205 protein-coding genes, 3 tRNA genes and 1 pseudogene (2 of these 209 cut by a window edge) are annotated in these 230,073 nt (G+C 69.3%); 127 read left to right on the top strand and 82 right to left on the bottom strand.

Going from position 1 to position 230,073, the window contains the following annotated elements; translation table 11 throughout:
* The 3 genes from ABZV58_RS16100 to ABZV58_RS16090 form a co-directional block, all read left to right on the top strand.
* Positions 1-775, top strand: partial view of an NAD(P)H-binding protein gene (locus tag ABZV58_RS16100; protein ID WP_355000887.1) — the 3' portion only. The gene continues 29 nt to the left of window position 1, outside the view; only the last 775 of its 804 coding nucleotides appear in the window; its start codon lies off the left edge, out of view; the stop codon is at positions 773-775.
* A 110-nt stretch (positions 776-885) separates the two neighbouring features.
* Positions 886-1,302 (top strand): DUF2484 family protein, encoded by a 417-nt coding sequence (locus ABZV58_RS16095; RefSeq protein ID WP_355000886.1) that lies wholly within the window; start codon positions 886-888, stop codon positions 1,300-1,302.
* Positions 1,299-1,499, top strand: coding sequence for a DUF6186 family protein (locus ABZV58_RS16090; RefSeq protein ID WP_355000885.1), 201 nt, complete (start codon positions 1,299-1,301; stop codon positions 1,497-1,499). Before ABZV58_RS16095 ends, ABZV58_RS16090 begins: the two co-directional genes overlap by 4 nt.
* Before the next feature lie 212 nt (positions 1,500-1,711).
* Here the strand turns inward: ABZV58_RS16090 and pepN are convergent, their stop codons facing one another.
* Positions 1,712-4,300 (bottom strand): aminopeptidase N, encoded by a 2,589-nt coding sequence (pepN, locus tag ABZV58_RS16085; protein ID WP_355000884.1) that lies wholly within the window; start codon positions 4,298-4,300, stop codon positions 1,712-1,714.
* Positions 4,301-4,626: 326 nt separating this feature from the next.
* Here pepN and ABZV58_RS16080 point away from each other — a divergent pair, with 326 nt between their 5' ends.
* Complete coding sequence (locus ABZV58_RS16080; protein WP_355000883.1) at positions 4,627-5,457, top strand: phosphoribosylaminoimidazolesuccinocarboxamide synthase; 831 nt, start codon at positions 4,627-4,629, stop codon at positions 5,455-5,457.
* A gap of 22 nt (positions 5,458-5,479) precedes the next feature.
* Here ABZV58_RS16080 and ABZV58_RS16075 read toward each other — a convergent pair whose 3' ends face one another.
* The 4 genes from ABZV58_RS16075 to ABZV58_RS16060 form a co-directional block, all read right to left on the bottom strand.
* Complete coding sequence (locus tag ABZV58_RS16075; protein WP_355000882.1) at positions 5,480-5,995, bottom strand: NUDIX domain-containing protein; 516 nt, start codon at positions 5,993-5,995, stop codon at positions 5,480-5,482.
* A 279-nt stretch (positions 5,996-6,274) separates the two neighbouring features.
* Entirely contained in the window at positions 6,275-7,507 is a 1,233-nt protein-coding gene (locus ABZV58_RS16070; protein WP_355000881.1) for a DUF6596 domain-containing protein, read from the bottom strand.
* Positions 7,504-7,905 (bottom strand): YciI family protein, encoded by a 402-nt coding sequence (locus ABZV58_RS16065; RefSeq protein ID WP_355000880.1) that lies wholly within the window; start codon positions 7,903-7,905, stop codon positions 7,504-7,506. Before ABZV58_RS16065 ends, ABZV58_RS16070 begins: the two co-directional genes overlap by 4 nt.
* A gap of 106 nt (positions 7,906-8,011) precedes the next feature.
* Complete coding sequence (locus ABZV58_RS16060) at positions 8,012-9,244, bottom strand: FAD-dependent oxidoreductase (protein ID WP_355000879.1); 1,233 nt, start codon at positions 9,242-9,244, stop codon at positions 8,012-8,014.
* A 180-nt stretch (positions 9,245-9,424) separates the two neighbouring features.
* On the opposite strand from ABZV58_RS16060, the gene ABZV58_RS16055 reads away from it, so the two are divergent.
* The gene (locus tag ABZV58_RS16055) at positions 9,425-10,066 is read left to right on the top strand and encodes a disulfide bond formation protein DsbA (RefSeq protein ID WP_355000878.1); all 642 of its coding nucleotides are present in this window, start codon (positions 9,425-9,427) and stop codon (positions 10,064-10,066) included.
* A 45-nt stretch (positions 10,067-10,111) separates the two neighbouring features.
* Here ABZV58_RS16055 and ABZV58_RS16050 read toward each other — a convergent pair whose 3' ends face one another.
* Positions 10,112-11,008 (bottom strand): M48 family metallopeptidase, encoded by an 897-nt coding sequence (locus ABZV58_RS16050; RefSeq protein ID WP_355001158.1) that lies wholly within the window; start codon positions 11,006-11,008, stop codon positions 10,112-10,114.
* A gap of 728 nt (positions 11,009-11,736) precedes the next feature.
* On the opposite strand from ABZV58_RS16050, the gene ABZV58_RS16045 reads away from it, so the two are divergent.
* Positions 11,737-12,210 (top strand): ribose-5-phosphate isomerase, encoded by a 474-nt coding sequence (locus tag ABZV58_RS16045; RefSeq protein ID WP_355000877.1) that lies wholly within the window; start codon positions 11,737-11,739, stop codon positions 12,208-12,210.
* 14 nt (positions 12,211-12,224) lie between these two features.
* Positions 12,225-13,022, top strand: coding sequence for a DNA-formamidopyrimidine glycosylase family protein (locus tag ABZV58_RS16040; RefSeq protein ID WP_355000876.1), 798 nt, complete (start codon positions 12,225-12,227; stop codon positions 13,020-13,022).
* A 48-nt stretch (positions 13,023-13,070) separates the two neighbouring features.
* On the opposite strand, the gene ABZV58_RS16035 is transcribed toward ABZV58_RS16040, so the two are convergent.
* Positions 13,071-14,027, bottom strand: a complete 957-nt coding sequence (locus ABZV58_RS16035) for a GGDEF domain-containing protein (RefSeq protein WP_141812251.1) — start codon at positions 14,025-14,027, stop codon at positions 13,071-13,073.
* Positions 14,028-14,711: 684 nt separating this feature from the next.
* Between ABZV58_RS16035 and ABZV58_RS16030 the strand changes: the two genes are divergently transcribed.
* From ABZV58_RS16030 to ABZV58_RS16020, 3 genes are all read left to right on the top strand, one after another.
* Positions 14,712-14,782 (top strand) — tRNA-Gly (locus tag ABZV58_RS16030).
* Between the two features lie 47 nt (positions 14,783-14,829).
* Positions 14,830-14,906 (top strand) — tRNA-Pro (locus ABZV58_RS16025).
* A 44-nt stretch (positions 14,907-14,950) separates the two neighbouring features.
* Positions 14,951-15,190, top strand: coding sequence for a hypothetical protein (locus ABZV58_RS16020; RefSeq protein ID WP_355000875.1), 240 nt, complete (start codon positions 14,951-14,953; stop codon positions 15,188-15,190).
* A 172-nt stretch (positions 15,191-15,362) separates the two neighbouring features.
* Here ABZV58_RS16020 and ABZV58_RS16015 read toward each other — a convergent pair whose 3' ends face one another.
* A complete protein-coding gene (locus ABZV58_RS16015) occupies positions 15,363-15,851 on the bottom strand; it encodes an FBP domain-containing protein (RefSeq protein WP_355000874.1) in 489 nt (162 codons plus the stop codon).
* A 259-nt stretch (positions 15,852-16,110) separates the two neighbouring features.
* On the opposite strand from ABZV58_RS16015, the gene ABZV58_RS16010 reads away from it, so the two are divergent.
* Positions 16,111-17,889 carry a TerD family protein gene (locus ABZV58_RS16010; RefSeq protein ID WP_355000873.1) on the top strand — a complete coding sequence of 593 codons (1,779 nt, stop codon included), beginning with the start codon at positions 16,111-16,113 and terminating at the stop codon, positions 17,887-17,889.
* Between the two features lie 91 nt (positions 17,890-17,980).
* Here ABZV58_RS16010 and ABZV58_RS16005 read toward each other — a convergent pair whose 3' ends face one another.
* Genes ABZV58_RS16005 through ABZV58_RS15995 form a run of 3 tightly spaced genes read right to left on the bottom strand, consistent with a single transcriptional unit; the run spans position 17,981 to position 19,646 of the window.
* Positions 17,981-18,700: an ESX secretion-associated protein EspG gene (locus ABZV58_RS16005; protein WP_355000872.1), complete on the bottom strand. Its 720-nt coding sequence runs from the start codon at positions 18,698-18,700 to the stop codon at positions 17,981-17,983.
* The gene (locus ABZV58_RS16000; protein ID WP_355000871.1) at positions 18,697-19,281 is read right to left on the bottom strand and encodes a hypothetical protein; all 585 of its coding nucleotides are present in this window, start codon (positions 19,279-19,281) and stop codon (positions 18,697-18,699) included. Before ABZV58_RS16000 ends, ABZV58_RS16005 begins: the two co-directional genes overlap by 4 nt.
* Positions 19,278-19,646, bottom strand: a complete 369-nt coding sequence (locus ABZV58_RS15995; RefSeq protein ID WP_355000870.1) for a hypothetical protein — start codon at positions 19,644-19,646, stop codon at positions 19,278-19,280. Before ABZV58_RS15995 ends, ABZV58_RS16000 begins: the two co-directional genes overlap by 4 nt.
* A gap of 181 nt (positions 19,647-19,827) precedes the next feature.
* Between ABZV58_RS15995 and ABZV58_RS15990 the strand changes: the two genes are divergently transcribed.
* Positions 19,828-20,220 (top strand): DUF1801 domain-containing protein, encoded by a 393-nt coding sequence (locus ABZV58_RS15990; protein WP_355000869.1) that lies wholly within the window; start codon positions 19,828-19,830, stop codon positions 20,218-20,220.
* Positions 20,221-20,223: 3 nt separating this feature from the next.
* Here ABZV58_RS15990 and ABZV58_RS15985 read toward each other — a convergent pair whose 3' ends face one another.
* Both ABZV58_RS15985 and ABZV58_RS15980 read right to left on the bottom strand, forming a co-directional pair.
* Complete coding sequence (locus ABZV58_RS15985; RefSeq protein WP_355000868.1) at positions 20,224-21,468, bottom strand: serine hydrolase domain-containing protein; 1,245 nt, start codon at positions 21,466-21,468, stop codon at positions 20,224-20,226.
* Between the two features lie 368 nt (positions 21,469-21,836).
* Positions 21,837-22,409 (bottom strand): hypothetical protein, encoded by a 573-nt coding sequence (locus ABZV58_RS15980; protein ID WP_355000867.1) that lies wholly within the window; start codon positions 22,407-22,409, stop codon positions 21,837-21,839.
* Between ABZV58_RS15980 and ABZV58_RS15975 the strand changes: the two genes are divergently transcribed.
* Positions 22,397-22,858, top strand: a complete 462-nt coding sequence (locus tag ABZV58_RS15975; RefSeq protein ID WP_355000866.1) for a hypothetical protein — start codon at positions 22,397-22,399, stop codon at positions 22,856-22,858. The genes ABZV58_RS15980 and ABZV58_RS15975 overlap by 13 nt on opposite strands.
* 870 nt (positions 22,859-23,728) lie before the next feature.
* Here ABZV58_RS15975 and ABZV58_RS15970 read toward each other — a convergent pair.
* The 3 genes from ABZV58_RS15970 to ABZV58_RS15960 form a co-directional block, all read right to left on the bottom strand.
* The gene (locus ABZV58_RS15970) at positions 23,729-26,407 is read right to left on the bottom strand and encodes a polynucleotide kinase-phosphatase (protein WP_355000865.1); all 2,679 of its coding nucleotides are present in this window, start codon (positions 26,405-26,407) and stop codon (positions 23,729-23,731) included.
* Positions 26,404-28,224, bottom strand: coding sequence for a 3' terminal RNA ribose 2'-O-methyltransferase Hen1 (locus tag ABZV58_RS15965; protein ID WP_355000864.1), 1,821 nt, complete (start codon positions 28,222-28,224; stop codon positions 26,404-26,406). Before ABZV58_RS15965 ends, ABZV58_RS15970 begins: the two co-directional genes overlap by 4 nt.
* Positions 28,225-28,303: 79 nt before the next feature.
* Complete coding sequence (locus ABZV58_RS15960) at positions 28,304-30,778, bottom strand: phosphoketolase family protein (RefSeq protein WP_355000863.1); 2,475 nt, start codon at positions 30,776-30,778, stop codon at positions 28,304-28,306.
* A 260-nt stretch (positions 30,779-31,038) separates the two neighbouring features.
* On the opposite strand from ABZV58_RS15960, the gene ABZV58_RS15955 reads away from it, so the two are divergent.
* The 6 genes from ABZV58_RS15955 (at position 31,039) to ABZV58_RS15930 (ending at position 37,088) form a co-directional block, all read left to right on the top strand.
* Positions 31,039-31,596, top strand: coding sequence for an FKBP-type peptidyl-prolyl cis-trans isomerase (locus tag ABZV58_RS15955; RefSeq protein WP_355000862.1), 558 nt, complete (start codon positions 31,039-31,041; stop codon positions 31,594-31,596).
* A gap of 149 nt (positions 31,597-31,745) precedes the next feature.
* Positions 31,746-33,107, top strand: coding sequence for a trigger factor (gene tig, locus ABZV58_RS15950; protein ID WP_355000861.1), 1,362 nt, complete (start codon positions 31,746-31,748; stop codon positions 33,105-33,107).
* Positions 33,108-33,404: 297 nt separating this feature from the next.
* Positions 33,405-33,992, top strand: a complete 588-nt coding sequence (locus ABZV58_RS15945) for an ATP-dependent Clp protease proteolytic subunit (protein ID WP_355000860.1) — start codon at positions 33,405-33,407, stop codon at positions 33,990-33,992.
* 72 nt (positions 33,993-34,064) lie between these two features.
* Positions 34,065-34,730 carry an ATP-dependent Clp protease proteolytic subunit gene (locus ABZV58_RS15940; RefSeq protein WP_067787453.1) on the top strand — a complete coding sequence of 222 codons (666 nt, stop codon included), beginning with the start codon at positions 34,065-34,067 and terminating at the stop codon, positions 34,728-34,730.
* A 441-nt stretch (positions 34,731-35,171) separates the two neighbouring features.
* Positions 35,172-36,452, top strand: coding sequence for an ATP-dependent Clp protease ATP-binding subunit ClpX (clpX, locus tag ABZV58_RS15935; protein ID WP_141812266.1), 1,281 nt, complete (start codon positions 35,172-35,174; stop codon positions 36,450-36,452).
* A 231-nt stretch (positions 36,453-36,683) separates the two neighbouring features.
* Positions 36,684-37,088, top strand: a complete 405-nt coding sequence (locus ABZV58_RS15930; protein ID WP_355000859.1) for an STAS domain-containing protein — start codon at positions 36,684-36,686, stop codon at positions 37,086-37,088.
* Between the two features lie 68 nt (positions 37,089-37,156).
* On the opposite strand, the gene ABZV58_RS15925 is transcribed toward ABZV58_RS15930, so the two are convergent.
* Together ABZV58_RS15925 and ABZV58_RS15920 are read right to left on the bottom strand one after the other, a co-directional pair.
* Positions 37,157-37,534 carry a nuclear transport factor 2 family protein gene (locus ABZV58_RS15925; RefSeq protein WP_355000858.1) on the bottom strand — a complete coding sequence of 126 codons (378 nt, stop codon included), beginning with the start codon at positions 37,532-37,534 and terminating at the stop codon, positions 37,157-37,159.
* Positions 37,535-37,827: 293 nt separating this feature from the next.
* The gene (locus tag ABZV58_RS15920; protein WP_355000857.1) at positions 37,828-38,439 is read right to left on the bottom strand and encodes a dihydrofolate reductase family protein; all 612 of its coding nucleotides are present in this window, start codon (positions 38,437-38,439) and stop codon (positions 37,828-37,830) included.
* Positions 38,440-38,621: 182 nt separating this feature from the next.
* Here ABZV58_RS15920 and mihF point away from each other — a divergent pair, with 182 nt between their 5' ends.
* Positions 38,622-38,936 carry an integration host factor, actinobacterial type gene (mihF, locus tag ABZV58_RS15915; RefSeq protein ID WP_067787445.1) on the top strand — a complete coding sequence of 105 codons (315 nt, stop codon included), beginning with the start codon at positions 38,622-38,624 and terminating at the stop codon, positions 38,934-38,936.
* A 174-nt stretch (positions 38,937-39,110) separates the two neighbouring features.
* On the opposite strand, the gene ABZV58_RS15910 is transcribed toward mihF, so the two are convergent.
* The 4 genes from ABZV58_RS15910 to ABZV58_RS15895 form a co-directional block, all read right to left on the bottom strand.
* Positions 39,111-39,644, bottom strand: a complete 534-nt coding sequence (locus ABZV58_RS15910) for a hypothetical protein (protein WP_355000856.1) — start codon at positions 39,642-39,644, stop codon at positions 39,111-39,113.
* A 98-nt stretch (positions 39,645-39,742) separates the two neighbouring features.
* Entirely contained in the window at positions 39,743-40,579 is an 837-nt protein-coding gene (gene fdhD, locus ABZV58_RS15905) for a formate dehydrogenase accessory sulfurtransferase FdhD (protein ID WP_355000855.1), read from the bottom strand.
* Between the two features lie 138 nt (positions 40,580-40,717).
* Positions 40,718-43,027 carry an FdhF/YdeP family oxidoreductase gene (locus tag ABZV58_RS15900; RefSeq protein ID WP_355000854.1) on the bottom strand — a complete coding sequence of 770 codons (2,310 nt, stop codon included), beginning with the start codon at positions 43,025-43,027 and terminating at the stop codon, positions 40,718-40,720.
* 82 nt (positions 43,028-43,109) lie between these two features.
* Positions 43,110-44,279 (bottom strand): FHA domain-containing protein, encoded by a 1,170-nt coding sequence (locus ABZV58_RS15895; RefSeq protein ID WP_355000853.1) that lies wholly within the window; start codon positions 44,277-44,279, stop codon positions 43,110-43,112.
* A 382-nt stretch (positions 44,280-44,661) separates the two neighbouring features.
* Between ABZV58_RS15895 and ABZV58_RS15890 the strand changes: the two genes are divergently transcribed.
* Positions 44,662-45,189, top strand: a complete 528-nt coding sequence (locus ABZV58_RS15890; protein ID WP_355000852.1) for a GNAT family N-acetyltransferase — start codon at positions 44,662-44,664, stop codon at positions 45,187-45,189.
* Positions 45,190-45,778: 589 nt separating this feature from the next.
* On the opposite strand, the gene ABZV58_RS15885 is transcribed toward ABZV58_RS15890, so the two are convergent.
* Positions 45,779-47,326, bottom strand: a complete 1,548-nt coding sequence (locus ABZV58_RS15885) for a glycerol-3-phosphate dehydrogenase/oxidase (RefSeq protein WP_355000851.1) — start codon at positions 47,324-47,326, stop codon at positions 45,779-45,781.
* Positions 47,323-47,946 carry a TetR/AcrR family transcriptional regulator gene (locus tag ABZV58_RS15880; RefSeq protein WP_355001157.1) on the bottom strand — a complete coding sequence of 208 codons (624 nt, stop codon included), beginning with the start codon at positions 47,944-47,946 and terminating at the stop codon, positions 47,323-47,325. Before ABZV58_RS15880 ends, ABZV58_RS15885 begins: the two co-directional genes overlap by 4 nt.
* A 139-nt stretch (positions 47,947-48,085) precedes the next feature.
* Between ABZV58_RS15880 and ABZV58_RS15875 the strand changes: the two genes are divergently transcribed.
* Complete coding sequence (locus ABZV58_RS15875; RefSeq protein ID WP_355001156.1) at positions 48,086-49,660, top strand: FAD-binding oxidoreductase; 1,575 nt, start codon at positions 48,086-48,088, stop codon at positions 49,658-49,660.
* Entirely contained in the window at positions 49,660-50,625 is a 966-nt protein-coding gene (locus tag ABZV58_RS15870; RefSeq protein WP_355000850.1) for a YegS/Rv2252/BmrU family lipid kinase, read from the top strand. The genes ABZV58_RS15875 and ABZV58_RS15870 overlap by 1 nt, the downstream gene beginning before the upstream one ends.
* A gap of 4 nt (positions 50,626-50,629) precedes the next feature.
* On the opposite strand, the gene ABZV58_RS15865 is transcribed toward ABZV58_RS15870, so the two are convergent.
* Both ABZV58_RS15865 and ABZV58_RS15860 read right to left on the bottom strand, forming a co-directional pair.
* Positions 50,630-51,322 carry a hypothetical protein gene (locus ABZV58_RS15865; RefSeq protein ID WP_355000849.1) on the bottom strand — a complete coding sequence of 231 codons (693 nt, stop codon included), beginning with the start codon at positions 51,320-51,322 and terminating at the stop codon, positions 50,630-50,632.
* A 103-nt stretch (positions 51,323-51,425) separates the two neighbouring features.
* Positions 51,426-52,025, bottom strand: a complete 600-nt coding sequence (locus ABZV58_RS15860) for an XRE family transcriptional regulator (RefSeq protein ID WP_355000848.1) — start codon at positions 52,023-52,025, stop codon at positions 51,426-51,428.
* Positions 52,026-52,116: 91 nt separating this feature from the next.
* Between ABZV58_RS15860 and ABZV58_RS15855 the strand changes: the two genes are divergently transcribed.
* The 11 genes from ABZV58_RS15855 (at position 52,117) to proB (ending at position 66,809) form a co-directional block, all read left to right on the top strand.
* Positions 52,117-53,067: an NAD(P)/FAD-dependent oxidoreductase gene (locus ABZV58_RS15855; protein WP_355000847.1), complete on the top strand. Its 951-nt coding sequence runs from the start codon at positions 52,117-52,119 to the stop codon at positions 53,065-53,067.
* Between the two features lie 238 nt (positions 53,068-53,305).
* Positions 53,306-55,984: a valine--tRNA ligase gene (locus ABZV58_RS15850; RefSeq protein WP_355000846.1), complete on the top strand. Its 2,679-nt coding sequence runs from the start codon at positions 53,306-53,308 to the stop codon at positions 55,982-55,984.
* An 83-nt stretch (positions 55,985-56,067) separates the two neighbouring features.
* A complete protein-coding gene (locus tag ABZV58_RS15845; protein ID WP_355001155.1) occupies positions 56,068-57,438 on the top strand; it encodes a folylpolyglutamate synthase/dihydrofolate synthase family protein in 1,371 nt (456 codons plus the stop codon).
* Between the two features lie 38 nt (positions 57,439-57,476).
* Complete coding sequence (locus ABZV58_RS15840) at positions 57,477-57,914, top strand: DUF4233 domain-containing protein (protein ID WP_355000845.1); 438 nt, start codon at positions 57,477-57,479, stop codon at positions 57,912-57,914.
* A gap of 88 nt (positions 57,915-58,002) precedes the next feature.
* Positions 58,003-58,914, top strand: a complete 912-nt coding sequence (locus ABZV58_RS15835) for a hypothetical protein (protein WP_355000844.1) — start codon at positions 58,003-58,005, stop codon at positions 58,912-58,914.
* Positions 58,915-58,958: 44 nt separating this feature from the next.
* On the top strand, positions 58,959-59,375 hold the full coding sequence (ndk, locus tag ABZV58_RS15830) for a nucleoside-diphosphate kinase (RefSeq protein WP_355000843.1): 417 nt from the start codon (positions 58,959-58,961) through the stop codon (positions 59,373-59,375).
* Positions 59,376-59,909: 534 nt separating this feature from the next.
* Positions 59,910-63,065 (top strand): translation initiation factor IF-2 N-terminal domain-containing protein, encoded by a 3,156-nt coding sequence (locus ABZV58_RS15825; RefSeq protein ID WP_355000842.1) that lies wholly within the window; start codon positions 59,910-59,912, stop codon positions 63,063-63,065.
* A gap of 297 nt (positions 63,066-63,362) precedes the next feature.
* Positions 63,363-63,674, top strand: a complete 312-nt coding sequence (rplU, locus tag ABZV58_RS15820; protein WP_068065454.1) for a 50S ribosomal protein L21 — start codon at positions 63,363-63,365, stop codon at positions 63,672-63,674.
* A 22-nt stretch (positions 63,675-63,696) separates the two neighbouring features.
* A complete protein-coding gene (gene rpmA, locus ABZV58_RS15815) occupies positions 63,697-63,963 on the top strand; it encodes a 50S ribosomal protein L27 (RefSeq protein ID WP_068065451.1) in 267 nt (88 codons plus the stop codon).
* 139 nt (positions 63,964-64,102) lie between these two features.
* Positions 64,103-65,557, top strand: a complete 1,455-nt coding sequence (gene obgE, locus ABZV58_RS15810) for a GTPase ObgE (RefSeq protein WP_355000841.1) — start codon at positions 64,103-64,105, stop codon at positions 65,555-65,557.
* 112 nt (positions 65,558-65,669) lie between these two features.
* Positions 65,670-66,809 carry a glutamate 5-kinase gene (gene proB / locus ABZV58_RS15805; protein ID WP_355001154.1) on the top strand — a complete coding sequence of 380 codons (1,140 nt, stop codon included), beginning with the start codon at positions 65,670-65,672 and terminating at the stop codon, positions 66,807-66,809.
* Positions 66,810-66,974: 165 nt separating this feature from the next.
* On the opposite strand, the gene ABZV58_RS15800 is transcribed toward proB, so the two are convergent.
* The 3 genes from ABZV58_RS15800 to ABZV58_RS15790 form a co-directional block, all read right to left on the bottom strand.
* Positions 66,975-68,267, bottom strand: a complete 1,293-nt coding sequence (locus ABZV58_RS15800; protein WP_355000840.1) for a hypothetical protein — start codon at positions 68,265-68,267, stop codon at positions 66,975-66,977.
* On the bottom strand, positions 68,264-68,638 hold the full coding sequence (locus ABZV58_RS15795) for a hypothetical protein (RefSeq protein WP_355000839.1): 375 nt from the start codon (positions 68,636-68,638) through the stop codon (positions 68,264-68,266). The genes ABZV58_RS15800 and ABZV58_RS15795 overlap by 4 nt, the downstream gene beginning before the upstream one ends.
* Positions 68,639-68,721: 83 nt before the next feature.
* Positions 68,722-69,435, bottom strand: coding sequence for an ESX secretion-associated protein EspG (locus ABZV58_RS15790; RefSeq protein ID WP_355000838.1), 714 nt, complete (start codon positions 69,433-69,435; stop codon positions 68,722-68,724).
* Between the two features lie 219 nt (positions 69,436-69,654).
* Here ABZV58_RS15790 and ABZV58_RS15785 point away from each other — a divergent pair, with 219 nt between their 5' ends.
* The 8 genes from ABZV58_RS15785 to ABZV58_RS15750 are packed head-to-tail and all read left to right on the top strand — an operon-like array spanning position 69,655 to position 81,321.
* Positions 69,655-72,375, top strand: a complete 2,721-nt coding sequence (locus ABZV58_RS15785) for a phosphoenolpyruvate synthase (protein WP_355000837.1) — start codon at positions 69,655-69,657, stop codon at positions 72,373-72,375.
* The gene (locus ABZV58_RS15780; protein ID WP_355000836.1) at positions 72,365-76,504 is read left to right on the top strand and encodes an AMP-binding protein; all 4,140 of its coding nucleotides are present in this window, start codon (positions 72,365-72,367) and stop codon (positions 76,502-76,504) included. The genes ABZV58_RS15785 and ABZV58_RS15780 overlap by 11 nt, the downstream gene beginning before the upstream one ends.
* The gene (locus tag ABZV58_RS15775; protein WP_355000835.1) at positions 76,501-76,770 is read left to right on the top strand and encodes an acyl carrier protein; all 270 of its coding nucleotides are present in this window, start codon (positions 76,501-76,503) and stop codon (positions 76,768-76,770) included. The genes ABZV58_RS15780 and ABZV58_RS15775 overlap by 4 nt, the downstream gene beginning before the upstream one ends.
* Entirely contained in the window at positions 76,763-77,854 is a 1,092-nt protein-coding gene (locus ABZV58_RS15770; RefSeq protein ID WP_355000834.1) for an SDR family oxidoreductase, read from the top strand. The genes ABZV58_RS15775 and ABZV58_RS15770 overlap by 8 nt, the downstream gene beginning before the upstream one ends.
* Entirely contained in the window at positions 77,851-78,777 is a 927-nt protein-coding gene (locus ABZV58_RS15765) for a nucleoside-diphosphate kinase (protein WP_355000833.1), read from the top strand. The genes ABZV58_RS15770 and ABZV58_RS15765 overlap by 4 nt, the downstream gene beginning before the upstream one ends.
* Positions 78,774-79,760, top strand: coding sequence for a ScbA/BarX family gamma-butyrolactone biosynthesis protein (locus ABZV58_RS15760; RefSeq protein WP_355000832.1), 987 nt, complete (start codon positions 78,774-78,776; stop codon positions 79,758-79,760). The genes ABZV58_RS15765 and ABZV58_RS15760 overlap by 4 nt, the downstream gene beginning before the upstream one ends.
* Complete coding sequence (locus tag ABZV58_RS15755; RefSeq protein ID WP_355000831.1) at positions 79,757-80,392, top strand: nitroreductase family protein; 636 nt, start codon at positions 79,757-79,759, stop codon at positions 80,390-80,392. The genes ABZV58_RS15760 and ABZV58_RS15755 overlap by 4 nt, the downstream gene beginning before the upstream one ends.
* A complete protein-coding gene (locus ABZV58_RS15750) occupies positions 80,389-81,321 on the top strand; it encodes a hypothetical protein (protein WP_355000830.1) in 933 nt (310 codons plus the stop codon). Before ABZV58_RS15755 ends, ABZV58_RS15750 begins: the two co-directional genes overlap by 4 nt.
* A gap of 4 nt (positions 81,322-81,325) precedes the next feature.
* On the opposite strand, the gene ABZV58_RS15745 is transcribed toward ABZV58_RS15750, so the two are convergent.
* The 3 genes from ABZV58_RS15745 to ABZV58_RS15735 form a co-directional block, all read right to left on the bottom strand.
* Positions 81,326-81,496 carry a hypothetical protein gene (locus tag ABZV58_RS15745; protein ID WP_355000829.1) on the bottom strand — a complete coding sequence of 57 codons (171 nt, stop codon included), beginning with the start codon at positions 81,494-81,496 and terminating at the stop codon, positions 81,326-81,328.
* Between the two features lie 30 nt (positions 81,497-81,526).
* Positions 81,527-82,627: a methyltransferase gene (locus ABZV58_RS15740; RefSeq protein ID WP_355000828.1), complete on the bottom strand. Its 1,101-nt coding sequence runs from the start codon at positions 82,625-82,627 to the stop codon at positions 81,527-81,529.
* Between the two features lie 111 nt (positions 82,628-82,738).
* Positions 82,739-85,324 (bottom strand): cytochrome P450, encoded by a 2,586-nt coding sequence (locus ABZV58_RS15735; RefSeq protein ID WP_355000827.1) that lies wholly within the window; start codon positions 85,322-85,324, stop codon positions 82,739-82,741.
* A gap of 65 nt (positions 85,325-85,389) precedes the next feature.
* Between ABZV58_RS15735 and ABZV58_RS15730 the strand changes: the two genes are divergently transcribed.
* Positions 85,390-86,670: a glycosyltransferase gene (locus ABZV58_RS15730; RefSeq protein ID WP_355000826.1), complete on the top strand. Its 1,281-nt coding sequence runs from the start codon at positions 85,390-85,392 to the stop codon at positions 86,668-86,670.
* Between the two features lie 49 nt (positions 86,671-86,719).
* Entirely contained in the window at positions 86,720-87,475 is a 756-nt protein-coding gene (locus ABZV58_RS15725; RefSeq protein ID WP_355000825.1) for an ABC transporter permease, read from the top strand.
* Between the two features lies 1 nt (position 87,476).
* On the opposite strand, the gene ABZV58_RS15720 is transcribed toward ABZV58_RS15725, so the two are convergent.
* From ABZV58_RS15720 to ligD, 7 genes are all read right to left on the bottom strand, one after another.
* The gene (locus tag ABZV58_RS15720; protein ID WP_355000824.1) at positions 87,477-88,238 is read right to left on the bottom strand and encodes a MerR family transcriptional regulator; all 762 of its coding nucleotides are present in this window, start codon (positions 88,236-88,238) and stop codon (positions 87,477-87,479) included.
* 135 nt (positions 88,239-88,373) lie between these two features.
* The gene (locus ABZV58_RS15715; RefSeq protein WP_355000823.1) at positions 88,374-89,882 is read right to left on the bottom strand and encodes an NAD(P)/FAD-dependent oxidoreductase; all 1,509 of its coding nucleotides are present in this window, start codon (positions 89,880-89,882) and stop codon (positions 88,374-88,376) included.
* Between the two features lie 8 nt (positions 89,883-89,890).
* The gene (locus ABZV58_RS15710; protein WP_355001153.1) at positions 89,891-90,811 is read right to left on the bottom strand and encodes a ferritin-like domain-containing protein; all 921 of its coding nucleotides are present in this window, start codon (positions 90,809-90,811) and stop codon (positions 89,891-89,893) included.
* A gap of 10 nt (positions 90,812-90,821) precedes the next feature.
* Entirely contained in the window at positions 90,822-91,721 is a 900-nt protein-coding gene (locus tag ABZV58_RS15705) for an SDR family NAD(P)-dependent oxidoreductase (protein WP_355000822.1), read from the bottom strand.
* A gap of 2 nt (positions 91,722-91,723) precedes the next feature.
* The gene (locus ABZV58_RS15700) at positions 91,724-92,710 is read right to left on the bottom strand and encodes an alpha/beta hydrolase (protein ID WP_355000821.1); all 987 of its coding nucleotides are present in this window, start codon (positions 92,708-92,710) and stop codon (positions 91,724-91,726) included.
* Positions 92,711-92,878: 168 nt separating this feature from the next.
* Positions 92,879-93,820 (bottom strand): D-isomer specific 2-hydroxyacid dehydrogenase family protein, encoded by a 942-nt coding sequence (locus ABZV58_RS15695; RefSeq protein ID WP_355001152.1) that lies wholly within the window; start codon positions 93,818-93,820, stop codon positions 92,879-92,881.
* Between the two features lie 195 nt (positions 93,821-94,015).
* Positions 94,016-94,978, bottom strand: a complete 963-nt coding sequence (ligD, locus tag ABZV58_RS15690; RefSeq protein WP_355000820.1) for a non-homologous end-joining DNA ligase — start codon at positions 94,976-94,978, stop codon at positions 94,016-94,018.
* A 96-nt stretch (positions 94,979-95,074) separates the two neighbouring features.
* Here ligD and ABZV58_RS15685 point away from each other — a divergent pair, with 96 nt between their 5' ends.
* Complete coding sequence (locus ABZV58_RS15685; protein ID WP_355000819.1) at positions 95,075-95,326, top strand: DUF6364 family protein; 252 nt, start codon at positions 95,075-95,077, stop codon at positions 95,324-95,326.
* Positions 95,323-95,631, top strand: a complete 309-nt coding sequence (locus ABZV58_RS15680) for a hypothetical protein (RefSeq protein WP_355000818.1) — start codon at positions 95,323-95,325, stop codon at positions 95,629-95,631. The genes ABZV58_RS15685 and ABZV58_RS15680 overlap by 4 nt, the downstream gene beginning before the upstream one ends.
* A 256-nt stretch (positions 95,632-95,887) precedes the next feature.
* Here ABZV58_RS15680 and ABZV58_RS15675 read toward each other — a convergent pair whose 3' ends face one another.
* Positions 95,888-98,020: a RecQ family ATP-dependent DNA helicase gene (locus ABZV58_RS15675; protein WP_355000817.1), complete on the bottom strand. Its 2,133-nt coding sequence runs from the start codon at positions 98,018-98,020 to the stop codon at positions 95,888-95,890.
* 459 nt (positions 98,021-98,479) lie between these two features.
* Between ABZV58_RS15675 and ABZV58_RS15670 the strand changes: the two genes are divergently transcribed.
* The gene (locus ABZV58_RS15670; protein WP_355000816.1) at positions 98,480-98,962 is read left to right on the top strand and encodes a hypothetical protein; all 483 of its coding nucleotides are present in this window, start codon (positions 98,480-98,482) and stop codon (positions 98,960-98,962) included.
* Positions 98,963-99,135: 173 nt separating this feature from the next.
* Positions 99,136-99,966: a hypothetical protein gene (locus ABZV58_RS15665; RefSeq protein WP_355000815.1), complete on the top strand. Its 831-nt coding sequence runs from the start codon at positions 99,136-99,138 to the stop codon at positions 99,964-99,966.
* Here the strand turns inward: ABZV58_RS15665 and ABZV58_RS15660 are convergent.
* The gene (locus tag ABZV58_RS15660; protein ID WP_355000814.1) at positions 99,956-101,179 is read right to left on the bottom strand and encodes an RtcB family protein; all 1,224 of its coding nucleotides are present in this window, start codon (positions 101,177-101,179) and stop codon (positions 99,956-99,958) included. The two genes, ABZV58_RS15665 and ABZV58_RS15660, sit on opposite strands and share 11 nt — an antisense overlap.
* A gap of 188 nt (positions 101,180-101,367) precedes the next feature.
* Here ABZV58_RS15660 and ABZV58_RS15655 point away from each other — a divergent pair, with 188 nt between their 5' ends.
* Positions 101,368-101,742 (top strand): GNAT family N-acetyltransferase, encoded by a 375-nt coding sequence (locus ABZV58_RS15655; protein ID WP_355000813.1) that lies wholly within the window; start codon positions 101,368-101,370, stop codon positions 101,740-101,742.
* Here ABZV58_RS15655 and ABZV58_RS15650 read toward each other — a convergent pair.
* From ABZV58_RS15650 to ABZV58_RS15640, 3 genes are all read right to left on the bottom strand, one after another.
* Entirely contained in the window at positions 101,700-102,887 is a 1,188-nt protein-coding gene (locus tag ABZV58_RS15650) for an amidohydrolase family protein (protein ID WP_355000812.1), read from the bottom strand. The two genes, ABZV58_RS15655 and ABZV58_RS15650, sit on opposite strands and share 43 nt — an antisense overlap.
* Before the next feature lie 30 nt (positions 102,888-102,917).
* A complete protein-coding gene (locus ABZV58_RS15645) occupies positions 102,918-104,279 on the bottom strand; it encodes a glutamine synthetase family protein (RefSeq protein WP_355000811.1) in 1,362 nt (453 codons plus the stop codon).
* Positions 104,280-104,389: 110 nt separating this feature from the next.
* Positions 104,390-105,268 (bottom strand): ribokinase, encoded by an 879-nt coding sequence (locus ABZV58_RS15640; protein WP_355000810.1) that lies wholly within the window; start codon positions 105,266-105,268, stop codon positions 104,390-104,392.
* A gap of 115 nt (positions 105,269-105,383) precedes the next feature.
* Between ABZV58_RS15640 and ABZV58_RS15635 the strand changes: the two genes are divergently transcribed.
* From ABZV58_RS15635 to ABZV58_RS15545, 19 genes are all read left to right on the top strand, one after another.
* Positions 105,384-106,649, top strand: a complete 1,266-nt coding sequence (locus ABZV58_RS15635; protein ID WP_355000809.1) for a glutamate-5-semialdehyde dehydrogenase — start codon at positions 105,384-105,386, stop codon at positions 106,647-106,649.
* A 62-nt stretch (positions 106,650-106,711) separates the two neighbouring features.
* Positions 106,712-107,587, top strand: a complete 876-nt coding sequence (locus ABZV58_RS15630; protein WP_355000808.1) for a MoxR family ATPase — start codon at positions 106,712-106,714, stop codon at positions 107,585-107,587.
* Positions 107,588-107,590: 3 nt separating this feature from the next.
* Positions 107,591-109,018, top strand: coding sequence for a VWA domain-containing protein (locus ABZV58_RS15625; RefSeq protein ID WP_355000807.1), 1,428 nt, complete (start codon positions 107,591-107,593; stop codon positions 109,016-109,018).
* 1 nt (position 109,019) lies between these two features.
* Positions 109,020-109,364, top strand: coding sequence for an MmcQ/YjbR family DNA-binding protein (locus ABZV58_RS15620; protein WP_355000806.1), 345 nt, complete (start codon positions 109,020-109,022; stop codon positions 109,362-109,364).
* Between the two features lie 58 nt (positions 109,365-109,422).
* The gene (locus ABZV58_RS15615) at positions 109,423-110,301 is read left to right on the top strand and encodes a hypothetical protein (protein WP_355000805.1); all 879 of its coding nucleotides are present in this window, start codon (positions 109,423-109,425) and stop codon (positions 110,299-110,301) included.
* 101 nt (positions 110,302-110,402) lie between these two features.
* Positions 110,403-111,080 (top strand): hypothetical protein, encoded by a 678-nt coding sequence (locus tag ABZV58_RS15610; protein ID WP_355000804.1) that lies wholly within the window; start codon positions 110,403-110,405, stop codon positions 111,078-111,080.
* A 154-nt stretch (positions 111,081-111,234) separates the two neighbouring features.
* Entirely contained in the window at positions 111,235-113,361 is a 2,127-nt protein-coding gene (locus ABZV58_RS15605) for an ATP-binding protein (RefSeq protein ID WP_355000803.1), read from the top strand.
* 12 nt (positions 113,362-113,373) lie between these two features.
* On the top strand, positions 113,374-113,805 hold the full coding sequence (locus ABZV58_RS15600) for a hypothetical protein (RefSeq protein ID WP_355000802.1): 432 nt from the start codon (positions 113,374-113,376) through the stop codon (positions 113,803-113,805).
* Positions 113,806-113,941: 136 nt separating this feature from the next.
* Positions 113,942-114,583, top strand: a complete 642-nt coding sequence (gene nadD / locus ABZV58_RS15595; RefSeq protein ID WP_084483097.1) for a nicotinate-nucleotide adenylyltransferase — start codon at positions 113,942-113,944, stop codon at positions 114,581-114,583.
* A 5-nt stretch (positions 114,584-114,588) separates the two neighbouring features.
* Complete coding sequence (gene rsfS / locus ABZV58_RS15590; protein WP_355000801.1) at positions 114,589-114,993, top strand: ribosome silencing factor; 405 nt, start codon at positions 114,589-114,591, stop codon at positions 114,991-114,993.
* Positions 114,990-115,649, top strand: a complete 660-nt coding sequence (locus ABZV58_RS15585) for a histidine phosphatase family protein (protein WP_355000800.1) — start codon at positions 114,990-114,992, stop codon at positions 115,647-115,649. The genes rsfS and ABZV58_RS15585 overlap by 4 nt, the downstream gene beginning before the upstream one ends.
* A 928-nt stretch (positions 115,650-116,577) precedes the next feature.
* The gene (octT, locus tag ABZV58_RS15580) at positions 116,578-117,330 is read left to right on the top strand and encodes a diglucosylglycerate octanoyltransferase (protein WP_355001151.1); all 753 of its coding nucleotides are present in this window, start codon (positions 116,578-116,580) and stop codon (positions 117,328-117,330) included.
* A 3-nt stretch (positions 117,331-117,333) separates the two neighbouring features.
* On the top strand, positions 117,334-118,176 hold the full coding sequence (locus ABZV58_RS15575; protein ID WP_355000799.1) for a DegV family protein: 843 nt from the start codon (positions 117,334-117,336) through the stop codon (positions 118,174-118,176).
* Positions 118,177-118,237: 61 nt separating this feature from the next.
* Positions 118,238-118,705 carry a GNAT family N-acetyltransferase gene (locus tag ABZV58_RS15570; protein ID WP_355000798.1) on the top strand — a complete coding sequence of 156 codons (468 nt, stop codon included), beginning with the start codon at positions 118,238-118,240 and terminating at the stop codon, positions 118,703-118,705.
* A 364-nt stretch (positions 118,706-119,069) separates the two neighbouring features.
* A complete protein-coding gene (locus tag ABZV58_RS15565; RefSeq protein ID WP_355000797.1) occupies positions 119,070-119,942 on the top strand; it encodes a ComEA family DNA-binding protein in 873 nt (290 codons plus the stop codon).
* Positions 119,939-122,701: a ComEC/Rec2 family competence protein gene (locus tag ABZV58_RS15560; protein ID WP_355000796.1), complete on the top strand. Its 2,763-nt coding sequence runs from the start codon at positions 119,939-119,941 to the stop codon at positions 122,699-122,701. Before ABZV58_RS15565 ends, ABZV58_RS15560 begins: the two co-directional genes overlap by 4 nt.
* Before the next feature lie 179 nt (positions 122,702-122,880).
* Complete coding sequence (locus tag ABZV58_RS15555; protein WP_355000795.1) at positions 122,881-123,738, top strand: hypothetical protein; 858 nt, start codon at positions 122,881-122,883, stop codon at positions 123,736-123,738.
* A 236-nt stretch (positions 123,739-123,974) separates the two neighbouring features.
* Positions 123,975-124,946 carry a DNA polymerase III subunit delta gene (gene holA, locus ABZV58_RS15550; protein ID WP_355000794.1) on the top strand — a complete coding sequence of 324 codons (972 nt, stop codon included), beginning with the start codon at positions 123,975-123,977 and terminating at the stop codon, positions 124,944-124,946.
* Positions 124,947-125,064: 118 nt separating this feature from the next.
* Positions 125,065-126,576, top strand: a complete 1,512-nt coding sequence (locus ABZV58_RS15545; protein ID WP_355001150.1) for an LCP family protein — start codon at positions 125,065-125,067, stop codon at positions 126,574-126,576.
* A 231-nt stretch (positions 126,577-126,807) separates the two neighbouring features.
* On the opposite strand, the gene ABZV58_RS15540 is transcribed toward ABZV58_RS15545, so the two are convergent.
* Positions 126,808-127,878: an aldo/keto reductase gene (locus tag ABZV58_RS15540; protein ID WP_355000793.1), complete on the bottom strand. Its 1,071-nt coding sequence runs from the start codon at positions 127,876-127,878 to the stop codon at positions 126,808-126,810.
* A gap of 123 nt (positions 127,879-128,001) precedes the next feature.
* Between ABZV58_RS15540 and ABZV58_RS15535 the strand changes: the two genes are divergently transcribed.
* A complete protein-coding gene (locus tag ABZV58_RS15535; protein ID WP_355000792.1) occupies positions 128,002-128,877 on the top strand; it encodes a helix-turn-helix transcriptional regulator in 876 nt (291 codons plus the stop codon).
* A 44-nt stretch (positions 128,878-128,921) separates the two neighbouring features.
* On the opposite strand, the gene ABZV58_RS15530 is transcribed toward ABZV58_RS15535, so the two are convergent.
* A complete protein-coding gene (locus ABZV58_RS15530; RefSeq protein WP_245668855.1) occupies positions 128,922-129,170 on the bottom strand; it encodes a hypothetical protein in 249 nt (82 codons plus the stop codon).
* Positions 129,171-129,331: 161 nt separating this feature from the next.
* A complete protein-coding gene (gene rpsT, locus ABZV58_RS15525) occupies positions 129,332-129,595 on the bottom strand; it encodes a 30S ribosomal protein S20 (protein WP_355000791.1) in 264 nt (87 codons plus the stop codon).
* Positions 129,596-129,986: 391 nt separating this feature from the next.
* On the opposite strand from rpsT, the gene ABZV58_RS15520 reads away from it, so the two are divergent.
* A complete protein-coding gene (locus tag ABZV58_RS15520) occupies positions 129,987-130,775 on the top strand; it encodes an aquaporin (RefSeq protein ID WP_355000790.1) in 789 nt (262 codons plus the stop codon).
* 155 nt (positions 130,776-130,930) lie between these two features.
* On the opposite strand, the gene ABZV58_RS15515 is transcribed toward ABZV58_RS15520, so the two are convergent.
* Positions 130,931-131,482: a type II toxin-antitoxin system PemK/MazF family toxin gene (locus tag ABZV58_RS15515; protein WP_355000789.1), complete on the bottom strand. Its 552-nt coding sequence runs from the start codon at positions 131,480-131,482 to the stop codon at positions 130,931-130,933.
* A gap of 247 nt (positions 131,483-131,729) precedes the next feature.
* On the opposite strand from ABZV58_RS15515, the gene lepA reads away from it, so the two are divergent.
* The 3 genes from lepA (at position 131,730) to ABZV58_RS15500 (ending at position 137,874) form a co-directional block, all read left to right on the top strand.
* Positions 131,730-133,580: a translation elongation factor 4 gene (gene lepA / locus ABZV58_RS15510; RefSeq protein ID WP_355000788.1), complete on the top strand. Its 1,851-nt coding sequence runs from the start codon at positions 131,730-131,732 to the stop codon at positions 133,578-133,580.
* 228 nt (positions 133,581-133,808) lie between these two features.
* Positions 133,809-136,007, top strand: coding sequence for a hypothetical protein (locus ABZV58_RS15505; protein ID WP_355000787.1), 2,199 nt, complete (start codon positions 133,809-133,811; stop codon positions 136,005-136,007).
* Positions 136,008-136,083: 76 nt separating this feature from the next.
* Positions 136,084-137,874 (top strand): dynamin family protein, encoded by a 1,791-nt coding sequence (locus tag ABZV58_RS15500; RefSeq protein ID WP_355000786.1) that lies wholly within the window; start codon positions 136,084-136,086, stop codon positions 137,872-137,874.
* A gap of 46 nt (positions 137,875-137,920) precedes the next feature.
* On the opposite strand, the gene ABZV58_RS15495 is transcribed toward ABZV58_RS15500, so the two are convergent.
* Positions 137,921-139,909, bottom strand: a complete 1,989-nt coding sequence (locus ABZV58_RS15495; protein ID WP_355000785.1) for a glycoside hydrolase family 15 protein — start codon at positions 139,907-139,909, stop codon at positions 137,921-137,923.
* 83 nt (positions 139,910-139,992) lie between these two features.
* Here ABZV58_RS15495 and ABZV58_RS15490 point away from each other — a divergent pair, with 83 nt between their 5' ends.
* Positions 139,993-140,259 (top strand): hypothetical protein, encoded by a 267-nt coding sequence (locus ABZV58_RS15490; protein WP_355000784.1) that lies wholly within the window; start codon positions 139,993-139,995, stop codon positions 140,257-140,259.
* A gap of 186 nt (positions 140,260-140,445) precedes the next feature.
* Here ABZV58_RS15490 and ABZV58_RS15485 read toward each other — a convergent pair whose 3' ends face one another.
* Positions 140,446-141,507: a M48 family metallopeptidase gene (locus ABZV58_RS15485; protein WP_355000783.1), complete on the bottom strand. Its 1,062-nt coding sequence runs from the start codon at positions 141,505-141,507 to the stop codon at positions 140,446-140,448.
* Positions 141,508-141,579: 72 nt separating this feature from the next.
* On the opposite strand from ABZV58_RS15485, the gene ABZV58_RS15480 reads away from it, so the two are divergent.
* The 8 genes from ABZV58_RS15480 to ABZV58_RS15445 all read left to right on the top strand — a co-directional run bounded on the left by ABZV58_RS15480 (position 141,580) and on the right by ABZV58_RS15445 (position 150,021).
* Complete coding sequence (locus ABZV58_RS15480; protein WP_309546086.1) at positions 141,580-141,669, top strand: Ms4533A family Cys-rich leader peptide; 90 nt, start codon at positions 141,580-141,582, stop codon at positions 141,667-141,669.
* A 211-nt stretch (positions 141,670-141,880) separates the two neighbouring features.
* Positions 141,881-142,927, top strand: coding sequence for a sulfate ABC transporter substrate-binding protein (locus ABZV58_RS15475; protein ID WP_355000782.1), 1,047 nt, complete (start codon positions 141,881-141,883; stop codon positions 142,925-142,927).
* 129 nt (positions 142,928-143,056) lie between these two features.
* Positions 143,057-143,857: a sulfate ABC transporter permease subunit CysT gene (cysT, locus tag ABZV58_RS15470; protein ID WP_355001149.1), complete on the top strand. Its 801-nt coding sequence runs from the start codon at positions 143,057-143,059 to the stop codon at positions 143,855-143,857.
* Positions 143,854-144,660 carry a sulfate ABC transporter permease subunit CysW gene (gene cysW / locus ABZV58_RS15465; protein ID WP_355000781.1) on the top strand — a complete coding sequence of 269 codons (807 nt, stop codon included), beginning with the start codon at positions 143,854-143,856 and terminating at the stop codon, positions 144,658-144,660. Before cysT ends, cysW begins: the two co-directional genes overlap by 4 nt.
* Entirely contained in the window at positions 144,657-145,652 is a 996-nt protein-coding gene (locus tag ABZV58_RS15460; RefSeq protein ID WP_355000780.1) for a sulfate ABC transporter ATP-binding protein, read from the top strand. Before cysW ends, ABZV58_RS15460 begins: the two co-directional genes overlap by 4 nt.
* A gap of 514 nt (positions 145,653-146,166) precedes the next feature.
* Positions 146,167-147,270 carry an Hsp70 family protein gene (locus ABZV58_RS15455; RefSeq protein WP_355000779.1) on the top strand — a complete coding sequence of 368 codons (1,104 nt, stop codon included), beginning with the start codon at positions 146,167-146,169 and terminating at the stop codon, positions 147,268-147,270.
* 146 nt (positions 147,271-147,416) lie between these two features.
* Complete coding sequence (locus tag ABZV58_RS15450) at positions 147,417-148,421, top strand: diiron oxygenase (protein ID WP_355000778.1); 1,005 nt, start codon at positions 147,417-147,419, stop codon at positions 148,419-148,421.
* 13 nt (positions 148,422-148,434) lie between these two features.
* A complete protein-coding gene (locus ABZV58_RS15445; RefSeq protein WP_355000777.1) occupies positions 148,435-150,021 on the top strand; it encodes an FAD-dependent oxidoreductase in 1,587 nt (528 codons plus the stop codon).
* Between the two features lie 168 nt (positions 150,022-150,189).
* Here the strand turns inward: ABZV58_RS15445 and ABZV58_RS15440 are convergent, their stop codons facing one another.
* Positions 150,190-150,951, bottom strand: coding sequence for a glucose 1-dehydrogenase (locus ABZV58_RS15440; RefSeq protein ID WP_355000776.1), 762 nt, complete (start codon positions 150,949-150,951; stop codon positions 150,190-150,192).
* Between the two features lie 568 nt (positions 150,952-151,519).
* Between ABZV58_RS15440 and ABZV58_RS15435 the strand changes: the two genes are divergently transcribed.
* Positions 151,520-153,832, top strand: a complete 2,313-nt coding sequence (locus ABZV58_RS15435; RefSeq protein ID WP_355000775.1) for an Hsp70 family protein — start codon at positions 151,520-151,522, stop codon at positions 153,830-153,832.
* A gap of 573 nt (positions 153,833-154,405) precedes the next feature.
* Entirely contained in the window at positions 154,406-155,203 is a 798-nt protein-coding gene (locus tag ABZV58_RS15430) for an HAD hydrolase family protein (protein ID WP_355000774.1), read from the top strand.
* Between the two features lies 1 nt (position 155,204).
* Here ABZV58_RS15430 and ABZV58_RS15425 read toward each other — a convergent pair whose 3' ends face one another.
* Positions 155,205-155,618: a VOC family protein gene (locus ABZV58_RS15425; protein WP_355000773.1), complete on the bottom strand. Its 414-nt coding sequence runs from the start codon at positions 155,616-155,618 to the stop codon at positions 155,205-155,207.
* A gap of 107 nt (positions 155,619-155,725) precedes the next feature.
* Here ABZV58_RS15425 and ABZV58_RS15420 point away from each other — a divergent pair, with 107 nt between their 5' ends.
* The 3 genes from ABZV58_RS15420 (at position 155,726) to ABZV58_RS15410 (ending at position 158,335) form a co-directional block, all read left to right on the top strand.
* Entirely contained in the window at positions 155,726-156,673 is a 948-nt protein-coding gene (locus tag ABZV58_RS15420; RefSeq protein ID WP_355000772.1) for a WYL domain-containing protein, read from the top strand.
* Complete coding sequence (locus tag ABZV58_RS15415; RefSeq protein ID WP_355000771.1) at positions 156,636-157,697, top strand: MspA family porin; 1,062 nt, start codon at positions 156,636-156,638, stop codon at positions 157,695-157,697. The genes ABZV58_RS15420 and ABZV58_RS15415 overlap by 38 nt, the downstream gene beginning before the upstream one ends.
* Before the next feature lie 191 nt (positions 157,698-157,888).
* Complete coding sequence (locus ABZV58_RS15410; protein WP_355000770.1) at positions 157,889-158,335, top strand: hypothetical protein; 447 nt, start codon at positions 157,889-157,891, stop codon at positions 158,333-158,335.
* Between the two features lie 97 nt (positions 158,336-158,432).
* On the opposite strand, the gene ABZV58_RS15405 is transcribed toward ABZV58_RS15410, so the two are convergent.
* Positions 158,433-159,125 carry an SGNH/GDSL hydrolase family protein gene (locus ABZV58_RS15405; protein WP_355000769.1) on the bottom strand — a complete coding sequence of 231 codons (693 nt, stop codon included), beginning with the start codon at positions 159,123-159,125 and terminating at the stop codon, positions 158,433-158,435.
* An 8-nt stretch (positions 159,126-159,133) separates the two neighbouring features.
* Positions 159,134-160,555: an MFS transporter gene (locus ABZV58_RS15400; protein ID WP_355000768.1), complete on the bottom strand. Its 1,422-nt coding sequence runs from the start codon at positions 160,553-160,555 to the stop codon at positions 159,134-159,136.
* A gap of 105 nt (positions 160,556-160,660) precedes the next feature.
* Here ABZV58_RS15400 and ABZV58_RS15395 point away from each other — a divergent pair, with 105 nt between their 5' ends.
* Entirely contained in the window at positions 160,661-161,260 is a 600-nt protein-coding gene (locus tag ABZV58_RS15395) for a TetR/AcrR family transcriptional regulator (RefSeq protein ID WP_355000767.1), read from the top strand.
* Positions 161,261-161,347: 87 nt separating this feature from the next.
* On the opposite strand, the gene ABZV58_RS15390 is transcribed toward ABZV58_RS15395, so the two are convergent.
* The 6 genes from ABZV58_RS15390 to ABZV58_RS15365 all read right to left on the bottom strand — a co-directional run bounded on the left by ABZV58_RS15390 (position 161,348) and on the right by ABZV58_RS15365 (position 167,271).
* On the bottom strand, positions 161,348-162,235 hold the full coding sequence (locus ABZV58_RS15390; RefSeq protein ID WP_355000766.1) for a sirohydrochlorin chelatase: 888 nt from the start codon (positions 162,233-162,235) through the stop codon (positions 161,348-161,350).
* 2 nt (positions 162,236-162,237) lie between these two features.
* A complete protein-coding gene (locus tag ABZV58_RS15385) occupies positions 162,238-163,533 on the bottom strand; it encodes a GTP-binding protein (protein WP_355000765.1) in 1,296 nt (431 codons plus the stop codon).
* Position 163,534: 1 nt separating this feature from the next.
* A complete protein-coding gene (cysD, locus tag ABZV58_RS15380; protein ID WP_355000764.1) occupies positions 163,535-164,464 on the bottom strand; it encodes a sulfate adenylyltransferase subunit CysD in 930 nt (309 codons plus the stop codon).
* Positions 164,461-165,180, bottom strand: a complete 720-nt coding sequence (locus tag ABZV58_RS15375) for a phosphoadenylyl-sulfate reductase (RefSeq protein ID WP_355000763.1) — start codon at positions 165,178-165,180, stop codon at positions 164,461-164,463. The genes cysD and ABZV58_RS15375 overlap by 4 nt, the downstream gene beginning before the upstream one ends.
* Positions 165,181-165,214: 34 nt before the next feature.
* Entirely contained in the window at positions 165,215-167,011 is a 1,797-nt protein-coding gene (locus ABZV58_RS15370) for a nitrite/sulfite reductase (RefSeq protein ID WP_355000762.1), read from the bottom strand.
* A 167-nt stretch (positions 167,012-167,178) separates the two neighbouring features.
* The gene (locus ABZV58_RS15365; RefSeq protein ID WP_355000761.1) at positions 167,179-167,271 is read right to left on the bottom strand and encodes an Ms4527A family Cys-rich leader peptide; all 93 of its coding nucleotides are present in this window, start codon (positions 167,269-167,271) and stop codon (positions 167,179-167,181) included.
* Between the two features lie 214 nt (positions 167,272-167,485).
* Between ABZV58_RS15365 and ABZV58_RS15360 the strand changes: the two genes are divergently transcribed.
* Together ABZV58_RS15360 and ABZV58_RS15355 are read left to right on the top strand one after the other, a co-directional pair.
* A complete protein-coding gene (locus ABZV58_RS15360) occupies positions 167,486-167,893 on the top strand; it encodes an SgcJ/EcaC family oxidoreductase (protein WP_355000760.1) in 408 nt (135 codons plus the stop codon).
* Positions 167,894-168,029: 136 nt separating this feature from the next.
* A complete protein-coding gene (locus tag ABZV58_RS15355; protein WP_355001148.1) occupies positions 168,030-169,067 on the top strand; it encodes a fused (3R)-hydroxyacyl-ACP dehydratase subunits HadA/HadB in 1,038 nt (345 codons plus the stop codon).
* Between the two features lie 108 nt (positions 169,068-169,175).
* Here the strand turns inward: ABZV58_RS15355 and ABZV58_RS15350 are convergent, their stop codons facing one another.
* Positions 169,176-169,946, bottom strand: coding sequence for an SDR family oxidoreductase (locus tag ABZV58_RS15350; protein WP_355000759.1), 771 nt, complete (start codon positions 169,944-169,946; stop codon positions 169,176-169,178).
* Positions 169,947-170,175: 229 nt separating this feature from the next.
* Between ABZV58_RS15350 and hemW the strand changes: the two genes are divergently transcribed.
* Positions 170,176-171,354 carry a radical SAM family heme chaperone HemW gene (hemW, locus tag ABZV58_RS15345; RefSeq protein ID WP_355001147.1) on the top strand — a complete coding sequence of 393 codons (1,179 nt, stop codon included), beginning with the start codon at positions 170,176-170,178 and terminating at the stop codon, positions 171,352-171,354.
* Positions 171,355-171,534: 180 nt separating this feature from the next.
* Here the strand turns inward: hemW and ABZV58_RS15340 are convergent, their stop codons facing one another.
* Entirely contained in the window at positions 171,535-172,290 is a 756-nt protein-coding gene (locus ABZV58_RS15340) for an NAD(P)H-binding protein (RefSeq protein ID WP_355000758.1), read from the bottom strand.
* Between the two features lie 144 nt (positions 172,291-172,434).
* Here ABZV58_RS15340 and ABZV58_RS15335 point away from each other — a divergent pair, with 144 nt between their 5' ends.
* The 5 genes from ABZV58_RS15335 to ABZV58_RS15315 all read left to right on the top strand — a co-directional run bounded on the left by ABZV58_RS15335 (position 172,435) and on the right by ABZV58_RS15315 (position 176,541).
* The gene (locus tag ABZV58_RS15335) at positions 172,435-172,650 is read left to right on the top strand and encodes a hypothetical protein (protein ID WP_355000757.1); all 216 of its coding nucleotides are present in this window, start codon (positions 172,435-172,437) and stop codon (positions 172,648-172,650) included.
* 256 nt (positions 172,651-172,906) lie between these two features.
* Positions 172,907-173,938, top strand: a complete 1,032-nt coding sequence (gene hrcA, locus ABZV58_RS15330; RefSeq protein ID WP_355000756.1) for a heat-inducible transcriptional repressor HrcA — start codon at positions 172,907-172,909, stop codon at positions 173,936-173,938.
* Between the two features lie 140 nt (positions 173,939-174,078).
* A complete protein-coding gene (gene dnaJ, locus ABZV58_RS15325; RefSeq protein ID WP_355000755.1) occupies positions 174,079-175,233 on the top strand; it encodes a molecular chaperone DnaJ in 1,155 nt (384 codons plus the stop codon).
* Positions 175,234-175,237: 4 nt separating this feature from the next.
* Positions 175,238-175,978 carry a 16S rRNA (uracil(1498)-N(3))-methyltransferase gene (locus ABZV58_RS15320; RefSeq protein WP_355000754.1) on the top strand — a complete coding sequence of 247 codons (741 nt, stop codon included), beginning with the start codon at positions 175,238-175,240 and terminating at the stop codon, positions 175,976-175,978.
* Positions 175,979-176,160: 182 nt separating this feature from the next.
* Positions 176,161-176,541 (top strand): low affinity iron permease family protein, encoded by a 381-nt coding sequence (locus tag ABZV58_RS15315; RefSeq protein WP_355001146.1) that lies wholly within the window; start codon positions 176,161-176,163, stop codon positions 176,539-176,541.
* A gap of 52 nt (positions 176,542-176,593) precedes the next feature.
* On the opposite strand, the gene ABZV58_RS15310 is transcribed toward ABZV58_RS15315, so the two are convergent.
* Complete coding sequence (locus tag ABZV58_RS15310) at positions 176,594-177,865, bottom strand: MFS transporter (protein ID WP_355000753.1); 1,272 nt, start codon at positions 177,863-177,865, stop codon at positions 176,594-176,596.
* A 99-nt stretch (positions 177,866-177,964) separates the two neighbouring features.
* Between ABZV58_RS15310 and ABZV58_RS15305 the strand changes: the two genes are divergently transcribed.
* The 8 genes from ABZV58_RS15305 (at position 177,965) to ABZV58_RS15270 (ending at position 187,590) form a co-directional block, all read left to right on the top strand.
* Complete coding sequence (locus ABZV58_RS15305) at positions 177,965-178,897, top strand: LysR family transcriptional regulator (RefSeq protein ID WP_355000752.1); 933 nt, start codon at positions 177,965-177,967, stop codon at positions 178,895-178,897.
* A 139-nt stretch (positions 178,898-179,036) separates the two neighbouring features.
* Positions 179,037-180,092 (top strand): PhoH family protein, encoded by a 1,056-nt coding sequence (locus tag ABZV58_RS15300; protein WP_355001145.1) that lies wholly within the window; start codon positions 179,037-179,039, stop codon positions 180,090-180,092.
* Positions 180,093-180,202: 110 nt separating this feature from the next.
* A complete protein-coding gene (ybeY, locus tag ABZV58_RS15295) occupies positions 180,203-180,757 on the top strand; it encodes an rRNA maturation RNase YbeY (RefSeq protein WP_355000751.1) in 555 nt (184 codons plus the stop codon).
* The gene (locus ABZV58_RS15290; RefSeq protein ID WP_355000750.1) at positions 180,754-182,106 is read left to right on the top strand and encodes a hemolysin family protein; all 1,353 of its coding nucleotides are present in this window, start codon (positions 180,754-180,756) and stop codon (positions 182,104-182,106) included. The genes ybeY and ABZV58_RS15290 overlap by 4 nt, the downstream gene beginning before the upstream one ends.
* A complete protein-coding gene (locus ABZV58_RS15285) occupies positions 182,099-182,458 on the top strand; it encodes a cytidine deaminase (protein ID WP_355000749.1) in 360 nt (119 codons plus the stop codon). Before ABZV58_RS15290 ends, ABZV58_RS15285 begins: the two co-directional genes overlap by 8 nt.
* Complete coding sequence (era, locus tag ABZV58_RS15280) at positions 182,451-183,368, top strand: GTPase Era (RefSeq protein WP_355000748.1); 918 nt, start codon at positions 182,451-182,453, stop codon at positions 183,366-183,368. The genes ABZV58_RS15285 and era overlap by 8 nt, the downstream gene beginning before the upstream one ends.
* Before the next feature lie 129 nt (positions 183,369-183,497).
* Positions 183,498-186,371: a hypothetical protein gene (locus ABZV58_RS15275; RefSeq protein WP_355000747.1), complete on the top strand. Its 2,874-nt coding sequence runs from the start codon at positions 183,498-183,500 to the stop codon at positions 186,369-186,371.
* A gap of 247 nt (positions 186,372-186,618) precedes the next feature.
* A complete protein-coding gene (locus tag ABZV58_RS15270; protein WP_355000746.1) occupies positions 186,619-187,590 on the top strand; it encodes a TerC family protein in 972 nt (323 codons plus the stop codon).
* Positions 187,591-187,629: 39 nt separating this feature from the next.
* Here the strand turns inward: ABZV58_RS15270 and ABZV58_RS15265 are convergent, their stop codons facing one another.
* A complete protein-coding gene (locus tag ABZV58_RS15265) occupies positions 187,630-189,090 on the bottom strand; it encodes an amidase (RefSeq protein ID WP_355000745.1) in 1,461 nt (486 codons plus the stop codon).
* A gap of 202 nt (positions 189,091-189,292) precedes the next feature.
* Here ABZV58_RS15265 and ABZV58_RS15260 point away from each other — a divergent pair, with 202 nt between their 5' ends.
* From ABZV58_RS15260 to ABZV58_RS15235, 6 genes are all read left to right on the top strand, one after another.
* On the top strand, positions 189,293-190,159 hold the full coding sequence (locus ABZV58_RS15260) for an alpha/beta hydrolase (protein ID WP_355000744.1): 867 nt from the start codon (positions 189,293-189,295) through the stop codon (positions 190,157-190,159).
* The gene (locus tag ABZV58_RS15255; protein ID WP_355000743.1) at positions 190,146-190,745 is read left to right on the top strand and encodes a helix-turn-helix domain-containing protein; all 600 of its coding nucleotides are present in this window, start codon (positions 190,146-190,148) and stop codon (positions 190,743-190,745) included. The genes ABZV58_RS15260 and ABZV58_RS15255 overlap by 14 nt, the downstream gene beginning before the upstream one ends.
* Before the next feature lie 56 nt (positions 190,746-190,801).
* The gene (gene recO, locus ABZV58_RS15250) at positions 190,802-191,563 is read left to right on the top strand and encodes a DNA repair protein RecO (RefSeq protein WP_067787217.1); all 762 of its coding nucleotides are present in this window, start codon (positions 190,802-190,804) and stop codon (positions 191,561-191,563) included.
* An 85-nt stretch (positions 191,564-191,648) separates the two neighbouring features.
* On the top strand, positions 191,649-192,476 hold the full coding sequence (locus ABZV58_RS15245; protein ID WP_355000742.1) for an isoprenyl transferase: 828 nt from the start codon (positions 191,649-191,651) through the stop codon (positions 192,474-192,476).
* 14 nt (positions 192,477-192,490) lie between these two features.
* On the top strand, positions 192,491-192,901 hold the full coding sequence (locus ABZV58_RS15240) for a hypothetical protein (protein ID WP_355001144.1): 411 nt from the start codon (positions 192,491-192,493) through the stop codon (positions 192,899-192,901).
* Positions 192,902-193,057: 156 nt separating this feature from the next.
* Positions 193,058-193,276: a hypothetical protein gene (locus ABZV58_RS15235; protein ID WP_355001172.1), complete on the top strand. Its 219-nt coding sequence runs from the start codon at positions 193,058-193,060 to the stop codon at positions 193,274-193,276.
* On the opposite strand, the gene ABZV58_RS15230 is transcribed toward ABZV58_RS15235, so the two are convergent.
* Positions 193,245-193,853 (bottom strand): TetR/AcrR family transcriptional regulator, encoded by a 609-nt coding sequence (locus ABZV58_RS15230; RefSeq protein WP_355000741.1) that lies wholly within the window; start codon positions 193,851-193,853, stop codon positions 193,245-193,247. The genes ABZV58_RS15235 and ABZV58_RS15230 overlap by 32 nt on opposite strands.
* Positions 193,854-193,956: 103 nt before the next feature.
* On the opposite strand from ABZV58_RS15230, the gene ABZV58_RS15225 reads away from it, so the two are divergent.
* Complete coding sequence (locus ABZV58_RS15225) at positions 193,957-194,934, top strand: hypothetical protein (RefSeq protein WP_355000740.1); 978 nt, start codon at positions 193,957-193,959, stop codon at positions 194,932-194,934.
* Between the two features lie 112 nt (positions 194,935-195,046).
* Here the strand turns inward: ABZV58_RS15225 and ABZV58_RS15220 are convergent, their stop codons facing one another.
* The 3 genes from ABZV58_RS15220 to ABZV58_RS15210 form a co-directional block, all read right to left on the bottom strand.
* A complete protein-coding gene (locus tag ABZV58_RS15220) occupies positions 195,047-195,475 on the bottom strand; it encodes a Fur family transcriptional regulator (protein WP_355000739.1) in 429 nt (142 codons plus the stop codon).
* A gap of 3 nt (positions 195,476-195,478) precedes the next feature.
* On the bottom strand, positions 195,479-195,829 hold the full coding sequence (locus tag ABZV58_RS15215; RefSeq protein ID WP_067787209.1) for a metalloregulator ArsR/SmtB family transcription factor: 351 nt from the start codon (positions 195,827-195,829) through the stop codon (positions 195,479-195,481).
* A gap of 83 nt (positions 195,830-195,912) precedes the next feature.
* Complete coding sequence (locus tag ABZV58_RS15210; protein ID WP_355000738.1) at positions 195,913-196,896, bottom strand: hypothetical protein; 984 nt, start codon at positions 196,894-196,896, stop codon at positions 195,913-195,915.
* Between the two features lie 397 nt (positions 196,897-197,293).
* On the opposite strand from ABZV58_RS15210, the gene ABZV58_RS15205 reads away from it, so the two are divergent.
* A complete protein-coding gene (locus ABZV58_RS15205) occupies positions 197,294-198,679 on the top strand; it encodes a glycine--tRNA ligase (protein ID WP_355000737.1) in 1,386 nt (461 codons plus the stop codon).
* Positions 198,680-198,794: 115 nt separating this feature from the next.
* On the opposite strand, the gene ABZV58_RS15200 is transcribed toward ABZV58_RS15205, so the two are convergent.
* The gene (locus ABZV58_RS15200; RefSeq protein WP_355000736.1) at positions 198,795-199,415 is read right to left on the bottom strand and encodes a TenA family protein; all 621 of its coding nucleotides are present in this window, start codon (positions 199,413-199,415) and stop codon (positions 198,795-198,797) included.
* A gap of 63 nt (positions 199,416-199,478) precedes the next feature.
* Here ABZV58_RS15200 and ABZV58_RS15195 point away from each other — a divergent pair, with 63 nt between their 5' ends.
* The gene (locus ABZV58_RS15195; RefSeq protein WP_355000735.1) at positions 199,479-200,930 is read left to right on the top strand and encodes an acyltransferase; all 1,452 of its coding nucleotides are present in this window, start codon (positions 199,479-199,481) and stop codon (positions 200,928-200,930) included.
* 10 nt (positions 200,931-200,940) lie between these two features.
* Here ABZV58_RS15195 and ABZV58_RS15190 read toward each other — a convergent pair whose 3' ends face one another.
* Positions 200,941-202,083 carry a serine hydrolase domain-containing protein gene (locus ABZV58_RS15190; protein ID WP_355000734.1) on the bottom strand — a complete coding sequence of 381 codons (1,143 nt, stop codon included), beginning with the start codon at positions 202,081-202,083 and terminating at the stop codon, positions 200,941-200,943.
* A gap of 31 nt (positions 202,084-202,114) precedes the next feature.
* The gene (locus ABZV58_RS15185; RefSeq protein WP_355000733.1) at positions 202,115-202,792 is read right to left on the bottom strand and encodes an MBL fold metallo-hydrolase; all 678 of its coding nucleotides are present in this window, start codon (positions 202,790-202,792) and stop codon (positions 202,115-202,117) included.
* Between the two features lie 50 nt (positions 202,793-202,842).
* Between ABZV58_RS15185 and ABZV58_RS15180 the strand changes: the two genes are divergently transcribed.
* Entirely contained in the window at positions 202,843-204,822 is a 1,980-nt protein-coding gene (locus ABZV58_RS15180; protein ID WP_355000732.1) for a TPM domain-containing protein, read from the top strand.
* 45 nt (positions 204,823-204,867) lie between these two features.
* Entirely contained in the window at positions 204,868-205,686 is an 819-nt protein-coding gene (locus ABZV58_RS15175; protein ID WP_355000731.1) for a MerR family transcriptional regulator, read from the top strand.
* 140 nt (positions 205,687-205,826) lie between these two features.
* Here ABZV58_RS15175 and ABZV58_RS15170 read toward each other — a convergent pair whose 3' ends face one another.
* From ABZV58_RS15170 to ABZV58_RS15130, 9 genes are all read right to left on the bottom strand, one after another.
* On the bottom strand, positions 205,827-207,266 hold the full coding sequence (locus tag ABZV58_RS15170) for a molybdopterin-dependent oxidoreductase (RefSeq protein ID WP_355000730.1): 1,440 nt from the start codon (positions 207,264-207,266) through the stop codon (positions 205,827-205,829).
* Between the two features lie 136 nt (positions 207,267-207,402).
* Positions 207,403-208,362, bottom strand: coding sequence for an MlaD family protein (locus ABZV58_RS15165; RefSeq protein ID WP_355000729.1), 960 nt, complete (start codon positions 208,360-208,362; stop codon positions 207,403-207,405).
* Positions 208,359-209,414 carry an MlaD family protein gene (locus ABZV58_RS15160; protein ID WP_355000728.1) on the bottom strand — a complete coding sequence of 352 codons (1,056 nt, stop codon included), beginning with the start codon at positions 209,412-209,414 and terminating at the stop codon, positions 208,359-208,361. The genes ABZV58_RS15165 and ABZV58_RS15160 overlap by 4 nt, the downstream gene beginning before the upstream one ends.
* A complete protein-coding gene (locus ABZV58_RS15155; protein ID WP_355000727.1) occupies positions 209,414-210,496 on the bottom strand; it encodes an MlaD family protein in 1,083 nt (360 codons plus the stop codon). The genes ABZV58_RS15160 and ABZV58_RS15155 overlap by 1 nt, the downstream gene beginning before the upstream one ends.
* Positions 210,496-211,533 (bottom strand): MCE family protein, encoded by a 1,038-nt coding sequence (locus ABZV58_RS15150; protein ID WP_355000726.1) that lies wholly within the window; start codon positions 211,531-211,533, stop codon positions 210,496-210,498. Before ABZV58_RS15150 ends, ABZV58_RS15155 begins: the two co-directional genes overlap by 1 nt.
* Positions 211,521-212,528, bottom strand: coding sequence for an MCE family protein (locus ABZV58_RS15145; RefSeq protein WP_355000725.1), 1,008 nt, complete (start codon positions 212,526-212,528; stop codon positions 211,521-211,523). Before ABZV58_RS15145 ends, ABZV58_RS15150 begins: the two co-directional genes overlap by 13 nt.
* Complete coding sequence (locus ABZV58_RS15140) at positions 212,528-213,559, bottom strand: MlaD family protein (protein WP_355000724.1); 1,032 nt, start codon at positions 213,557-213,559, stop codon at positions 212,528-212,530. The genes ABZV58_RS15145 and ABZV58_RS15140 overlap by 1 nt, the downstream gene beginning before the upstream one ends.
* 2 nt (positions 213,560-213,561) lie before the next feature.
* Positions 213,562-214,425: an ABC transporter permease gene (locus tag ABZV58_RS15135; RefSeq protein ID WP_355000723.1), complete on the bottom strand. Its 864-nt coding sequence runs from the start codon at positions 214,423-214,425 to the stop codon at positions 213,562-213,564.
* Positions 214,425-215,234 carry an ABC transporter permease gene (locus ABZV58_RS15130; RefSeq protein WP_355000722.1) on the bottom strand — a complete coding sequence of 270 codons (810 nt, stop codon included), beginning with the start codon at positions 215,232-215,234 and terminating at the stop codon, positions 214,425-214,427. Before ABZV58_RS15130 ends, ABZV58_RS15135 begins: the two co-directional genes overlap by 1 nt.
* 350 nt (positions 215,235-215,584) lie before the next feature.
* Here ABZV58_RS15130 and ABZV58_RS15125 point away from each other — a divergent pair, with 350 nt between their 5' ends.
* The 8 genes from ABZV58_RS15125 to dnaG all read left to right on the top strand — a co-directional run bounded on the left by ABZV58_RS15125 (position 215,585) and on the right by dnaG (position 224,671).
* On the top strand, positions 215,585-216,832 hold the full coding sequence (locus tag ABZV58_RS15125) for a helix-turn-helix domain-containing protein (protein WP_355000721.1): 1,248 nt from the start codon (positions 215,585-215,587) through the stop codon (positions 216,830-216,832).
* 175 nt (positions 216,833-217,007) lie between these two features.
* Complete coding sequence (locus ABZV58_RS15120; protein ID WP_355000720.1) at positions 217,008-218,006, top strand: alpha/beta hydrolase; 999 nt, start codon at positions 217,008-217,010, stop codon at positions 218,004-218,006.
* 52 nt (positions 218,007-218,058) lie between these two features.
* A complete protein-coding gene (locus ABZV58_RS15115; protein ID WP_355000719.1) occupies positions 218,059-218,274 on the top strand; it encodes a hypothetical protein in 216 nt (71 codons plus the stop codon).
* Positions 218,275-218,282: 8 nt separating this feature from the next.
* Complete coding sequence (locus ABZV58_RS15110) at positions 218,283-219,266, top strand: hypothetical protein (protein ID WP_355000718.1); 984 nt, start codon at positions 218,283-218,285, stop codon at positions 219,264-219,266.
* Positions 219,267-219,650: 384 nt separating this feature from the next.
* The gene (locus tag ABZV58_RS15105; RefSeq protein ID WP_355001143.1) at positions 219,651-220,271 is read left to right on the top strand and encodes a YdcF family protein; all 621 of its coding nucleotides are present in this window, start codon (positions 219,651-219,653) and stop codon (positions 220,269-220,271) included.
* Between the two features lie 5 nt (positions 220,272-220,276).
* Positions 220,277-221,536: a deoxyguanosinetriphosphate triphosphohydrolase gene (locus ABZV58_RS15100; protein ID WP_355000717.1), complete on the top strand. Its 1,260-nt coding sequence runs from the start codon at positions 220,277-220,279 to the stop codon at positions 221,534-221,536.
* A gap of 95 nt (positions 221,537-221,631) precedes the next feature.
* Entirely contained in the window at positions 221,632-222,711 is a 1,080-nt protein-coding gene (locus ABZV58_RS15095; protein ID WP_355000716.1) for a Fic family protein, read from the top strand.
* 49 nt (positions 222,712-222,760) lie between these two features.
* Positions 222,761-224,671, top strand: a complete 1,911-nt coding sequence (gene dnaG, locus ABZV58_RS15090; RefSeq protein ID WP_355000715.1) for a DNA primase — start codon at positions 222,761-222,763, stop codon at positions 224,669-224,671.
* A gap of 416 nt (positions 224,672-225,087) precedes the next feature.
* Here the strand turns inward: dnaG and ABZV58_RS15085 are convergent, their stop codons facing one another.
* Positions 225,088-225,333, bottom strand: coding sequence for a hypothetical protein (locus tag ABZV58_RS15085; RefSeq protein WP_067787169.1), 246 nt, complete (start codon positions 225,331-225,333; stop codon positions 225,088-225,090).
* 225 nt (positions 225,334-225,558) lie between these two features.
* On the opposite strand from ABZV58_RS15085, the gene ABZV58_RS15080 reads away from it, so the two are divergent.
* The 4 genes and pseudogenes from ABZV58_RS15080 (at position 225,559) to ABZV58_RS15065 (ending at position 229,181) form a co-directional block, all read left to right on the top strand.
* Positions 225,559-225,631 (top strand) — tRNA-Asn (locus ABZV58_RS15080).
* 622 nt (positions 225,632-226,253) lie between these two features.
* A pseudogene (locus tag ABZV58_RS15075) lies at positions 226,254-226,435 on the top strand (DUF1918 domain-containing protein).
* Between the two features lie 221 nt (positions 226,436-226,656).
* Positions 226,657-226,842, top strand: a complete 186-nt coding sequence (locus tag ABZV58_RS15070; protein ID WP_355000714.1) for a hypothetical protein — start codon at positions 226,657-226,659, stop codon at positions 226,840-226,842.
* Between the two features lie 62 nt (positions 226,843-226,904).
* On the top strand, positions 226,905-229,181 hold the full coding sequence (locus ABZV58_RS15065; protein ID WP_355000713.1) for an insecticidal delta-endotoxin Cry8Ea1 family protein: 2,277 nt from the start codon (positions 226,905-226,907) through the stop codon (positions 229,179-229,181).
* 258 nt (positions 229,182-229,439) lie between these two features.
* Here the strand turns inward: ABZV58_RS15065 and ABZV58_RS15060 are convergent, their stop codons facing one another.
* A protein-coding gene (locus tag ABZV58_RS15060; RefSeq protein WP_355000712.1) for a hypothetical protein crosses the window boundary here: on the bottom strand, positions 229,440-230,073 show its 3' portion. It continues 227 nt past the right edge of the window; only the last 634 of its 861 coding nucleotides appear in the window; its start codon lies beyond the right edge, outside the window — the gene reads right to left on this strand; the stop codon is at positions 229,440-229,442.

Raw genomic sequence — 230,073 nt, 5'->3', positions numbered from 1 at the left:
CAACATCGGACGGATGGTGGTGGACCACCTGCTCGCGGGCGGCGCGACGGACGTGCGTGCGCTGTCGAACCATCCCGAGCGCGCGGCGTTCCCCGCGGGCGTCGAGGTCGCGCACGGTTATCTGCGGCGGCTGTCCTCGCTGCCCGCCGCCTTCGAGGGCGTCGACCGCATGTATCTCGCGCCGGTGCTGGAGACGGTGAACGAGGTGGTGGAGCTGGCGAAGGCGGCGGGCATCCGGCATATCGTGGATCTGTCGGGTGACGCGTCCACCGACTGGCAGCCCATCGCGAAGGCCGTCGAGGGTTCCGGCCTGGACTGGACCCACCTGTACGCCGGTGAGTTCACCGAGAACGCCACCATCTGGGCCGGACAGATCAAAGCCTCGGACGAGATCCGCGATCCGCACCCGGACGCCGCGAACGCGCCACTCACCATGGACGACATCGCCCGCGTCGCGGCGAAGGTGCTGCTCACCGAGGGACACGCGGGCAAAACCTATGAGCTGACGGGCCCGGAGACGCTCACCAGGGCCGAGAAGATCCGCGCCATCGGCACCGCCCTCGGACGGGACCTCACCGTCGTTCAGCTGCCACGTGACGAAGCCATCCGGCTGCTCGAACCGGATATGGGGGAGTACGCGCAGTGGTACGTCGACGGGATCGCGAGCATGGTCGAGCACCCGCAACAGGCCACGACCGTGATCGCGGACGTGACGGGCGCACCGGCCACCACCTTCGCGCAGTGGGCGCGGGACAACGTCGACCTGTTCCGCTGAGCCGGGCGGCTCAGCCGCCGCTGGGCGGAACCGCCGAAGCCGATCGGCTGTGCGGAGTGGCGGCAGCGCCACGTGGCGCTCCGGGTCTGTCGTGGTCGTATCCTGCGACGATGGCAGCGGAGTCGACGCCCGAAGCGCGTCCGTCGAGCGGATGGCGCGTGCTCGCTGTTGTCTGCGTCGTCGCGGTGGCGGCGGTCGGGTTCGTAACTCGGCCGTTCGGCTGGGCCGCGACAGTGCTGGTGGTGGTCGTCGGCGTGGCCGTATTGATCCGGGCCATCCGTTCCCGGAGCTCGGTGCGGCCGAAGGACCCGCCGCTGCGCCGCGGCACCGCGATGTGGTCCGCGCTGCTGCTCGCGATCGCCGGATGGGAGGCGTACGCCTTTGTGCGCCAACCGGATTGGACGAAGCCCAGCGACCAGCATCCGACTCTCTCGACCCTGCTCGATCCGGGTCTGGAACAGGGCCCGCTGCGCTTCGCGGGCTGGCTGGTCTGGTTGGCCGTCGGCTGCTGGCTGGCGACGCGATGACCGAGCGCGCCATCGTCATCGCGGGTTTCGTCGCCCTCCTCGCGCTAGCCCTCGGCCTGACCGCGCTCGCTCATCTCCGCCGGGATCTGATCGCCCCGCTGACCGAAGTGGCTGCCGCCGCCCTCGACCACCGCTCGGTGCGCATCCTCGCGGTGCTCTGCTGGGCGTGGCTCGGCTGGCACTTCCTCGCTCGCTGAACATCCCCGCCGACCTGACGTAGATCAGCTCGGGATGCCGGGCCCGGCGCGGCGCGCTGAACCTTCGGCCAAGCGGGGGCGCACAGGGATCGCACGCCGCGCATTGGTGGCGGCTGCGAGGCGTTCAAACGGTGGGCCCGACGGCTTCCACTGCGGCGAGGCCGACGGATTGCGTCCGGAGGAGACGTGGTCTCTCCTCCGGACGATCCGGACTATCGTGCGTCGAACGCCCGTGCGCGCAGCGAGCGTTCGATGCCCGCCTTGCCCTCGGAGACCAGGCGGCGCAGGGCGGGCGGGTGGTTCCCGGCGAGGAACTTGTCCGCGACGGCGACCGCGTCGTCGGTGATCTCCCACGCCGGGTACAGGCCGACGACGACCGTCTGCGCGACCTCGCTGGACCGCCGCTCCCACACCGCGGGGATCTCGGCGAAGTACCGCTCGACGAACGAGCCGAGCAGCTCGCCCTGACCGGCCGGTGCGAAGCCGCCGACGATCGCGCGGGCGGTGATGTTGGGCAGCGAGTCGTCGTCCATCACCCGGGTCCACGCCTGTTCCTTGACCTCGGCGATCGGCCGCGCGGTCGCCGCGGCCGCGGCCTGGCGCTTGCCCGCCGCGGTCGGGTCGTTGGCGAGCTCGCGGTCGATGGTCGGAGAAGCCGTGCCCTCGGCGTCGATCTCGCCCGCCGCGGCGAGCGCGCTGACCAGCCGCCAGCGCAGATCCGTGTCGACCACGAGTCCGCCGAGACCGACCGAGGCCGGGTCGCCGTCGAGCAGTTCGCGCAGCACCTCGGTGTGCCAGGCCGACAGCCGCGCGCCGGTCAGCGCGTTGACGAAGGCGAGCTGGTGGTCCGAGCCAGGCTCGGCTTCGCGCGCCAATTCCAGCAGGCGGTCGGCGAATTCGGGCCAGCCCACCGAAGCCGCCCACGCGGGATCGGCGTAGCTGCCGATCGCGGTGTGCGCCTGCATGAGCAGCCGCTGCACCACGCCGATCTCGGTTTCCGCGCCGACGCCGCGCTGCACGAGCGCCACGAAATCGCGGGCCTTGAACTCGGCCTGCCTGGTCATCTCCCACGCCGCCGACCAGGCCAGCGTGCGGGGGAGCGGCTCGGCGATGTCGGCGATGCGGTTGACGAGCACGTCGAGCGAGTCGGCGTCCAGCCGCACCGAGCAGTAGGTCAGGTCGTCGTCGTTGACCAGCACGAACTTGCCGCGCGGTACGCCGACCAGCTCGGGCACCTCGGTGCGTTCGGCGGCATCGAGATCCAGCTCGACGCGATGGGTGCGGACCAGCTTGCCGTCCTGGTCGTCGTAGACGCCGACCGCGAGCCGGTGCACGCGCCGCTCGCCCGCGCCGGGGGCCGCGCCTTCCTGGACGACCGCGAAGGAACCGAACTTGCCGTCGGCGTCGACCTGGAAGTCGGGCCGCAGGATGTTGAGGCCGGTGGTCTTGAGCCACTGCGAGCCCCAGGTCGACAGGTCGCGGCCGGAAGACTTCTCCAGCGCGGTCAGCAAGTCGTCGAAAGTGGCGTTGCCGTAGGCGTGCTCGGCGAAGTAGTCGCGCAGACCCGCCAGGAACGGCTCCAGCCCGACGTAGGCCACCAACTGCTTGAGCACGCTCGCGCCCTTGGCGTAGGTGATGCCGTCGAAGTTGACCTCCACCGCGGCGAGGTCCGGGATGTCGGCCGCGATCGGGTGCGTCGACGGCAGTTGATCCTGCCGGTACGCCCAGGACTTCTCCACGTTGGCGAAGGTGGTCCAGGCGTTGGTGTACTCGGTGGCCTCGGACTGGCACAGCACCGAGGCGAAGGTGGCGAACGACTCGTTCAGCCACAGGTCGTCCCACCACTTCATGGTGACCAGGTCGCCGAACCACATGTGCGCCATCTCGTGCAGCACGGTCTCGGCGCGGCGCTCGTAGGACGCGCGGGTCACCTTGGAACGGAAGACGTAGTCCTCCAGGAAGGTCACCGCGCCCGCGTTCTCCATCGCGCCAGCGTTGAACTCCGGTACGAACAGCTGGTCGTATTTGCCGAAGGCGTAGGGCACGCCGAAGTTGGCGTGGTAGAAGCCGAAACCCTGCTTGGTCTCGGTGAAGAGGCGGTCGGCGTCCATGTGCTCGGCCAGCGACGCGCGGCAGTAGATGCCGAGCGGGATCGAGCCGTGCTCGTCGGTGTAGGTGTCGGTCCACTTCGCGTACGGGCCAGCGATCATGGCGACCAGGTAGGTGCTCATTCGCGGCGTGGTGGCGAAGGTGTGCACGGCGAGCCCGCCGGATTCCCGCTTGCCGCCCGCACCATTGGAGACGACTTCCCAGTCGGCGGGCGCGGTGGCGGTGATGTCGAAGGTGGCCTTCAGGTCCGGCTGGTCGAAGCAGGCGAACATGCGCTTGGCGTCGGCGGTCTCGAACTGCGAGTACAGGTAGACCTTGTCGTCGGTGGGATCGACGAACCGGTGCAAGCCCTCGCCGGTGTGCGAGTACACGCAGTCCGCCTCGACGACCAGTTCGTTGCGCTCGGCCAGATTGTGCAAGGCGATGCCCTTGGCCTCGTCGTAGTCGGAGATGTCGAGCGGGGTGCCGTTGAGCGCCGCCGAACGCACGCCGGCCGCGACGATGTCGATGAAAGTGCTCGCGCCCGGCGTCGCGGTGAAGGTCACGGTGGACTTCGAGCCGAACGTCTCGCCGACCGCGCCGTCGGTGCCGGTCGGCTGGTCGGTGAGATCGAGTTCGATGCGGTAGTTCTCGACGCTGACCGTGGCGGCGCGCTCGATCGCCTGGTCGCGGGTGAGATTCGGGGCAGACATGGAACTCCTTCGCTCTTCGACGAACACGGCACGGTGCGAGCTCGCGGCGGGATCGCCCACCGGGAGCGCGACAGCGTCCACAATGCCACCGGGCGGGACCGCCCGCGCGGAACTTTCTCGGCCAACCCTAGTGGGCGCAGCCGGACGAAGTCGGTCCCTCGACTGCGCATGGCCGGGACGAATACCGACTGATGGGCGCATGCGGCCGCTAGCGAGACCAATGCACGCGGCCGCCGGGCGGAGGCGGCGGCAACGGGCCGGACGCGGCGCGGCGGTATCGTTCCTGTGCAGCGCAGACACATATCCACGGATTCGGAGGCTCCACGTTGAAGCATGTGCACGCCGGTAAGGTGCGCGACCTGTACGAGGACGGCGACACGTTGCTGCTGGTGGCCTCCGATCGGGTCTCGGTGTACGACGTGGTGCTGCCGACGCCGATCCCGGAGAAGGGCGCGCTGCTGACGCAGCTGTCGAACTGGTGGTTCCAGTTCTTCGCCGACGTGCCCAATCACGTGCTGTCCACCACCGACGTCCCCGCGGAGTTCGCGGGTCGCGGCGTGCGGGTCAAGCCGCTGAAGATGGTGCACGTGGAGTGCATCGCGCGCGGCTACCTCACCGGCTCGGGTCTGAAGGAGTACGAGCGCACCGGCACCGTGTCCGGCGTCGCGCTCCCGCCCGGCCTGCGCGACGGCGACAAGCTGCCCGAGCCGATCTTCACCCCCACCAGCAAGGCGTCCGAGGGCCACGACGAGCCGATCACCTTCGCCGACGTGGTGGACCAGGAGGGCCGCGAGGTCGCCGAGCAACTGCGCGATCGCACCCTCGACATCTACCTGCGCGGCGCCGAGCACGCCGCGAGCAAGGGCGTCATCATCGCCGACACGAAAATCGAATTCGGCTGGGACGGTGACGTTCTCACCCTCGGCGACGAGGTGCTCACCTCCGACTCCTCGCGCTTCTGGCCCGCCGATCAGTGGGAGCCCGGCCACCCGCAGCCCTCCTTCGACAAGCAGTTCGTCCGGGACTGGTCCACCTCGACCGGCTGGGACAAGGAGCCTCCGGGTCCGGAGATTCCGGCCGACATCGTGGCGGCGACTCGCCGCAAGTATCAGGAGGCGTTCGAGCTCATCACCGGCGTGAAGTGGGCCTCGGCCTGAGTTCCCGCCAGGCTCCACGTTTTCAGGGCCGAGTGTCGTCGGTGCGGTTCAGGTCTCGGTCGGTTTCCGCGCGCAGGTGTTCGGTGAGGCGGTCCAGGTAGGGCCGCTGCCCGCCGATCAGTTTGTCGTGAGCGGTCGCCAGATCGAACCATTCGGCGCGGTCGATCTCGGGGAAGGCGACGAGACGGCCGGAGTGCGGCGGCCATTCCATCTCGAAGGTGCCGGGGTCGAGTTGGGCGGGATCGAGGTCGCCCTCCACGGCCCACGCGACGAGCCGCTTGCGCCCGCTGCTGTACCGGACCTCGCCCAGCGGGATCCATTCTCCTTCCGGCGCGGGCAATCCCAGCTCTTCGGTGAATTCGCGGCGGGCGGCCAGAGCGGCGTCCTCGGTGTCCGGGTCGTATTCGCCCTTGGGGATCGACCAGGCCGCGTTGTCTTTGCGCGCCCAGAAGGGCCCGCCCATGTGGCCGAGCAGGACTTCGGGATCGCCCGACGTGGTGCGAAACAGGAGTACGCCCGCGCTGAATGTCGCTGTCACACCAGCAGTCTGCCGCGCCACTCGACCGCAGCGTCCAATGGTCGGCGGTCGTGTCGGCAGCGATGTGGTGCGGCTTGGACCGCCCGTGCGAGGGTCGTGTGGCGCCGGTGCTCGCGGTGCGGTGCGGACCATTCACACGAGTGCCGCGAACCGCGCGCCTTGAACCGAGATCGGCCCGGGCGCAGTCGCGGGATACCGGCGCACAGAGTTGCTCAGCGCTGCGAGGCGGTCTCGCGGTGCAGCTGCGGGACTCCGACGCGCAGAGCACTCAGAGCCCGGTCAGCGTTTCGCGGCGGTCTCTTGGCGCAGTCGCGCCGCACGCAGCGTCAGATAATCCCGCTCCGGCACACTCGTGGTCCGGCGGGCCGCCGCGGTGTAGTGCGCGACGGCAACCGGATACTCACCCGCCATCTCGTGCAAGTGCCCGCGCACCGCGTCCAGCCGATGACCAGCACCCGCGAGCGGCTCCTCGAGGGTGTCGATCAGCGCCAGCCCCGCCGACGGACCGTGCACCATCGCGACCGCGACGGCTCGGTTCAGCGTGACCACCGGATTCGGCGCGATGCGTTCGAGCAGGTTGTACAGCGCCAGGATTCGCGGCCAGTCGGTGTCCTCCGCACGCGGCGCCTGCCCGTGCACGGCCGCGATCGCCGCCTGTATTTGGTAGGCGCCGGTGAGTCCGTGCGACAGGATGCCGGTGACCAGTCGCACGCCCTCGGTGATCATCGCTCGATCCCATCGACCTCGTCGCTGCTCGGCCAGCGGAATCAGCTCGCCGTGCGGACCGACGCGGGCGGCACGGCGAGCGTCGGTCAGCAGCATGAGCGCCAGCAGACCGGTGACCTCGACGTCGTCGGGCAGCAGCCGGTGCACGGCGCGGGTCAGCCGGATCGCCTCGCCGGAGAGGTCGGTGCGCTGCAATTCGGCGCCCGACGTAGTGGTGTGCCCTTCGTTGAAGATCAGATACAACACGTGCAGCACCGAGCCGAGTCGCTCCCGCCACTCGGCGGCATCGGGCCTGACGAATGGACGATCGAGCGCGGCGAGGCGCTTCTTGGCCCGCGCGATGCGCTGGGCCGTGGTCGGTTCCGGCAGCAGGAAGGCGCGCGCGATCTCCGTTGTGGTGAGTCCGCCGACCGCCCGCAGCGTCAACGCGATCGCACTCGCCGAGGACAACGCGGGGTGGCAGCACAGGAAGAACATCGCCAGGGTGTCGTCCCGGTCGACGGTCTCGGTGTCCGGCACCTCGCGCTCGAAAACAGTTGCCTCCCTGCGCCGCCGCGCCGCTTCGGCGCGCACCACGTCCGCCATCCTGCGCTGCGCGACCTGGACGAGCCAGCCGCGCGGATTGTCCGGCAGCCCCGCCGCGGGCCACTGGGTCGCGGCGGCGAGCAGGGCCTCCTGGACGGCGTCCTCGGCGGTGTCGAAGTCGCCGAAACGGCGCACCAGGACGCCGAGGACCTGGGGCGCCAGTTCGCGCAGCAGGGCCTCGGCGTCGGAGGACAGGGTCACAGTTCGGCGGCGGGAGCGCTCATCACCGCGCGCACTTCGATGTACTCGCCGATCGGCTTTCCGCCGGGGCCGGGCGCGGCCGAGGCCTGGGCGGCGATCTGCAACGCGCGTTCGGGGCTGTCCACGTCGACGAGCCAGTACCCCGCCAGGAATTCCTTGGTCTCGGGGAACGGGCCGTCGGTGATCACCGGGGCGGAGCGGCCGTCGGCGCTGACGATGCGCGCACTCTCCGGTCCCGCCAAGCCTTGCGCGTCGACCAGCTCGCCCGATTTCGCCAGTTCCTCGCCCAGCGCACGCTGAAAGTCGATGTGCGCCTCGAGGTCCTCCGGCTCCCACTCCGAGATCGGGGTGTCGCAGTAGGCGGCTTCGCTGTAGGTCTTGATCAGCATGTACTTCATGGTCGGCTCCTCGCGGATCGGCGCGCCCCTTCGGCGCTCTCGTAGGTAGGTCGGAGCGGGGCGCGCCTCTTCGACACATCGCTCACGCGAGGTTCGGTGATATGGATCACAGTGACGTCGAGGTGTCGGCCAGGCGGTCGGGGTCGGCCGGCTCGCCCGCGGTGATCAGCTCCTTGATCCGGTCGGTCACGTCCCACACGTTGACGTTCATGCCCGCGAGCACGCGATTCTCCGAGTCCAACCAGAACGCGACGAACTCGCGCTGGTCCAGATCGCCGCGTACCACGACCCGCTCGTACCCGCCGGGCGCGGCGTAGCCGGTGTACTCCATGCCGAGGTCGTACTGATCGGTGAAGAAGTAGGGCAGCCGGTCGTAGGTCGCCGACTTGCCGAGCATGGTCGCCGCCGCGACCGCGGGCTGGTTGAGCGCGTTGGCCCAGTGCTCCACCCGGATGCGGCGGTCGAGCCGCGGATGCTGCTGTTCGGCGATGTCCCCCACGGCGACGATGTCCGGATCGCTGGTGACCAGGCTCGCGTCGACGAGCACGCCCTTGTCCACCTCGAGTCCCGCCTCGGCGGCGAGCTCGATATTCGGCTTGGCGCCGACCGCGACCAGCACCGCGTCGGCGGCGACGGTCGTCCCGTCGGCCAGCCGCAGCCCGTCGGCGATCGCCGTCGCGATCCCGTCGTGCGTGGTGATCTCCTCGACTTGGGCGCCGAGGCGTAGATCGACGCCGTGCGCCCGGTGCAGGTCGGCGAAGACCGCGCCCATCTCGGGTCCGAGCGCGCCGAGCAGCGGCTGTTCGGCGGTCTCCACGATGGTGACGTCCATCTCGGCGGCGCGGGCGGCCGCCGCGACCTCGAGACCGATCCAGCCCGCGCCGATGATCGCGAGCCGGTCGCTCTGGCCGAACAGGCCGATGAGGGTGTCGGAGTCCTCGATGGAGCGCAGCGTATAGACGTTGGGGGTGTCGGCGCCGGGCAGCGACAACGTGCGCGGTGTGGATCCGGTGGCCAGCGCGAGTTTGTCGTAGGCGAGCGTGGAGCCGTCCGGCAGCGTGATGGTCTTGGCGTCCCGATCGATCGTGCTGACGGTCGTGCCGAGCAGCAGGTCCACATTGTGGTCGCGGTACCACTGCGCCGGATTCACGGTGAAGTCCGCGAGCTGCTTCTTGCCGAACAGATGTTCCTTGGACAGCGGCGGTCGTTCGTACGGCAGGTGCTCCTCGGCGCTGACCAGGGTGATCTTCCCGTCGAAGTCGTTGTCGCGCAGGGCTTCCGCCAGCTTGGCCGCGGCAAGTCCACCGCCCACGATCACGAAACGCCGATCCGAGGTCATTTGCGGACTCCTTCGCGGGAGGAAACGCGTGCCCAGTCGAGCCTACTGTCGGCGGGTGTTCCGCAACGCCGTATCCGGACATCGGTTCGGGGCGGGAACGAATCGTCCGGCGGCGTGGTTGGTTCCGGGTGACGGCGCTCGCGCGCCGCGCTTCTTGCATGCGATCGAGAGGAACGACCCGTGACCGACACGGCCGAGAAGAACGTCGCCGATTTCTGGTTCGACCCGCTGTGCCCTTGGTGTTGGATCACTTCCCGCTGGATCTTGGAGGTCGAGCAGGTCCGCGACATCGAGGCGCGCTTCCATGTGATGAGCCTCGCGGTGCTGAACGAGGGCCGCGATCTGCCCGAGCAGTACCGCGAACTGATGAACAGCGGCTGGGGTCCGGTGCGCGTCGCCATCGCCGCCGCCAAGGACCACGGCGACAAGGTGCTCGCCCCGCTCTACACCGCGATGGGCAGCCGCATCCACGATCGCAAGGCCGAATACGAGCGTCCGACCATGCAGGAGAGCCTGGCCGCGGTGATCGCCGACGCGCTCGCCGAGGTGGGCCTGCCCGCGGAGCTCGCGAAGGCCGCCGAGAGGACCGAGTACGACGAGGCGCTGCGCAAGAGCCATCACGAGGGCATGGACAAGGTCGGCCAGGACGTCGGCACCCCGACCATCCACGTCAACGGTGTGGCGTTCTTCGGTCCGGTGCTCTCGCGCATCCCGCGCGGCGAGGACGCGGGCAAGGTCTGGGACGGCGTCGTCGCGCTGGCCTCCTACCCGCACTTCTTCGAACTCAAGCGGACCAGGACCGAGGACCCGGTCTTCGACTGAACGCGAAACCGGGCGCCGCGCGTTCGCGGCGCCCGGCTCGTCGGCTCAGGGCACCGGCTTCGGCGGCAGACTCGGCACCTCGCCGTACGGGCCATACGGCACGGCGCCCATCGGCGGCTGCGGGCTCGGGCGCAGGAAGAGCTTTCCGTGCCTGCTGCGGTCGCGCAGCGCCCACATCCGCCAGGTCAGCACCGGGTGCGAGGACAGGGCGTTGACGAACCAGACGAACCCGCCCTTCTCGGTCGCGGCGCGGTCGGCCATCTCGTCGAAGCCGACGAGGGTGTTCATGTACTTGCCCGCCGCCAGCGTGCCCATGGCCGCGGCCGCGCCGGTGTGCCGGTTGCAGTAGCCGTGGTTGTCGGCGGTGTACTCCTGCGAACGGATCAGCGAACTGCCCAGGATCGGCAGAAACGGCACGAGGAACATGCCCAGCTGTCGCCAGTACGAGGTGTGTCCGGCGGCGATGTGGCCGACCTCGTGGCCGATGATGAACGCGAGCGCGTCGGGTTCGCGTGCCTTGCCGCCGATTTCGAACAGGTCGCTGTAGACGACGACGAAGCGCCGGAAGCCGTGACCGGAGGCGAAGGCGTTGATCTGGCCGTTGCCGAGCACCACATAGGCGTCGGGCACCTTCGCCATACCCAACCGGGCCGCCGCCTCGACCACCATCTGATAGCCCTCGGGGAACTGCGTCGGCGACATCTTCACGCCGTTCACCCGCTGCGACGCGTAGTTGATACCGCGCCCCACCCAGACCAGGATCGGCGCGAAGACGAGCAACAGCAGATAGTCGCTCGGCACCGCGCCGTCGGCGAGCACCACGACGAGCATGACGATGGCGATCAGGTAGGCGACCGTCGTGCACACCACCACCAGGACGAGCAGCGGGATCTCCCAGCTGTGCCTGGCGGGCATCCCGAACGGGGAGAGGCCGCGCGGCATGTTCTTCGGCGGTACGGGGGGCGGTGCGCCGTAGGGCGTCATCGGACCGGCGCCGTAGGGGGACGTGGGCTGAGCGCCGTAGGGCGAGGTGGATCCAGTGCCGGGAGGCGGCGTCGTTGGGGTGCCGTAAGGGGACGTGGATCCAGCGCCGTAGGGCGAGGTGGATCCAGTGCCGGGAGGCGGCGTCGTTGGGGTGCCGTAAGGCGACGTGGATCCAGCGCCGTAGGGCGAGGTGGATCCGGCGCCGGGAGGCGACGTCGGCTGGGCGCCGTAAGGCGACGTGGACCCAGCGCCGTAGGGCGAGGTGGTCCCGGCGTCGTGAGGTGGTGTGGATCCAGCGTCGTAGGGTGACGTGGGTTCAGTGCTGTAAGGCTTCGAAGTCTCGGTGCCGTAGGTCGGTTGGGCGCCGGTGTGCTGTGGTATCGCCGAGCCGGGCTGCGGCGGTTGCTGTTCCTGCCCCCACCCGCTCGGCGGCGCGTACGGGGATTCCGGCTGGTCGGCTCGGTCCGGCGGCGTCGGTTCGTGCGGCTGCATGGAATGCACTCTATTCATCGGTAGGGGCGGGGTTCTCGCGTCCGAGAGCCAGCGCCGCTGTGCTGTCGGACACTCGCTGGTCAGTGCCCGCGGGCACGCCTCGTGTCAGCAGATTCGCGCCGGACGGCGCCGGTGTTAATGGCGGACGGTGCCCACCCGGATCGGCCGTCGCGCGGCCTGACAGAATCGCAGCCATGCGCGTATACCTGGGTGCCGACCATGCCGGTTTCGAACTGAAGAATCACGTCAAGGCCCATCTCCAGCAGGCGGGCCACGAGGTCGTCGACTGCGGCGCCCTCGAGTACGACGCCCTGGACGACTACCCCGCCTTCTGCATCGAAGCGGCTCGTCGCACCGTCGCCGATCCGGGCAGCCTCGGCCTGGTCTTCGGCGGCAGCGGCAACGGCGAGCAGATCGCCGCGAACAAGGTGCCCGGCGCCCGCTGCGCCCTCGCCTGGAGCGTGGAGACCGCGAAGCTGGCCCGCGAGCACAACAACGCGCAGCTGATCGGCATCGGCGGCCGCATGCACTCCACCGACGAGGCGCTGGCCATCGTCGACGCGTTCGTCTCCCAGCCGTGGTCCGAGGAGGAGCGCCACCAGCGCCGCATCGACATCCTGGCCGAGTACGAGAAGACCGGTGTCGCTCCCGCCGTCCCGGCGTACTGAGGTCGCGTCGACGAATGCCTGAAGGGCACACGCTGCACCGCCTGGCGAACCAGCATCAGCAAGCTTTCGCCGGCGGTGTGGTGCGGGTGTCGAGTCCGCAGGGCCGGTTCGCCGACGGCGCCGCGCTGGTGGACGGACAGCGACTCGTGCGCTCGGAGGCGCACGGCAAACACCTGCTGCATCACTACGAATCGGGCCTCGCGGTGCACGTGCATCTCGGGCTCTACGGCAAGTTCTACGACTCGGAACCACCGATGGGCGTGCCCGTCGGGCAGGTCAGGATGCGGATGGTCGGCGACGGCTTCGGCACGGATCTGCGCGGTCCCGCGGCCTGCGAGGTGCTGCTGCCGCCGGAGGTCGAGGCGCTGACCGACCGCCTCGGCGCCGACCCGCTGCGTCCCGACGCCGATCCGGACCGCGCCTTCGCGCGAATCCGCCGTTCCCGCAGGCCGATCGGCGCGCTGCTGATGGACCAGAGCGTGATCGCCGGTGTCGGCAACGTCTACCGCGCCGAAGTGCTCTTTCGGCACGGTATTTCGCCCTACCGTCCCGGCGTCGACCTGAGTGCCGAAGAGTGGAGCGCCCTTTGGTCGGATCTGGTCGAGCTGATGCCCGTGGGCGTGGCGACCGGACGTATGCACGTCGTCCGTCCCGAGCACGATCACGGCGAACCGTCCTACGCCCCCGACCGTCCGCGCACCTACGTCTACCGCCGCCTCGGCTCGGATTGCCGGGTGTGTGCCGAGCCGGTTGCTCACGCGGTGCTGGAAGGTCGCAACCTCTTCTGGTGTCCCACCTGCCAGCCGAGCTGAACTCCTTCGGCAGCGTCACCCCCGCCCGCGGACGCGGTTTGCGGGGGTTCAGCCGGCGACGGCCGCGTCTATCTCCGGTTCGTCGGAATCGGAGAACGCGAACCGTCGCCCGCCCGCCGTCTTGGCCGAGTACATCGCCCGATCGGCGCGCCGCAGCAGATCGGTGAAGTCACACGGGGCGCCCGGCGGGTTGTAGGCGGTGCCCACACTCGCCGAGACCGGCACCGGACCCGCCGACGACCACACCGGGTCGCGCAGCGCTCCCACGATGCGGTTGGCGATCTCGGTGAGGGTCTTGCCGTCCCGGTTCACCGCCAGCACGAACTCGTCACCGCCGTACCGGCAGATCACCGTGTCGGGCGGGCAGACCTCGCGCAGCCGGTTGGCCAGTTCGACGAGCACCTCGTCGCCGACCGCGTGCCCGTATCCGTCGTTGATCTGCTTGAACCGGTCCAGGTCGATGAGCAGCAGCCCCACGCAGCTGTTCGGGTCGGTGGCCATGCGGCGCACCTGGTCCTGGAGCAAGGTCCGGTTGGCCAGGTCGGTCAGCGCGTCGTGGGTGGCCTCGTGGCGGAGCCGATGCTGGAGGGCGGCGATCTCCTGCACCCGCAGCGACACCTTGGCCGAAAGACTTTGCTCCTGCTGGGCCAGCGCTCGCTCCTGCAGGGCCTGGGCGTAGCTGTCGATGGCCTGGCTGGCCACGAACGGCCAGCGGGTCGCCACCAACGAGCCCGGCCTGCCGGAGGGGAAGCCGAGCAGCCAGCGACTGGCCTGCGCGAGCATCCTGGTCCGCTCGAACGGCGGCTCGGCGAGGCGAGCGCCCAGCATCCGCGCCTCCGGCACCGGGAAGGGCTCGTGCCTGGCCAGATACAGCAGCCGTTCGACCAGCTCGATCAGAACAGGTTCCAGCTGATGCGGCGTCGTGTGCGAGCCGGGTTCGGAGCACACGGCCCGTGCCCAGGCGCGACACATCGCGGCGACTGGCGGTTCGATGTCGGTCGCCATCGCATTCACCGACCGTGGGCAACGTCGGTACCCGGGTGCCCTGTGCGCACACAGGTGCCGGCCTCACCCCGATCACTACTGCTACGCGGTTGTGTCCACCTCGCTCGGCGCACGCTCACCGCCCCCTTTCCAGATACCCCCGTCCGGCAAAAAGGATCCTAGCAAGCCACTCGGCACTGAAAAACGGCGTTTTACAACGAGTTTTCGATGCCTCGCGAATGGCGATCGGATGTGTGATCGTTCCAGCGGCGCGGATGTTACACATGAGTTTTCGTTCGCTGGAGAGTCGCGGGCCGACGCGCCGGGAGTGTGCTGAAACGGGGGTCCTGCTCGACAGGGGCGTAGGCCAACGCGTCGGCGGGCCCGGACGCCGCGGCGGACACCGGTTCCGGCCCGAATCCGGCGGCACGGTGGGCTCCACATGGAGCGGATCGAGGCTCGGCGCGGGACGCTGCAACTCGAGAGCTGGGATCGCACATACGGTCCATACGTCACGCAGAGGCGGTGCCTGTGTGTCGCGTGCGAAAGCTGTGTGCGACTTGTTCGGCCACCCGCGCGCGGTGATCAGGGGCGACGGCCGGTCGCGCACCGCCAGCACGGGGGCGATTGGCGTTTCCCGAACCGGATTCGGTACAGTGCGTGGTGCACACGACATCGTGGCGATCCCATCGATGTCGTATGCCTGCGGGTGTAGTTCAATGGTAGAACCTCAGCCTTCCAAGCTGATGGTGCGGGTTCGATTCCCGTCACCCGCTCAACGCAAGATTCATACTCGTCGGCGGCCCCCGCCACCGCGAGGCCTCGGGGTGTAGCGCAGCTTGGTAGCGCATCCGCTTTGGGAGCGGAGGGTCGCAGGTTCAAATCCTGTCACCCCGACCAGTTTTCGACCTCCCGGCCCGATCGGGATCGGTACCCTGATCGCCGTGGTGGATGCGATGGGGCACGGCCCCACCCAGTTTCAGAAGCCCTGGCCGCCCGACGCGACCCCGGGGATCCTGACGGAAAGCGGGCGGGTCTTCCATCGTGGCGTCGATTGTCCCGGATATCGGCAGGGCGTCGAGAACTCGCGTCGACTCGGCAGACGGATCGCGCCGGTCGAACAGGTGACCTCCGTCGAGGCGCGTCGTCGTGGCAAGGGCGTGTGCAACAAGTGCTGGGCGTAGGGGATTCCTCTCCGGACGGGGCGGGCCGGTTGGGTCGGCGCGTCTCGACCGGAGAGGGATCCCGGGCATCCCGAGTACCGTTGAGGGAGAGGGGACTCGGGTGCTGTCGGGATGTGGGGTGTCGAGTGTCGGCACATGGCATCTACCTCCTTTCGAACGGGCTACGGGTGGGTCAGCTGTAGAGCCTGGTGAGGAAGGCGTTCATGTTGTCGCGGACCCGGTCGATCTTCTCCTCGAGCGTGAGGTCCTCGCGGTAGCGGCTGCCGAGGGCGGGGCGCTTCTTTCCGCGCGCGTACAGCGAGCAGGCCAGATCGGTGCACATGTAGGTGCCGATCGAGTTGCCGCGGCGACCGGAATCGCCCGCCTTGTGCGCGGTCATCAGGACCACATCACCGCCGGTGTGCGTGGTCAGGCAGATCGCGCACAGCTGCGGCTTGCCGGTCCCGCCGGTCTCGTAGCGCAACGCGACCCCGACCAGCCGTTCGTCCTGTGGCACCACCAGGTAGCAGCGGCCCTGCAGCGACGGATCTCCCCAGCCGAGGAAATCCAGATCGTCCCATGGCCGCTCCGCGAGGTCACGTGGCACGGACAGCCGCTTGGCGTCTCCCTTGGAACAGTTGACGAACGACGACCTGATATCGCGTTCGGTGACAGGTTTCATGACAGTGTCGACTCCTTCCGGTCGATGGTGGACAAACCGACGTGACGTTACGGACCCCGCCACCCGTGGAACAACGGATTTTCCGCGTCTGCCCCGCCCCGCCGAGATCCACCCGACAGCCTCCGGCGAGCACGGCGACCCGATCGCCCACCCGACCCGCGCCTTGCCACCGAATATCTCGGCTTCGACCTCCCGAGCTGAACGCAGCCGGAAAAGATTCGCCTGCAACACTTTCAGCACCGGCACCGATTGCTCTCGCATGCAGGGGAGCACGGTTGCCCAAGGAGTGCCGCAGGACGGCGGGTTCGGATCTTTCACCATCGTGGATGTCGAGACCACGGGACTACGCGCGTCGGATCACCGCATCCTGTCGGTGGCCGCATTGACGTTGGAGAGCGATGGGCGCGTCGCGCGAGAGTTCCACACGCTGCTCGATCCGGGCTGCGACCCCGGTCCGGTGCACGTGCACGGGCTCACCGCCGAGATCTTGCGTGGTTCACCACGTTTCGAACATGTGCGGGAACAGTTGTCGGAACTGCTGACCGGCCGGGTGATGGTCGCGCACAACGCCGGCTTCGATTACGGCTTCCTGATGAACGAGTTCGACCGCAGTGGTGGTGTGCTGCCGGTGGACCACCGATTGTGCACCCTCGCCCTGGCACGCCGGGTCGCCCCGCCGACGCCGGACTGCAAGCTCGGCACGCTCGCCTCCTATTACGGTGTGCCGCAGCGGAAAGCGCACGACGCGCTGGACGACACTCGTGTCTTGGCAGGGGTCTTTCGCGCCTTGGTCGCGGACGCGGCGCGCCTCGGGGTCGCACCGCCGCTGCTTCGCTGCCCGCCGAAAGAGAACAGCCGGGGTTCCTGGCGGCGCCCTGGCACTCGTTCGGGTCCGAAGTCGCCGTGCGAGTTCAGCTATCCGGGTGCTCTCGGCGCCGATGGCCGTCTCGTCCAGGGAATGAAGGTCGCGTTCACCGGCGAGACCGAGACCGAACGCGAAGTTCTGATCGCCATGGCGGAAGCTGCCGGTTTGGATGTGACGGGTGGTGTCAGTGGACGAACGAGCCTGCTGGTCACGAACACTCCGCATGGACCAACCGGAAAGGCCCGCCGTGCGGCTGAATTGGGCACGCCGATCGTGAGCGAACAGCGATTCGTCGCGATGCTCGGTGAAGTGCGACCGGGACGGCGCAAGGACGATTCCGCCGCGTCGGGACGCACCGCCTCGTCGAAAGCGACCGGACCTCTAGCGGGTCGGCGCATTCTGGTACTCGGCGGCGCACACCGCGAAGCGGCAGATGCTCGCGCCCGTGTCGTGGAACTGGGCGGTTCGGCGGCGGTGAACATGTCGGCTCGGGTGACAGATGTGCTCGCGCTGCCGGGGGCCGGTGCCGATCGCAGGCACGCGAAGGCGATCGAGCTCGGCCTGCCGGTGCACGGCCCGGAGCTGTTGTCGGGCGGGCCGTCGACCACGGTGCGGCAGGTGGCGATCGCCGAAGCTGTAGTTGATCCGATCGATCTGGCGCGCGGGCAGGTGATCGATCTGCCGATCGCTGAACGCGGAGTCCAGTGGCAGCTGCGCGCGTCGTGGGCGCAGAGCACGACCTGGGAGGTCGATCTGATCGCCTTCCTGGTCGACGGCGACGAGCGTGTCTCCACAGACGAGGATTTCGTCTTCTACAACCAGCCCCGGACGAGCGGAGCCGGGCTCGCTGTGGAGGGCCCCAGCGAACAGTCGATCGAGTTCGATCTGGATGAGCTGCCGGTGACCTGCCGCCGAATCGTGTTCGCTGCCGCACTCGAGGGCGCGGGCGTGACCTTCGGTGACGTCGGCGCCGTAGAGGTGGAAGTCGCGCCAGGCGGCGATGCGGCGGCGGTGGCCAGGACAACGCTCGACGCCGCGACCGAGGAAGAGACTCTGCTACTGGCCGAGATCTATCTGCGCGGCGACAACTGGCGACTGCGGGCGATCGGTCAAGGGTACGCAACCGGGCTTGCGGCGCTTGCTCGAGGTTATGGCGTCGAGGTGGATGAGTAACGGCTGACAGATCGCGCAACAGGTCGACGAAATTCGAAGTTCGGAGCCGAGTTCCGGTGGTGGGAGTGGGTACTTGTCAGCGCATCCACCGTCAGCGGATGGCGGCCAAGCGGGTGAGATGGGTGGCGAGTGCGGGGTCGGTGACCGGTGCCAGGGTCAGATCGGTGGTGGTCGTCAGTAGGTAGCGTCCGTCGTCGGTGAAGTCCAGCCAAGTGCGGTGGCGGGTCGGCGGTGACATCGGGTCTTCCGGTGCGACGGTGACGGTGATGAAGCCGCGCGCGTCGATCGGCCGGTGCAGGGTCTCGCGGAGCGCGGCGGCGCGCAGCGCGGCCTCGGATTGCTGCTGCCAGAGGTGGGGATCTTCGTGCAGGACGGCCTCGCGTGGTTCACGCATCGGCGCGAGGCGGCCGGGGGGAGCCGAGCCCATGGCGGCCACCAGGTGATGGGCGACTTTCCTTGCGTGGCAGGCGATCACGCTGACGTCGCAGGGCCCCGCGACGATCACCGTTCCCCACACGAGGTGGGTGGCGCCGAAGGCGAGGATGGGCTCATCGGCGCGCCCGTCCTGGACGTAGCGGTCGCCGGAGACCGTGATGGTGGTGACGTCACCGCGGGCGCAGAGGGTGAGCGCGCCGGTCAGGTCGGGATCCGCGTTGCGGGGGAAGCGTTTGGCGAGTTTCAGCTTTTCCCAGTCGTTTTCACTGCGGACAGTGCCGCGGTGGGCCATGTTGATCGGGTAGGGGCGGCGATCGAGGCCGGTTTCGACCGACCACACGTAGGTGAACTCGTCCGGCGTGAAGACCCACTTCACCGCGCGCCCTCGCCGCTCGGTTCGGGTGTGCCGAAGACGGGCACCGCGTCGCCGGAGGCGACGAGGGTGGAGTTGTAGCCGAAGGTCAGCGTGTCCTGCGCGTCGGCGAGCGCCTCGGCGGCGGCGATGTCGTGTGCCATCTTGCGCGGACCGCCCTCGATCGCCTCGAGCACCGGGTCCGGATTCGGCACGTAGGGTTCGGGCGGCGGCGGAATGGCATCGCGGATCGCTTGGGCCGCAGTCGAATTCGACTCCATCAACCGGTGCAGTTCGGCGCAGACGTCGCGCACGGTCGCGCCCGCGCGGAGGAAACGCTCGGTCGATTCGCGCGCGGCCGTCGCCGCTTCGCCGTGCCATTCCGCGAACTCGCGGCGCACCGCGGCCGCGAACGCCGCGAACAACTCGTCGAGCGCCTCGGCTCCGGCCTGCCAGCCCTCGGCGATGCGGCCCAGCTCGGCGGGACGCAACGCCTCGTGCACGAGTTCCCAGATCTCACGGTGGGTGTAGGCGTCGAAGGATTCCCGATCGGTGACGTACGGCGGGTCGGTCGCCGCGTCGACGGCGTCGGGCGCGCTGGTCACGCGCCCTCGTCCAGGCGGTCGGCGGCCAGTTCCAGCGCCGCGCGCTGGGCGGCGTCGGCCTCGGACACCAACTGCCCGGCCGCCAGATATCCGGCCTTGTAGCGCAGGGCCGCTTCTTGTAGCGCGGTCAGCGTGTCCGCGAATTCCTGCCCTTTGGCCGCGAATCCGCGGGTCAGCGCGACTCCTGAGGGCAGATCGGGAAAACCGCTCACCTCGCCGAGATCGGTGCCGCGCAGCTGGCGCAATCCGTCGATAAGCGCGTCGCAGGCCGACGCCAGTCGCAGCGCCGTCTGTTCCGACATGCGCAGCTCACCGGTCAGCGCGGCATCGAACACTCCGGCGGCCCGTGCCTGTTCCGGTTGCACTGGAATCGGCCCCCTCGCTCTCCCTCGGCACGACGGTCGTGAGCAAGGCAGCCTATCAGCGCTCGAGCGCGCCTTTCCGGTGAATCGTGCACGGTTCGTGGATCGCACAGCGTCGTCGGTGAGGGCTTGTGCTCCGATCCGAACACTGTCCTCGGACCGGTATCTGTGCCACGATCGGCACATGCCGTATGTGGCCGACCCACGCGTCGACGCCTACATCGACGCCCTGCCCGCGTGGCAGCAGGCGATCTGCCGCGAGGTTCGCGACCTGGTGCACGCCGCCGACCCCGAGGTCGAGGAGACCATCAAGCGCACCGTCCAGCCGTACTTCGTGCTCGACGGCAATATCTGCGCGCTGCTCGCCGCGAAGACGCACGTCAACGTGTTCCTCTACGACGGAGGCATCGTCTCCGACCCCGAGGGCATCATCACCGGCGGGCACGACAACAAGACCGCGCGCACCGTGGCCATTCGCGAGGGCGAGACCGTCAATGCCCGCGCCCTTTCGGCCATGTTCCGCCAGATCATCGCCGACAACCGCGCGGGCGGATGGCGAAAACTGAAGGGGCGCTGATTTTCAGCTGGCCGCTGCTTCCGGCTCGACCGGGATCGGCGCTTGGCCGCGGGCGGCGCGGGCGATGCGCTCGGCGCGGGCGGCGAGCATCGGCAGCCTGGCGTCGCCGACCGACATGGCGTGGTTGCCGAGACGATTGGTGACGAAGGCGACGGAGAGGCCGAGTTCGGGGAACGCGATGCCGCCCGATCCGCCGATCCCGAAGTGCCCCAACGCCCTTCGGGTGATGCGCGGACCGACGATGGCGCGGTGGTAGCCGAGCGCGAAGTGTGGCGCCGCGCCTAGCACGTAGTCGAAGCGGCCGTTGGGCGGCATCTCCGCGATGCGCCGGGTCGTCTCGGCGCGCAGCAGTCGGCGGCCGCTCACCATGCCGTCGTTGGCGATCGCGCCGTACATTTTGGCCAGTGCGCGGGCGGTGAACACCCCGTTCCAGCCGGGCATCATCGCGTCGTAGGGCCGGGTGCCGATCGACATGTCGGCCCAGCCGTCGTAGACCGCGCCGCGGGCGGCGTACACCAGTTGCAGCGGTGCGAAGGGCGCGATCAGCCGGTCGATCGGAACCCTGGCGACCCCGATCCGCGGCGAGAGCGTCGCCAGCCGGTGCCGCTCGTGTTGCGGAACGCCGTAGAAGAAGTCGCGCTCGCCGAGCGGTTCGGCGAGTTCGGAGCGGACCAGATCGGTGAAGTCGCGACTGGTCGCGCGCTGGGCGATCTCGGCCACCAGGGTGCCGAAGGTGATGGCGTGGTAACCGGATGCGCGCAGCCGCAACGGATCCGGCGCGGAGGCGGCCATCGCGGCGGAGACCGCGTCGTGGTCCAGGAAGTCGTGCGGGTCGGGCAGCAAGCCGCGGATGCGCTGGAGACCCGCGCGGTGGTTCAGTACATCGCGCAAGGTGATGTCCGCCTTGCCGTTGGCGGCGAAATCCGACCAGTAGTCGGCGACCGGGGCGTCGACGTCGAGCAGTCCGCGATCGATGAGCCGATGGGCGACGGTGGCCGCCACACCCTTGCCGGTCGAGTACGACAGCGCCATGGAGTCCGCGCGCCACGGCCGGTCGCGGTCCGCCCAGCCCGCCCACACATCGAGCACCGGTTTGCCGTTCAGATAGACCGCGAGCGCGCCGCCGCCCTGGCTCTTGCGACGGAACATGCCGAAGAACTTCGAGGCCAGCCCGGTGAAGCGGTCGTCGATCAGCATCGTCCGAGTGTCGGACTCTCGAGCCTGCCCGTTGTCGAGGGGTGCAGTCATGGTCAGACTCCTTTGTCTGTCGGCTGCGCGCGGCCGAACCGCGCAGGCGGGCTGCTTACTCTTGCAAGCGCCCTGCTAGCAGACTGTAACGGCTGTCACGATCCGTCCGCAACGGTCGTTCCCACTGGATGGGGAGTACCCAGCGTCAACCTTTCGATGCCTCAGCACTTCTCACTCCGGGCACGCGGCGTCGCTAGAACCCCCACGACCTGCGCCGATCGTCGGATGCCGCCCAGCTGCCAAGCGACTATCGGCGTCGAAGCAGGGACGCGAAGGGCCATCGAGCCGCTCTGAAAGTCCTCTGGACGCCGTCCGCCCCCGATCGCGTACAGCGGTCGAGAACGAAGGTCGGCACGCCGGTAACGCCCCTAGTTCACGGTGAGCTCCTCCGGCCTCGACCGGGCTCCCTGCCGCCCGAGCCTTCTCAATACAAAGACGCCACCGACCAGCACGCCACCGACCGGCACGGCATCGACCGGCGCGGCATCGACCGGCGCGGCATCGACCGGCACGCCACCGACCGGCGCGGCATCGACGAGCGTGGTGCCGAGGCGCGCTGCACCGGCCAGCGCCGCGCGGATTAGCGCGGCACCCGATTGGCGCGACATGACCAGCGCGGCGCGGATTAGCGCGGCGCGGATTTGCGCGGCACCGACGAGGACGGCACCTGGCCAGCGTGGTGCCGACAAGCGTGGTGCCGAGGAGCGTGGCGTCGACCGGCGGGGCACCGGCCAGCGCGGTATCGATGAGCGCGGCATTTGCCAGCGTGGCATCGACCAGCGCGGCGCGGATTTGCGCGACACCCGATTAGCGCGACACCGAGGAGAACGGCCTCCGGACAGCGTGGTGCCGACGAGCGCAGTGGCGACGAGCGCGGCGGCGACGAGGACGGCGGCGACGAGGACGGCGCCCGGCCAGCGCGGTATCGATGAGCGCGCCACCGACCAGCGCGGCACCGACGAGGACGGCACCCGACCAGCACGCCACCGACCAGCGCAACATCGACGAGCGCGGTGCCGAGGAGCGCGGCACCGGCCAGCGCGGCGCGCGGATTAGCGCGGCACCGACGAGGACGGCGCCCGGCCAGCATGGTGCCGATGAGCGCGGCATCGACCGGCGGGGCACCGGCCAGCGCGGTATCGATGAGCGCGGCACCGGCCAGCGCGGCACCGGCCAGGGCGGCACCGGCCAGGGCGGCGCGCGGATTAGCGCGGGGCGGATTAGTGCGGCACCGACGAGGACGGCGCCCGGCCAGCGTGGCGCCGGCCAGCGGGGCGTCGACCAGCGTGGCGTCGACCGGCATGGCGTCGACCGGGCGCGGCCTCGACCAGCGGGGCACCGACCGCGCAGCATCGACCGGCTCGGTACCGGCCAGCGCGGGGCGGATTAGCGCGGCACCGACGAGGACGGCACCCCGGCCAGCATGGTGCCGAGGAGCGCGGCATCGACCGGCGGGGCACCGGCCAGCGCGGTATCGATGAGCGCGCCGCCGGCCAGCGCGGCGCGCGGATTAGCGCGGGGCGGATTGGTGCGGCACCGACGAGGGCGGCACCCGGCCAGCGTGGCGTCGACCGGCTGGCGTCGACCGGCTGGCGTCGACCGGGCGCGGCCTCGATCAGCAGGGCACCGAGCGCGCAGCATTGACCGGCTCGGTACGGGCCAGCGCGGGGCGGATTAGTGCGGCACCGAGGAGGACGGCACCCGGCCAGCGTGGTGCCGATTAGCGTGGCGTCGACCAGCGTGGCACCGACCGGCGCGATATCGACCAGCAGGACACCGACCGCACGGCCTCGAGCGGCGCGGTACCTACCAGCGCGGCGCCGACCGGCGGGGTACCGGCTAGCGCGGCATCGACCGGCGGGACACCGGGGCGCGGCATCGAAGAGCGCGGCGCCGACCTGCGCGGCACCGGCCAGCATGGCACCGACCGGCGCGGCGCCGACCGCAAGATCAGGGGATCCGTACCCGTTGTCCTGGGTTCGGCCCGCGCGTCGTCGGTGAACTCTCGCCAGCGTCCAACAGGTGATCGCGGGGTCGATTGGCGCGCCTGCGGCCTGGCGGACCGACGTGTCGGCATCCAGCAGTTGCGCTTCCTTCCGCTGCGCACGCCGTCCGACGGCCTCGACGAGGCGATGCTGCCCGACGCTGCGCCCGCGTGACCGGGTCGGCTCGGTCGTGCGCACGGTCGAGCCGACCAAGCCGCCGGAGGTCTTCTACGAGGTCACCGGGTGGAGCCGTTCACGGCGCCGGGCACCGCCGTTCACAGGCGCGGGTCGACGGGCTCCGATTCGAGGGCCAGCACCGCGAACACCGCCTCGTGCACCCGCCACAGCGGCTCGCCCGCGACGAACCGGTCCAGCGCCTCCAATCCGAGCGCATACTCGCGCAGCGCCATCGACCGCTTGCGCCCGAGACCGCGTGTGCGCAGGCGGTGAAGGTTGGGCGCGCGCAGGTACTCCGGGCCGTAGATGATCCGAAGGTACTCGGGTCCACGGCATTTCACGCCCGGCTGAACCAGGCGGGCCGACTCGTCTCGGGTCGGAGTGCTGGCGGTGTCCGAAGTGTCCGGTGCCGAACCGCTTCCCTCGGGACCACGCTCACCGTCGGTACCGGGACGGTCGACCGATCGGCTTCGGACAAGGGAACCGAGCGGCTTCACGACCATGCCTTCGCCGCCCGCGGTGGTGAGTTCGGTCCACCACGCCGTCGCGGCCGCTTCGCTGTCGGCCTCGGCGAGATCCACCACCATCCGGCGCGTCGGCGTGAACAGCTCCGGATCGGCGGCGACCAGGCGATCGATCACCGCCAGGTGCCAGGCGTGGTCGCGGGTGGCGTGGTTGACGCCCTCGGCGGCGAGCAGTTGGAACGGCGCGAGACGCAGCCCGGCAAGACCGTCGGTCGTCCAGCAGTAGCGCCCGTAGGCAGTGGTGAAGGCCGCGGCGTCCGCGCGCCGCCCCGCGGTGCGCTCGGCCAGCTGGGTGACGTCCTGGCCGCGCGTGGCGACCGCCGCCAGCACCGCCGCGGTGTCGTCCAGCGCGGCCTTCGCCGCCGCGCCGACGGCCGCGTACTGGTTGCGCAGCAGGCCGACGGCCTTCGCCGACCACGGCAGCAACTCCGTGTCCAGCAGCAGCCACTCGCTGCGTAGTTCCTCGAACAGACCCGCGGCCTCGGCCGCCCCGCGGACTCGCGCGAGCAATGTCTCGGTCTGGGCGGGGTCGTCGAAGAACGGGCGCCCGGTGCGCGTGTAGATCGCGCCCGTGCCGTCGTCCTCGACGCCGAAACGGTCCCGCGCGACCGCCGCCGAGCGGGTCACCAGGACGACGGCCCGCGAGCCCATGTGCTTCTCCTCGCACACGACCCGGTCCACCCCTTCGCCCCGGTAGTAGGCGAATGCCTCGGCCGGGTGCTCGAGGTAGCCGTCGAGCGACGAGGTCGCGCACGGCGCCATCGTCGGAGGCAGGTACACCAGCCAGCGCGGATCGATCGCGAAGCGGCTCATCACCTCCAGGGCAGCCCCGGCGTTCTCCTCCTGCACGCCGACGCGGCCGTGGTGGCGGGTGTGCACCACACGGCGTCCCAGCACGTCGTCTAGATCCAGCACGCCCGGATCGCGGTGCACCACGGCCGCGGTGGTGTCGGTCGTGGTGGCTACGGCAGGCGCGAGCGGGCGCACCGGCTCGTACCAAACCTGTTCGGCCGGAACGGATACCGGCTCGCGCTCGGGGTAGCGCAGCGCCGTGAGGCGACCGCCGAACACCACGCCGGTGTCCAGGCAGAGCGTGTTGTTCACCCACCGCAGCTCGGTCACCGGAGTGTGGCCGTACAGCACGGTGGCCCGGCCGCGGTAGTCCGAGGCCCACGGGTAGCGCACCGGCAGACCGTATTCGTCCGTCTCGCCAGTCGATTCGCCGTACATGGCGAACGCGCGGACCCGGCCGGACGCGCGGCCGTGGTACTCCTCCTTCAGCCCGGCGTGCGCGACGACGAGGTTGCCACCGTCGAGCACGTAATGACTGATCAGTCCGCGGCAGAAGTCGAGCGTCGCCTTGCGAAAATCCTCGTCCTCCGCCTCGAGCTGGCTCAGCGATTCGGCAAGGCCGTGCGCGATCCTGACCTTCTTGCCGTCCAGCGCGCGAACAAGCTTGTGTTCGTGATTTCCGGTGACACACAGCGCCGTTCCCGCGGCGACCATACCCATCACCAGCCGCAGCACGCCCGGGGTATCCGGGCCGCGGTCGACCAGGTCGCCGACGAACACCGCGGTGCGCCCGCGCGTATGACGCGCGCCGACCGCACGCCCGGCCTCGTCACGCTCCAGCGCGTACCCGAGCTCGCCGAGCAGCGTCTCCAGTTCGGCGCGGCAGCCGTGCACGTCGCCGATCACATCGAACGGTCCGGTGAGTTCGCGCTTGTCGTTCCACGCCTTCTCGTCGACGAGGGTCGCGCCCTCGATCTCCTCTGTCCCGCGCAACACGTACACCTTGCGGAAACCCTCGCGCTCCAGTCCGCGCAGGCCGCGGCGCAGCTCCCGCTGCTGGCGATGCACCACGTGCGCGGCGAGATGCGAACGGTCGGGACGCAGCGCATTGCGTTGCAGGCACACCGCATCCGGCACGTCGAGCACGATGGCGACCGGTAGCACGTCGTTGGCGCGCGCCACCGCGACCAGTTCCTGACGCGCCCGAGGCTGCACATTCGTCGCGTCGATCACCGTCCGCAAGCCGCGGCGCAGCCGGATGCCCGCGATGTGGTGCAGCAGCGCGAAGGCGTCCGGTGTGGCCGACTGGTCGTTCTCGTCGTCGCTGACGATGCCGCGGCAGGCATCGGAGGAGACCACGGCCGTGGCCGGAAAGTGCTTGCGCGCGAAGGTCGACTTGCCCGAGCCGGTGCTGCCGATGAGCACGACGAGCGAGAGTTCAGGGATGGACAGTTCGGTCATCGTACGGCTCCTTTCGTGTCTTCGCCGGTGGGCCGGGGTCCGTCGGCCCTGGTGAACAGCGCCAGCTGTGTGGGCGCACCGAGCTCGGGGTGCTCGGCGCCCACGGGACGCAGCTGAACGCGGTACCCATTGCGCTGCGCGACGCCGGTCGCCCAGGCGGCGAATTCGGCGCGGGTCCACTCGAACCGGTGGTCGTCGTGGCGGAACTTGCCCGCGGGCAAGGTCTCGTAGGCCGCGTTGTACTCCGAGTTCGGTGTCGTCACCACGACGGAACCGGGTGCGGCCGTGGCGAATACGGCGTGCTCGAGCGCGCCGAGGCGCGGCGGGTCGACGTGCTCGATCACTTCCATCAGCACCGCCGCGTCGTAGCCGCGCAGGCGAGCGTCGGTGTAGGTGAGCGCCCCCTGGAGCAACGTGAGCCTGCGTGCGACACGCTCCGGCATGCGGTCCAGCCGCAGCTTGCGCTTGGCGATGTGCAGCGCCCGTGTCGACACGTCGACGCCGACGATCTCGGTGAACATCGGGTCCGCCAACAGCTCTCGCAGCAGCGCGCCCTCGCCGCACCCGAGATCGAGCACCCGCTGCGCCCCGATCTCACCCAGCGCGGCGAGCACCGCCGCCCGCCGCTGCACCGCCAGTGACGGCGTACGGGTTTCGTCGGTGCGTTGCTCGCCCGCCGAGTCGACGGCAGACGCGCCCGCAGCGGCATCAGTCAGTGCAGGCTCACCCGTATGCGGCGCCACCGCGCGCGTGTCGGCCCGCATTCCGTCGGATGCGGCGTCGTCCGGCGACGAGCGAGGAGCCTCGGCCGCATCGAGCAGGGCGATCTGTGTCGTCGAGCCGAGCCCCCGTGAACCCGTGGAGTCCGCGGTCTGGCCCGAGATCGAACTGTCCGCATGCGAAGACGCGGCGCTACCGACGTGCACATCAGTGTCAAATGCCCCGGAGGCGTTGTCGCCCAAGGCATTCGCGCCGTCGACATAGTCCTCCACCGCGCCGAGATCGTCCGGATCGGCCTCGTCGATCTCCGCCAGACGCGCCAGTGCGGTGCGAACGAGCGACTGACGCCGGGCCAGGTAGCGACGGGCGATCCACCCGCGTTCCGGGTGCTCGGCCAACCACCCGTCGCCCGCGCGGATCAGCTTGTCGACCTCGTCGGCGGCCATCCAGTAGTGCTTGGCTCCGTCGAGGACGGGCAGCAGTACGTACAGGTGTGAGAGGGCGTCGGCCAGTCGCATCTCACCGGTGAGCGCCAACCGCAGGTAGTGCGAATCGCCCCACTCCGGAAAAGCCGGATCGAGCGGGAGCGGCGTGGTCGAGACACGCCAGCCGAGCGGCGTGAACACCCGCTCCGCGGCCTCGGCACCGCCCTTGCACGGCACCGCGGGCAATTCGATCCGCAACGGCAGCGCGGCGAGCGCGAGTTCCGGACGCGCTTTGCACTGCCCGTGCAGCGCCGTGCGGAACACCGCGCCGATCGCCACGGACAGCAGTGACGACGCCGCGTACGGCCGGTCGTTGACGTACTGACCGAGGCTGAAATCCGGTGTGCCACGCGAACGTCCGCGCACCAGGCGGATCGGGTCCACCTCGAGAACCAACGCCGCCGTACAGCGCGCCGGATCCGCCTCCGGATACACCACGTGCGCCGTGCCGTAGGACTGCTCGAACGCCTGCACCCGCTCGGGGTTTTTGTGCAGCAGGAACCCGAGGTCGGTCGCGGGCCAGTCCGCGCCCTCCGGTCGCGTGCAGGTGATCGTCAGCAGCATGCTGCGATCGTCGCCGACCCACCCCATGGCCGCAAGGAAGTTTTCCACAGCGACGATGAACTTCCATATGGCACAAACCATTCGGGCGCCGATATGTGAACAACCGGCTGTCGCTCCCGCCGCGCGGCTAGCCTGAGAGGCTGACTTCGGGCCAGCTCCAGTCCGCGACGCACGGGATGTCGGCGCCGTACTCCCTGGTCCACGCGCGCGCCTGCCAGCGGGCGTCGACCATCTCCTGGCGCAGCCCGGCGGCCTTCTCGCGCAGGTCGGGCACCCGGTCGATGACGTCCATGACGAGGTGGTACCGGTCCAGGTCGTTGAGCATCACCATGTCGAAAGGCGTTGTGGTGGTGCCCTCTTCCTTGTAGCCGCGGACGTGTATCTCATCGTGGTTGGTGCGCCGGTAGGTCAGCCGGTGAACCAGCCACGGGTAGCCGTGGAAGGCGAAGATCACCGGGCGATTCCTGGTGAACAGCGTGTCGAACTCGCTGTCGGGTAGGCCGTGCGGGTGCTCTTCCGCAGGCAGCAGCCGCATCAGATCCACCACGTTGACCACGCGAACCCGCAAGTCCGGCAACCGATCACGGAGTATCGCCGCGGCGGCCAAAGTCTCCAGCGTCGGCACGTCGCCCGCGCACGCCAGCACGACATCCGGTGTGCTACCGACGGTGTCGTTGTTGCCCGCCCACTCCCAAATGCCAAGGCCTCGTGCGCAGTGCACCGCCGCGTCGGTGACCGAGAGCCAATCCTCCTGCGGCTGCTTGCCCGCCACCACCACGTTGACGTAGTGCCGCGAGCGCAGGCAGTGGTCGTAGACCGAGAGCAGGGTGTTGGCGTCCGGCGGCAGATACACCCGCACGATCTCGGGCTTCTTGTTCAGCACCACGTCCAGGAAGCCGGGATCCTGATGGGTGAACCCGTTGTGGTCCTGCCGCCAGACGTGCGAGGACAGCAGATAGTTCAGGCTGGCGATGGGCCGCCGCCATGACACCGCCGCGCTGGCGTCCAGCCATTTGGCGTGCTGGTTGAACATCGCGTCGACGATGTGGATGAACGCCTCGTAGCAGGTGAACACCCCGTGCCTGCCGGTCAGCAGATAGCCCTCGAGCAGGCCCTGGCACATGTGCTCGGAAAGTACCTCGATCACCCGGCCGGTGCGGTCCAGCGCGACGTCGTATTCACCGATCTCGGCCTGCCAGTCGCGTCCGGTGACCTCCAGGATGTCCTGGAGCCGGTTGCTGGCCAGCTCGTCGGGCGCGAAGGTGAGGAAGTTGTCCGGGTTGCGCCGGGTCACCTCGCGCAGCCAGCCGCCGAGCACCCGGGTGGCCTCGTGTTTCGTGCCGCCGGGCGCGTCCACCTCGACGCCGAAATCGCGCCAGTCCGGCAGAAGCAGATCGCGAACGAGCATGCCGCCGTTGGCCACCGGGTTCGCGCTCATCCGCCGATCACCCGCGGGCACCTGGTCGAGCAGTTCCGGCACCGGCTGTCCCGCCTCGTCGAACAGTTCCTCCGGGCGATACGAGCGCAGCCATTGTTCGAGCACCTCGCGATGCGAATCGTTGTTCCGCGCGGCGGGCAGCGGCACCTGATGGGCGCGGAAAGTGCCCTCGACCGGGTCGCCGTCCACCAACGGAGGACAGGTCCAGCCTTTCGGAGTGCGCAACACGATCATCGGCCAGTTCGCGGGCGCGCCGTCGGCGCCGGACCTGGCGGCGCGCTGAATCCGGTCGATCCGATCGAGGCAGCCGTCCACCGCACCCGCCATCGCCTGGTGCACCGTCGCCGGATCGTCGCCCGCCACGACGATCGGTTCGTAGCCGTATCCGCGCAGCAACTCGATGAGTTCGTGCTCCGGAATCCGCGCGAGGATGGTCGGGTTGGCGATCTTGTACTGGTTGAGCGCCAGGATCGGCAGCACCGCGCCGTCGCGTCCGGGGTTGAGGAACTTGTTGGCGTGCCAGCTGCCTGCCAGCGGTCCGGTTTCGGCCTCGCCGTCGCCGATCACACAGAAGACGATCAGGTCGGGATTGTCGAGCGCGGCGCCGTAGGCGTGCAGCAGGGAATAGCCGAGTTCGCCGCCCTCGTGGAAGGAGCCAGGTGTCTCGGGCGCGCAGTGACTGGGCACCCCGCCGGGGAAGGAGAACTGGGCGAACAGCGCGCCCATCCCCGCGCCGTCGCGCGGAATGTGGCTGTACAGCTCGGAATACGTACCCTCCAGCCAGGCGCACGCGTTCGGGCCGGGACCGCCGTGACCGGGACCGGCGACGAACACCGCGTCGAGTTCGCGGCGAAGGATCGCCCGGTTGGCGTGCGCCCACACCAGATTGAGCCCGGGAACCGTGCCGAAGTGCCCGAGCAGCCGAGGCTTGATGTGCTCGGGACGCAACGGTTCGCGCAGCAGCGGGTTCTTCATCAGATAGATCTGGCCGACGGACAGATAGTTCGCCGCGCGCCACCAGGCGTCGATCGCGGTCAGCTCCGCGCGATCCAGCGGCCCGGACGCCTCGCTCAGCCGATAGGGCCGGGGCGCGATGGAAACGCCGCTTCGCGCGCCGACATTGTCCGCCGAGGTGTCGCCCCCGGCACTGGCCATCTGCGTCATCCGCCGACTCTCCTCACGGTCGCTGGGAAATCCGCTTCACCGGCCGCATTACCCGTTTACGGGCGGCGACACCCCGAGACTGCCGGAAACCGCCACTGGACGCACGGGCACTGTGTCGTCGCTGCGCGCGCGGGCGCTGTGTCGTCGCTGCGCGCGGGCGCTGTGTCGTCGTGCGCCCGCGGACGCTGGGGTGTCGCTGGGCGCGCGGGTGCCGGGTCGTCGCTAGGCGCGCGGGCGCTGGTTGGTCTAGGGTCCGCCGCATGCACACACTCGGCAGGATCATCGGTGTCGGGGCCATCGCCGCGGCCGCGTTCACGCTGGCCGCCTGCGGCTCCGACGACAAGGACACCGCCGCCACCGCGACGGCCACCACCACCAGCCCCGCCGCCGCGCAGGCCAAGCACGGCAGGGAATGCACGGCCGAGGACATCGGGGTGACGGGCGGCTTCGGCGAGACGCCGACCGTGACCATCCCCGGTGACTGCGACCCGCCCACCCAGCTGATCGTCAAGGATCTGGTCGCGGGTAGCGGCCCCGGCGCGGTGGCCGACCAGCCGCTCACCATGAACTACGTGCTGGTGACCTGGTCGGACAAGAAGAAGCTGGACAGCTCGTTCGATCGCGGCAAGCCCTTCCAGCTGAACCTCGGCGCCGGTGAGGTCATCCCCGGCTGGGACCAGGGCCTCGTCGGTGTCCAGCAGGGCGCGCGCAGGCTGCTGATCATCCCGCCGAACCTGGGCTACGGCGCGGGCAGCGGCGGCATCAAGCCCAACGAGACGCTGGTCTTCGTTACCGACGCGGTCGCCGTCGGCAACTGAACGCAGCCGGTCGCGGCGCCGCGGGGTGCGCCGCGCCGTGACCGATTGCAGGCGCCGACGGCCGGTCAACTAACCTGGTCGGGATGCGTACGCGCACCCCCGCTGGAGTCGCGCCAACCCGAACGAACAACGAACCAAGGAGCATGTCCGTGAAGAGCACCGTCGAGCAGCTGAGCCCGACCCGGGTCCGGATCAATGTCGAGGTGCCCTTCGAGGAACTGAAGCCGGACTTCGACCGCGCCTACAAGGCCCTCGCCAAGCAGGTCCGCATCCCCGGCTTCCGCCCGGGCAAGGCGCCCGCCAAGCTCCTCGAAGCCCGCCTCGGCCGCGGCGCCGTCCTCGAGCAGGTCGTCAACGACGTGCTGCCCGGCCGCTACAGCGAGGCTGTCACCACCGCCGAGGTGAAGGTCATCGGCCAGCCCGACATCGAGATCACCAAGATCGAGGACGGCCAGGAGCTCGCGTTCACCGCCGAGGTCGACGTGCGCCCCGAGATCGCGCTGCCCAGCTACGAGGAGATCGAGGTCACCGTCGACGCGTTCAGCATCGGCGACGAGGACATCGAGGAGCAGCTCACCTCGCTGCGCCAGCGCTTCGGCACCCTGACCGGCGTGGAGCGTCCGGTCCAGGACGGCGACTTCGTCTCCATCGATCTCGCCGCCAGCGTGGACGGTGAGGAGGTGGCCGACGCCGCCACCACCGGCCTGTCCCACGAGGTCGGCTCGGGCCAGCTCATCGAGGGCCTCGACGAGGCGATCGTCGGTCTGTCGGCCGGTGAGTCCAAGGAGTTCACCTCGACGCTGGTCGCGGGCGAGCACGCGGGCAAGGAAGCCGTCATCACGGTGACCGTGCAGTCGGTGAAGGAGCGCGAGCTGCCGGAGGCCGACGACGAGTTCGCCCAGCTCGCTTCGGAGTTCGACACCCTCGACGAGCTCAAGGAAGACCTGAAGAGCCGGGTCGAGCGGGTCAAGAAGGTGCAGCAGGCGGGCGAGATCCGCGACAAGGTCCTGGAGACCCTGCTGGAGACGACCGAGATTCCGCTGCCGGAGAAGGTCGTGCAGGCCGAGATCGACGCCGTGGTGCACGACGCCGTGCACGGCTTCGACCACGACGAGGCCAAGCTGGCCGAGGCGCTCGAGGCGCAGGGCTCCAGCCGCGAGGAGTTCGACAAGGACACCAAGGAGGCCGCCGAGAAGTCGGTGAAGACCCAGCTGCTGCTGGACGCCATCGCCGAGGCGGAGAACACCCAGGTCGGCCAGGAGGAGCTCACCGAGCGGATCCTGTTCCAGTCGCAGCGCTACGGCCTGTCCCCGGAGCAGTTCATCCAGCAGGTGCAGCAGGCCGGTCAGCTCGGCGCGGTGTTCGCCGACGTGCGCCGCGGCAAGGCGCTGGCCGGTGTCGTCGGCAAGGTGAAGGTCACCGACTCCGAGGGCAACGCCGTGGACACCGCCGAAATGTTCGGCGCGCCCGCGGATTCCGCCGACGAGACCGAGGCCGAGAGCGCCGAGTAGATCTGTGAAACACCAGCGCGAGACACGACCGTGTGATGTTGTGATTGCGCTGTGAGCGAGCGTAGCGAGTGAACAAGAGTCACAACGCGCCCTCGTACACAGCGCGACCGAGCACGAACGTAATTGCGCTGTGAGCGAAGAAAGGGCGGTACCGGGAGTTCGGTGCCGCCCTGCTTCGTTAATGTTTGTGGCAACGAACCAGTGATGGCTGTGTGGCACTCAGCGCTGTTCAGCTTGCAGTGACAAGCCGGTGAGAAGAGAAGGCAGGTATCCGTGACAATCAACCAGGCAGGGGTCATGACATCCGCGACTGCTGGTCTCAACCTCAGTGATTCGGTGTACGAGCGCCTGCTGCGGGAGCGCATCATCTTCCTCGGCAGCCAGGTCGACGACGACATCGCGAACAAGCTGTGCGCGCAGATCCTGCTGCTTACGGCGGAGGATCCGACCAAGGACATCGCGCTCTACATCAACTCGCCCGGCGGCTCGGTGACCGCTGGCATGGCCATCTACGACACCATGCAGCTGTCCGAGTGCGACATCGCCACCTATGGCCTGGGTCTGGCGGCATCGATGGGCCAGTTCCTGCTGACCGCGGGCACCAAGGGCAAGCGCTACGCGCTGCCGCACGCGCGGATCATGATGCACCAGCCCTCGGCGGGCATCGGCGGTTCCGCGGCCGACATCGCGATCATGGCCGAGCAGTTCGCCCACACCAAGCGCGAGCTCAACGAGCTCCAGGCGCTGCACACCGGCAAGTCGGTGGAGCAGGTCACCGCCGACGCCGACCGCGACCGCTGGTTCACGGCGAAGGATGCCCTCGAGTACGGGTTCATCGACCACGTGATCAGCCACGCCAAGCAGGCCAACGGCGCGGCCAAGTGAGCGGCGGCCGGACCTGGTTCCGGCCCGCGCCGTCAGTCAACCGTCGTTGAACACATAGACTTTGGAGACGAAATGGCTCTGATCGACCCACGCGCCGGCCTCTCCGGCATCGCGCCTGCCTCGCCGCAGTCGCGCTACATCCTGCCTTCTTTCATCGAGCACTCGAGCTTCGGTGTCAAGGAGTCCAACCCGTACAACAAGCTGTTCGAGGAGCGCATCATCTTCCTCGGCGTGCAGGTCGACGACGCCTCGGCGAACGACATCATGGCGCAGCTGCTGGTGCTGGAATCGCTGGATCCCGACCGCGACATCACGATGTACATCAACTCGCCGGGTGGCTCGTTCACCTCGCTGATGGCCATCTACGACACCATGCAGTACGTGCGTGCCGACGTCGCCACGGTCTGCCTCGGCCAGGCGGCCTCCGCCGCGGCCGTGCTGCTCGCCGCGGGCACCCCCGGCAAGCGCGCCTGCCTGCCCAACGCCCGCGTGCTGATCCACCAGCCTTCGCTGGAGGGCGGCATCCAGGGTCAGGTCTCGGACCTGGAGATCCAGGCTGCCGAGATCGAGCGCATGCGCCGCCTGATGGAGACCACCCTCGCGCGGCACACCGGCAAGGACGCGGACACCATCCGCAAGGACACCGACCGCGACAAGATCCTGACGGCCGAGGAGGCCAAGGAATACGGGATCATCGACACGGTGTTCGATTACCGCAAGCTGAGCGCGCAGAAGTAAGGCGTTCGCGGGCTTTTCCCATTCGCGGGATCGCTCGCAAGTTGCTGTGTCTCAGGGGAATACGGCCGGGCAGTGTGTCGAAGGCGGACTGTCCGGCCGCTTCCGCTACGGTGTCATCGACCGTTCGCGAGGGTGGCGGACGGCGCGAGACATCACGGCGGTTGGCCGGGCGTCGGGACCGGCCGCTCACCGGCGGAACATGTGCCGAACGTGTTTCGATGTCGTGAGAACACGCACAACCCCGGCGAGAAACATGCTCGAGTTGTCGACCTCCGTCGCGCACACCGGGTACGGTCGACCTAGGGACCTTTGCTCTCGGTTGACGGCATAGCTCGACCCGCCCGAAATGCTCGAAGTGTTCGCGATTACACACGAGTTCGGCGGATTGCTGGCAACCTGGACAGACGGTTGCACGCGGACAAGGAAGTAGGGACCCACGAGATGGCGCGCATCGGAGACGGCGGCGATCTGCTGAAGTGCTCGTTCTGCGGAAAGAGCCAGAAGCAGGTCAAGAAGCTCATTGCGGGACCTGGCGTGTACATCTGTGACGAGTGCATCGATCTATGCAACGAGATCATCGAGGAGGAGCTCGCCGAGTCCAGCGAGGTCAAACTCGACGAGCTGCCCAAGCCTGCCGAAATCCGTGAGTTCCTGGAGAACTACGTCATCGGGCAGGACACCGCCAAGCGCACTCTCGCCGTGGCCGTCTACAACCACTACAAGCGCATCCAGGCGGGCGACAAGGGTCGCGACAGCCGCGGCGAGACCGTCGAGCTGACCAAGTCGAACATCCTGATGCTCGGCCCCACCGGCTGCGGCAAGACCTACCTGGCGCAGACCCTGGCGAAGATGCTGAACGTGCCGTTCGCGATCGCGGACGCCACGGCGCTCACCGAGGCGGGTTACGTCGGCGAGGACGTCGAGAACATCCTGTTGAAGCTGATCCAGGCCGCCGACTACGACGTCAAGCGGGCCGAGACCGGCATCATCTACATCGACGAGGTGGACAAGATCGCCCGCAAGAGCGAGAACCCCTCGATCACCCGCGACGTCTCCGGCGAGGGCGTGCAGCAGGCGCTGCTGAAGATCCTGGAAGGCACCCAGGCGAGTGTGCCGCCGCAGGGCGGACGCAAGCACCCGCACCAGGAGTTCATCCAGATCGACACCACCAACGTGCTGTTCATCGTGGCGGGCGCGTTCGCGGGGCTGGAGAAGATCATCTCCGACCGTACCGGCCACCGCGGCATCGGCTTCGGCGCCGAGGTGCGCTCCAAGGCCGAGATCGACACCACCGACCACTTCGCGGAGGTGATGCCCGAGGATCTGATCAAGTTCGGTCTGATCCCGGAGTTCATCGGCCGTCTGCCGGTCGTCGCGTCGGTGACGAACCTGGACAAGGACTCGCTGGTCAAGATCCTCTCCGAGCCGAAGAACGCGCTGGTCAAGCAGTACATCCGGCTGTTCGAGATGGACGGCGTCGAGCTGGAGTTCACCCAGGACGCGCTGGAGGCCATCGCCGACCAGGCCATCCTGCGTGGCACCGGCGCGCGCGGTCTGCGCGCCATCATGGAGGAAGTCCTGCTGCCGGTGATGTACGACATCCCGAGCCGCGACGATGTCGCCAAGGTGGTCGTCAACGCCGACACCGTCAACGACAACGTGCTGCCGACCATCGTGCCGCGCAAGCAGCAGCGCGCCGAGCGCCGGGAGAAGTCGGCGTAATTTCGGAACTCGAAATCCGGGCCCGCGGGAAATTGTCCCGCGGGCCCGGATTTGTTTCGGACATGTCCGAATTGTCGAGATTGATTCGTAATTGGTGGTGTACTGACCTGTCTGTCCGGGTACTCGGAGGTCAGGGTTGAGTAGCCAGCTCAGTTCCGGGGCCTCGGGCAGCCGGGACGAAAATTCGCCCGGCGCATGTTCGGTGCCGGGCGCGACGGGACCGGGGTCCTCATGTCGACCGTATTCGCCACCCAATCCACCGACGCCCGAACGCACCAGCCCGATCCCGCTGCGCGGGTACGGGTTTCGATCACCGCCCCGGGTGACGAGATCACGCTGTGCGCCGTGGCGGGCGAGGTGGACCAATTCACCGTCGAGGAGTTTCGGCGGCATCTGATCGGCTCTCTGGACACCGCCGCCCCGCGCGTGGTCGTCGATTTGTCCATGGTGACGTTCTTCGGCATTCCAGGGCTGCGCGTGCTGTTCGAGGCGCGTTCCGTGCTCGAACAGACCGGAGGGCGGTTGCTTCTGGTGACCGGCCCGCCGTGCGTGGACCGGCTGCTCCGAGTGGCCGCCGATGTCGTGACCTTCGAGACGGCGACCGCCCTGACGGGCGCGCTGCTCGACGCGGCATAACTTCCAGACGACTCGACGCCGCCCCGGATGCGATTCCGGGGCGGCGTCGGCGTCGTGGGCGGCTCGGATCAGATCGGTTCGGCGCGCATGTCGTCCTGGCTCCAGTAGGCGCGCATCTTGACGATCTTGCCCTGCTCGTCGAACTCCATCGTGTCGATCGGCGTCAGCGTGAAGCGCTGATCGCCGACCTTGGTGATCACGTCGAACATGAAGGCGGCGTGGTTGCCCGCGACCCGCACGGTGTCGGCGTGCAGCGCGGTCGAGCGGTCCAGGTTGTCGAACACGGAGTAGAACTCGCGGATGGCGTCGTGGCCCTGCCGCAGCGGCGTGCCCGCGGGGTCCTCGACGGTCGCATTCGGTGCGTAGAGCTCCACGATGGCTTCCGTGGGCCCGGTGCCGACCAGCTTGACGTACTGCTCGACGACGTCGCGAATCTGTTCTGTCATGTCAACCCCTGACGAATTGAAACGTGTTCCAATTCGGAGGCTAGCAGCCCGGGCCCGCGCCGTGTAGCCCGAAGGCCGTTCATCGGGACGCGGATCGTTGTGCGGTTGTGCCTGCCTCGCCGGGACGCGGTGACGATTCGTCGTCGACGAATCGCGCCCGAGATGGGGAGCTCCGTTGATCCCCCTGGTTCGCCGTTGAACCTTGATCCCGAACGAATGCTGACGTACTGACTTTCGCTGCCGCCGCTCGATGTGTTACGTAGATCACAAAGATCGCGGCGATGGACGGATGGCTACTCGCCGACGGTGCCGTATTCGGGGATGCCCGCGGCGCGGTAGGTCGTGATGTGGACGCCGGTGGGGGTGGTGCGGGAGTCGGTCAGGTGGAAGGCGGTCGGGGTGGCTCCGGTGGAGAAGAGGCGTTTGCCGGTGCCGAGGAGGACCGGGAAGGTCAGTAGGTGCAGGGTGTCGATCAGGCCGGCGGCGAGCAAGGTCTGGGCGAGGTTGCCGCTGCCATGGATCTGGATCTCGCGGCCCGGGCGGGACTTCAGGTCGGCGACTCGTTCGACCAGATCGCCGCGCAGCAGTTCGGTGCCCGCCCAGTCGGCGTGCGAGAGAGTATGGGTGCCAACATATTTCGGCAGGGCATTGAGTTTCGAGGCGATCGGGTCCGCGGGGTCGTCGTGCTGCGGCCAGTAGCCCGCGAAGATCTCGTAGGTGCGCCTGCCGAGCAGGAAGGCGTCGGCGCGAGCGAACACCTGGTTCATGAACTCGCCCCCCGCCTCGTCGAAGTAAGGCGCGGTCCAGCCTCCGTGTGTGAAGCCGTCCTCGGTGTCCTCCTGCGGTCCGCCCGGGGCCTGGCAGACGCCGTCGATGGTGACGAACTGGGTGAGCGACAGTTCCATGGCGGGCTTCCTTTCGTCCGGTTCGCGCGCTTCGCGCCTGCCCTTCACCGGTTCTGACGGCGGCGCGCCAGAAAACTCATCGCAAACTCTGACCGGTGTGTCGTCGGTGTGCCGCCGGTGCGGTGCTGTTTACTCGGTGCGGTCAACCAGATGTTCGAGTGACGAGTGAAAGCGGAGGAGACATGGCACTGCCCACGATGACCGCCGAGCAACGCACCGAGGCGTTGGCCAAAGCGGCTGCGGTGCGCAAGGCGCGCTCCGAATTGATCGGCAAGGTGAAGGCCGGCAAGGTGTCGGTCGCCGACCTGCTGAAGAAGGCGGAGTCCGACGATCTGGTGAAGAAGACCAAGGTCGCGGCGGTGATCAAGGCCCTGCCCGGCGTCGGTCCGGTGAAGGCCGCGAAGCTGATGGATCAGGCCGAGATCCCCGAGGATCGCCGCATCGGCGGACTGGGTGCTCGGCAGCGGGCGGCGCTGCTCGAGGCACTCAAGGACTGAGGGCGCCGCAGCGACCTGGCTCGAGCCGGAGGCGCACGCCAGCACGCCCGAGGTGACCTACCAGCGGCTCGCGCCGACGGTCTCCCCGGGCTTCCCGTGCGACGCGCATCGCCTCCGGCCAGGCACTACCCGCGCTTCGGCCGGGTCGGAACGGTCGTTCGGCACGACCCGCGCTCAGCGCGTCTGGCGGCGGCGCGGGAAATGGAAGTCGATCGGCTTGGGATCCGTCGCCTGCGGACCGCGCGGCGGCACCAGCAGGCAGGCCGCGCCGAGCGCCAGCAGGGCCGCGGCGGCGAGCAGGCTCAGCGTGAAGCTCACGCCGCTCATCGCGTCCGGCCGGTGAAACGCGTGGTAGATCAGATGCGGGGTGGCGAAGACCAGCCAACCCAGCCCTGCGGCCTGCGACAGCGCGCTGCCCCCGCGCCACAGCGCGAAGCCGCTCACCGCGGCGAGGGCCAGGAAGAAGGCGCCGACGTCGCCGGCCAGATGGTGGTTGTAGGGGCCGTCGACGGCGATCCAGTGCATACCGAATCCGGGGAAGCTGGTGTACCAGGAGTGCGGCGCGAGCACCGCCCACAGGCCGATCACCGCGCCCTGGAAGGTCAATATTCCCAACATGATTCGTACGGCGAGCCAGCGGCGACGGTGCTGCTCGAAACGCATACGGACGCGCACGCCGCCGGACTTTCCTTCTACCGAGATCCGCATCGTTGGCTCCGTTCCTCGCCGAAGAGCGTTCGGGGGTGCAGTCACGGTAAATCGGACATCGGGTACCGGGCAATAGCCGCCTCGGCCGCGAGCCGGAGTCAGCTCGCGGGACGCGCGGAGGACCGCCGCTCCAAGCGGTGCGCGCCGGAATAGACGTTCATGGTGTCCCCGCGCAGGAAACCGACCAGGGTCAGGCCGGATTCATCGGCCAGGTCGACCGCGAGCGAGCTCGGCGCCGACACCGCGCCGAGCATCGGCACCCCCGCCATCACCGCCTTCTGGACCAGCTCGAAGGACGCCCTTCCGCTCACGATGAGCACCAGATCCGATGCCGGAACGCGGTTTTCGCGCAACGCCCAGCCGAGTACCTTGTCCACCGCGTTGTGCCTGCCGATGTCCTCCCGCACCGCGAGCGCGGTCCCGTCGGCGGTGAACAGGCCCGCGGCGTGCAAACCGCCGGTGGCGTCGAAGACCGACTGCCGCGCGCGCAGGGTCTCGGGCATCGCGGCGAGCGCGGCCGGATCCACGGCCATCGCGTCGGCCGGGAGCGGGTAGCGGGTGCGGGCCCGGACGTCGTCCAGTGCGGTCTTCCCGCAGAGTCCGCACGAACTGGTGGTGAGGAAGTTGCGGGCGCGAGCGGGTGCGGGGATGCGCAGTTCTACGTCGAGCACGTTGTAGGTGTTGCGGCCCTCCGCGTCGGTTCCCGCGCAGTATCGGGCGCTGACCACGTCTTCGGCGGACCCGATGATGTTCTCGCTCAACAGGAATCCGTGCACGAGGTCGATGTCGGAGCCCGGGGTGCGCATGGTGACCGTCAGCGATTGCCCGCTCAGGCGGATCTCGAGCGGCTCCTCCACGGCCAGCGTGTCCGGACGCTGGATCTCGCCGGTGGGAGAAAGTCGCAGCGTGCGGCGGCGCGCGGTAACCCGACTCACGACCCGCCCTCGCTGGCGCTCGTCCGCGTCGCGCGTCGGTGCACGCTGTGCTGATGGTTCGCTCGCTGACGCTCGTTCACGACCCGCCCTCGCTGGCGCTCGTCCGCGTCGCGCGTCGGTGCACGCTGTGCTGATGGTTCACGACACTGCTCCGATGTGCACGTGCCGCTCCAGCCGGATGGTCACCGCCTTGGAGACCGGCGTATTGGACCGCGCCGCAACGTGGTCCAGGGGGACGAGCGGATTGGTCTCGGGATAGTAGGCGGCGGCGTTGCCGCGCGGCGTCGGGTAGGCGACCACGCGGAAGCCTCGCACGCGACGCTCCACGCCGTCGGTCCACTCGGAGACGAGATCGACTAGATCGCCGTCCGCGAAGCCGAATTCGGCGATGTCGTCCTGGTTCACCAGGACCACCCGCCGTCCGCCGTGCACGCCGCGGTAGCGGTCGTCGAGGCCGTAGATGGTGGTGTTGTACTGGTCGTGGCTGCGCAGTGTCTGCAGGATGAGCCTGCCTTCGGGGACCGGCACCCAGGTCAGCTCGTTGACCGCGAAGTTGGCGCGACCGGTGGACGTACGGAATTCGCGGCTGTCGCGCGGCGGATGCGGCAGGACGAAACCGTTGCGCTGCCGGACGCGGGTGTTGTAGTCGGCGCAACCGGGCACCACGCGGGCGATCGCGTCGCGGATCTTGTCGTAGTCGCGCTGGTAGCGCGCCCACGGTACGGGATGGTCCGGGCCGAACAGCGCGAGGGCGAGTTCGCAGACGATGGCGACCTCGCTGCGCAGCTGATCGCTGACGGGTTCGAGTCGACCGGTGGACAGGTGCACCATCGACATCGAATCCTCGACCGACACTTGCTGTTTCGTCCCGGCTTGGACGTCCTTGTCGGTGCGGCCGAGGGTGGGCAGGATCAGCGCGGTGCGCCCGTGCACCACGTGGCTGCGGTTGAGTTTGGTCGAGACCTGCACGGTGAGTGCGCAATTACGCAGCGCGGCCTCGGTGACTTCGGTGTCGGGGGTCGCCGAGACGAAGTTGCCGCCCATACCGAAGAACACCTTGGCGCGGCCGTCGCGCATCGCCCGAATGGAATTCACTGTGTCCCAGCCGTGTTCGCGCGGACTGGTGATGCCGAACTCGCGGTCGAGCGCGTCGAGGAAGGCGTCGGGCATCTTCTCCCAGATGCCCATCGTGCGGTCGCCCTGCACGTTGGAGTGCCCGCGCACCGGGCAGACGCCTGCGCCCGGCTTGCCGATCATCCCGCGCAGCAACAGCAGGTTGGTCGCCTCCTCGATGGTGGCGACGCCGTGCGCCTGCTGGGTCAGACCCATCGCCCAGCAGATGATGGTGCTGCGCGACTCGGCGAGCAGCCGCGCGGTGCGCTCGAGCTCCGCCATGGACAGTCCGGTCGCGGTCTGCACGGCGCTGAGATCGACCGCGCGCGTGTGCTTTTCGTAGTCGGCGAACCCCGCGCAATGCGCGTCGACGAACGCGCGGTCGACCACGGTGCCCGGGGCTAGGTCCTCGGCGTCGAACAGCAGCTTGCCGAGGCCTTGGAACAGGGCCATGTCGCCGCCGAGCCGGATCTGCAGGAAATCGTCGGTGATGGCGACGCCGGTGGTGACGCCGCGCACGGTCTGCGGGTCGCGGAAGCCGAGCAGGCCGGTCTCCGGCAGCGGATTGACCGCGATCACCCTGGCCCCGTTGGCCTTCGCTTCGGCGAGCGCGCTGAGCATGCGTGGATGATTGGTGCCGGGATTCTGGCCCGCGACGATGATCAGATCGGCCTTGCCGAAGTCGTCGATCGAGACCGAGCCCTTGCCGATGCCGATGGAGCCGAGCAGCGCCGCGCCGGAGGACTCGTGACACATGTTCGAACAGTCCGGCAGATTGTTGGTGCCGTAACCGCGGACCAGCAACTGATAGAGAAACGCCGTCTCGTTGGCGGTGCGGCCCGAGGTGTAGAACACGGCTTCGTCGGGCGAGGACAGCGCGCGCAGCTGGTCGGCGATCAGGCGGTAGGCCTCGTCCCAGGCGATGGGGGAGTAGTGCGTGTCGCCGGGTCGCAGCACCATCGGATGGGTGATTCTGCCCTGCTGACCTAGCCAGTAGCCGGATTTCCCGGCCAGTTCGTCGACCGAGTGGGCGGCGAAGAACTCCGGCGTGACGGTGCGCAGCGTCGCCTCCTCGGCGACGGCCTTGGCTCCGTTCTCGCAGAACTCCGCGGGGCGGCGGTGCCCGCTCGGCTCCGGCCACGCGCAGCCGGGGCAGTCGAAGCCGTCGACCTGATTGAGCCTGGCCAGGGTGCGGGCGGTGCGGACGACGCCCATCTCCTCGACCGAGCGTTTCAGCGCCACGGCCACCGCCGTGACCCCCGCGGCCTGCTCTTTCGGCGCGGTGACGGTCAGCGCGGTTTCGTCGATGTCCTCGGTGGGGCCGTGACGATGCATGTCCCTATTGTCCTCTCCGCGCGATGACTGTCTCAGCTGGCGCAGTCTTCGCATCGTAGGCCGCGGAGCGGGGCCGGTCGCTTCAGGATCTCCGGGTCTGGGCCGTGGCCGGATGGCGCTCGTCGGTGCGGTGGGTGAGGACCTTCTCACCGATCCGGATACGCCAGCCCGGCGGCAGCTCGACCGGTGCGGTCCCGATCCGGGTCCAGGCGTCCGTGCCGGGACCCGCGACGTAGGTGCCCGCGGGGGTGGACGCGTCGCGGACGAAGACCTTGCCGCGATTGAGCGAGACGTAGGCGTGCACCCGCGAGACGTGGCGGTCCCTCGGCACCGCCAGCGGGGACGCGATGGCGTTGCGCACCGAGTCGTCGGCGGCGGGGCTGCGGCCGATGACGTATGGGCGGTCCAGCGGGTAGGCGGTGTCCTCGAAGACCAGCGCGCCCGTGGGGGCGTCGGCCTGCGGCGAGCCCTTCGGCGGCCGAGGCGGTGGGACGCGGACGCCGTGGGTTGCCGGGTTCTTCTGCAAGGCAACGGGTTCGGGTCGGAAGCCGGCGGTTTGCGACCAGGCGAGTGGCATCGCCCTGGTGCCGATGTCCTGGGGGCGATCGGTCGCGGACGGTCGACCGGCGCTGGTGTCGACGGGGACGTCGTTGCTTCGAGCGTCGTCGGAGTCGTCGGTCAAGGCCTCGAAGCCCGCGGGTGCGGTCGCGGGCGGTTCGGTGGCGCCGGGTTTCGCGGTGACAGCGGCGCGCTGCGGGGACTTCGGCGCGCCCGCGCGACGCACAGCAACACGCCATTCGAAGCCGCCGCCGGGCACCGTGCCCGCGCGCAGGTCGGTGCGAGGCAGGGCGGTGATCGCGGAGCCGGTGTCGGCGCCCACGGTGATCCGGCGCACCGGCTCGCGCACGATCTCGTCCACCCAGGTGAACGCACGGGCGCCGGAGATCCTGCGTGCGCCCTCCGCGCCGTGGATCTCGGCGGCGACCTTTCCGCGCAGCAGGATCACCGTGCCGTCGTCGGTCGGTGCGACCACACCGAACGGCGGTGGTTCGGAGCCGCTGCCGAATACCACGGCGGCCAGTCGCTGGGCGATCGCGGCCCCGGGATGGTCACCTTCGGCGACCGCCTCGATCGCACCGAGAATCCGGTCGGTGGAAGCGGTTTCACCCGCGAGATACACCACCACCGCGCCGAAGCGTGCAATCAGACCATCGCCCGGCGCGATCCCTACGGTCGACGGGTTCTTGCGCACCCGCGCCTCCTTCCCGCGCACTACCGGCGTCCAGCATAGAGGTTCGCACGGTACGTGATCGGGCAGATCGAGGAGCGGGCAACCGGCCGACCGGTCGCTCCGCACCGGGAATCCGCAGGGCAACCCGGAGAGTCGGGCGAAGACACGCGCCCGGCGGATCGGTCGGCCGTGATCGAGTCGACTTCGCGGCCGACCGGTGTTGTCGGGCGCTTCGTTGTCGTCCCGATCACTGCGGTCGCGGTCTGCCGCTGCCGGGTTGCTGATACGTGACCGAGAGTCGACGCGCGTCGCGGGTATCGCGGCTCCGGCGGCTGAACCTAGTGGAACGGACGAAGCGGGAAATCCGCGCGACTTCGTCCGGCGGTCCGGCAATACTCCTGGCATGGCATCCATCAGACCGGCGACCGAGGCCGACCTGCCCGTTCTCCAGGACATCGAACGCGCGGCCGAAAAACCTTTCGCCGACATCGGCATGACGGCCGTCGCGGACGACGAGCCGCCGCCGCTCGACACCCTCCGTGGATTCCAGCGCGCCGGGCGTGCCTGGGTCGCGACCGACGACGCCGACCGGCCGATCGCCTACCTCGTCCTCGGCATCGTCGACGGCAACGCGCACGTCGACCAGGTGTCGGTCGACCCGGAATACGCCGGTCGTCGCATCGGTAAGCGGCTCATCGACCGCGCCGTCGACTGGGCGCGCACCCACGACCTGCCCGCCATCACCCTGACTACCTTCACCGAAGTGACCTGGAACGGGCCGTACTACGAGCGCCTCGGGTTCCGCTACCTGGCGCCCGCCGAGGAAACGCCGGGCCTGCGCGCCCTGCGTGCGGCCGAAGCCGACCATGGCCTGGACCGCTGGCCCCGCGCCTGCATGCGCGCGGAACTGGCGACGTGGGTCAGCGACTGATCATCAGCGCCTCGCAACCCTGATCCGTTTGCTTCGAGGCCCGGTCGGCACCTTCGAATCGCCTGATTCTGTTCGCAGGCGGGGTGCCAGGCGGGGGCTCCAGCGCACTGAATTCGTGATACAGAATCCGGCAGATCGCACGAACCGAACTGGACGGGCGAGCGCCAGCAGGCGCCTACTGGGCGATGCTCAGGTCGGCGTGAGCACCAGGGACCGATCTGGTCATCGGATCATATTGGGGGGCAAGCATTTCCGTCGGTAGTCTCACGTAAAGTGTGGGCACCTCCTGCCGAGGGGCGGTGGACATTGGTCCAGACACCGCGCCCAGGGAGGAGGTGGTGGGGGATGGCGAAACATCGCCGGAAGAAGAGGGAAGCCCCGGTCGATTACGGCATTATCTTGATCTTTGCTGCCGTGACCGCCGGGGCACTCATCCTGGTCCGCCGAGTGCGGGCTAGCTGACCCACCAGGTGGGGCGTCGTCGGAAGCGGCGCTCCACCTCTCGGCATCACTTTCGTGACGAGCTCAAGCATACAGGCAACGCAATTGCTTTGCCCGAATGTGGGATGGGCGGTAGCACAGTCGACGATCAGATCGTGGCGAGGGCGGCGGAGGCGGCGGGGAGGGCGGCGGCGCGGTCTTCCGGAACCAAACCGATGCGGGTGCGGCGGTCGAGTAGATCGTCGACGTGCAGTGCGCCCTCGTGGGAAAGGGCGAAGGCGAATTCGGCGCCGATGACGTCCATTCCGGGAGCGACCGGTTCGCGCAAGGCCGGGTCGAGAGCCGCGAGGGCGGTGACGGCGGGCGCCTCGCTGCCGTAGCGTTCCACCAGCAGCGGGGCGGCGGCGAGGCGATCCCGTGCCGCGCCGGAGACCGCGCCGACCAGCGGCAGCCGCTTGGTCGAGCAGGGTGCCGCGTCGAGGCGGGCGTGGCGCACCGCCGCGTCGACGACGTCCTCGGCCATCTGCCGGTAGGTGGTGAGTTTGCCGCCGACGATCGTGATCACGCCGGTCGGCGAGTTCAGCACGGCGTGCTGGCGGGAGATGTCGGCGGTGCTGCCGTCGTCGGTCTTCAGCAGCGGGCGCAAGCCCGCGTACCGGCCGCGAATGTCGGCGCGGGTCAACGGTTCTCGCAGTGCGGTGTTGATGGTGTCGAGCAGGAAGTCGATCTCGGCCTCGGTGGGCTGCGGCTCGTCGGGCACCGGGCCCGGCGCGTCTTCGTCGGTCAGCCCGAGGTAGACCCGCCCGTGCGCGGCGGGGAAGGCGAAGACGAATCGGCTGGTGCTACCGGGCACCGGCACCGTCAGCGAGGCACTGAGCCCGCCGAAGGACTCGGCGGAGAACACCAGGTGGGTGCCGCGGCTCGGGCGCAGTTCGATGCTCGGGTCGACCTGGTCGGCCCACACGCCGGTGGCGTTGACCACCGCGCGGGCCCGGATGGAAAGGGTCTCGCCGGAGAGCGTGTCGCGCAGGGTGGCCGAATCTCCGGTCACGTCAGAGGCTTCCACTCTCGTGAGAACTGTCGCACCCTCGGCCGCCGCGGTGCGGGCCAGCGCGACGACCAGCCGCGCGTCGTCCACCAGCTGCCCGTCCCATGCCTGAAGCCCGCCGCGCAGACCCGCCCTGCGCACGGTCGGCGCCAAACGCAGTGCCTCCGCGGCGGCGACGTGCCGCGACCGCGGCAAGATCGAGGCAGGCGTGCCCGCGCCGCGGCGCAGTGCGTCACCTGCGACGAACCCAGCGCGAATCAATGACCGTTGCGCCGCACTGATATTCGGCAGCAGCGGAACAAGCTGCGGCAGCGGACGCACCAAATGCGGTGCGGTGGTGGTGATCAGGATGCCGCGCTCGACCGCGCTCTCGTGCGCGATCCCGATCCGCCCGCTGGCCAGATAGCGCAAACCGCCGTGCACCAGCTTGGAACTCCAGCGGCTCGTGCCGAACGCGAGATCGTGCCGCTCCACCAGCACGGTGCGCAGCCCGCGCGCGGCGGCGTCCAGCGCCGCGCCCGCCCCGGTGACGCCGCCGCCGATCACCAGTACATCGATCGCGCCGCCGTCGCCGAGTGCGCGCAGCTCGCGCGCGCGGCGCTCGGCATTGAGCGCGGAATTCCCGCGGGTCACCGGATTGTCGGTCATGCCAGAACCTTTCGTCGTCCTTCGGGTTCGCCGGGGCGGAGGTAGCCATCGATGGCGCGGGCCAGTTCGGTGTCCAGCTCGGGGGCGGGCAGCAATGGCGCGACCGTCCCCGCCGACTGCACCGCGGACTGGACGATCAGCAGCAGCATGGTGGCCAGCTGGAGCGGATCGCCGGGCCGGATGGAGCCGTCGCGCTGGCCGTCCAGGATCCCCGCGGCGAACAGTTCGATGAGGGTGCGCTGGTTGCGGCCGAGCCTGCCGAAGACGTAGGTGAGCATCAGATCGGTGTCGGTGCGGAAGATCTTGCCGAACAATGGATTCGAGCGCACCATCCCCGCGCCCTCGACCACGCCTTCGACCAGTCGTGCCCGCGCCGGGCCGGACTCGGGCATGGCCGCGGTGAGGATGCCGCGCAGTTCGCGGACCAGTAGCTCGGCGACCAGCGCGCCGGTGTCGGGCCAGCGGCGGTACACGGTCGGCCTGCTGACGCCGGCGCGCCGCGCCACCTCGGTGAGCGTGGTCCGGCGGACACCGAACTCCTGGACGCAGGCGCGCGCGGCGTCGAAGATGGCCAGGTCGATGGCCGAAAGTTCGGCGTCCGGGTCGTCGGTCACGAGAATCACCACCGGGCTTCGAGCGGGGACGGACAGTTACTGCTTGACAGTATATGTCAAACTGTAACGCATGGTCGAGACGCAGCAGCCAGGCGGGCATTCCGTTCCCGCGGCAAACCCGGGCGCGGACGCGCGGGTACCGAGTATGGTGTGGGACGCCTGGGGTATCCCGGCCGGACACAAGCCGCTTTCGGCGCAGATCCGCGGCCTGCTCGCGCAGGTTTTCGGGGTGTCCGGCGACCCGGTGGCGCGCCGCGATGAGGGTGACGTGCCGCTCCGCGCGTCGGCGTTGACGCCGGCGCAGCGGGACGGGTTGGTCGAGGTGGTCGGCGCGGACAACGTGTCGGCCGACCATCACGATCGACTACGGCGCGCCGGTGGCAAGAGCACCCTGGATTTGCTGCGGCGCCGCGCCGAGGGTCCGCAAGACGCGCCGGACGCCATTGTCTTTCCCGCCGACCACGAGCAGGTGCTCGCGGTGCTCGCCTACTGCGCCGAGCACGGTATCGCGGTGGTGCCCTTCGGCGGCGGCACCAGCGTCGTCGGCGGCGTCGATCCGGTGCGCGGCCAGTTCGACACCGTCATCGCACTCGACCTGCGCCGCATCGACGGACTCACCGAGGTCGACCCGGTGAGCGGCACCGCGACGCTCGGCGCGGGCCTCACCGGGCCACAAGCCGAGGAACTGCTTGCCGCGCACGGACTTTCGCTCGGCCACTTCCCGCAGAGTTTCGAATTCGCCAGCATCGGCGGTTTCGCGGCGACCAGGTCCTCCGGTCAGGCCTCGGCGGGCTACGGCCGCTTCGACGACATGGTGCAGCGCCTGAAGGTCGCCACTCCTACCGGCTCGTTGGAACTGGGCCGCGCGCCCGCCTCCGCCGCCGGGCCGGATCTGCGCGAGCTGTTCGTCGGCTCCGAGGGCGCGCTCGGTGTGATCACCGAGGTCACGTTGCGCGTGCATCCGCTCCCGGAAACCACTGCGTACCAGGCGTGGTCGTTCCCCGACTTCGCCGCCGGCGCGGCCGCGCTGCGCACCGTGGTGCAGGCGGGCGCCGCGCCGACCGTGTTCCGGCTGTCCGACGAGGCCGAGACCGGCCTGAACCTGGCCCGCTCCGGTGACATCGGCGGCCAGGCGGTGACGGGCTGCCTCGCGATCACCACCTTCGAGGGCAGCGCCGAGCACGTCGCGGCCCGCTCCGCCGAGGCCACCGCGCTGCTGACGGCCGCGGGCGGCACTGCGCTCGGCGAACAGCCCGCCCGCGAATGGGAGCACGGCCGGTTCGCCGCGCCCTACATGCGCGACGCGCTGCTCGACGTCGGGGTGCTGTGCGAGACGCTGGAGACCGCGACGACCTGGTCCAACGTCGCCGAACTGAAGGCGAAGGTGACCGCGGCGCTGACCGACTCGCTCGGCGCGCAGGGCACGCCGCCGCTGGTGATGTGCCACATCTCGCACACCTATCCGACCGGCGCCTCGCTGTACTTCACCATCGTCGCCAAACAGCTCGACGATCCGATCGCGCAGTGGCAGATCGCCAAGCGCGCGGTGGGTGACGCGATCATGGCCGCGGGCGGCACCATCACCCACCACCACGCCGTCGGCGCCGACCACCGCCCGTGGCTGCCCGCCGAGGTCGGTGAGCTGGGCATCCGGGTGTTGCGCGCGGTGAAACGGGAATTGGACCCCGCGGGCATCCTCAATCCTGGAAAACTGATCTGATGGATCGGCAGGTAAGCGCCCTTCGCTCGGCGCTGGTCGTCACGAACCGGCTCTCCGGCGCGGGCAAGGGGCACGACACCGCGACGGCGGCCATCGCCCGGCTCACCGAGCGCGGTGTCGAGGTCACCGAGATCCGCGCGCCGTCCGCCGCCGAATCCGTCCGGCTGGTGCGTGATTCGCTGGCGAACCCGGATCCCGACGCCCGTCCCGACGCGGTGGTGTGTGTCGGCGGCGACGGCCTGATCTGCGTGATCTTGGAGGCCGTCGCGCAGACCGGCGTCCCACTGGGTCTGGTGCCGAGCGGAACGGGCAACGACCTGGCGCGGGCGCTCGGCATCCCCACCGACGATCCCGCCGCCGCGGTCGACGTGGTGCTCGCCGGGCGCCGCAAGGCGATGGACCTCGGCCGGATCGAGTCGCCCGCACCGGATTTCACTCCGATGTGGTTCGCCACCGTGACCGGCACCGGCTTCGACGCGCGAGTCACGTTGCGCGCGAACAGCATGAGCTGGCCCAAGGGCAGGCTCCGCTACACGTTCGCCGCGCTGGCCGAGATCACCGGCGGTTTCACCGTGCCCTACCGGATCGAGCTGTCCGGCGTGGCCGAAGGCGCGGTGGACAATCCGCCGGGCGACGGCGTGATCGAGACCGACGCGGTGATGGTCGCGGTGGGCAACACCCGCACCTACGGCGGCGGCATGCTGATCTGCCCCGACGCCGAGATGGACGACGGTTTGCTGGATCTCACGGTCGTCGGCGCGGTGCCGCGGCTGGAGATGCTGCGGCTGCTGCCCGCCCTCTCCGCGGGCAAACGCATCGACCATCCCGCCGTGGCCCAATACCGTGCCGCCGCGGTGACTCTCACCGCGCCGGGCGCGCCCGCCACCGCGGACGGCGAACCGGCGGGGACGCTGCCGATCACGTTGCGCGCGGTGCCCGAGGCGCTGACGGTGCTCGTGCCCTGAGCGTTCAGCCGTCGAACGCGACGCGACTCATGCGATCGACGGTGGAACGGTCCACGATGACGACGGACGAGGACGGAACGGGCGCGTCCGGGTCCTCGGTGTCCAGGTCCCGGATCAGGCGGTCCCAGCGGCGGCAGTGCAACGTGAAGAACATTCCGTTGATGCGGCGGCCGCGGGCGTACTGTCCGGCCCTGGCGACCGTCGGGGGCACGTCGAGCATGACGACGTGCAGATCCCTGCGGTAGGCGGCCGCCCAGCGCGCGATCATCCTGCGGCTCCAGCCGAAGGTGCCGCAATCGTGGATCACCACCGGACCGTCGGCGTCCCGCAGCGCCGCCTTGATCCCCGCGTAGTGCGCGACGTGCACGACCGGACGCCACAGCGGATAGGGAAGCCAGCCGAGCCGGTGCCGCCAGCGGTTCCGCGCGTGCTGGGAATCCAGGACGATCGAACCGGACGGTCCGGCGGGCGGCTCCTCGGCCTGCGCCGTCGCACCGAAGAACTTCCGCAGCGCTGTGCTCTTGCCCGCTCCGGGCACTCCGGCGAAGATCAGGGCCGCCGTTGTGGGGTAACGCAATTCATCGATCGTCCGACCGCGCAGGTCGTGCACGCCGACCGGTGTCAGCGCGCCGACGGCGGCCAGCGGCATGCGCGGCTCGGGGGAGTGCAGGGGTAGCGCATCGAGCGGGGGGTTCACCCCTTCCAGACTCCCTAGTCCGGTCCGATTCGGCAACCGGGAAAACCCTGAGATCGCGCGACGGAAAGGATGATTCGTCGCGACCGGCCGGTTTGTCGTCGGCCTACCGATCGGTTGCCGCCGCGCGACGCGGCCTCGCCCGCACGTGCATCCGCTCACCCTGGCTGCCGAACAGGCTCAAAATCTCCACCGGCCCACGCCCGGTGCTGCCGAACCAATGCGGTTGCCGGGTATCGAATTCCGCGGTCTCGCCGGGACCCATGATCAGGTCGTGTTCGCCGAGGACCAGCCGCAACCTGCCGGACAGCACGTAGAGCCACTCGTATCCCTCGTGCACGCGAGGATCGGGATCCTTGCGCTCGGGCGGCAGGATCATCTTGAACGCCTGTAGCGGGCCGGGCCGCGCGGTCAGCGGCAGGACGGTGTAGCCGTTGACCTGCCGGGGCGTGGTGTGCACGCGGGGGTCGGCGATTTTGGGCGCCGCGACCAGTTCGTCGAGCGGCACCTGCAAGGCCAGCGCGATCGGCAGCAGCAATTCCAGACTGGCCCTGCGCTGTCCGGACTCCAGCCGCGAGAGCGTGCTCTTGGAGATGCCGGTGGTCGCCGAGAGCGCGGTCAGCGTGATGCCGCGGTGGGTGCGCAACGCCTTCAGCCGTGGGCCGATCTCGGCCAGCGCCTGTGTGACGCCTGGTTGGTCGTACATGTTCCCAGTGCACGCTCACTTCCCGGAAACGGCAAATATTGTTGCCGATACCGGTCCTCCTCGGCAGCCTGAACGCCGGAGGTGATCGCGAATGAGCGAAAGAGACAAGACGATCCTCGACGTGGTCGTCGTCGGCGGCGGCGCGGCGGGATTGTCGGCGGCGCTGGTGTTGAGCAGGGCGCGGCGGCGGGTCGCGGTGGTCAGGGGCGGAGCGCCGCGCAACGCCCCCGCCACGCACATGCACGGTTTCCTGTCGCGGGACGGGCTCCCGCCCGGCGAGCTGCTGACGATCGGCGCCGCGGAAGTCGCGGGATACGGTGGCGAGCTGATCGACGACGAGGTGATCGGCGCCGAAAAGAACGAGGACACGGGCGAATTCACGCTCCATCTGGCGGGCGGCGGGCGGTTGACGACCCGGCGGGTGCTTGTCGCCACCGGCCTGCGCGACGTGCTGCCCGGCTTGCCCGGCGTACGCGAGCGCTGGGGCGCGGACGTGCTGCACTGCCCGTACTGCCACGGCTACGAGGTGCGTGATCGACCGCTCGGCGTGCTCGGCGGCACCGAGCCGGGTGCTGTAGCGCGGGCTGTGCACGTCGCGTTGCTGCTGCCGCAATGGTCGGCCGACGTGGCGTTCTTCCCGCACACGATGGAGTTGTCCGAGCACGATCTGGCCCGGCTCGCCGCGCGTGGCGTGCGGGTCGTGCCCGGCGAGGTCGCGCGGCTGGTGGTCGAGGACGGCGAGCTGCGCGGCGTGGAGCTGGCCGACGGGCGAGCGGTGCCGCGCGCCGCGGTGTTCGTCGCACCCACCTTCGTGCCCAACGGCGACGTGCTGGCCGCGCTCGGCTGCGCGACGGGTCCGGACGGCTGGGTCGTCACCGACGCGCGCGGACGGACCAGCGTGGCAGGGGTGTGGGCGGCGGGTAACGTCGCCGACCCGGGCGCCCAGGTGATCTCCGCCGCGGGCGCGGGCTCGGCGGCCGCCATCGCGATCAACGGTGACCTGGTCGAAGAGGAGTCCACGGTCTCTGTTCCGGTGCGCTGAAACGGTCGCGTTCCCGGGGTGCCGCCCAAAGCTGAGAATTGCTCGAGGATTCGGGGCTGTTCCGCGGATCGCCGGTAAGCTGTGAGGCGTAGGCGGAGTGTTCGGTGTCCCTCATCCACCGAAGACTCCGCCTCCTTTCGTTTCCGCACCCCTGTGGTTCGTGCCGCCGAGTCCGCGCCGGGAGCGTGGGCGCGGGGAGGCGGCGAGGTCATGTCGAGCCAACCCCTAGAATCACGGAGTGACCAGCGCAGCCCCTGACAACTCGCGTAATCGTGCCGATGCCCTCCCCAAGAGCTGGGACCCCAGCGTCGTGGAGGCCGAGACGTACGAGCGCTGGGTAGCCGCTGGCTATTTCCAGGCCGACACCGCGAGCGGCAAGCCCGCGTACTCGATCGTGCTGCCGCCGCCGAACGTGACCGGCACCCTGCACATGGGCCACGCCCTCGACCACACGCTGATGGACACCCTCGCCCGCCGCAAGCGCATGCAGGGATACGAGGTGCTGTGGCTGCCCGGCATGGACCACGCGGGCATCGCCACCCAGACCGTGGTGGAGAAGCAACTCGCCGTCGACGGCAAGACCAAGGAAGACTTCGGCCGCGAACTGTTCGTCGAGAAGGTCTGGGACTGGAAGCGCGAGTCCGGCGGCGCCATCCAGTGGCAGATGCGCGCCCTCGGCGACGGCGTCGACTGGAGCCGCGACCGCTTCACCATGGACGAGGGCCTGTCGCGTGCCGTGCAGACCATCTTCAAGCGCCTCTACGACGCGGGCCTGATCTACCGCGCCGAGCGACTGGTGAACTGGTCGCCCGAGCTACGCACCGCCATCTCCGACATCGAGGTCAAGCACGAGGAAGTCGCGGGCGAGCTGATCTCGCTGCGCTACGGCTCGCTGAACGACGACGAACCGCACGTCATCGTGGCGACCACCCGCGTAGAGACGATGCTCGGTGACACCGCGGTGGCCGTGCATCCGGACGACCCGCGCTACCAGGCGCTGATCGGCGCCACCCTGGAGCACCCGATCACCGGCCGTCAGATCCCGATCGTCGCCGACGACTACGTCGACCCGGAGTTCGGCTCCGGCGCCGTGAAGATCACCCCCGCGCACGACCCGAACGACTTCGAGATCGGCCTGCGGCACAACCTGCCGATGCCGACGATCATGGACGAGCGCGGCCGCATCGCCAACACCGGAACCGAATTCGACGGCATGGACCGCTTCGAGGCCCGCGTCAAGGTCCGCGAGCGGCTCGCCGCGGAGGGCCGTGTGGTCGCCGAGAAGCGTCCGTACGTGCACAGCGTCGGCCACTCCGAGCGCACCGGCGAGCCCATCGAGCCGCGGCTGTCCATGCAGTGGTGGGTCAAGGTGGAGTCGCTGGCCAAGGCCGCCGGTGACGCGGTGCGCAACGGCGACACCGTCATCCACCCGGCCAGCCAGGAGCCGCGCTGGTTCGAGTGGGTCGACAACATGCACGACTGGACCATCTCGCGCCAGCTGTGGTGGGGCCACCGCATCCCGATCTGGTACGGCCCCGAGGGCGAAGTGATCTGCGTCGGCCCGGACGAGACCGCCCCCGAGGGCTGGGTGCAGGACCCGGACGTGCTCGACACCTGGTTCTCCTCGGGCCTGTGGCCGTTCTCCACGATGGGCTGGCCGGAGGCCACGCCGGAGCTGGAGAAGTTCTATCCGACCAGCGTGCTGGTCACCGGCTACGACATCCTCTTCTTCTGGGTCGCCAGAATGATGATGTTCGGCATGTTCGTCTCCGAGGATCCGGCCATCCTCGCTGGCAAGTCCGGCGCGGTGCAGGTGCCGTTCAAGGACGTCTTCCTGCACGGCCTGATCCGCGACCAGTTCGGCAAGAAGATGTCGAAGTCGCGCGGCAACGGCATCGACCCGCTGGACTGGATCAAGGCCTACGGCGCGGACGCGCTGCGCTTCACCCTGGCCCGCGGCGCGCAGCCGGGTGGTGACCTGTCCGTCGGCGAGCCGCACGCGCTGGCCTCGCGCAGCTTCGTCACCAAGCTGTTCAACGCCACCAAGTTCGCGCTGATGAACGGCGCCCAGCCCGGTGAGCTTCCCGACCGCGCCGCGCTCACCGACCCCGACCGGTGGATCCTCGATCGCCTGGATCAGGTTCTGGCGGAAGTGGATTCGGCTTTCGACGCCTACGAGTTCGGCAAGGCGTGCGAGGCGCTCTACCACTTCGCCTGGGACGAGCTGTGCGACTGGTATCTGGAACTGGCCAAGGTGCAGTTCTCGGAGGACGAGGAGCGGGCGGCCGCGACGAGGACCGTGCTCGGCAACGTGCTGGATTCGGTGCTGCGACTGCTGCATCCGGTGATCCCGTTCGTCACCGAATCTCTGTGGCAGGTGCTCACCGGCGGTGAGTCCGTGGTGATCGCGGCATGGCCGCAGGCCAGTGGAATCGCCACCGACACCGTTGCGGCGCAGCGTGTTTCGGACGCCCAGCGGTTGATCACGGAGATCCGCCGGTTCCGCAGCGACCAGGGCCTCGCCGACAAGCAGAAGGTGGCGGCCAAACTGATCGGTCTGGAGCAGGCCGATCTGACGGCGCTGGAGCCGTCGGTCGCCAACCTCGCCAGGCTCACCGCGCCCGGCCCCGAGTTCGCCGCCACCGCCTCGGTCGAGGTGCGGCTGAGCGGCGCTACGGTGACCGTCGAGCTGGACACCTCCGGCGCGGTCGACCTGGACGCCGAACGCCGCCGCTTGGAGAAGGATCTGGCCGCCGCGGAGAAGGAACTGGCGGGTACCGAGGCCAAGCTCGGCAACGAGGCGTTCCTCGCCAAGGCGCCAGAACCGGTGGTTGCCAAGATCAAGAACCGTCGCGATGTCGCCGCCGCCGAGGTGGAGCGCATCGGGGCGCGGCTCGCGGAACTGGCGGTCAAGTGAACGAGGAGCCGGAGCGGCAGTACCGCGACGACGACGGAGGCGCCCGGCTCGGGTCCGGGCCGTCGCCGGTGGAACTCGCCGAGATGGCGCTGGTCGAGGCGGAACTCGACCAGCGCTGGCCGGAGACCAAGATCGAGCCCTCGCTCACCCGCATCGCCACCCTGATGGATCTGCTCGGTTCGCCGCAGCAGAGCTATCCGGCGATCCACATCGCGGGCACCAACGGCAAGACCTCGGTCACCCGGATGATCGACGCGCTGCTCACCGCGCTGCACCGGCGCACCGGCCGCATCACCAGCCCGCACCTGCAGCTGGCCACCGAGCGGATCAGCATCGACAACGCGCCGATCAGCCCGGCCAAGTACGTCGAGACCTACCGCGAACTCCAGCCCTACGTCGAGATGATCGACGCGCAGTCGGCCACGGCGGGCGGTCCGGCGATGAGCAAGTTCGAGGTGCTCACCGGCATGGCCTACGCGGCGTTCGCCGAAGCCCCTGTCGACGTGGCGGTCGTGGAGACCGGCATGGGCGGCACCTGGGACGCCACCAACGTGATCGACGGACAGGTCGCGGTGATCACCCCGATCGGGCTGGACCACGTCGACTATCTCGGGCCCGACCTCGCCTCGATCGCGGGGGAGAAGGCCGGGATCATCAAACGCGCGCCGGAGAGCCTGGTTCCGCGCGACACCGTCGCGGTGATCGCGCAGCAGGAACCCGAGGCGATGGACGTCCTGCTGCGCAGGGCCGTCGAGGTAGATGCCGCGGTGGCCCGCGAAGGCTCCGAGTTCCGGGTGCTCGCGCGCCGCGTCGCCGTCGGCGGCCAGCAGCTCGAACTGCAGGGCCTCGGCGGGGTCTACGACGACATCTTCTTGCCGCTGCACGGCGAGCACCAGGCGCGCAACGCGGTGCTCGCGCTGGCAGCGGTGGAGGCGTTCTTCGGCGCGGGCGCCGAACGTCAGCTCGACATCGACGCGGTGCGCGCCGGTTTCGCTTCGGTCACCAGCCCTGGCCGCATGGAGCGAATGCGCAGCGCGCCCACCATCTTCATCGACGCCGCGCACAACCCGGCGGGCGCGCGGGCGCTGGCCGCGACGCTCGGCGAGGAATTCGACTTCCGCAAGCTGGTCGGCGTGATCGCGGTGCTCGGCGACAAGGACGCCGCGGGGATCCTGGAGGCGCTGGAGCCGGTGTTCGACGAGATCGTCGTCACAACCAACGGCTCACCGCGCGCCATGGACGTCGACAGCCTGGCGAACCTGGCGGTGCAGCGCTTCGGCGACGAGCGCGTGGTCACCGCCGACACGCTGCCCGACGCGCTGGAGACCGCGATCGCCATCGCCGAAGAGGTCGGCGATCCCGGCGAGGCTGTTTCGGGGGCGGGTGTCATCGTCACCGGTTCGGTCGTCACGGCGGGGGCGGCGCGCGCACTGTTCGGAAAGGATCCCGCGTGAGTGGCGGCGAAAACCACGAAGGGGCCGGTGAACACGGCATGAGTGAGCCAAGCGAGCGCGACAAGGACGCGGCCGCGCCCGAACAACCGGCCGCGGCGTCCGCGCCCGATCCGTGGAAGGGTCTGCGCGGCGTCATGGCGGGCACGCTGGTCCTCGAGTCCATCGTGGTGCTGCTCGCGCTGCCGGTCGTCGCCGACGTCGGCGGCGGGATCAGCTGGCTCTCCGGCAGCTATCTGGTTGTCCTCGCGCTGCTGATGATCCTCGGCGCCGGTCTGCAGCGCCGTCCGTGGGCGCTCGGGTTCAACCTCGGTCTTCAGGTGCTGGTGATTCTCGGCGCGTTCATCCACATCTCCATCGGCGTCATCGGCTTGCTGTTCTTGGCCGTCTGGGCATTCATTCTGATCCTGCGTTCCGACGTCAAGCGCCGTATGGACCAGGGGCTGCTGCCCAGCCAGCGGATGAACCGGCGGGCGTAACCGGCTGCGCTGCTATAGTTTTCGCCGTACCGTCCCCCTGGCGGATCCCCCTCGTCGAGCGTTCTCGACCGAACACCGGAGATTCGTCATGCCCGATTTCGTCATCCGTTCCTTCCGTCGCGACGATCGCGACCAGCTGACCAGGCTTGTCAACGCGCACATCGCGGCCGTCATCCCCGGTGTATCCGTTTCCGTCAACACCGTGTTGAGCCAGATGGAACGGCGTCCGACCGAAACGATCATCGATCCGTGGGTCGTCGAACGGGTCACCCTGGTCGCCGAACAAGCCGGTGCGGTGGTAGCCGCGGCGCATCTGCTGCGGTACGGCGTGGGCTCGCAGGTGTCCGACAGTTACCGCGATGCCGGAGTACTGGAGTGGCTCGTCGCCGCGAACTGGGACCCGACCGGCCCGGAGGATTGGCTGCGCTCGGCTGCGCCCGCGGCGGACGCGCTGATGGCTGCATGCCTCGCGCAGTTCCAGCGCTGGCGCGTCCGGTCCCGCTACTTCGACGGAAAGCTCCCCGCGCCGGCCACCTACGGACTCCCCGCGCAGTGGCCGCACCTCGGCGACCTGCTCCGGCGCACCGGCTGGGAATTGGGTGCGGAGCACAGCGTCGAGCTGATCCTCGTCGCGTCGACCGATGACCTGCCTCGGCCCGTATCCGCCGATCTCGCGGTCCGGCGCAGCATGGGCGAACTCGGCACTCGCTTCACCGCGCACCGCGGCGGCGCGGATCTCGGTTACCTCGAGATCGACACCGACCTGGCGTCGCCGGAGCGGATCTCGCGGCTCGGCGGCTGGGCAGACGTGTGTCGGACGGAGGGTGAGCCGGAGGTAGTCCGGTGGCTGTTCGGCCAGGTCGCGTCCTGGTTGCGGCTCGGCGGGATCGACCGTCTGCTCGATTACCTCGACCCCGGCGACGAGTCGCTGCCGCTGCTGCTGGACTGCGGTTTCGTCGAGCTGACGCGCACCGAACGGGGATGGGAGCATCGCGGCTGACGCTGGTTCGGTACCGGGAGTAGTAGTCAATTAGGCTGTGCGCCGTGACTGAGCAGACGTTGGTACTCATCAAGCCGGACGGCGTGGCCCGTGGCCTGGTCGGCGAGGTGCTGGCCCGTATCGAGCGCAAGGGCCTGAAGATCGCGGCCCTCGAGCTGAAGCAGGTGTCCGAGGAACTGGCCGGGGAACACTACGCCGAGCACGCCGAGAAGCCGTTCTTCGGCTCCTTGATCGAGTTCATCACTTCCGGCCCGGTCGTCGCCGCAGTCCTGGAAGGCCCGCGTGCCATCGCCGCGTTCCGGCAGATCGCCGGCGGCACCGACCCCGTGGAGAAGGCGGTGCCGGGCAGCATCCGCGGCGATTTCGCCCTCGAGACCCAGTACAACCTCGTGCACGGCTCGGACTCCCCGGAGTCGGCCAAGCGCGAGATCGGACTCTGGTTCCCGGAGTTCCCCGCCTGAGCTTCCCCGCGTAACTCGCCGCGCCGCCGCACCACGGCGGCGCGGCGAAGTCCGCACGGCCCGCGCACCGCATCGGCCCTTGTCGCACTGGGTCGAAGCGAGGCGGCAAACCCCGAGCATCGGGCCGCTCACGCGCCGATGGCGAACCACTGGCGCGCGGTGTGGGATACTGGCAGTGGTCGTCAACGACACCGGCAGTTCGCGCAGGTACGCGAATCGTGGGTGGCGATGCCGACCGGATGACACCGCGGTTCGATGCCGATCATCGCTGCCACGGACAGCCGCGCCCGGTTGCTGAGGGTGTGGGAGTTCGCGTCGGCACGCTGGATGAGCGCTCGTTTCCGCGGAGTTCAGCCAACAGCCAGGCGCCGCGTGACCAGTTAGCCCGAAGACGAAGAACCAGGTGACTACCGGGCACGCGGGGCGAGACCACAGGACCTCGCGTCGACGGCGTGAGGTGTACGGACAGCGCCCCCGCGTTGGCCGCGTCACTCCGTACCGGGAGGGACGCGCCCGGGGGCTCGAGGAGACTTCGTGGCCGATCAAGAGCCGCTGGAAACAACATCACAGGATGCCGATCAATTGCCGGAGCGAATCCGAGTTCACGCGCTTGCCAAGCGGCTGGGAGTGACGAGCAAGCGCATCCTGGCCAAACTCACCGAGCTGGGCGCCGACGCGCGCAGCGCGCAATCCAATGTCGACCGGGCGGTCGCGGAATCGGTACGCGACGCACTCGTCGCCACCGAACCCGAGACGACGACGCCCGCCGCGGCAGCCGAACCTCCGGCCCCAGCAGCCGAGGCGGCCGACGCGGCCGAGCCGGAGCCGGCCGGGCAGCCGAGCGGGTTGCTCTTCTCCGCACCGGATCAGCAACACACCGGACACCCGACCGCGGCGAGCACGCCGGCACAGCCGACCCAGCTGTTCACTCACGCCGCCCAGCGCGAGCCGCAAGTCGAGGCGCCGCCGGTCTTCGAAGCGCCGTCCGTCGCCGCGCCGCTGTTCCTGTCGCCCGACGCGGCGGTCGCCGAGGATATGCGCAAGCGTCGCCGCGCCGAACGCGAGGCCAAACGCGCCGAGGAGACCGCGGCCCCCGAGGTGGTCGAGGAGGAACCCGACACCACCGAGGACGAGCAGGACACCGCCGAGCAGCAGGGCGAGGGTGACGGGCAGCCGCGCCGCAGGCGACGGGGCAGGCGTGGTCGTGGCCGCGGCCGTGGCGAACAGCACGCCGACTCCGACGTCGAGGGCGACGAGGGCGAGCAGGCCGAGACCGACGCCGAGGACGAGGGCGGCGCCGAGACCGCCGAGGGCGCGGAAGCCGCCGAGCCGACCGACGAGGCCGACACCGACACCGAGTCCGACGAGTCGGTGCCGGAGGGCGCGAGCCGCCGTCGCCGTCGCCGTCGCCGCAGGAAGGTCGGCGGTGAGGGCGGCGACGCCGAGCCCGCCGACGACGACCCGCCGAACACGGTCGTGCACGAGCGCGAGCCGCGTAACAAGAGCCGCAACCGCGCCGCCTCGGACGAGGTGCAGGGCATCACCGGCTCCACCCGCCTGGAGGCGAAGCGTCAGCGTCGCCGCGACGGTCGCGAGGCCGGTCGCCGCCGCCCGCCGATCCTGACCGAGTCGGAGTTCCTGGCCCGCCGCGAGGCGGTCGACCGGGTGATGGTGGTGCGCGAGAAGTCGTTCTCCGAGCACCCCACCGCCACCCAGGTCGCGGTGCTCGAGGACAACGTCCTCGTCGAGCACTTCGTCACCAACACCGGCCAGGCGTCCATGGTCGGCAACGTGTACCTCGGCAAGGTGCAGAACGTGCTGCCCAGCATGGAGGCGGCGTTCGTCGACATCGGCCGTGGTCGCAACGGCGTGCTGTACGCGGGCGAGGTGAACTGGGAGGCCGCCGGGCTCGGTGGCAAGGAGCGCAAGATCGAACAGGCGCTCAAGCCGGGCGATCAGGTGCTCGTTCAGGTCTCCAAGGATCCGGTCGGCCACAAGGGCGCCCGTTTGACGACTCAGATCAGCCTGGCCGGTCGCTTCCTGGTGTACGTGCCGGGCGGCACCTCCACCGGCATCAGCCGCAAGCTGCCCGACACCGAGCGCAAGCGGCTCAAGGAGATCCTGCGCGACATCGTGCCCGCCGACGCGGGCGTGATCATCCGCACCGCCTCCGAGGGCGTCAGCGAGGCCGAGCTGGCCCGCGACGTGGAGCGGCTGCAGAGCACCTGGCGCAGCATCGACGAGCAGGCCAAGAAGGACGGCGGCGCGCCGAAGACCCTGTACGAGGAGCCCGATCTCCTGGTCAAGGTCATCCGCGACCTGTTCAACGAGGACTTCTCGCGGCTGGTCATCGAGGGCGACCGGGCGTGGAGCACGGTCGAGAACTACATCCGCACCGTCGCGCCGGACCTGCTCGCGCGGGTCTCCCGGCACGAGAACAACGGCGTGGACGTGTTCGAGACCTTCCGCATCGACGAGCAGCTGGCCAAGGCGCTCGATCGCAAGGTGTGGCTGCCTTCCGGCGGCACCCTGGTGATCGACCGCACCGAGGCCATGACCGTCATCGACGTGAACACCGGCAAGTTCACCGGTTCGGGCAACAGCAACCTGGAGGAGACCGTCACCAGGAACAACCTGGAGGCGGCCGAGGAGATCGTGCGCCAGATGCGGCTGCGCGACATCGGCGGCATGATCGTCGTCGACTTCATCGACATGGTGCTGGAGTCCAACCGCGACCTGGTGCTGCGCCGCCTGACCGAGGCGCTCGGCCGGGACCGCACCAGGCACCAGGTTTCGGAGGTCACCTCGCTCGGCCTGGTCCAGATGACCCGCAAGAAGCTGGGCACCGGTCTGGTCGAGGCGTTCTCGACCACCTGCGAGCACTGCCACGGTCGCGGCATCCTGGTGCACACCTATCCGGTGGAGCCGTCGGCCGCCGAGGACACCTCGACCCGTCGCGAGAGCGGTTCGCGTCGTCGCCGCGGAAAGGACAAGAGCGCGGCCGCCGTGTCCGCAACCAACGGGACGCCGCAGCCGAGCGAGTCGCTCGAAGAAGAGGCCGCCGTGCGGCGGGCGCATCCGGTGGCGCTGGCCATGGCCGCGCACACCGCCACGGACACCGAGCCGGAACAGGCCGAGGTCGCCGAGGTGGAGGTCGTCGCGACCGATGCCGACGCGGTGGCGGCGAACGTGGCCGACGCCGTGGCCGCCGCGCAAGAGACGCTGGCCGAGGAAGCCGCCGAGGTCGAGACGGTGTCCGAGGAGGCCGCCGAGGTCGAGCCGGTCGCCGAGGTCGAGGCGCCGGTCGCCGAGCCGGTGGCGACAGTCCCCGCCGAGACCGGTCCGGTTTCGGTGGCGGAGGTCGAGCAGCCCGCGGCCGAGCCGGTGCCGCCGGTGGGGGAGGAGCCCGCCGTCGCGGAAGCCGCTGTCGCCACCGCCGATAGGTCGGTTGCCAACGGTGAACCGGCGCCCCCGCAGACGGGTCGCCGTCGCCGCGTGGCGCGTTCGGCGGCCGCTCCTTCGGCAGACAGTGCCGGAGCGGTCTTCGTGCTGTCGAGTGGCGATCAGGACACCGCGCCCGCCGTCGACTACTCGGAACCGGAGCCGGTCGAGTTGCCGCAGCGCGCACGTCCGCGGCGCAGGGCCGTCGGCCGTCCCGCGGGCCCGCCGCCGGTCGATACGCCGAACTGAGAAGAGCATGGCGATTCGGCCGGTCGGACCCGAGAGGGGCGACCGGCCGAAACCGTTCCGGCGCCGGTCCGCTCGGTGGAAACCGCGCGTGGCGTAGGTTGCCGGGAGGCTGCCGACCAGCGAATTGGGTCGTAGACCTGGGGTCTGGTAGCCTTGGACGGTCGCTGCCTGGCGATGCGCCCGAAGCTGCTGACGCAGCGAGGTATGCGCCCCGTGCAGCACCAGCCAAGAGAATTCACGTCGCGACTTGCGGCGTGAGTGAAGCACGAGAAGACATCGAGTGGAGGAAGCCGACCGATGGCAACGTACGCGATCGTCAAGACCGGCGGAAAGCAGTACAAGGTCGCGGTCGGTGACCTGGTGAAGGTCGAAAAGATCGAGGGTGCGCCGGGTTCCGCCGTCGAGCTCTCGCCCGTCCTCGTGGTGGACGGCGCCGAACTGACCACCGACGCGGCCAAGCTGGCCGAGCGTTCGGTGACCGCGGAGCTGGTCGAGCAGACCAAGGGCCCCAAGATCCGCATCCACAAGTTCAAGAACAAGACCGGCTACCACAAGCGCCAGGGTCACCGTCAGCCGCTGACGGTCCTGAAGGTCACCGGCATCAAGTAAGACATCCCGAGGAGACTCAGCTATGGCACACAAGAAGGGCGCGTCCAGCTCCCGGAACGGACGCGATTCCAACGCCCAGCGACTCGGCGTCAAGCGCTTCGGCGGCCAGACCGTCAAGGCCGGCGAGATCCTGGTGCGTCAGCGTGGCACCCACTTCCACCCCGGCGTGAACGTCGGTCGCGGTGGTGACGACACCCTGTTCGCCCTCGAGGCGGGCGCGGTCCAGTTCGGCACCAAGCGCGGCCGCAAGACCGTCAACATCGTCGTCCCGGAGCCGGTTCAGGCCTGACCGCCTAGCCGTCCAGACACAAGCCGAGCGGGTCAGGGTATGTCACCCTGGCCCGCTTTCGCGTTCTCGTGGCGGCGACCGCCGAAGAATCAGCGCGAGCCCTCGAAAACGACCAGCCCAGAAGGAGGATGATTCGACCATGTCGAAATTCATCGACCGTGTCGTGCTGTACGTGCGTGCCGGGAAGGGCGGTCATGGGTGCGCGTCGGTGCACCGCGAGAAGTTCAAGCCGCTCGGCGGACCGGACGGCGGCAACGGCGGCAACGGCGGCGACGTCATCCTCGAGGTCGACGCGAACGTGCACACGCTGCTCGACTTCCACTTCCACCCGCACGCCAAGGCGGGCAACGGCAAGCCGGGCGAGGGCGGCAACCGGGACGGCAAGACCGGCGGCGACCTGTTGCTGAAGGTGCCCGACGGCACCGTCGTGCTGGGCAAGGACGGCGAGATCCTGGCCGACCTGGTCGGCGTGGGCAACCGCTATGTCGCCGCGCGCGGCGGACGCGGCGGACTCGGCAACGCGGCGCTGGCTTCGAAGGCGCGCAAGGCGCCCGGCTTCGCGCTGCTCGGCGAGGAGGGCGAGGAACGCGATCTCGTCCTGGAACTCAAGTCGGTCGCCGACGTCGGCCTGGTCGGCTTCCCGTCGGCGGGCAAGTCGTCGCTGGTCTCGGTGCTCTCCGCGGCCAAGCCGAAGATCGCCGACTACCCGTTCACCACGCTGGTGCCCAACCTCGGCGTGGTGGCCAGTGGCGACACCACCTTCACCATCGCCGACGTGCCCGGCCTGATCCCCGGCGCCAGCGAGGGCCGCGGACTCGGCCTGGACTTCCTTCGCCACCTGGAGCGCTGCGCGGTGCTCGCGCACGTCGTCGACTGCGCGACCCTCGAACCGGGCCGCGATCCCGTCTCCGACGTCGACGCGCTCGAGGCCGAGCTTGCCGCGTACAAGCCCGCGCTCGCCGCCGACGCCGGTCTCGGTGATCTGGCCGACCGCCCGCGTGTGGTGATCCTGAACAAGACCGACGTCCCCGACGGCGCCGAGCTGGCGGAGATGGTGACGCCCGAGTTCACCGCGCGCGGCTGGCCGGTCTTCGAGATCTCCGCGGTGAGCCGAGCGGGCTTGCGCCCCTTGACCTTCGCGCTCGCCGACCTGGTGCGCGAGTACCGCGAGGCGCACCCGAAGGCGGCGCCGAAGCGTCCGGTGATCCGGCCGATCGCGGTGGACGAGTCCGGCTTCAGCGTGATCGCCGATCCGGAGGAGCCGGGCGGCTTCATCGTGCGCGGCGCGCGCCCCGAGCGGTGGGTGCGCCAGACCCAGTTCGACAACGACGAGGCCGTCGGCTACCTGGCCGACCGGCTGGCCCGCCTCGGCGTCGAGGACGAGTTGGTGCGGCTCGGCGCCGAACCAGGCGCTCCGGTCACCATCGGCGACGTCAGCTTCGACTGGGAGCCGCAGATCTCGGCGGGCGTCGACCACGTGCCGACCGGGCGCGGCACCGATATCCGCCTGGAGCAGACCGACCGCGTCAGCGCCGCGGAGCGCAAGCACGCCTCGCGGGTGCGCCGCGGTCTGGTCACCGAGGACGAGGATTGATCGTGCAAACCGTTGCCGCCGAACGGTTTCGAGCGTTCGGCGGCGGGTTCGGGCGGACGGCCCTTCGGACAGCACATTCGGTTGCGGTACAGGGAGTTCTGTTGTGACGCAGGTGAATTCGGGGCTAGCGGACGCGGTGTCGCCCGGCGGGCTCAGCGACGCGCGGCAGGCGATCGCCGCGGCGCGCAGCGTCGTGGTGAAGATCGGCTCGTCGGCGTTGACCAGCCTGAAGGGCGGTCTGGACACGACACGGCTGGATCGGCTCGCCGACGCCGTCGAGGCCCGCATGCGCGCGGGTTCGGACGTGGTCGTCGTCTCGTCGGGCGCCATCGGTGCGGGTCTCGCGCCGCTCGGATTGTCCAGTCGCCCACGGGATCTGGCGACCAAGCAGGCGGCGGCGAGCGTCGGCCAGCTGGCGCTGGCGCACGCGTGGGGCACTTCCTTCGCCCGCTACGGACGTACGGTCGGCCAGGTGCTGCTCAGCGCCGACGACTTCTCCCGTCGTGAGCACCACCGCAACGCCCAGCGCACCCTGGACCGCCTGCGTTCGCTCGGCGCGGTCGCGGTGGTGAACGAGAACGACACGGTCGCCACCGAGGAGATCCGGTTCGGCGACAACGACCGGCTCGCGGCCCTCGTCGCGCATCTGGTCGGCGCGGACGCGCTGATCCTGCTCTCCGATGTGGAGGGCCTCTACGACGGCGACCCGCGCAAGGGCGCGGCCAACTTCATCCCCGAGGTCCGCAGCAGCGCCGACCTCGACGGCGTCATCGCGGGCAGCGGCGGCGCGCTCGGCACCGGCGGCATGGCCTCCAAGCTCTCGGCCGCACGACTGGCCGCCGACGCGGGGGTCCCCGTGCTGCTCGCGGCCGCCGAGGAGGCCGCCACCGCGCTCGCCTCCGGCACCGTCGGCACCGCGTTCGCCGCGCGCCCGGTTCGCCTGTCGGCCCGCAAGTTCTGGGTCCGCCACGCCGCCGACAGCCGCGGCGCGCTCGTCCTCGACGACGGCGCCGTGCAGGCCGTCGCCCACCGCCGCCGCTCCCTGCTCGCCGCGGGCATCACCGCTGTTCGCGGCCGCTTCTACGGTGGCGACGTGGTCGACCTCCTCGCCGCCGATCACCGCCTGATCGCCCGCGGCGTAGTCGAATACGACAGCACCGAACTCTCCACCATGCTCGGCCGCTCCACCACCGAACTACCGGACACCATGCAGCGCCCGGTGATTCACGCCGACGACTTGGTGAAGGTCTGAGTTTCCGGCGAGGCATGCAGCGTCACACACCGTTCGTACTCCTCACATAGGCAGCGGCTTTGTGAGGCGTGCAAGCGGTGTGTGGGACCCCTGCGGCAGCGGTCATGTTGGGGTGGAGCGGGTTTCGTGCGCGCCATCACTGGGGAGTGGTGTGGATCCGGCGCGCTAGCTGGTTGCGCCGGATTGGGGAACCACGCCCGGTTGGTCGGTGTGGGAGGAGCCTTGGTTCTGCCCCTCCGGGATGGGACCGGTGACGCCGGGCTGGCCGCCCGGGTCGGGGAGCGGTCCGGGTTCGCCGGGCGGCGGAGCCGGTTCCGGTGACGGCGGGGGCGCAGGCATTTCTTGGGTGGGCGGGGGTGCCGGGGTTTCTTGGGTCGGTGGTGGCACTGGCGATTCTTGGGTGGGCGGGGGTGCCGGGGTCTCTTGCGTGGGTGGTGGCACCGGCGGCTCTTGGGTAGGTGCGGGCGTCTCCTGCGTGGGCGGAGGGACGTCCTGCGTCGGCGGCGCCTCGGTGGGTGACGGTGCCTCCTGGGTGGGCGGCGGTGTCGGAGCTTCCTCCGTGGGAGGCGGTGCGTCCGAGGTCGGTGGCGCCGGGGTCTCCGGGGTCGGCGAAGGCGTTTCCGGTGTCGGCGGTGCGGGGGTCTCCTGCGTGGGCGGAGGAGTTTCCTGGCTCGGCGGCGCGTCCGGGGTCGGCGGCACATCGGGTGTCGCGTCCGGGGTCGGTGCGGTGGGGGCGTGGGATTCCGGCGGCGACGGCTCCGGCGTGGCATCGGTGGGTGGCTCTGGCGGCGAATCCCCGCCCGGCGGAACGTTTTCCGGCGCGTTCGGCGAATTTCCCGTCGACCCGTTCGACCCATCGGGCCCGTACTTCGACGACCCATTCGGCGACTGCGGAATCGCCTCCGCGTCCGAAAGCGTCGACAGCACAGGCGGTTCCGGCAGCGCGGGCACGCCGTTTCCCGCCATCGAATAGGCGGGCTTGTAGACCATGTTCATCGCGAGCACGGCTTCCTGCCGCAGCGCCTCCTGCGCCATCTGCGCGTCGATGACGTTCGCCGCTTCGAGCAGTTGGGCGATGGCGCCGATCGGACCGGAGCTGCCGGGCGGCACCACGGCCAGTTTGACCGCTTCGGCCGCCGCCGCGACCCCACCGAGGCGCGCGCCGACCTGGCCCATGACGGCGCTGAGTTCGTCGACGGAGGCGGCGAAGCTGCGCGTGCTCGCGTAAGCGGCGTTCGCCGCCGCGCCTTCCCATTCCATGCCGTTCATGACGCGGTCCGCGCTGCCGCGGGTCAGCGGCATGGAGGTGGCCAGCGCGGCGGCGACCTCGAGCCAGGTGACCGAGGCGCGCAGGATCTCCCCGGCGTCGATCTGCTGGGTCTTGGCGTAGATCTCCTCGTGCGGCATCGACTCGAAGTGCTCCATCGAGTTGATGTAGGTGGGGTCGGTGCCGGTCATCGGGGCAGCCTCGTTTCCACCGCGCGCAGCGCGGCCGCGTTGGCGGCGTCGGCTTCTTCGTAGAGTCCGGCGCTGATCAGGAACGCTTCCTTCATGCGGTAGGCGGCCTCGATGTAGTGATCGAGCAGCGCCGCGGCGTCGCGCGCCTTGTGCCCGAATCCGGCCTGCAGTTGCTGCGCGGAGACGAAACCGCCGAATCCGTGCAACTCGGCTGCGGATTCGAGGCGCTGCTGCAGGTAGATCAGCCGGTCGGCCTGGTTCTCGTAGATCTCGGCGCACCGCCGCGCGGCGTCCGGATCGAACTTGACGGTGCCTGCCTGCGCTTCCTGCTTGAACCGCGCTATTTCGGCTCGGCTGCTCTCGATCGTCATGCGCACCCCCCGGGGATCGGTCGGTTGGCTTCAGCCTAATGGTTACAGCCGGACGGAGTCCGCCCAAAACCCGCGCATGGCGCTCACCTGGCCTGTGCCGGAATGCGTTTCTGGAGCTGGGCGGCGATCTGTTCGGGCGATGCGGGCACGATGTGCACGGTCTCGCCCGCTTTGATCAGGTACCGCCCGTCGCCCTGCACATCGATCCAGGTGTAGTGGATCGGCGGGACGGGTTCGTCCCGATCGAGCCGAGCTTCGATGCGTAGATGTCCCTCGGCGGTGTGCGGTTTGAGCAGCAGCCTGCGGATGGGGTTCGCGGCGGGCTGGGTGGCGACGACGGTCTCGGTGTCGCGGACCGCGGCGGCGCTCGCGGCGCGGGCCGGTTCGCGTCCGGCGGGTGTCTTCGGCAGCAGCGTGGCGATGCGGCTGCCCAGCTTGCTCGCGTGTCCGATCGAGATGCGCACCCGTCCGCCGAAATCGGGGCGGGTGCCGGGTTCCTGAATGGCGAGCACCGCGCGGTCGTACACCGCGCAGGCCAGTAGCCGCAGCTCGCTGTTCGGGATGTGCGCGCCGCCGATGGCGACGATCCTGGTGTGCGGTTCGGCGAGGATCCGCAGGCAGGCGGACAGGTCCGGGTCCGCGCCGAGCGGCAGGCGCTGAGTCAGCTGGGCTCGCAGCGCCTCGGCCTCGGCCTCGGTGCGCGGCGTCTCCAGGATGCGCAGCGGATAGGGGTGGCGATCCACCTGAGTTTCCCGCCAGACGTGGGCGAACTCGTCCGGGGTGAACGTCCAACCCACGCCGAATCACTCCTCACCGAACCCACCGAACTGCCCGCAGCATATCGGTGACCCTGGCCGCGCGACGAACTGTTCGAGAACTGGTACCACTGGATCAGGGGCTAACGCCGCGGCGACAACTCGGATATACCCAGACGAACCCTTGGTTCTCGCGCGGCTGTACGCGGGCCTGGAGTGCCCGGCTCCGACGCGTCGATCAGGGGCGATGGGAGAGATGCCGTGCAGGTACTCGGGACGTGGGACCAACCGGCGACGATCGCCGCGCTGGCGGGCGGCAAGGCGCGCGGCTTGCACGCTTTGCACAACGGAGGCTTCCGTGTTCCCGAGTGGGTCGCGCTCGGCACCGACGCGTTCGAGCGCTTCCTCGCCGAACACGGGTTGGCCGAGCGAGTTTCCGCGTTGGCTATGGCGGACGATCCGGACCGGGTGCTCGCGCTGGCCGCCGACCTGCGCGCCGATATCGAAGCCGCTCCGCTGCCCGCCGACCTGCGAGAACTCGTCGCCGACGGTTACGAACGGATCGGCGGCGGTCCGATCGCCGTGCGCTCCTCGACGGTCGTGGAGGACGGCGCCGAGCACTCCTACGCGGGACAGTTCGACTCCTTCCTCAACGTCAACGGCGTCGCGGCGGTCACCGACCGCGTGCGGGACTGCTGGGCCTCGGCGTTCTCCGAGCGGTCGATACGGTACGCCTTCGCGCGGTCGCGCCCGGTCGGCGGCGCGCCGGGCGTTGTGCTGCAACGACTGGTGGTCGCGCGGGCCAGCGGCGTGCTGTTCACCGCCGATCCCCGTACCGGTGCGTCCGATCGACTGGTGATCAGCGCGGTGTACGGGCTCGGTGAGGGGCTGGTGTCGGGTGCGGTGGACGCGGACACCGTCACCGTCGACAAGGCGACCGGCGTCGTGCTCGACACGATCGTCGGCGACAAGGACAGCAGCTACCACCCCGCCGCGGCGCAGGGCTGCGAGGTCGGCGAGGTAGCGGCGGCGCTGCGTGAACGGGCCGTGCTCGGCGACGACGAGATCGCCGAACTGGTCGAGCTCGGTCGCAAGATCGAAATCGTCTGCGGCGCACCGCAAGACATCGAGTGGGCGCTGGACGACGTGGGACTGTGGATACTTCAGTCTCGCCCGATCACCACCGAGCCCGCACCGCCCGAGGCGGCGGACGCGTCGTTGCGCGGGGCGGGTGAGACGCTCGCGCCCGGCGAACTGCGAATCTGGGACAACTCCAACATCATCGAGAGTTTCAGCGGCATCACCTCCCCGCTGACGTACACCACCGCGGCGGGTATCTACGGTCGCGTGTACCGCGGCTACGCCGCCTCGCTGCGCGTGCCGCCCGCCCAGCTGCGTCAGACCGACGCGTGGACTCCGGTGCTGCTCGGCTGGTTTCACGGCCGCGTGTACTACAACCTGCTGCACTGGTACCGGATGGTGGGCATCGCGCCGGGCTATCCGCTCAACCGCCGGGTGCTGGAGGCCGCGCTCGGCGTCGCCGAGCCGCTCCCCGACGACATCGCGAAGACATTGCGGCCCTTCACCTTCCGCAACCCCCTGGCCCGGCTGCGGTCCCGCGCGGTGACCACGGCCACCTACCTGCGGCGGCTGTTCGGCATCGACGCGATGGTCGAGGATTTCCTCGCCGACTTCTACCGCGTCTACGACGAGTACGACGGACTCGACTACACGTCGCTCTCCGGCGAACAGGCCTATGCCGCCTACCGCACGGTCGATCGCGATCTCGTCGAACGCTGGGGCCCGCTGATGGTGCTCGACGCGATCCTGCTGACCTGCACCGGCCTGCTCTACGCATTGACCAAGGCGCTGCTGCCGAACGCGCCGGAGTGGTTCCTGTACGCGGTCGTCGGTCCCGGCGCCGACGTCGAATCGGCCGAGCCCGCCCGGGCGATGACCGCGCTCGCCAAGACCGTGCGGGCGGATGCGGAGCTGACGGCGCTGGTGCACGCGACCGCGCCGGACCGGCTGTACGACGCCCTCGCCGACCATCCGAAGTTCCGCGCCGAGGTCGACGCCTACCTGGACAGCTACGGCTATCGCAGCCTGGACGAACTGAAGCTGGAGACGCCGGACCTGCGCGAGGACCCGTCGGGTCTGTTCATCATGCTGCGCAGCGCGCTCGGGCGGGTGCACGAGCAGGAAGCGCCGTCCGACCGGCGCGACGAGGCCGAGGCCTACCTCGACGCCCACCTGCGCGGCCCGCGCCGTCGCGTCTACGAACGTCTGCGCGCCAAGGTATCTCGGTGCGCCGCGCACCGCGAGCGCCTGCGGTTCTGCCGCACCAGGGCCTTCGGCATGGTGAAGCGGATGATCCGGGCGATGGGCCGGGACCTCGTTGAGCGCGGCGTGCTCGACGAATTCGCCGACGTGTTCTATCTGACCGTTGACGAACTGCGCGGCTGCTACGAGGGCGCCGACACCGACCCGCTGCGCGCGCTGGTCGCCGCGCGCAAGGCGCAGCGCGCCGCCGACGCCGATCTGGTCGCGCCCGCCCGGTTCGTCACCCGGGGCGGGGCGTTCGGGCGCGCGGAACTGGCGACGCAGGGCTGGGTGCCGGTCGGCGAGACGCCCGCGGCGACCGTCGGCACCGTGCTCGGCGGTACACCGTCGGCGGCGGGGATCGTGGAGGGCGAGGCGGTGGTCGTCAGCGAGCCGAACGATGTCGCGGGCGGCATCCTGGTGGCCTACCGCACCGACCCGGGGTGGGTCGCGGCGCTGCCCTCGGCTTCCGCGCTGGTGATCGAACGCGGTAGCCCGCTCACGCACGTGGCGATCGTGGCCCGCGAGCTCGGCGTGCCGACGGTCGTTCAGGTCAAGGACGTCACGAAGAAAATACGGACCAGTATGCGAATTCGGGTGGACGGAACGGCCGGAACGGTTACTGTGCTGTCCGAAGGAGTTGACCGCGATGGCACCTGACAAAGACGTTGCGGCCGTGCGAGATTGGCTCCTGCGCCCGGCGCGGGAGACCGGCATTCACCTGGCCGCCGAGGTCGACGGCTGGGAGTTCCGCAGCTATCGGGAACTGGCCGAGCAGTCCTGGTCCATCGCCGCGCTGATGCGCGAGCACGGACTCACCGGCGGTGCGGGCGCGTGCGTCGTCATGCCCACCGGATTCGCCTGCACCGCGGCGTTCTACGCGGTGTGGGCCTGCGGCGGGGTGTTCACCCCCATCGCGCCGCCGATGTTCGGCGACCTCGACCAGATCGTCGCGCATATCGCCGCGATCCTGACCGCCGCCGCGCCGCGGCTGGTGGTCACCGCACCGGAATTCGAGGACCTGGTACGCCGGGCGGCGGTGGCGGCAGGGCGGCGCGACGAGCCCCTGGTGATCGGTTCCGATTTACCGCAGCCACCCGCCGAGCGCCAACTCGGCGCGCCCGCGGATTGCGCACTGCTGCAATTCACCTCCGGCTCGACGGGGACGCCACGGGGCGTGCGGGTCAGCTGGCGCAACCTGGCGAACAACATCGCCATGATCTCCGGACTCATCGATTGGCGCCCCGGCGAGGCCATGGTGTCGTGGTTGCCGCTCTATCACGACATGGGCCTGGTCGGCGCGTTCCTGACGACCGTCACGAACCAGGGTGATCTCTACCTGATGCGGCCGGACCAGTTCGTCCGCGACCCGGCGCGCTGGCTGCGCGCGATGGCCTCGGCCCAGCACTCGCCATCGCCCTCGTTCGCGCTGGGCTATGTGGCGCACCGGGTCCGACCGGAGGAGATCGCCGAACTGGATCTGTCCGGCTGGCGCACCCTCGCCGTTGGCTCCGAGCCGGTGGAGGTCGCCGACCTTCAGGCGTTCGCCGAGCTCACCGGACCGCGCGGCTTCTCGATGGACGCCTACACGCTGGCCTACGGCTTGGCCGAGGCCACGCTGATGGTGACGTCCTCGGCCCTGCGGCGGCCGATCACCGCGCTGCGCCTGGACACGCCGAACCTGCGCTTCGGTCATCCGGTCGGAGTGCTGGCCGAGGCGCGGCTGGACGACACCCACCGCGTCGACGGCGCGGGCTGGATCACCGGACTCGGCTACTCGACGCCGGAATCGACCGTCCGCGTGGTCGACGAAGATGGGCGCGAGCTGCCCGACGGTGTGCTCGGCGAACTGGTGGTCGTCGGCGACTCCGTCGCCATGGGTTACACCGGTGCCGACGACGGCGGCGCGACCCGAATCGTGGACGGCGAGCTCTACACGGGAGACGCTGGATTCCTGTACCGCGACGAGGTTTTCGTGCTCGGCAGGATGGGCTCCAGCCTCAAGGTGCGCGGCCGCTCGGTGTACATGGAAGACGTCGAATCCCGCGTGGCCGGTGAGACCGGCCTGACCAAAGGCAAATTGGCCGCCGTCGCACTCACCGACGTAGGCGCGCCGGGCATCGCGCTGTTCGCCGAAGCACCGCCCGGCGCGTGGATAGCGCAGGCGCGCAAGGTGATACGCGGTGAACTGGGTCCCGCGGCCGCGATCGCCATCGTCACCGGCCCGCGCGGCACCATCCGCCGTACGTCCAGCGGCAAGCCGCGCCGCCGCCATCTGTGGCAGCTGTTCCGGGACGGCGGACTCGTCGGGGTGCAGGTGCACGAGGCGGACGGAACAACCGCGCTGACCGCCGGTTCGCGCACGACGGAGACGGGCGGACAGGCTCTCGGCGGTGCCGAGTTCCGGCCCGCCGCAGCAGCGGACCGCCGGAGACCGGTGGACATGGGCGGCCCTGTCGCGATGCCCGCGCGCGATGGCCGAGGCTCCGGTGACGCGATCTCCTCGGGCGATGGCCCGGTGGTTTCGAGTGCCGACGGGGTGGTTTCCGTCGGCGACGCGGTCGCGCTGGGCGGCCCGCGAAACACGGAGCCGAAATCCGTTGCCGCCGAAGAAGGCCGATCACCAGGCGCGGACGGCCGATCCCCAGGCGCCCCGCCTGCGGTGGGCGCGGACCGCCGGGAAACGGTTCACTCGGTCGACCCGGTCTCGGAGCCGTCCCGCGTCGGCCTTGGCTCGGAGGGCGACGCGCTGGCCTCGGGTGGGCCGCGCAACACGGTGTCGGGATCCGCTGCGGCCGAAGAAGGCCGATCCGCGGGGGACGGTCAGGGCTCCCGTCCGATGGCGTTGGACGGCTCGCGTCCGATGGCGTTGGACGGTTCGCGATCGACGGCGTCACCCCGCGCCGAGAACGATCGACCGGTGCCGGATACGCCGGTGCCCGCTCTGCCGATCGAGCGTGTGCGCAGACTCCTCGAAGTGTCACTGGAAACCGTTGTGCTCCATTCTGATTCGGCAGTCCTGTTCGAAGGCTCACTGGCGGAGGGCTTCGGTAACGAGGGTTCCGACGTAGACTTCCTTGCCGTCGTCCCCGGCGCCGAAGAACTCCCGACCCTCCCGACAGTCCTGTTCATCGACGGCCGCCGGGTGGAGGTCCGCACCCGCTCGGTGGCCCAGCTGCGCCGCCAGCTCGAGCGGGCGGCACGAGGCGTTCCCGCCGAGCTGGACGAGGACCTGCTCAACCGCTGCCAGCGCTTCCTGCGCGCCACTGTGGTCCGGCCTGGCGCGGTGGATATCGACGGCTTGCGCGCTCTGCTCTCGCACGACGACTTCCGAACCCTGATGGCAGAGTGGTGGACGGCTCGCGCGGTCCAGGCGCTGCGCTACGCGGTGGCGCTGCGTGCGCTGGGTGCCGCCGACGAGGCGAGCGAGTGGGCCCGCGACGGACTGCTGCAAGCCGTGAAGGCGTGGGCGGCCCGCCGTGGCGAGACCTACCTCGAGACCAAATGGCTGCCGCGCCAACTCGATCGGATCGGCGGCCACGACGTCATCGACCGTTACCGCGAGCTGAGCGATCCCGCAGCCTGGACGTTCGAAAGCCCGCAGGGGTTCGACGGCGAGACCTCGACCGAGCCGACGACCAATGGACACCGTCGCGGGAAGCCGATGGCGGTCCTGGAACCGTTGTCCGACAGAACATTTGGATCATCACCGACCCCTTCGCGCCTCGACGCCTCCGCCTTCCTCCCGGATACCCAGGCCCGCCGCTTGGCCGAAGACACCACCTGGCGACAACTCTGGCGACTCGTCGCCGATCTCGGCATCGAGGACACGACCGAAGACCCACACCGCATCCTGTTCGCCCGCCGCCCGGCCGTGACGACCTGGACCATCGGCGGCCGCATCCACGTGGTGCGCGACGATCGCGACGTCTTCGCGCTCTCGGACACCGCCGCCCGCGCCTGGCGATCGGTGGTCTTCAAGCACTCCGTGCGCGACGTGCTCGCCCGAGCTCCGCGCGACATCGCCACGGAGCTGGCGGAATTCGTGCGCCTCGGACTCGTCGGCTTGCAGTGGCGGGATGCGGGCGCGATCGAACCCGCGCTCGCCATGTGCAAGCCCGTCGCGCCCTATACGCCGGTGCCGAGCGCGTGCAGTCCCGCGCTCGGTCTGGCCGGCGCGGCTCGCGACGACGCGATCGCGACCCTCGCACCGCTGCCCGCGTGTCGCTTCACCGAGTGCGCGCTGCACCTGGTCTGGTCGAACATCGTGCTGGAGAACGCCAGGGAAGATCTGGCGGGCGCGGTGAAGAATGGTCAAGGCGGCGTCGCCGACATCGCCGCGCACCGGTTGATCGCCATGGCGGTGCGAGTATTGCTGTCCGCCTTCGGTATCCACCCGCTGCCCGCCGACGTGGCGCCGTCCGCCACGGTCGCGCGACTGCTGCCGCCCGGCGCGTGGCGGCGCGCGGAGGTGCTCGCGCAGCTGGACGCCGCACGCGGGGTGCGGTTCTCGGAACCGCTCGGCCGCGGCGGCGACACCCTCGCCGGACTCGCGGTCCTCGACGACTTCGTCGCCTTGGTGCGCACCGTAGCGGGCGGCGCCGACGCGGCGCTCGTCTTCCCCGCCTCGTTCGACTCGCGTGAGCAGTGGCGGCGCACCCTGGCGATCGGCTACGACTGGCTGCGCCTCGCCGCTTATCTCGACACCGACCTGCCGCTGGACGAAGCCCGCGACCTGCTCACCACCGGTGGCCACCAGCCCCATCTCCGGGAAAGCGAACCGTCATGACCGCCGCCGCCGACACCACCCTCGCCGCCCGGGTGCGGCGCCTCGTCCAGGCCATGGCGCCGGATCCGCCTGCCGACCTGGCCGACGAGCACCGCCTCGTGGAGGATCTGGGCTTCGACTCGCTGCGTCTGATGGAGCTGACCGTGGCGCTCGAGCGGGCATTCGAGCTACCGAGGCAACGGCCGGAGGACCTGGTCGGGATCCGCCGGGTCGGCGAGGTGATCGCGCTGGTCGGCAATGGCATGCGGGGGAGCGATCATGTGTGAGCGCGAGACCGTGCTGGTCACCGGGGCGACCGGACTGGTCGGCGCGGAAGTGGTCGCTCGGTTGTCCGCGGCGAGCAGACCCGTCGCCGCGGTGCTGCACAGCAACGCCGACATCGTGCGCAACGACGGCACGGTGCTGGAGGCGGGCACGCCCGTGGCCGGGGACATCCGCCGCCCCGGATTCGGCCTCTCGGCGCGCGACAGCGAAGATCTCGCCGAGCGGGTCGGCGTGATCGTGCACTGCGCCGCCACCACCGCATTCGACGCCGCCGACGCCGACTACGTCGAACTCAACGTGCGCGGCACCGAGCACGCGATCGCGCTCGCGCTGGCGTGGGATGTGCCGCTGGTGCACGTCAGCACCGCTTACGTGTGCGGCATGCGCGGCGGCACGATCGGCGAAGACGAACTCGACGCTGGTCAGTCGTTCGGAAATCGCTACGAGCGCAGTAAGTTCCTCGCCGAACAGCTCGTGCACGCGGCGGGCGAGCGTGGATTGCGGTGGGCCATCGTGCGGCCCGGCATCGTCACCGGCCACGCGGCCACCGGTGAGATCCGCGAATACAAGAACCTGTACACCGTCGTGAAGTTGATGGTCGAGGGCAAGCTGCGGACCCTGCCCGGCCGCTACGACGCCACCCTCGCGCTGGCCCCGGTCGACCACGTGGCCGATGTGATCGCCGCGGCCGTCTTGGATTTCGACTCGGCGGACTTCCGCACGCTGCACGCGCTCGGCCGGGACGCGCTCTCGCTGCGCGAGGTGTCCGACGTGCTCGCCGAGTATCCGTCGTTCGAGGTGGCGACCTTCGTTCCGAAATCCACCTTCGCCGAGTCGGATCTGGATCCGGTCGAGCGCGAGTACTACCGCCGGATCGGCGCGCTCTACACCAGCTATTTCGAGCGCCGCCTCGACTTCGACACCACGCGCGCCGAGATACTGCTCGGCCGCCCGTCGCCGCCCACCGGCAAGGACTACCTGCGCCTGCTGCTGGACTACTGCCTGGAATCCGGCTACCTCGGCGTTCCGCTGCCCTCGATCGCTGAAGTCCTGGCCGCCAACGGTTTCGACGGGGCGATCCGATGACGGCGACGCCAGCGGAACAGAGTGGCGCGTCGCTGCACGCGCTGCTGGACCGCCTGACACCCGCCGCCGCGAAGATCGATGCCTACGCGGACGACACCTACGTGCAGGAGGCCGTCGACCAGCTCGAGCGGCTCGGCATCGATCCCGTCGCCTTCGCCAGGCAGCATTCGCTGCTGCTGCTGAAGCCGGACGCGATCGTGGCGCGCGCCGTCGAGCCGACACTGCAATGGTTGCCCGCCAGGGGATTTCGCGTGGTAGCCGCGCACCGGATGCGAGTGAACCGGCACCTGGTGCGCGCGCTGTGGTACTTCGCGTGGAACATCGCCTCGCCGGAACGAAGGCGCCTCGCCGACCTGCTCGTCGACATCTCCGATGTGCTGGTGCTCGTCGTGCACGGCGCCGACGACGCGCTGCCGGTGCCGATCCGCCTCACCGAGGCCAAGGGCGCCACCGACCCGCGCAAGCGCAACCCGGGCGAACTGCGCTACGTGCTCGGCAGGCACAACTTCTTGCTGAACCTGGTGCACTCGCCCGACGACCCGGCCGACGTGCTGCGCGAACTGGCCATCTACTTCGACGAAGACACCCGCGCCGACCTGCTCGCGCAGGTGACGGCCGGACTGGATCGCACGGCGGCGGTCAGCGCGTTGGCGGCCGACCTGTACGCGCGGGTCCCGGCCCGCAGCTTCGACCGGGACGACGCGCTGCGCACCGTTCTGGCCGATCTGCGCCGCGCCGGAATCGACGCGGGGGAGGACGCGGACGGCGCGCGGCTGCTGTACTCGGCGTGGGCCGCGGACGCGGAGCTGGATCCCTGGTCGGTCTTGGTGCTCGGGTCTTATGTGCTTCCGATGCGGGTCGGTACGCGGTCGCAGACGCTGCCGCCGGTGGCCGCGCGAGAATGGTTGGAGGGCCGATCGTGACAACACACGCGGCAGTCGAGAAGACCGCCACGCACAACCGCACCATTCCCAGGCAGTTGGCGCACCGCTGCGCGGTCTCGGAGGTGTTCGTCACCTCGCTGGACACCCTCGGGCCCGACGCGTTCCTGGTCGGCGCCCAGCTGCCGCGCATGCACGCCTATTACGGTGACCACGCCGGATCGCTGAGCCTGCGCCACGATCCGCTGCTGGTGATGGAGGCCGCGCGGCAGGCGGCGATCTCGGTCACCCACGAGTTCTACGGTGTGCCGGAGAATATGGCGTTCATCGTGCGAACGTTCAACGGCACCGGCTCGGACACCCCGGCGTGGGAGACCGGTATCGCCCCCGCCGATCTCGTGATGCACGTGCGGGTTCCGCGCAGGCACCGCCGCGGTGAGACGCTCCATGGCCTGGACATGGTGCTGGAGATCTTCTCCGGCGGCGAGGCGATGCTCACCGTCGACGGGTCCTTCTCCTGGACCACGCCGCGGCAGTGGACCGGGTTGCGCGATCAGTTCCGAAAAAGTCTGGGACTCGGCGCTTTCCACGGTGCGTCGGCCCTCGGCGAGCGCGCCGACGCGGCGGCGGTCGGCCGGGAGAACTGGCGCAACGTCGTGATCGCGCCGCCGGACACGGACGGTCGCGTCGCCCGTGCCGCACTGGTCCCCGACCTGTCCCACCCTTTCCTGTTCGATCACCAGCTCGACCACGTGCCGGGTAGCCTGCTGATCGAGGCGTGCAGACAGACCGCGCTGAGCATGGTCCTGCGCGATCTGCCCCGATTGGTCTGCGTGGCAAGCACCTTCGACCGGTTCGTGGAACTGGATCTGCCCGCAGAGTGCGTCGCCGAGATCACCGAACCCGGACTCGACACCACCGTCGTGCACTGCGAGATCCACCAGGCGGGCGCTGTCGCGGCGCGCCTGGACCTCGAATTCGACGTGGACGCTTTGGATTCCGAGACCATCGCCGAATCCCGATGACCGCCGACCCGATGACCGCCGCCGAGCTGCTTCGGACGACCCGCGCGTTCCGCAGACGGCTGGATCTCACCCGCCCCGTCGACCGCGCGGAGCTGCTCGGCTGCCTCGACACCGCCGTGCACGCGCCAAGCGGCACCAACCGACAGCCGTGGCGCTTCCTGGTCGTGCAGGACCAGCGCGCCCGGCAGCAGATCGCGGAGTACTACCGCAAGGGTTTCGCGGCGTACCTGTCCGCTCGCACACCGCGACCCGATCAGCTCGGAGATCTCGCCTCCGGCCGGTATCTGGCCGAGCGTATGCACGAGGTGCCCGCGCTGGTGCTGGTCTGTTCGCTCGGCCGCCCGCCCGCGACCGGTTCGGCCCTGCACCTGGCGAGCTACTACGGCTCCGTCTATCCGGCTGTCTGGAGCTTCCTGCTCGCCCTGCACGAGCGCGGGCTCGGCGGCACCATGACGACCGCTCACCTGGCCTACGAGCGCGAAGTGGCCGACCTGCTCGGGATTCCGTTCGAGGAGGTCGCCCAGGTCGCGCTGGTTCCGGTCGCGCACCTGCGGCCGGGTCCGTCGAAGGCGGCGCCGCGCAGGCTGCCCGCCGCCGAGGTCACCGCGTGGGAACGGTGGGGCGGGTTATGAGAAGCGACGTGCGGTCCCCGAGCCCGCTCGGCTCCGCGCGGCGCGTCGCGCGCTTCACCGCCGTCATGTACAAGCCGCACTACCTGCTGTACGGCGTCCTCTTCGTGCTCGCCCTCGAGGGCACGGCCGCCCTTGTGTCCCAACCGGTTACACCGTGGCGGCCGGGCCGGGGCACCATCCTGCGCATCGTCGTCGTGGCCTTCGTGCTGCTGTATCTGCGGATGGTCGACGAGCAGAAGGACTTGGACTACGACCGCGTCCACAACCCGGACCGGCCGCTGGTGACCGGCGCGGTGAGCGCGGGCGAACTGCGCGCGGCCATGGGCGTGATCGCGGTGGGGGCGATCGGCGCGAGCCTGGCTCTGTCGGTGTCCTCCGCCGTGGCGATCGCGGCGGTGTTGGCGTACGGGGTGTTCCTGTGGGCCTTGGAGCGGCGCTCGGCCGCGGTGCGCGACGACATTCTGCTCAATCTCGTCGTCACGTACCCGGTTCAGCTGCTGGTGGCCGCGTATGTCCTCGTCTCGGCCAGGGACACCGGGGAGGTCGCCGCCGGATGGCAGACCGCCGCTGTCGTGGCGATCTTCGCGGGCGCGTTCCTGCACTTCGAGTTCGCGCGAAAGACCGCGCGGGAAGAGCGTCCGGCGCACCTCTATTCGAATCAGCTGGGCGTCGCGGGCAGTGTGGCCGCGATTCTCGGTTTCGCCGCGCTCGCCGTGGCGGTCGAACTCGCGCTGGCCCAGCCCTGGGAGTTCAGCGGAGCGCGAGCCGCGGTCGCGTGGATACCGCTGGTGCTTTTGCTGATTCCGGCGTACGGAGAGTGGCGGTTCCTGCGATCGGACGAACCCGAGCACCCGGTCCTGCCCGCGGTCGCGTTCGTTCTCGCCCTCTACCTCGCGCTCATTGCGCAGGCATTGCTCTGCGTCACCTGACAGGTCACGCACCGTAGCGCCGGATGAAGTCCTGATCGGGGTCGAAGGCGGGTAGGGCGTGGTCGGATGCGCTCGGGCCGACGTGGATCTCCTCGATGTGTGTGACGGGCTCCGGCGGCAGCTGCCTCCAGTGCGCGCGCGGGTCCTCGGCGCGATCGGCTTCGTCGTGTGCCATGGCGTCCCCTCCTGAAGCGTCACCTCGAGGCTACCGTTCGGCCGGGCACGCTTCGAGGATGTTGTCGGGAGACACCGTCGGAACGACGCGCAGCAGGGTGAATCCGTTGCGCGCCAGTAGATCTCGGTACTCCGACTCGGTGCGCTCGCGTCCGCCCGCGTTGACCAGCATCTCGATGTCGATGTATTTGCCGGGGTGCGGCCGATCGTGTTCGGGCAGTACCAGTTCGACCAGCAACAGCCGGGAGTCCCGAGGCATGGCGGCGCGCAAGGTGCGCAGGATGCGGCCCGCCTCGTCCTCCGGCCAGTCGTGGATGATGTGCTTGAGCAGGTACGCGTCCCCGCCTTCCGGCACGGCCTCGAAGAACGACCCGGCCGTCACGGAGCAGCGATCGGTCACGCCGCGCTCGGCCAGGTACGGCGCGGCGTCCGCGACCACCTCGGGCAGATCGAACAGGACGCCGCGGGAGCGCGGTGCGCGGCGCAGGATCTCGGCGAGCAGACTGCCGTGGCCGCCGCCGATGTCGACGACGGTGTCGTAGCGCGCGAAATCGTGTGCGGCCAAGAGCGGTTCGAGCGCGAGCGTGCTGATGCTGGTCATCGCGTTGTCGAACAGCTCGCCGAGCTCGCGGTCGGTCTGCACGTAGTCGAAGAACGGCATGCCGTTCAGCGCCGGGCCGACCGGCAGGCCGGTGCGCACCGCGTCGGTGAGATGCGACCAGTGCCCGCGGTGCTGGGCGGATCCGAAGAACAGGAACGCGTCGCGCAGCGAGACCGGGGCGTCCCGGCGCAGCGCCCGCGCCTGCGGGGTGAGCCGGTAGGCGCCGTCGCGCCGCCTGGCGAAGATGCCGTGGCTGATCAGCAGTCGCAACAGCCGGTGCAGCGCGTCCTCGTCGGCGCTCACCGCGGCGGCCAGCTCCGCGCCCTGCCGTGGACCGCGGGCGAGCTCGTCGGCGATGCCGAGTTCGGCGGCCGTCGCGATGGCCTGCGCCAGCCAGCCGGAGGTCATCATCTCCATCAGCGCGATATGGCCGGGAACCAGTTTTCGGTGCAGCACCGCCAGCGCGCCGCGAAAGCGATCGACCGCGCGCAGGAGGGGGAGTGGCGGCATCATGGGTCGTCCGGAGGCCATGGGCGGTCCATTCCATCGGTCGGTGGTCGGCACACACTTGTCGAGCAGGGTACGTCGCCTGCCCGGTCGCGCGATGGAAAAGCGCTGGTAGATGACCGGAAACGACGCCGTTCACCGGTGGTGCAGGACCACCGGAAGCTTGGCGGGCGATGGCACGAAATCGAGGGTGGCCGGCCGCACCCGGTACCTCGGGTCCGGTTCCGGCCGCCAGCGGGCGAACAGCGCCGCCGTGGCGAGGGTGATCGTCATGACGGCGAAGTTGTTGCCGGGGCAGCGCCGCGCTCCCACGCCGAACGGCAGGATCGCCTTCTTGTCGATCTCCTCGACCCGCCCGGCGAACCACCGGTCCGGATCGAAGGTCTCCGGTGCGGGGTAGTAGCGCTCGGTGTGGTGCACAAGGTACGGGCTGTAGACCACCATCGCGCCGTCGGGCAGGGTGACGCCACCGATGGTGACGGGGCCGTCCGCGGTCTGCGTGCTGACCCACGGTCCCCAGAACCGCAGGGTCTCCAGCACCACCAACCGCAAGTAGGGCAGTGCGACGAGGTGATCCGGCCGTACCTGTCCCGAGGCGACGAAATCATCCAGCTCCCTGCGTAGTTCGTCGCCGATATCTTGGTTTCGCATGGTCTCGTGCCAGACCCACGCCATGATCGAAGCCGTCGATCCGACGCCCGCCGCCAGCATCAGGATGAGCTCGTCGACGATCTCCTCGTCGGACAGCCGCACACCGGTGTCCGGATCGGTGTGCCGGACGAGGGCGGAGAGCACGTCGTGGAAATCCCGGTCGGCCCTGCGGTATTCGGTGACGACCGCGGAGATCTGCGCGCGCAACGCGGCGGACTTCGCGGCGAACCGGCGATTCGCGACCACCCGCAGCCGCCGTACGGATCGCGGCAGCGCGGCCCGCTGGATCACCTGACCCAGCAGCCATGGAACATTCTCGCGCACTTCGCGTTTCGCCTCCGCGCCGAAATCGGCGGTGAACAGGGTGGCCGAGATGATGTCCAGGACCAGCCGATGTGCTTCATCGACCAGATTCAGCGGACGGTTCGCGGGCAAGGCGTCGGCCCACGCATTGGCCAGATCCGCGGCCACGGCGGTGTACTCGGCCAGCCTGCGCTGGCGCAGCGCCGGGGCGATCATGCGGCGGCGCAGCTCGTGCGGTGTCCCGCTGAGCACATTCGATGCCCCGCGAATCACCTCGTGCATCGCTTCGCGCAACTCTTCGCGATGGAACGACCCGGCATCGCCGAAGCCGACTTCGCGGACGAGCTCGGGCGTGGTCAGAACGTAGGCCGGGCGCGGGCCGAGATAGATGCGCACGATCGGCCCGATCTCGGCCAGGGAGGCGACGAACGGCAGTGCGCCGCGCAGCGCGGCGAGGCTGTGGCCGAGCACCGGCAGCCTGCCCGGGGCGGTCGGGATGCCTGTGACACGCTCGTCGCCCTGTGCGGCCGTCAGCTCGGCGTACTCGGCGGTGACCTGCGCGATCAACCGGGATTGCCGCGCCGTGTCCGCGTACTCGCGCAGGGCTTTCCGCATCGGGATCAGCTGCGCCGGATCGGCGGCCAGATCCCGCAGCGCCGCGGCGATCGAAGCGACCGAGGGGTCACGGGTGCGAATACCGCCGCCCGGCGGCACCGTCTCCGCGAGATCGGGGTCGCAGTACACCACGGGCAGTCCCATCGCCACGGCTTCCAGCAGCGCCATGCCTTGGGTGTCGAATCCCGAAGAGGGGAACAGCAATACGTCGTGCGCCGCCATCGCGATGAGGCAGTCGAGCTGGGGCACGCCGCCGTGCAGGCGTACCCGATCCGCGAGGCCGCCCGCCTCGATCGCCGCCCGGGCGGACGCCTCCTGATCGCCGCTTCCGTACACGTCCAGCGTGCAGCCCGGTGTTCGGCGGACGGCCTCGATCGCTTCCAGTAGCCGCTTCTCCGGTGACAAACGCGCGCACCACAGCACGCGCAGCGGAGTAGTCGCTTCCGGCATGAAATCGAGTGCGGTACTGCGAGATTCGTCGGCGCCGGTAGCCGCTGCGGCGCGCGCCATGTCGAGCAGTTCGTCATCGATGCCGTTGGAGATGACCCGAATCGGGCGGTCCAGCCCGTGCGCGCGGAAGCGGTCGGCGAAGTGTTCGGTGGGCACGATCACCCGATCGGCGGCGCGCGCGTGGTTCACCATCGTGTGCCACGCCTGCCGGGCGGCGCGCGATTCTCCCTTGTGCGGCACCGACTTCCGGTGCGGAACGAAGCGCCCGTGCAGCAGACGCACGGCGAGCGCGGATAGGTACGGAGTCGGCGAGGTGTGCTGGATGAACGCGTCGTCGCGACTGTGCACCGTCTGCACGACCGGAATGCCGTGGCGGCGCGCGGCGCGCAGCCCGGCGATCGCGACGCCGTAGGTGGTCTGCACGTGCACGATGTCGATCGGGCCGCGGTCGGCGAAGGCCGCGTCGATTCGCCGGGTGTTGTCCGGCGTCGGCAGCACCATCGCGAATCCGTTCACCCGCACGCCCGCGAGTGCCGAAAGGACCACGAGGTCCGGGTCGGGTTCGGTAGATTCCGGCGTGGGTGCGGCGAACACCGTGACCCGGTGACCAGCCCGTTCCAGGCCGCGCCGCAAGGCGTTCACCGAAGTCTGGATCCCGCCGAGAGTGGCGGGATGGAAGTCGGTGAACAACGCGACGTGCATGGCCACCACCGTACGGACGCAGGAGGTCCGATGAGGGTAAATCGCGCCGAGCGGGAGGCGACGGCATGAAGGTGGCGATACCGCTGACCGGCACCCGCGGTGATGTGCAGCCCGCGGTGGCGCTCGGGCTCGAACTGCGCCGCCGCGGCCACGAGGTGACCGTCGGCGCACCGCCCAATCTGGTCGACTTCACCGCCCGCGCCGGACTGACCGCGACACCGTGCGGTCCGGACGTGCAACAGCTGTACGCCTCCGACGAGGGCCAGCGGGCGCTGGCCGCGGGCAGCAGTTTCCGTCTGATGCAGCTGGTCGGCAAGCAGATGGCCGACTACGCCGAGCGGATGAACCGCGAGGTCGTCGAGGTCTGCCGGGACGCCGATGTCATCGTCTCCACGTTGCTCACCGAGGATCGGGCCGCGTCGGTCGCCGAGGCGATGGGGGTGCCGATGGTGACCATGCACGGTTTTCCCGGCCGCAAGAACGGGGCGTATCCGTTCCCCGGCGCGCTGCCGCCGCACTGGCGTCCGCCCGCCGCGATCAACCGCGCCACCTGGGCGCTGGCCGAGAACCTGCGTCGCGTGGTGTTCCTGCGCTACCTCAACCAGTTGCGCCGCGAACTCGGTCTGCCCAGGTCGGCGACGAGCCCGGCCGCGATGCTCGAACGCCGCGGCGTGCCGGAGGTGCAGATCTACGATCGCGCGCTGGTGCCCGGTCTTGCCGAGGAGTGGGGTGAGCGCAGGCCGCTGGTCGGTTTCCTGCCGCTCGAGCGGTCGGCGCGCGAGGCGATCGGTGAACTCGCCGCCGACCACAGTGCGGTGCTGGACTGGATCGCGGAAGGTGAGCCGCCGGTGTACTTCGGATTCGGCAGTATGCCCATCCGGGACACGCACGCGGTGCTGGCCATCGTCGAGCAGGTGTGCGGACGGCTCGGCAGGCGCGGTCTGGTCAGCGCGGGGTGGAGCGATCTGGACGCCGCGAACGCCGAGACCGGTCCGAACGTGCGGGTCGTCGGACCGCTCGCGCACGACATCGTCTTCCCGCTGTGCGCCGCGGCCGTGCACCACGGCGGGATCGGCACCACCTTCGAGAGTCTGCGCGCGGGCTTGCCGACGCTGGTCTGCTCGGTGTCGTTCGATCAGCCGATGTGGGGCGGGCAGGTCGAGCGGCTCGGGGTCGGCGCGCACGTGCCGTTCCAGCGGCTGGACGCGGAGAGGTTGACCGAGGGCGTGCGCACGTTGCTCGCGCCGGAGACGGGTCAGCGGGCGAAAAGCCTCGCGGTGCAACTGCATTCGAGCTCGGACGCGACCCGGCGCACGGCCGATATCGTCGAGCGGGCGGCGGAATGATCCGGCACTCGTTCCGCCCGCTGCCGAGCCGCGCCGCAGCACGGGACTGATGAGGCGGGTCGGCGCGGCCGTCGCGGATTCCGTCGTCATGTTCCGGCGCGCGGCGCGGCGCACCGTACGCGGCCGCGACACCCTGGTGATCTCGCTGGCGCTGCCGATCCTGATCATGCTGCTGTTCGTGTATGTGTTCGGCGGAGCGATCCGGGTCGGCATGCCCTACCTGGACTATGTGCTGCCGGGAATCATCTTGCTGTGCACGGGTTTCGGCGCGTCCATCACCGCGACGGCCATCTCGGCGGACATGGTCTCGGGAGCGGTGGAGAGGTTTCGGACGCTCCCCGCCTTCCGGCAGGCACTTCTCGCTGGGCACGCGGGGGAAGGGGTCGTCCGGAATCTCGCCGCCGTCGGCATCGTACTGCTGATCGCTTTCGCGCTCGGATTTCGTTCCAGCGCGGGACTGTTCGACTGGATGGCGGCGCTCGGGGTGATCGCGCTGTTCGTGCACGCGGTCACCTGGATCGCGGTCGCGCTCGGCGTAGTGGCGAAAAGTCCAGAGGCGGCGGGCGGTTTCACCTACGCGGTGATGTTCGTTCCCTACATCAGCAGCGCCTTCGTCCCGATCGACACCATGCCGAGCTGGTTGCGCGGGTTCGCCGAGAACCAGCCCGCCACGCCCGTGATCGGCACCGTGCGGGCTCTCCTCACGACCGGCGGAGGTGGGCAGGCCGTCGCCGCCGTGCTGTGGTGTCTCGGGCTGACGCTTCTCGGATATGTCTGCGCCGCAGCCCTTTACGCGCGGCGCTGAGTCAGGCGCCTTTGCCGGTGCGCTTGGCTTCCCGCTCGGCGGCGGTGGCGAGGTAGTCGCCGAGCTCGCGGCGCAGCGTCACATCGAGCGAACGGGCCAGCGTGGCGTGCACCGAAGTGGTGGCAAGCTCCCGCATCTTGTTCAACATCGTTGTGGTCTCCGCGATTTCGGAGCTCGTCTGCGGCAGCCAGCCCGGGCCGTGCTCGTCGATGATGTGCTGCTTGGCGGCGGTGATCATGATGTGGGTGATGTCGTCGATCCGGTCGGCGACCTTGGCGTAGATCTCGATGAGCGTGCGCAGCTCCAGGCCGTACTCGTGCAGCTCGGCGAACGAGGCCAGCAGGTGGGTGTCGGTGAACACCACGGTCTCGCCCTCGACGCGGACCAGCTTCATCTCGGTCAACCGGTCGACGAGGTCGGCGGCCTCGGCGCCGAGCAGCGTGTCGATCAGCTCGCGCGGCACCTCGAAGGTCTCGGCCTTGGCCCACGACGCGGTGACGGCGTGTTGCAGCCCGAGCACCTCGGTCAGGTCCTTGCCGGTCTCCCAGCTGGTGATGAAGTCGGCGATGTGCGCGGTGGTGAAGCCGCGCTGCAACAGCGCGTCGATCAGCCGCAACCGGTCCAGGTGCGCCTCGCCGTAGATGCTCGCCCGGCCGTCCTTGCCGATCGGCGGCGGCAGCAGGCCCCGCTCCTGGTACGCGCGCACGTTGCGGGTGGTGGTGCCCGCCGCGCGGGCCAGATCGTCGATCCGATACTCGGCCACCGCGCTCACCTCCTCGCCCGCCGCGGCGCATCGGACGGCCGCGACCTTGATCGTCGAAAGACCGAGTCTATCGAGACGAGCCCGGCGGCACCGGTGTGGGCGCGCGCCGGACTCGTGTCGTTGCGGCGGGTCGACTCAGGAGACCGCCGCGATCCGCGCCGCCCGCGTGCCCGCGTCGGCCGACACCACGTGGTAGTCCTCGAGCCGCAGGCTGCGCAACTGGTTGACGTACTGCGTCGCGAAGCCGGGATACATGGTGGCGTTGAAACCGTCATCGGTCAGATACCAGCTGTGGCAGCCCGAATTCCAAGTGGTCCCGGTGAGCCTGCGCTGGATGGTCTCGTTGTACCGGTCCTGGCGATCCCTGCGGACGTCGAGCATGCGCAGGTCGCGGTCCAGGATGGTGCCGATCGCCCGGACCAGGTAGTCGATCTGGGCTTCCATGTACACCAGCGCCGAGTTGTGGCCAGGTCCGGAGTTCGGCCCGAAGGTGAAGAACAGATTCGGATAGCCCGACACGGCGACGCTCTTGTACGCGAACGCGCCGCGCGACCACTCCTCGGCGAGCACCCGGCCGTCGCGGCCGACGATCGGAATCGGAGTCCCGGCCTTGGACACCTCGAACCCGGTCGCGAACACGATGCAATCCGCTTGGTGCTCAACACCTTCCGCGGTGCGGATACCGTGCGGCGCGAGGCGCGCGATCGGCCAGGTGATCAGTTTGCAGTTGTCGCGCTGCAACGCCGGGTAGTAGTCGTCGGTCATCAGCAGGCGCTTGCACCCGGCGCGGAAGTCCGGCGTGAGCTGGCGGCGGAGCCAGGGATCGCGCACCTGCCGGTGCAGCTGGGCCCGCCCGACCAGCTCGACGACGCGGGTCAGCGGGGTGTTCCACACGACGCCGAGCGCCACCGACTCGTGCCCGTAGAACCACGCGCGCCTGGCCAGCGACTCCGCCGCGGGCACGTGCCGGTAGAGACTCTTCGTGAGCGGGTTGGTCCGCCGGTTCACCCGGGGCAGCACCCATCCCGGCGTACGCTGGAACACCTTGACCGAGGCGGCCTTCTCGACCAGCTCGGGAATGATCTGCACCGCGCTCGCGCCGGTGCCGATCACCGCGACCCGCTTGCCGGTGAAGTCGTAGTCGTGATCCCAACGGGCACTGTGGATCTTGTGCCCCTCGTAGGTCTCGATGCCGCGGATGTCGGGGAAGCCCGCGTTGGCCAGGGGGCCGGAGGCGAGCACCACGGTGCGCGCCCGCACCGGCGCGACGTTGCCCTCGATCGCTACGTCCCAGAGCCCCGCGTCCTCGTCGAACGCGATTCCGGCCACGGTGCAACCGAATCGGACGTGCGGGCGCAGCCGATACCGCGCCGCCATCGACTCGATGTAGCCGAGTATCTCCGCGCTGCCCGAATAGGTCTGCGACCAGTTCGGATTGGGGGCGAAGCTGTAGGAGTAGAGCCGCGACGGAATGTCGCATGCGGCGCCCGGATAAGTGTTGTCGCGCCAAGTGCCGCCGAGCGCGGTGCCGCGCTCCAGGATGGCGAAGTTCTCGATGCCGTGCTGTTTCAACCGGATCGCGGCGCCGATGCCGGCGAAGCCGCCGCCGATCACCGCGACGTCGAGCGTCTGTGCGTTGGTCATGTCGTCCCTCATGCCGCGGGTTCGTAGGTGATTTCCTTGGCCCAGCTCGGGTCCTTGCGCAGCAACCGCTTCGGCACCCGCGCGGTGATCTTGACCAGGGCGTCGGCCAGCAGGTGGTAGGGATGGTCGCGGTCGACCACCCATCCGCCGTGCATCTTCACGATCTGATACATCGGCAGCCTGCGCGCGAAATCGCTGCGCTCGCCGACATTGCGGTAGCGCTCGAGCGCCTTGTAGAGCTTGTTCTCGTCCACGCCCATCGCGACGATGTTGTCGCGCATCTTGTTCAGCAGCGGCACATAGCTCAGCACGCCGATCAGGAAGGTCGGCTTGACCCAGCCGCCGACCAGCTCGATGAGCAGCTTGCGCGTCTCGGCGTGGCCGAGCAGATCCATGACCGCGAAATCGACCGCCAGATGCCGGGATTCGTCGGCGTTGATCCGCTTGAACGCCTCCTGGCAGACCGGATCGTCGATCTCGTCCATGATGAACTTCACCAGCGCGCCGTCCAGCGCCACCTCGAGCATCGGGATCACGGTGCCGAGGAAGGACAGCGACATGTCGTCGGAGTACTTGTCCAGGAAGTCGATGACGAGCTTGACGTTCACGTTCGGCTGCGGGATCTCGTCGCCCTCCAGCATGCCCCAGCGGCGCATCAGCGCCAGTTCGGCGTTGGCGTGCTTCTGTTCCTCGGCGTGGAAGTAGCGGTAGATCTCGCGCAGGGTCTCGGTGGGCGCCTTCTTGGCCATTGCGGCGAAACCGCGCGCGCCGACGTTCTCGATCCACATCAGGTCGGCCATGAACGGCTTGAGGCGGGCGTGCAGTTCCGGGGTGATGGTCTCGGCGCCGGGGGCGTCCCAGTCGATATCGGCAAGGGCCCACTGGCGGTCCTTGATCTTGCGGAGCATGTCCTCGAAGTCCATCGCGATGGCGGCCATGTCAGACTCCTGTTCTGTCGGTGACCGCTGGGCGGTCCGGTGTGGTCGAATCGTCTTGCGGCAGGAGCCGTTCCAGCAGGCCGAGGACGAAGGTGTACTGCGCGGGGAAGTAGCGCTTGAGGCGCCAGATCAGGTGCGCGTCGAGTTGCGGCAGGACGTAGAGGCTGCCGCGGTCGTTGGCGTCGAGGCTGACGCGTGCGACGTGTTCCGGGGTGAAACCGGTCCAGCGCATCAGGGTTTCGGCCAACTTCATGGACTGCGCGGTGATGCGACCGTCCTTGGCCACGTTGGTCTTGACGAAGGTCGGGCACAGCACGGTGACCGCGACTCCGCTGCCGCCGAGCTCGGCGGCCATGGTCTCGGACAGCGAGAGCACCGCCGCCTTGGAGGTGTTGTAGACGGCCATGGACGGCGCGGCCGCGAAACCGGCCGCCGAGGCGACGTTGATGATGCCGCCGCGACCCGCCTCCCGCAGCATCGGGGTGAAGATCTCGCAGCCGTGCACCACGCCCCACAGGTTGATGCCGAGCGCCCACTCCCAGTCGGCGAAACCGATGGCCCCCACGGGCTTTCCGCCGATGCCGACACCGGCGTTGTTGATCACCAGCGAGACCGGCTCGTCGAAGACGGACTCGGCGAAACGGGCGAGGACCTCCACGTCCGCGCGCCGGGAGACATCGCAGCGGAAGGCGTGCGCCGCGCCGGGCCGGGTGCGCTCGATGAGGGCGACCGTCTCCTCGGCGCGCGCCTGGTCGATATCGGCGCAGATCACCCGACCGCCGCGAGCCGCGATTTCGACCGCGAAGGCGCGACCGATGCCGCTGCCAGCGCCGGTCACCACGGCGCGCGCGCCGTGACTGCGGCGCGCTCGAAGACTCAGCGGCACCATTCTTTCCAACATTCTCAGCTCACCTGTTCCACATCGGTGCGCGCGGCCAATGCCGCGCCGAGGAATTCCGCGGCCCGGCGCAGCGCCAGGTCGGCCTCCGGAACCAACCGGGGCAGCGCCTGGAAGACGTGCACCTGGCCCGGCCAGATCTCCAGCTCGCACGCGCCGCCCGCGGCGCGCACCATCTCGTGCAGTCGCCGGGCGTCCGCGCTGAGCATCTCGGCGCCACCGGCTTGCACCAGGATCGGCGGCAACTCGATGCCCGAGGGCACCGTGAGCCGCAGTCGCGGTGTGTCGGCGGGTAGGCCGCGGGTGTATTGGCGGGGGAGTCGAGCGGCGGCCCGTGCGGAGATGACCGGATCGCGTTTGCGCCGTTCCTGTTCCGCGGCGAGCGTCAGAGTGAGGTCGAGCAGCGGGGAGAACATCGCCACGGCGGCCGGTTGCGGCACCGATCGAGTTCCGTTCTGCACCAAGAGATCCAGAGCGAGATGCCCGCCCGCCGAATCACAGGCGACGGCGATGTCTTTCGCCGCGAAGCCGTGCGTCAACAGCCAGTCGTAGCCAGCGGCCACGTCGTCGGCCGCGGCGGGGAAGCGGTGCTCGGGCGCGAGTCGGTAGTCGGTGAGGAATACCGGCAGACCGGTCTCACGGGAGAGCCGCGCGGCGAGCCCGCGATGCGTCCGCGCCGAACACAGCACGTACCCGCTGCCGTGGATGTAGTAGATCGCCCGCTTCCCGAACTCGACACCGTCGGCCCGCACCCACTCGCCCCGCACCGCACCCGCGCGGACCCGGCTGACAGTCGTGCCGGATAGCGGTGGCCCACCGGCCGCCATGATGGTCGCGATCAGCTTGCGCGCGAACCAGATACCCGGCGTGTTCAGCGGAATCGCGCAGTTCAGCGGCCGCAATCCGTACTCGGCGGCCGCGGCGGCAAGCCCGGCGCGCAGCGAGGGCGCGGCGGGTACGCCGGGGACCGAGGTCTTCGTTGACCTTGTCATGGAGATAAGGATCATCTTGTAATGTGCCATTTGTCAATGGCGAATTGGGAACGCTGGTGTCACGGTGCGGTGGCTTTCGGTCCGAGGCATTGCCGTGCATGTGTGGCAGCGCCATGTAGGGAGCCTCGGTAACCGCGCGGGGGCGTTCGGCCGCGGGCGGCGGCGAGCTCAGTAGCCGCGCGCGGGATCGATCGAGGCCAGCAGTGGTCGTCCCTCGACGAACCGGACGACGTTCGCCTCGACGTGGTCGGCGAAGGCCGCGAACCGCAACTGCGGTGGGTTCGAATCATGCGGCGTCACAATCGCATTCGGCAGGACCCAGAGTGGATGTCCGTCGGGGAGTGGCTCCGGGTCGGTGACGTCGAGTCCGGCGCCGCCGATCGCGCCGGAGGCGAGCGCCGCGACCAGCGCGTCGGTGTCGACCAGGCTGCCGCGGGCCACGTTGATCACCCACGAGGAGGGCTTCAGCCGAGCCAGGACGTCGGCGCTGATCAGGTGCTGGGTGTCGGCGGTCGCGGGCGCGGCTACCACCACGTGATCGGTGCGCGGCCACACCTTGGACACTTGTTCGGCGGAGATCGTCTCGACGGTCGGTGGAATGCCGGGGCCGGTGACCGGTCGTCCGGACCGATTCACCGCGATGATGTGCGCGCCGAGCGGCACCAGCATCGGGATGAGCGCGCGACCGATGCCGCCCGCGCCGACGATGGTGACCGTCTTGCCGCGCAGGGTGCCGACGTGCGGGAAGAAGTCTTGCTGTCGCCAGCTGCCCGCGCGCAGGTGTTCGGGCAGATAGCGCACGCCGGCGAGCAGCATCATCAGCGCGTGCTCGGCGACGCTCGCGGCGAAAGCGCCTGCGGCGGAGGTGAAAAGGACGTTCGGATGACGGGCGATCAGACCTCCGGTGAACCAGTCCTCGACGCCCGCCGCGGGCAGCTGCACCCACTCGACGGTGCCGGGCAGCTCCTCGGGAAACTCGCCGGGGCCGCCCGCCCAGATCAGCGCCCTGGCATCGGCGAGGTCGCTCAGCGTCGCGCCACCTTCGGTGACCGCCTTCTCCAGCAAGGTCGGCGCGGGCTGGGTGGGGCCGATCGCGATCGGCACTGCCATCTCATTCACGACTGCGCCTCGCTGACGCTCGGCTCCGTAGTGCGCGAGAGCGCGCTGTGTCGTCGGTTCGCTCGCCGGCGCTCACCCATGATCGCGGACCTCCTTCACCCGGTACCGGCGGCCCGCGCGCGGACCGACTGCTCGCCACCGCGACGTTAGCACCAGGAAGCTATACGCACGCCTGTCCGCGAACGACTACGAGTCGCCCTCCTGCGGGTCCGCTTCGATCCGGTCCCTGTCGGCCCATTCGAGCAGTGGGTCGATGGCGAACACGGCGTCGTCGATCCCGGCGTGCAGATCGCCCAACTCGGCGTAGCGAGACGGCACGGTCTTCATGGTGAAGTCGCGTGGGTCGATGTCGGGGATCTCGTCCCAGCGGACCGGGGTGGAGACGGTCGCCTCCGGCACGCCGCGCACCGAGTAGGCCGCGGCGATGGTGTGATCGCGTGCGTTCTGGTTGTAGTCGACGAACAGCAGGTTCGGATCGCGATCACGGCGCCACCAGGTGGTGGTGACGTCGTCGGGCGCCCGGCGCTCCACCTCGTGCGCGAAAGCCAGTGCGGCCCTTCGCACATCGGCGAAGCCCCACTCCGGCGCGATCCGCACGTACACGTGCAGACCCTTGCCGCCGGAGGTCTTGGGCCAGCCGACGGCGCCGAGTTCGTCGAGCACCTCGTGCACAACCCCCGCCACCCGCTGCACCCGCGACCACGGACAGTCCGGCATCGGGTCCAGGTCGATACGCCACTCGTCGGGGCGTTCGGTGTCGGCGCGACGGGAGTTCCACGGGTGGAACTCGACCGTCGACATCTGCACAGCCCAGATCACGTCGGCCAACTCCCGCACGCACAGTTCGTCGGCGTGGCGGCCATAGCGCGGGAAGAAGACCCGGACCGTCGGAATCCACTCCGGCGCGCCCTGCGGCAAGCGCTTCTGATGCACCTTGTCGCCGGCCAGCCCCTTGGGGAAGCGGTGCAGCATGCACGGGCGGTCGCGCAGCGCGTTGACGATGCCGTCGCCGACGCTCAGGTAGTACTGCACGAGGTCGAGCTTGGTCGCGCCGGTCTCGGGGAAGTAGACCCGATCCGGGTTCGAGATTCGCACCGTATGGTCGCCGACGTCCAGCTCGACGGCGGGTGTCGCGGACTTGCTGGCCACGGTGCGAGCTTAACGGGGCGGACCGGTCGCGGCTGGTCGAAAGCCCGCAGATCGCGGCGGTTCCGTGCGGTGCACCGTTCTGGTATGCATGAAGGTATGAGCAAGGCGACGCGCATCACGGTGACCCTGGATCCGCAGGTCGCCGAATGGGCGAAGCAGGCCGCCGAGCGCCAGAACCGCAGCCTCTCCTCCCTGATCAACGCCTCCCTGCGGACCGCTCTCGTGCACGAAAGCCTCACCAGCCTCCCCGTCGACGACGCCGCCGACCGCGCTGCCGCCCAAGACGAACTCGACCTCACCGAGTCCGCCGCCGCCGATGCCCGCCGCCGCTCCCGCGGTGCCGCATGAGGCGCGGCGAAATCTGGAGCTACGCACCGACCCTCAGCGACGGCACACCCTTCCCGCGCCGCAGCACAGTGGTGCTGGTCTCCGACCCGGCCGTCATCACCTCGCCGTACCGGTGGCTGCATGTGGTCCCGGTCATCGCTACCGATCCGGGGCACGTGCTGGGCGTCTACACCGAACACGGCTGGGCCGACGCGCTGGAACTGCATCGCGCGTACCGTCCGTGGCTCGCCGAAAAGCTGGGGAAATTGACGGCCGCGGAGACCGAGTCGCTGGATGCGAGTTTGCGGGCGACGTTGAGTTTGTAGGTGGTCGCGTGTAGCTGGTAGTCGGAGTTGCCCGCGCATGGCGGAACCTCTGGTACCGATGGCGAAATTCGGCGTGGTCGGTGGGTTTTGGTGCGCGGAACCCTTTGGTGCCGACGGCGGGCTCCTCAACGTGGCCGGGGACTGTGGCACGCGTGGCGGAACATTCGGCGCGGGCGGCTTTCGGGGACGAGTTCCGGATGTTCGCGTGCGAGAAGGTGCGGTTTCCCCAGGTTGCCTCGAACGGTGCTGGGCGCGGTTACGTGACCGAAGCCAGGGCGAACGGAAGAACAGCAGGCGCTCCCGCGCGCCGTAGTGCGTGGGCGGCGAGTGTGAGCGTCCAGCCGGTATCGGTCAGGGCGTCGACCAAGAGCACCGGCCCGTCGAGCCCGGAAAGATCGGGCACGTCCCACGAGTCGTAGAGCCCCGCGACCCGGTGGGCGGAGTTGGCGGCCGAGACCGGCGGATGGCCGGGGCGGGTCGGGAGCGTACCGAGATCGCGCAGGCGTCCGATTTCGGCCAGGCGCGCGGCGAGGGTGGCGGTCAACACGGGGTGGCGGTCGGGGGCAAGTGCCATGACCGAGGTGGGGCGGGTGGACCAGTCCCAATCTCGCAGGACCGCGATGCAGGCGTCGAAGACGGTGTCGGGAACGGGGTCGTCGGGTGCGTCGAGAAGGGCGCGGAGGCGCTGGCCCCAGCCGAGATCGGTGAGCCTGCCGAGCACACGGCCGGTCTCCGGACCGTCGCTGATCTTGCCCGATAGCGGGATGCCGAGCTTGGCCATGCCGGTTGGCCACTGTTTGCGCGGCGCGAGGTCGAGGCCGGGACGGTCCAAGCGGGCGCGGGTGGCCGCGACGGCGTCGGCATCCACCGTGGCGTCCGGACGCGTGCCGGTGCAGTTGTCGCAGCGGCCGCAGCCCGGGGTTCGGCCGTCCAATGCGGGGAGGCCGGGGTCGTCGAGTTGGCGGCGCAGGAAGTTCATCCGGCAGCCGGTGGTCGACTGATAGTCCAGCATCGCCTGCTGTTCGACCTCGCGGGCGGCGGACAGACGTTCGTAGCGCTCGGTGTCGTAGACCCACGGCTCACCGGTGGCGATCCAGCCGCCGCGCACCCGGCGCACGGCGCCGTCCACGTCCAACACCTTGAGCACCATCTCCAGACGCGAACGGTTCAGCTCCACCAGCGGTTCGAGCGCGGCGGTCGAGAGCGCTCGGTCGTGGTCGAGGGCGTCGAGCACGCTGCGCACGATGTGCTCGCGCGGGAAGGCGACCGAGGCGAAATAGCTCCAGATCCGGGTGTCCTCCGGGCCGGGCAGCAGCACCACTTCGGCGCGCTCGGTGCCGCGACCGGCGCGACCCACCTGCTGGTAGTAGGCGATGGGCGAGGAAGGCGCGCCGACGTGCACCACGAACCCGAGATCGGGTTTGTCGAAGCCCATGCCCAGCGCGGAGGTCGCGACGAGCGCCTTCACCTCGTTGCGCAGCAGCGCCGATTCCAGCGCCTCGCGCTCGGCCGGATCGGTTTGACCGGTGTAGGCCGCGACGTTGTGGCCGTGCGAGTTCAGCACGTCGGCCAGATCATGGGCCGCGGCGACGGTGAGCGTGTAGACGATGCCGGAGCCGGGCAGCCGGGGCAAGTGACCGCTCAGCCAGGCCGTGCGTTCTACCGCGTCGTCGAAGCGCACCACCGACATGTGCAGCGATTCCCGGTCGAGGGTGCCGCGCAGGACGAGGGTATCGGTGCCGATCTGGGTCGCGACGTCGGTGACCACGCGGTCGTTGGCGGTCGCGGTGGTGGCGAGCACCGGCACATCCGAACCGAGGTCGGCGATGAGGGTGCGGATGCGGCGGTAGTCGGGGCGGAAATCATGGCCCCAGTCGGAGACGCAGTGCGCCTCGTCGATGACGACGAGGCCCGCGTCGGCGGCCAGCTTCGGCAGCACCTGATCGCGAAAGTCCGGGTTGTTCAGCCGTTCCGGGCTCACCAGCAGCACGTCGATCTCGCCACGGGCGACTCGCTCGTGGATCTCGTCCCATTCGGTGACATTGCCGGAATTGATGGTCGCCGCGACTACGCCGGCGCGCTCGGCCGCCGCCACCTGATTGCGCATCAGCGCCAGCAGCGGCGAGACGATCACCGTCGGACCCCGGCCCTCGGCGCGCAGCAGTTTCGCCGCGATGAAGTACACCGCCGACTTACCCCAACCGGTGCGCTGCACGACCAGAGCCCGGCGCCGGTGGACCGCAAGCGCCTCGATCGCGGTCCACTGATCCTCCCGTAGCCGCGCCTCTGCCCCCGCCAGCTCGCGCAACAGTGCTTCGGCCCGCTCCCGCAGGTCGGAAGTGGTGCCGTCGATCGCGAAACTCTCCTCGGCCGTGGTCACGCGCTCCATCGTGCCCCACCCCACCGACACCTTCCACGGCCCGCCCCTCCCCGGGAGACGGGACGGCGCCCGCCCGCCGCCCCGCCATCTGTGCGGCAGCCAGCCCGCCGCTCTTCGGACCGGGGCCCCGGGAGCAGGACGGCGCACCGCCCGCAGCGCTGCGGGTCGAGCGCCAGCCAGCCGCCCTTGGGCCAAGGGCTGCGGCATGCCGGTACATGGGACGGCGCATCACTCGCTGCGGTCTTGTTCGTTCGGTACCCACCACGCTGTTCTTGCGACCAAAGGCTGAGGCATACACAGCCCGCTCATCGAAGTGCCGTTCCGACGCGCCGCCGATGGGACCCGCGTACTCCAGATCCGCCACCGAACCGGTGCGTCTGCGAGATCATCGTGGTATTCCGGGGCCACTCGAAAAACGGTGGGCGGGGCGACAATGAACGGCAGTGGCGGGATCGCAGGAGGCGAACGATGTCGTATCAGTACCAGCCGCCCCCGAACTGGTCCCCGCCCGGCGCGCAGTTCCGCACCAGCGGGAACGCCGGACGCACGCTGGTTGCCGTGCTGATCGGGTTGGTGGTGACCCCGATCGGGATCGCGTTGGCCGCGCACGGCGCTGCCGACACCAGGCAGTGGGTGATTCTCGGCGATATCGCCGACCGACTCGGCTCGACCTTCCAGATCATCGGCGGCGCAACGCTTCTCCTCCTGGTAGCCGCGCTCGCGGCCTACTCGGCCGTGGGCACGATCGTGGCCGGTCTGGTGTGGGGCGTATTCCCCGGCATCGTCTATTTCCTCTTCCCGGACGACACTTTCCGCCTGATCGACGAACTGCCACTACTCTCCGCGGAAACCCGCCTCGCAATACACGCCTGGGTGATCAACGGCAGCATCTACCTCGCGGGCGTTCTGCTCCTCGGCGCGGGCATCGCAGGCACCCTGCGCTGCCGCTGATTTCGAGTGCGCGTTGGTCTAACGGTCATCAGTACGGCAGCACCTTCACGGCTAGTCTTGAAGGCCTGAGACTCGTAAACCTACTGGATTTGCCGCGCGATTGGTCGCCATTGGACCCGGTGACCGGATCGGCATCGAAGGAATTACCAGACCAGGCTCCGAGGACGGTGCAAATGTTCGTGCTGGACCTTACGACGCCAGCGGTGGCGTACACCGTCGGCCTCTTGCAGACCGACGGCTCGCATGAGGGGAACCTCGATGGAAAAGGACGAGTCTCGCTCGAGTTGGGCGTTCGGGACGAGCAAATCCTTAACCGTATCGCCGAGATTCTCCCGTGCTACGCGTCTATCGGCTACCGAACTCGCACGACCAACTTCGCAACGCACTACGAGACGGCCACCTTGCGCTTCTACGATCAGGCAACTCGCCGCGCGATTGCGAGTGCGGGCGTGCCCGTCGGCAGAAAGGCGACAAGTATCGAACCTCCTGTCGGACCTATCGCCGAAGCTGACTACCTGCGCGGTTTGCTGGATGGCGACGGTTCCATCGGGTTCACTCGAAAGGACGAGCCTTTTGTCGGTTTCGTCACCGCCAGTCCCGCCATGGCCGAGTACTTCTGCCGCACAGTGCAAAACGTCTGCGGTGTAACCAGGACAGCGCGTCCGAACAAGCGGGACGGCGCTATCAACGTCATGGTGTTGAACCACGCAGCCGCCCAACTCGCGGCATGGGCCTGGTACTCGCCCGAAGTGCTTGGCCTGGAAAGGAAGAGCGCTGCCGCACAGCAAGTTGCCGAATGGTCTCCAGTTAGCCAGAAGGCAGGCCGCTACGGCGTGCCAAGGAAGCGGTGGACCGCTGACGACGACCACGTCGTCATGGCTTACGGGCAAGCCGCGGCTGCACGGATGCTGGGGCGCACGCTATCCAGCGTGTCGGCTCGGAGGTGGCGGCTGCGGAACCGGCCGGACCATGATGGTCCGGCCGGGGCGACGGTCACCCCTTGACGCAGAGCACCTGACGCAGTGTCGCCACCACATCGACCAAGTCGCGCTGGGCGGCGATGACCTCATCGATGTCCTTGTAGGCGGCCGGGATCTCGTCCACGACACCGGCGTCCTTGCGGGACTCGACGCCCTCGGTCTGGGCGATCAGGTCCGCGACGGAGAACTGCTTCTTCGCCGCGGTCCGGCTCATCCGGCGGCCCGCGCCGTGCGAGGCGGACTGGAACGAGTCGGGATTTCCCTTGCCTCGCACGACATACGAGCGCGTCCCCATCGAGCCCGGGATCAGCGCGAGATCACCTTCGCCCGCACGAACGGCGCCCTTGCGGGTCACCAGCATCGGCATGCCGTCGATGATCTCCTCCGCCACATAGTTGTGGTGGCACGAGATCGGGTCGTCGAAACACACGGTGCGACCGGCGAATTCGTCGCGCACCGCACGACAGACCAGGGCCAGCATCACCGCGCGGTTGCGCGCCGCGTATTCCTGAGCCCACGTCAAGTCGTGGCGGTAGGCGTCCATTTCCGGGGTGCCGGAAAGGAATACCGCCAAGTCTCGGTCGGGCAGGTACATGTTGTGCGGCAGCGAACGCGCGACGCTCATATGCCGTTCCGCGAGTTCCTTGCCGATGTTGCGGCTACCGGAATGCAGAAGGATCCATACCGTGTCGTCCTGATCCAGGCACACTTCGATGAAGTGGTTGCCCGATCCCAAGGTGCCCATCTGCTTGTGCGCTTTGGACTCTCTCGTGCGCACACCCTTGTCGAGGGTTGTGAACGAACCCCAGAACCGATCCCACCCCGAACGCAAGGTCGAGGTGCTCGCGCCGAAGGCCGAGGCTTCGGCGCCGATCTTGCCGACGTTGACCGGGTCGTCGTGCGCGTGGAAGCCCACCGGGACGGCGGCCTCGATCCGCGACCGCAGCGAATGCAAGTTGTCGGGCAGGTCGGCGGCGGTCAGGTCCGTCCGCACGCTCTCCATACCGCAGCCGATGTCGACGCCGACGGCCGCGGGCGCCACCGCGTTCTTCATCGCGATCACCGACCCGACCGTCGCCCCCTTCCCCAGATGCACATCCGGCATCACGCGCACTCCGTGCACCCACTCGAGTTGCGCGATGTTCCGCAGCTGCCGCAACGCGGCAGGCTCGATATCGTGCTCGTTGGCCCACATCAGCGTCTGCGCTCGGGTACCGCGCAGCTCGACGGGAAACATCGGTCTACCTTCTTTCTCTCTCGATGATTCCACCGTAAAGACTGGTTGACCGCTCTGCACTCGATTAAAACGCGCCGTCACCGGGCATCGACGCAGCCGAGCGAGCGCCAGCGCCCGGCAGCAACCGGGACCGATGTCGAGCAAGTCGATGCCCCCATTTCGTCGCCGGACCTACCCTTGATCGCAGGATGCCGTTCGGCGTAGGGGATGACCTGTTCGGGAAGTTGCGACGCCTGTACCAGCGCTATGGGAATACCTTCAACGTCCTGCTGACCGATATCACCTGCCCAACGGCGTCACGCTGGCCACCTCGGGCAGCGGAGACCTCGCGACTATTATCGGTGCATTCCACCGGGGACCAAGAGGTCGCCGATTTGCACTGGCTCGCCGTGGACACCGGATGGCGCGGTCACGGCATCGGCAACGCCTTGGTACGCGCTGCCTGCGGCTTCGCGATTTCGCCCAGGTATGTCCGAATGACTTTGCGTACCGAGGATTTTCGTGTCGCGGCGATCGCGCTCTACCGTGGCTTGGGCTTTCGTGAAGTATCCGAGGACGGATAGATCCGCTCCGCATTCCCATGGGCGAGACCGGAGACGAGGGCTTCGGCGTCGGCGATCGTGATCACATCGTCGCCGAGCCATTCATCCACCAACCTGCCGAGCGCCTCACGCCACAGCACCGCGCCGAGGTAGTGCAGTTCCGGAAGGCCGTATCCGTCCGACGAGTACAGCAAGGAGCGAAAGGGCGCGAGCTCCAGCGCTTCGCCGAGCATGGCCCGCGCGCCACGTCCGACGTGCGGGATGGCGAGGCCGAGGTCCATGTGGACGTGCTCGAACACGTGGCTGAGATAGGCGGCGTTGCGGTGGAACGGCCAGCAGTGCAGGAGCACGACGGTGAGGCCGGTGTTCGCGTGTAGGAAGTCGGTGAGCAGCAGCGGGTCGGCGCGGTGCAAGCGCAGGTCGGGGTCGCCGAAACCGGTGTGGATTTGCAGCGGCAGGCCCAGTTCCGCGCCGAGCCGGGCGCCGAGTCCGACGAGCCAGCCGAGCGTGGCGGGGTCGGTGAGGCGGTGTTCGGGCGCGAGCGTGGGCGGCGGCGTGCTCGTGAGCGGGAAGTCGAGGCCGACTCGATAGGCGACGACGGTCTTGAGTCCGACCGCGCCGACAGCCCGTTCCCGCACCGCGGCTTCGATGCGGTCGAAGACCTTGGCGGTGCCACCGACCTCCGCGATGACCTGTTCGGCGACCTGTTCGAGCCGCACGATCTCGCCGACCTCGCCACCTGCCAGCGCGCCGAACTCGGGCAGATCCGTGAGCCCGCCGGGCAGTCCGGTGTCGACCAGCCAGCGCGCCGTCCCCGCCGCGCCGAGCAGTCGCGCGGCCACCTCACGCCAGCCGAGATCGACGCGGCGCGCCAGGTACGCGTCCGCCCCGGTGTGCGGCGGCAGGTCGAGCACCGGCGCGCACCAGCGCCGCACCGCGAGTCCGAGGGCGGAGTCGAAGCTGCCGCGCGGACCTTCGCCGAGCAGAGCCTCGAAGCCAGGACGGTCCAGGTCGGCTGCCGTGACGCCGTGGCAGTGGTGGTCGGTGAGCGTGACGTCATCGGTGAGCATGATCAGCGCCCTCCACGGCTCGAGCGGCCGCGCCGACCGGCAGTCGGGGATCCATGCCGTCGCGGTCGACGGGGTGGCGCGCTGAAGGCCGTCCATCGACGCCCCTCGCAGCCCGGGAGATGATCATCAGAACCGCCAGAGAGTGAGTTCGACGAGCTCTTCCGGAGTGGCGTCTCGGTACCGATAGGCCTCCGCTCGTCGCACCGTGAGCAGCGCGTCGTGCAGCTCGGGCCCCAGCGCCTCGGCCAGCACGGTCGAGGCGGCCAGATGATCGGCCGCTTCCGCGGCATTGGTCGGCAGTCTGCGCACCTGATTCTTCCGTCCGAAAGTCGCTGGATCACCGATGATTTCGTTGGGCAGCGCCAAGCCTTCGGCGATGCCCGCGAGCCCGGCGGCGATCACCGCGCCGACGATGAGATACGGATTGCCCGTCCCGTCGAAGCATTTGACCTCGGCATTGGCGGCCCAGCGCTCGGTGCCGCGCACGCCAGTGACGAAACGCACTGCCGCTTCGCGGGTTTCACGCCCCCAGCACTGCCAGATCCCCGCCCACCGGGAGGGTTGTAGCCGCAGGAAGCTGGCCGGATTCCCGGCGCCGATCGCGACCAATGCGGGCAGTTCCCGCAGCACGCCTGCGAGGAACGACGCGCCTTGCTCCTTCATGCCATAGGGGCCCGGCCCATCGGCGAACAGCGAACCGCGTTCGTCGTGCGCCGAAAGATGCAGGTGCGCACCGGAACCCGCGCCATTGGGAGTGAGGCAGGGCGCCAGCGTCGCGCGCCATCCGTATTTCGCGCTGAGCTGGCGAATCGTGTGCCGCAGCAGCACCGCCCCGTCGGCCGCCGCGACCGGATCGGTGGGCGCGATGGAGATCTCCAGTTGCGACGCGGCGTATTCCGGGTGGAACTGTTCGACCCGGAGGCCCTGCTGAATTAGTAAACCCACCAATTCGCGCGCATACTCCGCTACTTGGCCGAGCCGGATGATGCCGTAGCCGGGTCCGCGTATCGCGGGGGTGAAGCCGATCTCGTCCTCGGCTCGGCCCAGCGCCCACTCGGTCTCGAAGGCCATCGACAGCCGCAATCCCGCCCGCCGCGCCGCCTCCACCTGTCGCGCCGCGAAACCGCGCTGACAGGCCGCGAACCGCGTGCCGTCCTGGGTGTACTTGTCGGCGGGCGCCCACGCCCAGCCGGGCTGACCGGCGAGTTCGGTGAGCGCGGCGAGATCGGGGACGAGCCGCAGGTCTCCGTCGGGTCCGCCGAGATAGCGGCCGACCGTCATCAGATCGTCGAAGCCGAAGGTCTCGAAACACGGCGAGACGCCCACGCCGAAGCGTGCCGCGTGCGCCAGACGCGCGGCCGGTACCGTTTTCACCCGCGTGATGCCCGCGTTGTCCACGAAGGACAGCGCGACCATCTCCGGGTCGACGCGGGCGATGAGCTCCGCTGCTTCCCCGTCGGCCGGAATGCGCTCGGGCATAGTGGGCATGAATCCCAACGATAGGCGCTGTGCCGCGCGGTCGTGGGGACAACGCGGGGTGACGCGCCGGTGCCCGACGAGGCCCTTCGCGGGCTGCCGGAGCGGCGAGGGAAACCTGGCTAGGTCGTGTGTTCACCCAGTAGGGCCTCGATGTGCTCGCGGTCCGGAATCGCACTGCTCGCACCGAGCCGAGTGGTGGCCAGAGCCCCTGCGACGCAAGCCCATTGGAGCGCATGCCGCGGTCCGCGATGCCACGCGGCGGCGAGCGCTCCGGTGAAGGTGTCGCCCGCGCCGGTCGTGTCGACGACCTCCACTGGGACGCCGGGAACCGACAGCTCCGCACCGTCCGGATCGCGATAGGTCGCGCCCGCGGCCCCACGGGTGACCACGAGGTGTGCGACTGTGTCCAGCGCGTCACCCAGCTCGGCTGCCTCACCCGAATTGACCACGGCCACATCGACGTCCTCCCACAGTTCCGGCGGAAGACGTTGCACTGGAGACGGATTCAGCATGACGACAGTGTCGTTGGCTCGCGCGTGCCGCGCCGCGGCGGCGATGGTCGGCACGGGAATCTCCAACTGGCACAGCAGAATATCGGACGCGGCGATCACCGCGAGATCGTCCGGCGTCAGCTCGGTCAGCGCCGCGTTGGCCCCGCCGACCACGACGATGCTGTTCTCACCCGTGCCGTCCACCACGATGGCCGCGATCCCGCTCGGCCCCGGCACCGTGCGCAGCCGGTCGGCGCCGACGCCCGACGCGGTGAGCGTCCGGCGCAGATCGCCCGCGAACACATCGGATCCGACCGCGCCGAGGAACGACACCGCGCCACCCGCCCGCCGCGCCGCGATCGCCTGATTCGAGCCCTTGCCGCCCGGCACCATGGTGAACCCGCTGCCGAGCACCGTCTCGCCGGGCGCGGGGCGTCGCCGCGTGGTGGTGACGAGATCCATGTTGATGCTGCCGAGGACGGCGATCGCGGGGGCGTCAGCGGTCATACCGCCGGACGGTAGTCCCCGGTCGCCGTGCCCGCACGCAACCGAACGGTACGCCCGCGCGCCGGGTGCTCGAGCAGGTGGAAAGCGCCGCCGACCCGGTGCGTAGGCTGTACCCATGACGGTAGGAACGACGACCGAGCTGGATGTCCGCGAGGCGGTACACGACGCCGCGCGAAAGGCCCGCGTCGCGTCCAGGGCGCTGGCCCAGCTGACCACCGCGCAGAAGAACGAGGCGCTGCACGCCGCCGCCGACGCGCTGCTCGCGGCGGCCGAGGAGGTGCTCGCGGCCAACGACAAGGACATCGCGACCGCCGAGGCCGCGGGCACCGAAGCCTCGCTGCTGGACCGGCTGCGGCTGACCAAGGCGCGCATCGACGGCATCGCCTCCGGATTGCGTCAGGTGGCCGGTCTGCCGGACCCGGTCGGCGGCGTGGTGCGCGGCTCGACGCTGCCCAACGGCCTCGAGGTCCGTCAGGTGCGGGTGCCGCTCGGTGTGGTCGGCATGGTGTACGAGGCACGGCCGAACGTCACCGTCGACGCCTTCGGTCTCGCGCTGAAATCCGGCAACGCCGCGCTGCTTCGCGGTTCCTCCTCGGCCGCCGAGTCCAATGCGGCGCTGGTCGAGGTGCTGCGGAAAGCGCTGGCGGCCCAGGGCATTCCGGCCGACGCCGTGCAGCTGCTGCCCAGCCACGACCGTTCCAGCGTGACCCACCTCATCCAGGCGCGCGGCTTGGTCGACGTGGTGATCCCGCGCGGCGGCGCCGGGCTGATCAACGCGGTGGTGCGCGACGCGACCGTGCCGACCATCGAGACCGGCACCGGCAACTGCCACGTCTACGTGCACGCGGCCGCCGACCTGGAGATGGCCGAGCGGATCCTGATCAACGCCAAGACCCGCCGCCCCAGCGTCTGCAACGCGGCCGAGACGGTGCTGATCGACAAGGCCATCGCCGACACCGCGCTGCCCAAGCTCACCGCGGCGCTCGAGCGGCACGGCGTGACCATCCACGGCGACCTGCCCGGTCAGGTGCCCGCGACCGACGCCGACTGGGGCGAGGAGTACCTCACCCTGGACATCGCGCTCAAGATCGTCGACGACCTGGACGCCGCCGTCGAGCACATCAACACCTGGGGCACCGGCCACACCGAGGCCATCGTCACCGCCGAACTGGCGGCGGCGCGGGAGTTCACCAGCCGGGTCGACGCCGCGGCGGTGATGGTCAACGCGTCCACCGCGTTCACCGACGGCGAGCAGTTCGGCTTCGGCGCCGAGATCGGCATCTCGACCCAGAAGCTGCACGCGCGTGGCCCGATGGCGCTGCCGGAGCTCACCTCCACCAAGTGGATCGTCTGGGGCGACGGGCAGACCCGGCCGGTGTAGTCCGCTGCGCGCGGGCTTTTCGGAGGCGACCGCCTCCTGCTTTTCGAAGGAAGGAATGACCAGTGGCCGATGCACCGCAAGAGCCGATCTTCACCTCGGTCGACGATGTGATCGAGCGGCTCGCCACCACCGGCTATCTGGCCGACAAGGCCACCGCCACCTCGGTGTTCCTCGCCGACCGGCTGGGCAAGCCGCTGCTGATCGAGGGCCCGGCCGGTGTCGGCAAGACCGAGCTGGCCCGCGCCGTCGCGCAGACCGCTGGCGCGGAACTGGTGCGGTTGCAGTGCTACGAAGGTGTCGACGAGGCCCGCGCGCTGTACGAGTGGAACCACGCCAAGCAGATCCTGCGCATCCAGGCCTCCAGCGAAAACGATTGGCAGGAGACGAAAGCCGACGTCTTCACCGAGGAGTTCCTGCTCTCCCGGCCGCTGCTGACCGCCATCCGCCGCGCCGACCCCACGGTGCTGCTGATCGACGAGACCGACAAGGCCGACGTCGAGATCGAGGGCCTGCTGCTCGAGGTGCTCAGCGATTTCGCCGTCACAGTCCCGGAATTGGGCACCATCACCGCCAGCCGTAAGCCGTTCGTGGTGCTGACCTCCAACGCCACGAGGGAGCTGTCCGAGGCGCTCAAGCGACGCTGCCTGTACCTGCACCTGGACTTCCCGGACGAGGAACTCGAGCGCCGCATCCTGGCCAGCCGGGTGCCGGAGCTGTCCGCCGCGGTGTCGGCCCAGCTGGTGCGCATCGTGCACGTGCTGCGCGGGATGCAGTTGAAGAAGCTGCCCTCGGTCGCCGAATCCATCGACTGGGGCCGCACCCTGCTGGCGCTCGGCCTGAAGGATCTGGACGACTCCACCGTGCGCGCCACCCTCGGCGTCGTGCTGAAGCACCAGAGCGATCACCAGCGCGCGCTGGCCGAGCTGAAGCTGGCCTGAGCCGTGGTCGCGGGATCGGGCCCGGCGGATTCGGTGTCGTTGGACGCCCCGCACGGGCTGCCGGGCCATCTCGTCGGTTTCGTCGAGGCGCTGCGGGCGCGCGGTATCCCGGTCGGACCGTCGGAGACGGTTGACGCGGGCCGGGTGATGACGGTGCTGGATCTGCTGGATCGGGAGGTGCTGCGCGAGGGCCTGGCCTGCGCGCTGCTGCGTCGCACCACCCACCGGGCGACCTTCGACGGGCTGTTCGACCTGTGGTTCCCGGTCGCGGTGGGTCAGCGCGGCGTGGCCGCCGACGAGGTGGCGATCCCGCGTACGCCCGCCGGTGAGGTAAACATTCCCGCGCTGCGGGAAATGCTCGCCGAACTGCTCGCGCTCGACGATCCCGGCCAACAGTTGGAGCAGTTGGCGGGGCAGCTGGTCGAACAACTCGGCCAGTACCAGTCCGCGCGTGGCCCCTCCTTCTCGGCCTACCAGGCGCTCAAGGAGGTTCAGCCGCAGACGCTGCTGGCCAAGATACTGGCCGGGCTCGCCATCGGACCGGACACCAGCGAGTTCGACACCGAGATCGCCCGGCGCGCGGCCCGTCAGCGCATCGATGGCTTCCGCGCCGCCGTCGAGGCCGAGACGCGCAGGCGAGTGGCCGAACGCATCGGCCGCGAGCGGGTCGCCAGCTACGGTGTCGCGCGGCAGGCCGAGGACGTGGACTTCCTGCGCGCCTCCGACCGCGAGCTCGCCGAATTGCGGCGCAGCAGCCAGCGGCTGGCCCGCATCCTGGCCTCGCGACTCGCGGTGCGGCGCAAGCACGCTCGCCGCGGCGAGATCGACCTGCGGCGCACCCTGCGCAAGTCCATGTCGACCGGTGGCGTGCCGATCGATCTGGTGAACCGCAAGCCGCATCCGGGGCGGCCGGAATTGGTCCTGCTGTGCGACGTCTCCGGTTCCGTTGCCGGTTTCAGCAACTTCACCCTGCTGCTGGTGAGCGCGCTGCGCGAACAGTTCTCGCGGGTACGGATTTTCGCGTTCGTCGACAATACCGACGAGGTGACCCGGTTCTTCGACCCGAGCACGCAGCTCGACGAGGCGATGGCCAAGATCTTCACCGAGTCCGACGTCGTCGGCTTCGACGGGCATTCCGACTACGGCGGCGCGCTGACCGCGTTCGCCAGGGAGTTCCCCGACGCCGTCACCAGCCGCAGCTCGTTGCTCATCCTGGGCGATGCCCGCACGAACTACCGTGACCCGCAACTGGATACGCTGCGCGCACTCGTCGGGGTCGCCAAGCACGCGCACTGGCTCAATCCGGAACCGCGAACCCAATGGGGCTCCGGTGATTCCGCCGCCGACCGCTATCGCGAGGTGATCGACATGTACGAATGCCGTTCGGCCAGACAGCTGACCGACGTCGTCTCCCGACTCCTGCCGGTTTGAGATGGACGACGCACAGCTGCTGGCCTACTGCCTCGCCAAGCCGGGGGCATGGCAGGACGAACCGTGGGAGGGCGACGTCGTCGCGAAGGTCGGCGACAAGATCTTCGCGTTCCTCGGCGGCGGCGACTCGGTCGGCCTCAAATGCGGTCGAAACCGCGAGGAGGCCGACGAACTCGTGCGCATCTACCCGGACGACGTCACCGCCTCGGCGTACATCGGCCGCTACGGATGGAACAGCATCCGCGTCGGCGGCGCCGTCCCGGCCGACGAACTGCGCGAACTCGTCGACCAGTCCTACGACGCGATCGTGAGCAAGCTGCCGAAATCCAAGCGCCCGAAGCTATGACCGAGCCCATCAGGATTCGTTAAGCGTTTCTTTGGCGGTCCCGCGAACGATGCCCCGCATGGGGAACGAAGCGCCGGAAGGCGTCGGGTCGGGGTGTGCCGAGCAGAGTGGCGACGGGGAAGGGGACGAACGGGGCGAGGAAGCCGAGCGCCTGGCCGAACTGGCCGCGGCCCGGCTGCTCGACGCGCCCGCGGAGGCGGAGGAGTACTTGCGTAAGGCGCTGGCGCTCGGCGCGGGCGCGCTACCCGCCGAGACGCTCGCGCGGTGGCATTCGCAACTGGTCATGGTGCTTTCGGGCAGGGCGGGGCGGGAGCTGGAGCTGGCGGAGACGGCCCTGCACGCCGCCGCGCGCTGGGGCGGTGTGTCCGACGCGGACGCGGTGCATCTGACCTTGGTCGCGGCGCGCGCGCTGCACCGGGCGGGACGGCATGCCGAGGCCGTCGAACTCTTCGAGCCGCCGCTCACGGTGGGAGCCGCGCCCTACCCGGCCGCCGAAATGGCGGTGCTGCGTGGGCAATTCGGCAAATCGCTGCGAGTCGTCGGCAGGTATCGCGAAGCGGGCGAGCAGTTTCTCGAAGGCGCGCGGCTGGTCCGCGCCGATCACGCGCGCGTCGAACTCCAAGCCGAGCTGGTCTGGTCGGCCGCCTCCGCGTTGGACGCGGGCGGCGCGGAGGACCAGGCCCGGCTCGCGTACCTGCGGGCCGCCCAGCTCTGGGGCGAGCTCGACCGGATCGGTCCCCGCGCGCGCTGCCTGCGTTCGGCGGCCTGGCTGCGGTATTGGTCCGCCGATTCGGAGACCGAGCGGGAGGACGGGATCGCCGCGCTCGGCGAGGTGCTCGCCGAACTCGAGGCGCTGGCCGAACGCGAACCCTCGGCCCAGGTGAGCCTCGAACTCGAATACACGCGCAACCAGCTCGCGGACATGCGCGAGCGCTGACGGCGTTCTTCAGCGGATGCTCAGCCGTTCTTTGGCGGCGTGCCGGACCGTAACCGAAGACACCGAGATCGCCTCGGTGCGTCGCGAATTCGGAGACCGGGATGAGGATCTACGCCACCGCCGCTGCCATCGTCGCGGTGCTGGCCGGGCTGCTGACCACCTGCGCGGCGGGCATCGAGCCGGACGCCGTCGCGGCGCCGCCGAGCGTCCCGGTGCGCGTCGCGACTTCGGAACTCGTGACGGGGCCGGGATACGTCCTCGACGTCCCGCGGGTCGCGGGTGACGATCCCGCCGCGGCGGCGTTCAACGCCGGTATGCGTGCGGCGGCGCGATTCTGGATCGATCAGGTGGATTCGCGGACCACGCTCGCGCCAGGTCCGGGACAGGTCACCTACGTCGGGACGCGGGTGCTGAGCGGGCTGCTGTCCGTCTCGGTGCACACCAGCGATACGCAGGTCGTCCTGCGCACGAGTCGCGTGACCGACGCGCGCACCGGTCGTACGATCACCCTCGCCGACCTGTTCACCGATCTCGACCGTGGCCTCGACACGCTCGCCACCCGGGCCGCGGCCCTTCTGCCGCAGAACGCCGAGCTACCCGCCAGCGCGCTCGAGCCCGCCGAATACAACTACCGCGTCTGGCTGGCTACCCCCGCCGGAATGGAAATACATTTCGGCGCGCCCGCCGAGCGGATTTCCGGCGACGTCGTCGTCACGGTGCCCTGGTACCAGCTGGAAACCGTTCTCACGCCGGGCATTCGGGATATCGTCGGCAGCTGAGCAACGCCGTGGTCGTCCAGTCGCAAGGTATGCGGCGAAATTACTGATTGCCCGAACGAAAGATATCGGCATTCGGCTCGCGTAAATCACTGAGCCGGAAAGTAATCCATCGATTACTCTTTGCGCTACGACCGAGGTCGCGGGGGAGATTCGTATGGATGGGGAATACGGCGGGAGCCACCGCGTCACCGTCGGCGGCAGTGTCGCGGGGCAGGTTGTGGTCGGCGAGCACAACGTCGTGATCAACGCGCACGGATCACAGGTCTTCGTGCGCGAGGGCCCGCCGCCCACGGTGCGGCGGCGCAGCAGGCCGGTCGGGATGCCGATCCCGCGGGCGCGCGGCGACATGATCGGGCGGCTGCGTGAATTGCACAGCGTGGCCACGTCACTGGATCGGTCTGTGCCGGTGGAGATCTCGGGACCACCTGGGGTCGGCAAGACGACGCTGCTTCGCCGTTTCGCGGCCGACCGTGCGCGGGGCGGTCATCCCGTCGTGTATCTGTCGGCTGCTGGTCTCGCCGTCGAGGATCTGCTCCACTCCTTGTTTCAGGCCTGCTACGACGCGGTCGACTACCGGCCGGATCCCACCGCGCTGCGCAGGCTGATGGGATCGATCCGCGCGCTGATCGTCATCGATGACTTCGAGGGTTCCGCCGCCGACCTGGAAAGCTTGCTCGACACGGTGCCCTCCGGTGATCTGATCGTCGCGACGACGACGAGAATGCTGTGGGGCCACGGATATTCGCTGGAAGTACAGGGTCTGCCCGAGCCGCAAGCCATGGCGCTGATCGCCCGCACGCTCGGTCGCGGTCTCGGCCCCCACACGGACGCGGCGAGGCGGTTGTGCCGGGCGGCGCGCGGGCATCCGCTCGCCCTGGTGCGCGCCGCCGCGTGGGTCGGGATGTCGGGTTCCGACGAGCTTTTCGCCGATCCCGGCGTGCTCCAGCGGGCGATGGTCGCCGGTTTGGCCGGTCACGTGCGCGATGCCCTCCGGGCCCTGTGCGCACTGGCGGGCGCCACGGTGACGCCCGCCGCGCTCGGCGTGCTGATCCGCAGGCCGGACGCGTCGGCGGCGCTGACCGCGCTCGAGCGCATCCACCTCGCCGAACGGTTCGCGTCGGGTTACCGGCTGACCGGCAGTCCGGCCGCGCTCACCGCCGAGTGGCAGGGGCCCCCGCCCGACCCGTCCGATTACCTTGTCCCGCTGCGTGATTGGGTGGTCGGGTCGGCGACGCCCGCCGAGATACTCGAGGTCGACATCGTCGTCGTGCGGGTGCTGCGGGCCGGAATGGTCCGCGGACGGCACGATCCGGTGCGCGAGCTGGCCAGGGCCGTCTCGCCGGTGCTCGGCCGGTCCCTGCGGTGGGGATGCTGGAAAGAGGTGCTCGCGCTCGGCTCGCAGGCGGCGACCCACGTGGGTCATGCCGCCGATCTCGCGTACTTCACCAGGGAGACGCACGTGCGCGAGCAGGCGCTCGGCATGGCGGTCGGGGCGACCGTCGGCGCCGGGGCGAGCGCGACGGTCGTCACGGCGAAGCAGGTGGGGTCGCACACGGTGCGGGAGGCGCTGCGTTCGACCGCACTGGGTCATCCGGTCGCGACGGGCGCCGTGGTCGCGACGCTCGCGGTCGCCGCGACGGTCACCGGAGTCCGCCTCACCTCTGGCGACGCCCCGCCCGCGGTCGGGCAAGCACCGATCACGACGGTCCTGGCCACTGCGACGACCGGTCCGCTCCCGGTCACCTCGACCCCGGAACAAACCAGCGGCCCGGCCCAGGCTCCGCCGCGGACACCCCCACCGCCGCGGGCAGACCCCGGGCCGGGGGCCACCGACTGCGCTCCTCAGACCTATCTGGTCACCTTCGAGGCGATCGTGGGCGGGGAACCCGTGACCCGTTCGGCGGGATTTCCTTGGTTGACCTGCGACAACGAGGCGGCCGCCGCTCTCTCCGGCGATCCGGTCTTTCGGGCGACGCCCAACCCCTGCCCGCCCGTCGGAGCGGGCGGATGCGTCTACGACTTCACCTTCAGCCCCATTGAGCCCGGTGACTACGCCGCGAAGCTGGTCATCCCGTCCGACTCGGGTGGTTCGGCCATCACCTTCGAACTGCGCGGTGTCGCGGTGCTGGAACCGTCGGAGACCACCTCGCCGAGCGACACCAGCACGCCGTCCACCCCGCCTTCGACAACCACGATCCCGCCGACCACGACCACGCCGACGGTGAGCGTGCCGTCACCGTCCACCGCCCCCACTTCCGATCTGCCCTTCCCCACCAACTGAGAGGACACCACCGTGACCGAGGCATCAGGAGCCAACTACCACCTGAACGTCGGCGGCGACGTGCCGGGGCAGATCGCCGTCGGGCACCACAACACCGTCAGCCGGGTGGAGGCAGGCGGGGACTCGACCCAGAACGTCGGCGTCGACCTCGCCGGTCTGCGCGCCGAGTTCGAGCGGTTGCGCGCCCAGCTGCCCACCGACGGCCCGCTGCGGGACCAAGCCGCCGAGCGGGTGGACGAGCTGGAAGAGGCGGTCACCGCGTCCGAGCCGGACCTGTCGACCATGGAGTACGTCCGCAACTGGTTCGCCCGGCGGCTGCCCGAGCTCGCGGGCGCGGTGACGGGGCTGATCGTCCATCCCGCCGTCGGGGCGCTGGTCGCCGCGGCGGGCACGGGGCTGGCGGGCGAGTTCGTGCGCCGCTTCGGTTCGACTGACGGGGCGTGAGCTGCGCCGCGCCGGGGTCGTGATCCAGTCGGCCGGGTGCAGCCGCCGTTCGCGCCCGGCGCCGATGAACCGGACGCTTGCCCAGCAGCCGGGCGTCCGGACGGTGGCCGACGGCTGAGCATTAAGCTCGGCACTCATGCAAGAGACAGGCCGGACCGGACGCAAGCTGGGGGTGATGGGCGGCACCTTCGACCCGATCCACCACGGGCACCTGGTCGCCGCCAGCGAAGTCGCCAACCGGTTCGACCTCGACGAAGTGATCTTCGTCCCCACCGGACAGCCGTGGCAGAAAGCACACAAAAAGGTCAGTCCGGCCGAGGACAGGTACCTGATGACCGTCATCGCGACGGCCTCCAACCCGCGGTTCTCGGTGAGCAGGGCCGACATCGACCGGGGCAAGGTCACCTACACCGTCGACACCCTGCGCGAGATGCGCGCGCAGTATCCGGACGCCGAGCTGTACTTCATCACGGGAGCGGACGCACTGGCCAACATCCTCTCGTGGCAGGATTGGGCGGAACTGTTCGAACTGGCGAAGTTCGTCGGGGTGAGCCGTCCGGGCTACGAGCTGAACGCCGATCATCTCCAGGAACATCTGCGTGATCTTCCGGCCGATGCGGTGACGATGATCGAGGTCCCGGCCCTGGCCATCTCGTCGAGTGAGTGCAGGCGACGCGCCGCCGAGAATCGGCCGGTGTGGTACCTCGTCCCCGACGGCGTGGTCCAGTACATATCGAAGCGGCACCTCTACGTGCCCGGAGCAGCGGAAGGTAGCTAAAAGGCATGAGCGCATCTGTCGAGGCGGTCGAGATGGCGCAGGTCGCCGCGCGGGCGGCGGACGAGAAGCTGGCTGCCGACGTGGTCGTGCTCGACGTCTCCGAGCAGCTGGTGATCACCGACTGCTTCGTGATCGCCTCCGCGCCGAACGAACGCCAGGTCAACGCGATCGTCGACAATGTGGAGGAGCGGCTGCGGCAGGCCGGTCACAAGCCTGTCCGCCGGGAGGGCACCCGCGAGGGCCGCTGGGCCCTGCTGGACTACGTCGACGTCGTCGTGCACATCCAGCACAACGACGAGCGCAATTTCTATGCGCTGGAACGGCTGTGGAAGGACTGCCCGGTGGTTCCGGTGTCAGGTGTCGGTGATCCGCGCGCCGTCGAGGGTGACGAGGGGAACGGCGCCGAGTGAGCAAGTATGCCGGTGTGCGCACCCTGATCCTGTTGCGGCACGGGCAGACCGAATGGAATGCCTCGGATCGGATGCAGGGGCAGATCGACACCGATCTCACCGAGCTCGGTCGCAGACAAGCCAAAGAGGCGGCGCGCGAGCTCGTCTCGCGCAATGCCATCGCGATCGTCTCCTCCGACCTCAAGCGCGCCTACGACACCGCGCTCGCCCTCGCGGAGCACACCGCGGTGCCCGTCGTGCGGGACCCGCGCCTGCGGGAAACCCACCTCGGTGACTGGGAAGGGCTCACTCACCTCGAGGTCGACGCCGATTATCCTGGCGCGCGGGTCGCTTGGCGGCTCGACGCCACCTATCGGCCGCCCAACGGCGAGAGCAAACTCGAGGTGGGCGCGCGCTCGCTTCCCGTCGTGCGGGAACTGTTCAGCGAGCGACAGGATTGGCCGGGCCGGACTATCATCCTGGTGGCGCACGGCGGGCTGATCGCCGCCCTGACGGCCGCGCTGCTCGACCTGCCGCCGCAGAACTGGCCGATCCTCGGAGGACTGGCCAATACCAGCTGGGTGCAACTGAGCAGCCACGGTCCAGGCATCGAACAGCCCGGGTGGCGCCTCGATGTGTGGAACGCAGCGGCAAAGGTAGCTCCCGATGTCCTCTGAAGAGCCGATCAGGTCGGTGCCGGACGAACTGTTCCAGCAGGTGACCGCCAAGCCGGAACGCCGGCTTCCGGACGCGCTGTTCGGCGGTCCCGCCGACAAGCCCGCGCGGTCCGCGAAGAGCACCGCGAAGGGTGAGGAACCCCTTCGCACGGTGCCGGACGAGTTGTTCAAGCAGGTGACAGCCAAGCCGGAACGGCAGCTGCCGGACGCGTTGTTCGGTGGACCGCCGAATCGGGATGTCGAGCCTGCGTCGGGCGCGGTCGACGGTCCGTTGGGCGGAGATGCCGCGGACGCGGAGGCCGAGGACGACGTCGAATCGGGGCAGGAAACCGGTGCCGTCGAAAACGGCGCCTCGGGAACCGAAGTCGCCGATGGTGATTCGGGTGCCGCAGTGGTGTCCTATGTCGCGGTGGGTGCGGTGGGCAGCGAGGTTGTGGCGGATTCCGGAGAGCCGGGTCCGAGCGGGTCGTCGGAGACCATCGATGGCCCGCTGGGTAGCGAGCGTTCGGACGAAGTGTGGCGTGCCGTCGAGGACGATTCGGCGACGCACGGCTCTGTCGACCCCGAGACGGAAGTAGCTGCGGGCGAGAGCGTTCCGCGCGTCGCGGAGGCCGATAGCGCGACCTCGGCCCTTGGACCGGCATCGGTCTCGGCCGACGCGCAGGAGCATGCCGGCGCGCCTGCGAATTCCGCGCTGACCACTGAATCGGCGCCGGTGGATCCTGCGAAGTCCGATGGCGCAGCAACGGTCGAGGTGTCAGCGCCGCAAACTCTGGCGGCACCGGCTGCGATGTCTGCTCCCGCTGCGGCATCGGAGTCGACTCCTTCTGCGGCGTCGGCGGCGTCCGTCTCGGCGCTGATCCCGTCCGCGGCAGCAGTTTCGGGCGCGTCCGAGCTTGCCGCCGAGCGGGTGAACGCAGACGCCAGTGTGGCGACGGCCGGTGAAGTCGTTCCCGCGGCCGAGGAGGTTCCGGCCAAGCGCCCGGTGCTCTTGGTCATCGCCGACTCGCTGTCCTACTTCGGTCCGAAGGGCGGCCTGCCCGCCGACGATCCGCGAATCTGGCCGAATCTCGTCGGCGCCGAACTGGATTGGGACGTGGAGCTGGTCGGCCGGATCGGCTGGACCTGCCGCGATGCCTACTGGGCGCTGATCGGCGACCCGCGGGTATGGGCGGCCGTGCCGAACGCGGGCGCGGTGGTCTTCGCCGTCGGCGGCATGGACACCCTGCCGTCGCCGCTGCCGACCGCGCTCCGCGAGCTGATCCGCTATGTGCGTCCGCCGGGTCTGCGCAGGCGCGTCCGTTCCCTGTACAACTGGCTGCAACCGAAGCTGTCGAAGCTGGGTCGCCCGGTCGCGCTGCCGCCGAAGGTGAGCGTCGATTACTTGGAGCAGTCCCGCGAGGCGCTCGCGCAGTTGCGTCCGGATCTGCCGTTCGTCGCGGTGCTGCCCTCGGTGCACAACTGCGAGGCTTATGGGCGGGTGCATTCCGGCAGGCCACGCGCGGTGAAGGCGCTGCAGGCGTGGTCGGCGCGGAGTTCGGTGCCGCTGGTGGATCTCGGTGAAGCGGTGCGGGAGAACATCTTCTCCGGCGACGCCAATCCGGATGGGATCCACTGGGGTTGGGCCGGGCACACCGCCGTCGCCAACGCGATGGTCAAGACCTTGCAGGAGGTTCGGTAGTCCGTGGCCGTCGTGGTCGTCACCGATTCCTCCGCGAGCCTCCCTGCCGAACTCGTCGACGAGCTGGATATCGCCGTCGTTCCGCTGCACGTCCTGGTCGGTGACCGCGCCATTCGCGAGGGCGTGGAACCGATCGACATCGACTACGCCGCCGATACCGTGACCACGTCGGCGGCCTCGCCCGGCGAGTTGCGTGAGGTCTACGAGCGGGCGTTGGCGCGCAGCGGCGGCGATGGGGTTGTCGCCGTGCACCTTTCGCGTCAGCTGTCCGGAACCTGGGAGGCGGGCAGGCAGGCCGTGCGCGACATGGACGCCGCCGACCGCGTTCGTCTCGTCGATTCCCTCGGCGCGGGCCTCGCCACCGGACTTCCCACCCTCGCGGCGGCACGTAGGGCGCGGGCCGGTGCGCCGCTGGACATCGTCTACGACACCGCCGTCGCCACCGCCAGCCGGGCGCGCACCTTCTTTCTGGTCAACCGCACCGAGCAGCTACGCCGCGGCGGGCGGCTGAGCAGCGCGGCGGCGTTCTTCGGCAGCGAGTTGGTCACCAAACCGCTGTTGCAGATCGTCGAGGGTCGGCTCGAGCTGCGTGAGAAAGCGCGGACGCGTTCCAAGGCGTACGCGAAACTCCTCGCCGCGGCGGTGGACGCGGCCGGGGAAGACGGCGCCGCGGTGGCCGTGCAGCACTTGGAGGCGGCCGAGGCCGCGGAGACCCTGGCCGGGCAACTGCGCGAACTGATTCCGGGGATCCGCGAACTGATCGTCGCGGAGTTCGGTCCGGTGCTCGGCGTGCACCTGGGTCTCGGCGCGGTCGGTGTGCTCGTGGTGCCCGGCGGGTGCGCGTGAATGCCGATCACGGTGATCGCAACCGGTTCGCCGAGCCGCCGCGCCGGATAACGTCGCGACGGTGACGAGTTCGACACTGACCGTGGCGACGGTCGACTGGGCGCATCCCGACGCGGTCACCCTGCGCGAGGAGATGGCCGCCGAGGTCGGACCGCGCTACGCCGATCTCGCCCGCTCGGTGCGCGGCAATCCGAACGCGGTCGACGAGGCCACCGTGCATCGCACGTTCGTCGCCTATTCGGACGGGGCGGCCGGTCACGCGGCGCTGCGCTGGAACGCGGGCGAACTCGAGCTGAAACGAATGTTCGTTCGCCCCGCCCACCGCGGCTCGGGCGTCGCCGCCGCGCTCCTCACCGCGGCCGAGGACGCCACCCGCGCCGCCGGTCTGCCCCGGCTGATCCTGCAGACCGGACATCTTCAGCCGGAGGCCGTGCGGTTCTATACCCGCAGCGGGTACCACCGAATTCCGATCTTCGCGCCGTACGAGGTGCTGCCTCTGTCGAATTGCTTTGCCAAGCGGTTGAACTGAGCGTCAGGCCCGCGGAACCGCCTTCGCACGGGAGTTGGCGGTCCGGACTGGCACGTGCGGGTCCGGGGCTTTGGCGGGTGGGTTGTCCCCAGGGGCGGGGTTATCAACAGGGCTGACGAAATGCCTGGTCGCAGCGGGCTGTTCGGTCTGGCGGCTGCGTACGGTCGCGGGCATGGGACGACACGACGAACGCGAGCGGATACGACGGCAGCTCGGGGCGCTGACCGTCCGGGTAGGGGCGAGTCGAGGGGTTGGGTTCGGATCGGATGCCTCCGCGACGTCCGGTGGCAGTGCCCCGAAAGCTGCTCGTGGGGAGCCGCATGCCTTCGCGTCACCTGAGAGCGAGACGGCACATCCAGCCGACGTGACCGGGAAAAGCTCGGGCCGTTGGCATTTGGAGCGGCTACCGCCGGATCCTCGCTCCACGGAAACCAGCGCGGCGGTGGACGACGAAGAGCCGGTCGGTGAGGTGCATACCCCGCGCTGGTTGGACGAACCGCCACGCGGTCCGGGCTGGCGGGAACGTCTTTTCCCGGAACGTTTTCACGGTGCGCGAATCAACCCCGGCCGCCGGGGGGTGCTGACTCTGGCGATGGTCGGTGTGGCGGCCGTGATCGTCGCGATGGTGATGGTTTTTCAGGAGCGTCCGGTGGCGCACGCGGTGCCGCCGTTGCCTGCGGTACGCACCAGTGCGACTCCGCTTGGTACGCCCCCGGTTTCGGCGCAACCGGTTCCCGCCGCGACGGGAGCGCTGCCCGCACCCGAGGCCGCCGAGCTGGTCGTCAGTGTGGTCGGCCTGGTCCAGCGCGGTGGATTGGTGCGGCTGCCCGAGGGTGCTCGGGTGGCGGACGCGCTCGCCGCGGCGGGCGGCGCCCGCGACGGCGCGGATCTGACCGGTATCAACCTGGCCCAGCGCGTTCAGGACGGCGACCAGATCCTCGTCGGGGCCACCGCCCCGGCTCCTGGAACGCCGCTCCAGCCCGGCAGCACCACGATCACCGCGACCGGCGGGGCTGCCACCTCCCGTCCCAACGCCGGACCGACCGGCAAGGTCGACCTCAACAAAGCCACCGAAGCGGAGCTGGACGCCCTGCCCGGCATCGGGCCCGTCACCGCCGGTGCGATCACCGCTTGGCGCAAGGCGAACGGCCGCTTCACCGACCTCGAACAGCTCGGTGAGGTCGACGGCATCGGTCCGGCCCGCCTGGCTCGCCTGCGCGATCTGGTGACGGTATGACCTCCGCACTCGATTCGCGGGAGGCCGAACGCGTGAAGATCGTGGACGCCCGTCTGCTTCCCGCCGCACTGTGCTGCTGGGCAGTGACGATCGTCGTGCTGGTCTCGGGCTGGTTGGTCGGTATCGCGGTGGCTCTCGGATCGGCCGTGGCAGCAGCCGGGTTGGCGGCGATGTCGCTGGCCTGGCGTTCGGAGCATTTCGTGCGACGGGTCCTGGCGGTAATGCTTCTCGCCGCCGTGTTGCTCGGAGTCGGAGCCACCGTCGTGGCGGGTGTTGGGGCCGCGATGGCAGTCGCGGTGAGTGTCGCGGTCGTGTCGGTTGCGGCGGCGGCATCGACGGGAAGGCGGCGCGAGAGTTCCACGGTGCATCGGGCGGTGGCCTTGACGTTGCTGGCTGCTGTACTTCTCGGCACGGGTTTCGCGGTGGCGGCGGCGTGGCGGGAATATCGCGTCGCGACGCATCCGATGCGTGCGGCGTACGGCCTTTCGATGCGAATCGTCGCCACGCCGACCGATGATCCGAAACCGTTGCCGAGCAGTTCCTTCGGTGGGGAGCGGCGCTGGGTCGTCCGGGCCGCGCTGCGGGAGTATCACCGCGCCGATGCGACGGTGCGTTCCGGCGGCCGGGTGGTCGTCTTCGCCTCGGGGCCGGAGTGGGCCGACCTGTTGCCCGGACAGCCGGTCGAATTCCGGGCGCAGCCGCAGCCGCCGCAGAACCGTGATCTGACGGTCGCCGCCCTGCACGCGCTCGGGCCTCCCAAGCCTGTCGCACCACCGCCGTGGTGGCAGCGAGCGGCCGCGTCGGTGCGTCACGACTTCGCGGACGCGGCCACCGCCGCGCTGTCCCCGGATGCCGCCGGGCTGATTCCCGCGTTGGTATTGGGTGATACTTCGGGCCTACCCGAACCGGTGCGTGAGGACTTCAAAACCGCTGGACTACAGCACCTTTGCGTGGTGAGCGGAGCGAACTTCACGATTCTTCTCGCGGTCGTGTTGTTCGTCGTGCGCACACTCACGTTGGGTCCGCGCGCGGCGGCGGCGACCGCAGTGGGCGCGATACTCATGTTCGTGGTCGTCGCTCGGCCGGACCCGAGTGTTCTGCGCGCGGCCGCGATGGGCGCGGTCACACTGCTCGCGCTGGTCACGGGCCGTCGCAAACAGGCACTTCCCGCCTTGTGCGTAGCGGTGATCGGTTTGCTGTCGATCTGGCCGGAACTCGCGGTGAACGCCGGATTCGCGCTGTCGGTGCTCGCGACGGCCGGGCTGATCCTGCTCGCGCCGAGCTGGGCCGATTGGCTGCGGGACCGCGGCTGGTGGCGGCTGCCCGCCGAGCTGGTCGCTGTCTCGGCAGCCGCCTTCACGGTCACCGTGCCGATCATGGTCGCCCTGACCGGCCGCGTCAGCGTCGTCGCGATCCTGGCGAATGTGCTTGTCGCACCGGTGATCGCGCCGCTCACCGTAGTCGGCGCTCTCGGTGCCGCCTGCGCCTCGGTGTGGCCACCGCTCGCCGAACTGGTCCTGCGTTGTGCGGGCCCGCCGCTGTGGTGGTTGCTCACCGTCGCCGAGCACACCGCCGCACTACCGGGGGCGACGCTCACCGTGCCCGGCGGGTTGATCGGCGGTCTGACCGCCGCCGCGTTCGTCATCGTCGCGGTGTGTGCGCTGCGCAGCGCTCTGGTGCGCCGAATCACGGTCGTCATCGTGCTGTCCTCGACGGCCGTCCTGCTGCCCGTCCGGCTCTGGAATCCGGGCTGGCCCCCGTCCGATTGGGTTCTCGCGGCTTGCGACATCGGCCAAGGCGACGGCTTGGCCCTCTCCGTAGGCCACGGAACGGCCATCGTCATCGACGTCGGACCCGACCCGCGCACCATGCGCACCTGCCTGGACCGCCTCCGCATCCGCCACATCGCCCTCCTCGCCCTCACTCACCCCCACGCCGACCACATCGGCGGCCTGACCGGCGCGATCCACGGCCGCACCGTCGCCGCGATCGCCATCGCGCCCGGCGAACTCGACGGACACGAAAGGTCCTCACGAACCGCCGCCGACAGCAAAAGTGCTGAGCACCAGGCGACCCGGAGCGTGCAGTCGAAATCGGGGGAGGTCGACCTACCCGACGCCCAGCGCCTCGATGTGGACAGCCCCGGGGCCGATCGCCTCGGAGAAGCCGCGACCAACCTCGATGCAGACGGCAACGCCGCTCCGAGCCAGCACCCACGCGCCCCCGACGACCGCACGCCCATCACCGCGCCCGCGCAGATCGCCGAGATCGCGACCGCGGCAAAGATCCCGGTACTCGAACTGTCAGCCGGTCATGTAATGCGGTTCGGCGCAGTCGAATTGACCGTCCTGTCACCGATCGCCACCCAACCCCGCCCACGACACCCCACCGCCGAACCGAACGACCGCTCCCTCGTCCTCACCGCCGCCACCCCGGCCGGTCGAATTCTGCTCACCGGCGACATCGAATCCCCAGCCCAACTCCGCCTACTCCGCAACCCCACCCCCTTGCGCGCCGACATCCTCAAGGTCCCCCACCACGGATCCCAAACCACGACAGCAGAATTCCTCACCGCCGTCCACCCCCGCCTGGCCATCATCAGCTCCGGCACGAACAACACCTTCGGCCACCCCCACCCCAAAATCCTCACCGCCCTCCACTCCCTCGGCACCACCATCGCCCGCACCGACCAACACGGCGACATCCTCATCGCCGGCACCCCACCCCACCTGCGCATCCACACCCGCAATCCGGGTTGATACCGAATCACCGACGACGGCTGTATTCGACTAGCGCACTCGGTCGGTCGATTCCTCTCGGGACCCCCTGGCTAGCGTGGCGCAGCGGTAGGCATCGGATTTGCCTCGACTCGATTGGGTCCCGTAGAACTCCCTGGCCCACTTGTAATCTGCGCCCTGCCAAGGAATCAGGAGGTCCGGTGGCGTCGGCTGGTCCCAGGAGAGCGGACATTGCTCGATTTCGCGAGTACCGCGAGTACGAGGCTCGCAAGATCGATGCGAACAATGCCATGATGGCGCTGCTGGCCGGCGCCCAGCTGGCCGCGCATCTCTTGAAGCTGACCGAGGGCTCGGATCATCTACTGCCGCAGGTATTCCCGGGCGTCGAGCACATCAAGCGTTTCAACCTGAGAACCGCGCAGGCCACCGAGATCCTCCTCGCTGCCGATCCACACTTGGGAATGATGGGCGTGCCCTACGTTCTCGCCCTGCACGAAGACTATTTACGGACGTGTGTACGGCTGCTCGCCGGGGAAGGGTTGTGCCGGGCGAAAGAGGCGAAGGCCAACCTCGTGGAGCTGCACGGAATCATCGAAAAGACCACGGGCTACAAGTATTCAGCCGACCTCATCGCCTACATCGACACACTACGGCTGATGCGCAACTGCGTCATCCACAACGGTGGGCTGCTGAGCCAACCCCTGTATGACCAGCTGAAGTCCTGGACGCCCGCGCAGGAGCTGGGCTGGGAAGCGGTCGCCGTTCGAAACCCGCGGCACCTCCGCCTAGGCGACCGTCTCCTGCTCGGTCACGGCGAGATGCTCGCGGCGTTGGCTTTCACCAAACGGCTCGACCGCGAGACCAATCTCGGCTTGCAGGTAGCGCTGCCGCGCAGTTGCTGGGCGAAACTGGTAGTCGACGAGGTTGCGGATCAGCATCCGTCGTTGGTCAAGGATCGGAACCAAGCCTTGCGGAAGGCGCGGGGAGTGGCCCGACATCACTACGGGGTGCTGAAACTGACCGACGCAGAACTCCAGTCGGAAATCAGCCTGCGATAGAAATGGCGGGCACACCTGTGAAGATGCCCGCCATTTCGGATGTAACAAAGCGGGGCTCTACTGCTTGAGCTATCGGTTTGGCGAGCCAAACCGATCGGGATGTCAACCCCGAATCTCCACGCTTCTGTGGAACGCCCGGTTGCGAACCGGTAGGACCAAGTCCCGCTCCTGTCGAAAACGGTATCAGATGAGCACGTCGGCGGGGGGTGTCGGTGGGGGGACGTAGGATCGGGCGCGTGAGTGAACGGTCTGCGGCGGTGCATCTGGTCCTCGGGGAGGAAGAGCTGTTGATCGAGCGCGCGGTGGCGGGGATTACCGCGCAGGTCAGGGTGGGGGCGCCGGATCCGGAGGCGGTGCCGGTCGATCGGCTGCGGGCGGGGGACGCGAGTACCGCGGAGTTGGCGGAGTTGTTGAGTCCGTCGCTGTTCGCGGAGGACCGGGTGATCGTTCTGGAGTCGGCGGCGGAGGCGGGGAAGGACGCCGTCGCGGTGATCACGGAGGCGGCGGCGGATCCGCCCGACGGTGTGGTGCTGGTGGTGCTGCACTCGGGTGGCGGACGGGCCAAGGCGCTGGCGCCCGCGCTGCAGAAGGCCGGGGCGACGGTGCACAACTGCGCGAAGCTGACCAAGGCCGCCGAGCGGGTGGAGTTCGTGCGCGGTGAGTTCCGTGCCGCGGGGGTGCGGGTCGCGGGGGACGTAGTGCAGGTGGTGTTGGAGGCGGTCGGCTCGGACCTGCGCGAATTGGCCGCCGCCTGTTCGCAATTGGCGGCCGACACCGGCGGCAAGATCGATGTCGCCGCGGTGCGGCAGTACTACTCGGGCAAGGCGGAGGTGTCGGGATTCGACGTGGCGGAGCTCGCCGTCGCCGGCGACCGGCCCGGCGCGATGGAGGCGCTGCGGTGGGCTAACGACCGCGGTGTTCCGCACGTGTTGCTCGCCGACGCGCTCGCCGATTCGGTGCACACCATCGCGCGGGTCGGCTCGGCGGGGCGCGGCGACCCGTTCAAGCTCGCCCAGCAGTTGGGCATGCCGCCATGGAAGGTGAAGAAGGCGCAGGCCCAAGCGCGCGGCTGGACCCCGGCCACCATCGGCTCGGCCATGCAGGTGGTCGCGACCTTGAACGCCGACGTGAAGGGCGGCGCGGCGGACTCCAGCTACGCCTTGGAACACGCTCTCACGAGCATTCTCGACCTGCACGGCGCGGGCTGATCGGGGATAGCCGCGCAATCGGCGAATACCTAGTTACCCGATCCGTGTCAAACTGGATTGGGTGGACGAGCCAACAGCGCGAGTTCCCGGCGTCGACGCTTCCGGACGACGTCGTGCGATCGGCGGCGCGCACCGGCTGCCGACCCCCCGCCGCGACGTCGTCCGCACCGTGGCGAAGGCGGTCGCGGGCGGACTGTCGGCACTCGTCCTCGCGGGCACCGCGGCGGGCTGGACCACCGAGAACGGCTTCGACGACGGTTTCGGCCGCTCCCATGCGCTGGACGACGCGCCGCGATCGCTGGACGGCGCGATGAACATTTTGCTGATCGGCCTCGACACCCGAAAAGACCAGAACGGCAACGACCTCCCGCGAGAAATACTCGATCAGCTGCACGCGGGAGACGGCGATCAGGGCGGTTACAACGCCAACACGCTGATCCTGGTGCACATCCCCGCCGACCTGAAGAAGATCACCGCGGTCTCCATCCCGCGCGACAACTACGTGGCCGTCTCGGGCATCCCTGGCTACACCCACATGAAGATCAAGGAGGCGTACGGCCTGAAGAAAGCCGTGGTGCAGGAGCGGCTCGAGGCCCAGGGCGTGACCGATCGCGCGAAGCTGGAACGCGTGGGCCGGGAGGCGGGCCGCGCCGCCATCGTGCAGGCTGTGCGCAATCTGACCGGCGTTCCGATCGACCGGTTCGCCGAGATCACCCTCGCCGGTTTCTACGATCTGGCCAAGGCGCTGAACGGCGTCGAGGTGTGCCTGCGCAAGCCGGTCCAAGACGTCGAGTACTCCGGCGCCGATTTCCCCGCCGGTCGCCAGCGCTTGGATCCGGCCCAGTCGCTGGCCTTCGTTCGTCAGCGTCACGGCCTGGAGAACGGCGATCTGGACCGCACCCATCGGCAGCAGGCCTTCCTCACTTCGGTCGCCAAGGAGCTGCGCAACGCGGGTACGTTCACCGACGTCGGCAAGCTCTCGGCCTTGATGGACGTCGCGCACCGCAACATCGTGCTCTCCGACGGCTGGAACCTCGTCGACTTCCTGCGCACCGTCGGCTCCGCAGCCAGCCCCACCGTCGAGTTCCGCACCCTGCCGGTGCTGCGCTACGACGTGATCAACGAGCAGGACGTGAACATCATCGACCCGGCCGCCATCCGCCGCGAGGTGCGCCGCGCCTTCGGCGAGCCCGAGCCGACCGCGTCGCAGAGCCCGTCCAGCACGATCGACGTATTCGACGCCGGAAGCGAAGAGGGTTACACCGCAAAGGTTTCCACCGCCCTGGCGAGCCGCGGCTACCGCAAGGGGACGGTCGGCTACGCCGCGTCCTCGGACGGCTGGGCCTCGGCGGTGTACTACGGCCCGGGCGACGAGACCGAAGCCGCCCGGCTCGCCGACACTCTCGGTCTCCCCGCCCTCGAGTCCGTGACCGTGCCCGAGGGCCGCATCAGGGTCGTCCTCGGCTCGGACTTCACCATGCCCCCGGCCCTGACCGGCGCCTCGACCACCGGCACGGCCACGCCGACCACCCGACTCACGCCAACCACTCAGGCGCCGACCTCGACACCGGACGTCGGCAAACCAGTGGACGCCACCATCACCGGCAGCGACATCCCTTGCGTGAACTAGTGCCGCGTCCACAAAGGTTGGACACGCGATCCGACCGAAGGTCACCGTCGGTCGGCCCACCGCGATCAAGGTCACCCTCGATCGGTTCCCCGGGCACGTAGGTCGGGTGAACGAAGGTCACCTCTGGCGGTATGAAGGTGGTCTTCGGTCGGTTACCGCATCGACCGTTCTTGGCGCGGTACTGGTCATCGAGGCGGGCGGTCGGAAGGTATCGCGGTGCCAAGGGAAAACTCAGACCCGCGCCTCGATCTTCAGATCGCCGAAGGTGACGCTCCTGGTCAGCGGCCGGGCCAGGAACTCGTGCGGAAACCCGAGATCGATGGACGTGGCGCGCTCCAAGCGGTCGATCTGATCCGCGTCGAACTCGATGTCGAGCGCGCCGAGGTTGTCCTCCAGTTGCGCCGCCGTGCGGGCGCCGATGATCGGCGAGGTGACGCCGGGGTTGTGCAGGGTCCAGGCGATGGCGACCTGGGACGGCGTCCTTCCGAGCTGCGCCGCGACCTCTTTCACCACGTCGGCGATGACGAGACCGCGCTCGGTGAGCGCCCCGCTGGCGGCGGCCACGTTCTTGCGGGTGCCCGCGGCGGACGCCTCGGTCCGCATGCCGAGATCGGCGCGCCCGTACTTGCCGGTGAGCACGCCGCTGCCGAGCGGCGACCAGGGGATGACGCCGAGACCCAGCTCCCGCGCCATCGGGACGAGATCGCGTTCCACGGTCCGCTCGATGAGGCTGTACTCGATCTGCAACGCGATCAGCGGCGACCAGCCGCGCAGGTCGGCGATGGTCTGCATGCGGGAGATCTGCCAGGCGGGCGCGTCGGAGATGCCGACGTAGAGCACCTTGCCGGAGCGGACCAGGTCGTCCATGCCGCGCAGGATCTCCTCGACCGGGGTCAGGAAATCCCAGGCGTGCAGGTAGAGCAGGTCGATGTAATCGGTGTTCAGCCGCCGCAAACTGGCCTCCACCGAGGCGAACATGCTCTTGCGGTGGTTGCCGCCGGAGTTGGGATCGCCCGGCCTGCGCAGCATGGTGTACTTCGTGGCGAGCACCAGGCTCTCACGGTTGTCCGCGGTGAACTCGCCGAGCAACCGTTCGGAGGTGCCGTCGGTGTACTGGCTGGCGGTGTCGATGAAGTTGCCGCCGCGGTCGACGTAGGTGTCGAAGATCTTGCGGGCCTCGTCGCGGTCCGCGCCCCATCCCCAGTCGGCGCCGAAGGTCATGGTGCCCAGCGAGAGCGGGGACACCCGCAGGCCCGAGCGGCCGAGCAGGCGGTAGGTGTCGAGGGTCCGTGTTCCGGACATGGTCGCTCCTGTCGTGATGTTTCGTCGTCGTTCGAAACACAGTCTGGAGCGGGGCGAATGCGGCGGTAAGGGAAGGAATTTCCTGGGAAAGCCAGTCCCACCCTGGCCGTACCATCGAAGACGATGACCCGCACCGTGAACGCGACCCAGGAACTGGCGGCCTTCCTACGCGCCCGCCGCGCGCGCTTGCACCCCGACGACGTCGGCCTGCCGGTCCGTCGGCAAGTTCGCCGCACGCCGGGTCTGCGCCGCGAGGAGGTGGCCGAGCTGGCCGGGGTCAGCACCGACTACATCGTCCGGCTGGAGCAGGGCCGCGGACTCCGCCCCTCCGCCGAGGTCGTCGAGGCACTGGCGCGGGCGCTGCGATTGGACGCCGACGAACGCGCCTATCTGTTCGACCTGGCCAGACAGCGGATGCCTGGCAACGGCACACCGGCCACCGCCCCCGATCCGGCACTGCTCATGCTGGTCGAGCACCTGTCGCCGCTGCCCGCCATGCTGGTCGACCACCGCTACGACATTCTGGCGTGGAATCGCGAAATGGCCTGTCTGATCACAGATTTCGAGGCGCTACCGGAACGGCGGCGCAATTCGATGTGGTTGTGCCTGCTCGATCCGGCGCTGCGCGAGTTGTACGCCGAGCGCGAGCGCATCATTCGGGAGGGCGTCGCGGACCTGCGCGCGGCATGGGCGGCGCATCCGGACGATCGGCGACTGGCCGAGCTGATCGACGAGTTCGCGGCGTACAGCGAGGAGTTCGCGCGGGCATGGGACCGGCACGACGTGAAGGTGCAGGGGCGCGGGAACAAGCCGCTGTGCCATCCCGAGGTCGGGCCGCTGGTCGTCACCTACGAGGTGCTGATGCCCGTGCAGGATCCCGACCAGCGGATCATCATCTATCGGGCCGCCGACGCCGACTCGCAGGTGGCGCTGGACCGCCTGACGGCCGGAGTCGCGGCAAGGAAGCCGAGCGCGGCGGAACTGAGCCCGCCGAGCTGAGCTGTCTGTAGAACCGAGACCTGAGGAGCTGAGCAGCCAGTCGCTCAGTCCGCCGAGCTGAGCAGCAGCTCGTCGTCGTCCTCGTCCGACTCCTCGAATCGGCCTTCCCATTCGTCGTACACGGGCACTTCGTCTTCCCGGGTCACGATCCACTCCAGCGAGTAACCACCGTCGTCGTCGGGGACCATGACGTTCTCGATCTTCAGGCCGAGCCCGAGCACCTCGGCGGCGCGGATGACCTCCGGCAGGTCCTCGCCTCTGACCACGGTCTGATTCGCGTACACGGTTACCATGCGCGGAATCGTAGCCCCCGACACCGACATCTCGGCTACGGTCCGGTGAACTCGTCGACGAAGCTCGGATTCGAAGCGGACACGACAAAAGCCGCCGTGGTCATCGAGGCCGCGGCGGCTGGCGTCAGAAGAATTCGATCCCGGATGCCGGGACCGGCGAATCAGCCGAGCTTGTTGTAGGCCAGCGCGAGCGCCGACTTCTTGTTGGCGGCCTGGTTGGCGTGGATGACGCCCTTCGAAGCGGCCTTGTCCAGCTTGCGGCTGGCGAACTGGAGACGCGCGCCGGCCTGCTCCTTGTCGCCGGCGGCAGCGGCTTCCCGGAAGCTGCGGATCGCGGTGCGCAGCGCGGACTTGACCGACTGGTTGCGCTTGCGCGCCGCCTCGTTGGTACGGATCCGCTTCATCTGGGACTTGATGTTGGCCACGCCTGTTTCCTCGTGTTCCTGTCGCTGGTGGTATGTACTGAGAAGTCTTGCGCGTGCGACACACCCGGTGTGAACGGGTATCGCGACGCCGAAGATCGAGGGTACCAGCCGCCGCGCGGCACACGAAATCGCCGCGTCGGGTCGGTCGACCGGTACCGAGCGCGATGCGGGCCTCGGGACGAGTCGGCGACAATGGGCGAGCAACCTCGGGGCATCCCCTCCCACCTGCGCGACCGGAAGCATCCGGTCGCGGCTGCGAAGTCGTTGTAGAGATCACCCGTCTGGCGTAGCGTCCCCACTGCAAGCACCGCTTGATCTTGAATGGTCGGAGTTCGCGGCAATACCTCGTCTACCGGTAGCAATGGCTCGAGATGGCGGAAGGTGTGTCTGTATGTCTCCCACGGCGCAGGAAGTCGTCGAAGAACTGGCCGAGGACAGGCCGATTCCCGACGTGAAGAAATGGGCGGCCGAGGCGCTCGGCACGTTCGTTCTGGTGATGGGCGGTGTCGGCACCGCGGTGCTGGCCGGTGAGCGGGTCGGCGCGCTCGGGGTGGCGCTCGCCTTCGGTCTCACGCTGATGTTCCTGGTCTACGCGATCGGGCCGATCTCGGGCTGCCATGTCAACCCGGCGGTCACCCTGGGCCAGCTCATCATGGGCAGGCTGACCCCGATCAACGCGGGCGGCTACGTGATCGCGCAGCTGGTCGGCGCGTTCATCTCCGGGCTCGTGCTGTTCGCGATCGCGAAGAATCTGCCCTCCTACGACCGCAAGGTAGACGGCCTCGGCGCCAACGGCTGGGGCGCGCACAGCCCGTCGGCCAAGACCGGGCCGCTGGGCCAGGTCGTCGTGCAGAACGGCTACGGCATGGCCGCGATGATCATCATCGAGGTGATGTTGACCGCACTGCTGGTCTTCGTGGTGCTCGCCTCCACCGACCAGATCTCCGACGTCCCGCTGGCCGGTCTGTCCATCGGCGTCACTCTCGCGGTGATCCACCTGATCTCCATCCCGGTCGACAACACCTCGGTGAACCCCGCGCGCAGCCTCGGCGTCGCGTTCTATCAGGAGGGCGCCGCCGGGCAGGTGTGGGCGTTCATCGTCTTCCCGCTGATCGGCGGCGTGCTCGGCGCGCTGGTCTACGGCCTGCTGTACGGCCGGAGCCGGGAAATGATCAGCTGACGCCTCGTAGACATCTTCCGACCGAAGGTGACCGCGAGCCCGCTATATCGACTGGACGTCACCTTCGTTCGGGAAATGCCTGCCGACCGAAGCCGGCCTTCGGTCGGGTCGGGCGGCTGACGGTCCCTTCGGTCGGCAGCCGACCGGCTCGCGCGCTAGCTCCAGTGGTACTCGACGACGAGCCGGTGGGCGACCAGATCGAAGGTCTTGCGGGCGAGAATGGCGCCCTCACGGCGAATGCCCGCCTCGGGAACGTCGAGCACCCGGTCCAGGCGCACCCAGCTCGGCCGGCCGTCGTGATCCCAGCTCCCGCTGCCTATGCCGAGCCAGTTGCGGTCGTGTGCGCGTTCGGGATTCGACGAGAGCATCAGGCCCAGCAGCGTGCGGCGATCGCGGCCGACCACGAGCACCGGGCGGTCCTTGCCGTTGCCCGGGTCCTCCTCGTAGGGCACCCAGGTCCAGACGATCTCGCCGGGATCGGCACGTCCGTCCAGGTGCGGGCAGTAGACGATCTGCCTGGCCCGCTGCGCGGTGGGCACCGGCGTCGACGCGGCGGGACGCACGGACACGCCTCCGTTGCGGCGCTGCGCGAGCGGGCCGACCAGTCGATCCACCAGTCGAGGTCCCTGCTGGCGGACGATCTTGGGACCCTGCTCCTTCGCGATCAGGCTCAACTGCTTGCCGAGAGAGTTCCAACTTCGGGCCATCGTTGGAGGATAACGGTGTGGTGACGACTTCTCATCCGGCACGCAATCGACTTGGCACAGCTGAGGATTTGCGGTAGGGATCGCGGGCGCTCGGACGACTAGAGGCAGCGGGAGACAGTCACGGGAAAACCGCGCGCGGCGGTGCGAACCGGGACGGCGCGTCGCCGGGGACGGACCAGTGGACCGCGTCCGCCCGCACCCATGGGACGATAGAGGGCAGTTTGCCGATACCCAGCTGAGGAGTGGAGTGCCCGCCAGCTTCGCCGACAAGACGTTCACCGATCCGTCGCGGATCCGGAACTTCTGCATCATCGCGCACATCGACCACGGCAAGTCGACGCTGGCCGACCGGATGCTGCAGCTCACCGGTGTGGTCGAGGAGCGGGCGATGCGCGCCCAGTACCTGGACCGGATGGACATCGAGCGCGAACGCGGCATCACCATCAAGGCGCAGAACGTGCGGCTGCCGTGGCAGGTGGACGACACCGAGTACGTGCTGCACCTCATCGACACCCCGGGCCACGTCGACTTCACCTACGAGGTGTCGCGCGCCTTGGAGGCCTGTGAGGGCGCGATCCTGCTGGTCGACGCCGCGCAGGGTATCGAAGCGCAGACCCTGGCCAACTTGTACCTGGCCATGGAGCGGGATCTGACCATCATCCCGGTGCTGAACAAGATCGACCTACCGGCCGCCGATCCGGATCGCTACGCCGCCGAGCTCGCCCACATCGTGGGCTGTGAGCCGGAGGACGTGCTGCGCGTCTCGGGCAAGACCGGAGTGGGCGTGCCGGAGCTGCTCGACAAGGTGATCGAGCAGGTCCCGCCCCCGGTAGGCCAGGCCGACGCGCCCGCGCGCGCCCTGATCTTCGACTCGGTCTACGACACCTATCGCGGCGTGGTCACCTATGTGCGTGTGGTCGACGGCAAGCTGACCCCGCGCCAGAAGATCAAGATGATGTCCACCGGCGCCACCCACGAGCTGCTGGAGATCGGCATCGTCTCGCCCGAGCCCAAGCCGACCCAAGGCCTCGGCGTCGGTGAGGTGGGTTATCTGATCACCGGCGTGAAGGACGTGCGTCAGTCCAAGGTCGGTGACACTGTCACCACCGCGCGCGAGGGCGCGACCGAGGCGCTGACCGGTTACCGCGAACCGCGGCCGATGGTCTACTCCGGTCTGTACCCCGTCGACGGTTCGGACTACCCGGATCTGCGTGACGCTCTGGACAAGCTGCAGCTCAACGACGCCGCGCTGACCTACGTCCCGGAGACCTCGGTGGCGCTGGGCTTCGGCTTCCGCTGCGGCTTCCTGGGGCTGCTGCACATGGAGATCACCCGCGAGCGCCTGCAGCGGGAGTTCGGTCTGGACCTGATCTCCACCGCGCCCAACGTGATCTACCGCGTGGTCATGGAGGACGGGCGCGAGCACATCGTGACCAACCCCTCGTACTGGCCGGAAGGCAAGGTGCGCCAGGCCTTCGAGCCGGTCACCAAGTGCACCGTGATCGCGCCGAGCGAGTTCATCGGCACCATCATGGAACTGTGCCAGTCGCGGCGTGGTGAGCTGCTCGGCATGGACTACCTGTCCGAGACCCGCGTCGAGATGCGCTACATGCTGCCGATGGCGGAGATCATCTTCGACTTCTTCGACTCGCTGAAGTCGCGCACCCGCGGCTACGCCAGCCTCGATTACGAAGAGGCGGGCGAGCAGGAGGCCGCGCTGGTAAAGGTGGACATCCTGCTGCAGGGTGAGGCCGTGGACGCGTTCAGTGCCATCGTGCACAAGGACGCGGCCCAGGCCTACGGCAACAAGATGACCACCAAGCTGCGCGAACTGATCCCACGACAGCAGTTCGAGGTGCCCATCCAGGCCGCGATCGGCTCGAAGATCATTGCCCGCGAGAACATCCGCGCCATCCGCAAGGACGTGCTCGCCAAGTGCTACGGCGGTGACATCAGCCGTAAGCGCAAGCTGCTGGAGAAGCAGAAGGAGGGCAAGAAGCGCATGAAGACCATCGGTCGCGTGGACGTCCCCCAGGAAGCCTTCGTCGCGGCCCTCTCCTCGGATGCTCAGTCGGACAAGCCGAAAGAGAAGAAGTAGCAGCGTTTTCGGGCGCGGACTGAGTGGTCGTCCAGTCCGCTATGCCCGTGAAAAGGGGGCTTCCGTTCGGGTTGGCAGGATGGCAAGGTTGTTGTGCTCGTCACCGTCATACGCTCCGCTGTCCTGGAGAATGTGACAACTGGGTTTTCCGGAAATATCCTCGAGTGATCTTCACTCGGTCTTCCCGGTGTGGTGAGGATTGCTGGAAACCCGAGATGTGGAGCTTGCATGACGCGTGACCTGCCTTTCGACGACGACACCGAGATCGCCGAGCCCGAGGGGGACACCGCCTACCGTGTGGCGACCGGCGTCGCGCGCGTCGCGCGGGCCGGAGCGTATGTGACCGGTGGCGCGCTGATCGCCTCCAACGGCGGCGGAGTTCCGGCCCAACCGGATGGCCAGCGTCTGGACAGCTGGAACGCGGGCTGGGCGCAGACCACCGATCCGGAACCCGATCTGCCGAGCCCGGTGGTCACCTTTCCGGATCCGGACCCCGATGCCATGCCGCCCGCGCAGCCGTTCACCGCGGGTCCGCCCAACGCCGTGACCGCGCCGCAGCCGTCCGTGCCCGAGTTCCGCCTCGAGCCCGCGCCACGGCCGTCCGAGGACTACTGGACCAACAACCGCCCCGGCGAAACGGAGACCGAGTCGCCGTACGAGTGGTGGGACAGCCAGGGCACCCCGAGCCCCGGCTTCGCCCCGACGCCGGGATTCTCCGAGACTCCGGAGTACGGGCAGCCCAACCTGAGTCCGAGCGCGCCCGCCGAGTCCGCGCCCGGTTCGGCGTCGCCGTACGAATGGTGGGAGCAACAAGGCTTCGGCCTACCCGGTCACGGGCTCGGCCCGGCCGGACACGGTTTCAATATGCCGGGTAGCGACGGCTTCCTCGCGCCGGGTTCCAATCCGTTCACGATGCCGAAGGTGCCCGCCGCCATGGAGGCGAGCGAGAGCGCGTCCGCCGGTGACAGCACCCTGTCCGCCGGCGACCCGTTCCGGCCTGGCGACATGTTCGACGGGGTTGGGGCCGCGCCGGGGGACGTCGGCGTGTACCTGGGTGTCGATGCGGGTGTGGAGATCTGGTCCCACTTGGACATCGATTTCGGCATCACCCCCGAAGGCGTGTACCTGACGACCGATTTGGGGATCGAGGCGTCCGCTGGACTCACCGTGAAGACGGCGGCGGGCACCAACATCGGCGACCAGCTCGACGACTTCTCGGACTGGCTGGAGGGCTCGCGCCCGGAGAGCGGCGCCGCCCGCGGTGCGGACCAGCAGCAGCCCGGCGCGACCGCCGGTGGCACCGGTTTCGCGAGCGGTCTCTCGACGCCCGCCACACCCGCACCCGCACCCGCGCCGGTCGCGCACGCGGCGCCCGCGCTCGCGGCACCGCAGCCGGTCGCTCCCGCGGTGGCCGCCGCTCCCGTCGCGCCCGTGGCTCATGCCGCGGCGCCCGCGCCTGTGGCGCCCGCGGTGGCCGCGCCGGTGGCCGTCGCCGCGCCCGCCGCTGTCGCCGCTCCGGTGGCGGCCACTCCGCTGCAGACCACCATCCAGCCGGAGGCCGCGACGACGCCCATCGCCAACGTCTTCGGCACGCCCGCGGGTCCGTCCCCGCTGACCGCACCCGCGGCCGCGGTGCCCGCGCTGTTCGATCAGCACGTGCGGCCGACCACCAGCCCGTCGCCGGTGACCGACATCCCGATGCCGACCGACACCTACCCCGGGACCACCGCGCCGACCACGATCACCAATTCGGTGCCGACGCCCGGCGTCCCGACACCCACCAAGCCGGACACCGGCACGGTGCCGACCCTGGAACCGGGCGTCACCAAGGTGCCGGGCGTGACCGTCCTGCCCACGCCGGGCACCGGCTCCGACGTGACCAAGCTGCCCGGCGTCACGGTGACCCCGAAGCCGTCCACCCCGGACCTCGACGTCACCACCCCGGGTAGCGGCACCGGAACCACCGGCGGCAGCACCGGAACGACTGGCGGCAGCACCGGAACCACCGGCGGCAGCACGGGGACAACGGGCGGCAACACCGGTGGCGGCACCGGCACCGGCGGCACGACCAACCCGGGCACGACCTACCCGACCGGCGGCCAGGGGACCCCCGACGTCCCCACGGTCTCGGTGCCTTCGCAGCCCCCGACGTACGACGCGCCGACGCAGGCGCCTACCGTTCCTTCTGTCGATGTCGACGCGCCGTCGGTCGTCGTGCCGACGCCGGTCACGCCGGTCAAGCCGCCGGTCCTGGTCGATCCGCCGAAGACGCGCCCGATCAGCGACGAGCTCGACCACGCGAGCTACCACCAGGTGGTCGCGCAGATGCCGATCGAGCACGGCGGACTGGGGGCGGGACTGCTGCCGGGGACCGCCCTGGCCGAGACGCACCACCCGATCGCGGGCCCGGACGTGACGCTGGTCTGAACCGGATCAGCGGTCCGGGAGCACGCACGCCGCATTCGTCGAGCGCGAGAACTAGAACGAGGAGTTAGGAGGAGGCTTGTCTGCCGCAGCCGGGCTGGAGTCCGCGACGGTGAAACACCCGGACGCGATGGCGCCGCTCATCCGGATACTGGACGAACTGCGGGAGATGGCTCGCTCCGCGGGCCGCGACGACCTCGGCGGTCGGCTGAGCATGGTTCGCGCCAGAATAGGCGACCCTCGGGTCCGTCTCGTCGTCGTCGGCGATCCGAAGAACGGCATGAGCACGCTGGTCAACAGCCTGGTCGGGGCACAGGTGAGCGCCACGGAGACCGCGCTGAGCGCACCGGTGATCGTGGAGTACGGCCCCGAGCCGACCGCCACGCTGGTCAGGACGACCGGGACGGGCCGCACCGAGCGCCAGCCGGTGGACCCGCTGAATCCCGGACCCGCGCTCGCCGCGCACGGTGTGATCCGCGCCGAGTTCACCGAGCCGAGTTCGCTGCTCGCCGACGGCATCGTCCTGATGGACGCGCCGGGCTCCGGCGACGAGCACACCCGCTGGTCGATGATCGCGGCCGCCGACGCGGTGCTCTACGTCGCCGAGGCGTCCGCCGAGCTGAGCCCGGCGCAGCTGGAGTATCTGCAACGGGTGCAGCAGCTCTGTCCGACGGTCATCTGCGTGCTCAACAAGATCGACGTGCACCCGCAGTGGTCGCACGTGCAGCAGCGCAACCGCGATCTGCTCGACGCGGCCGGTCTCGGCTTCGCGGTGGCGCCGGTGTCCGCGCTGCTGCACCGCCAAGCGGGCAACTACCAGCGCGATATCGAGTCCGGTGTGCCGCAGCTGGTCGACCACCTACGCGACTACGTGGTGGCGCGCGCCGACGCGGTGGCCCGCGACGCGGCGCTGCGCGACATCCGGCTGGTGGCCGACCATCTCGCGGTCACCCTGTACACCGAGGCCGAGGCGCTGCGCGATCCGCGTCGCCGCGCGCAGATCACCGAGCAGCTGATCGCGGCCCGCGACGAGGCCGACCAGCTGCGCCAGCGCACCGCCAACTGGCAGGTCGCCCTGGCCGACGGCGCCACCGAGCTGATGGCCGATATCGAGCACGACCTGCGCCACCGGCTGCGCAGCCTGGTGCGCGACGCCGAGGCCGAGATCACGCAGACCGATCCGGCGCGCGGCTGGAAGGACTTCGGCGCCGACCTCGACGCGCGCATCTGCGAGGCCGTCGAGGAGAACTTCGTCATGGCGCACTACCGGTCGGTGGAGCTGTGCGAGCAGGTGGCCGCGAAGTTCCCCGCCGACAACCGCACCCCGCCGCTACCGGACCTACGCCTGACCAACCCGGGCGAGGTGCTGGAGGCGGTGGCTCCGCTGGAGTCGCTGGACAGCGCGAAAGCCGGTGTGACCGAACAGGTTCTGTCCGGTCTGCGCGGTTCCTACGGCGGTATCCTGATGGTCGGTCTCGCCACCAGCCTGCTCGGCATGTCGCTGGTGAACTGGTACTCGGCGGGCGCGGGCGTGCTGCTCGGCGTCAACGCGATCTGGGACGACCGCAAGAACCGCAAGCTGCGCCGCCGCGCCGAGGCCAAGGTCGCCGTGGCCAGGCTGATGGACGACGTGATCTTCCAGGTGAGCAAGGAATCGCGAAACCGGTTGCGCGCCATGCAGCGAACGCTGCGCGACCACTTCACCGACATCGCCACCGACACGCTGCGAACGGCCGACGAGGCGCTGCGCGTCGCGGAGGACGCCTACGGCAAGTACGGCGATCGTCGCGAGGACCGGATCGCCGAACTCGACAGCAACCTCGGCAAGCTGCGGGCCGTCCGCGATCGCGCCGACACTCTCGCCGCCTGAGCCGCACTGCCGGGGGAAATGGCCCCGGCCGGAGGCGGTGGTCCGCCTACACGGGACTGATCGGCGGGGAGTGCGCGGGCTGGAACTGCCCGGCCGCGCGCTGGTCCTCGGCCCTGATCACGTGGGTGACCGCGTTGATCAGCGCCAGGTGGGTGAATGCCTGCGGGTAGTTGCCCAGGTGCCGTCCGCTGCGCGGGTCGATCTCCTCGGCGTAGAGCCGCAGCGGACTGGCGAAGCCGAGCAGGCGCTCGCACAGGTGCCTGGCCCGCTGTAGTTCTCCGATCTCGACCAGCGCGGAGACCAGCCAGAACGAGCAGATGGTGAAGGTGCCCTCCTCGCCGCTGAGACCGTCGTCGGTGGTCTCGGTGCGATAGCGCAGCACCAAGCCGTTCTCAGTGAGGTGGTCGGCGATGGCCAGCACCGTGGCGCGCACGCGGTGGTCGTCGGGCGGCAGGAAACGGGTCAGCACCACGAGCAGCAGCGAGGCGTCCAGCGTGTCCCCGCCGTAGGTCTGGGTGAAGACGCCGTCGCTGGTCACGCCGTTGGCGAGCACGTCGTCCCGGATCTCCTCGGCGATCGTGTACCACTCGTTGGCGCGCTCGAACTGGCCGTGCAGCTCGGCGAGTTTGCCGCCGCGGTCCAGCGCCACCCAGCACATCACCTTCGAGGAGGTGAAGTGCTGCGGTTCGCCGCGCACCTCCCAGATGCCGCGGTCCGGCTCGCGCCAGTGCGCGATCGCGGCGTTCACCTGCCGCTCGAGCAGCGGCCACAGCGTCTCGGGCACCTGCTGGCGCGACTTCACGTGCAAGTACACCGCGTCCAGCATGGTGCCCCAGATGTCGTGCTGGTTCTGGTTGTACGCGCCGTTGCCGATGCGCACGGGCTGGGCGCCCTCGTAGCCCTTCAGGTGGGCCAGTTCGCTCTCGACGAGCTCGCGTTCCCCGCCGATGCCGTAGAGCACTTGCAGCGGAACGGGTTCACCGTTCGAACCGGTCGTCGCGTCGTTGAGGAAGCAGAAGAAGTCGTCGGCCTCGCGGTCGAGCCCGAGCGTGTACAGGCCCCACAGCGCGAAGCTGGAGTCGCGGACCCAGCTGAAGCGGTAGTCCCAATTGCGTTCGCCGCCCGGGGTTTCCGGCAACGAGGTGGTGGCCGCCGCCATCAGCGCGCCGGTCGGGGCGTAGGTCAGGCCCTTGAGCGTCAACGCGCTGCGCTGTAAGTAGTTGCGCCACGGATGATCCGGGAATTTTCCGAGCGTGATCCACTGCCGCCAGCACTCGGTGGTCATCCACATCTTCTCGGCCGCTTCTTCGAATGTCTTGGGGGCGGGCAGCTCCGCCCAGGTGAGCGCGACGTAGATCTGGTCGCCCTCGCGCATCCTGGTGCGGGCCCGCGCCTCGCGTCCCTCCAGACCGAGGCGCAGGTCGGTGGTGAGCACTAGGTTGGGGCCGGCGCTGGAATCGACGCCCCGGACCGCGGTGGCTTCTTCGTAGACCTTGCCGGTGTACTCCCAGCGCGCGGTGGCGCGGTGGTAGTCGAAGGACGGTTCGCAGCTCATCTCCAGCTCGACCGTGCCGTTCACGCACTTCACCGTGCGCAGCAGCATGTGCTCGGCGTCCCAGTCCATCGGCGTGCGGCGGTGCGTCTTGCTGCGCTGCACGTTGTTGTGCCACGGCCCCAGCACCAGCGCGTCGCGCACGATGAGCCAGCCGGTGTCGGTCTGCCAGGTGGTCTCCAGGATCATGCCGCCCGGCAGGTAGCGGCGCGCGGCGGGCACGTTCACGCCGTACGGGCCGATCCGGAAGTGCCCGGCGCTGCGATCCAGCATCGCGCCGAAGACGCTGGGGGAGTCGGGGCGCGGCACGCACATCCACTCGACCGCGCCGTTGCTCGCGACCAGGCAGTTGGTCTCGCAGTCGGAGAGGAAGGCGTAGTCATCGATGGGCGGATGGGCGCCGCGATGCCTGGACTGGGTGAGCGCGCTGAGCACAGGCAGGTCGTCGGGCTCTTCGACGGTCAGATCATCCGTTGACGCCATACCCCATGATGTGTGCCACCCCCGCCCGCCGTCCACCGAATGCGCCGGTCGGTTGCCCGGCTCGGGCCAGTAGGCTGGTATTCGTGCATCGCGTTGCAGGTTGGTGGGACGGTTTCGAGCTGTGGGTCGCGGGATTGCCGTTCATCCCGCAGTTCCTCGTGGTCCTCGTCGGCATGGTCCCGGTGAGCTTCGGCATCGCGTACCTGCTCGATCGCGCGCTGCGCGCCGCGCTTCAGGCGCTCGGGCGCGACAACCGGGTCGCCGACGCCGCGGTGCTCGCCGAGCCCGCCCCGGTCCTGGTCGAGGAGCCGGTCGTCGACCGCAGGCCCGTGCAGAGCGGAGCGCGTTGATGCCGCGCTCCCGGGTCCAACTGGCCCTGCTCGCCCTGCTCGTGCTCGTCGTCGTCGCCTGGTTCTTCACCCGCTGACACTTCCGAGGTCTTTCGACACCTCGCAGACCGTCCGGGCGTACCGCATGCGCGGACTACGTCCGGCTATGTCGTCCAGATCTGCGAGGCGTGCGAAAGGCCCCGGCGCTCAGTTCTGCCCGTCGCCGTTGCGCCAGTCGGCCAGCCGCTTGCCGATCTTGGACACGGTCTCGCCGACCTCTTGCCCGACCGTGCCGACCGCCGCGCCCACATCGCGGCCGAGGTTGCGCACCGTGCGGACGAGCGCATCCTCGGACTGGTCGAAGTTCTGCCGGTAGGTGCGCGCCGCCTCCTTGATCTCCGCGCTGATGCTGGCGTTCTTGTCGTGCTCGCGGCGCGGGTAGTCGCCCGCCAGCACGCGGTTGTACTCGCCGCTCTGGATCCAGCGGCGCAGTTCGGCGGCGCGCAGCACCGAGAACGGATGCGACTGGAGTTCCAGGTTCAGCAGCTTGAGCACGCCGTCGCGCAGGTCGCCGGAACGCTCGTAGTCGTCGGCCTGGGCCAGGAACGCGCCGTGGTTCATCTCCCGCACCCACGCGCCGCCCGCGGTCTTCATGTGCACTCGCACCGACGCCTCGACGTCCTGACCGCACAGCAGTCCCGCTCGATCGCCGGACAGCTCCGACTTGCGGCTCCATTCCATCAGCGCGGCCACGATGGCGCGCAGCGCCCAGCCGCCGACCGGCATCCAGCCGACGCTGGCGGTGAGGCGCAGCAGGTGCATGAGCATGGTGCGGTACACCGCGTGCCCGGACAGCGCGTGCCCGAGTTCGTGGCCGACCACGAAGCGCAGCTCCTCGGTGTCCATGAGGTCGATGAGCGCGGTGGTCAACACGATGAACGGCCGGTCCATGCCGATGGTGAAGGCGTTCACGTGCGGGCTCTGCAGCACGAACATCTCCGGCGTGGTGCGCGCGTCCAGGATCTCCACGCAGTCGGCGCGCAGGTCGTGCAGCGTGCGGAACTGGCGCTCGTCGACCCGCACCGCGGTGGCCAGGTAGAGCAACCGGTGCTGGCGTTCTTGGAGCAAACCGGACAGGGTCCGCAAGACGGTGTCGAATCCCGCGAGCGAGCGCAGCGCCACCAGGGCGGTGCGGTCGGCGGGATGTTCCCACGCGCGGGTGCTGATGCCGGGCAGCCGCGTGCGGACCCGATCCGGACTGATCGTCATGGGATGAAACCCCCCTCTGTTCAGGAATTCTACGATTCGAACTCGTGCGCTGAGCTCTGCTACAGTCTGCCCGTGTCTTCGAGTGCCGTCCCGCAGGTCCGCCATGAATTGGCGTTGATCGCTGTCGGCAATCTCGCGGTCGCGGACATTCTCTGTCGTTGATCGGTGACCGGGCACGTCCGCGCGTCCCTGCCCCGTAGACTGGCGTGCAATTTTTCGCAGACGTCCCCGACCCCCGCGTCGGCCGTTTCCGGCCGGTAGTCGCGCCACTGCCGCGTTCATCGGCGGCAGGTCTACCACGATCGACACGAAATCTCAGCCCCCGCGGTTCTTTTCGATCCGTGTGGTGGTCCGCAGGAAAGGTCCCACCCCGATGTCTCGCAACACTTGGCTCTCCTCGCGCCGACGCTATGCCGCCGCCGCGCTGACCGCGGTAGCGGCGGTCGTGCTCACCGCCTGCGGCGGCGGAGCCAGCGACACCGTGGGCGGGGGTGGGGCCGACGGCAGCGGCGGCACCCTGAACCTGTACGCCTACGCCGTCCCCAAGCCCGGATTCGACAAGGTCGTGCCCGAGTTCAACAAGACCGAGGCGGGCAAGGGCGTGCAGATTCAGCCGTCCTACGGCGCCTCGGGCGACCAGTCGCGCAAGGTCAAGGACGGCGCCGAGGCCGACGTCGTGAACTTCTCGGTGGAGCCGGACATCACCCGTCTCGTCGACGCGGGTCTGGTCGACGCCAACTGGAATGCCGACGCCAACAAGGGAATTCCGTTCGGCTCCGTGGTCGCGATCGTGGTGCGCCCCGGCAACCCGAAGGGCATCAAGGACTGGGACGACCTGCTGAAGCCGGGCGTCGAGGTGGTCACCCCCAACCCGTTCAGCTCCGGCTCCGCCAAGTGGAACCTGCTCGCGCCCTACGCGGCCAAGTCCGACGGCGGCAAGAACCCGCAGGCAGGTCTGGACTATCTGAGCCAGCTGGTTTCCCCCGAGCACATCAAGGTGCAGCCCAAGTCGGGCCGGGAAGCCACCGAGACCTTCCTGCAGGGCACCGGTGACGTGCTGCTGAGCTACGAGAACGAGGCCCTCTTCTCCGAGCGCAAGGGCGACCCGATCGAGCACGTCATCCCGCCGACCACGTTCAAGATCGAGAACCCGGTCGCGGTGCTGAAGACCAGCAAGAACCCGGAGAAGGCCGTCGCCTTCCGCGACTTCCTGTTCACCCCCGCCGGTCAGCGCGCCTGGGCCGAGGCCGGTTTCCGCCCGGTCGACCCCGCGGTCGCCAGTGAGTTCGCCAAGGACTTCCCGACCCCGCAGAAGCTGTGGACGATCGACGACCTCGGCGGCTGGAAGACCGTGGACAAGGAACTGTTCGCCCCCGACACCGGCAAGGTCGCGGTCATCTACGACAACGCCACCAAGTAGCTGGGTGACCCACAGCACACGGGATACTGGACGATTGTGACTGACAGCAGTACCGCCGGGACCGAGGCCGCCCCCGGTCCAGGCGTAACCAAAGAACCGGCACGTCCCAGGCGCTCGCCGTGGTCGTGGCTGCGGGTGAGCGGCTCGGTCGGGCCGCTCGGCATCGCGACCACGGTGCTGTGGCTCAGCATCATCGTGCTGCTGCCGCTGGCCGCGCTGACCGTGACCTCCTTCGAGGAAGGCTGGTCCGGCTTCTGGGACGCGGTCACCGCGCCCGCCGCGCTCGACTCGCTACGCATCACCGTCTTCGTCTCGGTGGTCGTCGCGCTGATCAACGTGGTGATGGGCACCCTCATCGCCTGGGTGCTGGTACGCGACGACTTCCCCGGCAAGGGCATCGTCAACGCGCTGATCGACCTGCCGTTCGCGCTGCCGACCATCGTCGCCAGCATCGTGCTGTTGTCGCTGTACGGCCCGCAGAGCCCGATCGACATCCACCTCAACGCGACCCAGCCCGGTCTGGTGGTGGCGCTGGCGTTCGTCACGTTGCCGTTCGTGGTGCGCTCGGTGCAGCCGGTGCTGATGGAGGCCGACCGCGAGGTCGAGCAGGCCGCGCTCTCGCTGGGCGCGGACAACTGGACGACGTTTCGCCGGATCGTGCTTCCGACGCTGACGCCCGCCATCATCAGCGGCGGCGGCCTGGCCTTCGCCCGCGCCATCGGCGAGTACGGCTCGGTCGTCCTGATCGGCGGCGCGATCCCGCGCGAGACCGAGATGGCCTCGCAGTACATCCAGAAGCAGATCGAGATCGACCGGCCGGTGAACGCCGCGGCCGTGTCGGTGGCGCTGCTGGCGATCTCGTTCGTGACGCTGCTCGTGCTGCGTCTGCTCGCGGACCGCAGCGCGCGTAAGGAGCAGGCGAGCCGATGAAACCGTCCGCCCTGACCCGCATCTCGTTGCGGACGGTGGCACTGGGCTACCTGTTCGTCCTGCTGCTGCTTCCGCTGATCATCATTCTGTGGCGCACCTTCGAGAACGGCATCGGCGCGTTCCTCGATTCGATCACCACGCCCGCCGCCATCTCGGCCTTCCAGCTGTCGCTGCTCATCGTGGCGATCGTGGTGCCGGTGAACGTGGTCTTCGGTGTGGTCACCGCCATCGCGCTGGTGCGCGGCCGATTCCCCGGCCGCAATCTGGTGCAGGGCATCGTCGACCTGCCGTTCGCGGTCTCGCCGGTCGTCGTCGGTGTCGCGCTGATCCTGTTCTGGGGCGCGGGCGGCTGGCTCGGCGGTATCGAGGACCTGGGCCTGAAGGTCATCTTCAACCTGCCTGGCATGGTGATCGCCACCATCTTCGTGACGCTGCCGTTCGTGGTGCGCGAAGTCGAACCGGTGCTGCACGAGATCGGCGACGACCAAGAGCAGGCCGCGGCCACGCTCGGCGCGTCACGGTGGCAGACGTTCTGGCGGATCACGCTGCCCGCGATCCGGTGGGGCCTGACCTACGGCGTCGTGCTGACCGTCGCGCGTGCGCTCGGCGAGTTCGGCGCGGTCATCATGGTGTCCTCGGCGTTGCCCGGCCAGTCGCTGACGCTGACGCTGCTGGTGCACGGCCGCTACATCAACGACCACAACAGCTTCGGCGCCTACTGCGCCGCGACGCTGCTGATGGGCATGGCCCTCGTCGTTCTTCTGCTCATGACCCTCCTCGAACGCAAGCGGGACGCCAAATGATCACCGTGACTAACGCCCGAAAGAACTACGGCAGCTTCGCCGCGCTGGACGACGTCACCATCGACATCCCGTCCGGCGAGCTGACCGCGCTGCTCGGTCCGTCCGGTTCCGGCAAGTCGACGCTGCTGCGCTCCGTCGCCGGGCTGGAGTCGCTGGACGCCGGCATCGTCACGATCGCGGGCAAGGACGTGACCAACGTGGCGCCGCAGAAGCGCGACATCGGCTTCGTCTTCCAGCACTACGCCGCGTTCAAGCACATGACCGTGCGCGACAACGTGGCCTTCGGCCTGAAGATCCGCAAGCGCCCCAAGGCCGAGATCGCGAAGCGGGTCGACGAGCTGCTCGGCATCGTCGGTTTGGACGGCTTCCAGCACCGCTATCCTGCGCAGCTCTCCGGCGGCCAGCGCCAGCGCATGGCTCTCGCCCGCGCGCTCGCGGTGGACCCGCAGGTGCTGCTGCTCGACGAGCCGTTCGGCGCGCTGGACGCCAAGGTCCGCGCCGATCTGCGCACCTGGCTGCGCCGCCTGCACGAGGAGGTCCACGTGACCACCGTGCTGGTGACCCACGACCAGGAGGAGGCGCTCGACGTCGCCGACCGCATCGCGGTGATGAACAAGGGGCGCATCGAACAGATCGGCACCCCCGAGGACGTCTACGACCGGCCGTCCAACGAGTTCGTCATGTCCTTCCTCGGCGATGTCGCCCGGCTGAACGGACATCTGGTGCGCCCGCACGACATTCGCGTCGGCCGCGACTCGAGCATGGCGCTCGCCGCGCACGAGGGCACCGCGGAATCGGCGGGGGTCACCCGCGCGACCGTCGAGCGGGTGGTGCACCTCGGCTTCGAGGTGCGGGTGGAGCTGCGCAACGCGGCCACCGGCGATCACTTCGCCGCGCAGGTCACCCGCGGTGACGCCGAGGCGCTGCGGCTGTCCGAGGGCGAGACGGTGTACGCCCGCGCCACCCGGATCCCGGAGCTGCCCGAAAGCTGATCCCCGCGCGGGGCCGGGTTTTCGCAACCTTCCGCGCGCGTCGCCAGGTTGTGCGGTGCGCGAAGCGTGCGGATGGTGTGGGCGGTAGCGGCGACTCCTTGTCCGGCACGGGCGCACCGGTGAGTCGCGGATACGCCGTGACGGGTATCGGCGTGGGACACGCTGTGCGAGAACTGGTTCGAGGCGGTTCGGACGGTTACCGCGGGCTGCTAGGGCATTGCTGGATCAGCTGTAGCGCGCGGTGAGTTGATCGCGGTTCTGCCGAATCGCCTGTCGCCCGGCAAATGTCGACCGGCGATCGGCGGTTCGGGACACGCCCGGATGTATTCCGTACTACGTGCGTGTCTCAGGGCAGATCGGGCAGGTCGGATGCCATCGGGACCGGGACGGCGGCTAGCACGCGGCAAGCGGCGGGGTGCGGACAACCGGCTGTCCGGTGGTTGGCACGGCGGTCGCGGGGTGGTTGCGTGGTCGGTGTTCGAAGCACATCGGCTCGTCGATCGGGTGAATCGCGATGGCAGTTGGTCTTGGTTTGAGCATCGGCACGGTCAATTCGGTGACCGCGCTGGCGGACACGGCATCGGCCAAAGCGCCGCCGGGTCTGCTCGGACACCGACGGCACCCGCGCCCGACGCCCTCCGTCGCCCGGCGCACCACCTTGACCTTCGACAGCAGCGGCTCGGCGCGCGTCGGCCTGATTCCCCGGCACGGCCGCGCCATCACCGAATTCGCCGATCTCGGCCTGCGCGACGGCACGACGGCCAGGGTCGGGCACCGCACGCTCGCGCCCGCGGATCTCGTCGCGGTGGTCACCGACTGCCTCATCACCGAGGCGATGAACGACCGGAAGGCGGTCGGTGCGGAGGTAGTGCTGACCCACCCGGCGGCCTACGGGGCCGAGGTGCTTGCCGAGCTACGCGGCGCGCTGGACGCGATCGGACTGCATCACGTCGCGCTTGTCGCCGAGCCGGTCGCCGCGGCGGCTTGGCTGGAGGCGGCGCACGGTCCGCTGATGCCCGGCCTCGCCCTGGTCTACGACCTCGGCGGCGCGAGTCTGGATGTCGCGCTGGTCCGGGTCGGCGCGGGCAGGCCGCGCGATCCGATCGTCGGAGTGCCGTTGCGTTCCGCGGAGTTCGGGGGGCGCGCGTTCGGCGCGCTGCTCGCGGCGCGGGGGAGCGGCGAATCCTCGGTGGCGGGAACCGGTCTCGCCGACCAGTCGCGCGCCGAGCACGCACGCGCGTCGCTCGAGCTGGTCTACCGCTGCCTGAGCACGGCCGACGTCACCATGGCCGACGTCGACTGCGTGCTGGTGGCGGGCGGCCCGGCCCGGCCGCCGGAGGTCGCCGGCGTGCTCGCCGCGGAATTGGCGCGACCGGTGGTGGTCGCGCCCGATCCGGAACGCACGATCGCGGACGGCGCGGCGCTGCTCGCGCGGCAGACGGCGGCGTCCGCCGAGGATGCGGGCGCGCCCCGCAGGGCCAAGGGCCTGCTGCGCTCGCGGCGCAAGCCGACCAGGGTGGCGTCGGCCGCGGCGTTGTCCGCGGGCGGTGCCGTGCTCGCTTTCGCGCTGCCCGCAGACGGCGCGGTCGCGGGGTTGGCACCGTTCGGACTGCTCTGACCCTGGTCACAACGGCGGCGGTCGGGTAAATCACCCGGCCGCCGCCGTTTCATGTGCGCGGAGCGACATCGTGAGTTGACGTCACTCGTCGTAGGTGTAACTATGGGGTACAGGTAATACGTCCCCCGAGGAAGGCAGTGACGACGATGTCGACAGCCGAGAAGCACGCTATCGATCCCGATCTCGAGCAGGCGCAGAAATACGCCGCGAAGCTGCTGCTGCTGTCCGAGGGCTCGGTGAACAAGCACTTCGACCCGTTCGAGGACATCGACTGGGACAACCCCGACTATGCCGCCGACGCGGGCGAAGAGCGCTGGATCCTGCCGCACTCGGCCGACCCGCTCGGCCGCCACCCCTGGTACCTGGCCCTGCCGAAGGATCAGCAGATCGCGCTCGGCAAATACCGCCAGGCCAACGTCGCCAAGGTCGGTCTCCAGTTCGAGTCGATCCTGATCAGTGGCATGGTCATTCACAACTTCGGCCTGCCCAACGGCTCGCCCGAGTTCCGCTACTGCTCCCACGAGATGATCGAGGAGCACAACCACACCCTGATGTTCCAGGAGATGGTGAACCGGATCGGCATCGACGTGCCCGGCATGGGCCCGCTGGTGAGCATGTTCAAGTACCTCGCCGCGCCGGTCGCCGCGAAGATGCCGAACCTGTTCTTCATGGCCGTACTCGCCGGCGAGGAGCCGATCGACCACATCCAGAAGGAGATCCTGCGCTCCGGCGAAGAGGTCCACCCGATCATGCTCGGTGTGATGGCCATCCACGTCGCCGAGGAGGCGCGCCACATCTCCTTCGCGCACGAGTTCCTCAAAAACCACGTGCCTGAGCAGGGCAAGCTCAACCGGTTCGTGCTCTCCCTCGCGATGCCGGTCATCATGTGGATCCTCGGCCGTTCCATCGCGACCCCGCCGAAGACGTTCTTCAAGGAGTTCGACATCCCGGAGAAGGTCCGCAAGGAGCTGTTCTACGGTTCCAAGGAGGCCAAGCAGGTCTTCGCCGACTACTTCGTGGACGTGCGGGCGCTGGCCAAGGACCTCGGCCTGATCAACCCGATCTCCAAGCGGGTGTGGAAGCTGCTCGGCATCGACGGCCCGATGAGCCGCTACCGCTCGGAGCCGCTGCGCGTCGTGCACGCGAGCTGAGCGGCGGTCCACCATGCCCTACGTCGTCACCCAATCTTGTTGCAGCGACGCGTCTTGCGTGTACGCCTGCCCGGTCAACTGCATCCATCCCACGCCCGACGAGCCGGACTTCCGCACGGCGGAGATGCTGTACGTCGACCCGAAGGCCTGCGTGGACTGCGGCGCGTGCGCCACGGCCTGCCCCGTCGACGCCATCACCTCGTCGAAGAAGCTGACCGAGGAGCAGAAGCCCTTCATCGAGATCAACGCCGACTTCTACCGGCAGACCCGGCCGCGCCCGTTGCTGGCCCGGCCGGTGCCCGCCGCGGAGATTCGCGCGGAGCGCGCGCCGCTTCGGGTGGCGATCATCGGTTCGGGCCCGTCGGCGATGTACGCCGCGGACGAACTGCTGACCCAGCCGAACGTGTCCGTCACCGTGTTCGACCGGCTGCCCGTGCCCTACGGTCTGGCCCGGCACGGCGTCGCGCCGGACCACGCCAAGACCAGGCAGGTCAGCAGGCTGTTCGACGTGATCTCGGCGCAGCCCGGCTTCGGTTCGTACCTGAATGTCGAAGTCGGCTCGCACGTGACGCACGAGGAGCTGCTCGGCCACTTCCACGCGGTGATCTACGCCGTCGGCGCGTCCTCGGACCGCAAGCTCGGCATCCCCGGTGAGGGCCTGCCCGGCAATGTCTCGGCCACCGACTTCGTCGCCTGGTACAACGGTCATCCCGATCACGCCGACGCCCGGTTCGATCTGTCGCAGAAGCGCGCGGTGATCGTCGGCAACGGCAACGTGGCGCTGGACGTGGCCCGCATCCTGGCCAGCGACCCGGAGACGCTGGTCGGCACCGACATCGCGCCGCACGCGCTGCGGGCATTGCGCGAGAGCAAGATCGAAGAGGTGGTCGTGCTCGGCCGCCGCGGTCCGGCCGAATCCGCTTTCACCGTCCCCGAATTCGTGGGCCTGCTCGGCTCCGATGTGGACATCGCGGTCGAGGGCGAGCTGCCGGAGATCACCGCGGAGCTGCCGTACAAGATCGAGCAGAAGCTGCGGCTGCTGCACAGCGTCGCGGACCGTCCGTTCGGCGACCGCAAGCGAATCGTGTTCCGCTACTTGGCCGCACCCGCCGCAGTGCTCGGCGACGAACGGGTGACCGGTCTGGAGATCGGCCGCAACGAGCTCGTCACCGAGGCCGACGGACACACCACGGCCGTCGCCACCGGCGAGACCGAGTGGATCGAGGCCGGGCTCGTGCTCACCTCGGTCGGCTACCGCGGCGTGCCGTTGCCCGGGCTGCCCTTCGACGAGCGGGCGGGTGTGATCCCGAACGAGAACGGCCGGGTGCTCGGCGAAGCGGGTGGCGCGGTGCTGTCCGGCGCCTACGTCACCGGCTGGATCAAGCGCGGTCCCACCGGCTTCATCGGCACCAACAAGTCCTGCGCGCAGGAGACCGTGCGGCAGCTGGCCGACGACTACAACGCCGGTCGCCTGCCCGAACCCGCGGGCAGCGCCGCCGATTTCGATCGGTTGGTGCGCGGCCGCAGGCCCGAGGTCGTCGCGGGCGGCAACGTGGTCGCGCAGCCGAAGCCGTTGCGCAGGCTGCTCGCCCGGGTCTGACGGCCCGCGGGCTCGGTCGCGCGATGAGGTGCGTCGTACCTTTGCCGCTGCGGCAATGCGCTGACTGAGGGCGGTGTACGTCCAGCAGCGCCGATCAGGACAGAGCCGATTTCCGTCGAACGCCACGACAATGCGATGTGTATCGTCGTGGCGTTCGGCGTTCGGCGTTCAGCGTGCGGTGAAGCCGCCGTCGATCGCGAGGGCCGCGCCGGTGACGAAGCTCGCCTCCCTGCTCAGCAGATAGGCGCAGAACGAGGCGATCTCGTCCGGTGTGGCGATCCGGCCGAGCGGGTGCAACGCCGCGATGGTCGCCTCCCCTTCGGGTGTGGCGCCCATCGACTGTCGAAACGCCGGGGTGTCGACCGCGCCGGATACCAGCGCGTTCACCCGAACGCCCTGTTCGGCCGACTCCAACGCGACGGCCTTGGTCAGCCCGACGACGCCGTGCTTGGCGGCCACGTACGGCGCCACCGACGCCATGCCGACCACGCCCAGGTTCGACGCGTTGTTCAGGATCGCGCCGCCGCCCGAGGCGACGAGCGCCGGAATCTGGTGGCGCAGGCCGTAGAACACGGCCGTGAGGTTGAGTTCCAGATCCGCGCGCCAGCCGGTCTCGTCGATCTTGGCCACCGGACCGAACGCCCGCACCGCCCCCGCGTTGTTGAACGCCACGTCCAAACGGCCGTATTCGCCGACGGCCGCTTCGGTCAGCCTGGCGACGTCGGCCTCCACCGTGACGTCGGTCGGGACGAACAGCGCTCGGCCGCCCGCCCCGCGGATCTCCTCGGCGACTCGCTCACCGGCGTCCTTGCCGCGCGCGCCGAGCACCACCGCGGCGCCCTCGGCGGCCAGCCGCAGTGCCACCGCTTTGCCTACGCCCGAGCTGGCGCCCGTGATCACCGCGACCTGCTCCGCGAACCGTGTCGACATCTGTGCCCACTTTCCTTCCCGTTCTAGCCTTTTCGCTGTGGCGGACGTTGCCGCCGTAGTCAGTCAACCGAGGGTGCGACGGCATCGCTGGCGGTAAACGGACGTGGCGTTTGATGTGTCATCTATTCGCACGGGATGCGGCGCTGCGTGAAGTTGATGACTCTGGCTAAGTATTGGTTACCGACCAGTCGGTGTGTGCCGACCGATATGCCTGTCGCGCCCCGATGGTCCGTTTCGGCTAGTTTCCGGTAGCGACACGAAGTCGCTGTGCGGTAGCGGAATCGGGTGTCGCGCAGGCGTTCCCCGGCGTGTCGAGGGGGCTGAATCGTTGTCCGAAGGCCCGATCTACCTGGGCATTCGAGTCATTGTTGCCGAAACCCAAACGTTCCATATCAATTCGGCATCCGGATAGTTCCCTCAGCAGCTAACCTGTGGGGGCTGTTTGGAAGACGACCGCGGCCACACGGCTCGACTGTGTGCTGGACGTGGTCACGGTGCGTTGACGGGATAGCGAATGACTACATGTCTGGGTTTCAGCATCGGTTCAGTGAACTCCATAGCGGCTTCCGTGACCGAAGGTCTGATTCGACCCACGGTGCGCACCAGGCGCACGGCACTCACGTTCGACGACGCGGGCGGCGCCCGAATCGGCGGCATTCCCCAGTTCAGTTCGGCCATCACCGATTTCGCCGACCTGGCGCGCGACCCGGAACCCTTGGTCGTCGGCGGCAGGATCTTCTCCCCGGCGAACCTCGTCGCCGCGGTGGTGACCGGACTGCTGGAGGCGGCCGAGCCGAGCGCGGGCGTGGTGGCCACCTATCCGGCGATCTACACCGACAAACAGCTCGCTCTACTACGCCAGGCGCTCGATCTCAACGGCGCCCGACACGTCATGCTGATACCCGAGCCGGTGGCCGCGGCCGAATGGCTCGAATACGAGCAGGGTCCGCTGGAGACCGGCTTCGTCCTCGTCTACGACCTCGGCGGCACCAGCCTCGACGTGTCCGTCGTGCGCGTGGGGCCGGACTGGGACAACCATCCCATCGTCGGAAAACCGCAGCGCTCCTACGATTTCGGTGGTCGCCCGCTCGGCGACATGATCGCGCGGTACGCCCGCACCGGCGTGCCCGCCGCCACGGTGTCGATGACCTCCATCGTCGACGTCGACGGCCTGCGCGCCGAACACATCAGGGATTCCTTCGAGGTGGTGCGCGCGTGCCTGCGCTCCACCGGCCGCAGCCTCTCCGACATCGGACGCGTCCTGGTGGTCGGCGGCGCGTCCCGTCCCGCCGAAGTAGCCGGGACCCTGGCCGAACTCGGCTGTCCGGTGGTGCGGTCGGCCGATCCGGGTCAGGTGATCGCCGTCGGGGCCGCGCGGTTCGCGGCCCGCACCTTCGCCCCGGCGAGCACGGGGGAGCGGCCCGCCCCACGCGTGGCCGTATTCTCGAGCGCCGCCGTGGCTTCGGCGCTCGCCATGTCGGCGGCCACCGTCTTCGGCGGCTCCGGCGACACCGGTCTGCTTCCGGTGCTCGATCGCTTCCCGGCCGCCGCGCCGCTACCCGGCGACGCGCTGCTCTACGAACCCAATGGCGACACCGCCTTCGACCAGGCGGTGCGGCAGGGCCTCCCGGCGCCCGCGGCACAGTACGCCTCCTACGCCTTCTCCGGCGGCGGTTACGGCCGGTTCGTCTCTTCGGTCGGGTACAGCGCGCCGATCGGACCGTCGATCGACGAGTCGCGTGGCGGATCGCACAACGATTCCCGAACCTGCTGCGGGGGCGCGGGGACCCAGTACGCCGACCCCGCCCAGTTCAGCAACCCACTGCCCTTCACCAAGCGCGTGCCGCGGGTGAGCCTCCCGTCGTGGGAGCGGCTGAACCCGTCGCTTCCTGGCGTCGGTCTGCCGTCGGAACCCAACACCAATCCGGCGCCGAATCCGCCCGCTCCGAACCCTTCGACGCCGGTGGATCCCTCCGCCCCGGGCAACACTCAACCCGGCTCGGGCACACCGTCCACGCCCGGATCGGGCGGGCCGACCACCGGGGGCTCGACATCGCCCGGTGGGACCGATACGCCGACGGACGGGTCCGGCTCCGGTGGAACGGACGGGAATTCGTCGCCGGGCGGGGACACTTCCGGCGGCACGGGTGGGGCGTCTTCGGGAGGAACTTCCGGCGGCGACGATGGTGCGGCCGGGGGCGGCACCGGGGGAGCGTCGGACGGCACAGGCGGTGCTGACGGTAGCTCCGGTGGCGCCTCGTCGGGTGGTGCGTCCGGCGGTGGTTCGGACGGCGGTGCGTCCGGTGGTGCTTCGGGCGGCGGTGCGTCCACTGGCGGAGGAGGAGCTTCGTCCGGCGGTGACTCTTCGAGTGGCGGAGCGTCTTCCGGGGGTGGAGCGTCATCGGGCGGTGCGTCGGGTGATGGTGCTTCGGGTGGTGGAGCGTCTTCCGGTGGAGCGTCTTCCGGTGGTGGAGCGTCTTCCGGTGGCGGTGCGTCGTCCGGTGGCGGAACGTCATCGAGTAGCGGTGCTTCGTCCGGCGGTGCTTCCGGTGGCGGTGCGTCTTCCCGCGGCGGCACGTCGTCGGGCGGCGGTACCTCCGCGGGCGGCGGCGCCTCCTCGAGTGGAGGCGCGTCCTCCAGCGGCACCTCCTCCTCGGGCCGCTCCGGCGGAATCTCCTCCGGCGGTGTGTCTTCCGGCGGCTCGGGCGGCAGCTCCAGATCCGACTCCAAGCCCGGCGGTTCCGGCCGTTCCGGAGGTGCGGGCGGTTCCGGTGGCGCGAGCGGCGGCTCCAAGGTCGGTGGCGGCTCCAAGGTCGGCGGGGGCGCTGGCGGTTCCGGCGGTGGTGGTGGTGCTGGTGGCGGCGGTGGCGCGCGCCGCTGAGCAGCCAGTGGCCGCCACATCGAGCCCATTGTCGTTGTCCGCGAACGAAGTACCGGTCGGCGGATCCGAGGACGTCGTTGGCGGGGGCGAGGGTTCCAAGCCCGGCGGTCCCGGTGGTGCGGCCGGTTCCGGTGGCGCGGGCGGCGGCTCGAGGTCTGTTGGTCGCGCAGGTGGCGGCGGTGGTGCGCGCCGCTGAGTATCTGGTGACCGCCACGACGAGTCCATTGTCGTTGTCCGCGAACGAAGTACCGGTCGGCGGATCCGAGGACGTCGTTGGCGGGGGCGAGGGTTCCAAGCCCGGCGGTTTCGGTGGTGCGGCCGGTTCGGGTGGCGCGGGCGGCGGCTCGAGGTCCCGCTGGCGGCGGGGGAAACTCGCGCCGTTGATCAGCGGGACCCCACGGCCAGGCATTGTCGTTGCCGTCGACAGAAGCCTCGGTGGGTTCGACGCCCGCCGTTGCACGCGCGTGCGGGGTTGCGGGGCAACGACTGTCATCGCGCCACGATGGACCCGCACGGCATCGGACCCTGCTCGAACCGCGGACGCGCGTTCGCCCCACACGGCACAATGGGCAGGTGAAAGCGCATGGGGGAGGGCCGCGGCTGATCGCGTTGGATGTGGACGGCACGCTGCTCGAGACGGGAACGCCGGTCAGTGCGCGGGTGGCCGCGGCGGTGGCGGCGGCCGTCGCGGCCGGGGCGCACGTCGTGGTGACGACCGGACGCACGCTGTTGACGACGCGTCCGGTGCTCGCCGAACTCGGGTTGGTCGAGGGGCACGCCCTGTGTTCCAACGGCGCGGTGCACATCGATGTCGCCAAGGGCGTGCCGGTGGCGGTGCAGGCGTTCGATCCGGCGCCCGCGGTCGCCGCGTTGCGCGCCCTGTTCCCGAAGATGATCTTCGCGGTGGAGAAGGTCGGGGTCGGCACCTGGGCGACCGGTGACAGTCCCGGCGAATTCTCCATCGGCGAATACCTTCTCGTGGACCACGGCGCACTGAGCAGCGAGCCGACGCCCCGCCTCAACGGCTGGTGGCCGGACGGGACGCTGGACGAGATGCTGGCTCTGTTGCAGACCTTCAAGGTGCCCGACGCGAGCTGGGTTCACGGGGAATTCGGCCCGTGGCTGACCGTGTCGCGGCGCGGGGTGTCCAAGGGATGGGCGCTGGAACGGCTGCGCCTCGCCCTCGGCATTCCGCACGCCGCGACGCTGGCTATCGGCGACGGCTACAACGACCGCGAAATGCTGCGCTGGGCCGGGTATTCCGTCGCCATGGCCAACGCGGCGGACGACATCCGCGCGCTGGCCGACGAGGTGACCGGCGACGTCGCCGCCGACGGTGTCGCCACCGTGCTGGAGCGCTGGTTCCGCTGACCTACACGCCGCCGGTCTTGGCGACGACCTCGCGGTAGTGCGGGTTGGACATGATCCCGATGATGTTGCCGAACGGGTCCACCACCGCGGCGGTGACGAAACCTTCGCCGTTGCCGCGCGGGGTGATCGGGTCGTACTCCTCGGCGCCGAGATCGAGCAGCCGCTGGAAGGTGGCTTCCAGATCGTCCACGTGCCAGTTCAGGATGCCGCCGCCGCCCGGCTCGTTGTGCGCCCCCCTCGGCGCGTAGGCGCGGTTCACGATGCCGAGCTCGGCCTGGTAGTCGCCGATGCGGAACTCGTAGTACCCGTTCGGTACGTGGTAGTACGGCGCGACGCCGAGGAATTCGGCGTACCAGTCCTTCGCGGCCTCGAGGTCGTCGGCGTAGTAGGTGACGGTGGCCATTCCACGCAACATGTCGGTGCTCCTTCGGTTCGTCTTCACTGATCTGTTTTCGCTGGTGAAACCATTCTCGCGGGTAAAGTGCTCACCAACTGAGCACTTTTTGCGGCAGAATCTCGGATATGCGAGCGGATCGTCTGGTGGCCACCTTGCTGCTGATGCAGGCCCGCGGCCGGGTGACCGCCGCGGAGGTCGCCGAGGAGCTGGAGGTCTCGGTCGCGACGGCTCGCCGCGACCTCGAGGCGCTCTCCGCGGCGGGCATCCCGGTCTATCCGCAGCCGGGCCGGGGCGGCGGCTGGTCGCTGATAGGCGGTGCGCGCACGGATCTCAGCGGTCTGTCCGAACCCGAGGCGCGGGCGCTGTTCCTGCTGGCGGGCGCGTCGGCCAGCGCGAACCCGGAGGTGAAATCCGCGCTGCGCAAGCTCGTTCGGGCCCTGCCGCATACCTTCCGCGCCGACGCCGAGGCGGCGGCCGACGCGGTGATCATCGATCCAGCGCGGTGGGGGCAACGCGACCGGAACCGGCCCGGCGTGGTGGATCTGTTGCAGCGCGCGGTTGTTCAGCGGCGCCGGGTGCGGCTGGAGTACGAGCGGGCGGGTGTGCGCACCACGCGGATGGTCGACCCGTGGGGTTTGGTCGACAAAGACGCCATCTGGTACCTGATCGCGGGCACCGAACGGGGCAGCAGGACCTTCCGGGTGGACCGGATCGTGGACGCGTCCCGCACCGACGAAACCTTCGACCGTCCGTCCGAATTCGACCTGTCCGGGGCATGGGAGGAGGTCGTCGGGGCGATGGAGCAGCGGCGCGCGGCCACCGCGGCCACAGCCCTGATCGCGCCCGAACTGCTCCCGGTGCTGCGTGATCAGCAGGGCAGGCACTGCGAAGTCGACGGTCCGGTGGCCGACGGGCGGGTCCAGGTTCGGGTCACCGCGCCGACGCCGCGGATGATCGCCCAGCAGCTGGCGGGATGGGGTGCGGACATCGAGGTGCTCGGCCCGCCGGAGGTGTGCGAGCAGCTCGCGTCGCTCGGTGCGGAACTGGTCCAACGATACGGGTCGGCCCCGTAGCCTGAACCGGCTGCGAACCAACCCTTTTCAGCCGAAGGGGGCGCTGCGTGGCCAGCACTCGAGGCGCACTTCGGGGCCACCGACCGGCTGCTCGGCGCTGGTTCGGGCGTTCGCGCCGGTCGTGCGCCGCTCGCCGAGCCGGTGCCGTTCCTCGCGGTACCGCGTGCCGCCTTCATCGGCAACTCACCGTTGCTGTACGGTTACCAGCGCTGAACCCGATCGATTGCGTGCCCTTCCCGCACACGCCGAATACGATCCGCGGTCGTTGTGCGAGTTCGTTTGTGAAAGTTCCGTTTCGATGACGTTCGACTGGAGCGCGATGAACCGCAAGCATTCACATGTCCTGGCCGGGATCACCGCGGTGATGATGGCCTTCGCAGGCGCTTTCACCGTTTCCGGCAGCGCGGCCTACGCCGAACCGGGAGAGGCCAGTGGGGGAGGGATGCGACTGGTCGCGGCGGTGGACACCAATGTCGTCGTGTCCACCGGTGATCTCGCCTTGGGGGTGCCTTTCGCGCATTCCGCCAAGGTATCCGGAAACTTCACGGCTACTCTCGACGGAGCCTCGACGCTGCGCGAGGGCCTGCTCGTGGCCGGATATCTGGTCGGCTGCGCGGTCGACATCTCCGAGGGCATCGATATCAGCATCGCCGCGGCCACCGGCGCCGACATCCAGGTGACGCCCGGGCTTCTCGGTCTCGGTCTCGGCCTCGATCTGGACATGCCGCCCGATATCGCTCTCGATCTCGATCTCGGTGGGGAAGTCTCCTTCGGGGTCTTCGGTGAAGTCGGCGGTGAGATCACCGTGAGCTTGAACCCGGGCAGCGTGACCGTCGTGCCGATCGTCGAGGCGGAATTGGAAGAGGATTCGATATTCCCCTTCACTTTTACGCACTCCAACACCGCGCTGAATGTCAACGGATGCCTGTCCCCGGCATCGGCCATTCCTTTCCTCACTGTGCGTGCCGACGCCCGCAACGGCATCGTGCAAACGACTGGCTACGGCCCGCACTTCGTGTTCTGAGCCGCCCGGCAGGATGCCTGCATGACCGACTACGCCCGTCCCTAAACCTTTCCCAACCGTGATCCGCATCACTGTTTTTGCGCTCCTGGGGAATGCGGCGACAAGATGATCTTGCTCCGCCTCGCTCCAAGTCGAGGCGGAGCAGTCATGTACCGCAATGACATTCGACATCTATCGGGGGTCGGGGAGAGATGGGAACCAATATGGTCCGTGGGACCTTCAAGAACGCAGGCCGCAAGATGATCGCCGGTGTGCTGCCGTTCGCGGCCGCAGTCGCACTCGTCGGGGTCGCCGCCCCCGCGCAGGCGGCTCCGGTGCAGGCGCCCGCTCCGGTCGTGCAGCAGGTCGCCGAGCCGGTGCAGTTCGTCGCGGCGGGTTCGGGCATTCCGCTCGAGGAGATCGCGACGAACCCGGAGGCGAAGAACTCCGACCCGCTGGCCAACGGCGCGGCCGCGGGCGCTGCCGCAGGTGCGGCGGGTTCGGGTGTGCTCGCCGCGGCGTCGTGCCTGCCGGGCTTCCTCGTCATGGCGGTGCCGTGCGGCATCGCGGGCGCGATCAACGGTGCGATCATCGGTACGGTCGTCGGCCTGCTCGTCGGCGCCATCGCGCCGGAGTCGGTGCCGCAGGTGCTGCCCTGATCGAGGGCTGAGCGCGGTTCCGCAGAACCGTGCGGACCACTGGGCCGTGTCCCGGGGCGAAAAGCCCTGGGGCACGGCCCAGTTCATTGTCGGCGGCTCAGTTCGCCGCGGCGTCGGCGAGAACACGCGCGCTCAGCGCGCGCACCATTTCCGTGGCGACCACCGCGTGGCCGCTCGTGGTGAAGTGGATCAGGTCGGCGCTCATCAGCTGCGGTCGCAGCCGCAGGGGGTGCTCCCAGAAGTCGACGAGCACCGCGTCGTAGCGATCGGCCACCTCCCGGATGATGTCGTTGAGCACGGCCATCCGCTCGCGCATCGGCCGCATCGGCGCCATCCGCTCGACATCCCAGACGTCGGCGAGGGTGAACGTCGAGACCTGCGCGCCGCCGCGGCTCACCGCGGCGAACAATCCGTCGAGGTTCGCCCGCATCTCGTCGACATCGCCGCCGGGCAGGAACAGATCGTTGCCACCGCAGCTCACGTGGACCAGATTCGGCTCGAAAACCAGTACCCGCTGGAGTTGTTCGTCGCGCACCTGGGTGGTGGTCGCTCCGATGCGTCCGGTGTTGAGGTAGGCGAGACCGGGCCGCACGGCCCTGAGCACGGCGGCGAGGCGATCGGCCCAGCCCATGGCTTCGTATCCGGGACTCGGGTCCCCGACGCCCTGGGCGATGGAGTCGCCGAGTACGGCGAAGCGGCGCCACGGCACGTCCCTGAGCAGTGCGCGTGCGGCGTCGGGGCTCAGCAGCATCGGGTCGTCGGCTTCGGTGTGAATGTCGTTGTGCGTCACGAGGACTCCTAGTCGGCGGGGACAGCGGTGGCGGCCGGATCGGGCTGCCGGGTCGGTACCGCGCACAGGCAGGCCGCCACCACGGCGATGCCCGCGCAGGCCGCGAAGAGGGTGTGGAAGCCAGCGAGCGCGTCACCGGGATGGGCGGCGAACACCGCCGCGAGCACGGCGACGCCCAGCGCGCCGCCGACCTGCCGCGCCGTCAGGTTCATGCCGATGCCCGCCGCGAACTGCTGCGGCGGAAGCGAACTCGCCGCGGCGGTGCCCAGCGTCGTCACCACGATGCCGACCGCGCCGCCGCCGAGCAGTCCGGCGGGGATCCACGCCGACCACAGCGCGGGCGTCGGCCCGAACGCGTCGGTGCTCATCCAGACGAGGGTCGCGGCGAACAGCAGCGCACCGAGCACCCCGACCCAGCGGCGCGCCGCGGGCGCGGTGACCCGTCCCGCCAGGGTGGCGCTGACCATCGACGCGACGGCGCCGATGGTCAGCGCGGCCGCCGAGCCGAGCACCGAGTAGCCCCAGATCCCGTCCAGGAACAGCGGTCCGGCCAACAGCCAGGCGAACATCGCCGCGCCGAAGACGAACGACGCGGCATTGGCCAGCGCGTACGGCCTGCTGCGCCAGAGTTCGACCGCGATCGCCGGATTGTGGTGTCGCGCCGAACGAACCAGCGCGGCGACGAGCAGCGCCGCACCGACGCCGAGGACGGTCAGCGTGCCCGGTGCGGACCAGCCCCACCGCTGTCCTTCGGTGACTCCGGCGACCAGTCCGCCGAATCCGAGCGCGACGGCCACGGTGCCGAGCGGGTCCGGCAGCGCGCTGCCGACGGGTCGCGGATCGGACACCGGAATACGCAGGCCCGCCAAGACGAGCGCGAGCGCGACCGGCACGTTGATCACGAAGACCGAGCGCCAGCCGAAGGCCTCCACCAGGCCGCCGCCGATCGCAGGGCCGACGACCGCGGCGAATCCGCCCGCGGCCGACCACGCGCCGATGGCCGCGCCGATCCGCTCGCGCGGGGTCACGCTCAGGACCAAGCCGAGCGCCGCGGGCACCATGAGCGCGGCCGTCGCGCCCTGGAGCAGGCGTCCGGCGATGAGCCACGCCGCGGTCGGCGCCAGCCCGCACAGCAGCGAGGTGAGCGCGAAACCGGCCAGCGCGACGAGGAAAAGCCTGCGCCGCCCGAGCGCGTCGGCGAACCGACCGCCGGGGGTGAGCAGTGCGGCGAACGCGACGGCGTAACCGCTGACGACCCAGGTCAGCGTGGTCGCCGCGGTGCCGGAGTAGTCGCGCGCGATGGCGGGGAAGGCGATGTTGACCACGGAGAGGTCGAGAAAGGCGATGAACGCCGCGCCGCAGGCGATCAGCAGCGTGGTTGTGGCGCTCGTCGCGGGGGGACTGGCGGTCCGGGTGGACATCTCGGTCATGGGGAGATCCTTCGGCAGCAGAGAGAACAAAACGTACGACCGTTCGTGTAAATAAAGTACGACCGACCGTTCGTATTTGCAAGACTGTGGTGGAACAATGGGGGCATGGCCGAGACGACAACCGATCAGCGCCTGGCCAAAGGCGCCCGCTCCCGTGCATCGATCGCCCGGCACGCCGCCGATGTGGCGTCCGTCGAAGGGCTCAACGGTGTGAGCATCGGGCGACTCGCCGCCGACCTCGGGATCAGCAAGAGCGGCATCGCCACGCTTTTCGGGTCGAAGGAATCCCTCCAGCTCGCCGCGGTGCAGGCCGCGCGCGAGGTCTTCACGGCCAGGGTGATCGAGCCGAGTCTCGGCGTGCCGCGCGGTGTGCCGCGGCTCCGTGCGTTGGTCGACCGCTGGTTCACCCACGTGACCGAACCGGTCTTCCCCGGCGGCTGCTTCCGCACCGCCACCCTGGTCGAATTCGACAGCAGGCCGGGCCCGGTGCGCGACGCTGTCGCCGCCGACCACGAGGACTGGATCGAGTTCCTCACCACCGTGATTCGCAAAGCCCAGGATCAGGGTGAGCTGCCCGGCCGCGACGCGGACGCGCTCGCTTTCGAACTGGACGCCATCATCAGCGCGGTCAGCACGGCGCGCCAGCTCGGCGACGAAACCACAGTGCACACCGCCCGCGCGATCGTCGACCGCCTACTGACGTGAAAGAGTTTCGGCGCGAAGGGGAAACGGCTGAAGAGCGCCCGTCCGCGACGCTGCCACGCACTTGCGCTGCGGAAGTCGTGCCGAGGCTCAGGCGGAGAGGGAGAGGGTGGCGGCGCGTGCCGCGTCGTAGCGGTCCCAGACGATCTCGGTCATGGCGGGGTGCGCGCCGATGACGTTCGCGTGCACGAGGTCGGGGGCAGCGGTCGCCAGCCGGTCGGTGAGCAAGCCGGGGGCGAGGAACCACGGGGCGAGCAGGATGCGATCGGCGCCGCGTGCGCGCAGGCGGGAAACCGCTTCGTGGACGGTGGGTTCCGTGGTGGCGAAGCAGATTTCGGTGGGCCAGCCGGTCATCGCGGACAGGTGGCGGGCGACGTCGGCGCTGCGTGCGTTGGCGGCGTGGGACGAGGAGCCGACGGCGGCCACCGCGATGCCGAGGCGTGTGTCTTGTTCCGGAACAGCCTGGGACCGAGAGGTGTTCGGGACGTCCGATGCCGCCGGAGTGTTGTGATCGTCCGTTGTCCCGAGGGCTTCCACCGCGCGATCCTTCAACGCCTCGATGAGGCGCGGATCGGGGCCGAGAACGTCCGCCTGCGTGAGCCGCAGTCGCGGGTGCCTGGCGCGGCACTCGTCCAGCAGACCGGGCAGGTCGATCCGCGCGTGAAAGGCGCTGCCCAACAACAGCGGCGCCACGATCGCATGGGTATGCCCCTGCGCCGCGACGGCGTCCACCACCTGCTCGACCGAGGGCGCGCTCAGATCGAGAAAAGCGAGGTGGACATCGAGATCGGGCCGGGCGGCCGCGATCTCGGCGACCACGGCCGCCATGGTGGCGGCCGAGCGTGGATCACGGCTGCCGTGCGCGACCGCTATCAACGCGGGTGCGGTAGCGATTCGCGCTGGAGCGGTGAATCGACGGTCGCCGCGCGGCGGCACCGGCGGCGCGCCGATGCCGCGCGCGGCGAACACGTCGGTCATCCTCAGGCTCCGGTGCCGACCTCGACCGCGGTCAGCACATCGCCGACCAGGCCCGCGCCGAGCGTGTTGCCGCCCGCTGGGTCGATCAGCAGGAAGCTGCCGGTGTGCCGGTTGGCCCGGTAGTCGTCGGCCGCGATCGGCTCGGCGACCCGCACCGAGATGCGCCCGATGTCGTTGAGCTCCAACGCTTCCGGGTTCGGGTCCGCGGCGAGCCGCTGCTCGTCGAAGCGTTCGATGAGCGCCCCGACGATGGCCTGGGTAGTGCGGGTGCCATGCTTGACCAGCAGTCGGGCGCCGGGGCGCAGCGGCTTGTCACCCAGCCAGCAGACCGTCGCGTCGAAGCTGTCGATCGGCTCCGGCGCGTCGGCCACGGCGGCGATGATGTCGCCGCGGGAGATGTCGACCTCGTCGGTCAGGATCAGCGTCACGCTGCGCCCGGCCTGCGCGACGGCGAGCTCGCCGTCCGGGGTGTCGATGCGCTCCACCGTCGTGCGCACACCGGAGGGCAGTACCACGATCTCGTCGCCGGGCGCCACCGAACCGGCCGCGATCTGACCCGCGTAGCCGCGGTAGTCGGGGTATTCGGCGGTGCGCGGGCGGATCACGTACTGCACCGGGAAACGCAGACCGAGCGAGTGCGCGCCGGTACTGTCGGCGTCGACCGGCACCGACTCCAGGTGTTCGATGAGCGACGGCCCGTCGTAGTACGGGGTGTTCTCGGAGCGGCTGGCGATGTTGTCGCCGTGCAACGCGGAGACCGGGATCTCCAGCACGTCCTCGGCCGCCCAGCCCAGGGTGCTGGTGAGCTTGTTGAACTCGGCGGAGATCTCGGCGAACACCGTGGCGGGGTCGTCCACCAGATCGATCTTGTTCACCGCGAGCACCAGCTTCGGCACGCCGAGCAGCGCGAGCACCGCCGCGTGCCTGCGGGTCTGCTCGATGACGCCCTTGCGCGCGTCGACGAGCAGGATCACCAGCTGCGCGGTGGACGCGCCGGAAACGGTGTTGCGGGTGTACTGCACGTGCCCGGGGGTGTCCGCGAGCACGAAAGACCGCTTGGGCGTTGCGAAGTAGCGGTAGGCGACATCGATGGTGATGCCCTGCTCCCGCTCCGCGCGCAGCCCGTCCACGAGCAGCGAGAGATCCGGGGTGGCCAGACCCTTGTCCACCGACGCGCGGGTGACGGCGTCGATCTGGTCGGCCAGCACGGACTTCGTGTCGTAGAGCAGCCGTCCGACCAAGGTGGACTTGCCGTCGTCGACAGAACCGGCGGTGGCCAGCCTCAATAGGTCGGACATATCAGAAATAACCCTCTCGCTTGCGGTCTTCCATCGCGGCTTCGGAAACCCGGTCGTCACCGCGGGTGGCGCCACGTTCGGTCAATCGGGACGCGGCTACCTCGGCGAGGATCGCCTCGTTGTCGGCCGCGTCGGAAATGATGGCGCCGGTGGTGGATCCGTCGCCGACGGTGCGGTAGCGCACCGAACGGGTCTCCAGCACCTCGCCCTCGCGCGGGCCGCCCCAGACGCCCGGCGTCATCCACATGCCGTCGCGCTGGTACACCGGGCGCTCGTGCGCGTAGTAGATGGTCGCGAGTTCGACGTTCTCCCTGGCGATGTAGCGCCAGATGTCGAGCTCGGTCCAGTTGCTCAGCGGGAACACGCGCACGTGCTCGCCAGGAGCGTGCCTGCCGTTGTACAGGTTCCACAGCTCGGGGCGCTGGCGCTTCGGGTCCCACTGGCCGAAGGCGTTGCGCAGCGAGAAGATTCGCTCCTTGGCGCGGGAGCGCTCCTCGTCGCGGCGGCCGCCGCCGAACACCGCGTCGAAGCGGTTCTCGGTGATGGCGTCCAGCAGCGGCACGGTCTGCAGCGGGTTGCGGATGCCGTCCGGGCGCTCGGTGAGCCTGCCGTCGGCCAGGTAGTCCTCGACGCTGGCGACGTGCAGGCGCAGCCCGTACTTCTCGACCACCTTGTCACGGAACTCCAGCACCTCGGGCAGGTTGTGGCCGGTGTCCACGTGCAGCAGCGCGAAGGGCAGCGGCGCGGGCCAGAAGGCCTTGAGCGCCAAGTGCAGCAGCACCGTGGAGTCCTTGCCGCCGGAGAACAGGATCACCGGCCGCTCGAACTCGCCCGCCACCTCGCGGAAGATGTGGATGGCCTCCGACTCCAACGCCGCGAGGGTGTCGAAGTCGGTGATGCCAAGGGAGCGTTCACTGATGATCTCGGTCATGATTGGTGCAACCCGCATTCGGTCTTGGCGAGGCCGGCCCAACGGCCGCTTCGCGGATCGGATCCCGGCTCCGGCTTCCGTGTGCACGGAGCGCAGCCGATGGACGGATATCCCTCCTCCACCAGGGGATTGACGAGGATGCCGTGCTGTTCGATGTAGGACTGCATCTCGTCGTCGGACCACGGCGCGATCGGATTGATCTTCACCAGGCCGAAGGCTTCGTCGTAGGAGATCAGCGGCGCGTTGGCGCGGGTGGGAGCCTCCACCCGGCGGATACCGGTGACCCAGGCGTTGTAGCCCGCCAGCGACTTCTTCAGCGGTACGACCTTGCGCAGGCGGCAGCACTCGCCCGCGTCACGCGCGAACAGGTCCTTGCCGAGCAGCTCGTCCTGTTCGGCGACGGTGTGCTCCGGGCGGACGTTGACCACGTTGACCCCGTACACGGCCTCGACCGCGTCGCGGGTGCCGATGGTCTCCGCGAAGTGGTAGCCGGTGTCCAGGAACAGCACGTCGACGCCGGAACGGACCTGCGCGGCGAGGTGCACGAGCACGCCGTCCTGCATGTTGGAGGCGACGATGTAGCTGGAGCCGAAGGTCTCCTCGGTCCAGCGCAGCAGGTCGGCCGCCGAGGCGTCGGGGCCGAGTTCGGCCGCACCGCGTTCGGCGATCGCCCGCAGCTCGTCTTCGGCGAGCTTGTTCGCGAGTTTGGTTGTCACAGTTGATCTCCCGTCAGCCGAGTCACGATCGTGCTCATCGCAGGTCGGCCTCGTCGGCGCGCACCGCCCATTGGGCGAACCGCTCGTCCGCGTTCCGGTTCTTGACGAAGTTGCGCACCACGCGCTCGATGTAGTCGCCGAGTTCGGCGCTGGTCACCTTGTGCTGGCGCAGCTTTCGGCCGAAGCCGCTGTCGAGTCCGAGGCTGCCACCGAGGTGAACCTGGAAGCCCTCGACTTGATTCCCCTCGCCGTCGTCCACCAGCTGGCCCTTGAAGCCGATGTCGGCGATCTGGGACCGGCCGCAGGAGTTCGGGCAGCCGTTGATGTTCACCGTGATCGGCACGTCCAGCTGGGCGTTGACGTCGGCGAGCCGCTGCTCGAGCTCCGGCGCGAGCACCTGGGAGCGCTTGCGGGTCTCGACGAAGGAGAGCTTGCAGAACTCGATGCCACTGCACGCCAGCAGGTTTCGCCGCCAGATGGACGGACGGGCCTGCAGGCCGAGCGGTTCCAGTTCGGTGATGAGCTGTTCGATCTTGTCGTCGGCGACGTCGAGCACGATCAGCTTCTGGTACGGGGTGAAGCGGATCCGGTCGGCGCCGATCTTCTCGACGGCGTCGGCCACCTTGGTCAGGACGGTGCCGGAGACGCGCCCCGCGATGGGGGAGAAGCCGACGGCGTTGAGGCCGTTGCGCAGTCGCTGCACGCCCACGTGATCGATCGGCTTGGCGGGCTGCTCGGGCGCGGGGCCGTCGATCAGCTTGCGCTTCAGGTACTTCTCCTCGAGCACCTCGCGGAACTTCTCGATGCCCCAGTCCTTGACCAGGAACTTCAGCCGCGCCTTGGTGCGCAGGCGACGGTAGCCGTAGTCGCGGTAGAGGGAGACGACGGCCTCCCACACGTCCGGCACCTCGTCCAGCGGAACCCAGGCGCCGACGCGCTGAGCGAGCATCGGGTTGGTGGACAGGCCACCGCCCACCCAAAGATCCAATCCGGGACCGTGCTCTGGGTGCTCGACGCCGATGAACGCGACGTCGTTGATCTCGTGCACCACGTCCTGCTGACCCGAGATCGCGGTCTTGAACTTGCGCGGCAGGTTCGAGTACTTCTTGTCGCCGATGTAGCGGCGCACGATCTCCTGGATCGCCGGGGTGGTGTCGATGATCTCGTCCAGCGATTCACCGGCCAGCGGCGAGCCGAGCACGACGCGAGGGCAGTCGCCGCACGCCTCGGTGGTCTGCAGGCCGACCTCCTCGAGCCGCCGCCAGATCTCCGGCACGTTCTCGATCTCGATCCAGTGGTACTGGACGTTCTCGCGGTCGGACAGGTCGGCGGTGTCGCGGCCGAACTCGGTGGAGATCTGGCCGAGCGTGCGCAGCTGCGCGACGTTCAGCGCGCCGCCGTCGCAGCGCACCCGCATCATGAAGTACTTGGCCTCGAGCAAGTCGATGTTCTCGTCGCCGGTGAAGGTGCCGTCGTAGCCCTGCTCGCGCTGGGTGTAGAGGCCCCACCAGCGGAACCGGCCGCGCAGGTCGGCCTTGTCGATGCTGTCGAATCCGCCCTTGGCGTAGATGTTCTCGATGCGGGCGCGGACGTTGAGCGGGTTGTCGTCCTTCTTGCTCTGCTCGTTCGGGTTCAGCGGCTCCCGGTAGCCGAGGGCCCACTGACCCTCCGACTTGCGGCGCACGGGCTTGCCGGTGCGGGCGCGCGGCGCTGTCGACGCCTCGGGACGCGGGCGGTCCGGCCGTACGCGGCGCTCGGTGGCCGGGCGTTCGGGACGCGCCTGCCGGGGGGTCGGCTGATCGCTGGGACCGGCGTCGGTGCTCGACGTCATGAGGTCGCTCCTGCTGGGTGGGTGGTACATCCGTGCTGAGGGCGCATCGGGGATGGCAGCCGGCGAAGCCGGCGGGGCGGGTAGGGGCTGGGCGGAACTCGCGTCCGCGGTATCAGCGGACCGATGCGATGGGATCGCCGGGAGACCGGAAGAAGGGCGCCGCTGAGCTACCGGTGAGAACCGGGCAGACAGCAGGCGCTACAGACGCGCTTGTAGTCGACGTGGCGACGTGCCACAAGTCGTACTCCCGATGCGCGCATGAAGGCCATTGTGCCACGTCAGAAAGGGCGTTCAGACCGTCATCCCGGTATTCCCCGCGAAATAGGGGGAAATTCCCTGGACCGCGGGGTCTATTTGTGATGGTCGTCATATTTCCCGCCGCGAATGCGGCCGGTGATTCGCCCGAAGTGTCCGATGTGAACCGCGGCACGCTCCATTGACCTCGAGTTACCTCGAGGTACGAGTGTGTGTCCCATGAGTACCGCACCTGTCGACCCAGAAGTCGAAGTAGCCGCCATCCGTCAGATCGTCGCCACCGTGGAGCACGTGCAGCAGCACGAACTCGTCGACGAATTCGTCGCGCTGTTCCGCGAGGACGCCATCTGGACCACCGGTCACGGCAAGCGCCTTTTCGGCCGCGACGCCATCGCCGAGTTCACCGCCGCGGTGCTGCCCGGCGCGACCGCGCACGGCAAGGCGACCTACGAACTCGAGCACGTGCTGTTCATCCGCCCCGACGTGGCCGCGGTCAAGGTGCGCCAGCGGTACTTCACCAACGATGGCGTTCTGGAGAGCGAGGGCACCCCGATGTACGTGATGGCCAAGGAAGACGGCCGCTGGCTGCTCACCGCGAACCAGAACACGCCGATCATGGCGGAGTGAACCCGGTTCGTTCGTGGTCGCGCGGCGTCGTTCGGTTCGCGCGGCCACGGCGCCGTGTCATGTGGGAGGGTGGTGTCGCGTGAGTTCGGTCGTCAGGACGCTGAGCGCGCGTCAGGAACTCGGAGCGAGGAGCGGCTTGGTGGAAGCGACGTTCGATGTGGCCGGACTGGTAGGGCATCGCTACCGTACGGACGACTACTACGAAGTGGGTCGGGAGAAGATCCGCGAGTACGCGCGAGCCGTGCAGGACTTCCATCCGGCGCACTGGAGCGAGGACGCCGCGGGCGATCTCGGGTACGCCGGTTTGGTCGCGCCGACCACGTTCATCTCGACTCCCGCGATGCTGGCCAACCGCAAGCTCTTCGAAACGGTCATCACCGGCTACGACGTGTTCGTGCAGACCGATCAGGTCTTCGAGATGTACAAGCCGGTGCTCACCGGCGACCGGCTGGTCAGCGATGTCGAACTGTCCGGTGTTCGCCGCATCGCGGGCAAGGACCTGCTCACCGTCACCAACACCTTCGTCGATCAGACCGGCGAGGTCGTGCAGATCATGCATACGACCATCGTCGGCATCACCGGCGACGACATCGACGCCGGTATCGGCGAGGCGATCGATCGTGTGGTCATGCACGGTATCGACATGGCTTCTCGTCCCGCGGCCTCGGCGGCACCAGCGCAAACCGGGGCGAACCCGGTTTCCGAGACCGGCTCACTCCTGTCCTCGATCTCGCGGACGCGCGTCCCGCATACCGCGATCCGATTCGAGGACATCGCCGTCGGCGACGAGCTTCCCAGTCGGATCGTGCGGCTGACGCGGGGCGATCTGGTGAATTACGCCGGAGTCTCCGGAGATGCGAACCCGATCCACTGGCACGACGGGGTGGCCGCGCTCGCGGGTCTGCCCGATGTGATCGCGCACGGCATGCTCACCATGGGTCTGGGAGCAGGCTTCGTCACCGGTTGGCTCGGTGACCCGGGCGCGATCACCAAGTACGCGGTCCGGCTGTCGAACTACACCGTCGTCGAAGCCGGTTCCGCCGGAAGCGTCGAGTTCACCGGGCGTATCAAGTCGGTCGACCCCGAGAGCAGGAGCGCTGTGGTGGTCATCGTCGCGAAGTCCGCGGGGCGCAAGGTGTTCGGTCTCGCCACCGCGGACGTTCGCTTCGCGTAGTCTTCGGTGCCGCATCCGCCGGGGCGCTGTCCGCGCCAGCCCGGCGGCGCGGTGCCGCAAGGTCTTTCGAATCGGAGGCGGCGCGAGGTGTTTCGCGCCGCCGTTCGCTCAGGCCGCCTCGTCCTGATGGGCGCCGCCGAGCCCCTGGCCCCAGCCGCCGTCGACCGGCAGTTCGACGCCCGTGGTGAAAGTGGCGTCGAAGGCGAGGAACAGCGCTGCCTTGGCGACCTCGTCGACGGTGCCGTTACGGCGCAGCGGCGTGCTCTGCTCGCCTTGCCGCAGGAAATCGGCGCGCTGTTCGGCGGTGAGGCCGACCACGCCCATCGTGGGGGTCTCGATGAAGCCCGGCGCCACGGCGTTGACCCGGATCCGGCGCGGCAGCAGCTCGGCGGCCAGCACCTGGGATATCGCGCGCAGCGCCTCCTTCGACCCGGAGTACGCGCTGAGGCCGGGGAAGATGACGTCGTTGGCCACCGTGGTGAAGACGATCGAGCCGCCGTCGGCGAGCAGCGGGGCCAGCCTGCGCACCGTGAAGAACGCGCCCTTGGTGTTGATGGCGAACTGCCGGTCGAACGACTCCTCGGTGGCCTCTTCCAGAGTCTGGAACTCGGCGGTCCCGTGATTGACGAACAGCGCGTCGACGCGCCCGAGCCGCTCCTCGACCAGAGCGCCGAGCGCCTCGATGTCGCCCATGTCGGCCGCGTCGGAGGCGACCACGTGCGCCTTCCGTCCGGCCAGCCGCTCGCGCGCCTGCTCGATCGTCTTCTGATTGCGGCCGGTCAGCACCACCTCCGCGTTCTGGTCGAGCAAGGCCTCGACGATGGCCAAGCCCATTCCGTGGGTACCGCCCGTGACCACTGCCTTCTTGTCGCCGTGCATTGCCGGTCCTTTCTCGGTTCCTGATGAGCATCTCGGTTACTTCTGGTAACCGAGATGATCTTCGGGCACCGCGTCTGAACTGGGAAGAAGGCACTTTTTTGTCAGTCGGTTACCGGGCGGATACCGGAGATCGTCGGCACATCCGGGGCGCCCGATGGTCCCCGGCCGGAGGGTCTGGCGGTTCGGCGGGCACACTGGACAGGTGAGTTCCGCCGTACCCCTCTCGGAGATCGACGCCGACGCGCCCGTGCTGCGCGACTTCGGCGGCGGCCCGTTCGGCGTTTACGTGCACGTGCCGTTCTGCGCGACGCGCTGCGGATACTGCGATTTCAACACCTACACCGCCGGTGAGCTGGGCAGTTCGGCCTCGCCGCAGTCGTGGCTCGTGGCGCTGCGCGGCGAACTGATCGAAGCCGCCGAGCAGTTCGGCAGGCTGCCCTCGGCCACGCCCGAGGTCTCGACCGTCTTCGTCGGCGGCGGCACGCCGTCGCTGCTCGGTGGCGATGGTCTCGCCGCGGTGCTCGACGCCGTTCGCTCGGCGTTCACCCTCGCGCCCGACGCCGAGGTGACCACCGAATCGAATCCGGAATCCACGTCGCCGGAGTTCTTCGCGCGCATCAGGGCGGCCGGGTACACCCGCGTCTCGCTGGGGATGCAGTCGGCCGCTCGGCACGTGCTGGCCGTGCTGGACCGCACCCACACGCCGGGCCGCGCGGTCGCCGCCGCCCGCGAGGCGCGCGCCGCGGGCTTCGAGCACGTCAACCTGGATCTGATCTACGGAACGCCCGGCGAGCGCGACGCCGATCTCGACGCCAGCCTGGACGCGGTGCTCGAGGCCGGAGTCGATCACGTCTCCGCCTATTCGCTCATCGTCGAGGACGGCACCGCGCTGGCCCGCAAGGTGCGCCGCGGCGAACTGCCCGCGCCGGACGAGGACGTGCTCGCCGCCCGCTACGAACGCATCGACTCCCGTCTCACCGCCGCCGGACTCGGCTGGTACGAGGTATCCAATTGGGCGGCGAACGATTCCGCTCGGTGCAGGCACAACCTCGGCTACTGGGACGGCGGCGACTGGCTCGGCGCCGGTCCGGGCGCGCACAGCCACCTCGGAGGGGTGCGCTGGTGGAACATCAAGCATCCGGCCCGGTACGCCGAGCGCGTCGCCCGCGGTGGACTGCCCGCCGCAGGCTGGGAAGCCCTCACCGACGACGAGCGCTACCTCGAACGCGTCATGCTGACAGTGCGCCTCCGCACCGGCCTCCCACTGGCCGATCTCGCCCCCTCCGCCGCGCCCGCCGTCGACCGAGTCATCGCCGACGGCTTGGCCTTCCGATCCGACGACCACCTGGTCCTCACCGACCGCGGTCGCCTGCTCGCCGACGGTGTGGTGCGCGACCTCCTCGCCTGAACCCCGCGGCCACAACACCTTCCGCTCCGCCTGCGCGACAGGCTCGCCGATCACTCGCTCGCGCAAGCGTTCCCACAAGCCTGGACGCGCAGCAGTAGAGATGCCGGAAGCCGAAGGGCCGCAGCTGTTCGACTGGACTAGGGCTTCAAACCTGCATGGCCGCAGTGCATTTCGCGGCGACTACCGCGCCGGGTACTTGCGGTCCAGCCATTCGTCGAACGTCGGCCCCGCCAGGATCGCGTTCGGTCCGGGGAGCAGCGCACCCGCGGCTTGGAGCTCGTGGTTGGGGTCCTCGGTGTCGACGATCTCCTCGACGCGGGACGGTTTGCCCAGGCGTGCGGCGAGTTTCGTCACTGCCGCGGCGAGGTTCAACTCCTCGGGGCCCGCGATCTCGACTAGGTCGGACGACTCGTCGGCGACGGCGAGCGCGGCCAGTTCTTCGGCGACGACGCGCGCCGCGACGAGCTGTGCGCGGTAGCGCGGCACGTAGGCCGCGTCGTCGCGGGTGGTCCAGTCGAGCATCATCTCGGTGAACTCGTGGAACTGCGCCGCGCGCAGGACCCGCACCGGCACCGGTCCTTCGCGGTAGGCCGCCTCGTGCGCGAGCTTCCCGGCGTAGTGCCCCGCGGTGAACTCATCGATGCCGATGATCGAGAGGACCGCGATCCGCCGCACGCCAGCCGCGGCCGCTTCCTGCTGCACGTTGCGCGCGATGGTGCGGAAATAGTCCGTCACGGCCGCGGTGTCGGTGGTGTTCGCGTTGACCGCGTCGACCACGATGTCCACCCCGGCCAGCGCGCCGGCCAATCCCGCGCCGGTGTAGACGTCCACGCCCGCACCACGACTGATCGCCACCACCTCGTGGCCCTGGTCCCTCAGCGCGTCGACCACTTCGTGGCCGATCCGCCCGCTCGCGCCCACTACTGCGATTCGCATCCGGTGACTCCTCCATGTCGATTCCTACGCCGAGACGACGATGTGGTGACCCGAGGTGTGACACGTGTCCGAGAACGTCCTGTTGTGAGAACTATCGCAGATCGGAGAACCCGCGTAGGCTCCGGCTCGACACCGAGGAGTCCTATGCCACAGGCACGAGACGTCGATCAGTTTCCGGTTCATGGTGAATTCGCCGAGGCGAGGGCCGCCGAAAAGGCGGAGAGCGCACGCCAGCACGCCATCGCCGCCCGCACGGTCGCCGGATACGCCCAAGATGCCGCCGATTGCGAGTCCCTGCTCGCCATGCTCGGGCTCGACGCCATGGCGGGCAAGCGCGCCAAGGGTTTCGACAGCCGCTGAGCGTCGCGAACCGGGCGGCACTACCGTCCGATGCCCGGCGTGGGCGCCCGGGCTGTCCGACCGTGCCCGTTGCGGTTCGCGACATCTTCGCCGACAATGCCTGCCTGCGGCCCTGTCGCGTGCCCCGCGGGACGGGCGATTGGCGGGTCGGCAACTAAACTGGATACTCAGACGACCGGGCGGCCGCGGCGTTTCACGCGCCCCCGGATGCGTCGGCGGGCCCGCGGAGTATCGAGAAGGCGAGGAGGTGGGGCCGATGTCGAGCACCGAGGATCGGCGCTTCGAGGTCCTACGCGCGATCGTCGCGGACTATGTCGCCACCAAGGAGCCGATCGGCTCGAAAACCTTGGTGGAACGGCACAATCTGGGTGTCTCCAGCGCGACGGTCCGCAACGACATGGCGGTGCTCGAGGCCGAGGGATACATCACCCAGCCGCACACCAGCTCCGGGCGCATCCCGACCGACAAGGGCTACCGGCAGTTCGTCGACCGGATCTCCGAGGTGAAGCCGCTCTCGCCCGCCGAACGGCGCGCGATCATGGAGTTTCTGGAATCCGGCGTCGATCTCGACGACGTGCTGCGCCGCGGCGTGCGGCTGCTCGCTCAGCTGACCAGGCAGGTCGCGGTGGTGCAGTACCCGACGGTGTCGGCGTCGACGGTGCGCCACATCGAGGTCGTCGCGCTGAATCCGGCGCGGCTGCTGCTCGTGGTGATCACCGACACCGGCCGCGTCGATCAGCGCCTGGTCGAGCTAGGCGCGGTGATCGATGACGAGGACCTGGCCGCGTTGCGCGCCATGCTCGGCGGCGCGATGGACGGCAAGCGCCTGGCCGCCGCCTCGGCCTCGGTCGCCGAACTTCCCGAGCGCGCCCCGCGCCAGCTGCGCGACGTGCTGATCCGGGTGTCGACCGTGCTGGTGGAGACCCTGGTCGAACATCCCGAGGAGCGGCTGGTGCTCGGCGGCACCGCGAACCTCACCCGCAACGCCGGCGATTTCGGTCTGCCCGGCTCGCTGCGTCAGGTGCTGGAGGCGCTGGAGGAGCAGGTGATCGTGCTCAAACTGCTCGCCGCCGCACAGCATCCCGGCACGGTGACGGTGCGGATCGGCGAGGAGACCCAAGTCGAGCAGATGCGCACCACGTCGGTGGTGTCGACCGGCTACGGCGTCGAGGGCACGTTGCTCGGCGGTATGGGTGTGCTCGGCCCCACGCGGATGGACTATCCGGGCACTATCGCCTCGGTCGCGGCCGTGGCGCGCTACATCGGCGAGGTGCTGGCCGAGCGCTGACGCCGAACCGTGCCAACGGCGCTGCTACCCTCGAACCTCTGGCCGGATAAAGTTGAGTGCATCCGACTAATGCCGATGGTGTCGGCATTCGGTTGGAGCGGCACAGGCGAGTCACAGCGACCAAGGACTAGAGAACTCAAGTGGCACGGGACTACTACGGACTGCTCGGCGTCGCGAAGAACGCGACGGACCAGGAGATCAAGCGCGCCTACCGCAAGCTGGCCCGCGAACTCCACCCGGACGTCAACCCCGACGAGGCCGCCCAGGCCAAGTTCAAGGACGTGTCGGCGGCCTACGAGGTGCTCTCCGATCCGGAGAAGCGCCGGATCGTCGACATGGGCGGCGACCCGCTCGAGTCCGGCGGTGGCGGCGCGGGCTTCTCCGGCGCAGGCTTCGGCGGCCTCGGCGACGTGTTCGAGGCGTTCTTCGGCGGCATGAGCGGCGCGGGCGGCGGTCAGCGCAAGCCGCGCGGCCGGGTGCAGCCCGGCGCCGACTCGCTGCTGCGCACCCGCCTCAGCCTCGCCGAATGCGCGGTGGGCGTCACCAAGCACCTGACCGTCGACACCGCCATCCTGTGCGACAACTGCCACGGCGCGGGCACCAACGGCAACTCCAAGCCGGTGCGCTGCGAAACCTGTGGCGGCGCGGGCGAAGTCCAGTCCGTGCAGCGCTCGTTCCTCGGCCAGGTGCTCACCTCGCGGCCGTGCCCGACCTGTCGCGGCGCGGGCGAGACCATCCCCGACCCCTGCCACAAGTGCGGCGGCGACGGCCGGGTCCGCGCTCGTCGCGAGATCGCCGCGCCCATCCCGGCGGGTGTGGCCAACGGCATGCGGGTCCGGCTGGCCGCGCAGGGCGAGGTCGGTCCGGGCGGCGGCCACGCGGGCGATCTGTACGTGGAGATCGTGGAGCAGCCGCACGACGTGTTCGTCCGCGACGGCGACGACCTGCACTGCACCATCCGGGTGCCGATGGTGGACGCCGCGCTCGGCACCACCGTGGTCATCGACACGATCCTGGACGGCCCCACCGAGCTGACCATCGCCCCTGGCACCCAGCCCAACGAAGTCTCCGTGCTGCGCGGACACGGCATGCCCCGGCTGCGCTCGGGCGCCCGCGGTGACCTGATCGCGCACCTGGACATCGTGGTGCCGACCAAGCTGGACAGCAAGCAGACCGACCTGCTGCGCAAGTACAAGGGCATGCGCGAACGCGACCGCGCCGAGGTGATGACGGCGCAGTCCGAGCACAACAGCGGCCTGTTCGCGCGGTTGCGCGCCTCGTTCAGCGGGCGCTGAGTCGTTGGCCGCCACGGTCTTCTACCTCGACGACATTCCCGAGCCCGGCGCGATCGCGGTGCTCGACGGTCCGGAGGGGCGGCACGCCGCGACCGTGCGGCGCATCCGGGTCGGCGAGCCGATCACCCTGTCCGACGGACGCGGTGTGCTCGCCGAATCGGAGGTCGTCGCCGCCCAGCGCGACCGGCTCGACCTGAAGGTGCTGAACAAGACCGTGGCGCGACCGGTTTCGCCGCGCGTCACGGTGGTGCAGGCGCTGCCGAAGTCGGACCGATCGGAGCTGGCCGTCGAGCTGATGACCGAGGCGGGCGCCGATGTCATCGTGCCGTGGCAGGCCGCGCGCTGCGTGGCGAACTGGGAGGGCAAGGCCGCCAAGGCCGTCGACAAGTGGCGTGCCGCGGCGCGCTCGGCGGCCCGCCAGTCCCGCCGCGCCTACATTCCCGAGGTCGCCGATCTGCACCGCACCCGCGATCTGCTCGAGCTGGTGCGCAAGACCAAGGCCGAAGGCGGGATCGTGGCCGCGCTGCACGAATCCGGCGGCGGTCGTTTCACCGAGCTGCCGTTCGGGGACGCGCCGGAGGTGGTGCTGATCGTGGGCCCCGAAGGCGGACTCGACGACGCCGAGCTGGCCGAACTCGGTACGGCCGGAGCGGATGTCGTACTGCTCGGGCCGACGGTGCTGCGCACGTCCACCGCGGCCGCGGTCGCGCTCGGCGCGTTGGGAGCGCTGACCGCGCGCTGGTGAGCGGCCGGATCGTGTTCGGCCTACTGCCTTTTGGCCGGCGCGCCGTGGCATCGCCGATCCGCCCCGTTTGGGCTCAACGGCGGGGGATATCCCGCAGGTAGCCGACGTGGCCGCACCGGGATGTGGAAGGGCTGGTTTCCGTAGTGGACGAGAAGGCGAAAGCCAAGGGTGAGCGGGGCGCGATGCCGTCCGAGGTGAGCGGCAAGCTGTCGGTGTTCGACAAGTTCGCCACCGCGGCGAGCAGTGTGGCGTCGCGGGCCGGATTCTTCATGTTCTGCGTGCTGCTCGTGGTGCTGTGGGCTCCGACGTTCCTGGTGCTGCCCTCGATCGACACCTGGCAGCTGGTGATCAACACCGCCACCACGATCATCACCTTCCTGATGGTGGCCCTGTTGCAGAACACCGAATCGCGCTCCGACGAAGCGCTACAGCAGAAGCTCAACGCGATCGCCGACGCGATGGCGGACTTGATGGACGAGCTCAGCGCCGACCACCCCGAATTGCGCCGCCACCGAGCCGAATTGGCCGATGCGGTTGGGTTGGAGAATCGGGAGTCGACCTGACGATCGCTCCGGTCGCCGGAGTCGAATCCGTTGTCGAAGAATGTCTGCGGGTCTATCGGCAGAGTTTCGCCGTGGCGCGCGACTCCACCGGCGACGCCGCGGCGGACGGAACGGCGTCGCGAGAACGGATCGTCGCGACGGCGAACAGGACCGCCCCGGCCGCGAGCAGCGCGCCGACGACCCCGACCAGACCCACCCAGCCCGCGTGCGCGAAGGCGAGGCCGGACAGGCCGCCGACGACCGCGCTGCCGAGGTAGTAGAAGAACAGGTACAGCGACGAGGCGGCCCCGCGATTGCCGCGGGCCAGCGTGCCGACCCAGGCGCTCGCGACCGTGTGCGCGGCGAAAAAGCCCGCAGTATAGAGCAATACGCCCGCGACGACGCAGCCAAGCCGATCCGGCACGCTCAACGCCAGCCCGAGGCCCATCACCGCCATCGACGCGGTCAGCATCCGCTGCCTGCCGACGCGGTCGGCCAGGCGACCGCCCCAAGCCGACGTCACGGTGCCCGCCAAGTACAGCAGGAACACCGAACCCGCCACCGCCGCGGGCAATTCGAAGGGTCGCTGGGTGAGCCGGTAGCCGAGGAAGTTGTAGATCGAGACGAAGCCGCCCATCAGGACGAAGGCCAAGCCGAACAGCGCGAGCAGCTGACGGTGCCGCAGCTGCCGCCCGAGATCGCCGAAGACCGTGCGCAGTCCGGCGGGCCGCGCGACGAAGCCGCGCGAGGGCGGCAACAGCCGGACGAACCACACCGTGCAGGCCGCGGCGGCCACGCCGACCGCCGCCGCTGCCCACCGCCAGGACGCCACGTCGAGGGTGAACGAGGGAATCAGACGTCCGGCCAGACCACCGATCGTGGTGCCCGCGACGTACACGCCCATCGCGGCGCCGAGCCCTTCGGCGCCGATCTCCTCCGCCAAATACGCCATCGCCACCGCCGGAACCCCGGCCAGCGCGATGCCCTGCAACGCCCGTCCGGCCAGCAGCGCGTCGAGCGAGGGACTGAATGGAACCAGCAGGCCGATGACCGCGGCGGCCGCCGCCGAACCGATCATCACCCTGGTCCGGCCGATCCGGCTGGACAGCGCGCTCACCGGCACGATGGCCAGCGCGAGACAGCCGGTGGTGAGCGAGACCGCGAGCGCCGCGCGGGCGGGCGTGGCGCCGAACGCCGTGGACAGGCTGGGCAACAGCGCCTGCGCGTTGTACATCGAGGCGAAGGTGGTGAGACCCGCCGCGAACAACGCGATGGTGATCCGGCGGTCGTGCGCCGCGTCGCTGCCGGTCGTGCGTCCCGCGATGGTGCTTGCCGTGGTGGTCATGGCTACCTCCTGTTCTCAGCATTGCCACCGCCCCTTCCGAAAGGAAATGAATAATGAACAATGGCTTGATGCTGTAGGCGCATATAGGGAGGTAGCGAGGTGCTCGGCGAGGATTTGCAGTGGTTCACGACACTCGCGGAATTGGAACGGATGAGCGCGGCCGCGGAACGCCTGCACATCGCCCAGCCCACGCTGTCGCGGATGCTCGCCCGGCTGGAGCGCAGGCTCGGCGCGGAATTGTTCGACCGGCGCGGAAAGCGGATCGCGCTCAACGAATTCGGCCGCGTCTATTACGAGCACGCGCGCCGCGCGCAGGCCGAACTCGACGCCGCGGGCCAAGCCGTCGCCGATCTCGCCAATCCCGCGCGGGGCGTGGTGCGGCTGTCGTTCCTGCATTCCTTCGGCGGCTGGCTGGTGCCGCAGTTGATCGCCGGTTTCCGGCGCAACGCGGGCCGGGTCACCGTGACGTTGCGCCAGGGCGCCGCCGAGAAGATCACCCGCCAGGTCCTCGACGGCGCGGCCGACCTCGCCGTCGTCTCGCCGCGTCCGAGCGCGCCCGGCCTCGGCTGGCGCGGCCTGCTGCGTCAGCCGCTGGTGCTCGCCGTGCCCGCCGAGCACCGCGTGGCCGGGCGCAGGCAGGTGCGTCTGGCCGACCTCGGTGGCGCCGAGTTCATCACCATGCATCCCGGGTTCGGTATGCGGCGCATCTTCGACGAACTCTGCGCGGCCGCCGACATCCGCCCGCGCGTCGCCTTCGAGGCGAGCGACCTGGTCACCGTCACCGGGCTGGTCTCGGCGGGCCTCGGCGTCGCGCTGCTCCCGCTGGCGGATCCCGCGCCGTCCGCCGCGCGCTCGGGCCTGGCGCTGGTTCCGCTGGCGGACGAGGGCGCGTGGCGTGAGGTGGGGCTGATCTGGTCGGCCGCCGCCGCGCCGTCGGACGCGGTGCGACGTTTCCGTGACTTCGCCGAGGATTGGTCGGACGGCCACGGGGGAATATCCAGCACACGGCGGGAGTGGCCGCCGCATCGGTAGCCGTTTATTCACTGTCCGCTGTCGGTGGGGCGCGTTAAACTTTTGTCATTCACCACGGCTGTCGAGACCGGAAAGCAGGCTGTAACCACTTTTGCGAACACAAGGCGAGATCGGCGACCCGACCAACCCCACAGCAGGCATTGGCGCCCGCGACAACGGTTCGGGCCCCGCAGCGCGCACCGTGCGCTCCAGCATCGAACTCGCTCCCGAATCCGTGTTCCCCTTCCTCGGTTCGGCCGACCAGAATCTGCGTGAGCTCGAGCAGTTGCTCGACGCGGACATTCACGTTCGCGGCAATTCCGTGACCCTCACCGGCAAGGCGGCCGACGTCGCCCTGGCCGAGCGGGTCATCGAACAGCTCATCGCGCTGACCGGCCGCAACAGAGTGGTGACGCCGGAGGCGGTGCGGCACACGGTGTCGATGCTGACCGAAGGTTCCTCGGACTCCCCCGCGGAGGTGCTGAGCCTGGACATCCTGTCCCGGCGCGGCAAGACCATCCGCCCCAAGACGCTGAACCAGAAGCGCTACGTCGACGCGATCGATGCCAACACCATCGTGTTCGGCATCGGTCCCGCGGGTACCGGCAAGACCTACCTGGCCATGGCCAAGGCCGTGCAGGCGCTGCAGACCAAGCAGGTCAACCGGATCATCCTCACCCGTCCCGCCGTCGAGGCGGGCGAGCGGCTCGGCTTCCTGCCCGGCACGCTCAACGAGAAGATCGACCCGTACCTGCGCCCGCTCTACGACGCGCTGCACGACATGATGGACCCCGAGGCGATCCCGAAGCTGATGGCCGCGGGCGTCATCGAGGTCGCGCCGCTGGCGTACATGCGCGGTCGCACGCTGAACGACTCCTTCATCATTCTCGACGAGGCGCAGAACACCACCGCCGAGCAGATGAAGATGTTCCTGACGCGTCTGGGCTTCGGCTCCAAGATCGTGGTCACCGGCGACATCACCCAGGTCGACCTGCCCACCGGCGCCCGCTCCGGTCTGCGCGCGGCGGCGGAGATCCTCACCGAGATCGAGGACATCCATTTCTCGGAGCTCACCAGCAGCGACGTCGTCCGCCACCGCCTGGTCTCGGACATCGTCGACGCCTACGACCGCTGGGAGGCCGCCCGGCCGCAGGTCACCCCCCACTACCCGGGTAACCGCGCCCAGCGCCGCGCCGCCAGCCGCGACCGCCGCTGAGCTCCGCGCGCACGACAGTCCATCGCACCGGCCGGGTGAACGACGGTCACCTCCGGTCGGTCCGGCCATGCGCGGGGCTGCGGGCGGATTGCGTTTATTAGGCTGTTCAGGTGAGCATCGAGATCGCCAACGAGTCGGGTATCGACGTACCCGAAGAAGACCTGGTCAGTGTTGCGCGGTTCGTGATCGCCCGGATGGACGTCCATCCGGCGGCCGAACTGTCGATGGTGCTCGTCGATCTCGACACCATGGCCGACCTGCACATGCGCTGGATGGACCTGCCCGGCCCCACCGACGTGATGTCCTTCCCGATGGACGAGCTCGAGCCGGGCGGTCGGCCGGACAGCCCCGAGCCGGGGCCCTCGATGCTCGGCGACATCGTGCTGTGTCCGGAGTTCGCGGCGGCGCAGGCGCGCAAGGCGGGGCATTCGCTCGAGCACGAGCTCGCGTTGCTCACCGTGCACGGCGTGCTGCACCTACTCGGCTACGACCACGCCGAGCCGGAGGAGGAGAAGGAGATGTTCGAACTCCAAGCCCGGCTGCTCGAGGAGTGGTACGAGAGCCTGCGCGAGGCACGGCGGCGCGCCGAACTCGCCGAGCGCGACGCCCGCCTGCTCGGCAAGGCCGGCTTCACCGGACCCGGTGACGCGCTGGGTCCCGCGTGAACTCACCGACCCTGATCGTGCTGGCCGTCTTGCTCGTGCCCGCGGGCGGCCTGTTCGCCGGTGTGGACGCGGCGCTGAACACGATCTCCCCGGCCCGCCTCGGCGACATGGTGCGCGCCGATCGGCCGGGCGCCGCGCGGTTGAGTCGCATCGTCGCCGACCGCGCCCGCTACGTGAACCTGATGGTGCTGCTGCGCGTGCTGTGCGAGATCGGCGCGACGGTGCTGCTCGCGGCGGCGCTCATCGAGATCTGGAACGACAACTGGGCGCTGCTGATCACCGCCGCGGTGATGGTGCTCGTCGACTACGTCGTGATCGGTGTCGGCCCGCGCACTCTCGGCCGCCAGCACGCGTACTCGCTCGCCTTGGCCGCCGCGCTGCCGCTGCAATTCATCGGCGCGCTGCTCGGCCCGGTCAGCAGGCTGCTGATCCTGATCGGTAACGCGATCACCCCCGGTAAGGGTTTCCGCAATGGTCCCTTCGCCTCGGAGATCGAGCTGCGCGAAGTGGTCGAGATGGCGAGCGAGCGCGGCGTGGTGGCCGACGACGAACGCCGGATGATCCAGTCGGTGTTCGAACTCGGCGACACCGCCGCGCGCGCGGTGATGGTGCCGCGCACCGAGATGGTGTGGATCGAGGCGGACAAGACGGCCTCGCAGGCCATGTCGCTCGCGGTGCGCAGCGGCCACTCCCGTATCCCGGTGGTCGGCGAGAACGTCGACGACATCCTCGGCGTGGTCTACCTGAAAGACCTTGTGCCGTACGCGGATCGCAGTCGCAAGGTGCGGGTGCGCGACGTGATGCGTCCCGCGGTGTTCATGCCCGACTCCAAGCCGCTGGACGACCTGCTCGACGAGATGCAGCGCCGCCGCAACCACATGGCGCTGCTGGTCGACGAATACGGCGGCATCGCGGGCCTGGTGACCATCGAGGACGTGTTGGAGGAGATCGTCGGAGAGATCGCCGACGAGTACGACACCGACGAGACCCCGCCGGTCGAGGAACTGGGCGAGGGCCACTTCCGGGTGTCGGCGCGGTTGTCCGTGGAGGATCTCGGCGAGCTCTACGGCATGGAGATCGAGGACGAGGACGTCGACACCGTGGGCGGTCTGCTCGCCCACGAACTCGGCCGGGTCCCGCTGCCCGGTTCGAAGATCGTGGTGCACGGGCTGGTGCTGCGCGCCGAAGGCGGACCGGATTCGCGCGGCCGGATGCGAGTCAACACGGTCCTGGTGCGCAAGGCGGCGGAGAAATCCGAGAAAGCGGGCGCGGTGGTGGCCGAGGGCGCAAAATCCAACGGCGGTAAGCGCAATGGCAACAAAGACGAGGATGGAGCAACCGATGACTGAACTGGACGCCGAGGACACCAAACTGCTGACCCTGGCGCGCGGCGCGATGGGCCGCACCGGCGGGACGGGCGGCGCGGCGATTCGCGACACCGACGGCCGCACCTACGCGGCGGGCGAGGTGGATCTGCACGCATTGCGGCTGACCGCGTTGCAGGCCGCCGTCGCGGCCGCCATCTCCAGCGGCGCCGAGGGCTTCGAGGCGGCCGTGGTGGTCGGCGGCCGGTTCTCCGACGCCGGGGTCACGGCGGTGCGCGAGGTATCCGGCGAAGCGCGGATCATCTTCACCGATCGCGCGGGCGCGGTGTTCGACATCGTCGACGACGCGGCGGGCGCCGAGGTGCAGGGTGGCTGACAAGTCCGGCTCCACCGAATTCCGTTCCGGCTTCGTCTGTTTCGTCGGCAGGCCGAACACCGGCAAGTCGACGCTGACCAACGCGCTGGTCGGCGCGAAGATCGCGATCACCTCCTCGCGACCGCAGACCACCCGCCACACCATCCGCGGCATCGTGCACCGCGATCACGCGCAGCTGATCCTGGTTGACACGCCCGGTCTGCACCGCCCGCGGACACTGCTCGGCCAGCGGCTCAACGACCTTGTGCGCGACACCTATTCCGAGGTCGACGTGATCGCGATCTGCATCCCGGCCGACGAGAAGATCGGCCCCGGCGACCGCTGGATCGTGCAGCAGATCAAGCAGATGGCGCCCAAGACCACGGTGCTCGGCGTGGTCACCAAGATCGACAAGGTGAGTCGAGACCAGGTCGCCGCCCAGCTGCTCGCCGTCTCCGAGCTGCTCGGTCCCGAGGCCGACGTGGTTCCGGTGTCGGCGGTCAAGGGCGAGCAGGTCGAGGTCCTCGTCGACGTCATCGCCTCGAAAATGCCGGAGGGCCCTGCCTTCTACCCCGACGGCGAGCTCACCGACGAGCCCGAGGAAACCCTCATGGCCGAGCTCATCCGCGAGGCCGCGCTGGAGGGCGTGCGCGACGAGCTGCCGCACTCGCTGGCCGTGGTGATCGAGGAGGTTCTCCCGCGCGAGGAGAACGAGGACATGTTGGACGTGCACGCGCTGCTGTACGTCGAACGACCCAGCCAGAAGGCCATCGTCATCGGCAAGGGTGGCAGCCGCCTCAAGGAGGTCGGCACCAACGCGCGCAAGCAGATCGAGCACATCCTCGGCGTGCGGATCTATCTGCACCTGCACGTCAAGGTCGCCAAGGACTGGCAGCGCGATCCGAAACAGCTTGGCAAGCTGGGCTTCTGAGCAAACGGTACGTTCGCGGACCGCGAACTCGAGCGAACAGCCCGCCCGAGTCCGATTTGTACCGGTACAGTCCCGGTTGACGCCCGGGTGTGCGTCGCAGCCACGCATTCCACGGGGGAGGCCGTCGAATTGACCGATACCGCCAACGATGTCCCCAAACTGCTCGAGCTACTACGCGCGCTCGAAGTGCCCGACGCGAAGCCGCGAGTGTTTCGGACGTTGCTGCGGCGTAGGCGTCCGCTGCCGCGCCCGGTCGTCGGTCTGGTCGGCGCGGGCGCGGGCGGCGCGCTGCTCGTCGAGATCTACCGCTGGCTAGGGGAATCCGGTGGCAGGCGGGCGACGCCGCGGGCACGGGTGGATCTACAGGCGCCGGATCTGCCGCCCGACGCGCTGACACCCGACCCGAACGCGACGGGCGAGGAGATCCAGGGGCACTGCCTGCCCATCGTGCATCGGTTGGTCGAGGGCTTCTCCACCGACGACACGGCGATGGGGCCGATCAAGTTCCCGCGCTACCGCACCGCGGATTGGCTTACCCGCCAACGTGTTACCAGCGACGAGACCGAGGCCACGGTCGAACTGCGCTCGCGGCTGCCGCGCCTGCTGCGCAGCGGCTCGCCGACGGACCGCTCCGACACCGCCGAGGGCGTCAGCGGCGACACCATCTCCCGGCTGGTGTTCGGTGTACTCGCGCTGTGGCCGGTGCTGCGGCTGTGGCTGTGGATCAGCGGGCGCATCCCCGGCATGTCGAAGGTCACCCGCTGGTTCATGCGCCAGCGCTACCTCGCGCCCGAATTGTCGGACAGCTTCCTGGGTTTCGCGACCAGGCTGACCGCGTCGCGGCGCAGCGACGAGGACCAGGAGCAGGTCGCCAAGCTGCTGGTGCACGCCTTCCTCGAAGACATGCGCGACGCGTACCGCAAGCGGTTGTGGCGCCCATCGAGCTGGCGGCGCACCGCCTATCCGGTGGCGCTGCTCAGCGGGGTCGACGAACACGGCGCCGGTAGGCAATTGATCCAATGGATCAACAACATTCGCAACGAGACCGGGCATTTCGATCCCCTGGTCGTGCTCGCCTGCCTGGATTACGACCCCGCCCCGCCCGCTGAGCCCGACGAGCCCGACGACGCTCCAGGACGGACGCCGCAGCTGGCCAGGATCGGCGATCTCGAGCACCTCGACACCCTCGAAAGCCTGGTCGACCGCCCGTATTCCGGGCAGCAGCCGGATCCGCTGCAACGCTGGTTGCGCGACATCGACAACATGCGCACGAATCGGTCCGAGGACGCGTGGTTCCTGCCGCTGCGCGTGCGGCTGCCGGACCCGCTCGACGGCCGCGTGCGCGATCCCAGCCTGGCGCACCTCGCGGTGCCGCCCTCGCCGCCGCTGGCCGCCCGCAAGTGGTTCGTCGCGATGTGCGTGCTCATTCCGATCGGACTGCTGGTGGCCGCCGCGCTGGTCTACATTCCGCCGCTGCGCGGCGCGCCGTGCGCGCACTGGCCGTGGACGCCCGGCATCTCGGTGCAGCAACGCGACGGCGAGTGCGTCGGCTACAGCGACAACGCCGACCAGGTCTTCACCGACGATCCGGAGCTGACGGCGATGCAGCGCGAGGTCTTCCGGCTCAACGTCGCCGCCGCCGACGCGCGCCGCGACAACCCGCGACGGCCGCTCATCACGCTGATCTACTTCTCCGGACTCAGCTACGTGGACACGAACGTGCGGTACCCGCACGCCCAGGTCGAGGAGCTCGCCGGACTCGCGGTGCAGCAGCGCCGCGCACTGCTCGCCTCCGACGAGTCCGAACCGCTGCTGCGGGTCGTCGTCGCCAACGGCGGCTCCGATATGCGGCACGCGACGTGGGTGGTCGACCATCAGCTGCGCGGCCTGCTGAGCGACGAACCCGGCATCCTCGGCGTGGTCGGCATGGATCGCAGCAACGCCGAAACCCGCCGTGCCATCGGACGGCTCGGCGAACTCGGCGTTCCGGTGGTCGCGACGACGCTCTCGGCCGACGGCCTGGAGAAGTCCTCGCCGCTGTATTTCCAAGCGGCGCCGAGCAATACGACGCAGGCCAAGCTGATCGCGGACTACGTGCAGGGCGCGCGCCATCCGGCGGGCGCGCCACGGGCGGGTCAGCCGCGCTACAACCAGGTCGTCATCTACCACCCGAAGGCCGACGGCGACATCTACGTCGAGACCCTGGTCGAGGACCTGCGCGGCGAACTGGAGCGCCGCGGCGTGCCCTACCGGCGCATGGAGTGGACCGAACAGCAGGAGCTGAATCGTTTTCCCGCCCCTTGCGAGACAACGGATTTCGATCGCGGCACCCTGCTGTTCTTCGCGGGCCGCAACGACGATTTCGCGACCTTCGCCAAATCGGTCAGCCGCGGCTGCCTGACCGGCGAGTCGCCCGCCATCCTCGGCAACGACACGGTGACCCGCCTGATCACCGATCAGAAGGCGATGGCGGCGCTGCCCGCCAATCTGTCGGTCCGCTACGTCGCCAAGGCGGCGCCGGTGATGCTCGGCGGCGCCGAATGTGTCCGCGGCAACGGCGAACTCGGTGACGAGCCGGTCGCCTTCGACTACCAGCAGCTGTGCGCCGAGCTGGCCGTGCTGATCGACGACCTGCGCGCCTACCCGCAGATGGCCGACTACCAGCCGTCCTGGCCCGGCGACCGGACCGGCCTCGCCTACGACGTGGTCGGGCTGTTCCTGCGCGCGGTGCGCACGGGGCCGCAGCACACCGACGGTTCGATCAACCGCACGGCCGTCGCGATGCAGTTGCGCGAGACGGACTATCGCGGCGTCACCGGCACGCTCGGCTTCACGACCAGCCGGATCGCGGACGGGTCGTCGATCGCGGTGCTCGTCACGGCGGGCGTCGGGCAGCCGGGTCCGCAGCAATGCCTGGTGATGTCGCCGCGTCCCGCCGAAGGGGACGGGTGTCCGTCGGGAACGAAGAGCGCGTCGGAGGACTGGTCGCCGCCCCGGCGTTGAGTTGTGGTGCGCTGGCGCTGGATTGTCGTGAGCTGGGCTCAGCGGTGAGCTGGGCCACGAAAACCAGTCCGCACCGGACGCGTCTGTATAGTGGGCCCGGTGGAGGGGAGTACTCCCCCGACGTCAGCCCCGTCAGTACGGATCCGCCGCGGATCCCGGGGTGGCGGCCCGGCCCTGATCCGATGTGGCCGGGTGGAAGAGACCTCCGGTAGCGACGCATGTCGTCGTGGATACCGGAGGTTCCGTCGTGGATGTTTCGTCGACCCTGTGGGTCGCCACCATCGTGGTGCTCGGCGCATTGATCGCCGTCGACTTCTTCATCGGGCGCAAGCCGCACGAGGTGTCGCTGAAGGAAGCCGGGATCTGGACCGTGGTTTGGATCGCGCTCGCCGTGCTGTTCGGGCTCGGGCTCTGGGCGTTCGCGGGTGGACAGCCCGCCGGGGAGTTCTTCGCGGGCTTCGTCACCGAGAAGTCCCTCAGCGTGGACAACCTGTTCGTCTTCGTCCTGATCATGGCGAGATTCGCGGTGCCGACGAAGTACCAGCAGCGGGTGCTGCTGATCGGCGTGCTCCTCGCGCTCGTGCTGCGCGGTGTGTTCATCGCCGCGGGCGCCACCCTGATCGCCAGCTTCTCCTGGATCTTCTACCTGTTCGGCGCCTTCCTGGTGTGGACCGCGTGGAAGCTGATCAAGGAGGCACGCGCAGGCGGCGAGCAGGAGGAGTTCGAGGAGAACCGCCTGCTGAAGAGCCTGGAGCGGCGCTTCGGCGTGGCCGACCGGTACCACGGCACCAAGCTTTGGGTCGTGCAGAACGGCAAGCGGATCATGACGCCGATGCTGGTGGTCATCCTGGCGATCGGCACCACCGACCTGCTGTTCGCCCTGGACTCCATTCCGGCCATCTTCGGCCTGACCCAGAACCCGTACATCGTCTTCACCGCCAACGCCTTCGCGCTGATGGGTCTGCGCCAGCTGTACTTCCTCATCGGCGGACTGCTGACCAAGCTCGTGCACCTGAGCTACGGCCTCTCGGCCATCCTCGGCTTTATCGGCGTCAAGCTGTTCATGCACGCGCTGCACGAGTCGGGCGTCGCGGTGCCGGAGATCTCCATCGGCGTCTCGCTCGCGGTGATCGTCGGTGTGCTGACGGTGACCACGATCTCCAGCCTGATCGCGACCAAGCGTCAGGAGCGCGCGGAACTCACCGCCGCGCGCAGCTGACGAACCGCCCGGGCCGGGCGACCAGCTCCGCCCGGGCGCTCACCACCAGGGTTCGGGACGGTGGCGATCCCAGCGCAGCTCGGACTCGAGTTGCGCCGCAACGGAAATCAGCAGCGGTTCGGTGGCCGCGGCGCCCATCAGCTGGGCGCCGACCGGCAGTCCCGCGTCGGTGAAACCGGCGGGCACGTTCACGCTCGGCCAACCGAGCACGTTCCACGGCCAGGTGTAGGGGCAGGCGGCGGTGATGAGGTTGTTGGTGGCGTTGACGCCGATGCCGTCGATCTCCTCGGCGCGCGGCGGGGGAGTGGCGGTAGTGGGCGCGAGCACCAGGTCGTAGTCGTCGAAGAAGGTGCCGATGCGCTTGTGCAGCAACGGTTCCGCCTGCCGGGCCGCGAAGAGCGCGGGCCCGCCGAGCACCCGGCCGAAGCGGACGTTGGCGCGGGTGCGCGGGTCCACCTCGGCGCCCGGCATCCGGTCGTGCATGGCGCGAATGCCCGCCATCGAGCGCGGCAGGAACGACGCGCCGATGAGCAGTCCGTAGTGCAGGTCGGCCACGGTGACCGAGTGCCCGAGCTTGCGCAAGGTCGAGGCGATGCCGCGTACCGCGGCGCGCACCTCCGGGTGCAGCGCGGTCTTGGTCGCGGTGAACGGAATACGCAGGGACAGCGCGATCTTCAGACGTCCGGGGTCGCGTCCGACGGCATCGGAGGCGCGAATCGGTTCGGGGGTGTGCCGGTCGCCCTTGTGCGGTCCCGCCGCCGCGTCCAGCAGCAGGGCCGCGTCGGCGACCGTGCGTGCCAGCGGTCCGTTGACCGTGAGGCCCTGGAACGCTTCGGCTTCCGGCCAGGTGGAGACGCGTCCGCGCTGCGGTTTGATGCCGACGAGGTTGGTCCACGCCGCCGGGATCCGGATCGAGCCCGCGCCGTCGGAACCCAGTGCGGCGGGCACCAATCCGGCCGCCACCGCGGCCGAGGAGCCGCCCGACGAACCACCCGGCGTGTGCTCGCGGTGCCACGGGTTGCGGGTGTGCCCGAAGGCCGCGCCGCTGGTGAAGGGCAGCTGGCCGAGTTCGCAGGTGTTGGTCTTGCCGACGATCACCGCGCCCGCCGCGCGTAGTCGCCGAACCGACTCGGCGTCCTCGGTTTTCGGCGTGAAGTTGCCGCCGCAGCCGAACGCCGTCGGCTCACCGGCGATGTCGGTGTCGTCCTTGACGGCGATCGGCACGCCGAGCAGCGGCAGGCGCTCGCCCGCGGCCAGTCGCCGGTCGGCCTCGGCCGCCTCCGCCAGCGCGCGGTCCCTGCGGACCACGCGGAACGCGTTCAGCGTCGGCTGACTCGCCTCGATCCGGTCGAGCGCGGCGGCCACGGCCGCGGTAGAGCTGACCGTGCCCGCGGCGAGCGCACCGGCCAGCTCGGCGAGGCCCGTCTCGCCCGCGGGCGTCGCGCCCGCCGCCGAGTCCGGTTCGTCGGCAGGCCTGAGCGCTCGTTTCGGCACCGTCATGTGAGCTCCCTCTCTTCGGTCGTCCGGTGTGAACCGTAGCGCTGTATTGGACGACCGTCCACATGGGTTATCGCCGAGGGGCGCCGAAGTGCATCACCGATGTTTCCGCACGTCGCGGAGCTGGGGCGATCCGAGTGGCTATAGACATACATTCGGTATGTATGTAAAAGTGGACGGGACGCCCGACCTTCTGGAGGAAGCCATGGGAATCAGCCCGTCACTCGGTCCCGCGCACGAGATCGACCTGCCCGGCGCCCGCGTCCGCTACCACGAGACCGGCACCGGCGCGCCCGTCGTCTTCGTGCACGGCCTGCTCGTCAACGCCGATCTCTGGCGCGCGGTGGTGCCCGCCGTCGCCGCGGCGGGCTACCGCTGCCTGACGCCCGACTGGCCGCTCGGCTCGCACTCGATCCCGGTGCCCGAGGCGGACCTGACGCCGACCGGAGTGGCCGACCTGATCGCCGCCTTCCTGGAGCGGCTCGACCTGACCGACGTCACCCTGGTCGCCAACGACACCGGCGGCGCGATCACCCAGGTACTGCTGGCCAGGAACACCGCCCGCGTCGGCCGCGTGGTGCTCGCTTCGGTGGACAGTCACGAGAAGTTCCTGCCGCAGCCGTTCACCCTGCTGCCGCTGCTGGCCCGCGTGCCGGGTTCGATCCGCCCGCTCACCGAGACGCTGCGCCTGCGCGCGCTGCACCGGCTGCCGCTCGCCTTCGGCTGGGTGAGCAAGCGCCCGGTGCCCGCCGAGTACGTCGACTCGTATCTGCTGCCGAGCCGCCGCTCCGGCGCCATTCGAAAAGACCTGCGGCGCTTCCTGAAATCCGCGCACCGCCGCTACACGCTGGACGCCGCGACCCGGTTCGGCGACGTCCGGCTGCCGGTGCTGATCGTGTGGGCGCGCGAGGACAAGCTGTTCCCCGTCGCCTACGCCGAGCGGCTGGCGCGCGAGTTCCCCGACGCCACCTTGGAACTCGTCGACGACTCCTACACCTTCCTGCCCGAGGATCAGCCCGAGTTGCTCACCCAGCGGATTCTGGAGTTCACTCGGCTGCATGCCACGCCGTAGTCAGGAGGACCGCTCCCGCACGACAAGGGCCGCCCTGGAAGAGGCGGGGCGGCGCCTGTTCGCGGACCGCGGTTTCGCGGCGACCTCCGCCGAGCAGTTGGTGACCGAGGCGGGCGTCACCCGCGGCGCACTGCACCACCACTACGGCGACAAGCGCGGGCTGTTTCGCGCGGTGCTCGAACGGCTCGAGTCGGACAACACCGCGGAGATCCGCGCGGCCATCGCCGCCGTCGATCCCGGCGACATCCTCACCTCGATGGCCGTCGGCATGAACGTCTTCCTCGACATCTGCCAGCGCCCTGAGATGATCCGCATCGCGCTCTACGACGCGCCGGCCGTGCTCGGCTGGGAGGAGTGGCGCGCCTTCGAGGCACGGCACGGGCTCGGCCTGATCGTCGCCGAGTTGGAGCGGGCCCGCGCCGCCGAGCTCATCGCCGACGTGCCCGTCGACATCCTGGCCCGGCTGCTGCTCAGCGCCGTGACCGAGGCGGGCTTGATCGTCTCGCACGCCGAGGACAAGGAAGCCGCCCGCGCGCAGGCCCAGCAATCGCTGCTGTTGCTGGTCGCGGGATTGCTGCGCACCTGATTCGCGCGGAGGCGCGGCGGCCGCGGGCTGTCGCCGGTTCGTGGGAGGATGAGCACGTGCGTTTGTATCGGGATGAGGCGGTCGTGGTGCGCCAGCACAAGCTGGGTGAGGCGGACCGCATCGTCACGCTGCTGACGCGTCAGCACGGCCTGGTCCGGGCGGTCGCCAAGGGAGTGCGGCGGACCAAGTCCCGATTCGGCGCCCGATTGGAGCCGTTCTCCTACATCGACGTCCAGCTGCATCCCGGCCGCACGCTCGACACCGTCACCCAGGTGCACACCGTCGAATCCTTCGCCGCCGACATCATCGACGACTACGGCCGCTACACCACCGCCTGCGCGGTGCTGGAGACGGCCGAACGCCTCGCGGGCGAGGAACGCGCGCCCGCCCCGCGCCTGCACGCGCTGACCGCGAGCGCGCTCCGCGCCATCGCCGCCAAGCAGCGCCCGCACGAACTCATCCTCGACGCGTTCCTGTTGCGCGCCATGGGTTTCGCGGGCTGGGCGCCCGCGCTGGACGAATGCGCCAAGTGCGCGACCCCGGGCCCGCACCGGGCCTTCCACGTGGCGGCGGGCGGCGCCGTCTGCGTGCACTGCCGCCCGCCCGGCGCGGCCACCCCGGCGCCGGGTGTGCTGGATTTGCTCGTCGCCCTGCTGAAGGGGGAGTGGGACTACATCGCGACGGTGCCCGATTCGGTGCGCCGTCAGGCCAGCGGGCTGGTCGCCGCCCATCTGCAATGGCATCTGGAGCGTCAGCTGCGGACGTTGCCCCTGATCGAGCGCACCAAGACGCCGACGCCCGCGGGACACGTCGGCTGAGCCTTTCGCCCTGATCGCGGCCGTGCTCGGCCGGTCGGCGGGTAGATCCGCGGAGGTCGTCTCGGCTCCCGGCCCGGATGGCAGGATGGAGGCCGTGATCCTCCGTCGAGACTCCTCCACCGCGACAAGGCCGAGCAGCGGGCAGCAGAACCGCGTCGTCCGTCCGCCGTCGCCGCACCCCTCGGGCGCGCGGCCGCCGCAGCTGCCCCCGGAACTGGTTCCCAACCACGTGGCGCTGGTGATGGACGGCAACGGCCGGTGGGCTCAGGAGCGCGGGCTGCCGCGCACCGCGGGGCACGAGCGCGGCGAGGCGGTGCTGATGGACACCGTCGAGGGCTGCATCGAGATCGGCGTGAAGTGGCTCTCGGCGTACGCGTTCTCCACGGAGAACTGGCGGCGCAGCCCCGACGAGGTGCGCTTCCTGATGGGCTTCAACCGCGACGTGATCCGGCGCCGCCGCGACGAGATGCACGAGATGGGCGTGCGGGTGCGCTGGGCGGGTCGGCGACCGCGCCTGTGGCGCAGCGTGATCAAAGAGCTGGAGATCGCCGAGGAACTCACCGAGGACAACACGACGATGACGCTGACGATGTGCGTCAACTACGGCGGTCGCGCCGAAATCGCCGATGCGGCAAGGGAAATCGCGCGGCGCGTGGCGGCGGGTGAGATCGATCCGGAGAAGGTCACCGAGGCCACCCTCGCGCAGTACCTCGACGAGCCCGACATGCCCGACGTCGACCTGTTCCTGCGGCCGTCCGGCGAATTCCGCAGCTCGAACTTCCTCATCTGGCAGTCGGCCTATGCCGAATACGTGTACCAGGACACGCTGTTTCCCGATTTCGACAGGCGCAACCTGTGGGAGGCCTGCCTCCAGTACGCTTCGCGTGACCGCCGCTTCGGCGGCACCAAGTGAGCGGCGGACCGGAGATGGACGCGGCGGTCACCCCCGATCGGGAACTCCAAGCGCGGGCGGGCGCGTGTCTTTCCCAGTACGGCATCGACGTGCGCGTCGACCCGGAGGGTTCGCTCGGCTTTCAGTACGAGGGCGCGCTGTGTTCGCTGCGCGCGGTGACCCTGGCTCCCGGCCTCGACGTGCTGTCCACGACCTGCGTACTGGCCTGGGACCGCCCGCTGAAACCGCAGCTGCACAAGCGAGTCGCCGAGCGCAACAACAACTTGCAGTTCGGCTCGCTCACCGTGATCGGCCGCGACAAACTCGCCGACGTCATCCTGCGCTACACCTTCCCCGCCGCGGGCCTGGACGATCAGGCGCTGACCACCATGCTGCTGCTCGTCCTGTCCGGCGCGGGCCGGGCGCGCCAGGGTCTGCTGCCCTGACGTTCACGGCCGCGAGTTCGGCAAACGCCCTGGCTGATCGGCGAATGCTGGGGAGTCGCCGCGCCGCCGATGGCAATCGGTGGATGCGCACCGAAGAGGGCTCGGGTCTCGCGGCACGCTCCGACGACGGCCGGTCGTTCGTCGTCGCCGACGCAGGTGGAAGCGCCTTCGTCGCCGGTTCCCTGGTGGTCGTGGCCGCCGAAGGCCGCCGCCAACTGGCGCTGGTGGATCGCCGCCGAGGGTCGCAAGTACGGGCTGTGGCTGCTGCTGTCGACCCAGCGGCCGTCGAAGGTGCACCCCGGGATCCTGTCCCAGTGCGACAACCTCTTGAATTCGGTGCTGCTCAGCGGGCGACGGGCTTGCCGACCGGGATGAGCAGGTCGACGCCGCGGGCGAGGGTGTCGGGGTCGAGGTCTTCCAGGATCAGGTGTTGCAGGATGAAGCCGGGCAGGAAGCCGATGATCGCCTTGGCCACCGCGTCGGTGTCGGCGTCCTCCGGTAGCCAGCCCTGCTCGCGCATGCGCACCGCGTAGTCGCGCCAGAGGTCGCGCATCGCGTGCATGGTCTCGCGCACGGGCTCGGCCGCTTCGTCGTGCACCAATGCCAGGGCCCACGCTTGCGGCGCCAAGCGCACCGGCCCGTCGGGTCCGCTGCGGCGGACCACTTCCTCGGCGATGCCGCGCACCAATTGCGCGGGCGTCGGCAGCGGGTCGGTGCGCACCGCCTGCGCGATCGCGGCGCGCAAGTCGACGGTGGTCTGGGTGGCCAGCGCCGCGATGATCTCGTTCTTGCTCTTGAAGTAGCGGTAGACCGCGCCCGCCGAGAGCCCCGATTCGGTGAACACGTCCTGCATCGAGGTCTCGAAGAAACCCTTGCGGCCGAAGCACAGTCGCGCGGCGTCGAGGATCTGCTGTCTGCGGCGTTCCAGGTGTTCTTCGCTGACTCGGGGCATGAGCCCAAAGTAAAACGAATATCCGTTCTTGACAAGCTGCGGAGGCCGTGCCACGGTAAGGACATCAAAAGAGAACGAGCATTCGATTTATTGGGAGAATGTCATGAAAACCATGCAGCGAGCGGTCGCCCTCGGCCTCGGCGCGGCCCTGATCCAGGCGCTGATGTTGATCGCCTTCGCATGGCCCGCGGCCAATATCGCGCCGCGTGACCTGCCCATCGCCGTCGCCGGTCCGCAGGCTGCCGTCGTCGCCGAACGGCTCGGGCAGCGCGACCCCGACGCCTTCGAGATCACCACCTCGGCCGACGCCGCGGCGGCGCGCGCCGCCATCGAGGACCGCGAGGTCTACGGCGCGATCGTCACCGGTGGGGGAGCGCCGACTGTGCTGGTCGCCTCCGGCGCGAGCCCGGCGGTCGCCCAGCAGCTCTCCGCCATCGCCCAGCAGTTGTCCGGCGCGCCCGCCGCCGCGGTGGAAGACGTCGTCGCCGCCGATCCGGACGACCCGCGCGGCGCCGCCTTCGGCGCGATGGTGCTGCCGCTGGTGATGGCGGGCCTCGCGGCGGGCGTTCTGCTGAGCCTGCTGATCCCGTCGGTCGGCGCGAAGGTCGCTGGCCTGGTGAGCTTCGGTCTGTTCGGCGGGCTGCTGAGCATGGCGATCGTCCAAGGCTGGATGTCGGTGCTGCCGGGTAGCTACCTGATCCTGGCGTCGGTCGCCGGGCTGGTGTCCTTCACGGTCGCCGGCGCGGTGGTCGGGCTGGCCTCGGTGCTCGGCCGTCCCGGCATCGGCGTCGCGGCGCTGACCATGCTGCTGATCGGCAACCCGTTCTCGGCCGCCACCTCCGCGCCGGAGCTGCTGCCGCAGCCGTGGGGCGCGATCGGTCAGCTGCTGCCCCCGGGCGCCGCGGCCTCGCTGCTGCGCTCGGTCGCCTTCTTCGACGGCGCGGGGGCCGGGAAACCGCTTGCGGTGCTGGTGATCTGGGCCGCCGCGGCGCTCGTGCTGCTCGGTGTGGCCGCGCTGCGCGGCCGGGACGCCGCGGCACCGGTAGCCGCGCCGGTGGCCGAACCCGTCCCCGCTGCCTGATCCGGCGACAGAACGCCACTCGCCACGAAGTAGCGGGTCGTATACGCGACGAAGAAGGCCACCCGCTTCCGAGGTAGCGGGTGGCCTTCTTCGTCGCGCTGTGTCGCGTTCGTCAGTCGCGCGGTGTCTTGGCGCAGCTCCGGCAGGTGCCGAAGACCTCGATGGTGTGGCTCACCTCGGTGAAGCCGTGATCGCACGCGATGGCCTCGGCCCACGCCTCCACCGTCGGGCCCTCGACCTCGACGGTGCGGCCGCAGTGCCTGCACACCAGGTGGTGGTGGTGCCCCGTGGAGCATTGCCGGTAGACCGACTCGCCGGAGTCGGTGCGCAGGACGTCGACCAGGCCCGCGTCGGCCAGCGACTGCAAGGTCCGGTAGACGGTGGTGAGCCCGATGCCCTCGCCGCGCTTACGAAGCTCGTCGTGCAGTTCCTGGGCGGAGCGGAACTCGTCGATGTCACCGAGGAGCGCGGCGATCGCGCTGCGCTGTCGCGTGCTGCGGATTCCGACCTGCTTCTGCGGGTCCAACGTCTTCTCCTGCACGGATCACCCTTCCTCTGCGTGCGCGACGGCATCGACCACGATATGCGCCAAGTGGTCGTCGACGAGCTCGTAGAGCACCTCGCGGCCGGACCGCTCGCCGTGCACGACGCCCGCCGACTTGAGGATGCGCAGATGCTGACTCACCAACGGCTGGGTCACGCCGAGCGCGTCCACCAGCTCGTGCACGCAGCGCGGCGACTCCCGTAGCTGTAGCACGATGGCGATGCGCACGGGCGCGGCCAGGGCGCGGAGCAACTCGCCCGCGTCCTCCAGGACGGTGCGCGCGGGCACCGGCGCGGGTCCGGGGGAGCGATACGGTGTGTGCGAATGCGCGGCGGCCGTCTCGGCGGTCATCGGGAACCAACTCCTTATTGGAAAGCGATCCCATTTTGATATGCACAGGTGCGCATGTCAAACGCGGCGCGCCGGGCGCCGGGTTACGGGCAACCGTCCTCGTTCGGCATCGGAATATTCGGGTCGAAGTACTCCTCGCTGCGGCGCGCGGACGGCGTCGCCGAATTCGTCCCCGGAGGGTTGGTGTAGGCCGGTGCGAGGAAGCCCAGGTTGCCCTGCGCGCAGCCGACCGCGTAGCTGAAACCGTCCACCTCGCCGAACCAGACGCCCATCGCGTCGGCAGCGTACTTCGGGTCGTCGATCCAGCGGAATTCGATCTCCTGGCGGACCAGCGCCACGATGTCCATCGGGCCGTCGAGTTTCTGCGGCTCGGGCGCTTCGAACGCGTAGGCGACCAGGTAGTTGGTCCGCACGACCAGCTCGTCTTCGGCGTTGATCGTCGGCGTCATCGATCCGATGACGCGGGGTTGCACGGGCAGCAGCCGGAAGCCCGGCGCGATTCGTTCGGACACGTACCATGCCTTGCGCTCGTGGCCGGGCGCCAGCCTGTCCGCCAGTTTCTCGACCATCATCGGCGCGAGCAACGCCAGCACAGGGGCCGGGTCGCCGGTCTCCAGCACCGTGCGATCCAGTCGCGCGGTGATGATCAGCTGACGCACCCGCTCCATGAACTGACCGACCTGCTCGGCGGAATACTTGCCGACGGGGATCGCGGGCGGCGGTTCGATGCCGCCAGCGCCCTCGCGCCACATGGCGGCGGGGGTGTCGGCGAACGGCCTGGTCGGATCGATCTCGGCGTTCTTTCGCAGCGGCGCGGTGGACGTGCTCGCGGTGCTCGCGGACGGTGCGCTCGCGCTCGGCGCCGTCCCGTCCAGGAAGGCGAAGCCCGCCCACATCAGCACCACCGCGAGGCTGAGCGCGAGCGTCGAGAGCAGCGCGCCGCGGCTGGGTCTGGCCAGGCGGCGGGCCTTGCGCACCCTGGTCGCGCGCCGGTGATCGCGCAGAGCGCGGCGCTCGGCTTCGCGCGCCCAGTCGGAATCGAACAGATCCGGTGGCAGATCGGCCACGGCCCACCCCTATGTACTACCCGCCGAATCGTTCGGAGCTCAGCGCCCCACCCCGCCCCGGCCGTCTTCGGCAAAAACGTTGGCGCCGGGGCGATCCCGGCGGTCCGTCGGAACATGATCGCACCCGCCCGACGGTCGCGCGTCCCGGGGCCGCGGATCGGTCGGGTGTACCTCCGCCTCCACTCCGGCCGTGCGCGGACCACCGATCGACTACGCCCGGCAGTGCCGATCAGGGAAGCTCGAGCGAGCGTTCGCCTCGCGCGCGATCCGGTGCAGGTGGCTGGCGGTGCAAACTCGATTGCGCGATGCCGATAGGCTGGAGGGCACCATAGTCTTTCATCAAGTCTATTGACGGTATCGAAATCAATCCGACTCGCAGTGGATGGAGAAATCTCGCGTGGCACCCAAGTCGAAGGTGGACACCGTTGCCAACCTCGCCAAGCGCCGGGGTCTGGTGTACCCGTGCGGTGAGATCTACGGAGGCACCAAGTCGGCATGGGACTACGGTCCGCTCGGTGTCGAGCTGAAGGAGAACATCAAGCGGCAGTGGTGGCGCGCCATGGTCACCAGCCGCGAGGACGTCGTCGGCCTCGACTCGTCGGTGATTCTGCCGCGCCAGGTGTGGCAGGCCTCGGGTCACGTCGAGACCTTCACCGACCCGCTGGTCGAATCGCTCATCACGCACAAGCGTTACCGTGCCGACCACCTGCTGGAGGCCTACGAGGAGAAGCACGGCCACCCGCCGGCCAACGGCCTCGCCGACATCCGCGACCCCGAGACGGGCGACCCGGGCCAGTGGACCGAGCCGCGCAACTTCTCCGGTCTGCTGAAGACCTTCCTGGGTCCGGTGGACGACGAGGAGGGCCTGCACTACCTACGCCCGGAGACCGCGCAGGGCATCTTCGTCAACTACAAGAACGTCGAGACCACCGCGCGCAAGAAGCCGCCGTTCGGCATCGCCCAGATCGGCAAGAGCTTCCGCAACGAGATCACGCCGGGCAACTTCATCTTCCGCACCCGCGAGTTCGAGCAGATGGAGATGGAGTTCTTCGTCAAGCCGGGCGAGGACGAGCAGTGGCACCAGTACTGGATCGACACCCGCATGGCCTGGTACACCGATCTCGGCATCGACCCGGAGAACCTGCGGCTCTACGAGCACCCGAAGGACAAGCTGTCGCACTACTCGACGCGCACCGTCGACATCGAGTACCGCTTCCGCTTCCAGGGCAGCGAGTGGGGTGAGCTCGAGGGCGTCGCCAACCGCACCGACTACGACCTCAAGACGCATTCGGAGCACTCCGGCACCGAGCTCAGCTACTTCGACCAGGCCACCAACGAGCGCTACATCCCGTACGTCATCGAGCCCGCGGCCGGTCTGACCCGTTCGCTGATGGCCTTCCTGGTGGACGCCTACGCCGAGGACGAGGCGCCGAATGCCAAGGGCGGCGTGGACGTTCGCACCGTGCTGCGGCTGGACCGCAGGCTCGCGCCTGTGAAGGCCGCCGTGCTGCCGCTGTCCCGCAACGCCGACCTGACCCCGAAGGCCAAGGACCTCGCCGCCCAGCTGCGCAAGCACTGGAACGTGGAGTTCGACGACGCGGGCGCCATCGGTCGCCGCTACCGCCGCCAGGACGAGATCGGCACCCCGTTCTGCATCACCGTCGACTTCGACACCCTCGAGGACCAGGCGGTGACCATCCGCGAGCGCGACTCGATGGCGCAGGAGCGGATCGCGCTGGACAAGGTCGAGGGTTATCTCGCCCAGCACCTCATCGGCGTCTGAGTTTCACCGCGACGACCCGCGACCGCGCTGCCGGTCGCGGGTCGTCGCTTCCCTCTATGCGCCGATTCCGACTGAATGTCACCTCCACCCCGTCCCAGCGGGGTGGAGGTGACATTCAGTCGGTTGGTTTCCGGGGAACGTCCCAGAACGCCAGCTCGTGGCGCATGCCTTCGCGGAAGAGGAGCTCGGCGCGCGCGGGATCGACGCGGGATTCGTCGAGCATCTCGGCGCAGCGGCGGGTCAGCGCGGCGAAGCCGGGATCGGCGTAGGTGTCGACCCAACGCCGATATCGCGGCTCGGCGGGCGGGTCGGTGGCGAGTTCTGCACCGAGCGTCGAGTAGCCCCACATGCACGGGTAGAGCGCGGCGAGGCCTTCGCCGTAGTTCGCGGCGGAGTCCAGCAGGAAGGCGGTGTAGTTCGCGCACGGTCCGCCCTTGGTCGCGCCGTCGAGGTCGGCGCCGAACTCCGCGGCCAGCGAGCGGTGCAGGGCGAGTTCGTCGTGAAAGGTGGCGTGCGCTAGGTCGACCAGATCGCCGAGGTGCGCGGCGGGCGCCTGCCAGGCCAGCCTGCTGAACACCCGCACGTAGTCGAGCAGGAACAGGTAGTCCTGCTCCAGCCACGAGCGGAACACCGGCTCGGGCAGATCGCCCGCGGCGATACCCGCCACGGTCGGGTGGGCGCGCTGTTCGGCGACCAGCGGGCGGCCGATTTCCTCCAGATGTGCGGCGAGACTCATGTCCGTCAGTCTTCCGTACTGCCCGGTTTGCGCAGGACCCGGCGTTGCCGCACTCTTGGCGGTGTGTGGTGGACAGCGGACGATACGGTGCGGGTGCTCGCGCCGTCCGAGCAGCGTTTCGTGCGGCACGCGACCTATACCGGTCGCTCCGTTCTGGTCGAGGGCGAGCTCGATAGCACGGCCTTGCGAAGCGCTTTCGACGCGCTGCTGCGCGCCCATCCGATCCTCGGCTGCCGCATCGGCGAGGATGCCGCCGGGACCGGTCACCTGCTGCGCCCGGTGGGGAGCGCGGTGGGCGCGTGGGTCCGCGCGGGCGACACCGCGACCGTCGGGCTGCCGGAGGAGACGCTCGATCCGTCGGTTCAGCTCGCCTACCTCGACGTGGTGATCGAGAACGGCCGCTCCCGCGTGACGCTCTACGCGCACCACGCCGTCGCCGACGCGGGCCACTGCGTCTCGCTGCTCGCCCGGCTGTGGGACCGCTACACCGACGAGGTGTCCGGCATCGCGAAGGACATTGCACCGCAGGACTATCCGCGTCCGCTGGAGTGGTATGCCGCCCGGCACGGCATTCCCCGGTCGGCGGTGTCCGGTCTCGAGTCCGCGTCGCGGCCGCTGGAACACCCGCCGGTCCTGCCGCCCGAGCCGCCGACTCCCGCGCCCGCCGCGCTGGCGCGACCGGAGCGAACGATTCTCGAGCCGGGGACGACGGCGCGCATCGTGGAACTCGGGCGGCGGCACGGCGTCACCGTGAACGGGCTCATTACGGCCGCGCTGCTGCGTGCGTATGCCGAAACCGCGTGGGGGCAAGAAGATTCGAGCCCTGGTTGGTCGAGTTCACGCGCTGCGACGCCGCGCGAGGCCACTCCGGACGAGCCGAGGCCGGGCGATTCCGCGCCGCTGCGCTCCGTGTACCCAGTGGGCGAGCCGAGGTCGGGGGAATCGGGGCCGCTGCGCCGCGTGTACCCGGTGGGCGAGGGAGATTCGAGGCCGCGTGATTCCGCGCCGCTGCGGTGTGTGTACCCGGTCGACATGCGCGCACGGCTGAATCCGCCGATCGCCGCCGCCGACGGCACCAATATGGCCGGACTCGCCGCCTTCGTCGCCGACGTCACCACCGCGACCGACGTGGTCGAACTGGCGCAGCGCATTTCGGCACGGCTGCGCCACGACCTGGCCGAGGGCATCGTCCAGCAATCGGTCCTGCACTTCCCAGAGTTCTTCGGTCCCACCGCGACTCGCTCGCTGGCCGGGCACGTCGCGGTGACCAACACCGGCAGGGTCCCGCGCTTCCGCACGCCTCCCGGGCTCGCACTCACCGACTACGAGATCGTCTACCTCTCCGCCCACCCGCGCCCGTCCGCGGGACCGTCGGCGGCCGTCACCTTCCTCGTCTACACCTTCGCCGACCGCCTGTGCGTCGGCGTGCTCGGCGGCGGACCGCTCGCGGACCGATTGCCGTCGGCGGTGCGCCGGGAGCTCGCCGATCTGGCGGCGGTATCAATCGACGCCTGATCGCCGCTGGCTACAGCGCCGCGTAGGCCGCCGCGACGAGATCGTAGGCGCGGCGGTCGCCCGCGAGACCATCCCGGCGCAGGTTGGGGATGAAGGCCAGGGCGAGGTCGTGTTCCAGGTCGCCGAGGCCGACCGAGCCACCCATTCCCGGATGGCCGAAGGCGGTGGCACGCGCGCTCTTCGGGAGCTGGAAGTTGAGCGACGGGCGCATGTAGCCGAGGCCGAAAGCGCTGTCCAGGGCGAGGACTTCGTCCGCACCGCGCACTCGTTCGCGCACGGCGTCGCGCAGCGTCTCGGGGCGCAGCAGATCACCGCGGATCAGGTCGCGGTAGAAACGGGCCAGCGCGCGCGGTGTGGTCACGATGCCGGAGCCCGGCCAGCCGCCCGCGAGCACGGTCGGATCGTTGTAGGAGCCGGTGGGATTCGTCGACCCGCGCATCAGAAGAGAGTCGGGATCGCGATACGACTCGACCAGTCGCCGCACGGCGGGGTACTCGGGTAAATCCTCTGTCCGCCAATTCATTTGGGCGGGAGGCGGAAAGCCGAGGCGAGCGGCGTTCGCGATCTCGTCCGGGCCCGCCCAGAGTTCCGCGCCGAAATGCTCCCTGACGAACTCCGGAACGGTCCGGCCGGTACGCCTGCGCACCAGCTCGCCGACCAGCCATCCGAAGGTGAGCGCGTGATAGCCGTGCTTGGCGCCGGGCTCCCACACCGGAGCCTGTCCCGCGAGTTCGGCCGCCATGGCGGCGGGGTCGGCCGCGTCGAACTTGGTCAGCGACCGCTCGAAGACCGGCAGTCCCGCGCGATGGGTCAGCAGGTCCTCGACGGTGACCGCGTGCTTGCCGTGCGCGGCGAACTCCGGCCACCAGCGCCGCACCGGCTCTTCGGGACCGGTCCTCGCGCGCTCCATGACCAGCAGCGCGGCGGTGGCGGTGACGGCCTTCGTGCAGGAGAACGCGACGCACGGAGTATCAGCCAGCCACGGCCGCCCGCTGCGTTCGTCGGCGACCCCACCCCACAAATCCACCACCGGCCGTCCGCCCGCGAACACCGCGACCGCCGCCCCGCGGTTCTGCCCGTCCGCGAAGCTGGCCGCGAATACCTCCCGCACCTCCCGAAACGCGGGATCGCAGGTACCGGCAACAGAATTCACACAAAAATTAGAACACGTTCTACAGCGTGTGTCACCAGCCGCGCTCGCGCCACTCCGCCAAGTGGGGGCGTTCGGTGCCGAGGGTGGTGTCGTCTCCGTGGCCCGGGTAGACGACGGTGTCGTCGTCGTAGCGGTCGAAGAGTTTGGTGGTGACGTCGGTGTAGAGGGAGGTGAAGTCTTCGGGGCTGTGGGTTTTGCCGACGCCGCCGGGGAAGAGGCTGTCCCCGGTGAACAGGTGGATGCGGCCGGGTTCTTCGGGGAGGGCGAGGGCGACCGATCCGGGGGTGTGGCCGCTGAGGTGGATGACGGTCAGGGTGAGGTCGCCGATCTCGACGGTGTCGCCGTCGTCGAGGAGGCGGTCGGGGGTGACGGGCAGCGGGTCGGCGTCGAGGCGGTGCGCCGCGGTGGGGACGTCGAGCTCGGCGGCGACTTCCTTCAGCGCCCACCAGTGGTCGGGATGCTGGTGGGTGGTGACGATGAGCCGGACCTTGCCAGGCGCTTCCTGGGCGACGAGCTCGAGGATGCGGTCGGGTTCGTTGGCGGCGTCGATGAGCAGCGCGGCGCCGGTGGCCGCGCACTGCACGAGGTAGACGTTGTTGTCCATGCCGCCGACGGACATCTTGACGATGCGCGCGCCGTCGAGATCGCGCTGCTGCGGGTTCGAACCCGCGGACACGTGGCCGGTGTAGGGGCGGTCGATCGTGATCACGCCACGATGCTATCCACTGATTCGCCGGGAACCGGGGATAGATTCATGGGGTGCCGTCGCAGCCGAAACGTCGCGTCCGCTGGTCCGCCCCGGTGGCGGTCGGTCTCCTGCTGCTGGCCACGGCGCTGATCGGCGCGCCGACCGCCACGGCGGAGCCGCCGAGCCGGATGGACACCTATGTCGTCGACAGCGCGGGCGTGTTGGACGACGGCCAACAGGACCGGGTCCAAGCCGCGGTGGACCGTCTCTACGATGACCGGCGGGTCCGCCTGTGGATCGGCTACGTGCGCGATTTCGACGGGCTCGGCGCCGAAGCGTGGGCCGCACGCACCGCTGCCGCTTCCGGTTTCGGCACCCGCGATCTGCTGCTCGCGGTCGCCACCGGCTCGCGCGACTACTGGTTCTACGGCGACCTGCCCGCGGACATCAGCGAGAGCGAACTGGACGAACTGTTGACCCGGGAGGTCGAACCCGCGCTGCGCGACAGCGACTGGGCCGCCGCGGGCATCGCGACCGCCGACGGACTGAACTCGGCGATGAGCGCGGGCGGGGTGAGCGTTCGTACGCTGCTGATCCTGGCCCTCGTCGTCGCCGCGGTACTCGGCGCGCTGCTGCTCTACACGCGCAAGCGCCGCCGCGATCGGAACCGCGCCGAGCTGGAGGCGGCGCGCAAGGTGGATCCCGACGACAGCGCCGCCCTCGCCGCGCTCCCGTTGGAGGCGCTGCACGAGCGGTCTCGCGAGGTGCTCGTCGAGCTCGACAACGCGATGCGCACCAGCGCCGAGGAACTGGAATTGGCTGTTGGCGAGTTCGGCGCGACCGCCGCGACGCCGTTCACCACCGCGCTGGACAACGCGAAAACCGCCGCCGCCAAGGCATTCGCCATCCGCCAGCGGCTCGATGACGACATTCCGGAGACCGCCGCCGACCAGCGCCGTCTGCTGATCGAACTGATCGGCCTCGTCGGCCGCGCGGATCGCGAACTCGACGGGCGGGTCGCCGAATTCGACGCGATGCGCGACCTGCTGATCGACGCGCCAGCCCGATTGGACGCGCTGACCAGGGATCTGGTCGACCTCACCGGCCGCGTGCCCGCCTCGGAAGCCGAGCTGACCCGGCTCACCGCCGCGCATCCAGTCAGCGTGCTCGCCCCGATCCGCGACAACACGGCGATGGCGCGCGAACGCATCGCCTTCGCCGAACAGAACGTCGACGCCGGACGCGCCGCGCTGACGCGGCCGGTCGGCGAACAGGGCGCGGCCGTCGGCGCGATCCGGGCCGCCGAGGGCGCCATCGGCCAGGCGCGCACGCTGCTGGACGCGGTCGACAACGCGGCGACCACGATCCAGCAGGCCCGCGACGGACTGCCCGCCGCGCTGGACGAACTGCGCAAGGACATCGACTCGGCCACCGAGCTCGTCGCGTTCGGCGGCGCCGAGCTGGAAACCGCCACCGTGTCAGCGCGGCAAGCCCTGGACAAGGCGTCGGCCACGGCCGATGCCGACCCGCTGGACGCCTTCCACGACGCGGTGGCCGCCGACGGCGATCTGGATCGCGCCATCGCGGCCGCCACCGACCGCAAACTCGCCGCCGAGGACCTGCGCCGCCGCCTCGATCAGGCGCTCACCGATGCCCGCACCCGGGTAGCCGCGGCGTCCGACTACCTCACCACCCGGCGCGGCGGCATCGACGTGAACGCCCGCACCCGGCTCTCCGAGGCGCAGCGAAATCTCGATGCGGCGCAACGGCTCGGCGGCACCGATCCCGGTCAGGCGCTGCGGCACGCGCAGACAGCGGCCGACCTGGCGGGCCGCGCGCTACAAGAGGCGCAGGCCAGCGTGCGGGCGTGGGAGGCGAGCAGGCCGCCTTCGGGTGGGGCCCAGGCGGGCGCGGTGCTCGGCGGCATCCTGTTGGAGGGGTTGCTCCGCGGCGCGGCGGGTGGCGGGTATCGCTCCGGCGGCGGGTACCGGCCCGGCTCGTTCGGCGGTTCCAGCGGGTCGCGGCGAGTCAGCCGGGGCGGGCGGTTCTGAGTTCTTGACCCTGACACCGTGTGAGGCCGTAGACCGGAGAGCGTCATGTTCAGCATCGGAGATTTCGCCAGACACGGACGGGTGTCGGTGCGCATGCTGCGCCACTACGACGGCATCGGGCTGCTGCGGCCCGACGTGGTGGACCCGGCCACCGGCTACCGGTTCTACGCGGCCGGACAGCTCGCCCGGCTCAACCGCATCGTCGCGCTGAAGGAACTCGGCTTCACCCTGGAACAGGTGCGCCGGATACTCGACGAGGAGGTGAGCGGCGCGGAACTGCGCGGCATGCTCACCCTGCGGCACGCGGAACTGGAGCAGCGCATAGCGTCGGACCGGGAACGGCTCGTCCAGGTCGAAACAAGACTCCGCGTCATCGAGAAGGAGGGCGCCATGCCCGTGCACGATGTGGTCGTCAAATCCGTTCCGGCCGTCCGGGTCGCCGAATTGACCGGCGAAGCAGCGGATTTCGAGCCGGGATCGATCGGGCCCGTGGTGGGTCCGCTGTTCGAGGAGCTGTGCGTGCGGTTGGAGCGCGCGGGACTCACGCCGGTCGGCCCCGCCATCGCCTACTACGACGAACGCGCCGACGGGTCGGTGCTGGTGCACGCCGCACTCCCGGTCGCGGCGGAACCCGATGCGGGACAGTACTTCTCGATCGTCGACCTGCCCGCCGTCGAGCAGGCCGCCACGGTGGTGCACCGCGGCAGCATGAACGAGGTGCTGGAACCGTGGCAGGCGCTCGGCCGGTGGATCGACGAAAACGGCTACCGCTCGCAGGGTCTGGCGCGCGAGGTGACCCTGGAGTACACCGAGGACCCCGCCGGATGGGTCACCGAACTTCAGGAGCCGATCGCCAGCCGGTGAGCGCGCAGCCTGGAGTCGTTGCGGCGGCGGCTCTTTCGAGTACAACTCGGCCGGGACGCCGCCGTTCGGCGGGCCTGCGCGGTAGCCGCGGCGCACGGTTGCTGTCGAAACGATTCAACCGCGCGACCCGCCAGGCAGGCTCAGACTTGCACGGTGACCGAGTGCATGCCGGTGGGACCCAACGGGAACGGCGCGCGGGTGGCGCTTTCCTGCACGTGCCCGGAGCGGCTGATGGCGCGGGCGCGCAGGGTATGCGGGCCCGGCGGCAGCTCGAGCGTGGTGCGCCAGCGCCGCCACGCGGCGGGGGCCAGTTCGGTACCGAGATCGACCGGGCGCCATTCGCCGTCGTCGACGCTGAGTTCCACCTGCACGACGCCGTGCGGCGGCGCCCAGGCCACGCCGGTGACGGTGAGCGTGCCCGCGACGGTGCGGCCGGGGGCGGTGGCGTCGATGCGGGCGTGCGGCTCCACCCACAGCAGTTCGTCGGGCCAGCCGCGCTGGACCCAGTAGTCGGCGTGGCTGTCGTTGGTCAGTTCCAGTTCGGACAACCACTTCGCGCCGGTGTACTGGCCGTAGAGTCCGGGCACGAAGACGCGGGCCGGGAAGCCGTGCTCGGGCGGGAGCGGTTCGCCGTTCATGCCGATCACCAGGTAGCCGGGCAATTCACCGGAGCGCAGCGGTTCGGCGGGCAGCGAGATGGTGTAGCCGTCGACGGCGCGGGTCACCAGCCGGGTGGCGCCGGGCTCCGGAATCGCGTGCTTCAGCAGGTGCGCGAGCGGCACGCCGAACCAGCGCGCGTTGCCCGCCCTGCCCTGGCCGGCCCGGTTGTGGATGCAGACCATGACCGCGTCGAATTCGACTGCGTCGGCGGCCAATTCGGTCAGCGACAGCCGCAGCGGATGCGCCACCCTACCGGTGACGGCGAGCCGCCAGCGGTCCGGGTCGATGCGCGGCGGGCGCAGGTTCACGTCGGCGACGTAGAACCGGCCCGCCGTGGTGATCAACGGGGAGAGGCCGGGCTCCTCGAGCCCGTCGTCCGGCACCAGGCCGATGCCGCCGAGCGGGCCGACGCGCCGAATCACACCGTCTTGTTCGAGATCGTGATCGCGGTGCAGCTTGCGCGCCGCGGCGAGCAGTCCCGTGCCCGCCGCCGTCCACGCCAGCCTGCCGAGCAGTCCACGCGGGCGCCTGCGCAGACCGGTCGCCAGCACCGCGGCCGCCGCCGACGCCCCCGCGACCGTGGACGCGGACCTGGTCGACTTACGCAGCGCCAGGCCCGCGGCACCCGCGCCGAACACCGCCGCGGCCGGTGTGCGCAGGCGGGGCGGCAGCGCGCCCACCGCGGCGGTCGCGGCGATCACGCCCGCGCCGACGCCGAACCGGGTGACCGCCTTGTCGTGCCTGCCCGACAGTACGACGGTGGCCTCCACCACCGGCACCGGCGCGGTGTCGATCATGGCCCGGCCGACGGTATCGATCAGGGATCCGCCCTTGACAGCGGCGATCGCCTCCCCCAACCCCAGGGCGGCCATGCCCACCGCGGCCGCCCCGAGGCCGCCGCTCTCTTCGTTCGTCCGCACCGCCCGAAACACCCGCTTCCGCGTCATCGCCTACGTGGTCTCCCCAGCATTGTCCACGAATTCGCAGGCTCGGCTGGGCGAATGCTTCCGATCAGGGGAGCGGAACAGGCAGTCTCGTGGGCGGACCACGCGCCCGCTACTTCACACCAACCCGAATACGCACGGCCCCTTCGGGTTCGGCAGCCGCCAGCGCCTGCGTGATCAGCGCGCTGAGATCGACCTGCGGCGCGCTGTGCGCCGCCGCGTCGGCGAGCGGCTGGAGCATCGGCGCGAGCGGCTTCACCTCCGGGCCCACCGTGGCGATCCACTCGGTGAGCCGAGTCATGAACGGCACCAGCCCGTTTCCCTCCAGGTACATCGCGGGCGTGTCGCCGGTCTGCGCGAGGCGGCCCACCGCTTGGGCGATCTGGTCGACCCGTTGGCCGAACTCGACGAAGTTCGGTGCGGCCGTGTCGAACGAAGGCCCGGTCCAGTCCATGTCCGGCGCGATGGATTGCAGATCCGACATGATGATGCCGATTTGCGGTGACCGGCTCATGATGGCCGCGGCCAGCAGGTCGGTGGATCTGGCGAGGCCGGGCGTCACCGATTCGGTGCCCTCCATCGCAATGCCGAGGGTGTCGATGAATTCGCCGATGGCGTTCGGGTCGAGCTGGTTCATCACCTGGGTGACCAGGCGGGCGACCTCCGGGGTCGAGAGCGGCGCGCGCACCCGAAGGCCTTCCAGCACCTGGCCTTCGGTCAGGTAGGGACCGTCGTCGGTGTTCGGGGTGAATTCCACGTACGGCTCGCCGAGCGCTGACAGTCCCTCGATGACGACGGTGCTGTCCACGGGAAGCCGGTGGCGCCGATCGAGGTCGAAGTCGGCCTCCACCCGCCCGCGCCCGCGCCGCAGCGCGGTGACCTCACCGACCTTCACGCCGCGCAACAGGATCGGCGAACCCACCTCGAGCCCACCGGAATTGGTCAGCGCCAAGGTCGCCCGCAGGTCTTCGCGCAGCGGCTCCACCCGCACGACGCCGAAGGTGAGATAGGCGATGCCGAGCACCGTGATGACGGCGATCCCGCCCAGTGACAACAGCGAACCGACCTTCATCGCACCGCTCCGATCATGCGCAGCGCCCCGACGATCTGCTCGACCTGGTCGTCGGTGGAAACGTCACCGGAATTCACTGTCACCCCAACGATGTTCACCTTCGGTCCGCGTTCGACGAACGGGATGATCCGATCGCGGATCAGCGCCACGAGGGCGTTCAGGTTCGACGGTGCGGTGAGATCGAGCGGCCGCGACGTGAGGGCCAGCGGGACGAACGCGCGAGCCGCGGCATCACCCGCCTGCGCCAGCGGGGCCAGCCACACCAGCGAATGCGCGACGCTGCCCAGCGCGCCGAGTACCCCGACGACATCGACGATGGACGCGACCGAGGCCGAAACCTGTTCCACGGCGGGCTCGGTCAGTAGTTCGGCGACCTGCGGACCCATCTGGCTCACCACGGCGGAATCGGCGGTCAGCGCGTCGAGGAAGATGTCGACCTCCCGCAGGTGTTCGGCGAGGTCGATCGCGTTGGCGCCCACGGTTTCCGAGATCCGTGCCGTCTCGGCGGGATCGGCGGGCAGCACGGTGTTGAGCCGGTCGACGATCTCCTGGAACTGGCTGATCGCCCCACCCTGCGCGAACGTCGCGACGCCCGCCATCGTGTCCTCGATCTGGGTGGCCGGGACCGTCTGCGCGCGCGGGATGGTCCCGCCCGCCGCGAGGAGCGAACCGAAGCCGTCGGGCGGAGTGGCCAGCGCGATGTGGATGTCGCCGAGCACCGTGTTCTGCCGCAGCTGGGCGAGGGTGCTGGTCGGAATCCGCACCGACTTCTCGATCTCCGCCTCCACGACGACATAACCGCCGCCGCCGTTCGTCGCGGCCGGATCGACCACGCTCACCCCGGTGACGTTGCCGACCTGCGCTCCGTTGGCCATGACCTTGGCCCGCGCGGGCAGGTTCAAGGCGTTGGCGAACTCGATGCGGATCGGGTACGTCGGCCCTGATACGGAGGCCCCCGGCACCGGAACCGAGGCCGGATCGAACGCGCAGCCGCCGAGCAGCGTGGCCGCGAGCAGCGCGGCGAGCAGGCCGTGGCGAATTCTCGGGGCCATCACCGCGCCCCCGCCATGCCGAGGACCCAGTGCACCAGGTCGACCTGCGGTTTGCCATCGGCCGACGCGCCGCAGCGCCCGGGAGAGATCGCGTTGATCGCCGCGCACACCTGTGCCGCATCCTGTTCCGGTAGGGCCACTTTCGGTGGCAGGTAGGTGAGACCGGTCGCCGTCACGGTGCCGATAGCCGCGGTGAGCGCCGGGACCTTGGTGACGATGTCGCGCAGGCTGTCCACGTTGTCGCGCAACAACCGCACCAGCGGCACGGTGGCGTCCAGCACTCGGAAGATCGGATCGCCGAACATGCTCGTGATCTCGTTGAGCATCGGCAGCAATCGCTGGAAGCTGTCGATGATCTCGACGGTCCGGCCGAACAGTTCGTTGTTCACCTGGCCGAGCACGTCGGAGAGGCGCAGCAGCATCGACTTGATGTCGCCCCAACGGGCGGCCACGCTGCCCGACAGCGAGGACAGCGCGTCGATGAGTCCGGCCAGGTGGCCGATGGCGGCATCCGGGGAGTTCAGCGCGCCGCCCAGCTTGCGGACGATCTCGTTGAGCTGCGGGCCGGTGCCCGCCGTCGCCGCGTTCAGCGCGCCGATGCCGCGGGCCAACGCGTTCTGTTCACCGTCCTCGGGACCCGTTACCTCGCTGGACAATTCGGCCAGCGCGCCGAGCGTTTCCGTCATGCTCTTCGGCGTCAGCGTTTTGGTCAGGCACCGCGCGGAATCCCAGCGCCCGGTGCCGGTATTCACCAGCGCGAGTTCACGATCGGCGACGATGGTGTCGGAAACCGTCGTCGCCGCGGCGTCCGCCAGCAGGGGATGGTCCGCGTCGACGGTGAACTCTACCCGCACCGAGGTGGGCGACGGCTCGATCGCGGTCACCTCGCCGACCGGCAGACCGCGCATGGTGACGTGATTACCGACGTACAGGCCGATCGTGTCGGGCATCAGCGCGCAGTAGGTCTCGGTCCTCCTGAAGGGGTCCGCGGCCACCACATACGCGGCCGCCGCCATCGCCACGATCACCAAAGCTCCGGCGACGGACATGAATCCGCGAGATCCGAGGACTTTCGACAGCATCAGCAGACCCTCCCGGCCACGGGCACGCAGATCGGTTCGGCCGACGGCGGCGCCTGCACGGTGGTGTTCGACTGATCGATCACTACCTCGCCCTCGTGCGGAACGAGCTGTCCGAGGCGCTGGCCGAGCGCGTGCACATCGTCGATGACCGGTTGCAGACGTTCACCGAGCCGTTCCAGTTCCGGCACCGCCGCGGCGAGTTGCTCGGCCATCGGCCGGAGCGTGCCGCCCCAAGCGGGCTGCAGCGCTCCGAGCCTGCTGATCACCCGGTCCAGCGCCTCCACCGCCGTGCGCACCTCGGTGCGTTTGTCGGCCAGCAGCGTCTCGAGCAGGTTGACCTTGTCCACCAATCGTCCCAGCTCACCTTTCGCGGCGCCGACGGCGGTGAGGTATTCGTCCGCTATGCCAATGGCTTTCGAGACGTCGGCGCGCTGCTGATCGAGCACGTCGACGAAATGCTCGACACCGTCGAGCGTGCGACGCAGGCTGTCCGGGCTCGCCTCGAGCGAGTCCGCCATCGCGGCCAGGTTGTCGCGCAGGCCGGTCCCGTCGACGCGGCGAATCGGTTCGACGGCGTCCTGGAAGGCTTGAATCAGGCTGTAGGGCAGGCGGACTCGATCCGACGGGATGGTTCGGGAGCCGAGCGGGACGTTCCCGGCGGGGAACAATGCCACGTAGTGGCCGCCGACGATCGTCAGCATGCGAATGTCCAGCGAGGTCTCCTTGCCGACGAAGACCGACGAGTCGACGGTGAACGTCATCAGCACCCGATCCTGTTGCAACTCCAGCGATTCGACGCTGCCGACGGAGATGCCCGCGAGGCGCACGTCGTCACCGGGACGCACCGACTGGGCCTCGGTGAGCTCGGCCGTGTAGGTGCGCTCGCCGAACGGCACCGCGTACAGCACCGCGACCGCCGCCATGGCCAGCGCGACGAGCAGCACGCCGAGCACGCCGAGGCGCAGGTCGCGCCTGCGGGTGGCGGCCTCGTCGCGGCGCGGCCGGTCCCGGTCGAACAAGCGCGTCAGCCCTTGCATATCGCCACCTTCTGGCCCGCGATCAGCACGTCGAGCGCGCCGGGGACGTCGGCCCGGCCGCGACTGCACGTCAGAGCGGTGTTCGATGTTGTCGCCGGAAGCGCCTCGCGCAGACCGGCCAGCAGGGCGGGCAGCCTGCCGAGCAGGTCGACGAAGACACGCGGGTCCGGGAAGAGTGTGTGCACGATGGTGTCCAGGTCGGGGTTGGCGTCCTCGGTGAGCCCGAGCGTGGCGAGCAGCGAGTCGACCGGATCGAGGACCGGCGGCGCGGTGACCGCGAAATCGATCAGTCCGGTGATCTTGATCTGCAGCGAGGTGAAGACGTCGGCCAGCTTGCTCAGCAGCGTCACCAAATGCGGTGAGCGCCCGCCGATTTCGTCCGAGATCTTGGACAAGTTCCTGATCAGCGTCGAGACCACCTGCTGACGGTCGATCGCGTAGCTGCTGAGCGTCCCGATGGCGTCGAGTGCGGGGCCGACGCCGTTGCCGTTGCCTTCGATCACCGCGAGCATGCTCTCGCTGAACTGGTTCACCGTCTCGGGCGAGAGGGTGGCCAGCACCGGCTTCAGACCGTTGAACAGGCTGGTCACGTCGAACGAGGGCACGGTGCGGTCGGCGCCGATCGTCGATCCCGCCGCGGTGCGGCCGCTCGGCGTGTTCTGCTGCTGCAGATCCACGTATCGCTGTCCGGTGAGATTCTGGTAGCGGATCGCGAACCTGGAGTTGTCGTAGACCGGCGAGGCGCGGCGCACGCTGATGCCTACCAGGGCCTGATTACCTTGCAGCGCAATGGTTTCGACCTTGCCGACCTGGACGCCGAACATGCGCACGTCGTCACCGGTCTTCAGGCCGTTGGCGTCGGTGAAGACCACCCGGTAGCTGTCGGTGTCGCCGGACACCGGGCGCTGAATCGCGGTGATCACCAGCGCGAGCACCGCCACCATCGCGCCCGCGAACAGCGCGAGCCGCAGACCAGCCGCGCGGACCGAGATCATCACCGGCCTCCTGCATCGCCGAGCAGCGGCGCCAGGACCGGCACCGTGCGCACGTCGATGTCGACGTTCAGGACGGGGCCATCCGGGGTCTCGGGCATGGCCGAGCGCAACCGATCGAGCAACTCGCGCAGTTCGGCACTGGACTGCTCCGGCGTCGACACCATCCCGGCGGCGGCCGCGAGAATGGGCGTCAGCATCGCCGCGTATTCGGCGAACTCGTCACCCGCGCGGTACATCGTCCGTTCGAAGGCCGGGAAGAGCTGCTCGACGACCGTGTCGATGGTCGCGTCGAAGCGCTCGCGGTCCGTGCGCAGCACCGGAATTCGATAGACCTGATCGATCACCTGCAGGGTCGCGCCGACGAACGGCGCCGCGCCGCCCAGCGCCGAGCCGAACTGGCCGAGCTGATACGACAGCGGCAGTGTCTGCGCGTCGGCGACCGTGCGGGCCAGCACCACCATCGACTGCAGCAGCGGCGTGAACGCCCGGATGTCACCCGCGAGCTGGGCAAGCACCGAGGTCAGCTGCGCGGTGAGCACCTCGTTGCTCACCCGGGAGACGCTGCGCAGCAGGCTGCCCATCGTCGCGTCGTAGGCGGCCGCGGCGTTCGCACCGGTCAGGTCGATCACCGTGCCCGGCCGCAGGGCCGCACCGCCCGGTCCGGGGCGCAGCTCGAGTTCGCTGATGCCGAAGACGTTTCCGGTCGCGTAGTCCACGCGCAGGCTGTCGTCGAGACCGTCCAGGCGAGAGTCGTCCAGCAGCAAGGTGATCCGCTGCGTGCCCTGCGCGTCGGGTGCGATCTCGGCGACCTCGCCGACCAGCACGCCGTCGGCCCTGACCTGCGTGCCCGCGACCACCCCGTCGCCGATCTGCTCGGTGTGCAACGAGATTCGCAGGCCGTCCTCCTCGCGGACGCTGTCGTAGCCGCGCCAACCCGCGCCGACGCATACCACCGCCGCCAGCAAGACCGCCCCGGTGCGCATCGACATCTTGCGGTCGATCGCGACACCGGGCATTCCGTAATTCGGCATTCCTACCCCGTGAAACTGATGGCGGCGTTGAAGCCCCACAAGACGATGGACAAGACCATGTCGACGGCGATGATCGCCACGAAGCTCGCGCGCACCGCGCGTCCGGACGCGACGCCGACGCCTTCCGGGCCGCCGGTGGCGAAAAACCCGTAATAGCAATGGATCAGGATGACCACGGTGCCGAAGATCGCGACCTTGAACACCGCGGCGATCACGTCGAATCCGGACACGAACTGGAAGAAGTAGTGGTCGTAGACACCCGAGGACTGCCCGTGCACCAACGTGATCAGCCCGCGGCAGGCGAGATAGGACAGGATCAGCGCGATGAGGAAGGTGGGCACGATCGCGATGGCGCCCGCGATCACGCGCGTCGTCACCACGAACGGCACCGAACGCAGGCCGAGCGCCTCCAACGCGTCGATCTCCTCGGAGATGCGCATCGAACCGATTTCGGCGGTCATCCGACAGCCCGCCTGCGCGGCGAATCCGATCGCGGCCGCGATCGGCGCCAGTTCGCGGGTCGTCGCGAACGCCGAGATCAACCCGGTGACCGGGCCCATGCCGAGCATGTCGAGGGTGGCGAAGGATTCGACGCCGACCGACGCGCCCATCGCGGCGCCGAGCACGATCATCATCGGCACGGTGCCGCCGCCCACGATCACCGAGCCGCGCCCCCAGGTCATATTGGTGATGGCGCGCATGGTCTCGGCGCGATAGTGGGTGACCGTCAGCGGGCTGGAACTCAGTGCCTGCCAGACGAATCCGGCCGCGAAGCCGATGGCCTCCAGCGGATGCAGCGGCCGGGCCGCGCGTAGTCGGCGGGTCAGCCTGCCGAGCCCGGCGGGGACGTAGGAGGACGCGGTCATCAGGCCAGCCTCGTGGGCAGGAACATCGCGGTCACCTGCGTCAACAACAGATTCACACACACGATCGACACCACCGACAACACCACCGCCGCGTTCACCGCATCAGCCACACCCCGCGGACCCCCCTTGGCCTCCAACCCCCGCTGACACGCGATCACCACCACCAAAAACCCGAAGATCAACGCCTTCACCAACGACATCCACACATCCCCCGCCGTCGTGAACGACCCGAACGTCGCCCAATACGACCCCGGGGTGACGCCTTGCCCACCGATCGCCACCGCATACCCGGCCAACACCCCCACGAAAATGATCAACACGTTCAACAACGGCGCCACGACCAACATCGCCACCATCCGCGGAATCACCAACCGATGAACCGGCGAGATCCCCATCGTGTGCAACGCATCGATCTCCTCCCGAATCGTGCGCGCCCCCAGATCCGCCGCGATCGCCGCCGCCCCCGCACCACCCAACAGAAACCCCGTCGCCATCGGCGCACCCTGCTTGATCACCCCCAAACCACCGGTGGCACCCAACAACGAATCCGCACCCAACGTGTGGATCAGATTGCCCACCTGGATCGACACGATCACCCCGAACGGAATCGCCATCAAAATCGCGGGCACCGTCGTCACCGTGATCAACCGCCACGCCTGCAAGATCGCCTCACGCCACTGAAACTCCCGGCGCACCACATCCCCCACCGCGCCGACCACCGACTCCTGCGCGATACCCACCGCACGACCGAAGGTCCGCAACGACGACGTGACCGTCTCCGAGAAGTTCTCGCGAACGGTGCGCAACATCGCCGGACCACCCCCGTCGGCCGCTGCCGCTCGCGAAATATCGCGGAAGGTCCCCACCAAGTTCGCCGCTCCCTTTCCGCACTGCTCGGGTTGTGACTCGAGCCATAGCCCGGCCGGTGTCCGAATCTAGGGGGCTGGCGCGACCCTTGTCACTGCACATCGGCGAGAAGATCGACCATGCCGATTCGTCTCCAGAGACTAAGTGCGCCAGATTCGCGACGTATCGCTCCTGCTCACCGACAGGCCCGGCCGACCGGTTCGTTCCGCACCGCGCCGCGCTTTGTCGCGTGAGCCGATCTCGGCCGTCAGGGGAACTTGCAGCAACATCGGGTCGCGGTCAAAATGCCGCAATGCCCGCACTGCCGTCACCGCTCTCGATCGATGCCCCGATCATCACCCGGCTCCTTCCGCGCCTCACCGATCTGTTCACCGAGTTGCTCGATGCCGGGATCGCGGCGATCCCCGGCGCCGAGGCGTTGCCCGCCGGGCATTTCAACGACGAGGTCGTTCCGGCGATCGTCGCCGGGGCGGGGGCCTTCCTCGCGGCGCTGGACGAGAAACGAGCGTGCACTCCCGAGGAAGTGGCCGAGTGGGTCGTGCCGGTGGTGCAGCGGCATGCCGAAGACCGAATTCCGTTGCGGGCGTTGATCCAAGCGCTGTTCGGATCGGTGCGGCATCTCTGGCGCGAGGCGGGGACGCTCGCCGAACCCGACGACCTGCGTGATCTGCTGGCCTTCTCCGATCTGCTGCTGGAGTTGCTCGCCAACATGACCGTCTCCATGGCCGAGACGCACAGCGACGTGGAGCAGTCGATCTACGGCAGCGAACGGGAGGCCCGCAGGCTGTTGTGCGCCGCGTTGCTGCGCGGCGTCGAGACCGCCGAACTGGCCGCCCGCGCCGACATCGCACTGGCGGAGCGCTACGACGTGCTCGCCATCCAAGTCGTCCCGTTCAACCAGGCGGACCCGAGGGTCGACACAGTAGTGGCCCGCCGCCGAATCCGGCTGGTACAGCAGGCGCTCGACACCCTCGCCGCGACCACGGCGCTGAACACCTTCGACGGCACGACCGGTATCGCGCTGCTGCCGACGGCCGCCGACCCGTCGATCGATCCGCCGTACGGGGAATTGGGCGCGGCGCTCGCGGCTCGGCTCGGCAGTTCGGTCGTCGTCATCGACGCCGGATCGGTACCGCGCGACGAACTGGTGTCGGCCGCGAGCGAGGCCGCCGAACTCGGTGATCTCGCCAGGGCGCTCGGCCTCCCGACGGGCACCTACGTGCTGGACGACCTGATGCTGGAGTATCAGCTGACCCGTCCGGGCCGGTCCCGAGAACGATTGGCGCAGCGCATAGTTCCGCTCGAGCCCTACCCGCATCTGCTGGAGGCGCTGGACGCGCACATGCGCCACGGCGCCGATCGCAAGGCGGCGGCGGCCGAAGTGCACCTGCACCCCAACAGCTTCAGCTACCGCCTGCGACGCGTCGCCGAACTCACAGGCTTCGATCCCTCCGATCCCACCGAATCCCGGCTGCTCGCGGCGGCGTTGATGGTGTATCGCCTCTACCCGCCGGCCGTCGCGGCGGCGGATCCGATCTGACCGCGATTCGTTCCGCGTGACTAACGCGGCAGCCCGTATTCTCGTATCGATGCAGTGACACCGACTCAGACGGTTGCCGATACTTGTGCCAGGATCACAACGCGGGTCGTCGGCGTTGCGCGGGCTCGAAGCGCTCGTGCGGGCAAGGGGACCCAGGACGAGAAGGGCTGCCACCATGAATTCGGTCGACGTGGACCGTTCCGCCGTACGCCCCCAACCGAATCCGCTGCGCACCGACTTCGCGGGCGGCAGTTTCCGCTCCCGCGTTCTCGACGCGGCGATCCGGTACTCCGTGCGGCCGTTCATCGCCCTCTGGTCGCGCTACCCGGACCTGCCGTGGCCGTACGGCGCGATCGATCATCTGGGACGGGTGCTGCGCACCGCGCCGGGCTTGAGCCGTCAACGTATCGCGTTGCCGCACTGCGGAGCCGAGCTCACCACGCCGCGGACCTTCGACGAATCCCGATTCGTGCTCTACCTCCACGGCGGGGCGTTCCTGGTCGGGAACCGGACCCTGCACCACCAGATGGTCGGGCGCTTCGCCGACATGCTCGGGGCGCGTATCCTCGCGGTCGGCTACCGCAAGATGCCCAAATACGGTATCGCCGAGGCGGTCTCGGATTGCGTCGACGGGTATCGGCACGCATTGGAGATGGGCATCGCGCCGGAGAACGTCACCGTGATGGGCGATTCCGCGGGCGGATACCTCGTCTTCGCGACGGCGTTGGAGATCCGGCGCCAGGGTCTGCCGATGCCCGCCGCGATCGTCGCCATGTCGCCGCTCACCGACTGGGATCACTCCGCGAAGCTCGCCGCGCCCACCGGCGGCGTCTGCGCGGTCTTCCCGGTCCGCGCCGTGCCGATCTTCGGTGCGCTCGCCGAGCGAACGTGCGGGGCAACGCCTTTGGTTTCGCCCGCGCACGCTGATCTGACCGGATTGCCGCCCACGTTGATTCAGGCCAGCTCCAGCGAATTCGTCTATCCCGACGCCGAACTCATGGCCGAGCGCCTGGCCGCCCACGGCGTGTCCTGCGAACTCCAGATCTGGCCGGGGCAGGTGCACGTCTTCCAGGCGGCGGCCTCGATCGTGCCGGAAGCCGCCGAGGCCGTCCGGGAGATCGGCGGCTTCCTCGACCGCACGCTCTGGCAGCGCGCCGAGCGTCGCACCGCCTGATCGAACAACCCAGCCAGTCAACCTTTTTCGACACCAAGGAGCCACAACCGGGATGACCGATCCGAAACGTGAGCTGCTCGCCGAACTGGCCGAGCCGCGCGAGATCATCGACCAGCTCACCGACGAGGAGGCGAGGACACTGGCGACCCTCCTGCACCGCGCCGAACAACAGCAGCGGCACAGTCTCGACGCGGCCATCGACGGCGCGCTCGAAGTACTGCCGCGGCTCGTGCGCATCCCGGCCCGCAAGATCCTGTTCGGAAAGTAGGCGAGACGATGACCGATCTGCTGACCCGCGGCCAGCTGGAGATGCTGGCGCAGACGCTGGACGCCGACCCCGCCGACCTCGCGAGCCTCACCCGGCTCGGTGCGCAGAACCTGCGCGAGTTACGCGAGCGAATCTCCGACCGGCTCTTCGACGCGCACGCGGCCACTTTCGCGAGGGTGAGCAAACTCGCACCGCTGGTGCCCAATGCGCTCGCCGCCAAGGTGGTGCTGAAAGCCGTGCCCGCCGAGGTCGGCGGCCGCGCGGGGGGAGCTGTCGGGGTCGATCACCCGGACCGGGCCGCCGGGCTGCTCGGCGAACTCACGCCCGAGTACATGGCCGACGCCGCGCCCTATCTCGATCCGAGGGCCATCCCGGTGCTCGCCCCTCGGATGCCCGCTGAGGTGCTGGTGCCCGCCGCGAACGAGCTGCTGCGCCGCCGTGACTACGTCACCTCCGCGCGTTTCGTCGAGCACGCCACCGACGAATTGATCCGTGGTTTCGAGCGCGGCATCGCCGACGACGAGGGGCTGTTGCGCACCGCGGCGCTGACGCCCTCGGCCGACCGGCTCAACGACGTCGTCCGGGTGTTGTCCGCCGAGCGCCGCAGCGCCATCGTCCATGCGGCGTCGGCGAGTTCGGACGAGACGTTGATCGCCGGTATCTCGGTGCTGTCCCGGCTGGAGCCCGGCTTGCGCCGCGAACTGGGCGGAGAGTTCCTCGACGGACTCGACGAGGCGGGACTCGATCGGCTGTTCACCGTCGCCATCGAAGGCGAAGCGGTGGTCGAACTGATGACCGTGCTGTCCGCGGTGGACGAACGCCATCTGCCGCCGGTGGCCGCGCGGTTGAGCAGCGGCGACGGCACGGTGGTCGGCGCACTGCTCGACCAGGCGACGACCCCGGCGGCCCGGCGCGCGCTGCAGGCCATCGGCGCGCTGCTCGAGCCGCCGGTGCGGGATCGCCTCACCGAGCTTTCCAGCCACAGCGAGTAGGTCGTCGGCGTGCGGTTTCGACTCCTTGTCGAGCCGGACTCTCCATGCCCGCCGCCGACCCGAGAGTGAGTCCGCGCACTCGGAAACGCCTCCGTGCGATACCTCACTGGGCTGCGGCGTGTTCGCCACATGCCGTGGCCGAGGTGCCCGCGAGCCGAGTCGCCCGTCCGGCCAGCGGTCGACGCGGCCCGCGGGCGATCCCGGTCGGATCAGTCACGCGCGGGCGCCGGAACACAATTCGACGTCGGCGCGGCCACGGCGTGCGCGCAGCTCCGCGCTGTCGCGGGGTCACCTGGCACACTTGGTTGGGTGATTTCGGCACCCCAGCGCAGCACACCGGCCTCGGCGCACGAATCCGGCCTCGCGCGCGGGGTCGGCGCCGGGATGCTGCGCTGGACACGGAGGATCCTGATCGCCGCGGTGCTGACGGCCCTCGTGCTGATCGGCGGCACGGCTTTTCGGGTTTGGCAGGTCGCGCGGATCGACGACTACACCAAGGCCGACGCGATCGTCGTGCTCGGCGCCGCACAGTATTCCGGCACGCCGTCCTCGGTGTTCGAGGCCCGTCTCGACCAGGCGTATCGGCTGTTCCAGGCCGGAGTCGCGCCGCGCGTGATCACCGTCGGCGGCAAGCAGGAGGGCGATCTCTACACCGAGGCCGCCTCCGGCAAGAACTATCTGCAGCGGCGCGGCGTACCGGCCGACCGGATCCTGGCCGTCGAGACCGGGTCGGACACGCTGCGCAGCGTCGAGGCGGTCGCACTGGCCATGAAGGCGCGCGACATGTCGTCGGCCGTGCTGGTCAGCGACCCGTGGCACTCACTGCGCACCCGCACCATGGCGCGCGACGCCGGGCTGCACGCCTGGACCGCCCCGACCCGCACCGGCCCCGCCGTCTACACCCGCGAATCCCAGGCCCACGGCATCGCCAGGGAGACCTTCGCGCTGCTGTGGTACCAGCTGACGCACTTCTCCGCCGACTTCTCCTACACCGCCGGACAGTGACGCCGATGGACAGCTACACCGATCACGACCGGGAACGGATGGCCGCCGAGGGCACCAAGACCGCGGGCCTCGCCCCGCCGCGCAGCGAATTCGAGAACGGCCACCGCACCGAGTTCGCCCGCGACCGGGCGCGCGTCCTGCACTCCGCGGCGCTTCGCAGGCTCGCCGACAAGACCCAGGTGATGGGCCCGCGTGACGGCGACACCCCGCGCACCCGGCTGACGCACTCGCTGGAGGTCGCCCAGATCGGCCGCAGCATCGCCGACGGATTGCGCTGCGACCCCGACCTGGTCGACCTGGCCGGACTCGCCCACGACATCGGTCACCCGCCCTACGGCCACAACGGCGAGAAGGCTCTCGACCAGTTCGCCGACCGGCACGGCGGTTTCGAGGGCAACGCCCAGAACCTGCGCATCCTGACCCGGCTCGAACCCAAGGTGCTCACCCCCGACGGCGCCAGCGCCGGGCTGAACCTCACCCGCGCCGCCCTCGACGCGGCGATCAAATACCCGTGGGGCAGAACGGGTTCCGGCACCAAGTTCGGCGCCTACGACGTCGACGTGGATCGGCTGGCCTGGATACGCAAGGGCGCGCCCGACCGCAGGCGCAGCCTGGAATGCCAGATCATGGACTGGTCCGACGACGTCGCCTACTCGGTGCACGACGTCGAGGACGGCATCATCGCGGGCCGCATCGACTTGCGCGCCCTCGCCGACCCCTCCGAACAGCGGGAACTGGCACGCATGGGCCTCGCCCAGCACCCCACTCTCACCGTCGACGACCTCGTCCAGGCTGCCCAGCGACTGTCCGAACTACCGGTGGTCGCCGCGGTCTTCCGCTACGACGGCACCCTCACCGCCTCGGTCGCGCTGAAACGTCTCACCAGCGAGCTCGTCGGTCGCTTCGCCACGGCCGCCATCATGGCCACCCGCACCGTCGCGGGCGGCGAGCCGCTGTCCCGCTACGCCGCCGACCTCGAGATCCCGCCCGTCGCCGCCGCCGAAGTCGCCATGCTCAAGACCGTCGCCCTGCGCTACGTCATGTCCGACCCGGACCACCGCCGCAGGCAGGCCGCCCAGCGCGAACGCATCCTCGCCGTAGCCACCCGCCTGCACGCCGAAGCCCCCCGCCACCTCGACCCCCAACTCCTCCCGTGGTGGGACGCCGCCACCACCCCCACCGCCCAGATCCGCGTCGTCGTCGACCAGATCGCCTCCTACACCGAAAGCCGCCTCGAACGCCTCGCCACCTACTTCGGCGTTTGACGTAATCATTACGTCATTACATCATTGAATGTGTGCTGTTCCCTACGCCTGCGTTGACTAGCCACGACCTGGAGATCTTGAGCCAGGTCGACGACATGCGCGAGAAACTTCGGCACCAGTTGCTCGGAGCTCCAACCAAGTGGACGGGCGGACTGCGGAAGTTCCTCACCGCCGACGCGGTAGCGGCATCGAACTCGATCGAAGGATTCCGGGTTTCCACGGTCGATGTCGAAGACCTGATGGCGGGTGAGCGCGATGTCGACGTCTCCGACGAGAATCGCGCCGAGACCCTGGCCTATCAGCAGATGATGACCTACATCCAAACGCTGCACGATGTCGGTGATTTCGCCTACAGCAAGGGCTTGCTGAACGGACTGCACTGGATGCTGCAAGGGCATCGCCACACGGCGCGTAAACCCGCCGGGCAATGGCGTCGCGGACCGGTCTACGTCACCGACCCCCGCGACCCGAGCATCGCGGCTTACACGGCGCCCGACGCCGAGAAGGTTCCGGCTCTGATCTCCGAACTCGTCCACTGGCTCAACACCGACGAGGACTCCCACCCTCTGGTCCGCGCCGCGATGGCGCACCTGCACCTTGTCTCCATCCATCCCTGGGCCGACGGGAATGGGCGCATGTCGCGCTCGCTGCAGACACTGATGATCGCCCGCGACGGCGTGCTGGCTTCGGAGTTCTCCTCGATCGAGGCGTGGCTCGGCCGTCCCGGCAACACCTGGGAGTACTACCGCGAACTCGCGGCGCGCGGCAGCGAGTACCAGCCGAGTCAGGACGTAGGGGACTGGATTCGCTTCAACCTCACCGCCTATCACCAGCAGGCGCAGACCGTGCATCTGCGATTCGAGCGGTCCGGACGCGTGTGGACCGAACTGGCCGAGTTCGCCCGCGGCCTCCGGATGGACGAACGGGTGGTCAGCGCCCTGCACGATGTCGCGCTGTCCGGGCGGGTGCGGCGTTCCCGTTACGAGCAGGCGGAAGGCTTGAACATGCAGCAGGCGCAGCGAGATCTGCGCGATCTGACGACCGCGGGAGTGCTGGAACCTGTCGGGCGAACACGCGCACGTTATTACGTGGCAGGGCCGCGCTTCCCCGAACCGGTGCTCGATATCGCCCGCACGCCGATGACCCTGACCGACCCGTACCGCGCGCTGGGCTGACAGCAGATGCCGGTGCCTCGAGCGCGGCCGGACTGGCTAGACTCGTCGCGTGGCCGGACGACTCCCTGATCGCGATATCGCGGCAATACGCGAACGCGTCCGGATCGAAGACGTGGTGGGGGAGTACGTAGCGCTCAAGCGGGCGGGCGCGGACTCCATGAAGGGGCTGTGTCCGTTCCACGACGAGAAGTCGCCGTCGTTCCACGTGCGGCCCAACCACGGTCTTTTCCACTGCTTCGGCTGCGGTGAGGGCGGGGACGTCTACAAGTTCCTGCAGAAGATCGAGCACATCGGCTTCGTCGAGGCCGTCGAGCAGATGGCCGACCGGATCGGCTACCAGATCAACTACGAGGGCGGCGGCACCTCGGTGCAGCGCGACCGCGGCACCCGTGCCCGCCTCGTCGCCGCCAACGCCGCCGCGCACGAGTTCTACATGGCCCGGCTGCGCGAGCCGGAGGCCGAGGCGGCGCGCAAGTTCCTCACCGACCGCAGCTTCGACGGCAACGCCGCCCTGCAGTTCGGCTGCGGCTACGCACCGGACGGCTGGGACACGCTCACCAAGTACCTGCTCCGCAAGGGTTTCGATTTCAAGGAGCTGGAGGCGGCGGGCCTGTCCAAGCAGGGCAAGCGCGGCCCCATCGACCGCTTCCACCGCCGCCTGCTCTGGCCGATCCGCAACCTCGGCGGCGAGGTCATCGGCTTCGGCGCCCGCAAGCTCTTCGACGACGACACCATGCCCGGCAAGTACGTGAACACGCCGGAAACGTTGCTGTACAAGAAGTCTCAGGTGCTGTTCGGCCTCGATCACGCCAAGCGCGAGATCGCCAAGGGTCGCCAGGCCGTCGTCGTCGAGGGCTACACCGACGTGATGGCCATGCACCTGGCGGGCGTGAAGACCGCCGTCGCGTCCTGTGGCACCGCCTTCGGCGACGAACACATGGCGATCCTGCGCCGCCTGCTGATGGACGACAACTTCTGGCGCGGCGAGATCATCTACACCTTCGACGGCGACGCGGCGGGCCAGGCGGCCGCGCTGAAGGCCTTCGCGGGCGACCAGAAGCTCGCGGGCCAGACCTACATCGCCATCGCCCCCGACGGTCAGGATCCGTGTGAGCTACGTCAGCGCTCCGGCGACGGCGCGGTCCGCGATCTGATCGCGCGGCGAACCCCGTTGTACGAGTTCGTGATTCGCGGTCTGCTCGCCGAACACAACCTGGACCAGGTCGAGGGCCAGGTGGAGGCGCTGCGGCGCGCGGTCCCCGTGGTCGCGCAGATCAAGGACAACGCGACCCGCAAGGCCTACGCCACCCGCCTCGCGGGCTGGGTCGGCTGGGACGACATCCAGACCGTGGTGCGCCGCGTCGGCGAGGAAGCCAAACGCAACCGGCTCGGCGGTCCCCGTCGAGCCGAGACCCCCGCGCCGAGCACCAAGGTCACCGAACACCCCGCCGCCCGCCCCAACCCGAACGACCCGACGCTGCTGCCGCAACGCCAAGTCCTGTGCGCCGCTTTGCAATACCCAGCGATCGCGGGCACGGTCTTCGACTCGTTGGAGACCGAAGCGTTCACCCATCCCGCCTACGTCGCGGTGCGCACCATGATCGCCGACGCGGGTGGCGCGTCCGCCGGGTTGAGCGGCGCGGAATGGGTCAACGCCGTCAGCGACACCGCCGACGACCTCACCATGCGGGCCCTGGTCTCCGAACTCGCCAACGCGCCGTTGCCGGTGAAATCCGTCGACGACATCCCGCGCTTCATCACCGGCGTGCTCGCCCGCGCTCAGGAGGCGTGGGTCGGCCGTCAGATCGCGACGCTCAAGTCCAAGCTGCAGCGGCTCTCCGCGACCGAGCAGCCCGACGCGTATATGGCGCTGTTCGGGGATCTGGTTGCGCTGGAGCAGTATCGGAAGAGTCTGGAGGCCCAAGCGATGGGCAACTCCGACGATTTCGCACCTGCCTGAGGGGCGCTGGACCGGTCGGTGTGCCGGTTTCCGGCGAGATTGCTTCCTGACGCGGCTGAGCGTCGTCCGGACCGCGTCCGTGGGGCGACTGAGGTTGCTCGGCGCATGACCGAGCATGGCCGTGCTTGCCGCGCCTACCGAAGCGCTGGCCCTGGTGCGGATAGGAGGGGTAGCCGCTCTGCTCTTGCGGATACGCGCCGCCGTAACGCGACTGTCCGTATGCGGCTGGGCCGAAAGGTAGTCGGCCTTACCGCTGGCGGACCGGGTCGCCCGGCGGCGCGGCCGCGGCCCGGTCGGGATTCGCCGGGCGGAGCGACTGTGGATCGCTCAGCGGCGCAACCTGGTTGGTTCCCCGAGCGGCGCCAGCTCACGGCGCTGCGAGGCGCTGAGCCGGTAGCTCCCGCGCCCGGAGTAGCTCAGCGGCGCAGCTGATCGTGCGGCACCAGCACGGTGGTGCGCTCGTCCAACGGCACCATCGGCTCCAACTGTGGGCGCGTGCTCAACTTGTCCGACAGCTTCTGCCGCCCCACCTGCACCAGCTTGCGGGTCACCGGGCTCGAGGTGACGGCGCGGGTCGCCGCGCTGATCTGCTCGTAGCGAGCCCGCCCGGCCTTACTGCCGAGCACATAACCGGCCGCGACGCCGATGATCAACCGCAGCATTCCTCTGAGCTCCTCCCAATCGCCTGTGCGCGCGGCTACCATCCTGCCCGACGCCACGTCCACCTGTCGATCCGGATCCGAGTTACCCCTGGGACAACTGTGACCCCACCCGTCCCACATGCACCCCCGCATCACCCCAGGTAGAAGCGCGATTTGGGAACCCGCCCAGCTATACGCTAAAGTTTCTCCTCGGCCCGCCCAGTACGGGAGAGCCACCCAGGATAGTCCCCTATAGCTCAATTGGCAGAGCAGCCGACTGTTAATCGGCAGGTTTCTGGTTCGAGTCCAGATGGGGGAGCCGAGAACGGCCCCTGACCAGCGCTTAGCGTACATGGTTGGGGGCCGATTTCGTTTCCGGACCGCGAAACGCGCCAAAAGTCTGCCAAAAAGTCGCGACCTCTGCGTCTACGTCGCTGTTCTGTTCAGGGCGACAGAGCCCCGCTGATGGCACGTTGTGGGTCGCGGCCGCCGCCTCGGGTCTTGTCGCCTAGAGCGCGAGCGCCGCGCGTTCGATGTGGAAGCCAACCTGGAGGCGACTGCACTCCATGCAACAGGCTCCCTGCCGCCACTCCACCTAGGTGTCAGGCGGCTGGAAAGCCACTGTGAGGGAGGCGTGCCCCTGGCCTCACCGGCCGCTCAGCGCGACGTTCCTCCTGGATGAGCCTCAACCCCCGGCAAGATGCGGAGCACGGCAGGTAATCCTTGACCCCGGCGTAGGGACCGGTGCGGGCGCGGCGGGGGGCCGCGATACTGTAGCGGCGCAGTGTCAGCGCCGGTGCTGCCAGGCCCGGCGGGCCGCCCCGGATCGCCGCCGCACCGATGTACGTTCGAAACCGGATTCGTGGCGCTGATCGCTCATACTTGGTGCCGTAGTGACTGCTCGGCTGGTGCACAACAACGGCGCAGAGGGAGGTTGCTCGATGCAGGCGAACGTCGGAGACCAACTGGTTCTACGCAGCCGCAATGGGGGCATGAACGATCGGACGGGGGAGATCATCGAGATCCGGGGAGCCAACAGCGCACCCCCGTATTTGTGCGGTTCGAGGATGGGCACGAAGGCTTGATCTATCCCGGACCCGATTGTCTGATCAGACCGAACTGACACCGATGGCCGCCCGCGCCGGGCGGCCGCACCCTCGGACAGGTTCCGTAGGGTCGCCGTCTATGACCGATATCAGTTCGGTGACCGCCCTCTCGCGGGCGGCGTTCGGCGATCCGGGCGCGCACGCGGTGAGTCCGTAACAGCCCTACCGTGCACGCCCCTACCACTCGACTACTGGACCGGCGCCGAGCACGTCCTGGAACTGATATCTGCCACACCCGGTGTCCGCCGGGTCGTCTCCCGACGGGCTGCACCCGACCCGCGCCGAGGTCATCCGCGCGACATATCTGCACATCCTCGGCCTGGAGGCGATCACGGGCGAGGCGATGCACTGCCGCTGTTCGACCGGCACGCCGGTGTCGCGTAGCGGCTGGGGTGTTATCCACGACCAGCGGACCCGCCCGTGAGCAAGCCGCGATACACCGGCGCCGTCGACATGTTCCTTGCACATTCCACGGAGGAGTTTTCGATGTCCGAAACCGATGAGCATCCGACGTATCCACCGCAGCGTTCGAGCGGAGGTGCGGTTGCAGCTGATGAAAAGGAACTGCAAGACGTTCGAACCGAAGCCGCACCAACCTTAGGGATAAGCGAAGAACAATTTTTGGCCGGGATTTTCTGGGCCAATAAACAGGCAATCTGCATGGGGCTTGGGTTTGTGCCGGTAATAGGCGGCATCCTGGGTTCAGCCGTCGGAATGCTTATGGATGCGATAAATCCGGGCAATCAAGAGGAGGAGAAAGAGAAACACGAAGCCCTTATCCGGCTGATACGAGAGGTCACCAAGCAAGAGATCCAGGTCTTCTACAACGAATCCGCCGAGAAGATTCTGGAAGGTACGCATAGGAGCGTCAACTACTATCGGAAATATGCCAAGCAGTACGGAACAGATGCCTGGGATGTGCGGCGCACCAACGAGGAACTGAACGGCGCGATCCGCTATCTCAACAACCGTATCCCCGATCTCACGGTAGGGCAGTATCGTTTCGATGCACTTACTTACTTTGCCATGGCGGCGAACATGCACCTGATGCTACTGCGCGAAAAGCTCAAGTTCGCCAAGATACTCGAAATCTCCGAAGGAGATATCGCAGTAACGAAGAGTGAACTCAAAGAGGGTATCAAGAAATACGTCGACTATGTTCGGAAAACCTATGACGAGGGCCAGAAGCGCCCCATGCCGCACTGGAGCTGCAATGTCGGCTACTCGCGCATCATGTACCTTGGCGCCTACGAATTCACCCTCCTCTGGCCATACATGGAGGATCCCGACTGGAAACCCATCGACATACCCCGGGAAATCGAGCTCCACTTCGGCCCGTTCGGCTACGACCAAAGTACGGATTTCCGCCGATGGATAGACTCGAACTGGCCAGGCCCCAAAAGGCCGCAAACCAGCGAATCTCTACGGTGGTTGGAAATCGGTGCAGATTTTGGAACGAGAACAGTCGGTTCATGGGGCTCATCCCGGACCGTTGAATATTCACTGATCAACCAATGTACCTACAACGGAAATAACACTTCGGGAACGGGCAGAAGAGTGAATCGTCGAACCCCCGCGCGGCCGCCGTGGCAAAAGAAAGAATCATTCTTCCCTACTCCAGTCCTTGTCCCTTTCTATATCGCCGACCTCACACTCTACTGTTCGAAACCTCAATCCCGGGGGGGACCCTTCGATACCCGCTTTCACCGTGTGGATGTTGAAGATTCGTCAGGCAATAAAGATTCTATCGGCATCCGCGAGGATGAAGATACCAAACTCGAATGCAGCATTCCCGGTTTCGCCCTTTCTCAGTTGCGGATCCTGAGTCAGAATTCCCTCGGGCAGGCGAACTGCATGATGGCCAGTTTCAAACCGGCCCCATGGAATGATACTTTCAATTCCTTCAACATCCGGCCAAAGTTGGTGTCCGGGCAGGCGTACCACGTCATCGACGCCGACAGTGGCGGCTTTCTGGATGTGGATCACTACACGCTGACCAGTAGTCCACGGCCGGTGGTGCGTGAGGTCGCAGGCTCCCGTAGTCGTGACTGGGTCATCGACGCAACCGAGGACGGCGGGTGGGTCCTGGTCAACGCCTACAGTGGGCAGCGGCTGCAATACAGCCCCGATGGCCTGCGCCTCGTCGACGCGGACGAGCCCGCGACCGACGACAACGTGTGGGACTTGCATCCGAACCCGGCCTCGGACACCGGCAACGGCACCGATCCCGACGGCACCGACGGCACCGACGGCACCTGGATGATGGGCTGCCGCAGCCAAGGTCGCGACCACTACGCCACGGTGGCCGACGACACCCTGGTCGAGGGCCAGTCCGATCGAGTCCAGGCGACCCGGTGGGTACTCGTGCCCGCGCCGGTCCTCGGCGACGGGCTCGTCAATCAACTGCCGTCGCTGTGGATGGACCCGTCCCCACTCGGATACTCCGCCACCACAGAATTCGTCCTGCACAACCCCACCGCCGCGGAAGTAATCCCGGGCCCGTGGACCCTGCGGCTGATGCTGCCTGCCGAAACCGGCGACGGGCTCATTTTCGACAGCGACGACGGACTCGAACTCACTCACACCACCGCCGACCGCGGCACCCAAGCCACGATCACCGCCGCCACACCCCCGGCCCCCGGTGAAACGATCACTTTCACCCTCACATCCACCAGCGGACACATCGCACCCACCGACATCACCCTCGACAATCACCTCCTACTCACCAACGACGATCTCACCACCAACCCCACCACGCTCTAGACCACCGGCCCGACACCCAAACCCCGTCGACAGAACCACCGTCAGCGAGATCCAGTGCCCGACGAGTTCCTCCACGGGCACTGGATCTGGCACGGCGATCGTCCCCCGTGGCGCCGGAAGTGACCGACGTGCCGACTCCTCCGCGGCCCCCGCGTGGCTGTGGAAACTGTGGACGAGAACCGACCGGGGCGGGGCCCCGCCCCGGAGTGGCTCGATCACGCCACAGGCCACGGGCTCGATGCCGACGCAGCGATACCGCTACGGATACTGAACAGCCACCACCCGGCTGCCCCCTTCGGGAGCGGAGGGGCACGTCCATATTCGGAATTCGGAACCGGAACTACTCGCAGCGCGAGATCGACGTTGCCCAGGCCGCTGCACCGGGTGCCCGATACCGCTATGGGCGGGGTCGCGGTACCAGGCCGCGGCGGTCAGCCGAAGACCTCTGCCCGGCCTTCCCTCGGCACTGCTGCCCGCCCGGCCGATTCCGTCCCCGGTATCGGGGTTGTCGGGGTCGACGAACTCGACCGGTTCGTGCAGGTGGAAAATTTCACCGCGTGCAGGGAACTGGGTGAGCTGCGCGGTCAGAATCATCAGGACCTTAGCGTGCAGCACGACCGGCCCCTTTACCGGGCCGTCGATGGTTACGGCGTCGTCGAGGAAGTCCTTCTCCTCGTACCGCGGCGGGTTCTGCTGGGTGCGCATCACCGTGCTGCGCGCGTCGGCATCGACATCGTTCTGTTCGAGGGTGCCGTCTTCCTCGATCTCCGACATCATCCTGAATTCGACGGTGCGCAGTCGCACACTGTTGAGAGGATCGTCGGGATATTCTTCGATGCGTTGTTTGATCCCACCCTTGAACGTGACGGTGTAGGTCTGGCCGCCGTACTCG

The organism is Nocardia sp. NPDC004654, assembly GCF_040609595.1.
In the GTDB taxonomy this organism is placed as follows: domain Bacteria; phylum Actinomycetota; class Actinomycetes; order Mycobacteriales; family Mycobacteriaceae; genus Nocardia.
The sequence above is the reverse complement of the archived record's forward strand: the minus strand, read 5'-3'. Positions and strand labels throughout refer to the sequence as shown.

Coding starts and splice junctions, on each gene's coding strand:
- ABZV58_RS15920 (WP_355000857.1), bottom strand. CDS start 38,439: ATGGAACTGTCGCTCACCCAGTTCGTCACCATCGACGGCGTCTGCCAG.
- ABZV58_RS15360 (WP_355000760.1), top strand. CDS start 167,486: ATGAGTACCGCACCTGTCGACCCAGAAGTCGAAGTAGCCGCCATCCGT.
- ABZV58_RS15095 (WP_355000716.1), top strand. CDS start 221,632: ATGCGCGAGAAACTTCGGCACCAGTTGCTCGGAGCTCCAACCAAGTGG.
- cysW (WP_355000781.1), top strand. CDS start 143,854: ATGAAACCGTCCGCCCTGACCCGCATCTCGTTGCGGACGGTGGCACTG.
- ABZV58_RS15740 (WP_355000828.1), bottom strand. CDS start 82,627: ATGGCCTCCGGACGACCCATGATGCCGCCACTCCCCCTCCTGCGCGCG.
- ABZV58_RS16015 (WP_355000874.1), bottom strand. CDS start 15,851: ATGAAACCTGTCACCGAACGCGATATCAGGTCGTCGTTCGTCAACTGT.
- ABZV58_RS16045 (WP_355000877.1), top strand. CDS start 11,737: ATGCGCGTATACCTGGGTGCCGACCATGCCGGTTTCGAACTGAAGAAT.
- ABZV58_RS15420 (WP_355000772.1), top strand. CDS start 155,726: ATGCGAGCGGATCGTCTGGTGGCCACCTTGCTGCTGATGCAGGCCCGC.
- ABZV58_RS15515 (WP_355000789.1), bottom strand. CDS start 131,482: ATGGCCCGAAGTTGGAACTCTCTCGGCAAGCAGTTGAGCCTGATCGCG.
- ABZV58_RS15855 (WP_355000847.1), top strand. CDS start 52,117: ATGAGCGAAAGAGACAAGACGATCCTCGACGTGGTCGTCGTCGGCGGC.
- ABZV58_RS15680 (WP_355000818.1), top strand. CDS start 95,323: ATGAGGCGCGGCGAAATCTGGAGCTACGCACCGACCCTCAGCGACGGC.
- clpX (WP_141812266.1), top strand. CDS start 35,172: ATGGCGCGCATCGGAGACGGCGGCGATCTGCTGAAGTGCTCGTTCTGC.
- ABZV58_RS15505 (WP_355000787.1), top strand. CDS start 133,809: ATGACGCGTGACCTGCCTTTCGACGACGACACCGAGATCGCCGAGCCC.
- ABZV58_RS15685 (WP_355000819.1), top strand. CDS start 95,075: ATGAGCAAGGCGACGCGCATCACGGTGACCCTGGATCCGCAGGTCGCC.
- ABZV58_RS15105 (WP_355001143.1), top strand. CDS start 219,651: ATGCTGCGCTGGACACGGAGGATCCTGATCGCCGCGGTGCTGACGGCC.
- ABZV58_RS15800 (WP_355000840.1), bottom strand. CDS start 68,267: ATGACCGGCACCGACCCCACCTACATCAACTCGATGGAGCACTTCGAG.
- cysD (WP_355000764.1), bottom strand. CDS start 164,464: ATGACCGAGATCATCAGTGAACGCTCCCTTGGCATCACCGACTTCGAC.
- ABZV58_RS15775 (WP_355000835.1), top strand. CDS start 76,501: ATGACCGCCGCCGCCGACACCACCCTCGCCGCCCGGGTGCGGCGCCTC.
- ABZV58_RS15225 (WP_355000740.1), top strand. CDS start 193,957: ATGAAAACCATGCAGCGAGCGGTCGCCCTCGGCCTCGGCGCGGCCCTG.
- ABZV58_RS15755 (WP_355000831.1), top strand. CDS start 79,757: ATGACCGCCGACCCGATGACCGCCGCCGAGCTGCTTCGGACGACCCGC.
- ABZV58_RS15265 (WP_355000745.1), bottom strand. CDS start 189,090: ATGACGGTGCCGAAACGAGCGCTCAGGCCTGCCGACGAACCGGACTCG.
- obgE (WP_355000841.1), top strand. CDS start 64,103: ATGTCGAAATTCATCGACCGTGTCGTGCTGTACGTGCGTGCCGGGAAG.
- ABZV58_RS15845 (WP_355001155.1), top strand. CDS start 56,068: ATGGCGCTGGTCGAGGCGGAACTCGACCAGCGCTGGCCGGAGACCAAG.
- ABZV58_RS15150 (WP_355000726.1), bottom strand. CDS start 211,533: ATGCAAGGGCTGACGCGCTTGTTCGACCGGGACCGGCCGCGCCGCGAC.
- ABZV58_RS15135 (WP_355000723.1), bottom strand. CDS start 214,425: ATGACCGCGTCCTCCTACGTCCCCGCCGGGCTCGGCAGGCTGACCCGC.
- ABZV58_RS16010 (WP_355000873.1), top strand. CDS start 16,111: ATGCAGGGGAGCACGGTTGCCCAAGGAGTGCCGCAGGACGGCGGGTTC.
- ABZV58_RS15230 (WP_355000741.1), bottom strand. CDS start 193,853: ATGCCCCGAGTCAGCGAAGAACACCTGGAACGCCGCAGACAGCAGATC.
- ABZV58_RS15870 (WP_355000850.1), top strand. CDS start 49,660: ATGGATCGGCAGGTAAGCGCCCTTCGCTCGGCGCTGGTCGTCACGAAC.
- ABZV58_RS15200 (WP_355000736.1), bottom strand. CDS start 199,415: ATGAGTCTCGCCGCACATCTGGAGGAAATCGGCCGCCCGCTGGTCGCC.
- ABZV58_RS15925 (WP_355000858.1), bottom strand. CDS start 37,534: ATGACAGAACAGATTCGCGACGTCGTCGAGCAGTACGTCAAGCTGGTC.
- ABZV58_RS16050 (WP_355001158.1), bottom strand. CDS start 11,008: ATGCCGCGCGGCCTCTCCCCGTTCGGGATGCCCGCCAGGCACAGCTGG.
- ABZV58_RS16095 (WP_355000886.1), top strand. CDS start 886: ATGGCAGCGGAGTCGACGCCCGAAGCGCGTCCGTCGAGCGGATGGCGC.
- nadD (WP_084483097.1), top strand. CDS start 113,942: ATGCAAGAGACAGGCCGGACCGGACGCAAGCTGGGGGTGATGGGCGGC.
- ABZV58_RS15130 (WP_355000722.1), bottom strand. CDS start 215,234: ATGTTGCGCACCGTTCGCGAGAACTTCTCGGAGACGGTCACGTCGTCG.
- ABZV58_RS15930 (WP_355000859.1), top strand. CDS start 36,684: ATGTCGACCGTATTCGCCACCCAATCCACCGACGCCCGAACGCACCAG.
- ABZV58_RS15780 (WP_355000836.1), top strand. CDS start 72,365: ATGGCACCTGACAAAGACGTTGCGGCCGTGCGAGATTGGCTCCTGCGC.
- ABZV58_RS15390 (WP_355000766.1), bottom strand. CDS start 162,235: ATGACCGACGTGTTCGCCGCGCGCGGCATCGGCGCGCCGCCGGTGCCG.
- ABZV58_RS15065 (WP_355000713.1), top strand. CDS start 226,905: ATGTCCGAAACCGATGAGCATCCGACGTATCCACCGCAGCGTTCGAGC.
- ABZV58_RS15495 (WP_355000785.1), bottom strand. CDS start 139,909: ATGGCGTCAACGGATGATCTGACCGTCGAAGAGCCCGACGACCTGCCT.
- rsfS (WP_355000801.1), top strand. CDS start 114,589: ATGAGCGCATCTGTCGAGGCGGTCGAGATGGCGCAGGTCGCCGCGCGG.
- ABZV58_RS15340 (WP_355000758.1), bottom strand. CDS start 172,290: ATGCGAATCGCAGTAGTGGGCGCGAGCGGGCGGATCGGCCACGAAGTG.
- ABZV58_RS15085 (WP_067787169.1), bottom strand. CDS start 225,333: ATGCTGCGGTTGATCATCGGCGTCGCGGCCGGTTATGTGCTCGGCAGT.
- ABZV58_RS15770 (WP_355000834.1), top strand. CDS start 76,763: ATGTGTGAGCGCGAGACCGTGCTGGTCACCGGGGCGACCGGACTGGTC.
- ABZV58_RS15245 (WP_355000742.1), top strand. CDS start 191,649: ATGGAGGCCGTGATCCTCCGTCGAGACTCCTCCACCGCGACAAGGCCG.
- ABZV58_RS16040 (WP_355000876.1), top strand. CDS start 12,225: ATGCCTGAAGGGCACACGCTGCACCGCCTGGCGAACCAGCATCAGCAA.
- ABZV58_RS15945 (WP_355000860.1), top strand. CDS start 33,405: ATGACATCCGCGACTGCTGGTCTCAACCTCAGTGATTCGGTGTACGAG.
- ABZV58_RS15450 (WP_355000778.1), top strand. CDS start 147,417: ATGTCGACAGCCGAGAAGCACGCTATCGATCCCGATCTCGAGCAGGCG.
- rpmA (WP_068065451.1), top strand. CDS start 63,697: ATGGCACACAAGAAGGGCGCGTCCAGCTCCCGGAACGGACGCGATTCC.
- ABZV58_RS16060 (WP_355000879.1), bottom strand. CDS start 9,244: ATGACCTCGGATCGGCGTTTCGTGATCGTGGGCGGTGGACTTGCCGCG.
- ABZV58_RS15175 (WP_355000731.1), top strand. CDS start 204,868: ATGTTCAGCATCGGAGATTTCGCCAGACACGGACGGGTGTCGGTGCGC.
- hrcA (WP_355000756.1), top strand. CDS start 172,907: ATGTCGAGCACCGAGGATCGGCGCTTCGAGGTCCTACGCGCGATCGTC.
- ABZV58_RS15120 (WP_355000720.1), top strand. CDS start 217,008: ATGAATTCGGTCGACGTGGACCGTTCCGCCGTACGCCCCCAACCGAAT.
- ABZV58_RS15640 (WP_355000810.1), bottom strand. CDS start 105,268: ATGACCGCTGACGCCCCCGCGATCGCCGTCCTCGGCAGCATCAACATG.
- ABZV58_RS15335 (WP_355000757.1), top strand. CDS start 172,435: ATGCCACAGGCACGAGACGTCGATCAGTTTCCGGTTCATGGTGAATTC.
- ABZV58_RS15795 (WP_355000839.1), bottom strand. CDS start 68,638: ATGACGATCGAGAGCAGCCGAGCCGAAATAGCGCGGTTCAAGCAGGAA.
- ABZV58_RS15125 (WP_355000721.1), top strand. CDS start 215,585: ATGCCCGCACTGCCGTCACCGCTCTCGATCGATGCCCCGATCATCACC.
- ABZV58_RS15960 (WP_355000863.1), bottom strand. CDS start 30,778: ATGACGCAGATGGCCAGTGCCGGGGGCGACACCTCGGCGGACAATGTC.
- ABZV58_RS15990 (WP_355000869.1), top strand. CDS start 19,828: ATGCCGTATGTGGCCGACCCACGCGTCGACGCCTACATCGACGCCCTG.
- ABZV58_RS15475 (WP_355000782.1), top strand. CDS start 141,881: ATGTCTCGCAACACTTGGCTCTCCTCGCGCCGACGCTATGCCGCCGCC.
- ABZV58_RS15730 (WP_355000826.1), top strand. CDS start 85,390: ATGAAGGTGGCGATACCGCTGACCGGCACCCGCGGTGATGTGCAGCCC.
- ABZV58_RS15695 (WP_355001152.1), bottom strand. CDS start 93,820: ATGGCAGTGCCGATCGCGATCGGCCCCACCCAGCCCGCGCCGACCTTG.
- ABZV58_RS15615 (WP_355000805.1), top strand. CDS start 109,423: ATGGGGAACGAAGCGCCGGAAGGCGTCGGGTCGGGGTGTGCCGAGCAG.
- ABZV58_RS15365 (WP_355000761.1), bottom strand. CDS start 167,271: ATGCGCGCATCGGGAGTACGACTTGTGGCACGTCGCCACGTCGACTAC.
- ABZV58_RS15875 (WP_355001156.1), top strand. CDS start 48,086: ATGGTGTGGGACGCCTGGGGTATCCCGGCCGGACACAAGCCGCTTTCG.
- ABZV58_RS15715 (WP_355000823.1), bottom strand. CDS start 89,882: ATGACCAACGCACAGACGCTCGACGTCGCGGTGATCGGCGGCGGCTTC.
- ABZV58_RS15215 (WP_067787209.1), bottom strand. CDS start 195,829: ATGACCGCCGAGACGGCCGCCGCGCATTCGCACACACCGTATCGCTCC.
- ABZV58_RS15645 (WP_355000811.1), bottom strand. CDS start 104,279: ATGCCCACTATGCCCGAGCGCATTCCGGCCGACGGGGAAGCAGCGGAG.
- ABZV58_RS15520 (WP_355000790.1), top strand. CDS start 129,987: ATGTCTCCCACGGCGCAGGAAGTCGTCGAAGAACTGGCCGAGGACAGG.
- ABZV58_RS15675 (WP_355000817.1), bottom strand. CDS start 98,020: ATGGAGCGCGTGACCACGGCCGAGGAGAGTTTCGCGATCGACGGCACC.
- ABZV58_RS15955 (WP_355000862.1), top strand. CDS start 31,039: ATGCACACACTCGGCAGGATCATCGGTGTCGGGGCCATCGCCGCGGCC.
- ABZV58_RS15455 (WP_355000779.1), top strand. CDS start 146,167: ATGGCAGTTGGTCTTGGTTTGAGCATCGGCACGGTCAATTCGGTGACC.
- ABZV58_RS15610 (WP_355000804.1), top strand. CDS start 110,403: ATGAGGATCTACGCCACCGCCGCTGCCATCGTCGCGGTGCTGGCCGGG.
- ABZV58_RS16090 (WP_355000885.1), top strand. CDS start 1,299: ATGACCGAGCGCGCCATCGTCATCGCGGGTTTCGTCGCCCTCCTCGCG.
- ABZV58_RS15750 (WP_355000830.1), top strand. CDS start 80,389: ATGAGAAGCGACGTGCGGTCCCCGAGCCCGCTCGGCTCCGCGCGGCGC.
- ABZV58_RS15660 (WP_355000814.1), bottom strand. CDS start 101,179: ATGTTTCCCGTCGAGCTGCGCGGTACCCGAGCGCAGACGCTGATGTGG.
- ABZV58_RS15765 (WP_355000833.1), top strand. CDS start 77,851: ATGACGGCGACGCCAGCGGAACAGAGTGGCGCGTCGCTGCACGCGCTG.
- ABZV58_RS15385 (WP_355000765.1), bottom strand. CDS start 163,533: ATGTCCGACCTATTGAGGCTGGCCACCGCCGGTTCTGTCGACGACGGC.
- ABZV58_RS15700 (WP_355000821.1), bottom strand. CDS start 92,710: ATGACAAGGTCAACGAAGACCTCGGTCCCCGGCGTACCCGCCGCGCCC.
- ABZV58_RS15605 (WP_355000803.1), top strand. CDS start 111,235: ATGGATGGGGAATACGGCGGGAGCCACCGCGTCACCGTCGGCGGCAGT.
- ABZV58_RS15100 (WP_355000717.1), top strand. CDS start 220,277: ATGGACAGCTACACCGATCACGACCGGGAACGGATGGCCGCCGAGGGC.
- ABZV58_RS15315 (WP_355001146.1), top strand. CDS start 176,161: ATGCCGTCCGAGGTGAGCGGCAAGCTGTCGGTGTTCGACAAGTTCGCC.
- ABZV58_RS15310 (WP_355000753.1), bottom strand. CDS start 177,865: ATGACCACCACGGCAAGCACCATCGCGGGACGCACGACCGGCAGCGAC.
- ABZV58_RS15110 (WP_355000718.1), top strand. CDS start 218,283: ATGACCGATCTGCTGACCCGCGGCCAGCTGGAGATGCTGGCGCAGACG.
- ABZV58_RS15140 (WP_355000724.1), bottom strand. CDS start 213,559: ATGCCGAATTACGGAATGCCCGGTGTCGCGATCGACCGCAAGATGTCG.
- ABZV58_RS15400 (WP_355000768.1), bottom strand. CDS start 160,555: ATGACCGAGATGTCCACCCGGACCGCCAGTCCCCCCGCGACGAGCGCC.
- ABZV58_RS15240 (WP_355001144.1), top strand. CDS start 192,491: ATGGACGCGGCGGTCACCCCCGATCGGGAACTCCAAGCGCGGGCGGGC.
- ABZV58_RS16035 (WP_141812251.1), bottom strand. CDS start 14,027: ATGGCGACCGACATCGAACCGCCAGTCGCCGCGATGTGTCGCGCCTGG.
- ABZV58_RS15985 (WP_355000868.1), bottom strand. CDS start 21,468: ATGACTGCACCCCTCGACAACGGGCAGGCTCGAGAGTCCGACACTCGG.
- ABZV58_RS15460 (WP_355000780.1), top strand. CDS start 144,657: ATGATCACCGTGACTAACGCCCGAAAGAACTACGGCAGCTTCGCCGCG.
- ABZV58_RS15535 (WP_355000792.1), top strand. CDS start 128,002: ATGACCCGCACCGTGAACGCGACCCAGGAACTGGCGGCCTTCCTACGC.
- ABZV58_RS15145 (WP_355000725.1), bottom strand. CDS start 212,528: ATGATCTCGGTCCGCGCGGCTGGTCTGCGGCTCGCGCTGTTCGCGGGC.
- ABZV58_RS15425 (WP_355000773.1), bottom strand. CDS start 155,618: ATGTTGCGTGGAATGGCCACCGTCACCTACTACGCCGACGACCTCGAG.
- ABZV58_RS15635 (WP_355000809.1), top strand. CDS start 105,384: ATGACGGTAGGAACGACGACCGAGCTGGATGTCCGCGAGGCGGTACAC.
- ABZV58_RS15160 (WP_355000728.1), bottom strand. CDS start 209,414: ATGGCCCCGAGAATTCGCCACGGCCTGCTCGCCGCGCTGCTCGCGGCC.
- ABZV58_RS15970 (WP_355000865.1), bottom strand. CDS start 26,407: ATGACCGAACTGTCCATCCCTGAACTCTCGCTCGTCGTGCTCATCGGC.
- ABZV58_RS15155 (WP_355000727.1), bottom strand. CDS start 210,496: ATGCTGTCGAAAGTCCTCGGATCTCGCGGATTCATGTCCGTCGCCGGA.
- ABZV58_RS15665 (WP_355000815.1), top strand. CDS start 99,136: ATGTTCGTGCTGGACCTTACGACGCCAGCGGTGGCGTACACCGTCGGC.
- ABZV58_RS15650 (WP_355000812.1), bottom strand. CDS start 102,887: ATGGACGGCCTTCAGCGCGCCACCCCGTCGACCGCGACGGCATGGATC.
- ABZV58_RS15890 (WP_355000852.1), top strand. CDS start 44,662: ATGGCATCCATCAGACCGGCGACCGAGGCCGACCTGCCCGTTCTCCAG.
- ABZV58_RS15540 (WP_355000793.1), bottom strand. CDS start 127,878: ATGTCCGGAACACGGACCCTCGACACCTACCGCCTGCTCGGCCGCTCG.
- ABZV58_RS15670 (WP_355000816.1), top strand. CDS start 98,480: ATGTCGTATCAGTACCAGCCGCCCCCGAACTGGTCCCCGCCCGGCGCG.
- mihF (WP_067787445.1), top strand. CDS start 38,622: ATGGCACTGCCCACGATGACCGCCGAGCAACGCACCGAGGCGTTGGCC.
- ABZV58_RS15655 (WP_355000813.1), top strand. CDS start 101,368: ATGCCGTTCGGCGTAGGGGATGACCTGTTCGGGAAGTTGCGACGCCTG.
- ABZV58_RS15285 (WP_355000749.1), top strand. CDS start 182,099: ATGACTGAACTGGACGCCGAGGACACCAAACTGCTGACCCTGGCGCGC.
- ABZV58_RS15900 (WP_355000854.1), bottom strand. CDS start 43,027: ATGCATCGTCACGGCCCCACCGAGGACATCGACGAAACCGCGCTGACC.
- ABZV58_RS15885 (WP_355000851.1), bottom strand. CDS start 47,326: ATGACCGACAATCCGGTGACCCGCGGGAATTCCGCGCTCAATGCCGAG.
- ABZV58_RS15410 (WP_355000770.1), top strand. CDS start 157,889: ATGGGAACCAATATGGTCCGTGGGACCTTCAAGAACGCAGGCCGCAAG.
- rplU (WP_068065454.1), top strand. CDS start 63,363: ATGGCAACGTACGCGATCGTCAAGACCGGCGGAAAGCAGTACAAGGTC.
- ABZV58_RS15975 (WP_355000866.1), top strand. CDS start 22,397: ATGAGCGCGCCACCGACCAGCGCGGCACCGACGAGGACGGCACCCGAC.
- ABZV58_RS15530 (WP_245668855.1), bottom strand. CDS start 129,170: ATGGTAACCGTGTACGCGAATCAGACCGTGGTCAGAGGCGAGGACCTG.
- ABZV58_RS15440 (WP_355000776.1), bottom strand. CDS start 150,951: ATGTCGACACGGTTCGCGGAGCAGGTCGCGGTGATCACGGGCGCCAGC.
- ABZV58_RS15860 (WP_355000848.1), bottom strand. CDS start 52,025: ATGTACGACCAACCAGGCGTCACACAGGCGCTGGCCGAGATCGGCCCA.
- ABZV58_RS15560 (WP_355000796.1), top strand. CDS start 119,939: ATGACCTCCGCACTCGATTCGCGGGAGGCCGAACGCGTGAAGATCGTG.
- ABZV58_RS15260 (WP_355000744.1), top strand. CDS start 189,293: ATGGGAATCAGCCCGTCACTCGGTCCCGCGCACGAGATCGACCTGCCC.
- ABZV58_RS15705 (WP_355000822.1), bottom strand. CDS start 91,721: ATGTTGGAAAGAATGGTGCCGCTGAGTCTTCGAGCGCGCCGCAGTCAC.
- ABZV58_RS15485 (WP_355000783.1), bottom strand. CDS start 141,507: ATGACGATCAGTCCGGATCGGGTCCGCACGCGGCTGCCCGGCATCAGC.
- ABZV58_RS16065 (WP_355000880.1), bottom strand. CDS start 7,905: ATGAAGTACATGCTGATCAAGACCTACAGCGAAGCCGCCTACTGCGAC.
- ABZV58_RS15745 (WP_355000829.1), bottom strand. CDS start 81,496: ATGGCACACGACGAAGCCGATCGCGCCGAGGACCCGCGCGCGCACTGG.
- ABZV58_RS15165 (WP_355000729.1), bottom strand. CDS start 208,362: ATGAAGGTCGGTTCGCTGTTGTCACTGGGCGGGATCGCCGTCATCACG.
- ABZV58_RS15840 (WP_355000845.1), top strand. CDS start 57,477: ATGAGTGAGCCAAGCGAGCGCGACAAGGACGCGGCCGCGCCCGAACAA.
- ABZV58_RS15395 (WP_355000767.1), top strand. CDS start 160,661: ATGGCCGAGACGACAACCGATCAGCGCCTGGCCAAAGGCGCCCGCTCC.
- ABZV58_RS15910 (WP_355000856.1), bottom strand. CDS start 39,644: ATGCGGATCTCGGTAGAAGGAAAGTCCGGCGGCGTGCGCGTCCGTATG.
- ABZV58_RS15350 (WP_355000759.1), bottom strand. CDS start 169,946: ATGCACGGCGACAAGAAGGCAGTGGTCACGGGCGGTACCCACGGAATG.
- ABZV58_RS15725 (WP_355000825.1), top strand. CDS start 86,720: ATGAGGCGGGTCGGCGCGGCCGTCGCGGATTCCGTCGTCATGTTCCGG.
- ABZV58_RS15445 (WP_355000777.1), top strand. CDS start 148,435: ATGCCCTACGTCGTCACCCAATCTTGTTGCAGCGACGCGTCTTGCGTG.
- ABZV58_RS15940 (WP_067787453.1), top strand. CDS start 34,065: ATGGCTCTGATCGACCCACGCGCCGGCCTCTCCGGCATCGCGCCTGCC.
- ABZV58_RS15835 (WP_355000844.1), top strand. CDS start 58,003: ATGCCCGATTTCGTCATCCGTTCCTTCCGTCGCGACGATCGCGACCAG.
- ABZV58_RS15115 (WP_355000719.1), top strand. CDS start 218,059: ATGACCGATCCGAAACGTGAGCTGCTCGCCGAACTGGCCGAGCCGCGC.
- pepN (WP_355000884.1), bottom strand. CDS start 4,300: ATGTCTGCCCCGAATCTCACCCGCGACCAGGCGATCGAGCGCGCCGCC.
- ABZV58_RS15255 (WP_355000743.1), top strand. CDS start 190,146: ATGCCACGCCGTAGTCAGGAGGACCGCTCCCGCACGACAAGGGCCGCC.
- ABZV58_RS15370 (WP_355000762.1), bottom strand. CDS start 167,011: ATGACGTCGAGCACCGACGCCGGTCCCAGCGATCAGCCGACCCCCCGG.
- ABZV58_RS15735 (WP_355000827.1), bottom strand. CDS start 85,324: ATGCACGTCGCGTTGTTCACCGACTTCCATCCCGCCACTCTCGGCGGG.
- ABZV58_RS15620 (WP_355000806.1), top strand. CDS start 109,020: ATGGACGACGCACAGCTGCTGGCCTACTGCCTCGCCAAGCCGGGGGCA.